Origin of the sequence: Marvinbryantia formatexigens DSM 14469 (assembly GCF_025148285.1) — a bacterium.
Classification (GTDB): domain Bacteria; phylum Bacillota; class Clostridia; order Lachnospirales; family Lachnospiraceae; genus Marvinbryantia; species Marvinbryantia formatexigens.
The window spans coordinates 2140161-2370846 of sequence record NZ_CP102268.1; the positions used below are offsets into that span (position 1 = coordinate 2140161).

The 230686-nt window shown below is 49.1% G+C and carries 203 protein-coding genes, 2 tRNA genes, 5 pseudogenes and 3 riboswitches (2 of these 213 only partly in view); of the genes and pseudogenes, 166 read left to right on the forward strand and 44 right to left on the reverse strand.

The window, feature by feature from the left end; all coding sequences use genetic code 11:
• The 9 genes from NQ534_RS10235 to NQ534_RS10275 form a co-directional block, all read left to right on the forward strand.
• Positions 1-1538, forward strand: partial view of a hypothetical protein gene (locus NQ534_RS10235; protein WP_006864326.1) — the 3' portion only. 55 nt of this gene lie to the left of the window's left edge; only the last 1538 of its 1593 coding nucleotides appear in the window; its start codon lies beyond the left edge, outside the window; it ends in the stop codon at positions 1536-1538.
• A 259-nt stretch (positions 1539-1797) separates the two neighbouring features.
• Positions 1798-3936, forward strand: coding sequence for a type 1 glutamine amidotransferase family protein (locus NQ534_RS10240; protein WP_006864325.1), 2139 nt, complete (start codon positions 1798-1800; stop codon positions 3934-3936).
• 87 nt (positions 3937-4023) lie between these two features.
• Positions 4024-5910 carry a glycoside hydrolase family 43 protein gene (locus NQ534_RS10245; RefSeq protein WP_242655423.1) on the forward strand — a complete coding sequence of 629 codons (1887 nt, stop codon included), beginning with the start codon at positions 4024-4026 and terminating at the stop codon, positions 5908-5910.
• Between the two features lie 138 nt (positions 5911-6048).
• Positions 6049-7347, forward strand: a complete 1299-nt coding sequence (locus tag NQ534_RS10250; protein WP_006864323.1) for an ABC transporter substrate-binding protein — start codon at positions 6049-6051, stop codon at positions 7345-7347.
• An 88-nt stretch (positions 7348-7435) separates the two neighbouring features.
• Positions 7436-8323, forward strand: coding sequence for a carbohydrate ABC transporter permease (locus NQ534_RS10255; protein ID WP_006864322.1), 888 nt, complete (start codon positions 7436-7438; stop codon positions 8321-8323).
• Positions 8323-9162, forward strand: coding sequence for a carbohydrate ABC transporter permease (locus NQ534_RS10260; RefSeq protein WP_006864321.1), 840 nt, complete (start codon positions 8323-8325; stop codon positions 9160-9162). The genes NQ534_RS10255 and NQ534_RS10260 overlap by 1 nt, the downstream gene beginning before the upstream one ends.
• A 78-nt stretch (positions 9163-9240) precedes the next feature.
• Positions 9241-11082: a cache domain-containing sensor histidine kinase gene (locus NQ534_RS10265; protein WP_006864320.1), complete on the forward strand. Its 1842-nt coding sequence runs from the start codon at positions 9241-9243 to the stop codon at positions 11080-11082.
• Positions 11060-12502: a response regulator gene (locus NQ534_RS10270; protein WP_040785340.1), complete on the forward strand. Its 1443-nt coding sequence runs from the start codon at positions 11060-11062 to the stop codon at positions 12500-12502. Before NQ534_RS10265 ends, NQ534_RS10270 begins: the two co-directional genes overlap by 23 nt.
• A gap of 150 nt (positions 12503-12652) precedes the next feature.
• Complete coding sequence (locus tag NQ534_RS10275; RefSeq protein ID WP_006864317.1) at positions 12653-13807, forward strand: glycoside hydrolase family 88 protein; 1155 nt, start codon at positions 12653-12655, stop codon at positions 13805-13807.
• Between the two features lie 120 nt (positions 13808-13927).
• Here NQ534_RS10275 and NQ534_RS10280 read toward each other — a convergent pair whose 3' ends face one another.
• The 3 genes from NQ534_RS10280 to NQ534_RS10290 all read right to left on the reverse strand — a co-directional run bounded on the left by NQ534_RS10280 (position 13928) and on the right by NQ534_RS10290 (position 16949).
• Entirely contained in the window at positions 13928-15133 is a 1206-nt protein-coding gene (locus tag NQ534_RS10280) for an ATP-grasp domain-containing protein (protein ID WP_006864316.1), read from the reverse strand.
• 170 nt (positions 15134-15303) lie between these two features.
• Positions 15304-16083: an esterase family protein gene (locus NQ534_RS10285; protein ID WP_006864315.1), complete on the reverse strand. Its 780-nt coding sequence runs from the start codon at positions 16081-16083 to the stop codon at positions 15304-15306.
• 77 nt (positions 16084-16160) lie between these two features.
• A complete protein-coding gene (locus NQ534_RS10290) occupies positions 16161-16949 on the reverse strand; it encodes an alpha/beta hydrolase (protein ID WP_006864314.1) in 789 nt (262 codons plus the stop codon).
• Between the two features lie 315 nt (positions 16950-17264).
• On the opposite strand from NQ534_RS10290, the gene NQ534_RS10295 reads away from it, so the two are divergent.
• The 3 genes from NQ534_RS10295 to NQ534_RS10305 all read left to right on the forward strand — a co-directional run bounded on the left by NQ534_RS10295 (position 17265) and on the right by NQ534_RS10305 (position 20367).
• Positions 17265-19142: a D-alanyl-D-alanine carboxypeptidase family protein gene (locus NQ534_RS10295; protein WP_006864312.1), complete on the forward strand. Its 1878-nt coding sequence runs from the start codon at positions 17265-17267 to the stop codon at positions 19140-19142.
• 57 nt (positions 19143-19199) lie between these two features.
• Positions 19200-19937: a tyrosine-type recombinase/integrase gene (locus tag NQ534_RS10300; RefSeq protein WP_006864311.1), complete on the forward strand. Its 738-nt coding sequence runs from the start codon at positions 19200-19202 to the stop codon at positions 19935-19937.
• A gap of 154 nt (positions 19938-20091) precedes the next feature.
• The gene (locus NQ534_RS10305; protein WP_040785338.1) at positions 20092-20367 is read left to right on the forward strand and encodes a metal-sensing transcriptional repressor; all 276 of its coding nucleotides are present in this window, start codon (positions 20092-20094) and stop codon (positions 20365-20367) included.
• Positions 20368-20430: 63 nt separating this feature from the next.
• On the opposite strand, the gene NQ534_RS10310 is transcribed toward NQ534_RS10305, so the two are convergent.
• Positions 20431-21372, reverse strand: coding sequence for a 3'-5' exonuclease (locus tag NQ534_RS10310; RefSeq protein WP_040785351.1), 942 nt, complete (start codon positions 21370-21372; stop codon positions 20431-20433).
• A gap of 169 nt (positions 21373-21541) precedes the next feature.
• On the opposite strand from NQ534_RS10310, the gene NQ534_RS10315 reads away from it, so the two are divergent.
• From NQ534_RS10315 to NQ534_RS10345, 7 genes are all read left to right on the forward strand, one after another.
• Positions 21542-22000, forward strand: coding sequence for a PBECR3 domain-containing polyvalent protein (locus NQ534_RS10315; protein ID WP_006864308.1), 459 nt, complete (start codon positions 21542-21544; stop codon positions 21998-22000).
• A gap of 376 nt (positions 22001-22376) precedes the next feature.
• Positions 22377-23489 (forward strand): ABC transporter ATP-binding protein, encoded by a 1113-nt coding sequence (locus NQ534_RS10320; protein WP_006864307.1) that lies wholly within the window; start codon positions 22377-22379, stop codon positions 23487-23489.
• 87 nt (positions 23490-23576) lie between these two features.
• Positions 23577-24596, forward strand: coding sequence for a sugar ABC transporter substrate-binding protein (locus tag NQ534_RS10325; RefSeq protein WP_006864306.1), 1020 nt, complete (start codon positions 23577-23579; stop codon positions 24594-24596).
• Position 24597: 1 nt separating this feature from the next.
• Positions 24598-26124 (forward strand): sensor histidine kinase, encoded by a 1527-nt coding sequence (locus NQ534_RS10330; RefSeq protein WP_006864305.1) that lies wholly within the window; start codon positions 24598-24600, stop codon positions 26122-26124.
• Positions 26102-27697, forward strand: coding sequence for a helix-turn-helix domain-containing protein (locus tag NQ534_RS10335; protein WP_006864304.1), 1596 nt, complete (start codon positions 26102-26104; stop codon positions 27695-27697). The genes NQ534_RS10330 and NQ534_RS10335 overlap by 23 nt, the downstream gene beginning before the upstream one ends.
• The gene (locus NQ534_RS10340) at positions 27694-28740 is read left to right on the forward strand and encodes a substrate-binding domain-containing protein (RefSeq protein ID WP_006864303.1); all 1047 of its coding nucleotides are present in this window, start codon (positions 27694-27696) and stop codon (positions 28738-28740) included. The genes NQ534_RS10335 and NQ534_RS10340 overlap by 4 nt, the downstream gene beginning before the upstream one ends.
• Before the next feature lie 258 nt (positions 28741-28998).
• Positions 28999-29601, forward strand: a complete 603-nt coding sequence (locus NQ534_RS10345) for an ATP-binding protein (protein ID WP_006864301.1) — start codon at positions 28999-29001, stop codon at positions 29599-29601.
• A 236-nt stretch (positions 29602-29837) separates the two neighbouring features.
• On the opposite strand, the pseudogene NQ534_RS10350 reads toward NQ534_RS10345, so the two are convergent.
• A pseudogene (locus tag NQ534_RS10350) lies at positions 29838-31230 on the reverse strand (transposase).
• Between the two features lie 164 nt (positions 31231-31394).
• Between NQ534_RS10350 and NQ534_RS10355 the strand changes: the two are divergent.
• The 17 genes from NQ534_RS10355 to NQ534_RS10440 all read left to right on the forward strand — a co-directional run bounded on the left by NQ534_RS10355 (position 31395) and on the right by NQ534_RS10440 (position 51407).
• Positions 31395-32144, forward strand: a complete 750-nt coding sequence (locus NQ534_RS10355; protein ID WP_006862118.1) for a DUF4143 domain-containing protein — start codon at positions 31395-31397, stop codon at positions 32142-32144.
• A gap of 249 nt (positions 32145-32393) precedes the next feature.
• Positions 32394-33485, forward strand: coding sequence for a PucR family transcriptional regulator (locus NQ534_RS10360; protein WP_006862117.1), 1092 nt, complete (start codon positions 32394-32396; stop codon positions 33483-33485).
• Positions 33486-33588: 103 nt separating this feature from the next.
• Complete coding sequence (locus tag NQ534_RS10365) at positions 33589-35874, forward strand: hydratase (RefSeq protein WP_006862116.1); 2286 nt, start codon at positions 33589-33591, stop codon at positions 35872-35874.
• 86 nt (positions 35875-35960) lie between these two features.
• Positions 35961-37088 (forward strand): AI-2E family transporter, encoded by a 1128-nt coding sequence (locus NQ534_RS10370; protein ID WP_040783374.1) that lies wholly within the window; start codon positions 35961-35963, stop codon positions 37086-37088.
• A gap of 258 nt (positions 37089-37346) precedes the next feature.
• On the forward strand, positions 37347-38024 hold the full coding sequence (locus tag NQ534_RS10375; protein ID WP_040783299.1) for a DUF3990 domain-containing protein: 678 nt from the start codon (positions 37347-37349) through the stop codon (positions 38022-38024).
• On the forward strand, positions 38005-38652 hold the full coding sequence (locus NQ534_RS10380; protein WP_006862112.1) for a helix-turn-helix domain-containing protein: 648 nt from the start codon (positions 38005-38007) through the stop codon (positions 38650-38652). The genes NQ534_RS10375 and NQ534_RS10380 overlap by 20 nt, the downstream gene beginning before the upstream one ends.
• Positions 38653-38981: 329 nt before the next feature.
• Positions 38982-41372, forward strand: coding sequence for a glycoside hydrolase family 94 protein (locus tag NQ534_RS10385; protein ID WP_006862110.1), 2391 nt, complete (start codon positions 38982-38984; stop codon positions 41370-41372).
• Between the two features lie 174 nt (positions 41373-41546).
• Complete coding sequence (locus tag NQ534_RS10390; RefSeq protein WP_006862109.1) at positions 41547-42971, forward strand: phosphoglucomutase/phosphomannomutase family protein; 1425 nt, start codon at positions 41547-41549, stop codon at positions 42969-42971.
• A gap of 56 nt (positions 42972-43027) precedes the next feature.
• A complete protein-coding gene (locus tag NQ534_RS10395; RefSeq protein WP_157200732.1) occupies positions 43028-43165 on the forward strand; it encodes a hypothetical protein in 138 nt (45 codons plus the stop codon).
• 25 nt (positions 43166-43190) lie between these two features.
• A complete protein-coding gene (locus NQ534_RS10400; protein ID WP_050778315.1) occupies positions 43191-45080 on the forward strand; it encodes a sensor histidine kinase in 1890 nt (629 codons plus the stop codon).
• 99 nt (positions 45081-45179) lie between these two features.
• A complete protein-coding gene (locus tag NQ534_RS10405; protein ID WP_040783296.1) occupies positions 45180-46487 on the forward strand; it encodes an ABC transporter substrate-binding protein in 1308 nt (435 codons plus the stop codon).
• Between the two features lie 187 nt (positions 46488-46674).
• Positions 46675-47562 (forward strand): carbohydrate ABC transporter permease, encoded by an 888-nt coding sequence (locus NQ534_RS10410; protein WP_006862105.1) that lies wholly within the window; start codon positions 46675-46677, stop codon positions 47560-47562.
• A gap of 13 nt (positions 47563-47575) precedes the next feature.
• Entirely contained in the window at positions 47576-48442 is an 867-nt protein-coding gene (locus NQ534_RS10415; RefSeq protein WP_006862104.1) for a carbohydrate ABC transporter permease, read from the forward strand.
• A 98-nt stretch (positions 48443-48540) separates the two neighbouring features.
• The gene (locus NQ534_RS10420; RefSeq protein WP_006862103.1) at positions 48541-48684 is read left to right on the forward strand and encodes a hypothetical protein; all 144 of its coding nucleotides are present in this window, start codon (positions 48541-48543) and stop codon (positions 48682-48684) included.
• Positions 48677-49723 (forward strand): response regulator transcription factor, encoded by a 1047-nt coding sequence (locus NQ534_RS21410; protein WP_006862102.1) that lies wholly within the window; start codon positions 48677-48679, stop codon positions 49721-49723. Before NQ534_RS10420 ends, NQ534_RS21410 begins: the two co-directional genes overlap by 8 nt.
• Before the next feature lie 336 nt (positions 49724-50059).
• Entirely contained in the window at positions 50060-50341 is a 282-nt protein-coding gene (locus NQ534_RS10435; protein ID WP_242655350.1) for a hypothetical protein, read from the forward strand.
• Positions 50310-51407: a HigA family addiction module antitoxin gene (locus tag NQ534_RS10440; RefSeq protein WP_006862099.1), complete on the forward strand. Its 1098-nt coding sequence runs from the start codon at positions 50310-50312 to the stop codon at positions 51405-51407. The genes NQ534_RS10435 and NQ534_RS10440 overlap by 32 nt, the downstream gene beginning before the upstream one ends.
• Before the next feature lie 81 nt (positions 51408-51488).
• Here the strand turns inward: NQ534_RS10440 and NQ534_RS10445 are convergent, their stop codons facing one another.
• Together NQ534_RS10445 and NQ534_RS10450 are read right to left on the reverse strand one after the other, a co-directional pair.
• A complete protein-coding gene (locus NQ534_RS10445) occupies positions 51489-52517 on the reverse strand; it encodes a response regulator transcription factor (RefSeq protein ID WP_050778314.1) in 1029 nt (342 codons plus the stop codon).
• Positions 52518-52628: 111 nt separating this feature from the next.
• Positions 52629-53852 (reverse strand): ATP-binding protein, encoded by a 1224-nt coding sequence (locus NQ534_RS10450; protein ID WP_040783292.1) that lies wholly within the window; start codon positions 53850-53852, stop codon positions 52629-52631.
• 153 nt (positions 53853-54005) lie between these two features.
• Here NQ534_RS10450 and NQ534_RS10455 point away from each other — a divergent pair, with 153 nt between their 5' ends.
• The 6 genes from NQ534_RS10455 (at position 54006) to NQ534_RS10480 (ending at position 61840) form a co-directional block, all read left to right on the forward strand.
• The gene (locus tag NQ534_RS10455; protein WP_040783290.1) at positions 54006-55118 is read left to right on the forward strand and encodes an ROK family transcriptional regulator; all 1113 of its coding nucleotides are present in this window, start codon (positions 54006-54008) and stop codon (positions 55116-55118) included.
• A 406-nt stretch (positions 55119-55524) separates the two neighbouring features.
• The gene (locus tag NQ534_RS10460; RefSeq protein WP_006862093.1) at positions 55525-57039 is read left to right on the forward strand and encodes a sugar ABC transporter ATP-binding protein; all 1515 of its coding nucleotides are present in this window, start codon (positions 55525-55527) and stop codon (positions 57037-57039) included.
• Positions 57039-58037, forward strand: coding sequence for an ABC transporter permease (locus NQ534_RS10465; protein WP_074680262.1), 999 nt, complete (start codon positions 57039-57041; stop codon positions 58035-58037). Before NQ534_RS10460 ends, NQ534_RS10465 begins: the two co-directional genes overlap by 1 nt.
• Positions 58038-58111: 74 nt before the next feature.
• Positions 58112-59170: a sugar ABC transporter substrate-binding protein gene (locus NQ534_RS10470; RefSeq protein WP_006862091.1), complete on the forward strand. Its 1059-nt coding sequence runs from the start codon at positions 58112-58114 to the stop codon at positions 59168-59170.
• Between the two features lie 145 nt (positions 59171-59315).
• Positions 59316-60359, forward strand: coding sequence for an NAD(P)-dependent alcohol dehydrogenase (locus NQ534_RS10475; RefSeq protein WP_040783353.1), 1044 nt, complete (start codon positions 59316-59318; stop codon positions 60357-60359).
• A 263-nt stretch (positions 60360-60622) separates the two neighbouring features.
• Positions 60623-61840, forward strand: coding sequence for an ATP-binding protein (locus NQ534_RS10480; RefSeq protein ID WP_143115906.1), 1218 nt, complete (start codon positions 60623-60625; stop codon positions 61838-61840).
• A 115-nt stretch (positions 61841-61955) separates the two neighbouring features.
• Here NQ534_RS10480 and NQ534_RS10485 read toward each other — a convergent pair whose 3' ends face one another.
• The 5 genes and pseudogenes from NQ534_RS10485 to NQ534_RS21730 form a co-directional block, all read right to left on the reverse strand.
• On the reverse strand, positions 61956-62705 hold the full coding sequence (locus NQ534_RS10485; RefSeq protein ID WP_006862085.1) for an ABC transporter ATP-binding protein: 750 nt from the start codon (positions 62703-62705) through the stop codon (positions 61956-61958).
• Positions 62706-62718: 13 nt separating this feature from the next.
• Entirely contained in the window at positions 62719-63744 is a 1026-nt protein-coding gene (locus NQ534_RS10490) for a FecCD family ABC transporter permease (protein WP_242655349.1), read from the reverse strand.
• 39 nt (positions 63745-63783) lie between these two features.
• Positions 63784-64830, reverse strand: coding sequence for an ABC transporter substrate-binding protein (locus NQ534_RS10495; RefSeq protein ID WP_006862083.1), 1047 nt, complete (start codon positions 64828-64830; stop codon positions 63784-63786).
• A gap of 336 nt (positions 64831-65166) precedes the next feature.
• Positions 65167-65350: riboswitch (cobalamin riboswitch) on the reverse strand.
• 153 nt (positions 65351-65503) lie between these two features.
• A complete protein-coding gene (locus NQ534_RS10500) occupies positions 65504-65950 on the reverse strand; it encodes a P-loop NTPase family protein (RefSeq protein ID WP_006862081.1) in 447 nt (148 codons plus the stop codon).
• A gap of 6 nt (positions 65951-65956) precedes the next feature.
• Positions 65957-66148 (reverse strand): annotated as a pseudogene (locus NQ534_RS21730) (DUF4869 domain-containing protein); the annotation flags it as partial.
• Position 66149: 1 nt separating this feature from the next.
• Here NQ534_RS21730 and NQ534_RS10510 point away from each other — a divergent pair.
• A pseudogene (locus NQ534_RS10510) lies at positions 66150-67772 on the forward strand (IS1634 family transposase); the annotation flags it as partial.
• A 103-nt stretch (positions 67773-67875) separates the two neighbouring features.
• Here NQ534_RS10510 and NQ534_RS10515 read toward each other — a convergent pair.
• Together NQ534_RS10515 and NQ534_RS10520 are read right to left on the reverse strand one after the other, a co-directional pair.
• Positions 67876-68334, reverse strand: a complete 459-nt coding sequence (locus tag NQ534_RS10515) for a DUF4869 domain-containing protein (protein WP_006862080.1) — start codon at positions 68332-68334, stop codon at positions 67876-67878.
• A gap of 69 nt (positions 68335-68403) precedes the next feature.
• On the reverse strand, positions 68404-69549 hold the full coding sequence (locus NQ534_RS10520; protein WP_006862078.1) for an ROK family transcriptional regulator: 1146 nt from the start codon (positions 69547-69549) through the stop codon (positions 68404-68406).
• A 122-nt stretch (positions 69550-69671) separates the two neighbouring features.
• Here NQ534_RS10520 and NQ534_RS10525 point away from each other — a divergent pair, with 122 nt between their 5' ends.
• From NQ534_RS10525 to NQ534_RS10585, 13 genes are all read left to right on the forward strand, one after another.
• A complete protein-coding gene (locus NQ534_RS10525) occupies positions 69672-70283 on the forward strand; it encodes a DUF4867 family protein (protein ID WP_006862077.1) in 612 nt (203 codons plus the stop codon).
• Between the two features lie 189 nt (positions 70284-70472).
• The gene (locus NQ534_RS10530) at positions 70473-71960 is read left to right on the forward strand and encodes an L-fucose/L-arabinose isomerase family protein (protein ID WP_006862075.1); all 1488 of its coding nucleotides are present in this window, start codon (positions 70473-70475) and stop codon (positions 71958-71960) included.
• A gap of 206 nt (positions 71961-72166) precedes the next feature.
• Positions 72167-73639, forward strand: coding sequence for a xylulokinase (xylB, locus tag NQ534_RS10535; RefSeq protein WP_006862074.1), 1473 nt, complete (start codon positions 72167-72169; stop codon positions 73637-73639).
• Between the two features lie 199 nt (positions 73640-73838).
• Positions 73839-75158 (forward strand): MATE family efflux transporter, encoded by a 1320-nt coding sequence (locus NQ534_RS10540; protein ID WP_006862072.1) that lies wholly within the window; start codon positions 73839-73841, stop codon positions 75156-75158.
• Positions 75155-75730, forward strand: coding sequence for a cysteine hydrolase family protein (locus NQ534_RS10545; RefSeq protein WP_006862071.1), 576 nt, complete (start codon positions 75155-75157; stop codon positions 75728-75730). The genes NQ534_RS10540 and NQ534_RS10545 overlap by 4 nt, the downstream gene beginning before the upstream one ends.
• 243 nt (positions 75731-75973) lie before the next feature.
• Positions 75974-76360 (forward strand): hypothetical protein, encoded by a 387-nt coding sequence (locus NQ534_RS10550; protein WP_006862070.1) that lies wholly within the window; start codon positions 75974-75976, stop codon positions 76358-76360.
• Between the two features lie 53 nt (positions 76361-76413).
• A complete protein-coding gene (locus NQ534_RS10555; protein WP_143115787.1) occupies positions 76414-77229 on the forward strand; it encodes a hypothetical protein in 816 nt (271 codons plus the stop codon).
• 309 nt (positions 77230-77538) lie between these two features.
• On the forward strand, positions 77539-78783 hold the full coding sequence (locus NQ534_RS10560; protein ID WP_006862067.1) for a S1C family serine protease: 1245 nt from the start codon (positions 77539-77541) through the stop codon (positions 78781-78783).
• Between the two features lie 212 nt (positions 78784-78995).
• Positions 78996-80342, forward strand: a complete 1347-nt coding sequence (locus NQ534_RS10565) for an MATE family efflux transporter (RefSeq protein WP_040783285.1) — start codon at positions 78996-78998, stop codon at positions 80340-80342.
• A gap of 270 nt (positions 80343-80612) precedes the next feature.
• Entirely contained in the window at positions 80613-81326 is a 714-nt protein-coding gene (locus NQ534_RS10570; protein ID WP_006862065.1) for a response regulator transcription factor, read from the forward strand.
• Complete coding sequence (locus NQ534_RS10575) at positions 81319-82653, forward strand: sensor histidine kinase (protein ID WP_006862064.1); 1335 nt, start codon at positions 81319-81321, stop codon at positions 82651-82653. The genes NQ534_RS10570 and NQ534_RS10575 overlap by 8 nt, the downstream gene beginning before the upstream one ends.
• Positions 82654-82739: 86 nt before the next feature.
• Positions 82740-83522, forward strand: a complete 783-nt coding sequence (locus tag NQ534_RS10580; RefSeq protein ID WP_040783283.1) for an S-adenosylmethionine synthetase N-terminal domain-containing protein — start codon at positions 82740-82742, stop codon at positions 83520-83522.
• Between the two features lie 27 nt (positions 83523-83549).
• Positions 83550-84083 carry an HdeD family acid-resistance protein gene (locus tag NQ534_RS10585; RefSeq protein ID WP_006862062.1) on the forward strand — a complete coding sequence of 178 codons (534 nt, stop codon included), beginning with the start codon at positions 83550-83552 and terminating at the stop codon, positions 84081-84083.
• Positions 84084-84251: 168 nt separating this feature from the next.
• Here the strand turns inward: NQ534_RS10585 and NQ534_RS10590 are convergent, their stop codons facing one another.
• On the reverse strand, positions 84252-85085 hold the full coding sequence (locus tag NQ534_RS10590; protein WP_040783279.1) for an AraC family transcriptional regulator: 834 nt from the start codon (positions 85083-85085) through the stop codon (positions 84252-84254).
• 233 nt (positions 85086-85318) lie between these two features.
• Here NQ534_RS10590 and NQ534_RS10595 point away from each other — a divergent pair, with 233 nt between their 5' ends.
• The 4 genes from NQ534_RS10595 to NQ534_RS10610 are packed head-to-tail and all read left to right on the forward strand — an operon-like array spanning position 85319 to position 89643.
• Positions 85319-86575, forward strand: coding sequence for an ABC transporter substrate-binding protein (locus tag NQ534_RS10595; RefSeq protein WP_006862058.1), 1257 nt, complete (start codon positions 85319-85321; stop codon positions 86573-86575).
• Positions 86576-86605: 30 nt separating this feature from the next.
• Entirely contained in the window at positions 86606-87490 is an 885-nt protein-coding gene (locus NQ534_RS10600) for a carbohydrate ABC transporter permease (RefSeq protein WP_006862057.1), read from the forward strand.
• A gap of 15 nt (positions 87491-87505) precedes the next feature.
• Positions 87506-88330: a carbohydrate ABC transporter permease gene (locus NQ534_RS10605; RefSeq protein ID WP_006862056.1), complete on the forward strand. Its 825-nt coding sequence runs from the start codon at positions 87506-87508 to the stop codon at positions 88328-88330.
• Positions 88331-88335: 5 nt separating this feature from the next.
• The gene (locus NQ534_RS10610; RefSeq protein ID WP_006862055.1) at positions 88336-89643 is read left to right on the forward strand and encodes a glycoside hydrolase family 27 protein; all 1308 of its coding nucleotides are present in this window, start codon (positions 88336-88338) and stop codon (positions 89641-89643) included.
• A gap of 148 nt (positions 89644-89791) precedes the next feature.
• Here NQ534_RS10610 and NQ534_RS21885 read toward each other — a convergent pair whose 3' ends face one another.
• On the reverse strand, positions 89792-89932 hold the full coding sequence (locus NQ534_RS21885) for a hypothetical protein (protein ID WP_330667007.1): 141 nt from the start codon (positions 89930-89932) through the stop codon (positions 89792-89794).
• Positions 89922-90143, reverse strand: a complete 222-nt coding sequence (locus NQ534_RS21890) for a DUF1016 N-terminal domain-containing protein (protein ID WP_074680052.1) — start codon at positions 90141-90143, stop codon at positions 89922-89924. Before NQ534_RS21890 ends, NQ534_RS21885 begins: the two co-directional genes overlap by 11 nt.
• 149 nt (positions 90144-90292) lie before the next feature.
• Here NQ534_RS21890 and NQ534_RS10620 point away from each other — a divergent pair, with 149 nt between their 5' ends.
• Complete coding sequence (locus tag NQ534_RS10620) at positions 90293-91588, forward strand: ATP-binding protein (RefSeq protein ID WP_006862052.1); 1296 nt, start codon at positions 90293-90295, stop codon at positions 91586-91588.
• 111 nt (positions 91589-91699) lie between these two features.
• On the opposite strand, the gene NQ534_RS10625 is transcribed toward NQ534_RS10620, so the two are convergent.
• The gene (locus NQ534_RS10625) at positions 91700-92635 is read right to left on the reverse strand and encodes an acetylxylan esterase (RefSeq protein ID WP_006862051.1); all 936 of its coding nucleotides are present in this window, start codon (positions 92633-92635) and stop codon (positions 91700-91702) included.
• 192 nt (positions 92636-92827) lie between these two features.
• On the opposite strand from NQ534_RS10625, the gene NQ534_RS10630 reads away from it, so the two are divergent.
• The 12 genes from NQ534_RS10630 to pstB all read left to right on the forward strand — a co-directional run bounded on the left by NQ534_RS10630 (position 92828) and on the right by pstB (position 106490).
• On the forward strand, positions 92828-93715 hold the full coding sequence (locus NQ534_RS10630) for a helix-turn-helix domain-containing protein (protein ID WP_040783275.1): 888 nt from the start codon (positions 92828-92830) through the stop codon (positions 93713-93715).
• Between the two features lie 276 nt (positions 93716-93991).
• Entirely contained in the window at positions 93992-95320 is a 1329-nt protein-coding gene (locus tag NQ534_RS10635) for an ABC transporter substrate-binding protein (RefSeq protein ID WP_006862049.1), read from the forward strand.
• 143 nt (positions 95321-95463) lie between these two features.
• Positions 95464-96378: a carbohydrate ABC transporter permease gene (locus NQ534_RS10640; protein ID WP_006862048.1), complete on the forward strand. Its 915-nt coding sequence runs from the start codon at positions 95464-95466 to the stop codon at positions 96376-96378.
• Entirely contained in the window at positions 96375-97211 is an 837-nt protein-coding gene (locus NQ534_RS10645; protein WP_040783271.1) for a carbohydrate ABC transporter permease, read from the forward strand. Before NQ534_RS10640 ends, NQ534_RS10645 begins: the two co-directional genes overlap by 4 nt.
• Positions 97212-97324: 113 nt before the next feature.
• The gene (locus tag NQ534_RS10650; protein WP_040783344.1) at positions 97325-98455 is read left to right on the forward strand and encodes a Gfo/Idh/MocA family protein; all 1131 of its coding nucleotides are present in this window, start codon (positions 97325-97327) and stop codon (positions 98453-98455) included.
• Positions 98456-98712: 257 nt separating this feature from the next.
• Positions 98713-99726, forward strand: a complete 1014-nt coding sequence (gene chvE / locus NQ534_RS10655; RefSeq protein WP_242655353.1) for a multiple monosaccharide ABC transporter substrate-binding protein — start codon at positions 98713-98715, stop codon at positions 99724-99726.
• Between the two features lie 137 nt (positions 99727-99863).
• A complete protein-coding gene (gene mmsA, locus NQ534_RS10660) occupies positions 99864-101402 on the forward strand; it encodes a multiple monosaccharide ABC transporter ATP-binding protein (RefSeq protein ID WP_040783268.1) in 1539 nt (512 codons plus the stop codon).
• A gap of 3 nt (positions 101403-101405) precedes the next feature.
• On the forward strand, positions 101406-102581 hold the full coding sequence (gene mmsB / locus NQ534_RS10665; protein WP_006862043.1) for a multiple monosaccharide ABC transporter permease: 1176 nt from the start codon (positions 101406-101408) through the stop codon (positions 102579-102581).
• A gap of 221 nt (positions 102582-102802) precedes the next feature.
• Entirely contained in the window at positions 102803-103669 is an 867-nt protein-coding gene (locus tag NQ534_RS10670) for a substrate-binding domain-containing protein (RefSeq protein WP_006862041.1), read from the forward strand.
• Positions 103670-103778: 109 nt separating this feature from the next.
• Positions 103779-104642 (forward strand): phosphate ABC transporter permease subunit PstC, encoded by an 864-nt coding sequence (gene pstC / locus NQ534_RS10675; RefSeq protein ID WP_040783266.1) that lies wholly within the window; start codon positions 103779-103781, stop codon positions 104640-104642.
• Positions 104643-104771: 129 nt separating this feature from the next.
• Positions 104772-105587, forward strand: a complete 816-nt coding sequence (pstA, locus tag NQ534_RS10680; RefSeq protein ID WP_006862039.1) for a phosphate ABC transporter permease PstA — start codon at positions 104772-104774, stop codon at positions 105585-105587.
• A gap of 147 nt (positions 105588-105734) precedes the next feature.
• Entirely contained in the window at positions 105735-106490 is a 756-nt protein-coding gene (gene pstB, locus NQ534_RS10685; protein ID WP_006862038.1) for a phosphate ABC transporter ATP-binding protein PstB, read from the forward strand.
• Between the two features lie 122 nt (positions 106491-106612).
• Here the strand turns inward: pstB and NQ534_RS10690 are convergent, their stop codons facing one another.
• Both NQ534_RS10690 and NQ534_RS10695 read right to left on the reverse strand, forming a co-directional pair.
• Positions 106613-107683 carry a HAMP domain-containing sensor histidine kinase gene (locus NQ534_RS10690; RefSeq protein WP_006862037.1) on the reverse strand — a complete coding sequence of 357 codons (1071 nt, stop codon included), beginning with the start codon at positions 107681-107683 and terminating at the stop codon, positions 106613-106615.
• Positions 107680-108354 (reverse strand): response regulator transcription factor, encoded by a 675-nt coding sequence (locus NQ534_RS10695; protein WP_006862036.1) that lies wholly within the window; start codon positions 108352-108354, stop codon positions 107680-107682. Before NQ534_RS10695 ends, NQ534_RS10690 begins: the two co-directional genes overlap by 4 nt.
• A gap of 224 nt (positions 108355-108578) precedes the next feature.
• On the opposite strand from NQ534_RS10695, the gene NQ534_RS10700 reads away from it, so the two are divergent.
• From NQ534_RS10700 to NQ534_RS10725, 6 genes are all read left to right on the forward strand, one after another.
• Positions 108579-111629, forward strand: a complete 3051-nt coding sequence (locus NQ534_RS10700; protein WP_006862035.1) for an ATP-binding cassette domain-containing protein — start codon at positions 108579-108581, stop codon at positions 111627-111629.
• Between the two features lie 124 nt (positions 111630-111753).
• Complete coding sequence (locus NQ534_RS10705; RefSeq protein WP_006862033.1) at positions 111754-113514, forward strand: ABC transporter ATP-binding protein; 1761 nt, start codon at positions 111754-111756, stop codon at positions 113512-113514.
• 12 nt (positions 113515-113526) lie between these two features.
• Complete coding sequence (locus NQ534_RS10710) at positions 113527-115317, forward strand: ABC transporter ATP-binding protein (RefSeq protein ID WP_006862032.1); 1791 nt, start codon at positions 113527-113529, stop codon at positions 115315-115317.
• A 47-nt stretch (positions 115318-115364) separates the two neighbouring features.
• Positions 115365-115958 (forward strand): cytidylate kinase-like family protein, encoded by a 594-nt coding sequence (locus NQ534_RS10715; RefSeq protein WP_006862031.1) that lies wholly within the window; start codon positions 115365-115367, stop codon positions 115956-115958.
• Between the two features lie 159 nt (positions 115959-116117).
• Positions 116118-116288 (forward strand): hypothetical protein, encoded by a 171-nt coding sequence (locus NQ534_RS10720; RefSeq protein WP_176944194.1) that lies wholly within the window; start codon positions 116118-116120, stop codon positions 116286-116288.
• Between the two features lie 133 nt (positions 116289-116421).
• Positions 116422-116495, forward strand: a tRNA-Pro gene (locus tag NQ534_RS10725).
• A gap of 388 nt (positions 116496-116883) precedes the next feature.
• Here the strand turns inward: NQ534_RS10725 and NQ534_RS10730 are convergent.
• From NQ534_RS10730 to NQ534_RS10740, 3 genes are all read right to left on the reverse strand, one after another.
• The gene (locus NQ534_RS10730) at positions 116884-117315 is read right to left on the reverse strand and encodes a tyrosine-type recombinase/integrase (RefSeq protein WP_006862028.1); all 432 of its coding nucleotides are present in this window, start codon (positions 117313-117315) and stop codon (positions 116884-116886) included.
• 72 nt (positions 117316-117387) lie between these two features.
• Positions 117388-117753, reverse strand: coding sequence for a hypothetical protein (locus NQ534_RS10735; protein WP_006862027.1), 366 nt, complete (start codon positions 117751-117753; stop codon positions 117388-117390).
• Between the two features lie 26 nt (positions 117754-117779).
• Positions 117780-118118: a hypothetical protein gene (locus NQ534_RS10740; protein ID WP_006862026.1), complete on the reverse strand. Its 339-nt coding sequence runs from the start codon at positions 118116-118118 to the stop codon at positions 117780-117782.
• A 402-nt stretch (positions 118119-118520) separates the two neighbouring features.
• Here NQ534_RS10740 and NQ534_RS10745 point away from each other — a divergent pair, with 402 nt between their 5' ends.
• The 3 genes from NQ534_RS10745 to NQ534_RS10755 all read left to right on the forward strand — a co-directional run bounded on the left by NQ534_RS10745 (position 118521) and on the right by NQ534_RS10755 (position 119421).
• Positions 118521-118985 (forward strand): BrnT family toxin, encoded by a 465-nt coding sequence (locus NQ534_RS10745; RefSeq protein WP_006862024.1) that lies wholly within the window; start codon positions 118521-118523, stop codon positions 118983-118985.
• Positions 118969-119166, forward strand: a complete 198-nt coding sequence (locus tag NQ534_RS10750) for a hypothetical protein (RefSeq protein ID WP_006862023.1) — start codon at positions 118969-118971, stop codon at positions 119164-119166. The genes NQ534_RS10745 and NQ534_RS10750 overlap by 17 nt, the downstream gene beginning before the upstream one ends.
• A gap of 175 nt (positions 119167-119341) precedes the next feature.
• Positions 119342-119421: transfer RNA gene (locus NQ534_RS10755), tRNA-OTHER, on the forward strand.
• 149 nt (positions 119422-119570) lie between these two features.
• Here the strand turns inward: NQ534_RS10755 and NQ534_RS10760 are convergent.
• A complete protein-coding gene (locus NQ534_RS10760) occupies positions 119571-120116 on the reverse strand; it encodes a Uma2 family endonuclease (protein WP_006862022.1) in 546 nt (181 codons plus the stop codon).
• Positions 120117-120329: 213 nt separating this feature from the next.
• Between NQ534_RS10760 and NQ534_RS10765 the strand changes: the two genes are divergently transcribed.
• From NQ534_RS10765 to NQ534_RS10800, 8 genes are all read left to right on the forward strand, one after another.
• Positions 120330-120998 (forward strand): SGNH/GDSL hydrolase family protein, encoded by a 669-nt coding sequence (locus NQ534_RS10765; RefSeq protein ID WP_157200730.1) that lies wholly within the window; start codon positions 120330-120332, stop codon positions 120996-120998.
• Positions 120999-121068: 70 nt separating this feature from the next.
• Entirely contained in the window at positions 121069-121908 is an 840-nt protein-coding gene (locus NQ534_RS10770) for an AraC family ligand binding domain-containing protein (protein WP_006862020.1), read from the forward strand.
• The gene (locus NQ534_RS10775) at positions 121898-122773 is read left to right on the forward strand and encodes a DMT family transporter (protein WP_006862019.1); all 876 of its coding nucleotides are present in this window, start codon (positions 121898-121900) and stop codon (positions 122771-122773) included. The genes NQ534_RS10770 and NQ534_RS10775 overlap by 11 nt, the downstream gene beginning before the upstream one ends.
• Before the next feature lie 274 nt (positions 122774-123047).
• Entirely contained in the window at positions 123048-123437 is a 390-nt protein-coding gene (locus tag NQ534_RS10780; protein WP_006862018.1) for a YbaN family protein, read from the forward strand.
• Positions 123438-123566: 129 nt separating this feature from the next.
• Positions 123567-124439: an Ig-like domain-containing protein gene (locus NQ534_RS10785; protein WP_040783261.1), complete on the forward strand. Its 873-nt coding sequence runs from the start codon at positions 123567-123569 to the stop codon at positions 124437-124439.
• A 42-nt stretch (positions 124440-124481) separates the two neighbouring features.
• Positions 124482-125750, forward strand: a complete 1269-nt coding sequence (locus NQ534_RS10790) for a Fic family protein (RefSeq protein ID WP_040783335.1) — start codon at positions 124482-124484, stop codon at positions 125748-125750.
• Positions 125751-125797: 47 nt separating this feature from the next.
• Positions 125798-126949, forward strand: coding sequence for a ComEC/Rec2 family competence protein (locus tag NQ534_RS10795; RefSeq protein ID WP_074680055.1), 1152 nt, complete (start codon positions 125798-125800; stop codon positions 126947-126949).
• Between the two features lie 464 nt (positions 126950-127413).
• Entirely contained in the window at positions 127414-128223 is an 810-nt protein-coding gene (locus NQ534_RS10800) for a helix-turn-helix transcriptional regulator (protein WP_006862013.1), read from the forward strand.
• 125 nt (positions 128224-128348) lie between these two features.
• Here the strand turns inward: NQ534_RS10800 and NQ534_RS10805 are convergent, their stop codons facing one another.
• A complete protein-coding gene (locus NQ534_RS10805) occupies positions 128349-129224 on the reverse strand; it encodes an AraC family transcriptional regulator (RefSeq protein WP_006862012.1) in 876 nt (291 codons plus the stop codon).
• A gap of 242 nt (positions 129225-129466) precedes the next feature.
• Here NQ534_RS10805 and NQ534_RS10810 point away from each other — a divergent pair, with 242 nt between their 5' ends.
• The gene (locus NQ534_RS10810) at positions 129467-132790 is read left to right on the forward strand and encodes a glycoside hydrolase family 2 TIM barrel-domain containing protein (RefSeq protein ID WP_006862010.1); all 3324 of its coding nucleotides are present in this window, start codon (positions 129467-129469) and stop codon (positions 132788-132790) included.
• Position 132791: 1 nt separating this feature from the next.
• Positions 132792-134165: an MFS transporter gene (locus tag NQ534_RS10815; RefSeq protein WP_006862009.1), complete on the forward strand. Its 1374-nt coding sequence runs from the start codon at positions 132792-132794 to the stop codon at positions 134163-134165.
• 24 nt (positions 134166-134189) lie between these two features.
• On the opposite strand, the gene NQ534_RS10820 is transcribed toward NQ534_RS10815, so the two are convergent.
• Positions 134190-134816, reverse strand: a complete 627-nt coding sequence (locus NQ534_RS10820) for a manganese efflux pump (protein ID WP_040783258.1) — start codon at positions 134814-134816, stop codon at positions 134190-134192.
• Positions 134817-134979: 163 nt separating this feature from the next.
• On the opposite strand from NQ534_RS10820, the gene NQ534_RS10825 reads away from it, so the two are divergent.
• The 6 genes from NQ534_RS10825 (at position 134980) to NQ534_RS10850 (ending at position 141747) form a co-directional block, all read left to right on the forward strand.
• Positions 134980-135846 carry an AAA family ATPase gene (locus tag NQ534_RS10825; RefSeq protein WP_040783256.1) on the forward strand — a complete coding sequence of 289 codons (867 nt, stop codon included), beginning with the start codon at positions 134980-134982 and terminating at the stop codon, positions 135844-135846.
• A gap of 328 nt (positions 135847-136174) precedes the next feature.
• Positions 136175-136462 (forward strand): DUF2325 domain-containing protein, encoded by a 288-nt coding sequence (locus tag NQ534_RS10830; protein ID WP_040783254.1) that lies wholly within the window; start codon positions 136175-136177, stop codon positions 136460-136462.
• 22 nt (positions 136463-136484) lie between these two features.
• Entirely contained in the window at positions 136485-137036 is a 552-nt protein-coding gene (locus NQ534_RS10835) for a DUF3793 family protein (RefSeq protein WP_081455599.1), read from the forward strand.
• Between the two features lie 52 nt (positions 137037-137088).
• Complete coding sequence (locus NQ534_RS10840; RefSeq protein WP_006862003.1) at positions 137089-137511, forward strand: flavodoxin; 423 nt, start codon at positions 137089-137091, stop codon at positions 137509-137511.
• A gap of 192 nt (positions 137512-137703) precedes the next feature.
• Positions 137704-139311 carry an Ig-like domain-containing protein gene (locus tag NQ534_RS10845; protein WP_006862001.1) on the forward strand — a complete coding sequence of 536 codons (1608 nt, stop codon included), beginning with the start codon at positions 137704-137706 and terminating at the stop codon, positions 139309-139311.
• A 6-nt stretch (positions 139312-139317) separates the two neighbouring features.
• Positions 139318-141747 carry a glycoside hydrolase family 3 protein gene (locus NQ534_RS10850; RefSeq protein WP_006862000.1) on the forward strand — a complete coding sequence of 810 codons (2430 nt, stop codon included), beginning with the start codon at positions 139318-139320 and terminating at the stop codon, positions 141745-141747.
• Here NQ534_RS10850 and NQ534_RS10855 read toward each other — a convergent pair.
• Positions 141728-143056: an MATE family efflux transporter gene (locus tag NQ534_RS10855; RefSeq protein WP_040783248.1), complete on the reverse strand. Its 1329-nt coding sequence runs from the start codon at positions 143054-143056 to the stop codon at positions 141728-141730. The genes NQ534_RS10850 and NQ534_RS10855 overlap by 20 nt on opposite strands.
• Positions 143057-143450: 394 nt before the next feature.
• Between NQ534_RS10855 and NQ534_RS10860 the strand changes: the two genes are divergently transcribed.
• The 15 genes from NQ534_RS10860 to NQ534_RS10930 all read left to right on the forward strand — a co-directional run bounded on the left by NQ534_RS10860 (position 143451) and on the right by NQ534_RS10930 (position 160950).
• Positions 143451-144800 carry an ABC transporter substrate-binding protein gene (locus NQ534_RS10860; RefSeq protein ID WP_040783244.1) on the forward strand — a complete coding sequence of 450 codons (1350 nt, stop codon included), beginning with the start codon at positions 143451-143453 and terminating at the stop codon, positions 144798-144800.
• A gap of 88 nt (positions 144801-144888) precedes the next feature.
• Positions 144889-145887, forward strand: coding sequence for a carbohydrate ABC transporter permease (locus NQ534_RS10865; protein ID WP_006861997.1), 999 nt, complete (start codon positions 144889-144891; stop codon positions 145885-145887).
• Entirely contained in the window at positions 145887-146741 is an 855-nt protein-coding gene (locus NQ534_RS10870; protein ID WP_006861996.1) for a carbohydrate ABC transporter permease, read from the forward strand. Before NQ534_RS10865 ends, NQ534_RS10870 begins: the two co-directional genes overlap by 1 nt.
• Positions 146742-146761: 20 nt before the next feature.
• Positions 146762-147787, forward strand: a complete 1026-nt coding sequence (locus NQ534_RS10875) for a glycoside hydrolase family 130 protein (RefSeq protein ID WP_006861995.1) — start codon at positions 146762-146764, stop codon at positions 147785-147787.
• A gap of 14 nt (positions 147788-147801) precedes the next feature.
• On the forward strand, positions 147802-148977 hold the full coding sequence (locus NQ534_RS10880; protein WP_006861994.1) for an AGE family epimerase/isomerase: 1176 nt from the start codon (positions 147802-147804) through the stop codon (positions 148975-148977).
• Positions 148967-150145, forward strand: coding sequence for a glycoside hydrolase family 130 protein (locus NQ534_RS10885; protein ID WP_006861993.1), 1179 nt, complete (start codon positions 148967-148969; stop codon positions 150143-150145). Before NQ534_RS10880 ends, NQ534_RS10885 begins: the two co-directional genes overlap by 11 nt.
• A gap of 4 nt (positions 150146-150149) precedes the next feature.
• The gene (locus NQ534_RS10890) at positions 150150-151181 is read left to right on the forward strand and encodes an SGNH/GDSL hydrolase family protein (RefSeq protein WP_006861992.1); all 1032 of its coding nucleotides are present in this window, start codon (positions 150150-150152) and stop codon (positions 151179-151181) included.
• A gap of 43 nt (positions 151182-151224) precedes the next feature.
• Positions 151225-152952 (forward strand): phospho-sugar mutase, encoded by a 1728-nt coding sequence (locus tag NQ534_RS10895; RefSeq protein ID WP_006861991.1) that lies wholly within the window; start codon positions 151225-151227, stop codon positions 152950-152952.
• 13 nt (positions 152953-152965) lie between these two features.
• A complete protein-coding gene (locus NQ534_RS10900) occupies positions 152966-153910 on the forward strand; it encodes a type I phosphomannose isomerase catalytic subunit (protein ID WP_006861990.1) in 945 nt (314 codons plus the stop codon).
• A gap of 79 nt (positions 153911-153989) precedes the next feature.
• On the forward strand, positions 153990-155066 hold the full coding sequence (locus NQ534_RS10905; RefSeq protein WP_006861989.1) for a LacI family DNA-binding transcriptional regulator: 1077 nt from the start codon (positions 153990-153992) through the stop codon (positions 155064-155066).
• Complete coding sequence (locus NQ534_RS10910; RefSeq protein ID WP_040783241.1) at positions 155054-156088, forward strand: LacI family DNA-binding transcriptional regulator; 1035 nt, start codon at positions 155054-155056, stop codon at positions 156086-156088. The genes NQ534_RS10905 and NQ534_RS10910 overlap by 13 nt, the downstream gene beginning before the upstream one ends.
• Positions 156085-156714 (forward strand): NUDIX hydrolase, encoded by a 630-nt coding sequence (locus NQ534_RS10915; RefSeq protein WP_006861987.1) that lies wholly within the window; start codon positions 156085-156087, stop codon positions 156712-156714. The genes NQ534_RS10910 and NQ534_RS10915 overlap by 4 nt, the downstream gene beginning before the upstream one ends.
• A gap of 21 nt (positions 156715-156735) precedes the next feature.
• Positions 156736-158928, forward strand: coding sequence for an alpha-galactosidase (locus NQ534_RS10920; protein WP_006861986.1), 2193 nt, complete (start codon positions 156736-156738; stop codon positions 158926-158928).
• A gap of 293 nt (positions 158929-159221) precedes the next feature.
• Positions 159222-159785, forward strand: a complete 564-nt coding sequence (locus NQ534_RS10925) for an RNA polymerase sigma factor (RefSeq protein ID WP_006861984.1) — start codon at positions 159222-159224, stop codon at positions 159783-159785.
• Position 159786: 1 nt separating this feature from the next.
• Complete coding sequence (locus NQ534_RS10930) at positions 159787-160950, forward strand: DUF4179 domain-containing protein (protein ID WP_006861983.1); 1164 nt, start codon at positions 159787-159789, stop codon at positions 160948-160950.
• A gap of 292 nt (positions 160951-161242) precedes the next feature.
• Here NQ534_RS10930 and NQ534_RS10935 read toward each other — a convergent pair whose 3' ends face one another.
• A complete protein-coding gene (locus NQ534_RS10935; RefSeq protein WP_006861982.1) occupies positions 161243-161842 on the reverse strand; it encodes a GNAT family N-acetyltransferase in 600 nt (199 codons plus the stop codon).
• Between the two features lie 68 nt (positions 161843-161910).
• Positions 161911-162576, reverse strand: a complete 666-nt coding sequence (locus NQ534_RS10940; protein WP_006861981.1) for a class I SAM-dependent methyltransferase — start codon at positions 162574-162576, stop codon at positions 161911-161913.
• Between the two features lie 88 nt (positions 162577-162664).
• Here NQ534_RS10940 and NQ534_RS10945 point away from each other — a divergent pair, with 88 nt between their 5' ends.
• From NQ534_RS10945 to NQ534_RS10960, 4 genes are all read left to right on the forward strand, one after another.
• A complete protein-coding gene (locus NQ534_RS10945; RefSeq protein ID WP_006861980.1) occupies positions 162665-163354 on the forward strand; it encodes a transcriptional regulator YeiL in 690 nt (229 codons plus the stop codon).
• A gap of 7 nt (positions 163355-163361) precedes the next feature.
• Positions 163362-163982 (forward strand): NUDIX hydrolase N-terminal domain-containing protein, encoded by a 621-nt coding sequence (locus tag NQ534_RS10950; RefSeq protein ID WP_006861979.1) that lies wholly within the window; start codon positions 163362-163364, stop codon positions 163980-163982.
• 12 nt (positions 163983-163994) lie between these two features.
• A complete protein-coding gene (locus NQ534_RS10955) occupies positions 163995-164465 on the forward strand; it encodes a pyridoxamine 5'-phosphate oxidase family protein (protein WP_006861978.1) in 471 nt (156 codons plus the stop codon).
• A 238-nt stretch (positions 164466-164703) separates the two neighbouring features.
• Entirely contained in the window at positions 164704-165642 is a 939-nt protein-coding gene (locus tag NQ534_RS10960) for a DUF6788 family protein (protein ID WP_006861976.1), read from the forward strand.
• A 56-nt stretch (positions 165643-165698) separates the two neighbouring features.
• Here NQ534_RS10960 and NQ534_RS10965 read toward each other — a convergent pair whose 3' ends face one another.
• A complete protein-coding gene (locus tag NQ534_RS10965) occupies positions 165699-166607 on the reverse strand; it encodes a cation diffusion facilitator family transporter (protein ID WP_006861975.1) in 909 nt (302 codons plus the stop codon).
• 107 nt (positions 166608-166714) lie between these two features.
• Positions 166715-166800: riboswitch (NiCo riboswitch) on the reverse strand.
• Positions 166801-167001: 201 nt separating this feature from the next.
• A riboswitch (cobalamin riboswitch) is annotated at positions 167002-167190 on the forward strand.
• 410 nt (positions 167191-167600) lie between these two features.
• Between NQ534_RS10965 and NQ534_RS10970 the strand changes: the two genes are divergently transcribed.
• The 28 genes and pseudogenes from NQ534_RS10970 (at position 167601) to NQ534_RS11105 (ending at position 191496) form a co-directional block, all read left to right on the forward strand.
• A complete protein-coding gene (locus NQ534_RS10970) occupies positions 167601-168152 on the forward strand; it encodes a DUF2284 domain-containing protein (RefSeq protein WP_040783233.1) in 552 nt (183 codons plus the stop codon).
• 66 nt (positions 168153-168218) lie between these two features.
• Positions 168219-169355, forward strand: a complete 1137-nt coding sequence (locus NQ534_RS10975) for a 1-propanol dehydrogenase PduQ (RefSeq protein WP_040783230.1) — start codon at positions 168219-168221, stop codon at positions 169353-169355.
• A gap of 16 nt (positions 169356-169371) precedes the next feature.
• Complete coding sequence (eutS, locus tag NQ534_RS10980) at positions 169372-169722, forward strand: ethanolamine utilization microcompartment protein EutS (protein ID WP_006861972.1); 351 nt, start codon at positions 169372-169374, stop codon at positions 169720-169722.
• 78 nt (positions 169723-169800) lie between these two features.
• Positions 169801-170274 carry a EutP/PduV family microcompartment system protein gene (locus NQ534_RS10985; protein ID WP_006861971.1) on the forward strand — a complete coding sequence of 158 codons (474 nt, stop codon included), beginning with the start codon at positions 169801-169803 and terminating at the stop codon, positions 170272-170274.
• A gap of 70 nt (positions 170275-170344) precedes the next feature.
• A complete protein-coding gene (gene eutA / locus NQ534_RS10990; RefSeq protein ID WP_006861970.1) occupies positions 170345-171775 on the forward strand; it encodes an ethanolamine ammonia-lyase reactivating factor EutA in 1431 nt (476 codons plus the stop codon).
• Between the two features lie 16 nt (positions 171776-171791).
• Positions 171792-173159 carry an ethanolamine ammonia-lyase subunit EutB gene (locus tag NQ534_RS10995; protein ID WP_006861969.1) on the forward strand — a complete coding sequence of 456 codons (1368 nt, stop codon included), beginning with the start codon at positions 171792-171794 and terminating at the stop codon, positions 173157-173159.
• Between the two features lie 19 nt (positions 173160-173178).
• Entirely contained in the window at positions 173179-174126 is a 948-nt protein-coding gene (gene eutC / locus NQ534_RS11000; RefSeq protein WP_006861968.1) for an ethanolamine ammonia-lyase subunit EutC, read from the forward strand.
• A gap of 50 nt (positions 174127-174176) precedes the next feature.
• The gene (gene eutL / locus NQ534_RS11005) at positions 174177-174827 is read left to right on the forward strand and encodes an ethanolamine utilization microcompartment protein EutL (protein WP_006861967.1); all 651 of its coding nucleotides are present in this window, start codon (positions 174177-174179) and stop codon (positions 174825-174827) included.
• Positions 174828-174853: 26 nt separating this feature from the next.
• A pseudogene (locus NQ534_RS21740) lies at positions 174854-175111 on the forward strand (BMC domain-containing protein); the annotation flags it as partial.
• Between the two features lie 415 nt (positions 175112-175526).
• Positions 175527-177008, forward strand: coding sequence for an acetaldehyde dehydrogenase (acetylating) (locus NQ534_RS11015; RefSeq protein ID WP_006861965.1), 1482 nt, complete (start codon positions 175527-175529; stop codon positions 177006-177008).
• 73 nt (positions 177009-177081) lie between these two features.
• Complete coding sequence (locus NQ534_RS11020; RefSeq protein WP_006861964.1) at positions 177082-177363, forward strand: BMC domain-containing protein; 282 nt, start codon at positions 177082-177084, stop codon at positions 177361-177363.
• 69 nt (positions 177364-177432) lie between these two features.
• Complete coding sequence (gene eutM / locus NQ534_RS11025; protein WP_006861963.1) at positions 177433-177717, forward strand: ethanolamine utilization microcompartment protein EutM; 285 nt, start codon at positions 177433-177435, stop codon at positions 177715-177717.
• 119 nt (positions 177718-177836) lie between these two features.
• On the forward strand, positions 177837-178679 hold the full coding sequence (locus NQ534_RS11030) for a cobalamin adenosyltransferase family protein (protein ID WP_006861962.1): 843 nt from the start codon (positions 177837-177839) through the stop codon (positions 178677-178679).
• A 52-nt stretch (positions 178680-178731) separates the two neighbouring features.
• The gene (gene pduL / locus NQ534_RS11035) at positions 178732-179379 is read left to right on the forward strand and encodes a phosphate propanoyltransferase (protein WP_006861961.1); all 648 of its coding nucleotides are present in this window, start codon (positions 178732-178734) and stop codon (positions 179377-179379) included.
• A 99-nt stretch (positions 179380-179478) separates the two neighbouring features.
• A complete protein-coding gene (gene eutJ / locus NQ534_RS11040; protein WP_006861960.1) occupies positions 179479-180300 on the forward strand; it encodes an ethanolamine utilization protein EutJ in 822 nt (273 codons plus the stop codon).
• A gap of 71 nt (positions 180301-180371) precedes the next feature.
• The gene (locus NQ534_RS11045; protein ID WP_006861959.1) at positions 180372-181166 is read left to right on the forward strand and encodes a hypothetical protein; all 795 of its coding nucleotides are present in this window, start codon (positions 180372-180374) and stop codon (positions 181164-181166) included.
• A 53-nt stretch (positions 181167-181219) separates the two neighbouring features.
• Positions 181220-181507, forward strand: a complete 288-nt coding sequence (locus NQ534_RS11050; RefSeq protein WP_006861958.1) for a EutN/CcmL family microcompartment protein — start codon at positions 181220-181222, stop codon at positions 181505-181507.
• A gap of 16 nt (positions 181508-181523) precedes the next feature.
• A complete protein-coding gene (locus NQ534_RS11055; protein WP_006861957.1) occupies positions 181524-182873 on the forward strand; it encodes a 4Fe-4S dicluster domain-containing protein in 1350 nt (449 codons plus the stop codon).
• A 4-nt stretch (positions 182874-182877) separates the two neighbouring features.
• Positions 182878-183417, forward strand: coding sequence for a BMC domain-containing protein (locus tag NQ534_RS11060; RefSeq protein ID WP_006861956.1), 540 nt, complete (start codon positions 182878-182880; stop codon positions 183415-183417).
• A 143-nt stretch (positions 183418-183560) separates the two neighbouring features.
• Positions 183561-184754, forward strand: coding sequence for an ethanolamine utilization protein EutH (locus NQ534_RS11065; RefSeq protein ID WP_006861955.1), 1194 nt, complete (start codon positions 183561-183563; stop codon positions 184752-184754).
• A gap of 64 nt (positions 184755-184818) precedes the next feature.
• Positions 184819-185265 carry a EutQ-related cupin domain-containing protein gene (locus NQ534_RS11070; protein ID WP_006861953.1) on the forward strand — a complete coding sequence of 149 codons (447 nt, stop codon included), beginning with the start codon at positions 184819-184821 and terminating at the stop codon, positions 185263-185265.
• Between the two features lie 96 nt (positions 185266-185361).
• Complete coding sequence (locus NQ534_RS11075) at positions 185362-185838, forward strand: GNAT family N-acetyltransferase (RefSeq protein ID WP_006861952.1); 477 nt, start codon at positions 185362-185364, stop codon at positions 185836-185838.
• 231 nt (positions 185839-186069) lie between these two features.
• Positions 186070-186342 carry a DUF6171 family protein gene (locus tag NQ534_RS11080; RefSeq protein WP_006861951.1) on the forward strand — a complete coding sequence of 91 codons (273 nt, stop codon included), beginning with the start codon at positions 186070-186072 and terminating at the stop codon, positions 186340-186342.
• A 235-nt stretch (positions 186343-186577) separates the two neighbouring features.
• On the forward strand, positions 186578-187081 hold the full coding sequence (locus tag NQ534_RS11085) for a prepilin peptidase (RefSeq protein ID WP_006861949.1): 504 nt from the start codon (positions 186578-186580) through the stop codon (positions 187079-187081).
• Positions 187078-188127, forward strand: coding sequence for a P-loop NTPase family protein (locus tag NQ534_RS11090; RefSeq protein WP_006861948.1), 1050 nt, complete (start codon positions 187078-187080; stop codon positions 188125-188127). Before NQ534_RS11085 ends, NQ534_RS11090 begins: the two co-directional genes overlap by 4 nt.
• Positions 188096-189325 (forward strand): TadA family conjugal transfer-associated ATPase, encoded by a 1230-nt coding sequence (locus NQ534_RS11095; RefSeq protein ID WP_006861947.1) that lies wholly within the window; start codon positions 188096-188098, stop codon positions 189323-189325. Before NQ534_RS11090 ends, NQ534_RS11095 begins: the two co-directional genes overlap by 32 nt.
• Positions 189326-190063 carry a type II secretion system F family protein gene (locus NQ534_RS11100; RefSeq protein ID WP_006861946.1) on the forward strand — a complete coding sequence of 246 codons (738 nt, stop codon included), beginning with the start codon at positions 189326-189328 and terminating at the stop codon, positions 190061-190063.
• 23 nt (positions 190064-190086) lie between these two features.
• Entirely contained in the window at positions 190087-191496 is a 1410-nt protein-coding gene (locus NQ534_RS11105) for a type II secretion system F family protein (RefSeq protein WP_050778313.1), read from the forward strand.
• A gap of 110 nt (positions 191497-191606) precedes the next feature.
• Here the strand turns inward: NQ534_RS11105 and NQ534_RS11110 are convergent, their stop codons facing one another.
• Positions 191607-192632 (reverse strand): LacI family DNA-binding transcriptional regulator, encoded by a 1026-nt coding sequence (locus tag NQ534_RS11110; RefSeq protein WP_040783227.1) that lies wholly within the window; start codon positions 192630-192632, stop codon positions 191607-191609.
• Between the two features lie 282 nt (positions 192633-192914).
• Between NQ534_RS11110 and NQ534_RS11115 the strand changes: the two genes are divergently transcribed.
• The 7 genes from NQ534_RS11115 (at position 192915) to NQ534_RS11145 (ending at position 201913) form a co-directional block, all read left to right on the forward strand.
• Positions 192915-194228 (forward strand): ABC transporter substrate-binding protein, encoded by a 1314-nt coding sequence (locus NQ534_RS11115; protein ID WP_006861942.1) that lies wholly within the window; start codon positions 192915-192917, stop codon positions 194226-194228.
• A 116-nt stretch (positions 194229-194344) separates the two neighbouring features.
• Positions 194345-195247: a carbohydrate ABC transporter permease gene (locus tag NQ534_RS11120; protein ID WP_006861941.1), complete on the forward strand. Its 903-nt coding sequence runs from the start codon at positions 194345-194347 to the stop codon at positions 195245-195247.
• The gene (locus NQ534_RS11125) at positions 195247-196074 is read left to right on the forward strand and encodes a carbohydrate ABC transporter permease (RefSeq protein WP_006861940.1); all 828 of its coding nucleotides are present in this window, start codon (positions 195247-195249) and stop codon (positions 196072-196074) included. Before NQ534_RS11120 ends, NQ534_RS11125 begins: the two co-directional genes overlap by 1 nt.
• Positions 196075-196233: 159 nt before the next feature.
• Positions 196234-198756 (forward strand): beta-mannosidase, encoded by a 2523-nt coding sequence (locus NQ534_RS11130; RefSeq protein WP_242655348.1) that lies wholly within the window; start codon positions 196234-196236, stop codon positions 198754-198756.
• A gap of 51 nt (positions 198757-198807) precedes the next feature.
• Positions 198808-199560, forward strand: a complete 753-nt coding sequence (locus tag NQ534_RS11135) for a D-lyxose/D-mannose family sugar isomerase (RefSeq protein ID WP_006861938.1) — start codon at positions 198808-198810, stop codon at positions 199558-199560.
• Between the two features lie 239 nt (positions 199561-199799).
• The gene (locus NQ534_RS11140; protein WP_040783311.1) at positions 199800-201002 is read left to right on the forward strand and encodes a winged helix-turn-helix domain-containing protein; all 1203 of its coding nucleotides are present in this window, start codon (positions 199800-199802) and stop codon (positions 201000-201002) included.
• Between the two features lie 35 nt (positions 201003-201037).
• Positions 201038-201913, forward strand: coding sequence for a DMT family transporter (locus tag NQ534_RS11145; protein WP_040783225.1), 876 nt, complete (start codon positions 201038-201040; stop codon positions 201911-201913).
• Between the two features lie 110 nt (positions 201914-202023).
• Here the strand turns inward: NQ534_RS11145 and NQ534_RS11150 are convergent, their stop codons facing one another.
• From NQ534_RS11150 to NQ534_RS11180, 7 genes are all read right to left on the reverse strand, one after another.
• Complete coding sequence (locus tag NQ534_RS11150) at positions 202024-202890, reverse strand: Rpn family recombination-promoting nuclease/putative transposase (RefSeq protein WP_050778312.1); 867 nt, start codon at positions 202888-202890, stop codon at positions 202024-202026.
• Between the two features lie 144 nt (positions 202891-203034).
• Positions 203035-204897, reverse strand: coding sequence for a DUF6382 domain-containing protein (locus NQ534_RS11155; RefSeq protein ID WP_006861933.1), 1863 nt, complete (start codon positions 204895-204897; stop codon positions 203035-203037).
• Complete coding sequence (locus tag NQ534_RS11160) at positions 204894-205355, reverse strand: TadE/TadG family type IV pilus assembly protein (protein WP_157200729.1); 462 nt, start codon at positions 205353-205355, stop codon at positions 204894-204896. Before NQ534_RS11160 ends, NQ534_RS11155 begins: the two co-directional genes overlap by 4 nt.
• Positions 205356-205443: 88 nt before the next feature.
• Entirely contained in the window at positions 205444-205977 is a 534-nt protein-coding gene (locus NQ534_RS11165; RefSeq protein WP_050778311.1) for an A24 family peptidase, read from the reverse strand.
• Complete coding sequence (locus NQ534_RS11170) at positions 205962-206726, reverse strand: hypothetical protein (protein ID WP_050778310.1); 765 nt, start codon at positions 206724-206726, stop codon at positions 205962-205964. The genes NQ534_RS11165 and NQ534_RS11170 overlap by 16 nt, the downstream gene beginning before the upstream one ends.
• 265 nt (positions 206727-206991) lie before the next feature.
• Positions 206992-208521, reverse strand: a complete 1530-nt coding sequence (locus NQ534_RS11175; RefSeq protein WP_006861929.1) for a DUF5702 domain-containing protein — start codon at positions 208519-208521, stop codon at positions 206992-206994.
• Positions 208522-208538: 17 nt separating this feature from the next.
• Complete coding sequence (locus NQ534_RS11180) at positions 208539-208709, reverse strand: Flp1 family type IVb pilin (protein ID WP_040783222.1); 171 nt, start codon at positions 208707-208709, stop codon at positions 208539-208541.
• Positions 208710-209150: 441 nt separating this feature from the next.
• Here NQ534_RS11180 and NQ534_RS11185 point away from each other — a divergent pair, with 441 nt between their 5' ends.
• The 11 genes and pseudogenes from NQ534_RS11185 (at position 209151) to NQ534_RS11235 (ending at position 220697) form a co-directional block, all read left to right on the forward strand.
• Positions 209151-209852 (forward strand): 5'-methylthioadenosine/adenosylhomocysteine nucleosidase, encoded by a 702-nt coding sequence (locus NQ534_RS11185; RefSeq protein WP_006861927.1) that lies wholly within the window; start codon positions 209151-209153, stop codon positions 209850-209852.
• Positions 209853-210501: 649 nt separating this feature from the next.
• Positions 210502-211786 (forward strand): annotated as a pseudogene (ltrA, locus tag NQ534_RS11190) (group II intron reverse transcriptase/maturase).
• A 333-nt stretch (positions 211787-212119) separates the two neighbouring features.
• A complete protein-coding gene (locus tag NQ534_RS11195) occupies positions 212120-213292 on the forward strand; it encodes a MalY/PatB family protein (protein ID WP_006859802.1) in 1173 nt (390 codons plus the stop codon).
• A gap of 14 nt (positions 213293-213306) precedes the next feature.
• Entirely contained in the window at positions 213307-214224 is a 918-nt protein-coding gene (locus NQ534_RS11200) for a dihydrodipicolinate synthase family protein (RefSeq protein WP_040781196.1), read from the forward strand.
• Between the two features lie 25 nt (positions 214225-214249).
• Positions 214250-215170 (forward strand): dihydrodipicolinate synthase family protein, encoded by a 921-nt coding sequence (locus NQ534_RS11205; protein ID WP_006859804.1) that lies wholly within the window; start codon positions 214250-214252, stop codon positions 215168-215170.
• 38 nt (positions 215171-215208) lie between these two features.
• Complete coding sequence (locus tag NQ534_RS11210) at positions 215209-216099, forward strand: carbohydrate ABC transporter permease (RefSeq protein ID WP_006859805.1); 891 nt, start codon at positions 215209-215211, stop codon at positions 216097-216099.
• Positions 216096-216950 (forward strand): carbohydrate ABC transporter permease, encoded by an 855-nt coding sequence (locus NQ534_RS11215; RefSeq protein WP_006859806.1) that lies wholly within the window; start codon positions 216096-216098, stop codon positions 216948-216950. Before NQ534_RS11210 ends, NQ534_RS11215 begins: the two co-directional genes overlap by 4 nt.
• Before the next feature lie 70 nt (positions 216951-217020).
• Positions 217021-218388 (forward strand): ABC transporter substrate-binding protein, encoded by a 1368-nt coding sequence (locus tag NQ534_RS11220; RefSeq protein ID WP_006859807.1) that lies wholly within the window; start codon positions 217021-217023, stop codon positions 218386-218388.
• A gap of 157 nt (positions 218389-218545) precedes the next feature.
• Positions 218546-219340 (forward strand): amidohydrolase family protein, encoded by a 795-nt coding sequence (locus tag NQ534_RS11225; protein WP_157200705.1) that lies wholly within the window; start codon positions 218546-218548, stop codon positions 219338-219340.
• A 17-nt stretch (positions 219341-219357) separates the two neighbouring features.
• Positions 219358-219807 (forward strand): NanQ anomerase/TabA/YiaL family protein, encoded by a 450-nt coding sequence (locus NQ534_RS11230; RefSeq protein WP_040781200.1) that lies wholly within the window; start codon positions 219358-219360, stop codon positions 219805-219807.
• A gap of 20 nt (positions 219808-219827) precedes the next feature.
• Positions 219828-220697 (forward strand): MurR/RpiR family transcriptional regulator, encoded by an 870-nt coding sequence (locus NQ534_RS11235; RefSeq protein ID WP_006859810.1) that lies wholly within the window; start codon positions 219828-219830, stop codon positions 220695-220697.
• Between the two features lie 92 nt (positions 220698-220789).
• On the opposite strand, the gene NQ534_RS11240 is transcribed toward NQ534_RS11235, so the two are convergent.
• The 6 genes from NQ534_RS11240 to NQ534_RS11265 form a co-directional block, all read right to left on the reverse strand.
• Positions 220790-221869: an erythritol/L-threitol dehydrogenase gene (locus NQ534_RS11240; RefSeq protein WP_006859811.1), complete on the reverse strand. Its 1080-nt coding sequence runs from the start codon at positions 221867-221869 to the stop codon at positions 220790-220792.
• 155 nt (positions 221870-222024) lie between these two features.
• Positions 222025-223524, reverse strand: coding sequence for an arabinosylfuranosidase ArfA (arfA, locus tag NQ534_RS11245; RefSeq protein WP_006859812.1), 1500 nt, complete (start codon positions 223522-223524; stop codon positions 222025-222027).
• 141 nt (positions 223525-223665) lie between these two features.
• The gene (locus NQ534_RS11250; RefSeq protein WP_006859813.1) at positions 223666-225171 is read right to left on the reverse strand and encodes an alpha-L-arabinofuranosidase C-terminal domain-containing protein; all 1506 of its coding nucleotides are present in this window, start codon (positions 225169-225171) and stop codon (positions 223666-223668) included.
• A 33-nt stretch (positions 225172-225204) separates the two neighbouring features.
• The gene (locus tag NQ534_RS11255) at positions 225205-226047 is read right to left on the reverse strand and encodes a carbohydrate ABC transporter permease (RefSeq protein ID WP_006859814.1); all 843 of its coding nucleotides are present in this window, start codon (positions 226045-226047) and stop codon (positions 225205-225207) included.
• Positions 226048-226051: 4 nt separating this feature from the next.
• Complete coding sequence (locus NQ534_RS11260) at positions 226052-226963, reverse strand: carbohydrate ABC transporter permease (RefSeq protein WP_006859815.1); 912 nt, start codon at positions 226961-226963, stop codon at positions 226052-226054.
• Between the two features lie 98 nt (positions 226964-227061).
• Positions 227062-228384, reverse strand: coding sequence for an ABC transporter substrate-binding protein (locus tag NQ534_RS11265; protein WP_006859816.1), 1323 nt, complete (start codon positions 228382-228384; stop codon positions 227062-227064).
• 253 nt (positions 228385-228637) lie between these two features.
• Here NQ534_RS11265 and NQ534_RS11270 point away from each other — a divergent pair, with 253 nt between their 5' ends.
• From NQ534_RS11270 to NQ534_RS11280, 3 genes are all read left to right on the forward strand, one after another.
• Positions 228638-229681, forward strand: a complete 1044-nt coding sequence (locus NQ534_RS11270; RefSeq protein ID WP_260042607.1) for a LacI family DNA-binding transcriptional regulator — start codon at positions 228638-228640, stop codon at positions 229679-229681.
• 246 nt (positions 229682-229927) lie between these two features.
• The gene (locus tag NQ534_RS11275; protein ID WP_006859819.1) at positions 229928-230488 is read left to right on the forward strand and encodes an RNA polymerase sigma factor; all 561 of its coding nucleotides are present in this window, start codon (positions 229928-229930) and stop codon (positions 230486-230488) included.
• Positions 230485-230686: the 5' portion of a hypothetical protein gene (locus NQ534_RS11280; protein WP_006859820.1), read on the forward strand. Its footprint extends 38 nt past the window's final position; only the first 202 of its 240 coding nucleotides appear in the window; it begins with the start codon at positions 230485-230487; its stop codon lies off the right edge, out of view. The genes NQ534_RS11275 and NQ534_RS11280 overlap by 4 nt, the downstream gene beginning before the upstream one ends.

Below are 230686 nucleotides of genomic sequence, written 5' to 3' on the forward strand. Positions count from 1 at the left end.
TTTACGGAGACGACCTCCGACCGGAAGAGATACGGTTTTCCGCGACAAAATTACTGAGTGACATTACGGTGGAAGCCTGCGCGCACGGAATCCGCATGAGCGCAATGTGCGTGGGGAAGGGCAGAGGAATTGCGGCTGTGCGGATAAGAGAAAAACAGTACCGGATTCCGTGTGTGGTTTTTGGAGAGAAGGAATTTTTTCTCTGTATGGTAATCAGCAGCAATTTTCATTATGGGTATGATCCTTCTGCATACGAGGATTCGGATATTACGAAAAAACATGATGCTGCCGGAAACGGGTTTGACAAAGCGGCAAAGGAGCTTCTGCCAGTATACCGCAGGCATGGTATTCCGGTGACGTGGCTGATTGACCCTGTCACAGGTTTCTTTAAAAAAGAGCAGTTGATTCGCTGGCATGAGGCATTTGGCGATGATTACGGCATTATGCCTACGTCAAACTTTTTTAAGAATACGGACAATTACAATACCAGGCATACACAGGAGGAGACGGATGAGTTTTTCGGAAAAATGAAGGCGATGACCGAACATCACTTCCCCTATTACACGCAGATCGCCGGAATTGATCAGTGGGTCGGAAGCGTCGGAAGTCATTTTGTGAAAAGCTGTGAAAAATATGGGATCCGGGGATTATGGGGGCTGGGGTATGACCACGGAACCTGCGACACCAGCATGTATCACAGAGGCTGTCCCTGGGACGTATACAAAATGGACACGGAAAATTTCAGAAGACCGGATCCGGACAGTGAAATATGGGGATTCCAGTGGACCGTCCGCGATATCCTGAATACGGTGCACTGCCCGGAGGGGATAAGCGGAGCGGCTGTATTCAGCACGGATGCAGACGATATCTTTTTTCATAACATTCTGCAGACGGAAAAAGAATACTATAAACGGATGTTGGAAGAATATAAGAAAAATATGGAGCACAACGAATACTTTGTATTTCTGGTGCATCAGGAGGACCATGATACACATCACATACAGTGCAATGAATATTATGAGCAGTTCCTGGATTCTGTACTTCCGGATGAGGATATTACTCTGGCAACGATGCAGGAAATTACGATGTGGCTGGATCTGAAATATGGAAAAGGAAAGCATCCCTCGCAGATGATCGCAATGGAGGATATTCTGGAAGACCCGTCCCATGTGGTTTTTGAGGATGAATCCTATGAAGTGTGCGGAAAAATTAAACAACCAAAGGACTGGGGCAGGTATCAGCCGATCCGGGCATATTATGATGAAAAGATTCAGGCAATTTATGAATGCGGGGAGGACGGAAAGCCGAAGGTATTTCCGTACCGGGTATACGATTACCGGAAAGAATATCCGTTTGCGGAGGAGGGCGAATGGCCGCAGGAAGACTATTCCGGTATCAGAGAGGTAAAACAGTCGGAAAATGAAGTGATTATTATCAGCGGGAAAGAATACGGATCCGTGCCGCTTCTCCTGGAGGAGAAAATTAGGTATTGCAGGATCAAAGAGGGAGAAAACCGGATCGTTATTTCACATACATAAGCGATAAAGCGGCATCTCAAAAACTGCAGTTTCTAAAAAAACTGCAGTTTTTGCTTTAAATTTCACATTTTGTAAAAGAGAAATATACGGTATGATTTGAAAAACACAGAGAATCAGGTGTTTCAAAAGACACGACGGGCAGTAACAATTCAGACGGGCAGTCCTGTTACGACGACCCCATATGTACAGAGGCTGTAAATGGCAGGTTACTGTGAGCAGAGTGAACAGCAATAATGGCAGGGAGGATTTGGAGTAAAGTATGATAATAGACAAAAAAACAGGAGAACCGTACATCAATATCTGGTTTGGCAATTTTTACCGTCCGGCATATGATGACAAAAAATTTGTGAAAGAAAATATTGCGCTCTTGAAGAAATTGGGATTCAACAGTGTCATGCTGGACACAAAGGCATGGGAAGACTTTAAAGAACGTTATGAAGGAAAGGAAGCAAGTCAGTTTGTCGCCATGCATGAGTATATGCAGCGGGAACTGAAGAATATGGGAATGTCCCATGAATTTCTGGCGCTTTATCTCAACGGAGATAATCTCTATCCCAACATCCGGTTCAGTCCTCCGATTTACGGCGAATCGGTCATCGATAAAGATGGAAACGATGGAAAATGGTACCGTTACTGGTCTGATAAAGCGAAAGCTTCTATGGAGGAACATGTGGCAAGAGTGTTGGAATCCTATGGGGAGAATTATGTGACAGTTACGGTAAATGGAAGAGAGGGAAAACCAATCTGCAGTATGTGGGATCCAATTGTAGCTCCAAGCTTTGACGAAGAAGGAAGAAAGCGTTACCTTCATTGGCTTGAAAATGAGTATCAGGGGGATATCGGACTATTTAACCAGGTTTATGGTGTGGAAAAGACAGGCTTTGATACATTGGAGAAGGAAGATTACTGGTTCGAGTGCAGATATCCGGATTGTCTTACATTTTCAGAAGAGGATGTAAGGAATCAGACTCCGAAGGCAAGGATGCTGATGGATAACCGGAAATGGCAATGCAAAGAGCTGTGTCTTTATTTTCAGGATATGAAGGAGCGGCTGCACAGGATTGATGAGTCTCTTTATCTATGTCCGGATATGGCGCAGTGGGGCTATTTCCTGAATGTGGATGGATCCAGGCTGACAGGTGTAGGATTTGCTGATCTCTGGGATACGGCGGCAAGAGGAATCGATATCTATCGTCTTGCGGAATATGTGGATTGCGCACATTTTCTTTCGGTTCCGGTAACGCCTGACGGAGATCCGGAAGCTTATGTAACTTCCTGTCATCACAGCATGATGCGCAGCATGAACAGTGGAAGAGAATTTATAGGCGGAATTTACTGGGGGAGGTATCTGTACAATGATATCTATACAGTGCTGACTCCATGTGAGATTGTAGCCTCCATCGTGGCAAGCGGTGCGTCAGGCTATACTTCTTACGGCATGTGCGGTCTGGATGACGGCGGATTGCTTCATCGGATGGAAGGGTACTTCAATGATTCCCTGGGGCGCGCGAATGAATGGGCGAAAGAAGTAATCCCGCAGCTTGGAGCAAAAAAGAAATCGGATATCGCGATTTTGTTTCCTTCTGCAATGGCGGCTTATGAAACAATGCGCACGGAGGGAAACAAGGAGCGGCGGCTGGATCTGCTGGGATGGTACAAGGCGTGCCGGGATCTGGGAGCAGAAGCAGATGTGACAGACAGCAAAAACTTGTGTAAAGAACATTTTCTGGACAGTTACCGGGTATTGATTATTCCGGACAATGACTGCTATGAGATGAATCCGGATCCGGAGTTTGAAGAGACGCTTCGGGCATGGTGTGAGCATGGGGGTATTGTACTCTATGGTCCGGACAGTGCGCTGGCAAAGAATTGCTTTGGCGTGGAAGCATACAGGCATCAGCCGGACGCAATTCGTTATCAGGAGGCAGGCATGGTAAAGAGCAGAAATTTCTGCACTTATTCCGGCGGGAAATGCGTTGCGGCATATCTGTCTGACGGGGAGCCCTGCGTTACACAGTATCAGACCGGGAAAGGTTATCAGTATGCGTTTGGCTTTAGCTATGGATATGCTTACAACACAAAGTTCATCCCTCATGTTCCGGTGGAACAGAAGAATAATGAGCTGTATCCTCTGGAGATGATGAAGGGAAATATTCTTGCAGATATTCTAAAGGATACGGCAGGGATGGAAACAAAGCTGCAGAAGAATATAGAACGGGCGTATTTCGCAAATGGGGAGATTATCATCAACCATACATCTTACCCATTTTACGTGGAGCAGGAGGGGGAAAAACAATACCAGTATCCGGTGAATGAAACGCTTCTTCTTCCCCATTCGGCTGTGTTTGTAAAATCTGATAACCATGAAATTGAGTTGCTAAAGCATACTTCACAATGAAAGGACAGAAGGAATATGGAGAGCCAATATGTATACGGTGGAAGCATTTCTGGCGGCGGCAGATGCAGCGGGAAGGAGAAAATAATCATGCAGGTTAAAAATCCGATACTGAGAGGCTTTCATCCGGACCCTTCAATTATAAGGGCCGGGGTGGATTATTATATTGCCACCTCTACCTTTGAATGGTGGCCGGGGATACAGATCAACCATTCCAGGGATCTTGTCCACTGGGAAATCTGTACCTATGCGCTGCAGGACGCCGGGCAGGTAAATCTGCAGGGAATTGGACCGTCGCAGGGAATCTGGGCGCCCTGTCTTACGTATGATAAGGGCATTTTCTATCTGGCGTATACGGTGGTGAATTCTTTTTACTGCAATATGTATGATACGAGAAATTATCTGATTACGGCGGAGAATATCATGGGACCGTGGTCGGAGCCGGTGCCGCTGCACAATATGGGATTTGACCCTTCGCTGTTCCATGATACGGATGGAAAGAAATACATGGTCAGCATGGTGACGGACCACCGGGTTCCGAAAAAATATGCCGGGCGGATCGTCCTGCAGGAATACGACCCGGAAAGGAAAAAGCTAGTCGGGGAAATAAAGGAAATTTATGCGGCATCCGATATTTTTCTGGAAGGGCCGCACATTTTAAAACATGACGGCTGGTATTATCTGGTGGCGGCGGATACCGGAACCGGAGAGGGGCACGGGCAGAGCATTCTGCGCTCCCGAAGTATCTGGGGACCCTATGAGATGTATAAAAGCCCGAAGTGCGTCCGCACACGCGAGGGAGAGGCGTGGTCCATTATGACGACCAGGCACAGCCCGGAGTATCCGCTTCAGAAAGCGGGGCACGCGGATTTTGTGGAAACGCCGGACGGACAGTGGTATGCGGTTTATCTGTGCGGGCGTGCGCTGGAAAACAGAAATCCGGCGGATGCGAAAAAATTTCCCGGAGTGCGCAGATATCCGCTGGGACGGGAGACGGCGATCCAGAAGGTGTACTGGACGGAGGACGGCTGGCTGGAAATAGACAGCGAAAGCGTCCTGCCGGATTTGGTGACGGAGATAGCCGGAGCGGAAGCTGTCCGGACAATGCCGGAGTATGAGACGGCAGATATAGCGGAAAAAACGCCGGCTGAGGCAGCTGTGGAGGCAGCCCTGGAGCAGGAGACCGCGGACACGGCGGAAAACAAGCCGGTTGAGCAAGCTTTGGAGCCGGGAGCAGGGGATGAAGCAGAAGATGAACCGGTCAAGCCAGTCGCGGAGGCAGCCCCGGAGCCGGGAGCAGCGGAAATTTTCTGCGAGCGGGAGGATTTTGACGGCGCGGATATCAGCCCGGAATTTCAGTCTCTGCGCATTCCAATGACAGAGGAATATGTATCTCTGACGGCGCGTCCCGGCTGGCTGCGCATGTATGGTCGCGAGGGGCTGGCGTCGCTGTTCCGGCAGAGCCTGATTGCCAGACGGCGGACGGAATTTGTCTGCTCCTGCTCCTGCAAAGTGGAATTTGAGCCGCAGAATTTTAAACAGATGGCAGGCTTGATCTGCATGTACGATACGGAAAATTATATGTATCTGCACATCAGCAGGGATGAGGACTGCGGGAAATGCATCACGTTGCTGCGCGCAGAAAATAAAGTCTACACCTATCCGGTGGAACCGGTGCCGCTGCCGGAGGATGTGCCTGTTTTTTTGAAAGCGGAAATCCATTATGACAGGATTCAGTTTTATTATGCGGCAGGCACAGAGGATTATCAGAAAATCGGACCGGAGGACGACTGCAGCTACATGTCGGACGAGGCATGCAGACAGGGATGGTTTACCGGCAGTATGCTTGGGATCTGCTGCCAGGATCTGACGGGCGCCGGACAATATGCGGATTTTGATTTCTTTACATACAACACTGAGGAAGAAGAAAAAGTACGTCAGCCTCAAATATCTGCTGCGGCGGGGGAAGTGCTGTGAGCAGCAGCGGATTCTTAAAAAACTGGAGTTTAAACTAAAAAAATCCGGTTTTTCTGCACAAAAAAATTTGTTATATTGAAATCACAAAAACGGAGGGCCAACCGGAATCAGAAAAAAGCATAAAGGGAGGAAAATTTTATGAAGAAGAGATTAGCGATGCTTGGTGCGGCTGCGATGGCAGTATCCATGCTGGCAGGTATGAGCGTAAATGCAGAATCAGTTGTAACGGAGCCGACAGAGCTGACATTTATTTTTGCGGATGGCGACGAGGGCGCAAAGGCTTCCATGAACGAAATTGTAAACCGCTTTAACGAGGCATATCCGGATATTACCGTTACGATTGAGCCGGGCAACGGAGGCGCTTACAGCGAGTTTATCAAGACAAAGGACAGCGTCGGAGAGTTTCCGGACGTTATGGAGATGAGAGATACCGCGCTTTATGTGCGCGCCGGCAAGCTGGCGCCGCTGCCGGAGGATATTGTAAGCCTGTTTAAGACGACCACGGATTTTGACGGACAGGTGTACACGGTACCGCTTTCCGGAGAAAATACAAACGGTATTATCTACAACAAAAAATACTTTGACGAAAACGGTTTTACGGAACCGGCTACCTACGACGAATTTATCGCGCTCTGCGAGGCGATCAAGGAAAAAGGCGATATGGCGCCGCTGGTTGTGGGCGGACAGGACATCTGGCATATGGGCTTCCTGTTCCATAAGGTATATAATGACCAGGTACTCAGTCAGGACCCGGATTTCATCGAGCATTGCTATGAGGGTACAAAAGATTTCAGTGACCCGACCTTTAAGGCGGCGCTGGAGGAGCTTCAGACGATTATGAGCTATGCGCAGGATGGCTGGGTATCCACACCGGATGCGCAGATCACGACCTTCCTGGTAAATGACATGGCGGCGATGATGTACTCCGGAACCCATATGTTTTCTCAGATAGCATCGGCGGACCCGGATTTTGAAATCGGCTGGTTCGCAGTGCCGAGCCCGGACGGGAAGCTGCGCCTGGTTGGAGGCGGCGGAGCCAGCGGTCTGGCGATCTCCGCGGAAGCGGCGCAGGATGCGAACAAAAAAGCGGCGGCAGAGGAATTTATCAGATTTTTCTATCAGCCGGAAAACTATAAGGTATACTGCGAGACACTGAGTGCAATCCCGGCAACGGTGGAACAGCCGGAGATGAACGTAATGGATGTTTTCCAGGAAGTAATTGATGCGACAAACAGTGCGGATGATCTGGCGCCGATGTGGAACGGACGCGTGGGCAACAATGAGCTTCCGCCCGATTTCCGTAACTTCACCTACAAGACGGCGATCGAAGTGCTGCAGGGAACCAGAGACATTGACTCTGCATGTGAAGAGCTGAACAAAACCTGGCAGGTAAGTATGCAGAGCTTCAACCCGCTGACAGGCGAAGGGATTGAATAAAAATCAGAACGTAACTGTATATAAGCAACATAGATACTGCCCGGCATGAAGCTCATGACCGGGCAGTAATAAAAAAGGAAAGAAGATTATGAACACAAAGAAAAAGGGATTTGATAAGGTTGCGTTCATGTTTATCGCGCCGGCATTTATTTTCTTTACACTGTTTCTGATTGTTCCTACGATATCCAGTGTGTATTACAGTTTCACCTCGTGGGATGGAATCAGCCCCGATGTAAAATTTATCGGTCTTGCGAACTACAAAGAAATATTTACCAGCGCACGATTTGGAAACGCATTAAAAAATACGGTTATTTTAACAGTCTTTATCTCGTTGTTTGAAAACTTTTTTGCGCTGGTGCTGGCGCTGATGGTGGACCACATTCGCTGGGGAAAAAATTTCTTCCGGAGCGCGTTTTACATTCCGGTGCTGATCAGCGGCATTGTTTCCGGTTTTATCTGGAAGATCATGTACAATTATAATTTCGGAAGCATCAACTCCATTTTAAACAGTATCGGGCTGGGACAGTTCCGGCAGGACTGGCTGGGAAATACAAGTCTTACGCTGATTATGATTGGCGTGGTGCTCGTGTGGAAGGGCGCCGGATATTATATGATCATTTACCTGGCGTCGCTGCAGAGCGTTTCCACGGATCTGATCGAGGCGGCGCAGATAGACGGGGCGAGCGCATGGCAGCGCTTTAAATCCATCACAGTGCCGATGATTTCCGGCGCGTTTACGATTAACTTTACGTTATCGCTGATAAACGGACTGAAGGTATTTGACCAGATTAATGTCATGACGGACGGCGGTCCGGGCTTCACCTCGGAAACGCTGGTATATCTGCTGTATAAGGTCGGATTCAACGAAGGACGCCAGGGCTTCGGTACGGCGGTGGGTATCATGCTGCTGTTTATCATTATTATTTTAAATACGCTGCAGCAGAAATTTTTGAGAAGCAGGGAGGTGCAGATGTAATGGAACGTGGAAGAAAAAGAGTGAAACCTTCGGATATTGTACTTCTGATAGCGGCGGTAATTCTGGCGATCGTGTTTCTGTATCCGGTATTTTTTGCACTGATTTCCGCATTCAAGAGCAACGGCGATATTCTGAAGAATCCGTCCGCTTTGCCGACATCCTTCTACATACAGAACTTTAAGGATTTGTTTGCGCAGTCGGATTTTGCGACGGCAATTATACATTCCGTGGTTCTCACGGTGGTTTCGGAGATGCTGATCGTCTGCATCGTGCCGATGGCGGCATACGGAATTGAGCGCAGGAAAAGTAAAGTGACCGCTTTTTTGTATACGTATTTCCTGGCGGGAATGATGATTCCCTTCCATCTGTATATGTTCCCGCTGTTTAAGGAGCTGCGGATTTTTCATCTTTTCGGGAATATGGCGGGACCCGTTGTTGTGTATATTTCCGGGTCGATCGCGTTTGGATGTCTGCTGTACTGCAGCTTCTTAAAGGGGATCCCGCTGGAGATCGAGGAGGCGGCGATGATCGACGGCTGCACGCCGTTTCAGACCTTCTGGAAGGTGACGTTCCCACTGCTGGGTCCCTGCACCGGCTCAATGGTAATTTTAAACGGGCTGAACATCTGGAACGATTATCTGATGCCGTATCTGGTGCTGCCGAGCGGCAAGGCAAAGACCATCACGGTAGAAATCGCCGCCTTTGTAGGACAGTATACAGCCAGATGGGATATTGTATTTGCGGGCACGGTGATTTCGATTGTTCCGGCATTGTGTATTTTCTGTGCTTTCCAGAAATATTTTGTGAAAGGAATCACGGCGGGAGCGGCAAAAGGCTGAAAAAGGCAGACAGAGGGTTTGCTTTTGCAGATACAGACATGTTAAGATAGGTATAAGAAAAATGCGGAGGGCAGAAAAGTGAAGAAATGTATCCGTAAGCTCAGTCTGTATCATAAATTTGCAATTACAATTATTCTGGTAGGTCTGTTTCCGATGCTGATACTGGCGACGGTGATTCTGAACAGTATGATTTCTGATTACCGCCAGGCGCTGCAGGCACAGTACACGCAGGCGGCGGAGTATGTGGGCAATAGCCTGGAAGAGGTTCTGGACACTTATAATACGATATCGAAGATGCCGTACAATTACAACGCTTCCCAGGGCGAGTACGCCAGAAGGGATTATCTGACCTTCGATAATTTCCGGCAGATGTTGTACGGTGAAGGGTATGAACCGGAAACGATGGAGGAGAACCGGGCGTCGGAGATGCAGGAATTTCTGAAGTACCTGGACGGGGCAGATCAGTACATGCAGGGCGCTCATTTTATCGCGCCGGATTTAAACGGGCAGAAGCTGGCGTTTCACTACAGCCGCTACAGCACCTTTTTTAAAGATGAAGAATTATTTGAGGAGAAAATGGAATTTGGGAATCTGGACAGAGAGAGCCGCAATCTGATTCTGATTCCCACGCACCAGACGGGGTACTTCAGCGGTCTGAAAAATCCGGTGTTTACGATAGCGCGGAATTATTTTGATCTGCGCGGCGAGGTCGGCAATACACCCTACGTCGGGACACTGTTTCTTGACGTTGACATAAGAAGAATTTCGCGGATTTTTGCGAGTGTGAAATTCAGTGGAAACGAAGATTTTTATGTGCTGGATGAAAACCGGAACTGTCTGTACAGCAGCGACAGCGCCTGTATCGGGCAGAAGCTGGATATGGGTTTTGAAAATTCACAAAAACAGTTTGTGGTAAAATCCAGGGAGAATGAATACGGTCTGCAGGTAATCGCTGTGATGAATACTGCGGTTGCATTTTCCCAGATTTATAATGTACAGAAAATTATTTACCTGTTTCTGGGAGCGTCGGTTGCGGCGCTGCTGGCGGCATCGGTTTATTTCTCCGGGCGTCTGACGAAACCGATGCAGGCAATGATGCAGGAGATGGAAAAGATAGAAAAGGGAGATTTTAATATTCAGCTTCCGGTCAGTTCGGGAGACGAAATCGGTATTCTCTCGCAGCGCTTTAATCAGATGAGCGCCGCGCTGAAGAGGTACATCGACCAGGTGTATGTGGTGCAGATACGGCAGAAGGAGGCGGAGCTTACCGCGCTGAAATCACAGATTTATCCACATTTTCTGTACAATACGCTGGAGATTATCCGCATGACGGCGCTGGAGGAGGGAAATCAGAATGTGCCGGAAATGATTGAGGCGCTGGCAGAGCAGATTCATTATCTGATTGGACCGGTGAAGGATATGGTTCCGCTGGAGAAAGAGCTGGATATCGTGAAAAAGTATGTTTATCTTCTGAACTGCCGCATTACCGGAAAAATCCAGCTCCGGACGCAGGAGGACGGCCTGGACGGGGTGATGGTTCCCAGGCTGATTCTGCAGCCGATCGTGGAAAATGCCTATGTACACGGGATAAAGCCGCGCGGAAAGGGAAGCATCAGCGTGGAGGCGCATGCGGAGGACGGGAATCTTTGTATCAGCGTGATGGATACCGGCGTCGGAATGGATGAAAAAGCGCTTGAAAAGCTGCATCAGCTCTTAAAGAGCGAAGAGCCGGGCATCAAAGATGAATATAACTGGCAGAGCATCGGCTTAAAAAATGTGCATGACAGAATATGCCTGCTGTATGGAGAAAAATATGGCGTAACAGTCACAAGTACGGTGGGAATCGGGACGATGGTCCGTGTAATGATGCCGCTGATTTGCAGGGAGGATACGAAAAATGAGAATGATATTGGCGGATGATGAACCGATGATTATCCGGGGTATCCAGAAATTGCTGGATTTCGGGCAGCTTGGCATTGAGATTGTGGGAGAATACACAGACGGAAAGAGCGCAATGAAGGGCATCCTGGAACAGAAACCGGATCTGGCGCTTCTCGATATCTCCATGCCGGAGATGACCGGTGTGGAGATACTGAAAACCTGCCGTGATATGGGACTGGATACAAAGGTCATTTTTATCAGCGGCTTCCAGGAATTTGAATATGCGAGGGCGGCCGTGCAGTACGGAGCAGTGGAATATCTGCTGAAGCCGGTAATCCGGGAGGAGCTTCTGCGGGCGCTGGAAAAATGTATCCATACTGCGCGCGGACAGGAGGAAGCATATCTGCCGACGCAGCGCCGGAAAACGGAAACAGCCGCAAAGCCGGCGGAGGGCACGCCGGTTTATGTAAAAATATTCTGGCAGGGAGAGGAAAACGAGCAGACGCGGAGGCTGATAGAGTTTTCCCTTCAGAGCGCTCTGGGAGAGTATCTGTCGGAGCAGGGATTGGGGGAACTGGTTTATTTGAGAAAACAGGCGGTGCTGCGGCTGAATACGACGGACCGGGAGGAGTGCCGGAAGATTTTGAAAAATCTTGAAGCCCTGGCAATAGAGCGGTATCATCAGAGACTTGGCTTTGTGGCGGGAAATACGGAGAATGCGCAGGGGTATCTGTTTTTTGTGGAGCCGTCGGAGGATTCCATTTATTTTCTGCAGGAGGAGAGCGAGGAAGAATGGAAGCGGTTTATGCAGCTCCGCGAGCGTATGATTGATTCTGTGATTGCCCAGAACGAACCGATGCTGAAAAAACAATATGAGCAGTATACAGCGCTGCTGGCGCGGGTTGCCAGGGGAAAAAAGGAGGACGCCTATTTTTATCTCTGCACGCTGATTCGTATGCTGGAGGAGAAATTCCATAATCTGGGACTGCCCGGCAGAAATCCCGATATGCGGGGGCTGCTGGAAAAGGGCAGGGCGTGTGCAACTTATTGTGAAATGAAACAAGTTTATTATGAGATGGCGGCAGGGTATATCCATCAGCTTCAGAGCACGGTGGTCGGCGTGGAAAACCAGGATTTTCTGAAGGCGAAGGCTTATATTGAAAATCATTATGACGAGAACCTGACGCTGCAGGTGCTGGCGGATGTGGTACACATGAACCAGTATTATTTCAGCAGCTTTTTCAAGAAGAATGCCGGAGAAAATTTTAAGGAATATCTGAACCGGGTCCGCCTTCAGCACTCGATGGCGCTGCTTTTGAAAACGGATATGAAGGCATACGAAATTGCCGCGCGCGTGGGCTTTAAGGATGCAAGGAATTTTGCGGAAATTTTTCAGCGCTACTATCATGAAACGCCGAACGAATTCCGTAAAAGAAGACGGGATGCAGAGAAGTCATGAACGGCAAAGATTGAGGCTGCTGTAAACAGTAACATTAAACATGCGGCTGAAGGTGTATTTGACGGGCGACGCACAGGAGAACCGGGGCGTAAAGCGAAGGCGCAGCCGCGCGGGCATAAATGTCACATATAGAAAGGATGGAAATCTGGGATGGAAGAGAAAAAATGGGCCGGGGAGACGGCGGCGCGGATTGTGGAAAAAATGCGCTGGGTGAGCGAGAAAAATAAAGAAAAGATACCGTATACGACAGACGAAAACGGGGATTACGATGACCGTTCGGACAAAAGCAGAAGCTGGAATGCGGATGACGGGCTGAGCTGGTGGACAAACGGATTCTGGGGCGGCATGATGTGGCTGCTGTATCTGTATACAAAAGAGGAACGCTATGCAGAGATTGCGCGCGTTTCTGAGGATAAAATGACAGAGTGCTTTCAGACTTTTCTGGGATTGCACCATGATGTGGGCTTTATGTTTCAGCCGACGGCTGTCGCGGATTACCGGATTACCGGGCGCAGACAGGCAAAAACCACGGCGCTTCATGCCGCCGCGCTTCTGGCGGGAAGATTTAATCCGGCGGGGAATTATATCCGGGCATGGAACGACATTTCCGGCAGCACGGATGACACCAGAGGCTGGGCGATTATCGACTGTATGTTTAATATTTCCCTGCTTTACTGGGCGTCGGAGGAGACGAAGGACCCGCGTTTCCGCCACATTGCCATGCTGCACGCCGATACGGTGCGGAAGAATTTTGTGCGGGAGGACGGCTCCGTCTGCCATATTGTGGAGTTTGATCCGGAAACCGGAGAAAGGGTAAAGAGCTATGGCGGGCAGGGCTATGCGGAGGGCTCTGCGTGGACGAGAGGACAGGGCTGGGCGGTTTATGGTTTTATGATCAGCTACCGGCACACCGGAAAGAAGGAGTATCTGGAGATGGCAAAGAAGGTGGCGCAATACTGTATTGCGCACATTCCGGAGGATGGCATTATTCCTGTGGATTTCTGCCAGCCTGCAGAGCCGGCGTGGGAGGATTCCTGCGGCGCCTGCGTGATCGCGGGAGGACTTCTGTCTCTGGCGGAGCAGACAGAGGGCGAGGAAAAGCAGCGTTATCTGGAAAACGCCTGCAAAATCCTGAAGACAATCGCGGCAGCGCGCGCAGACTGGGGAACGGACTGCGACGCGATCGTGCAGAACTGTTCGGCTTCCTATCATGATAAAAAGCATCACGTTACCATGAACTACGCGGATTATTTCTTTATGGAAGCCGTGTTCCGGCTGGCGGGAATGGAATTTAAGATGTGGTGAAGCGGCTCTGTGCTCCCGCCCGCCCCTGCGCGGGCAGGGTGCGGATTCAGACCTGCTCACTCCTGCGTGGGCAGGGTGCGGACTCAGACCTGTTTATTCCTGCATGGGCAGGGTGCGGACTCAGACCTCCGGACCCTGACACCTTAAAATGTCGTTATAGAATTCATCCATTTCTTCACGGGACTGGAATACGGCAACATACATCTGGTTGCCCATCGCACCGGAGAGAACGTCGGGGATGCGCTCCATCATTTTGATATTTGCCCGGTATTTTTCGGCGATGTCAGCGTGACTGAGCGCAAAAGCCTTGCCGTCGCGTCTTCCGGCGAACGCGCAGTAGGAGGAGGTGCCGGCCGGCATGGTGGAGCGGTCGAAGGCAATCATGTCCGCCCAGATTTTGTATACGTCGGTGTTGTGGGCGAAATCAATCATATCCGGGGTGACGCCGCCGCTCGGACGCATGTTGACCTCCAGAGCCACCAGGTCGCCCTTTTTGCCAAGCCCTTCCTGGTCCTTCAGAAGGCGGAAAAATTCAAAATGAACAAAGCGGCTTTTTACGCCGAAGCTTTTTACCGTGGCGCGTCCGGCTTTGCGCGTATCGTCCGGAAGGTGCTTCAGAATGTAGAAGATGGAATTGTCATTTTTATTTACGATATCCATAATCGACATCGGCGTAATATTACCTGTCTCAAACATCGGCTGTCCCTTCGAATCAATGATTGCATCGTAGGAATTCACCTCGCCATCCACAAATTCTTCCATAATATAAGAGGTATCGGGCCACTTTAGGGAAAAGAACTGTCCCATCTGGTCGCTGTTTTCGATTTTAAAGGTGTGGGAAGCACCGACGCCGTTGTCCGGTTTTGCGACGACCGGATAATTCACCTGTGACGCAAATTCCAGGCAGTTTGCCAGCGTATCTACCATATGATAGCGCGCGGTGGGGATGCCGGCGGCGGCATAGAAAGCCTTCATCTGTGACTTATACTTTATGTGAGGGATATCGGATACCTGGAATCCGCTGGTGATGTTAAAGTCGGTGCGCAGCCGTGCGTCGCGCTCCAGCCAGTATTCGTTGTTGGATTCCAGCCAGTCGATGCGTCCGTGCTTGTAAATGAAAAATGCAACGGCACGGTATACCTCGTCATCATTTTCCAGATTGCTCACCTTGTAATATTCGTTGAGGCTGTTTTTCAAATCCGCTGTCAGCTCATCGTAGGGCTGGTCGCCGATGCCGAGTACATTCAGCCCGTTTTTCTTCAGCTCCCGGCAGAACATCCAGTAGTTTGCCGGAAAATTTGGTGAAATAAAGATAAAATTTTTCATAATGTGTATCCTTCCTCTTATTGTTTCCTGTGCGGCGCCGACCTGTTATCTGCTCATCCACCCGGCGCCGACCTGTCCGGCGCGGCTCTGCCCTGCGTCGGCTGTGCAGAAGATGCGGCTTTGGCTCTGTTCTGCAGTAGTTGCTTTTCGCTCCTTCCGTTTCGCGGATGTTACATATTACTTTCTGCGGCACCGGGGCGTCCCAGCAGATGCGGGACAAAATATTCTACCTGGCGGTACCACCAGTACCAGTCGTGCGAGCAGTCGAAGCCCCAGTAATCCACCCAGGCGTTTATGCCCTTGCTTTTCAGGATGCCGTCCAGCTCGCGGGTGGAATCCGGCAGCTCCCAGGGACCCTGCCCGGCGCAGATAATGGCTTTCTTTTTGTTGTATAAGTCAATATAAGGATGGTCCGCCGGCATATTCGCAAGATAGTGGACGGGCGAATTATTGTATACAAGCTCGTCCATATAGGAGCCGAAGCCGTATCCGGCAGTGTAGATGCCGCTTAATGCCAGCAGACCGTCAAACAGATCCGGGCGGCGGAAATAAAGATTTGCCGCATGGGCGGCGCCCAGACTGCAGCCAAAGACAATGACATCGGGATAACCGGTCCAGCCGTTGCGCTCGTTTACCATATTGCGCATGAAGGGAACCATTTCGTCGGTGATATACGCTATCCACTGTTCGTGGCGGCAGATGCGCCAGCGTGGGTCGCCCTGGCTGTTGGACCAGGTCTCGGTGTCGATGGTATCGATGGAAAAGACCATCACCTGTCCGGCGTCTATCCACGGCGCCCAGACATCGGTCATGTGAAAGTTTTCAAAATCGAAAAAGCGTCCGTCCTGGCATGGAATGAAAAGAACGGGACGTCCGCCGTGACCGTATACCTTCCATTCCATATCACGGTTTAATTTGTGACTGTACTGTCTGTAATACTGGATTTCCATTTATTCCTGTCCTTCCCTGCTGCTGTTTTCCGGTCTGCACCGGTAGTGCTTTCTGGCTGGTATCAGCCTGTTCCGGCCTATTCCTGCCCTTCCCTGCTGGTTTCGGGATATGTGATAGTGCTCATAAAGAATGGGATCTGTTTCTCCCAGCACGCCTCACAATGTGTACCGCCCGGAACGATACGGCTCACAAGCAGTATGGAACGTTCGAGCAGCCGCGCTACGATATTTTTAAAGTGACGGTCCATGCCGGGACGCATTTTCATTTCGTGCTCGCCGTAATCAATATAGACGATGGTATCCGGCAGAAGCTGCGCCTCGCGGATAAGCTTGTCAAGCTTTGCGGGAGCTACCCAGATCGATGGCGAAAGCGCGGCAGCGCGCGAAAAGGTCTGGTTGTATTCCAGAACAGCGTAAAGACTCATCAGACCGCCCATCGAGCTTCCTGCGATATAGGTGTGGTCGCGGTCCGCCAGCGTGCGGAACCGGCGGTCGATGTCCTGCTTGAAGGTATGTATCATCCATTCCATCGTCTGGTCGCCGTACCCGGTGATTTTTCCATATGCCGGGTCGGAGAAATTATAGGGGGAATATTCCTTCAGCCGTCCGTGGTCGGGGCTGTGATTGCATTCTACAGCGGCGATGATCATCTGGGTGCCGGTGGATTCCATGTATTCCTTCATGCCCCAGCTTTTTCCGTAGGTGGCGTCGGAATCAAAAAAGACGTTGTGTCCGTCGAACATATAAAGAACCGGATAGCGCGTGTCCTCATTGCCGTTGTAATAAGATTCCGGCAGGTAAATATAAGCGTTTCTCTCTTCATTTCCGGTAAGCACCGGAACAGTAACCTTCCATTTCTCTATCATAAGTCTGCCTCCATATAAAAGCTAAAAGTGTCTTTCAGCAACGGGTCTGCTGAACTCTTTGCTGGCGGGTTACAAAATGTTTCCTTACTATATGAATATAGCACAATCGCGGAAAAACCGCAACCGCTTCGGACGCCGCGCAGTGCGGCGCGAAGCGATTTTTAATGGATTTTTGCATGTAACAGGGCAGTTTGGCTGAACTGTTATGGTGCGGCAAAAATATTTTTTAATAATTACAAATTTCTTCTTGTAAAATGGGAGAAGATTTGTTATAATATGTGATGTAATTTTTGAAAATGCGAATCTGGGAGATAAATGATGAAAAAGGGAAAATTTTTCCTGCCGCTTTTTCTGTCTGTTCTGCTGATATGCGGGCTGGTTCCGCTGCAGAGTCTGGCGGAGGATACCGGGGAGGAATATGTGGACGATGCGTATTCGGAGGAGACAGAGCCGGAGACGGAGCATCTTGCGGCTTATTATGATGAAATCCAGTCAAATAATATCCCGAACTGGCCGCAGGGCGACCCCGTAAATGCAGAGACAGCCATACTGATGGATGCCGATACCGGAGCAATTCTTTATGCGAAGAGCATTGAGAAGCAGGAGTATCCGGCGAGCATCACAAAAATCATGACGACACTTATTGCATTAGAGAAGGGAAATTTAAGTGATGTTGTCACGTTTTCCGAGAATGCGGTTTACAGTATCGAGTATGGAAGCTCGCATCTTGGACTTACCGCAGGGGAGGAGCTGACGCTGGAGCAGTGCCTGTACGGAATCATGCTTGCCTCGGCAAATGAGATTTCCAATGCGGTGGCGGAGCATATCGGCGGCGATATCGAAACCTTTGTCGGGATGATGAATGAAAAGGCGCAGGAGCTGGGCTGCACGAATACACATTTTGTAAATGTGCACGGGCTTCATGATGAGAATCATTATGTGTGCGCAAAGGATATGGCGCTGATTATGCAGGCGGCGCTGAAAAACGAAAAATTCCGTGAAATTATCGGCACGGTGGAATATAATTTTCCGGAGACGAATCTGGTCGATGAGGTCCGGTATTTTATCAATCATCACAAAATGATTTCCGAAGAGGGAATGCTGTACGACGGCTGCATCGGCGGAAAAAACGGCTACACCGACGAGGCGTGGAATACGCTGGTTACAGCGGCGGAGCGCGACGGGATGACGATTATCAGCGTGGTGCTGCGCTGCCCCGGACAGTATGTCTCTTATGATGACACAAAGGTGCTGCTCGATTACGGCTTTGCCAATTTCCACGACGCGCAGATTGCCAATACGAACAGCGCGGATATCGAGATTACCGGCATAGAGGATGCCGCCGAGCTGGAGAAAATAAAGCAGGCGGATTTTTCGGCAGCGCCGTTTGAAATGGCGGCGGAGACGAAGGTGACGCTTCCGGCGGGCGTGGAGGCATCCGCGTTGAAGAAGACGATGGATTTTGGCATCCGCACCTTATCCTACTCCTATGAGGGACAGATTCTGGGAAGCGTGCCGTTTACGTATACCGGAGAATGGGAGACAGAGGCTCCCACGGAGGTTCAGACGGAGGCAGTTACCGAGACAGAAGCTGCAGAGAGTTCCGGCGGAGTGGGCGGCGCAGTCAGCGGCATTCTGGGAACGATTGCAGGCGGCGCGCTGATGCTCTACAGCGGGATGGATACCTTTATCGAGGAAAATACGGTGATTGCCTGCATTATCGGGGCGGTTCTTCTGCTGATTTTTGTTCCGCTGCTGCTGGTTTCCATAAACCGCAAGCGGAAATATATGAAAATGATGGAGCTGCGCGAGGAAGAGCTGAAGCTCAGACGGCAGCTTGAGGAGGAAATCGAGCGGAAATCTGCAGCCCAGGTGGAGGCGGAGCTCAGGGAAGCGCAGCTTCGGCAGGAGCTGGAGGAAGAAAAGGAAAAGCGCCGCCGCCAGGAGAAGGAACTGGAGGAGCTGGAAAGTATCTCTGATTTTTATCTGGACGAAGAAAGCGACGAAGAAATGTCACAAAAAACTTCCGACGACGAAGAACAGGAGACGCGGCAGAAAGCTTCCAGCGGAAAAGACCGGTCGATGCGGCAGAATGGCACAGGTCAGGTGCCGCCGGAGACAGCCGGAGAGCAGGAGCCGGAGGATGAATATATTGAGGTTCCGGTTGAGGAGGATGAAAATCCTCTGGATTAGTTAAACAAAGCATAAATGCTTTTATAAATAAATAATTTTAATAAGGGAGGAAAAAATATGAATTGGGTATCACCGATCAAAGATGAGGAGACACTGAAGAAATTTAAAGAAGCATTGCGTGAGGTGGATGATAAATATTACATTTTATTTGAAATCGGCGTAGGAACAGGTATGCAGCTTCAGGAGATTCTGAAGTTTAAAAATAAGGATATCCGCGGGAAGGATAAAATTGAGGCTTCTATCGGTACAAAGAATATTAAACGTACCTTTACGATTCCGAAGGACCTCAAGGAGATTATCACAAATTATACGGAAGGGAAAGACCCGGATGCATATCTGATACAGGGTCATGCAAGCTCTTCGGCGCCGCTTTCCAGAGAGCAGGCGTACCGTGTGTTCAAGAGCGTCGGAAAAGAGATGGGACTGAATTCCATTGGCGCGCAGACCATGCGCAAGACCTTTGCGTGGAGATATTATAAGAGCACAAACGATATTTATTATCTGCAGAACCTGCTCAATCATGCGTCGCCGTCCATCACATACCGCTATATCGGCGAGAAACCGAATGTAGAGGTTGTTCTGAAAAAGATGACGCCGGAGGAGAACGAGAGAAGCCGTTATATGCTTTATAAAGACGGAAACGGAAAGAAGCGTATGAAGGCTATCGTGGATTTGTTTGAAAAGCTGGAAGCGGAGCTGGATAATCCGACGAACAACGACGCTTTCTACGGAAAGCTGGACTGCCTGCTTACCGAGGTAGAGCAGCTTGTGGAGAATTTTAAGAGCACAAAATAAAGAAACAGTCATGCAGCCTCAGGGCTTGCGGCGGTCTGGGAGGCTGCCGCAAAAGCACGGGGCTGTATGTTTTATGAGTACAAAAGCAGCGGGCGTGCCGGATGGAACGGAAACAGCGGAATAGCCTGCGCAGGCTATGGTGAGGAGGAAGAAAATGAAACAGTGTATGGACACGGATAATCTGCACCGTCGTCTCAGAAAAATTATCGGGCAGGTGCAGGCAATCGACAGAATGGTGGATGAGGACGTGCCCTGCGAAGACATCCTGTCCCAGATTAATGCGGCAAAATCAGCGCTTCACAAGGCGGGACAGGTAGTTCTGGAGGGACACATAAAGCATTGCGTGCGCGATGGGATAGAGCACGGGGATGCCGACAAAACCATTGAAAGCTTTACGAAAGCAGTGGAGCGGTTCGCCAATATGGGCTGAGCCGGGGATGAAGGAATATAAAAACATTTGCCGGAAAGCGCATGGGATGGTGCCGGTATTTCTTTATGGAACAATATTTTTTTCCGCGTGTTCTTCGTAGCGGGCGATGATTTCCCGCGCGCGTTCTTCGCTGACAAGCTTTAAGGTCTTTACGCAGAAGCAGCCTTTGCCGTCTTCTGCTTTTTTTATGCGGATTTTGCCCTTCAGCCAGCCGTGCTCCTCGCAGTAGGAGAGGCAGCGGTAATTTTTGCTTCCGCCGGTAAACCAGGGAATCTTTTTGACTGCTTTTTTTCCGCAGAGATAGCAGGTGGTGGAGCGGACGACCCGGTCCTTCATGGCGGCTGTCCGGGAAGGAAATTTTTTTGAGACATATTTGGAGTAATTCTGGAATGTCTCATAAATTTCCTCGCTCCTGCGCTGCGGAATCCGGAAATAATCGATGGAATAATAGGAATGCAGCGTATCGTCCGGCAAAAAGCGCATCACGGCAGCCGTATACCAGGCGTCGGAAAGCGCTTCATGAAACGGGACGTTTTTTTCAATATTGAGCATATCCACGGCGTGCTCCAGTGTGCGCCGGCTTTTTCCATCCTCAAAGGCGAGGCTGAAAATCTTCTGGATGTCATAGAACTTCAGCGGAAACGGAAAGAAACCGGTCAGCTTATGATAGCGGATATTCCGCTGCAGCTCCAGGAGGTCCAGCGAGCCCCAGGTGCAGTAATGCGCATCCGGACCGCACCACTCGCGGAATCTTTCAAGCACCGCCGGGAAGAAATCGGCATTTTCCAGAACCTCCTGCCGGATGTGCACAATTTCCTGCGTTTTATTGTGCATACGCGTATAGACCGTTGGTCTGATATACTCATGAAAACGGTCTGTCTCGATTTTTTCACTATTCAGTTTTATGGCGCCGATTTCCAGTATTTCAAATGGAAGCTCGCGCATCTCGTGTTCCTTGCCGTCCGGGCACTGGTTCCATTCCAAATCAAATACAATGTAATTCATGAGCTTATTATACATACGTCGCGAAGGGATGTCAAATGGGTATCTTTTGACAATATTATATCCCACACATGATAGCAACTTATTGCATATAAAAACAATAAAAATGATTTTACAAAACATATATTGACATTTTAATTTGCATATGATAATCTGTTTATAGAGACAGGTTTTGAAATTAAAGAAGAGAAAGGGCAGGGGTAAGATACGGGATAATCAAAGCAATGAAACAAAAAACGGACCGGTACATAATCTGGGTTTTCTTGACAGGTCTGTTTATAAAGTATTCGGCGAGGATTGTGTGTGCGATGAAGTTGTTATTACGGACAGGCAGATAGAGCATATACGGGAAAGACATCCAGAGATATATGATGATTCCTTGTGCTATATAAAGAAAATTTTAGAGCAGCCGGATTATATTATCAGAGACAAAAGACCGGATACCGGGCTGATAATTAAAAAGATTACATATAAGGAAAGCTATATATTACTTGTATTAAAAATGCGTACGGGAAAAGAAAAGAGGGAATATAAGAATTCTATCATAACAGGCTGGAAGATAAGCGAAGCCAGACTGAAAAATTATCTGAGAAATAAAGAAGTAATTTACAAAAGGGAGCATTCGGGATAAGATAATATTATCAAGAGGTTATCTGAGGTGGTAAATTTCGTTGCAACCACGCGCCCACTGGGCTAAAAGAGATGCAGGAGCGGCGACGCCTGCCGGATAGCCTCCTGATGATTGCTGCAATGATGGATAATGAGGGAATACATACCCTGCAAAAAGGGGTTTTCGTGCATTGTGTATAAAATTTAAAAATACTTTCGTCAAACTGCCTGTTGTCAAAAACCGGTCTGTCGCACATGGGCAGATGTGACAAGCCAATTAAAAAAAATTTGTTTATTAGTGGTATAGCACATTTCGGGAAAATAAGTTATACTCTTTGCATAGGCAAACAAGGGGTTTGCGTGACAACTTGATAAAAATTCTAGGAGGAAAGTAAAAAATGGCAAGTTTATCTTTGGAGCACATTTACAAAAGATACCCGAACGGATTTGAAGCGGTTAAAGATTTCAACCTGGAGATTGAAGATAAAGAATTCATCATCTTTGTAGGTCCGTCCGGATGTGGTAAGTCCACAACTCTTCGTATGATCGCTGGTCTGGAAGAGATTTCAGAGGGTACTCTGAAAATCGGTGACAGAGTTGTAAACGATGTGGAGCCGAAGGACAGAGATATCGCAATGGTATTCCAGAACTACGCTCTGTATCCGCATATGACTGTTTATGATAACATGGCATTTGGTCTGAAACTGAGAAAGGTTCCGAAGGACCAGATCGACAAGATGGTTAGAGAAGCAGCAAAGATTCTTGACCTGGACAAACTGTTAGACCGTAAGCCGAAGGCTCTTTCCGGTGGTCAGAGACAGCGTGTTGCTATGGGACGTGCTATCGTTCGTGACCCGAAGGTATTCCTTATGGACGAGCCGCTGTCAAACCTGGATGCAAAGCTTCGTGTTCAGATGCGTATTGAGATTTCCAAGCTGCATCAGAGACTGGGCGCTACTATCATCTACGTAACACATGACCAGACCGAGGCTATGACACTTGGTACCAGAATCGTTGTTATGAAAGACGGTATCGTTCAGCAGGTAGATTCTCCGCAGAACCTTTACAACAATCCGGGCAACCTGTTCGTAGCCGGATTCATCGGTTCTCCGCAGATGAACTTCATGGATGCAGTTGTTAATGTAAAGGGCAAAGATGTAGATCTGAAGGTTGGCAGCTTCGATATCAAGCTTCCGCCGGAAAAGGCAAAAGCTCTTATCGATGGCGGTTATGCAGGAAAGACTGTTGTTATGGGTATCCGTCCGGAGGATGTACATGATGACCCGGCGTTCCTGGCACAGTCACCGGACACCACTGTAGAAGCTACCATCAGAGTATACGAGCTGCTCGGTGCAGAAGTATTCCTGTATTTCGATCTGGAGAACTTCCCGATGACAGCACGTGTAAGCCCGACAACTACCGCAAGAACAGGCGACACTGTAAAATTTGCGTTGGATGCAAGCAAGATTCACGTATTCGACAAAGAAACAGAACTTACCATTACAAACTAGTACATCACATATTCCGGGAGATGCCAGCGCGGCATCTCCCATTTTTAGTTGTTATGCATACATACAGACAAGTGAAAGAGAAAAAACATGAAAAAAACATTTTTTCCGGTTACGGCAGGAATTTTACTATGTATCATACTGACAGCGGGCATGTGGATTTATTTCCAGAGCAGTACGCGCAGCATCGACCTGCAGGAAACGGGAACGCAGGAACGGTACGACCGGCATTATGTGCTGCTGGCGGACGACGTGCGCTCCGGTCTGTGGAAAGAGGTATATGAAAGTGCCAGGGAGGAAGCGCTGAAAAACGGAGCGTATCTGGAGCTGGTGGGTTCGGATACCATGACAGACTACACGCTGGAGGATTATCTGAGAATCAGTATTGCATCGCAGGTGGACGGCATTATCATGCAGCCGACCGGGGAGCAGAAGATACGCGACCTCATACAGGAAGCGACGGAAAATAACATACCGGTGGTGACGGCGCTGGAGGACGACTCGGAAAGCGAGCGTATCAGCTTCGTGGGAATCAACAGCTATCAGATGGGGACTGCGTACGGGGAAGAAATTTTAAAGCTCCTGAAAAAAGAACATACCAGCGTGCTTATTCTGGTAAATTCGCATACGCGGGACACCGGCACCAATCTGGTGCTCTCGCAGATTTCCAACGTGGTAAAGGAAGGCGCCGGCGAAGGGCGCACGGTGGATATTTCCTCGTATGACATCGACATCCTGGGAAATTTTGATTCGGAGGAAGCCATCCGCGAAATCTTTGTAAACCAGGGGAAGATACCCGATATTCTGGTCTGCCTGGACGAGGTAATTACGGAATGCGCCTGCCAGGCGGTGGTGGATTACAACCAGGTGGAAAATGTGGATGTCATCGGATATTTCACTTCAGACGTTATTCTAAACGCGATAGAGAAGGGGACGATCACGGCAACGGTTTCCTTCAGCACGGAGGAAATCGGGCGCTACAGTGTGAACGCCCTTGAGGAATATCACACACTGGGTCATGTGAGCAACTACTTTAACGTCGGGCTGAATATCATAAACAGCCGGAATATCCGGAGATTTTCTGCCGGGGATAGCGGACAGGGGGAGTGATATGTGGAAAAATCTGAAGAGGACAATCTGGAAGGACAAATCCATCCAGACCAAGATTATCTGGACACAGGTTCTCATGATGGTCTGCATTTTGCTGATGAACCTGTTTATCTACCAGCAGATTAACCGGACGGTGCAGCGCATCGACGCCGTTTTTTCCAGTAATGTGACGGTGAATGAGCTGTCGGAGACGCTGGAGCAGATTCAGGATAATGTATATGAATATCTGAACACCAAAAGCTCCGCCGCGCTGGAGGATTATTACCGCTATGAGCAGGAATACCGGACGATGATTGAGCGGCTGAACAGCCAGAACATGGACAGCGAAGTGAAAATGCTGGAGAAAAATATCCGCAATATGTCGGAGACCTACCTTACCTGCACCAACGATACGGTTCAGGCGAAGCGCGGGCGCAACGTGGAGAAATATAAGTCGCTCTATGAGGAGGAAACACAGCTTTACGAGTACATTAATTCTTATATGTACAAGCTGAACAACCTGCGTTTTCACCTTAATTCCGCCAATTATCAGGTCCTTCTGCGGGTGATGAGCGTCCTGGAAATCATGAGTATTCTTATGATTGGCGTGGTCGGCGCAATCTGCATGTTTATGGCGGTGGTTCTCATACGGAGCATGATTGAGCCGCTGACAGGACTTTCTGTGGCGGCAAACCAGGTGGCGAAGGGAAATTTTGAAGTGGAATTTCCGGCGGTCGTCGCCAATGATGAGGTGGGCATTGTGACAAATGCGTTCCATCAGATGGTGGACAGCATTAAGGAGTATATTGAAAAGCAGCGCGTCAGCATGGAAAACGAGGCGATGATGAAGGAGCGCGAGCTCTCTATGGAGGCGCATTTGAAGGACGCGCAGCTAAAATTTCTGCAGGCGCAGATTAATCCGCATTTTCTGTTTAACTGCCTAAACGCCGGGGCGCAGCTTGCGGCAATGGAGGACGCCGAGCGCACAGCCGTTTTCGTATCAAAAATGGCGGACCTCTTCCGCTATAATGTGAGAAAAATGGGGGAGGACGCTAATCTCTATGAGGAAATCGAGGCGGTGGATAACTATATTTACATATTGAATGTGCGCTATGCGGGGGATTTGTGCTATAAAAAAGAAATTGACGGGGATGTGGAAAACATCCGCGTGCCGAGTATGCTTCTGCAGCCGATCGTGGAAAATGCCGTGCAGCACGGCGTCCGCGACCGCATGGAAAATGCCGGAATCTGGCTGCGGGTCGCCCGCGAGAGGGGACAGCTGCGCGTGACGGTGCGGGATAACGGCTCCGGAATGACAGAGGCGCAGATACAGGCGGTGCTTTCCGGAAACATACGGCAGGAACGCAGGGAAGGCGATTCCACCGGAATCGGTCTGGATAATGTGATGAACCGCCTGAAGCTTTATTATAAACGGGAGAATCTTTTTGACATTTACAGTGAGGGACTGGGAAAGGGAACGGAAGTGACGATTTTGCTTCCGCTGGAAACAAAGGCAGGAGGAACGGATGTATCGGATTTTAATAGCTGATGATGAGGGAATTATGCTGGAATCTCTGAAAAATATTATTTCCAGAAATTTTGGCGGACAGTGTGAGGTAGTGACGGCGAAATCGGGGCGGATCGTTATTGAACAGGCGGAAATCTGTCATCCGGACATTGTGTTTATGGACATCCAGATGCCGGGTATCAACGGTATCCAGGCAATCCGGGAGATAAGGAAATTTAACACGTCGGCATTATTTTATGTGATTTCTGCATACGATAAATTTGACTATGCGAAGGAAGCGCTCAATCTGGGCGTGGAAAAATATCTGACGAAGCCCATCACAAAGAGCACGGTTATTTCCGTGGTGGAAGAGGCGATGAAAAAGGTGGATCAAAACCGCAAGGTGCGCAGCGACCAGCTTCAGATACAGGAGAAGCTGGAAATCATCGTTCCGGTGGTGGAGAGCAGCTTTGTGAATAATGTGATGTTTCAGAACGACGCCAGCGATATGGAGTATTACAGACTGCTTCTGGATATCCGGGAAGAGTATGGCTACGTGATGCTTATCCAGTTTGGCGAATCGGTGGAGAACGGCAGGCTTATCAGCCCGGTCGGTATGAATGTCCGGGCGCAGGAATTTTATCCGGAGCTTTGCGCAATTATTAAGTCCTATTTTCATTGTGTGACAGGACCGGTGATGTCAAACCGGGTGGTTGCCGCGGTGCCGCACGACGGAGACGAGATTTCCTATGATGAGCGCATACGCATCATCGAAACGGCGCGCGAGATGGCGAACCGTCTGGAGGAGCGTCTGAATGCAAAATTCCGCGTGGGAATCGGTAAAATCCGCAGAATAGAGGAGCTGAGCGGCTCCTACCAGGAGGCGGTGCGCGCGCTCAGCGACCAGATCAGCCGCGTGGTCCATGCGGAGGATCTGCGCCTGGAGGGCACCTATGAGGAATCCTTTCCGGTGGATACGGAAAACAAGCTTTTCCGGATGCTGCTGAAGGGGGATCTGAACGCGATGGTGTCGGCGGCAAACCAGTTTTTTGACTGGATGGTGAAATGTTACCCGGAGGACAAAAACAATATCCGGCTGAAGGTGCTGGAATTTGTCACATGGGGCGAGCGTGAGGCGTTTCATGTGGGCGCGGTAAATTATGGCTTTAATTCCCGCCGGGGGTATCTGGATACGGTGATGGCGCTGGAGGATTATGAGGATATCCGAACCTGGTTTCTGGAAAAAATGATGCAGACATGCTGCAGCATCCGCGACAAAAACGAGGACCGCTCGGAATCGCTGGTGGAGAAGGCGCGCAGCTACATGCAGGAGAATTACAGCCGGGAAATTTCGCTGGACGACGTGTCGAAAGAGGTGAATGTCAGTCCGTATTATTTCAGCAAGATATTTAAGGAAGAATCCGGAGAAAACTTTACGGAGTATCTGACGAATATCCGCATCGGTAAGGCGAAGGAGCTGCTGGAAAATCCGGAGCTTTCCATTAAAGAAATCGGTGTGATGAGCGGCTACACGGACCCGAATTATTTCAGCAGAATCTTTAAGAAGCACACCGGGATAACGCCGAGGGAGTACAGAGAGAGGTATTACGGATGAAAAAAGGAAAACAGATACGGGCAGGAATGCTTTTTGCGGCGCTGACGCTTCTGCTGGCGGGCTGCAGCTACAGCGGGCAGGAGAAGGAGAAGCAGGTGGAGCAGGACATCCCGCTGCAGATCGGACTGAGCTTTGATTCTTTTGTGATTGAGCGCTGGACGCGCGACCGCGATATGTTTGTGTCCACGGCGCAGAGCCTGGGCGCGCAGGTAAATGTGCAGGTGGCAAACGGCGATGTGCAGGAGCAGGTTTCCCAGATTGAGTATTTTATTAAAAAGAAGATGGATGTCATTGTGGTCATCGCAATCGACGGAGATGCCCTGACGGACGTGATGAAAAAGGCGCAGGAGGAAGGCATAAAGATTATCAGCTACGACCGCCTGATAGACAATGCCAATACGGATTTGTATATTTCCTTTGATAATGAGATGGTGGGAACGCTGATGGGCGAGGAGCTGGCAGAGAGATGTCCGGAGGGCGGAAATATTTTTACCATTAACGGCTCTCCGACGGATAATAATGTAAAGGATGTCGTGAAAGGCTTTACGGAAGCGATTGACGGGACGGGTCTGCAGATTGTGTACACAAATTATTGTGATAACTGGCTGGCGGAGCTTGCCTATGATATGGTAAACGAGGGGCTTGAGCAGACGGATGATATTGTGGGCGTAATGTGCGGAAACGACGACCTTGCCAGCCAGGCGATCCGCGCGCTTGCGGAAAACCGGCTCGCCGGAAAGGTGGTAGTGGTGGCGCAGGATGCGGAGCTTTCCGCCTGCCAGCGAATCGTGGAAGGCACCCAGACCATGACGGTATATAAGCCGGTGGAGGAGCTGGCAAAGAAGGCGGCGGAATTTGCGGTGAAAATCGGACGGGACGAGGACATCACAAAAGAAACGGATGGAAGGACCGCCTTTGACGGAACCTACGATGTGCCGTGCTATTATATTGAGCCAAAGGCTGTCACCGCGGAAAACATGGACGAGAGCATCATAGAGGACGGTTTCCACCGGGCGGAGGATGTGTACCTGAATATTCACTAGCATGGCAGGGCGCTGGATGTCCGGTGGACATCCGTTCAGCGCGGACCGGAGCGAAGCGGAGATGTGGGAGTGCTAAGTACGTAGCAAAACAGAAAATATCATGCAAGTTGTTTGAAAAATGTGATGATACAAGAAAAAGTCATTCGGAAAATGTGTAAATACAAGGAAAAGTCATTTGAAAAATGTGATTCTGAGTTGTAAGAAGAGGGTGGATTGTGTATAATATTCTTAAGAAGACCTGAGCAGGAAGGTGATGCAATGTACAGAGAAGCAATGAAGCTGCTGGAATCATGGAAATACAGAGCCAACAGGAAGCCATTGGTGCTGCGCGGGGCACGCCAGGTAGGAAAAACATGGATCATGAAAGAATTTGGCAGGCTGTATTATGAGAAATGTGCTTATATCAGTATGGATGAAAATGAACGAATGGAAGAGGTGTTCCGGGAAGCATTTGATATTGACAGAATTATTGAAATGCTGGAAATAGAAGTAGGATTTAAAATTGAACCGGAAAAGACACTGATTATTTTTGATGAAGTACAGGAAATACCAAGGGCATTAAAGTCTCTGAAGTATTTTCAGGAGATTGCACCCCAGTATCATATTATAGCGGCAGGCTCTCTCCTGGGAATTGCGCTGCATGAAGGAACCTCCTTTCCGGTAGGAAAAGTTGATTTTTGTGATTTGTATCCATTGACATTCCGGGAGTTTTTGCTGGCATGCAAAGAAGAGAAGCTGTTGGAAATATTAGACAGGAATGATACGGATATGATGCGGGTTTTTAAAACAAAGTACACCGACTACCTGAAGTATTATTATTTAGGTAATTGCGAAACAGGTTCCGGATATAGCTCTAATTAGTGCCGAAGCTTGGGAGTTTAGAATATCTGAGATTGAAAAGAACGGAAAAACATGGTGGATCATGATATAAGTTGGAATTGAACAGGAAATGGGCGCATTTATAGAGGGAAATGAAAAAACTTGTTTTAAAAATAGTAACTTCTATGCAATTAGGGGTTTAAGGCTTCGGATGTACTGATGCTGTTCGATCTTATCAGCCAGAATCACTCCGATAAGCTGTGTGATGCCGGCCAGGATCAGATCAGCATGAAGCGTTTTCTCATTTTGCGTCTTGCGGCCGGCGATCCCAAAGCTGTCTTTGAAGTGGCTGATGGAGCGTTCCACAGTGGTTCTGATCCTGTATGTATCGTTCCATTCTTCAGTCCCACGCACAGTGCCGGGATAAGTACGGAAGTCTTTTTCCGGGTAAAGGTATACCATTCTTCCGCATGGTGAAGATGTGCAGGGAGTGTCACAGTGACAGACACGGTGATATTTTCCTGTGGAAGGATTCTTTTCCCATCTGACTTTTGGACAGCTGAATTTATAGCGCACAATGCCGTTCTTCCGCTTACTGGTCCCTTCATATTTCATGGGAAGGGATGGGTCATCCGGACAACAGGGGATCCCATTTTCATTTACGGAACAGTCACTGTTTTCCAGTCCGGAACGGGAATTTAATGGGATGTAGGCTTTTTGAAAGTGAATGCCATTACCGTCAGCATCCATGCCAAAGGTGTCTCCTGAAAGAAGCTCTTTATAAAGTCTGGCGGAGTCAAAGGCGGCATCTCCTAAAAAAATATCCGGGCTGATGAGGGGATGTGCAGCAAACAGGTCCTGTAAAGTAGGGATAAGCAGCCTGGCATCATGGACCGATTTATCCTCATCCGGAGAACCGGACTTCTTTCCAGGAATAATTTCAGGATGCTTATCAAAAAAATCCTTATTGTAGAGGTCGATATGCCGGACAATGCCCAGACCATTTGTGACAATGCCAAATTTGTAGGCATAACAAAAATGCCCGTCAATGTAAAGCTGCTTAATATCGGAATTTGCGGCAGCATGGGAAGGCATGGAGCCGTAAGCAGCCTTGTAAGGGTCATAGTTCTGATCAAAATGCATGGTCTTTGCATATGCTTTGAGCTGTTTGATAATACGGTTGGAATATTTGGGATTGTTTTCCGTAACCCAGGCCTCTATGCCAGAGGAATCAAAGATGGTCATATCAGCCCTGGCAGAATCGATTGCCTGACAGACTGGCTCAGTAAGATCGACCAGGTGGTGAAAAAGGAGCTGCAGATCTTCAAGAAAATCCTGCTTGAACCGGGTGATTTTAGAAGCATCTGGAACCTTGTTGAAACCACAGAATTCACGGAGATGCCGGGAATACTGAAGGAAAACAAGGAGCAGGGAGTCAGTAGGGACAGAAAAAATCCGCTGGATGATAAGCGCCCATAAAAAAGCGTTCAGAGGGTATTTACGGGATCTGCCCGTTGATGCATAGAAATGCTTCCGGAAAGAAGCAGGAACAATTTCATCAAGGTCAATGTGCTGTTGTAAGAGGGACAGAAACTGAGGTCTGTCAGATTCAAAAATTTCCTGGCAATCTGAAAAAATATCTGCCAAAGAAAGCTGATTGTATGGTATCATATAGGTACAACTCCTTTCAGGTGGATATGGTTGATTTTTGTTTGGTCACTTAAATTTTACCACAAACCTGTGAGGAGTTGTTCTGTTTTATCAAAGAAAAAAGCCCGATTTTATGCGGGCTGTGGCGTTTCGCAAACGCCTAGTATTATTATTATGTTGGAGGGATGCCGGAGGCTGTACTGGAATTTGTGACAAACAGAGATGTAAATAGCGTAAGAGACATTCAGAACAGGCTGCTGTTTGCTTATGAAAACGATTTGTCCAAGCATGCTCCAAAGGAAATTGTTACAAGAATCAGAATGTTGTGGAATTCCATTCCGGCGCAGCTTGCGAAAGAAAATAAAAAGTTTATATACGGACTTATCCGTGAAGGAGCGAGGGCGAGGGAATATGAGGTAGCCATTACATGGCTGATGGATGTGGGATTAGTATATAGGATCAATCGGGTGAAAAAACCGGATTTTCCACTCAGAGCATATCAGAATTTTTCGGCACTTAAGCTGTTCGTTCTGGATATTGGTCTGTTAGGCGCCATGTCGCGTCTGAATGCAAAAATTATTTTAGAAGGAAACAGGCTTTTTGAAGAATTTAAGGGGGCTTTGACAGAACAATATGTTTTACAGCAGCTGATTGTTAAGCCGGAAAATGATATCTTTTACTGGACGGCGGAAAATGCCACATCTGAGGTGGATTTTCTGATTCAGACAGATGAATGTATCGTTCCGCTGGAAGTCAAGGCAGAGGAAAATCTGCAGGCAAAAAGTCTGAAGGTTTTTGTACAGAAGTATGGGGTGAAGAATGCCGTCAGGGTATCCATGTCCGGTTTCATGGAACAGGACTGGCTCACTAATTTTCCGCTTTATAATATTAGCTATTTAAACCAGTATTTAAAGGAGCGCGCGGGCACACCATAAAATCTGTTATGCAGGCATGACGCATTCGTTTCTGATATTTGCCGCATGGCTTAAAATTTGCAACTACTATGACGCATTTGTTTCTGATATTTGACGCATGGCTGAGTAGTTAGTAAAATTTTTGTGAAATTGCCTCTGGAAGGGCAGTTAGCAGTTGCGAAAATAAAAAAAATGATTTATCATAAAATGAAAGTAATAAAATTCATCGCATAAAGATAGTAATAACGACATAATGTCAGGAGGGAACACATGATTTCAGGGCAGGTAATACAGACATCCATAGATGAACTGCGCGCGATCACAAGAATTGATCTGTGCGTTTCGGATTTAGAGGGAAATGTTGTCGCTTCCACGATGCCGGAGGATGACGTCCAGCGCGAGGCGATTCAGTTTTTCGTAAATTCAGCGGCGGACAGCCAGGTAATGCAGGGGTATCACTTTTTCAAAATTCTGGACGACGGCGTTCCGGCGTACATTCTGGTAGCGCGGGGCAATGGCGAGGACGCCTACATGATCGGCAAAATCGGCGTCAGCCAGATTCAGAATCTGATTATTGCATACAAAGAGCGTTTTGATAAAAACAACTTTATCCAGAATCTTCTGCTGGACAATCTTCTGCTGGTGGATATCTACAACCGCGCGAAAAAGCTTCACATCGATATTGAAGCAAAGCGCATTGTTTATCTGATTGAGACGCGCCAGGAGAAGGATATCAACGCGCGAGAGCTGGTAAAAACGATGTTTGGCGGAAATCCGCGCGATTTTATCACGGCGGTGGACGAAAAGAGCATCATTCTGGTGAAGGAGCTGGAGGAAGACGAGGACTACGAGGCGGCGGAGCAGGTGGCGAAAACGCTGCTGGATATGTTAAACAGCGAGGCGATGTCGCAGGTGCGGGTTGCCTACGGCACGATTATCCATGAGATCCGCTCCATTTCCAAATCCTACAAGGAGGCGAAGATGGCGCTGGATGTAGGAAAGATTTTCTATGAGGATAAAAAAGTTATCGCTTACAATACGCTCGGCATCGGTCGTCTGATTTATCAGCTTCCGCTTCCGCTGTGCGAAATGTTTATGAATGAGGTGTTCGGCGGACGGCAGCTTCCGGATTCGCTGGACGAGGAAACGTTGACGACAATCAACAAATTTTTTGAGAACAGCCTGAACGTTTCGGAGACCTCCAGACAGCTTTACATACACCGCAATACCCTGGTGTACCGTCTGGAAAAGCTGCAGAAGAGCACCGGGCTGGATGTGCGTGTGTTTGAGGATGCGCTGACTTTCCGCATCGCGCTCATGGTATCCAATTACATGAAGTACATGGAGCGGGAAGAATATTAAGGGCGGCTGCATCTTTGCGGATAGCGGACACCCCGCGGGCAGGAGGCGGACAGCGCCCTGCGAAAGATTGCGCTGGAGCGCAGGATAAAAACGGAGGAAGATTATGATAAAATTGTATGACGGCGGCGCCTATCTGGTAAACGGCGCTGAGATTATTGAAGATAATGCGGATGCGCAGAAAATCATTGCGCAGCGCACAGGAAGCGCAGTATCCAGAGAGGAGGCTGCGAAGGCGACGATTGCCTACGACATTCTGGAGAGCCACAATGTATCCGGAAATATGGAGAAGCTGCAGATTAAGTTTGATAAGCTGACCTCCCACGACATCACGTTTGTGGGCATCATCCAGACGGCGCGCGCGTCGGGGCTGGAGAAATTTCCGATACCCTATGTGCTGACAAACTGTCACAACAGTCTCTGCGCGGTCGGCGGCACCATCAACGAGGATGACCACATGTTTGGTCTTAGCTGCGCGAAAAAGTACGGCGGCGTTTATGTTCCGCCTCATCAGGCGGTTATCCACCAGTTTGCCCGCGAGATGCTGGCAGGCGGCGGCAAAATGATTCTTGGTTCCGATTCCCACACCCGCTATGGTGCGCTGGGCACGATGGCGATGGGCGAGGGCGGTCCGGAGCTGGTAAAGCAGCTCCTCTGCAAGACGTATGATATCAACATGCCGAAGGTGGTCGGCGTATATCTGACTGGAAAGCCGGTTACAGGCGTGGGTCCGCAGGATGTGGCGCTGGCGATTATCGGCGCGGTATTTGCCAATGGTTATGTAAATAATAAGGTAATGGAGTTTGTGGGACCGGGTGTTGCGAATTTAAGCGCAGATTTCCGTATCGGTATCGACGTTATGACGACGGAAACTACCTGCCTTTCCTCCATCTGGAAGACGGACGACACGATTAAGGAATTTTATGAGATTCACGAGCGCCCGGAGGATTATAAGGAGCTGCAGCCGGGCAGCGTTGCTTACTATGACGGCATGATTTATGTGGACCTTTCCGAGATACGTCCGATGATTGCGATGCCGTTCCATCCGAGCAACACCTACACGATCGAGGAGCTGAACGCAAATCTGGACGACATTCTGGCGGATGTGGAAAAGCGCGCGCTGGTGAGCCTTGACGGTGCGGTTGACTTTAAGCTGCGCGACAAGGTGCGCGACGGCAGACTGTATGTGGATCAGGGAATCATTGCGGGCTGCGCGGGCGGCGGATTTGAAAATATCTGTGCGGCGGCGGACATTCTGAAGGGCGCTTCTATCGGAGCGGACGAATTTACGCTGAGCATTTATCCGGCGAGCACGCCGATTTATATGGAGCTTGCGAAGAACGGCAGACTGGCTGATCTGATGGCGACCGGCGCCATCGTAAAGACTGCTTTCTGCGGACCGTGCTTCGGCGCGGGCGATACGCCGGCAAATAATGCGTTCAGTATCCGTCATTCTACAAGAAACTTCCCGAACCGCGAGGGAAGCAAGCTGCAGAGCGGACAGATTTCTTCTGTCGCGCTGATGGACGCGCGCTCGATTGCGGCTACGGCGGCAAATAAGGGTTATCTGACGGCGGCGACGGATGTGGATGCGCACTTTACGAACCCGAAGTATTTCTTTGACAGCACGATTTATAAGAACCGCGTATTTGACAGCAAGGGCGTGGCGGACCCGTCCGTGGAGATTAAGTTTGGTCCGAATATCAAGGACTGGCCGGCGATGCCGCAGCTTACGCAGAATCTGGTGCTGCAGGTGGTTTCTGAGATTCACGACCCGGTGACGACGACGGATGAACTGATTCCGTCCGGCGAGACCTCCTCCTACCGTTCCAACCCGCTCGGTCTGGCAGAGTTCACGCTCTCCAGAAAGGATCCGGCGTATGTGGGACGCGCGAAGGAAATCCAGAAGGTGGAAAAAGCCCGCGAGGCAGGCGAGTGCATCGGCGAGGCGTTCCCGGAAATCTGCAAAGTGATGCAGAAGATAAAAGAAACCTTCCCGGATACATGCAAGAAGAATACCGGTTTTGGCAGCACGATTTTTGCCGTAAAGCCGGGCGACGGCTCTGCGCGTGAGCAGGCGGCTTCCTGCCAGAAGGTGCTGGGCGGCTGGGCAAATATTGCCAACAGCTATGCGACAAAGCGTTACCGCTCCAATCTGATTAACTGGGGTATGCTGCCCTTCCTCATTGATGAGGGCGAGCTTCCGTTTAAGAACGGCGATTATCTGTTTATCCCGGATATCCGTGAGGCGGTGGAAAACAAAGCCACGGAGGTGGAGGCTTTTGTGGTTGGCGATACCATGAAGGAGTTTACCTTAAAGCTTGGCGAAATGACGGATGACGAGCGGACCATTATCCTGGACGGATGTCTGATCAATTATTACAGACGCTGAAGCGGGAAGATGGAAAACGGTTTTATAAAAGAAATTTCCGGGGCAGGGCAAAACGGCTGCCGGAGCAGTCAGGAGAAGTGAGCGATATGAAGCTGGAATGGAAGACTTGCTTTCGGGCAGGCGTCAGTATATTTGTTCTGTATCTGTGTATTTTTTACTGGAAAAATGCCGCCAGTCTGCTGGCAGCGCTGCTTGGGGCGGCGACACCGCTCATTCTGGGCTGCGCTGTGGCATATATTGTCAATATCCTGATGGATTTTTACGAAAAGCGGTTTTTTGTGCATTCGGACCGTGCGATTATCGGCAAAAGCAGACGTCCCGTCTGTATGGTGCTTGCGTTTGCAACGCTGGCGGCAATTATAGTGCTGGTTATCGGTCTGGTCGTTCCGCAGCTTTATTCCTGCATACAACTGATTCTTTCCACTCTTCCGGGTGTGATGGAGGATCTGGTGGAAGCGGTTGAAAAGCTCGATGTACTGCCGGAGGATGTGATGAATGCCTTTTCGAATGTGGACTGGCAGTCGAGAATCGGGGAGCTGGTAAAAGGGCTGCTCTCCGGCATCGGAAATGTGATGGATATGGTAATCAGCGTTGTGTCTTCGGCGGTATCGCGGCTTGTCACGCTCTTTATGGCAATTATATTTGCCATCTACCTTCTGCTGGGGAAGGAAAAGCTGGGAAGCCAGGCGAAGCGTCTGATGCGCCGCTACATGAAGAAGCGCCCATATGAAACGTGCCTTCACTTTTTCAGCGTCATGAACGACTGCTTCCGGAATTATATTGTCGGACAGTGCACGGAGGCGGTCATCCTTGGCGTGCTCTGCACAGTGGGAATGCTTCTGATGCGCCTGCCCTATGCGGCGATGGTCGGCGCGCTGGTTGCTTTCACCGCGCTGATTCCGGTTGCGGGCGCTTATATCGGAGCGGGCGTGGGCGCGTTTATGATTCTGACGGTATCCCCCGCCAAAGCAATTATTTTCCTCATTTTTATTGCCGTGCTGCAGCAGGTGGAGGGAAATCTGATCTACCCCCGCGTGGTGGGTTCTTCTATCGGTCTGCCGGCTCTGTGGGTGCTCGCTGCCGTTACCATCGGAGGCGGCATTATGGGCATCGGCGGAATGCTTCTTGGCGTTCCGATTGCGGCAACGGTCTATCAGCTCCTGAGAGAGGATGTCCGGAAGGCGCCAAAGGCAGAACTGCCGGCAGATGTGTAATAACTGTAACTTATAAATCTGTCAGACGGGGAAACGGATATGGGCTGCAAAGCCGTTTGACTGAGAAATGAAATATGATTTACATAAACCCTCCTGCGGAAGGCGAAAGCTGGATGTGAGAGGGTTTTGTGCGCGGCGGGCGCATATTATAGCAGGTATATATTTGGGCAAAGGTGTGTGCTATTTTTGGAGTGTCAGATAAAAATTGACGAACTACTTCTTTGGGAGTATAATTGGTGTGAAAAGAGGTGTTTTGTGATGGAAAAACTGATATATCATGGTTCAGACCATATTATTGAAAAACCCTTGTATGGCGCCGGAAAGACATATAATGATTACGGACAGGGATTTTACTGCACAGAAGATATCGCAATGGCAAAGGAATGGGGCGTCGGCAGAGAAAAGGACGGGTATGCAAATCAGTACAAAATTTGCTGCGACGATTTAAGAATTCTTGACTTGAATGCGGAGCAATTCTGCATCCTGCACTGGCTGGCAATATTACTTCAGAATCGGGAATTTTATATTCCTTCGGGTCTGGCACTTGAGGCGAAGGAATATATCGTAAAGAATTTTTTTACAGACTATCAAAGTTATGATATTATTATCGGATATCGCGCCGATGACAGCTATTTTTCATTTGCACAGGATTTTATTAATGGAACGATTTCTTATCGCCAGCTCAGAAATGCCATGTATCTTGGAAAGCTGGGACAACAATTTGTACTAAAAAGTAAAAAGGCATTTGGACAACTCCGGTTTCTGGGGTATGAAACCGCTGGCAGGGATATCTGGTTTCAAAAAAAAGAGCTGCGTGACAGGGCAGCCCGGAGAGAATACTTTGATATTGAGAGAAACCGGCGGCAGAAGGGAGATCTGTATATTATTCAGATAATGGATGAGGAGATGAAAGCTGATGATTCGCGCTTACGATGAACTATACCTGGAAAGTGCGCGCAGGGTGCTGGCGGGAATGCTTGACTATGCCGTACATGATTTGGGATATGATATAACGTCGTTTTTTAACTTGTTTTTGAAATCGCCAATGGCGCGGTGGTTTGAGAATGGCGATTCCGCAGTGCTTGCCGGAAAATCGGGCGTTGAGCTGGCGTATGATGTTCTTGGGACCATAGGGGAAAACAGGGTTTTTGAAAAACCGCAGTATACGATGAACCGGAGCGAAGAATATTGGACAGGCTGGTCGCTTGCCTATTATCAATGGTATACGGCGCTTTCATTTTCTGAAATCACAAGATACATTCCGATAAAAGAAATACAGGAATTGTATTTTCCATACCATGAGATGGATATCCGGCAATTTGTTGATAAAATGAATGAACTGTACCGTAAGGCGAAACCGGATACAAATTTGAAACTGTTGCGGAAACGTGCGGGACTGACGCAGAGAGAGCTGGCGGAATACGCCGGCATTCCTCTTCGGACAATCCAGCAGTATGAACAGAGACAAAAAAACATTAACAGGGCGCAGGCAGAGTATCTGGTAAAACTTGCAAAGGTTCTCTGCTGCAGCGTGGAGAATCTTATAGAGTATGTTCCGGAGTAACTGGCAGAAGGTCCGGAAAAGAGATAAAACAGGAAAAGGTTTTATGCTTATATAATGTCCGGCGTGAACAGTAACTACTTTATACAACCGCAGGCAAAAGATAACACAAACGGCACTTTCAAGAGCGCCGTTTTTTGTTATAATAAATATACTGGGGACAGAAGCATTTACTATTTTTACAGCCGCAGAGCCGGAGCGAAAAATCCGGAATCAGAGCAGAAACGCCGGAACCAGGGTGGAAATGCCGGAATCAGGACAGGAAGCACGGAAATTAGAGCGGAAACGCCGGAAGCAAAAGGGAAGCGGCAGGGAAAAGGGGGAAAGAAAAGATGAGATATGGTTACTTTGACGAGAAGAACCGGGAATACTGCATCGACCGTGTTGATGTACCGGTTTCCTGGACGAATTACATCGGGGTGGAGGATATGTGCGCAGTGGTGAACCACACGGCGGGAGGCTATCTTTTTTATAAGACGCCGCAGTATCACCGTATTACGCGGTTCCGTCCGAACGGGGTACCGATGGACCGTCCGGGGCATTACGTGTATCTGCGGGATGATGCGGACGGCGATTACTGGAGCATTTCCTGGCAGCCGGTTGGAAAACCGCTGGATAAAGCAACTTATTGCTGCAGGCACGGGCTGTCTTACTCCACATATGAATGTGAGTACCGGGATATCCGGGTGTCGCAGCGGCTGATGATTCCGTTGGGCGACAATGTGGAACTGTGGGATGTAAAGATAAAAAACGAGGGCAGCGGAGAGCGGCAGTTAAGCGTCTTTTCCTACTGCGAGTTTTCGTTTCATCATATTGATATGGACAATCAGAATTTCCAGATGAGTCTGTATGCTTCCGGCTCCTCCTGTGAGGACGGTATTATTGAGTACGATTTATTTTATGAGGAATTTGGTTATCAGTATTTTACGGCAAACTTTACCCCGGATGGTTTTGACTGTGTGCGCGACAAATTTCTGGGCGGATACCGGACGGAGAGCAACCCGCTTGCGGTGGAGCGGGGCTTCTGCGGCGGCACGACCGAGAAGGGCGGAAATCACTGCGGCGTTTTGCAGAAGCGGCTTGTTCTGAAGCCGGGAGAGGAGGTCCGCCTGGTCTTCATGCTCGGAGAAGGAAAGAGAGCGGAAGCGGGGACAATCCGGAAAAAATATAGTATAATGAAAAATGTAGATGAAGCGGCGGAAAAACTGGCGGCGTACTGGGAGGACAAGCTTTCCAGACTGCGGGTACGCACGCCATCCGGCGATATGAATACCATGCTGAACACCTGGAATCTGTATCAGGCGGAAATCAACATATTGTTTTCGCGATTTGCTTCTTTTATCGAGGTGGGCGGACGCACCGGGCTGGGCTACCGTGATACCGCGCAGGATGCCATGACGGTTCCGCATTCCAATCCGGAAAAATGCCGTCAGAGAATTGTGCAGCTTTTAAATGGGTTGGTGTCGGAGGGCTACGGGCTGCATCTGTTCGACCCGGCATGGTTTGAGGAGCAGGAGGAGGCGCGCCCGTTTGCCTCGCCGACGGTCATTCCGGTGCCGGATAAAAAGGACCGCATTCACGGGCTGAAGGATACCTGCTCGGACGATGCGCTGTGGCTGATTCCATCTATCATGGAATATATCCGGGAGACGGGTGAAGTGTCATTTCTCGATGAAGTAATTCCCTACGCGGATGAGGGGGAGGGCACGGTTTATGAGCACATGAAGCGGATTCTGGACTTTTCCGCCAGACAGGTGGGCGCGCACGGCGTCTGCCTGGGGCTGCGTGCGGACTGGAACGACTGCCTGAATCTGGGCGGCGGTGAGAGCGCGCTGGTATCATTTCTGCATGTGTGGGCGCTGGAGCATTTCCTCGAAGCGGCGGAGCTGAAGGGGATTGCGGAGGATGTTGCGAAATATCACACAATGTACAAGCATGTAAAAACAGTATGTCAGACGCAGCTCTGGGACAAGGAGTGGTTTATCCGCGGTATTACGAAAAGCGGACGGCGCATCGGAACCTCTGAGGACAAGGAAGGGAAAATCCATCTGGAATCGAACGCCTGGGCGGTGCTCTCCGGAGCAGCAACGCAGGAGCAGGGTGAACGGGCGATGGACAGTGTTGATAAATACCTGTATACGCAGTATGGAATTATGCTGAACGGTCCGTCCTACACGGTGCCGGATGAAGAGGTCGGCTTTGTGACCAGAGTGTATCCGGGTGTGAAGGAGAACGGGGCGATTTTCAGCCACCCGAATCCCTGGGCGTGGGCGGCGGAGTGCCGGCTCGGAAGAGGGGACCGCGCGATGAAATTTTATGAGGCGCTCTGCCCGTGCAGGCAGAACGATATCATCGAAATCCGCGAGGCGGAGCCGTATTCCTACTGTCAGTTTATTATGGGAAAAGAGCACACGGCGTTCGGGCGGGCGCGGCATCCGTTTATGACCGGGAGCGGCGGCTGGGCGTATTTTTCGGCGACCCGGTATATGCTCGGTATCCGTCCGCAGATGGAGGAGCTGCAGATTGACCCGTGTATTCCGCCGGAATGGGACGGTTTTGAGGCGGTGCGCAAATGGCGGGGCGCCACATACCGGATATCTGTGAAAAATCCGGCACATGTCTCAAAAGGTGTGAAGGAAATCCGGGTGGATGGAGAAAAGGCTGAGAGGATTCCGGTATTTGCGGCGGGAACGGAGCACGAGGTCGTAGCGGTTATGGGATAACAATATGTGGCGAGTAAAGAGCGAACGGATACATAAAATTTGCTGGGCAATTTATGCAATGATATTTGGAACAAATGTGTTCGCCCTGACTTATGTGACATGAATGCAGCAAATTGGGAAAAAGTTATTTTATATAAGAGAGACACTTAGAAGGAGAAGGGAGCGGGACTAACTATGATAAAATTTGGAACAGGCGGCTGGCGTGCCGTAATCGGGGATGGTTTTACAAGACAGAATATCCAGCTTCTTGCGAAGTCGATGTCTGTTAAAATGAAGCGCGAGGGCGTGGCGGACGAGGGAATTGTCATTGGCTATGACAGAAGATTTCTCTCAAAGGAAGCGGTGAAATGGGCGTGTGAGGTGTTTGCCGCAGAGGGCATTCACTGTCTGTTTGTCAATCGCTCTTCACCGACGCCGCTTGTGATGTTTTATGTGGAAAAGCATCAGATGCATTACGGAATGATGGTAACGGCAAGCCATAATCCGGCAATCTATAACGGATTTAAGGTGTTCACCTATGGCGGGCGGGATGCCAGTGTGGAGCAGACGGACGAAATAGAAGCAATCGCCGCGGAAGTGGAGCGGCAGGGCGACATTGCGTACATAGAATACGCGCAGGCAAAAAAGGAGGGGCTGGTGACGGAGTTTAATCCGCTGAATGAGTACCTCGACAATATTATTGACAAAATCAATATGAGAGCAATCCGGGACCGTGGGTTACATATTGTGCTCGACCCGATGTATGGCGTCAGCCAGACGTCGATAAAGACGATTCTTTCTACGGCGCGGTGTGAGATTGACCTGATTCACGAGGCGCACGATACGCTGTTCGGACGCAGAATGCCGGCGCCGAGCAGGGAGGCGCTCACGGAGCTTCGCACCTATGTCACAGAAATGGAATGTGACCTCGGAATCGCCACGGATGGCGATGCGGACAGGCTTGGGGTGGTGGATGACCAGGGGCGTTATCTTCACGCAAACGATATTCTGGTGCTGCTGTATTATTACCTGCTGAAATATAAGGGCTGGACAGGACCTGCGGTGCGCAACGTGGCTACCACCCATATGCTGGACCGGATTGCGGAATCCTTCGGGGAAAAATGCTATGAGGTTCCGGTGGGCTTTAAGCATATTTCGGCGAAAATGGCGGAGACGGGCGCGGTTATCGGCGGGGAGTCCTCCGGCGGTCTGACGGTGCGCGGACATATCAACGGCAAGGACGGTATTTACGCGGCGGCGCTGCTTGTGGAAATGGTGGCGGTGTCCGGAAAACGGCTTTCTGAGCTGTATGCGGAAATCGTGGAGCAGTATGGGCACCTTTACATGGAAGAAACCTCTTATTCCTTCCCGGAGGCGAAAAAGAGTGAACTGATGCGGCTTCTGATGGAAGAAAAAAGGCTCCCGGAATTTGACATTCCGGTGAAGAAAATCTCCTGGCTGGACGGCTGCAAGGTTTACTTTGAAAACGGCGGCTGGATTATCGTGCGTTTTTCCGGCACGGAGCCGCTGCTGCGTGTTTTCTGCGAAATGAAAAACGAGGACGAGGCAAAGAAATATTGCCGTATTTTTAAAGAATTTCTAAGCGCATACATACAATGAAAGCCCGGTCTCCATGCAGGGATGCGGCGTGAGCATGCTCACGCCAGCGGACAAGCATGAGAGACGCCGACCCATATGAGCAAAAAAGGAACGCGAACGCAGAGAGCGGGACGATTTGCGAATATGGGGAGGATTGCGGGAATCCGAAGGATGGAGCAATCCAGGGCTTTCATCAGAACCCGGTCAGCATTTAGAGGAATTGCGGAAAGGATACAAATTATGAAGGAATCAGTCAAAAGCAGAAAAAGATACTCTATGAAATGGAGGCTGGTGGGGATTCTGCTGCTTTGCTGGCTGATTCCTTTTTCTGTGATGTTTGGCATCATGGTAGTTTACGTGGCGTCAAACAACGGGGAAGCGACTGCGGAGAACTTCCGGAATCAGTTGGAATTTAACAATATGATTTGCATGGAGCGTCTGAATGCGGCGGTGGAAGCATCGCGTCAGGCATCGTATGACGGGCAGCTTCTGGATACAAACAGAAGGGCGGAGGCAGGCGGTCTTTCGGATATTGCGGCAAGGCGGGAATACATGGATTATCTGGCGGCGCATTATCTGAAAAATGAGGCGGCGTCCTGCACTTTTCTGTGGTTTTACAGCGAACCGGAAACGCTTTACAGCGTTTACAATGTAGGGGCGGAGGGAAGCTACCAGAAAACAAAAACCTTCCAGGACAGTGATTTTGCAGAAATTCAGCGTTATGCGGAAAATCTGGATACGAAAATAGGATTTCTGCTGCGGGACGGCAGACTTTACCTGGTCCGGAATCTGGTAGACAGCCATTTTGAGAAAAAGGGTGTGCTGGCAATCCGTCTGAATAAGGCGTACTGTTTCCAGAGCCTGTCGCAGTATCCTTCCGGGGACGGCGTCTGCGTAAAGCTCAATGAGCTGGAGCTGAATTTTGACGAACGCAGCAGGCAACTGAAGGAGTGGCTGGACGCCGGACAGGCAGAACAAAATGAGACATACGCTGAAGCGGCTGCCGGGCAGGCAGCAGAGCAAGGAGAGGCACATGCCGGGCAGACTGAACAAAGTGTGACATACGCCGGACAGGAATGGATGGACACGGGCTATGTGTGGAATGGCGGACGGCTGTATGTTTCCGACAGCCGCTCCGGCAACAGTTTCCGGCTGGAGACAGTAATGCGGATGCAGAAGGAAATCACAAAATATCCTTTCTACGGATATCAATATGTGATGGGCGGGCTGCTGCTCAGTCTGATTCCGCTGCTTCTGGTGGTGATTTCCACGGTGCGCAGGCAGGTGACGATACCGGTGCAGCTTCTGAGCGACGGTGCGAGACATATTGAAAACGGGGAGATTGGTTACCAGGTGCAGGAGATTTCTGCAAACCAGGAGTTTTCCTACCTGAGGAACAATTTCAACGAAATGTCGTGTCATCTTAAACAGCAGTTTGACCGCATTTATGAGGAAGAGGTGGCGCTGCGCGAGGCAAAGATTATGGCACTGCAGTCACATATTAATCCGCATTTTCTGAACAATACGCTGGAGATAATCAACTGGGAAGCGCGTCTGAACGGGGACGAAAAGGTTTCCCGTATGATTGAAGCGCTGTCTGATGTGCTGGATGCCGCGCTGGACCGCCGGAAGTGTCCGCAGGTCCGCCTCTCGGAGGAAATGCAATATGTGAATTCTTATCTGTATATCACAAAAGAGCGGCTGGGAGAGCGGCTTACGGTAAAGACGGATATCCCGGAAGAATTGTTGGACTGCATGGTGCCGCGTCTGGTTCTGCAGCCGGTGATTGAAAACGCCATTGAGCATGGTGTGGTGCCGAGCAAATCCGGCATGATTTTGATTCGCGCCTGGTGCGATGAGGCATATCTGTATCTGGAGACACAGAACGATGGGAAAATGACGGAGGAGGACCGGGAAAAGATAGACCGCCTGCTGGCGCCGGAATACAGCAGCCGGAGCGAAAAAAGCGGAAACCTCGGCATTGCGAATGTAAATCAGCGGCTGCGCATCCTTTTCGGGGAGCCGTGCGGGCTTTCCATCACAGAAACCCCGGAGGGACGTGTAGCTGCAAAACTGACAGTTCCGTTTGACAAAAGCTCATTTGTAAAGAATGACAAGAAAAAACAATAAATCACAGCTCCAGTTATTCAAATTTCACGAAGAATAAGGCATAATAGAGCTACAAGGTTACAGAAACGAAGAAAAATAAGAAAGACTGGAGGTATGGAAATGAAGAAGAAATTAAGTTGTATGGCGGCAGGCGTGATGGTGCTGACGATGCTGGCAGGAGCGGCAACCGTGCAGGCGGAGGGCGTGGAGCTGAATGTGACGACGACGTTTGCAGGCGAGGACGGAAATGCGCAGAACTTTAAGAACGCCGTGGCGGCGTGGGAGGAAACGACCGGAAACAAGGTAAACGATGCTTCCGCAACCTCGGATGAAACCTTTAAGGCGCGTGTGGAAATGGATTTCCAGACAGGAGCGGACCCCGACGTACTGTTTTTCTTTAACGGCGCGGACGCAAATTCCTTTATCGAAGCGGGCAAGGTTGTTTCTATTGATACCATCCGTGAGACCTATCCGGAGTATGCGGCAAATATGAACGATGAGCTGATACCCGCCTCCATTGTGGACGGCATCCGGTATGCGGTTCCGGTAAACGGATTCTGGGAAGCGATGTTTGTAAACACGGAAGTGCTGGAGGCAGCAGGCGTGGAGGTACCGGGCGCTGATTACACCTGGGACGCATTCCTTGAGGATTGCCAGAAGATTAAGGACGCGGGCTATTCTCCGATTGCGGCGGCGCTTGGAAACATTCCGCATTACTGGTGGGAATACTGCATTTTCAATAACGGGGACGTGGTAAATCATCTGACCATTCCGGCGTCGATTGACGAGGCAGGCGCATGGGTAAGCGGTATGGAAGATATCAAGGCGCTGTACGAGGCGGGATATTTCCCGGAGAACACGCTTTCCGCAACAGATGACGAAACATTTGCAGCGTTTATCGAAGGCAAAGCGGCATTTCTGATTGACGGTTCCTGGAAGGTTGGCGGTATCGCTGGCGCATGTCAGTCTGACCCGGAGGATGCTTCTACGCTGGATACGGAAAAGCTGGATAAGTTTACCGTTACCTATGTTCCGGGCAAGGGCGAGAGAAAAGCAACTGATTTAATCGGCGGTCTTTCGATGGGCTATTACATCAGCACGGCGGCGTGGGAAGACGAGGCAAAGCGCGAAGCGGCAGTCAGCTTTGTGGAATATATGACAAGCGATGAAATGGTAGCAGAATTTGCACAGCACACGGCTTCTGCATTGAAGGCAGCTCCGGAAGTGGATGAAGCGGCATTTAACTCCCTCCAGGTTAAGGCGATGGAGATGATGTCGGGCGTAACCTCTCTGACAGGCGCGGTACAGGATCTGTTTAACGGCGAATGCAGAGTATCCACCTTCGACGGAATGCCACAGATTGTGACGGGCGAGGTGACAGCGGAGGATGCAGTGGCGGAAGGTCTCGCTATCTACAATGAACAGTAATGACCGGCACAGCCTGCGGTAAGGCTTGCGCAAAGGCGGATGCCGGACGCGGGTAAAAACGGGGATGCTGCGGATATCATATCTTTCCGGACACGGAATGTCTGCCCAGACAGAGTATTTGGCGCGGGACACCCGGATGGGATGATATCCGGCAGTATCCCCTTTCTACATCACTAGGAGGCATAAAATGGGAGCAAATATTTATCGAAATAAAAAGCCGCTGCTGTTTTTTCTGGTTCCGGCGTTTGCGTTTATGGTCGTGTTCCTGCATTATCCATTTGTTATGAATATTCTCAACAGCTTTCAGAATATCGGCGGTCTGGCGGCGCAGAGCAAGGGCTTTCTGGATCCGTGGTATTCGAATTATGCCGAAATGCTGAAGGATAAAAATCTGTGGATCGCACTGAAAAACACGCTGATTCTGATGGCTTCGACCGTGGTTTTCCAGGTGGGGATCGCGCTGGTGCTGGCGATTATGGTTGATCAGATTACTGTCGGGAAAAAATTTTTCCGGGTGGTTTATTTCTTTCCGATTGTGATTTCGGCAACAGCGCTTGGGTTGATGTTTAACCTGGTATTTCTGCGTGACAAGGGTATGGTAAACCAGCTTCTGGAGCTTCTGGGAAGAACGGAGCTGATTGACTGGAAGGATAAAAGCCGTGCTCTTGTGACAATGCTGCTGCCAGTCATGTGGCAGTATGTTGGATTTTATTTTGTGATTATTGTGACGGGGCTGAACAATATCTCAGATGATTTATATGAAGTGGCGTCGATCGATGGGGCGACCAGATGGCAGCGTATCCGTTACATTACCCTTCCTTTGTTACATAATGTTCTCTGTACCTGCGTGGTGCTTGCCGTTACCGGTGCACTGAAGGCGTTTGATTTGCCGTGGATTATGTTTCCGAAGGGAATGCCGCTCAATTCCACCTGGCTGACCAGCACTTATATGTATTACCATGCGGTGGAGACGCGCAATACGGATTACGGCTGCGCGATTGCCGTGCTGATTGTAGTGCTGGGCGTGGTGTCGGCGAAGGTTGTAAACCGGATATTTAAAGAAAAGGATTACTGAGAGGGGGAGAAGGATGCGTAAAAAAGCAGGAACAGGAAGCAGTCTGTGGAAGATACCGGTGTACGCGGTGCTGATTTTCTGGGCGCTTACCACAATTTATCCGCTGTTCTGGGTGGCAATAAATTCTTTTAAGGTGAAAAACGAAATCCTTGCCAACTCGTTTTCTCTGCCGGTCGGGGATTTGTTTACGCTGGCAAATTATAAGCGGGCGTTTGAACGCGTACCGATTCTGGGCGCTTATGCGAACAGCCTGATTCTCTCCGGAACCGTGACGGTGGCGGTGATGGCGCTTGCGGGGCTTGCGGCGTTTGCACTGGTCCGCTATCAGTTTAAGGGGCGGGATTTTCTGATGTCGGTCGTGGTGGGCAGCATGATGTTTCCGGCGTTTTCCACGATTGTCCCGGTGTTCCGCATGGAGGCGTCCTGGGGGCTGGTAAATACGAGCAACCGCTGGATTTCTCTGTTTTCCTGCGCTCTTCCGCAGATTGCCGGAAATCTTTCTTTTGCAATCATTGTGCTCTCCGGCTATATCCGCTCGCTTCCTATCGAGCTGGAGGAAGCGGCATATATGGAGGGCTGCTCGACCTTTAAGATTTTTACAAGGATCGTGGTTCCGATGGCAAAGCCGTCGTTTGCTACAGTGGCGATTTTTTCTTTCCTCTGGAGCTATAACGATTTGTTTACGCAGACATTTTTCCTGCGCATCCAGCCGCAGTGGGCAATTACCCGCCTGCTTAAAGAGCTGACCGCGATGGAGGGCACCAACTATGGTCTGATGGCGGCGGCAGTGACGATTGTGGTCGTACCGGTAATTATTGTCTATGCATTTTTGCAGAAGTATATTATAAAAGGGATGACAGCAGGCGCCATCAAGGGGTAAAATGCATACAGGAGACAGCGGGCGGCGTGAGCCGGAAGGATGGATAGCCAGATGATCTGAATGATGGTGATGGAAGACTGTATATCCGGAGGACCTGGGTGAAAGAAGGATGGGTTGCTATCCGGAGGACCTGGGTGAAAGAAGGATGGGTTGCTATCCGGAGGGCTCAGATGACAGAAGGACGGGTTTCTATCCGGATGGCTCAGATGACAGAAGGACGGGAGGAAGCGCGGAATGTATAAGGTAGTGGTGGTGGACGACGAACCGATTATCGTGAAAGGGCTTACGCAGCTTATACCGTGGGAGAAGTATGGGTGCGAGGTCGTGGGCACGGCGGAGGACGGCATGGAAGGGCTGGAAGTAATCCGGAAGTGCCGCCCGGACATTATTTTTTCGGATATTTATATGCCGAAAATGAACGGGCTTCTGATGGCGGCAGCGCTTAAATCGGAGTTTGAGGACACGCAGCTTACGATACTGACCGGCTACCGGGATTTTGAGCTGGCGCAGGAGGCAATCCGGCTTGGCGTGACGCGCTATATTCTGAAGCCCTCCAATATGGAGGAGCTGGAGGAAGCGCTGTGCGCGATGGTGCAGAATCTGCAGAAGAAGGGCATTGACGGGCAGACGGGCGCAGAAGCCGGGCAGAATCCTCCGGGGCAGACGATGGAGAAGAGCAATCAGGGGCAGATAAAGGAAAAAAGTAATCCGGAGAAAAGAACAGAGATGAACGGTCGGGGGCAGATACCGGTGAAGGACAATCCGGAGATGAACGGTCGGGAGCAGATGCCAGTGAAGGATAATCCGGAGATGAACGGTCGGGAGCAGATACCGGTGAAGGGCAATCCGGAGATGAACGGTCGGGAGCAGATGCCGGTGAAGAACAATCCGGTGAAGAGACCGGAGCAGGGGCAGAAATCCGGGGAAGCTCTACGGGAGACGGGAGAGGCGAAAACCCCGGCGGGAAGCTTTCTGGTAAATAAGGCGTTGGAATATATGCAGAAGAATTACCGGCGCAAGGTGACGCTCACCGATGTCGCCGACAGTATTTTTGTCAGTCAGTGGCATCTGAGCAAGCTGCTGAACAGTCATACCGGGCAGAGCTTTTCCGAGCTGATGAACAGTATCCGTGTGGAGGAAGCGAAAAAGCTTCTGGAAGATCCGGCGCTTCGCGTGGGCGATGTGGCGGAGCAGGTGGGCTTTGTGGACATGGCGCATTTCTCGCGCGTGTTTAAGAAGGTGACGGGAATCTCCGCAAATGAATTCCGCAACCGGTTGTAGCGGGTGCCGGTAATGGCTCAGGTTATTTTCGTGCTATATGAAAAAGAGGGTATCGCATTATCACCTGGAGAGATGATTTTGCGATACTTTTTCTGTTGTGAAAACAAATGGATGTATAACATATTTCAAAAGAAGATTTAAACAAAGTGAGTGATATATAAATATTATATTGCATAATTTAAAAAACATGATACAATATAAAAAGAATGTGTTGACATGAAGACGGAGTTATGCAATAATATAATTAACCAAAAGGTTAATAATGAGGAAAATATATTAGTGGAAATTACGTATGCTAATAACAAAGTAAAAAAGTACTTTGAAGATTATAATAAAATGAAGAGAAAGATACCATATGAATGGGTCAGGACGATAAAAAAACATATGGACCGGCTGACAGCAGCGGAATGCTTTGGAGATTTTCTGAAACTGGGGCTGGGAAATCCAGAACGATTGGAAGGGTACAGGCAGATTCGGTATTCATTGCATGTTGCACCGAATGCAAGGCTGATTATTGAGCCGGATGCGGATCAGAAAACAATCATGATTTGTACGGAAATTGAGGTGGAGGGAGTGAGTGACTATCATGGCAGTAAAGAAAACTGGTATATCCCGTGATTTAGTGATTCATCCGGGAGAAACAATCGCAGATGTATTGGAAAACCGCGGAATCTCACAGGCAGAACTGGCATTGCGCACAGGGGTTTCTGCTGCGTATGTAAGTAATGTGATTGCCGGAAAAAAGGGGATATCTGCAGGCTTTGCATCGGGATTGGAATATGCATTGGGAATTCCGGGGTCCTTCTGGCTGAATCTTCAGGCAAATTATGAGGCGGAGCTTCTGGAAATAAACGAGGGACAGACAATTACCGATGAAGAGCGGCGCACAAGGGAAGAGTTGAGAGATATAGTGAAATATCTGAGACAGAAGGGGATGATTCCGGTACGGGAAAGCAGGGATGATTCCATTCTTTCGTTGAGAAAGGCTTTGCAGATTAGTAATATAGCGAATCTGAGGGAACTGGTTCCGGACGGTGTTTTTCGGATGGCTGCAAATATCTCGGTAAATCAGAATGTGCTTGGGGCATGGATCCGGTTGTGTCAGATTGAAGAAAGCAGTCAGGATATTTCGGCAAGATTTGAGAAAAAATATACGGATAGTCTGGTAAATGAGATAAAAGATATTATGTGCCGGCAGGATGCTGGCTTTCAGACAGAATTAAAGAATGTTATGAAAAAATATGGAATAGATTTTTCGATTGCAAAAAATTTCAGGGGAGCTCCTGTACAGGGCTATATTGCGCAGAAAAGTAACGGGGTATATCAGATGGTGCTGACAATACGGGGAGCTTTTGCAGACATTTTCTGGTTTTCGCTGCTTCATGAAATTGGACATATCGTTAACGGTGATGTGAGAAAAGGTTTGAAGTTTATAGATGATGGCAGTGATTGCGATAAAGAAACTGCGGCTGATTGTTTTGCGGGTGAAAAGCTTTTGTCTCCGGAAAGCTATAAAGCATTTATTCAAAAAAAGGATTTTTCCATAGAAGCGATACAGCGTTATGCGAAAACCCAGAATGTGATGCCATATATTGTGATAGGCAGACTACAGAAAGAAGGATATCTGGATTACAGAACCTACAGTAACTATAAATTGCGCTATAAATGGCAAAAAGAGAGTTAAAGCTTTTCTGCATGAGAATGTCCTGTTTTCCCTGGAATAAGAGTGACCAAAAGGGCTGCCCGTGGAAAACAGGAGACGCTTTTAAATGGGAGCCTGCAGTTCGGCAAGCGGCGCAACCGGCGCAGCTTCGATACAGAAGGACAGACCTTCGAAGATGTCCTCCAGCGTTTCCGTGAGGGCATCCAGTGTGGTGAGAAAAGCAGAGTATTCTCTGGAGGTTTCCGTTTCTTTCCAACAGGGGACAATCAGAAGCACATGATTACCCATTACGGGACCGGTGACAGCCTGCGGAAGATTCTCCAGCACAGTTTCCCGGAATTTCATATAATCCTTCTGAAGATGTACGGCAGAACCGACCGGATTCTGCAGGGCATCTTTTTTCTGCATCAAAAGAGCACGCGCGGCAGCGCGGTCATAACTTCCGGAAGCGGCGGACTGCACAAAAGAGTCTGATTGGCGGACTGTTGCGGATGCAGTCCGGGTACTGGAGCCGCCAGGCTCTCCGGCATCCGCCGGCGCGTGCGGTTCATCTGCAGAGGGCGGCAGTTCACCAAATGTTATTGTGACAATGCGTCCGTAATTCTGGGAAATTCCCAGAAGCGTCTTATATTGTTTCAGTGACTTCGCATAGCTGTCAGGGAAAAACAACTGGTTAATCAGACCGTGCTCCACTACCGGCACAGCAGCGTCAAAGCGCTCCTGAACCATGCGGTTCTGCTGCTGGCGTTTCTGGGAATGAGCGACCATAGAAATTGCCGTCTCCAGCACCGGCACCACCTTTTCGCGAAACAGCGGTTTCGTAATATGCGCAAGGATATTCAGATTTTTCGATTCTGTATGGTAAAACGCTTTGTCGGAGGCGGACACGGTAATAAAGATGCATTTTAAATGAAAGGAGCGGATTTCACGCACTACCTCAAAGCCTCTCATGCCGGGCATCTGAATATTAATGATGGCAATATCCGGGACGAACTTGCGCGCAAGCGTCCGCGTATAAAGCGCCGTTTTCGACACACGGATATCACAGTTCTCATGAAAATGACTGTGAATCATATTAATAAGAGCATCTAAAACAACGCCCTCGTTGTCGGCAAGAAGAATTTTGTACATCTGGCTCCTCCATTTTTTCCTGTCCTGGTCTGCCTGTGATATTTCAGAAATAATTTTAACTGATTTCTTAGTAAAACTCAAGCCAACTCAGGCAAAAATGATTTTGTCCCATTAGATCATCCAGACTGGTACGGTATAATTATCTGCATTAATAGCTGAAAGCTCTGGACGCATGCAGATTAATGCGCCTTTGCCTCTTGGTACGGAGCCCTTATCCAACACGGAGAATGCTCCAACCAGTTCACTTCCGGGATTGACAGAGCGCTTTATCTCTAAAGGATGCAGCTGCCCATTATTTTCGATGACCATGTCTATCTCATTACTGCTTTTGTCACGATAATACCAAAGCAGACAGTCTTGTGCAGCGTTGTGGTAGGTTTTTATAATCTCTGAAACCACATAGTTTTCCAGAATCGCCCCATTTATCGCTCCGTTTTGTAAAATTTCCGGAGAGGTATACCGCGTCAGATAAGACACAAGACCAGTGTCGAAGAAATACATTTTTGGTGTCTTTATGGTGCGTTTCAGCAAATTATTGGAGTAGGGCCGAAGATAGAAGATAATATCGGACTTCTCCAGGACCTGTAGCCAGCGCCTGGCGGTATCGTCTGAAACACCGACATCCTGGGCAATGTCGTGGATATTCAGCATTTGCCCGACCCGGCAGGCGGCGGCACGGATAAAATCCTGAAATTGAAGTTTATCCACAAGAGCTACCAATTCGCTGACGTCCCGGTCAATATAGGTCTGCACGTAGCTGGAATAGAATACATTGCGGTCAGTGAATTTCCCGCTTACATACCCAGGAAGAGAACCTTTCCAGATTCGTTCATAGATTCCGTCCATATTGACAGGGGCACCGATGCTCTTACGCATTTTTAGTGCAGTTAAATCAACGGTAAACGGCATATTTTGTCCAGAACCGTAAATTTCATGTTGAGACAGGCCGGGCATATGCAGAATTGCTACACGTCCGGCCAGCGATTCCTGTGCAAGTTCCATCATTTTAAATGCCTGGGAACCGGTCAGCCAGAAAGAGCCGGGGGCAGCACCATTATCAATAGCAATTTTAATATAAGAAAAGAGCTCAGGCGCATATTGTACTTCGTCAATGAAGATTGGAATGTCGTGAACCTGCAAAAACAGCGCCGGATCATTTTTAGCCATACGTCGCTCTTCTAAATCATCCAGCGTAACATAATTGCGTTCCGGTGTCATTAGCCTGCGCAGGACGGTTGTTTTGCCAACCTGTCTTGGTCCGGTAATCAATAGACAGGAATATTCTTTGGAAAGTGAGAGAATTTTGTCTTCAAGGTCTCGTTTGATATAATTCACAATAAAACCTCCTCCGGCTAAAATAAGATACAATCTTATTTTAGCCGGAGGATTTAAACAAGTCAAGCATAAAAAGAGATACGAATTCATTTGCGCTTTTTGCTGAAATAGTCTATAGTTAATATTGAACATTGTGAATCAGGAGAAGAAAAATTGGAGGATTACAGAGGAACGGCGCGGAACATCGGGGATGTATACCGCCATATTTACAGAAATGAAACAAGCTCGCGGCAGATGGTTGCGGCGGACCTTGGCATCAGCCTTCCGACGGTGACGCAGAATCTGAATTATCTGAGGGAGTGCGGGCTGATTTTTAATGCCGGGGAGTTTGAATCCACCGGCGGACGCAAAGCAAATATGCTCAGCATTGTGCCGGAGGCAAGGCTGGCAGTGGGAATGGATGTTACGCAGACGCATGTATCGGTGGTTCTGACCGATTTGAAGCTGAACATTCTGGATTCGGTAAAAACGCACGTGCTGTTTCGCGATGCGGACGATTACTACGAAATGCTGGCGAATCATGTGAGAATGATACTGGAAAAAAATGAAGTCGACCCGGAGAAATTCCTTGGCGTCGGTATATCGTTGCCGGCGATTGTAAATGAGCGGGAAAATACGAGTTCTTATTCAAAGGTCATCGATATTCCGGACGATTTTTATGTGCAGATGCAGAAAAAGCTGCCGTATCCGGTGCGTCTGTTCAATGATGCAAATGCGGCGGGCTGGACGGAGCTGCAGGCGCGTGGGAAGCTGCAGCCGATGGTATATCTGTCCCTGAGCAACAGCGTGGGCGGCGCTGTCTTAATGAACCGCGTATATACCGGACGGAACTGGCGGGGCGGCGAGTTTGGTCATATGACGATCGTGCCGAATGGAAAAGAGTGTTATTGCGGACGGCGCGGCTGTCTGAATGCGTACTGTTCCGCGAGAGTATTATCGGATTATACAGATGGGGATATCCGGCAGTTTTTCTATGAAATGAAGGCTACCGGAAACCGGGGCTATCGTCGTGCGTTTGAGGATTATATGCAGTATCTCGCATTGGCGGTCAATAATCTGAGGATGTGTTTTGACTGCGATGTGGTGCTCGGCGGTATGGTCGGCGCGTGTATGGAAGATTATATTGAGGAGTTTAAAAAGATAGTAAAGAAGCTGACGCCGTTTGAGAACAGCGCAGAATATGTGAAAATCTGTTCATTCCGCACCGAGCCGTCAGCGGTGGGTGCAGCACTTTATTTCGTCGACGATTTTGTACGGCAGATGTAAAGCAGGTATGTGAGCAAATCCCATTCGCGAAGCGAATTTTAAATGGATTTGCGAAGGTTACTGTGAACGGGGTGAACAGTAACTCAGCGAATGATTTTGTGCTGCTTGTCAAAAATTTATCAAAATTCATCAAAAACGAAGAAAATGGATATGCACTTTGCATATCCATTTTTTGACTTAAATAAAATACTTTTCTTAAGTAAAAATTTAAAGAATATAAAAAAATCAAAAAACACTGAAAAAAGAGAAAGCCATAGGGCAAAATATACAAAAATATAATACCAAATTTGGAGTGATTTTACAAACTTGCGTAAAATGGTTAATAAATGATTGACTAAATTGTAAAAAGAGTATATAACTATGTTAACAAGTTAATCCGTTTTCAGGGAAGTAGGGGACGAAGTATATGGATGAAATCAAATTGAGAGTAAGCGGAATTGAAAAATCATTCCCTGGGGTGAAAGCGCTGAGTAATATCGACTTTGCAGTGCGAAAGGGCACCGTCCATGCACTGTGCGGGGAAAACGGCGCAGGAAAATCCACGTTGATGAAGGTTTTGACCGGTCTGTACAAGGCAGACAAAGGGCAGATTTACATAGACGAAAAGCCGGTCGAAATCAAAAATCCGCTCCAGGCAAGAGAGTACGGGATATCCATGATAGCCCAGGAGCTGAACTATGTATCGGAATTGTCCGTAGAAGAAAACCTGTTTATGGGGCGTCTGCCGGTAAATAAGTTTGGGAAGGTTGACTGGAAAAAGGTCCGTCGCGAAGCGGAGAAGTTTCTGGAAGAAGAGCATTTAAGCTATGCGCCAGACCAGAAGCTGAAAACACTGACCGTTTCCGATATCCAGATGCTGGAGATTATTAAGGCGGTTAATAATAACGCCCAGGTGGTACTCATGGACGAGCCGACTTCCTCCATCTCACAGAAAGAGGTAAAGCTGCTGTTTGAGAAGATTGCGGAGCTGAAGGCAAAGGGTGTAAGCATCATCTATATCTCGCATAAAATGGACGAGGTATTCCAGATTGCCGATGATATCACTATCATCCGTGACGGCGCGGTGGTTTCCTCGGACAGGGCGGAGAATCTGGATATTGAAACAGTCATTGCCCGTATGGTTGGACGGAAAATGGACAATGCATATCCGAAGGAAATCCTTCCGCTTGGCGAAAAGAATTTCGAGGTGCAGAATTTTAATTCCAAAGGCATGTTTGCAGATATCAATTTTTATGCCCGCAAGGGTGAAATTGTTGGATTTGCCGGACTGGTAGGCGCGGGGCGTACCGAAGTCATGCGTGCGATTTTCGGTATGGACCGCAAGGACAGCGGCACAGTGAAGATCGACGGGCAGGAAGTGACGATTAAAAGCCCGCATGACGCCATTGCGAAAAAGCTGATCATGCTGTCGGAGGACCGGAAAGAATACGGTATCATCCCGGTGCGAAGCGTTATGGAAAATGCCAGCATCGCATCGCTGAAACGCTATTTCTACGGCGGAAAGAACCACAGGGGCAAAGAGCGGAAAGAGGTTGGAGAAATATTCCGGAAGATGAATGTGAAAACGCCGTCTCTGGATACACTGATTGCCTCACTGTCCGGCGGAAACGCGCAGAAGGTTCTGCTGGCAAGATGGATGCTCTGCGATCCGGAGATTATGATTCTGGATGAGCCGACAAGAGGAATTGATGTAGGCGCAAAATTTGAGATATACAAACTGATGACGGATATTGTCAAAGAAGGAAAGACGATTGTTATGGTGTCCTCAGAGCTGCCGGAGCTGATTGGCATGTGTGACAGAATTTATGTGATGTGTCAGGGAAGGATCATGGGATGCCTGAGCAGAGAGGAATTTTCGCAGGAAACCATTATGATGCATGCGACCGGTCTTTTCGGCAAGACAGGGAAAGGAGATAAATAATGAAAAAAAATAAACAGCTTTCCGCTTTTTTACAGAGGTTTTCCATTTTTATTGTTTTGATTGTAATGTTTCTGGTCTGTTCTTTGCTCAGCCCGTATTTCCTGAAAACGAACAACCTGATGAACATTGCCAGACAGCTCTGCGTTGGTATTCTGATAGCTTATGGCGAAATGATTCTGATTGTCAGCGGATTCCTGGATTTGTCGGTAGGTTCTGTACTTGCGCTGGCAGGTGTGCTTTCAGTAGCCTGCTACAAAGCGACCGGTTCAATGGCGCTGGCGATTCTGGTAGCGCTGCTGGTAGGTATGGCGTGCAACCTGTTTAATGGTATTTTCGTTGCACAGTTTGAAGTACCGGCGTTTATCGCAACGCTGGGTATGCAGCAGATTGCCCGCGGTATTGCTCTTTACTTTACCGGCGGAGCAAATATCCTGCAGATTGGCAAATATGTCAATATCGGACAGGGCATGATTGGATTTATGCCGGTTCCTGTTATTATTGTTATTGTGATTACGATAGCCGTCTGGTATATGTTTAATCATACCAGTTACGGGCGGAGTCTGTATGCAATCGGCGGCAACCGCAAGGCGGCGGAAGCAAGCGGCATCAACGGAAAGCTGGTAATTTACAAATCGTATCTCATAAACGGTATGCTTGCCGGTCTTGCCGGGGTTATCTTTATGGCGAGAAACAATTCGGGCCTTCCGAATGGTGCGGTCGGCTATGAAATGACCGGTCTGACGGCGGCAATCGTGGGCGGAACCTCTTTCTCCGGCGGTGTCGGCACGGTTATGGGAACGGTGGCAGGTGCTTTTATCATCGGTATCCTGGAAAATATCATGAATCTGCTTGGTGTAAACTCTTACATACAGAATATCATCGAAGGAGCAATTATCGTTATTGCCGTGGCATTTGATATCATGAGCAAGAGCCGCAAGACGAGCAAGATGATTATGGCGGTGGACGATACAAAGAAGGAAAACAGCTCCGCTAAGTAGAATGCGTTACTGCATGGACGCAGTGTTTATTTTACAATATTTACCTACAAAAAAGAAAGGATGGGAAAGAAGAAATGAAGAAAATGAGAAAATTGGCGGCAATGACAATCGCAGCGGCAGTTGCGGCGACATCCATGACGGGCTTCACAGCGTTTGCAGAAGGAGAAACCTATCGCGTTTGTTTCATCGCACGTGCAAGTGCAGATACTTTTGCGGCATGGCTGACAGATTCCATGAAGAAGGCGGCAGACCAGTATGATGATATTGAGCTTACCTGCGTGAGCGGTGAAGCAGATGACAACACAATGGCAACGCTTCTGGAAGACTGTATTACAAAAGAATATGACCTGGTTATCGTACAGTCCAACAACAATGCGGCACAGGCTCCGTATGTAAAGCAGGTTGCGGATGCAGGCATCCCGGTTATCACAACGAACCCGACGACACATCAGAGTGACCTTGACGGTGTGACCGGCGACGAGGAAGTGGACAATGCAGTTATGGCAGGTACCGGTACCGTTGACGCGGACCCGGTTGAGCAGGCTTCCCGCGGTGCAATCCGTGCCGTAGATGAAGTTCCGGAGAATGGAAATGTTGTTGTTCTTCGCGGACCGTCCGGAAACTATCACGCGGAAAAGCGCCGTGAGGCATGGGATACTTATTTCTTCTCAGAGCGCCCGGATGTTACGATTCTTTACGAAGATTATGCAAACTGGAACAATGATGAGGCTATGACTCTGATGGAGACATGGACACAGGGCGGAACCCACATCGATGCAATCATTTCCATGAATGATAACATGGCAGCAGGTGCAATCGAGGCTATCCGCAACAACTCCGAGTATATCAACGAAGACGGCACACCGAATTTCCTGGCATACGGCGTTGACGGAACAGCACAGGGTTGTATGTTGGTTAAGGAAGGTCTGCTTACAGCTACCGCTCTTCAGAATGCAGAAGAAATTGCAAATCTGAACATGGAATACGCGGAGAAGGTTCTGAATGGCGAAATGGAGTACACCGATGTAGCAGATTTCGTGGAAGCTCCGGAAATCAACGCAGATAACGTTGATGAGTTCATCCAGATTTATATCGATAACGGTGAACTTACAGAGGATGCACTTGCAGAGTAAGTAATAAAAAGATATAATGAATCTGTATAGGAAAGTCCTGAGAAAAAGGCAAGGTAAAATATTGTAAATAGCTGCCTGGCAGGCACCCGCCTGCCGGGCAATGCGTTTTACATACAATACAAAAACAGAAAGGGAGCATAAAGACATGAAAATGAGAGCAGCTTTTATGAACGGCATCGATAAAATGATTATCAAGGAAATCGATAAGCCGACGGCAGGAGCAGGACAGGTTGTAGTAAAAATGGAGTATGTCGGGATCTGCGGTTCTGACGTGCATTACTTCCATTCCGGAAGATGCGGTTCCTATGTGGTAACGGACGACGAATTCATGCTGGGACATGAGTGCGCGGGAACTGTTGTGGAAGTAGGCGAGGGATGCAAGGAGCTGAAGGTGGGCGACCGCGTTGCGCTGGAGCCGGGCATCACCTGTGGCGAGTGTGAATTCTGTAAATCGGGACGTTACAATCTTTGCCCGGATGTTGTGTTCCTGGCAACACCGCCGGTACAGGGATGCTACGAGGAATTTATTGCGTTCCCGGAGAATATGTGCTTCAAGCTGCCGGACAACGTTTCCACGAAAGAGGGTGCGCTGGTTGAGCCGCTTTCCGTTGGTATGCACGCTGCAAACCAGGGCGAGGTTACGCTTGGCGATACCGTTCTGATTCTCGGCGGCGGCTGCATCGGTCTGGTGACGATGATGTGCTGTAAGGCGCACGGCGCAAGCAGAATTATCGTGGCGGACCTTGTGGATGCACGTCTGGAAAAGGCAAAAGAGCTTGGCGCAACCGATGTGATCAACAGCGGTAAGGTGGATGTATTTGAGGAAGTGAAGAGACTGACAGACGGAAAGGGCGCCGACAAGGTATTTGAGACGGCAGGCTCTCCGGTGACGATCGCGCAGACTCCGTTCTTCGTAAAGCGCGGCGGTACCATCGTGCTGGTAGGTATTTCCGCAAAAGAGGAAATCACTTATAATTTCGCACAGATTATGGACAAGGAAGCAACCATCAAGTCTGTATTCCGTTACAGAAATGTATATCCGCAGGCAATCGCAGCGATTTCCAGCGGCGCTATCCCGGTAGCGAAGATCGCAACCCACGAATTCGACCTCGACCATATCCAGGAGGCATTTGAGGAAGCCATCAACAACAAGACCGATCTTGTAAAAGCAATTATAAAGGTGAACTAAATATCGTTTACATTAAAACAAAAGAAAATGCCGCGCGGAGAAATCCGGGCGGCGTTTTTTGGGGAGATTTTGCAACATGGAAGCTTGCCGGAAACGTTCCAGAACATTGGGGAAATTCCAAATAGCATTGAAAAACAGAAGTTTTGGGAAAAATTTTCCTAAAAATATTGATAATCCAAAAGTTTTGGGATAAAATATACTAAAAATATTTTTGCAAGGATGATTTTGGAATTTCAGAAGCAAATGGATTGGAGGGATTGCCTGTGGCTGTCAGACGGATAGAGAGAAAAGAGTATCTTGAAAAACTCATTGCATTTCGGGACAAAAATATAATAAAAATCATCACGGGAGTCCGTCGGTGTGGAAAATCAACGCTGATGGAAATGTATCAGGATTATCTGAGAAAAAATGGCGTATCCGGCGAACAGATAGTTGCGGTAAATCTGGAAGATTATGATTTTTATGATTTGCGGGAGCCCAAAGCACTTCATGCATATATAAAGGAACGCCTTGTGCAGGATAAAATGACCTATGTTTTTCTTGACGAAGTACAGCATTGCGATGATTTTGCCGGGGTTCTGGACAGTCTGTTTATTAAAAAGAATGTTGATTTATATGTGACAGGTTCAAATGCTTATATGCTGTCGTCGGAAATTGCCACACTGATTTCGGGACGGTATGTGGAAATCAGGATGCTGCCGTTATCATTTAAAGAATATGTGATGAGCACAGGAAATATGCAGGAGCTTGGGAAAAAGTATGTGACATATCTGGAAAACAGCTCTTTCCCGTATACCTTGGAGCTTGCAGGGCGACCGAAAGAAATCCGGGATTACCTTGATGGAATTTATAACACCATTGTGGTAAAAGATATTGCAAAACGAAATAAGTTTCCGGATACGATGATGCTGGAAAGCATTGTGCGATTTCTGTTTGATAGTATTGGAAGTCCGCTTTCCACAAAGAAAATTGCGGACACTATGACGTCGAACGGCAGAAAAATTGATACAAAAACAGTAGAAAAATATCTGGATGCGTTAATGGAGAGCTACATCATTTATCAGGCAAAAAGATATAATATAAAAGGAAAGCAGTATCTGAAAACGTTGGAAAAATATTATGTGGTGGATATTGGTCTGAGATATATGCTGCTGGGAGCCCGTTCTGCTGATGTGGGCCATATTCTGGAAAATGTAGTTTATCTGGAGCTGATACGCAGAGGGTATGATGTATATGTCGGCAGGCTGGATGAACTTGAAGTTGATTTTGTGGCAATGGATTATAAGAGAATCACATATTATCAGGTGGCGGCTTCTGTGCGCGATGAGCAGACACTGCGGCGGGAGCTGGCGCCGTTGCAGAAAATAAATGACCACTATCCCAAATTTCTTCTTACGCTGGACGAGGACCCGGAGGGGGATTACGAAGGCATCCGGCGGGTAAATGCGCTGGAGTGGCTTATGGGAATGACGGAAATATAGTGTTAAATACAGTGGTTTCGTTGCAATCGTTGTGCAACGAAAAAGAAATCGTTGCAAATCATCTGCAACGATTTCCTGCGATGCAACAGGGCAGCCAGGCTGCCCTTGTTATCTGTTAATCATAATCGATAAATATTTTTTCGTTTCGCCGGAATACATCCGCGTGGATATGGTAGAGCTCCTCCACGAGCGCGGAGCTGATAACGTCGTCCGGTCTGCCGTCGCAAAGGTTCTGACCGCCTTTGAGCACGTAGATGCGGTCGCAGAATTTTGAAGCGAGACTTAAATCGTGCAGTGCGGTCAGCACTGTTTTTTTCGACGCTTTCAGAAGCGACAGCGTTTTTATCTGGCTGCCGATATCCAGATGGTTGGTCGGCTCGTCCAGAATAATCATTTCCGTTTCCTGCGCCAGCGCGCGGGCAATCAGTACCCGCTGCTTTTCACCGCCGGACAGGCTCAGAAAGCTTCTCTCCAGAAAATCTTCCATTCCGACCATTTCCAGCGAATGGCAGACTATCTCGCGGTCATGGTCATTGGCGGCTTCTATCAGACGTTTTCTGGGATAGCGCCCCATCTGCACGACCTCTTCGACGGTGAAGTCAAAATTTGCTTCGCTTTCCTGCGAAACCACCGCGATGCGTTCCGCCATCTGCCGGTTTGACATTTTCAGAAGACTTTTTCCGTCCAGAAGAATATCTCCCGAAACGGGTACAAGCATTTTGTAGATATTTTTCAGCAGCGTCGATTTTCCGCTTCCGTTCGGACCGATGACGCCCACGAATTCCCCCTGGTTTACGGTGAGGGAAATATCCCGGATAATCTCCACCTGCCGGGTGCGGTAGCTTACTTTTTCTGCACTGAGCATAGGTCCGCCTCCTTTAAGATTTCCCGAAGGAATATTTCCGTACCCGTATCATCCACAGGAAGACAGGTGCTCCGAGCATGGAAGTAATAATGCCGATAGGAATTTCGCTGGGCTGGTCGAGCATTCTGGCACCGACGTCCACCCAGACCAGGAAAATCGCTCCCAGCAGCGTGGAAATCGGAATCACCTTCCGGTGGTCCGCACCGACCATCGACCGCACGATATGCGGAATAACAAGTCCGACGAACCCGATGCTGCCGGTTACTGCCACTGCCGTGCCGGTCAGCGCCGCAGACAGAAAGACGGTGATTTTGCGCACAAGATTGATATTGATTCCCAGCGTCACCGCGCTGCTCTCTCCCATAAGAAGCGCGTTCATGGAGGTTGAGAGAGCGTACAGGCACAGAAAGCCCGGTATCAGTACCACAAACAGGGGAAGAAGCTCTTCCCACTGGGCACTGGCTACGCTGCCAAGCGTCCAGAACGTCACCTCCCGGATTTTGCTGTCATCCGGGGCCTTGTAAATGAGAAAGTTTGAAAATGCGGTAAACATGGCGGAAATAGCCGTTCCCACCAGAACCAGCTTGATGGGCGCCACCTCTTTGCCGCTTTTCGCCATGTAATAAACAATTAAAATCGCCGCCATTGCGCCGATAAAAGCGCCGCCCTGGACAGAGTATGCGCCAAGGAAGGAGAGCGCTCCGGTGACGATGGCAAGCGAAGCGCCGAAGGTTGCGCCGGAGGATACGCCGAGCACATAGGGACTTGCCAGCGGATTTTTGGTAAACGACTGCATGGCGACGCCCGAAAGCGTCAGCGCAGAACCTACCATAGCGCCCATCAGCACCCGCGGCGTCCGCAGATGCCAGACGATGTTCTGGGTGCTCATCCGGATATCTTCAACATCGCCTATGCCGGTCAGATGATGAAGAACCACCTGCCAGACCGTTTGGAAAGGGATGCTGACGGGCCCGATTCCGATGGCAAGAATCATCGACAGAATCAATAGTATTAGCAGGAACACGCAGGTTATCCCCACGTGTTCCCTCATGAATTTACATAACCGTTTCATATGAAATTATTCAAAACACTCCGGATGGAATGCCTGGGCAAATTTTTCAATCGTATCGCCCACACGGGTGCTGGCGAATACTTCCGGAAGCGTGATAACAAGGAAGTTTTCGTTCTTGATGGCGGTTACATCGGAAAGGGCTTCGTTGTCCAGCAGGAACTGGATTTTCTCGTCTGCGGTCGTATCGCCGTAATCATTGATGACGATAACCTCCGGGTCCGCCTCTACAACGGCTTCCCAGCTTACGTTGTTCCAGGTCTTTTCAAGGTCCTCAAATACATTGACGCCGCCTGCGTGACGCATCAGCTTTGAGGTGAAGTTATTTCCGGGTGTGTAGGCGCCGCCGTCACGTTCGCTGTCAAAGTTGAATACCCGCACTTCCTCTGTTCCGGCGATTTTTTCTTCGACTGCCGCAATCTGGGCTTTCATACCGTCTACGATTTCATTTGCTTTGTCTTCAACCTGGAAAATCTTGCCGAGGTTGTAAAAATCCTGATAAACATCTTCCACGTCGCAGCCAAGCTTGTAGCCTTCAATGGAAGAAAGGGACATGATGCCGTAATCGCTTAAGGTATCATGTGTGGCAATCGCCGTGTCAGAATCGCTGAAAGCAGAGCTTCTTCCATAAATGAAATCCGGTTCCAGGTCCAGAACTACCTCCAGGGACGGATAACCGTTGTTGTCAGAGATAACCGGCTTTGATTCGTATTCTTCGCGGTACTGCTCCGGAAGCTGGGCGTTGTTATAGCAGGTTCCGATAATTTTGTCGCCGAGACCCAGCGCCATAAGCTGCTCTCCGGTGTTGGGATTGGTGCTGATTACACGCTCCGGAACATGTGTAAAGGTGACCTCCTGGTCGTCCTTTGTCACCAGCGTGAAAGGAAATACGTCGCCATCTGCGGCTTCTGTGCCGTCAGCTTCTGTCTCCGCAGCTTCGGTTTCCACAGCGGCTTCCTGTGTTTCGGCTTCTGTTTCCTCAGCAAAAGCTGCTGCCGGGGAGAGCGCCATTACGCCAGCCATAATCAGTGTCAGTAATTGGTTTCTTTTTTTCATCTTGCACCTCCATAGATATTATGGTCGGGACTTTTGCCCCAACATCATGAAATGAGTGATTGGTTACTGGAAGTCCATAAAAAAGAATCCTGGTCTGGATGCATGCCCGGAAAAGTTGGAGAACTTTTTATGGCTCCTCCAGGACCTGCCACCGGCAGCTCCCTTCGGATGCATGGCAACAAAAAAGCCTGTCTTCACAGACAGGCATACCAGACAGATCGTTTTGTGCGCAGTAGTTGGGACCGGGCTTTGCAGCCGGCTGCATGAACCGGAAAACGGAACTGCTGCGTGTGTCGTAGATACGAACAAATCTGCGAGGATGCTTTGCATGGAAGCTTCTTTCGCACAAGGCAGGCAGGTTTCCTGGCTCACAGATTTGCGCTTGTCCCTCCTTCTCACGGCATTCGCCGCAATGGATATCCGGGGAAGCTCCCTGCTCACAGTGACCGCATCGCTCAGGCTTTTCCTGATTCCCTCTCATTTCCGGATACGGAAATTCACCTGCTTTGTTTCGACAAAATTCATGATAGCATATAGCTGTATGCTTTGCAAGAGAACTTTTTTGTTGATTTTATCTAATCCCAGATGATCAGATGCATGACTTTTTTGGCGGCTGTTACTATTCTTGAAGATAAATAACTTCTGGCAAGTTTTCTTTTGGAATAGCTCCATATTAATAAAGATTATATATTTCGTTGTACTTCTGCTTCGCTTCGTGAAATTTTCCGGATTCACGGAAGCCGTATATTTCCCGGACACTGTAAGGAAGCATTGGCAGCTTTTCCCGTGTTGCGAGCACAAAGTAGTTATCTGATTTCAAAGCAAGCTCCGCGAATTTTTTTGAAGCCAGAAAGCGGCTTCCTTCATCAATAAAAATGATGGAACCGGATATGCCTTCCAACTGCCGCTCCCAGTCTTCGCTGTCTAATGTTCGGCAGGGGAGGTCGCAGGAGACTACAATGCCGCTGTCAGTACCGTATCTTCTATAGTCACGGATAAAATCAATCAATACGGTTTTACCGGAGCCGCTGTCTCCGGTGAGGATGGTGATATTTCTTCTAATGGTAAAATCGTATCGGATTTTCTTTGATTCAACAATGATTCTGTGAGCGCCCTTCATAATATATTACTCCTGTTTCATTTTGTTCAGATATTCAGAGGCAACGGGAATCAGCTCTTTCATCGAATGCACGATTTCTCCGCTGTTCCCGACAACGATTGTGAATTTTGTGTCTTTCCCAAAATCCATCAGATGCCGGAGATTGATGGTCAGGTTTTTGCTTTCCGCTATTTTCAGAATCCATTTTGCGCAGTTATCCGGAACCTTGAAAGAACTTCTTCCAGAACACGGTCCTACCCGCGATGATGTCATGAAATGGGCCAGAGAGGAAGCCAGACTGGAAACACTCAGATACAAAGAAGAACAGCAGGCCAAGTCGGTTCAGATAACTTTTCACTCTGACCAGAAGCTGGATTATAGTCAGCAGGTCTTTTACCGCGGAGGATATCTTTTTCCACAAGCCTTTTACTATCGTATCCAGCTTGATAAGACTTGCCGAAAGCTCAGAGATAAATATAAATTTAAGTATGATATCAATGCCATCCTTTCCGATCTGATCTATGCCAGGGTTCTGGAACCAGCAAGTAAGCGTTCTTCTTTTAAGATAGCTTCTGAATTCCTGGAAAAACCTTCTTATCAATTACATGATATATACCGGGCTCTTGATGTCCTGGGAAATGAATGCGATTTCATCCAGTCTGAAGTTTATAAAAACAGTCATCTTCTCGGAAAACGAGATGATAAGATACTTTATTATGACTGTACAAACTATTTCTTTGAGATCGAGCAGGAAGATGGGGAGAGAAAATACGGGAAAGGAAAAGAACACCGGCCTAATCCAATCATTCAAATGGGGATGTTTATGGACGGAGCTGGAATTCCTCTTGCTTTTTCCCTTTTTCCCGGAAATGCGAATGAACAAACATCACTAAAACCTCTGGAAGAAAAAGTCCTCCAGGACTTTGGTTGTACAAAATTTATTTACTGCAGTGATGCCGGACTTGGTTCAGAAGCCATTAAAAGAATAAACCATGCAGGCCAGAGAGCTTTTATTGTTACCCAGTCCATCAAAAAGCTGAATAAAGATGACAGGAAATGGGCACTGGACAAAACTGGCTTTAAACGTGTTTCCGATGATTCTCCGGCAGATCTTTCCAGACTTACAGAGGATGATGCCGGCCTGTATTATAAGGATGAACCATATACCCCTCATTCACTGCACCAGCGTCTCATTGTCACTTACTCTCCTAAATATGCAAAATATCAGAAAGCAATACGTGACGCACAGGTAGAGCGTGCCGAAAAAATGCTCCATTCCGGGAAAGTAAAAAAAGAACGCAGAAACCCGAACGATCCCGCACGATTTATAGGTAAGATTGCAGTTACAGAAGAAGGAGAAGCTGCTAAAATCAAGAATTATCTGGATACAGATAAAATAGAAACCGAAGCGCTCTATGATGGAATGTACGCTGTAACTACAGATTTGTTAGATGATGACGTAAAAGATATTTTAAAAGTAAGCGAGGGCCGTTGGGAAATCGAAGAATGTTTCCGCATCATGAAAACAGATTTTGAAGCAAGACCTGTATTTCTTCATGACGATGTGCGTATCAAAGCACATTTCCTGATCTGTTTTCTTGCATTAGTCATATACCGTTACCTTGAAAAAAGTTTGGGAAATGCCTATACCTGTGAAACAATCCTGGACAAACTGAAATCCATGAATTTTGCTGATGTACAGGAACAGGGGTTCATGCCACTTTATACACGGGACAAACTAACCGATGCCTTACACGAAGCATGTGGTTTTGAAACAGACTTTCAATTCATTACAAAAAGCCAAATGAAAACAATCCAGAAAAAAAGTAAAGGGAGAAAATAAAATACCATACTTCAAAACAAGAGCAAAACACCTTGCAACCAGCATAAACACTGGGTTTGCGAGGTGTTTTAGCCTTCTCAACTGTCAAAGATGGGATAATATATTACTCCTGTTTCATTTTGTTCAGATATTCAGAGGCAACGGGAATCAGCTCTTTCATCGAATGCACGATTTCTCCGCTGTTCCCGACAACGATTGTGAATTTTGTGTCTTTCCCAAAATCCATCAGATGCCGGAGATTGATGGTCAGGTTTTTGCTTTCCGCTATTTTCAGAATCCATTTTGCGCAGTTATCCCCGCACGTGGAGGCGTTGAAAATTTTATCCGGTTCATTCAGCATAAGAAGCAGCGTTTTTACACCACCGGATAACCTTTCAGGAGGAATCTGTCCCAAGACCGGGCTCTGGATACATTCGCCGCTCAGAACGTCTGATTTATCTATATCTTTAACCATCTGCTTTGCCAGGGCGGAATCGAACCATTCCGGCTCATAGGTATTTTTAAAATAGACAGCGGTATTGTAGACGCTGTTTTCCATATCGCCAAAAAAAATTGTCAGCATATAAGCACCTCTCTTTTGCTTCCTACGGATTATTTTAGCATTGAACCATTGTAAATGCAATCCGGGCCTTTAAATCCGGTTCGGATACAGAAAGCGTTCCCGGATGAGGTATACGCCGCCAAGAAGCACGGCGGTGTCCTGCAGGGTGGAGGGAACCAGGCGGCAGTAGTCCTTCATGTTGTTGTGGAGCTGCGCCGCGATGTCGTCGCACAGTCCGGCGTGGCACATGGTGAGCGAGCTGTTGAGCACGATGATGTCCGGATTGAAGGTGTTCAGCAGATTGTTGATGCCGACGGACATATATTTGATAAACTGCTGCATGGCGCGCACGGCGGCAGGATCGCCCTGGCGGTAAAGCCTGCCGTAGACCTCTGCGTTTACCGGATAGCCCTTTTGGGCGGAGAGCTCCGCAAACAGTGCGCGCTCAGAGGCATATTGCTCCAGACAGCCGTGATTGCCGCAGGGACAGGGACGTCCGTCTACCTCGATAATAGTATGGCCAAATTCTCCGGCGTAGCCGTTTTTGCCCTTGACGAGCTGGTTTTTCATGATGATGCCGGCGCCGATACCGGAGTGGACGCTGATGTAGAGCATTTCATTGGTATCGTGGCAGTGCGCCCATTCGCCCAGCGCGGAAAGATTCGCCTCATTTTCCATCACGACGGGCACGCCGTAGATATCGCCAAGGCGTGACACAAAATCGATATCCCCGAAAGAAGAATACGGAAGAAAAATGATTTTGTTATGATGGACAACGCCATGAATGCCGAGGGCGATGCCGAGAAGCCCATAGCGTGTCTTCGGGAGCGCGTTTATTGCCCGGTCAATCCGTTCCTTTAAAAGAGGAAGCAGAAGCTCTGTTTTCTCCGGTGTGGGAAACTGCGTCAGACGGCAGTTCCCGCCCAGCAGGTTTGCCGTCATCAGGGTAATATTTTCTGTGGCAAGGTCGATGGCGACGACATAGCCGCAGTCTTTGTTTAACTGAAGAAAAATCGGCTTTCTGCCTTTTCTGCCCTCCGGTGCGGTGTCGCTGCTTTCCGCCTCGAAAATGATGCCGCGGTCGAGAAGTACCTGTACGATGGCGGAGACCGTCGCCTTTGTCAGACCAAGCTCGGAGGCAATGGAAGCACGGGAAATAGCGCCATGCGTGATGATGGTGCGGAGGACCGACTGTGTGTTGATGTCGCGGATGAGTTCCTGATTGCCGGTAAGCATAATTTTTTCTCCTTTTTATGAAATAGGTCTTGCAAAAATACGTTGGATGCGTTATGATAAGTATACCACAATTAGTTTAGAAAGTAAACTAATTCGTAAAATAAAAAAGGGAGGTTTTTCAAATGCAGATTAAAAGCGTAACAGACAGCGCTTTCCGCAAGTACGGACGGGTATTAAACCTGGAAGTTCCGGACCTTTTGAAGCGCCTGGCGGATACGCCGCTTCCGCAGGATGTTGTTTATGTTGCATCTGCACCGGAGCTGGAAGCCTGCGCGGAATATGAGACGATCCGCGACAGTGTATACGGCGGTATGCCGATTCAGATCGGTTATTGCAACGGCAACAATCACAAATTAAATGCCGTAGAGTATCATCGTGATTCCGAGATTAACATTCCGCTGGAGGGCGCGATTTTTATTCTCGGTTCGGAGCAGGATGTGGAGGATGATTTTACATACGATACATCGAAGATGGAAGCTTTTGAGGCTCCGGCAGGAGCAGTGCTGGAGTTTTACGGCACCACGCTTCATTATGCTCCGTGCAACGCGGTAGAAAAGGGCTTCCAGGTGGTAGTTGTGCTTCCGAAGGGAACAAACACCGAGCCGCCGCATCTTTCCGGAAAGCTGCCGGAGGACAAGCTTCTCACCGCAAGAAATAAGTGGCTGATCGCGCACGCAGAGGGCGGCGTGGACGGCGCATTTATCGGCCTGAAGGGCGAAAACTTAGAAGTGTAAGACACATGCGTGCATATTCCGGTGCGCGCGGAACCGGCATCAGTTACCCAAAGCGGGCATGATGCGGGCGCGCAGATTTTTGTGGGTGCGGGAAACGTGAAAAGCCGCGACGCAGACGAAGGAGTGCGCAGCAGAACAAAACGGAAACAAAAATATTTATAATAAGAAAATAACAGGAGGATACTTGAAATGAACAACATGCCAGAAGTAAAAATCGGAATCGTTGCGGTAAGCCGTGACTGCTTCCCGGAGTCTCTGTCCGTAAACAGAAGAAAAGCACTTGTAGAGGCTTACAAAGCAAAATATGATGAGAAGAACATCTACGAATGTCCCATCTGCATCGTTGAGAGTGAAATCCATATGGTGCAGGCTCTGGAGGACGTCAAAGCAGCCGGCTGTAACGCGCTGGTAGTTTACCTTGGCAACTTTGGTCCGGAAATTTCCGAGACACTGCTTGCAAAACATTTCGAGGGACCGAAAATGTTCATCGCAGCAGCAGAAGAAACACAGGAAGACCTGGTTGGCGGCCGCGGCGACGCTTACTGCGGTATGCTGAACGCAAGCTACAACCTGCAGCTCCGCAACGTAGAGGGCTACTACATTCCGGAATATCCGGTTGGTGACGCAGAGGACTGCGCAGACATGATCGCAGAGTTCGTTCCGATCGCACGCGCATATGTCGCAGTAAAGGATCTGAAGATCATCAGCTTTGGTCCGCGTCCGCTCAACTTCCTTGCATGTAACGCACCGATCAAGCAGCTCTTCAACCTTGGCGTTGAAATCGAGGAAAACTCTGAGCTTGACCTGTTCGAAGCATTCAACAAGCACGCAGGCGACCCGCGTATCCCGGACGTTGTAAAGGATATGGAAGCAGAGCTTGGCGAGGGCAACATGAAGCCGGAAGTTCTTCCGAAGCTGGCTCAGTACGAGATCACGCTGCTTGACTGGATTGAGGCACACAAGGGCTACCGGAAATATGTTGCACTGACCACAAAATGCTGGCCGGCATTCCAGACACAGTTCGGATTCGTTCCGTGCTACGTAAACAGCCGTCTGACAGGCCGCGGAATCCCGGTATCCTGCGAGGTTGATATCTACGGAACACTGTCCGAGTTCATCGGTACAGCGGTAAGCGACGACATCGTTACTCTGCTCGACATCAACAACACTGTTCCGAAGGATATGTACAAAGAATCCATCGAGGGCAAATACAACTACAAGCTGAATGATACTTTCATGGGCTTCCACTGCGGAAATACCTGCTCCAAGAAGCTGTCCGCATGCTCCATGAAATATCAGATGATCATGGCAAGAACCCTTCCGGAGGAAGTTACCCAGGGTACGCTTGAAGGCGACATCCAGCCGGGTGAAATCACCTTCTACCGTCTGCAGAGCACCGCAGACAACAAGCTGCGCGCTTACATCGCAGAGGGCGAGATCCTTCCGGTGGCAACACGCTCCTTCGGCGGCATCGGCGTATTCGCTATCCCGGAAATGGGCAGATTCTACCGTCACGTTCTGCTCCAGGGCGGTTATCCGCATCATGGTGCAGTTGCATTCGGACATCATGGAAAAGCACTCTTTGAGGTATTCAAGCTTCTCGGCGTAGACGTAAACGAAATCGGCTACAATCAGCCGGCAGGCGTAAGATATCCGACAGAGAATCCGTGGGGATAAAAAGCCGTGCATGAAAAAAACAAGAAGAGACCGGGGGAGAGCTTGCTCTCCCAACGGTCGGGTTCTTGTTTTTTGAATATAGGGCGCCAGCCCGCGAACGAGCAGACGCAAAGCGGATGCGAGTGCGCAGCACGGCGTAAGGTGCCGTGGCTCACAGCAAATATAGGGCGCCAGCCCGGCATGAATAGGTTTTAAGGAGGAAAAACATGTTATACATTGGCGTTGACCTTGGCACATCCGCAGTGAAGCTTCTTCTGATGGATGGCGAGGGTAAGATTCACAATATTGTTTCAAAGGAATACCCGCTGTATTTCCCGCATCCGGGCTGGTCGGAGCAGAAGCCGGAGGACTGGTGGAGCGGCGTTATGGAAGGCTTAAAGGAGCTGACCGCAGACTGCGACAAGAGCCAGATTGCGGGCATCAGCTTCGGCGGACAGATGCATGGTCTGGTTGCGCTGGATGAAAACGACGACGTAATCCGTCCTGCAATCCTCTGGAACGACGGACGTACCCAGAAGCAGACCGATTATCTGAATAATGTAATCGGAAAGGACAAGCTGTCCGAGTACACGGCGAACATTGCATTTGCAGGATTTACGGCGCCCAAAATTCTCTGGATGAAGGAAGAGGAGCCGGAAAACTTTGCAAAAATCAAAATGATTATGCTGCCGAAGGACTACATCGCATTTAAGCTGTCCGGCGTTTACTGCACGGACGTATCCGATGCTTCCGGTATGCTGATTTTCGATGTAAAGAATAAATGCTGGTCGAAGGAAATGCTGGAAATCTGCGGCATTACCGAGGCACAGGTGCCGAAGATTTTTGAGAGCTATGAGGCGGTAGGTGACATCCTTCCGGAAATCGCGGACGAGCTTGGCTTCCCGAAAAATGTAAAAATCGTAGCGGGCGCGGGCGACAACGCGGCGGCGGCAGTCGGAACCGGAACCGTTGGCGACGGTATGTGCAACATATCCCTTGGCACCAGCGGAACCATTTTTGTTTCCAGCAAGAGCTTTGGTGTGGATGAAAACAACGCGCTGCACTCTTTTGCACATGCGGACGGACATTACCATCTGATGGGCTGCATGCTTTCCGCAGCATCCTGCAATAAGTGGTGGATGGATGAAATCATCGGTACAAAGGATTATGCGGCGGAGCAGGCAAAGATTGAAAAGCTTGGCGAAAATCACGTATTCTTCCTGCCGTATCTGATGGGTGAGCGTTCCCCGCACAACAACCCGAATGCGAGAGGAACCTTCATCGGCATGACGATGGACACTACCCGCGCAGATATGACGCAGGCAGTTCTGGAGGGCGTAGCCTTCGCAATCCGTGATTCTTTCGAGGTGGCAAAGTCACTCGGCATTAAGATCGAGCGCACCAAAATCTGCGGCGGCGGCGCAAAGAGCCCGCTCTGGAAAAAGATTATCGCAAACGTGCTCGGCATCAAGGTAGATGTGATCGAGAGCGAAGAGGGACCGGGATACGGCGGAGCCATGCTGGCGGCAGTGGCATGCGGCGAATTTGCATCCGTTGAGGAAGCGGCTGCAAAGCTTGTAAAGGTAGTGGATACTGTAGAGCCGGATGCGGAGCTGGTAGAAAAATACAACGACCGCTACGCGAAATTCGCAAAGATCTACCCGACAGTCAAAGAGCTGTTTGATACCGTAACAATTTAAAAAGAAACATCCGCCCGGCGCACAAAAGCCGGGCGGCGGAAAGAACACCGGGAGTGTCTGCAGAACAGGCATTTCCGGTACAAATGAAATTTATGCATTCCTTGCCGCCGGGTAAGGATTTAAGCGTCAGTCTTTCTATCGTTAGGCCATTGAAGATAGAAAGCGCTGGCGCTATTTTTTTGTTAAGGAGGTCAGATGTATGGAAAGAACGTCTTGCGGCGGAGAATTTTTCCGCTATACGTTTTTAAGTGTTTTAGGAACGCTGGGAGTGTCCTGTTATATTTTAGCAGACACATTCTTTGTTTCGAAAGGGCTTGGGACAAGCGGGCTGGCGGCACTGAATCTTGCGATTCCGGTCTACAATTTTATTCATGGCACAGGTCTGATGACCGGTATGGGAGGCGCAACAAAATTTTCTGTCTGCAAAGGACAAAATAATCAGAAACTGGTAGATAAAATTTATACAAACACGATATATCTGGGTGTTTTATTTTCAATCGCGTATATGATTCCCGGATTTTTCTGTTCAGAACAACTGGCATTGATTCTGGGCGCGGATGCGGCGGTATTGGAAATGACGGTTACTTACCTGCGGTGGCTGTTACTTTTCTCTCCGGCTTTTATTTTAAATGATATACTGCTCTGCTTTGTACGGAATGACGGAAGCCCGCAGCTTGCCATGTGCGCAATGGTTATCGGAAGCTTTTCTAATGTGATACTGGACTATATTTTTATATTTCCCCTGCGTATGGGGATTTTCGGAGCAATTCTGGCAACAGGAATATCTCCGGTTATCAGCATTCTGATGATGCTGCCGCATTGGAGGAGGCATAAAAATACGTTCCATTTTGTGAAAACAGGATTTCATATGGAAATTGTAAAATGGGATTTATCACTGGGCTTTCCTTCTTTGATTGCGCAGATTTCTTCCGGAATCGTTATGATTACTTTTAACGTGATTATTTTAAAACTGGCAGGAAATACCGGCGTTGCCGCTTATGGAATTATTGCAAACATTTCTCTTGTCGTTATTGCAATATATACGGGAGTTGCACAGGGGGCGCAGCCGCTTATCAGCCGCTTTTACGGAGAGGGAAACCGGAAGCAGATTAAATCGGTGCTGCGCTATGCAAATCTTACCGTATTTGCGCTGTCGGCTGTTTTGTATGCAGTGATTTTTATTTTTGCGGCGCCGATTACAACTGTTTTTAACAGTGAATGTAATGCGGAGCTTCAGAAGATTGCTGTTACCGGATTGCGGCTATATTTTATATCAGCACCGTTCGCAGGCTATAATATTATTCTTGCAACTTTTTTTACTTCCATAGAACAGGCTCTTCCGGCGCATATCCTGTCTGTGCTTCGAGGAATTGTTCTGGTGATTCCGACGGCATTTTTACTGTCTTTTCTGTGGGGAATGACGGGGGTATGGGTTACGTATCCGGTAACGGAAGCGCTTGCGGCGCTGGCAGGATTTACAATATATAAACAATCAGCAAAGAAAGGAAAAAACATATGAAAATTGAAGAGAGAAGCGCGCTGCTGGTCATTGACATTCAGCAGGAAGATTTTATGGAAATGAATGAATCGAATATGGATGATCCCCGATGGGAATGCATCCGGAACGCAAAAAGAGTACTGGATGTTTTCCGGGCGAGAAAGCTGCCGGTTATCCAGATTAAAGAGGTGCACAGACCGGATATGGTAGATTTCGGGCGGGAGCTGGACGGCTCGGAGGGGATTCACTGCATGGAAAATTCCCCTTATACAGATTACGCAAAACTCACATATCCGGTTGAAGGAGAATATCTGATTTCCAAACGCAGATACAGCGCATTTTTTGGAACAGACCTGGAAATTTTGCTGAAAGGGCTTCATGTGGATACGCTGTATCTGATTGGCGGTTTTACAGATGTATGTGTTCATTATACGGCGGTGGACGCACATCAGAATGACTATCACATCCGGGTGGTGAAGGACGCTGTTGCGGGTTCCAGCCGGGAAGCACATGAGTATGCTTTAAAGGCGATCCAGTATTTACAGAGAGACGCGCTGATTACAACGGCAGATGTAGAAGCGGCAGATTCATAAATCAGAGGGCAGTCTGTGTGATTTCCTGCACAGACGCTCTTTTTTTGTGCTCTTTAAATTGCGTATCCGACACGAACACACCTCATATCCCATCTTTGCTCTTCGCAATTTTTTCTGAAATAATCAGGTTTTATAATCGTTAAGAATCTGTTTAGGAACTGTTAAGGTCGCGGATTGATAATGTGAATCAGCAAAGGCAAAGAAGCCATTGCAAATAAGCAAAAGAAAGGATGAATAAAGAATATGAACAGAACCAAGGAACTTTTAAAAAAGGGTACGCTGGTCTGCATGGCAGGTGTTTTGGCACTCTCTGTTGCAGCCTGTGGCAGCAGCAAGACAAAGAGCACTGATAAAACGGGAACAAAAACGGAGACATCGGCAGGCAGCAGCGGTGTAAAAAAGAGTGCTTCCGGCAGCGGAACAACATCACAAAAGAGCACTGAGAAGCAGACTGAAAGGAAAACAGAAAAGCAGACGGAAAAACAGACAGAAAAGAAAACGGAGAAGGCAACGGAAAAAAGTACAGAAAAGCCGACTGAGAAAAAGTCGGACAGTTCCGGACAGCAGAACTCCAAAAAGTCGTCTGATACGTCGGATTCTGAAAAAGAAACACAAAAAAATATCACCTGAAATAATTCTGGCAGTAACAAACAAAAATTATGGAAAAGAAAGGAATGGTTAATATGATGAACAAAAAATTTATGGCACTTATGTTAGGAACAGCAATGACATTATCTTCCGCAAGCGGATTGATGGTAAGCGCAAATACGACGCAGATGGCGGCGCAGAAGACAGCCCAGAAAACAGCCGGAAAGACGACTGAGAAGACAACTGAGAAGACAACGGAGAAGGAGGCTTCGGGCGATACCCAGAATAAGACGTCCGGTACAGAGAACAAAGCTGCCGATACGAAAAAAGAAAATGATGTGATGTGGGGGCGCGTTACAAACGTTGACAAAGAGAGCATTGAAATCGCGGTAGGAACTTTGGAAGATGAGAAGGAAGCCGGTTCAGACGGGCAGGTCATGAAGCTTACCGGCAAAAATGAAACCATCACGGTTGACAGCAATATGAAACTCCAGAGAGAGAAAACGGAAGAGAAGAAAGCTTCCGAAGGCAGCGCCGCAAAGTCAGAAGAAAAGACAGCTTCTGATAAGAAAACAGAAACAAAGACCAGCGACACCAAGACCAGCGGCACAAAAACCAGCGATACCAAAACAGATGCTTCTAAAACAGATGCTTCCAAAGCAGACGCCTCCAAAACAAATACCTCCGTGCCGGAGCTGGAGACAATTAAGCTGGCAGACATTAAGGTAGGTGATGTGGTTAAGATAACCTGTGATGCTGATAAAAAGCCGGTGGAAATTACAGTTGTTTCATCTGTAAAAGTTGAAGAAGCAAAAGATTCGGATTCCGCGAAGAAAGAGACGACGATGGAAGCCGGAAAAGATACCGGCAGCGCCGGCAAAAGTACAGGCAGTAAGAAAACCAACGGCTAAAAAGCAAAACAGATGGTAAACAGTGTACAGTAAAACTTTTTCATAGAAATCCTCTTTTATTATAACAGAGAGCGTCACTATTGTGGAATCCTTGTTCTGCAGAAAGCGGCGCTCTCTTTTGCGGTTGTTAAGCAGTATCCGCGATGGGAAAGAGGCACATCGCAATCCGGCAGATATACTGCGAAGCGGATAGAACAGAAGAATTGTTCAGAATTCATTCAGAATCTGTTAAGGTTTGGAACTCATACTTAAAGCAACAGGAGGATAAATCCTAAAAAAATAAATATAAAACGCAGGAGGTCATTTATAATGCAGAAGAAAAAATTTGAACTTATGACGATAAGACAGAACAGAATGAACAAAAAGCGGCTTGGATATAGATTGCTCTTAACAGGCGGTATCGTTACCGGAATGCTGGGTTCCATGTACATGAATCATGGACAGACTGTGAATGCGGCATCTTCCCAGACCGGGACCGTGAAAGAGGTTCAGCTATTAAGTAAGAAGGACAGCGGGGGCACAGAAAATAAAGGAAGCCTGGATGTATCTGATATTGTGAAAGCAACCATGCCATCCGTGGTATCCATTACTACCAAAACCGTGCAGGAAGTACAGGATTACTTTGGAATGTATTCGTTTGGAGGCAGTTCTACACTGCAGCAGGAAGTGGAAGGCAGCGGTTCCGGTATCATTATCGGACAAAGCGGAGAGGAGCTTCTGATGGTAACGAATAATCATGTAGTCGAAAATGCGGATACCGTGACGATTACTTTTGCGGATGACAAGTCGTATGAAGCGCAGGTGAAAGGAACGGATTCAGACAGTGACCTGGCGGTTGTTTCTGTGAAGCTGGATGATATATCGGATGATACAAAAAAACAGATTTCTGTTGCCACTGTCGGGGATTCAGATGAAATAGAAGTGGGCGAGCAGGTTCTGGCAATCGGGAATGCTCTTGGTTACGGACAGTCTGTAACAACCGGAATCGTAAGCGCGAAGAACCGTACGTTGTCAAAAAGCAACAGCACAGAAGATACGGATGACGGGAACGTAAAGCTGATTCAGACAGATGCCGCCATTAATCCGGGAAACAGCGGCGGACCGCTTCTGAACATGGATGGCGAGGTCATTGGTATCAATTCTGTAAAAATGGCATCTTCCGGAATTGAGGGAATGGGATATGCAATCGCCATTTCTGATGTGAAAGATAGGCTGACGGGGCTTATGAACGAGACAACCAGAGAGAAGGTAGATACGAAGGAGCAGGGAACACTTGGCATCAGGGGAGAAACCGTTTCTAATGATGCGATTCAGATGTACGGCATACCGGAAGGCGTGTTCGTGTCAGAGGTTACGGATGGCGCTGCCGCGGAAAACGGCGGCATTCAGAAGAACGATATTATTACAGAATTTGACGGAAAAAAGATAAAGTCTATCCGCGACCTGAAAAATGTGCTGGAATATTATAAAACCGGGGAAAGTGTTGACATCACATTGAAAAGGTTTGGCGCTGGAGAATACAGTGAAGTGAATGTCACGGTGACACTGGATTAAAGACGCCAGGGGAATGACAGGAATTTTCTTAAAATAATTCTTGACATCTGAATTGTATTTTGTATAATAAAGGTGCTTGCTCGGAGGGCAAATCATTCACGGGAAATGATGAGCTGGATAAGGCAACAGACTGAAATGTCTGTGGTTTTTATCCGGCTCTTTTTTGTTGCCATGCATCGGAAGCGAAATATGTTGTAAAGGAGATGGAAAGTATGGATTTTCTGAAAGACAAGATTAAACCAATATACTTCAAATACCTGGGGGCAGCTTTTGGAAGCGCCCTGATATCGTCGATTTATGGCGTGGTCGATATGGCGATGGTAGGGCAATACCAGGGACCGGAAGGGACAGCGGCTCTGGCGGTCGTCAGTCCGGTGTGGAACATCATTTACAGCCTGGGCCTGCTGATGGGAATTGGCGGCTCCGTTATGTTCAGCACACTGAGAGGAAAATCGGAGAAGAACCGCAAAAAGTCGAATGAATATTTTACGGCAGCCCTGATTGGGGTAAGTATATTAGCGGTACTTACATGGTTGTGTGTTATTTTCTTTGATGACGAGCTGCTGCGGCTTTTCGGAGCGGAGGAGACGCTGCTGCCGCTGGCAAAGGAATACCTTTTTCCGGTAAAGTTTGTGGTGCCGAGCTTTCTGTTTACCCAGCTTATGGCGGCGTTTCTGCGCAATGACGGGGAGCCGCAGCTTGCGACAAAGGCTGTTCTGACCGGTGGAATATTCAATGTGTTTGGTGACTGGTTCTTTGTATTTGCCCTGGACATGGGAATTATGGGAGCAGGTCTTGCCACCGCTATGGGCTCTGTTTTTTCGCTGATTATCATGCTGACGCATTTTGCGGGCAAAAAGAATACCATCCGGCTGGAAAAACCCGAAAAGCTGTTTTCCATGCTGAAGACTATCAGCGTGACCGGCTTTTCCACATTCTTTATAGATGTGGCGATGGGAATTCTTACAATGCTGTTTAACCGTCAGATACTGAGATATCTGGGAACAGATGCGCTGTCCGTTTATGGTATTATTATTAACATCAGTACCTTTGTACAGTGCTGTGCCTACAGCATCGGGCAGGCTTCCCAGCCGATTATTTCCACCAACTATGGGGCGGGAAAGGGAGAGCGGATAAAAGAGACTTTAAAATATGCGGTGGGCACCGCGGTGGTGTTCGGGGTAATCTGGACAGCCCTGGCAGAGGGCGTTCCGAACCTGTTTGTGCGGATTTTTATGACCCCGACAGAAGAAATACTGAGGATTGCGCCGTCTATCATCAGGAGATATGGTCTTTCCTTTTTGCTTCTGCCGCTTAACATCTTTTCGACCTACTACTTCCAGGCAGTGATGAAGCCTGCTATATCGTTTATTGTATCGGTGGGCAGGGGAGCGGTAATCAGCGGTATATTCATCCTGGCGCTGCCTGCGCTGGCAGGCGGGGATGCGATATGGTTTTCCATGCCGCTCACAGAGCTGATTGTTGCGGTTTACGTGGTTATTATGATGGTGAGGTGTACCGGGAGGCTCAGGACAGAAAAGCGTTCCTCCGGTCTGTGAGGAAGAAATCAAATAGGATGTCATCGGAGGACGCATCATCGCAATGATTGACAGTCGAACGGAAGATGTCGGGTGCGCCCGGTTATTGTAACAGATAACCGGGCGCTTTTTTGTTGCCATGCATACGACAAAAACGTCCGGTGGACGTTTTTTAGTTCAAAAATAAGAGAAAATCAGATTTGTTAAGAATTTTATCAGAATCGGTTAAGCATTTGGCGATAGAATCAGAAGAAAGTAATGGAGCAGGAATATCCTGGATGAGGTGACAGAATGAAAAAAGAAAGTATTTTAATTATTGAGGATGACCCGGATATCCGGGAGGGAGTCCGGATTCTTCTGGAAGGCGAAGATTATACGGTCACGGAAGCAGAAAATGGCAGGAAAGGTCTGGAGCTTCTGAATGCAGAAACGGACCTGGTGATTCTGGATGTGATGATGCCTGGAATGTCGGGAATCCGCACATGCGAAGAAATCCGGAAGGTATCCAATGTTCCGGTGCTGTTCTTAACGGCAAAATCACAGGAATCAGGTAAACTGATTGGTCTGATGGCAGGGGGAGACGACTATCTGCCGAAGCCATTTTCGTATTCCGAGTTACTGGGCAGAGTAAAAGCGCTGCTTCGGAGATACAGGGTTTACCGCGGAAAAAAAGAGGATGATGAAGACGCGGATGCATGTCTGGAAATGGCGGGAGTCCGGGTGCATAAAGTGTTTAACGATGTGGAGGTACGCGGGAAAAAGGTGGATTTGTCAGATATTGAATATCAGATGCTGCTTCTTATGATGAAGTATCCGGGGAAGATTTTTTCGGCACAGAACCTGTATGAAAGTGTCTGGGATGAACCTTATTTTTACACCTGCAACAGTACCGTTATGGTGCATATACGAAAACTGAGAGTAAAGATAGAAGAGAACCCGCAGGAACCCAGACTGATACAGACGGTATGGGGGAAAGGTTACCGGTTTGGAGTGGACGATGAATAAACGAAATTCTATTTATTTCAGGCTTTTAAAATTGCTGGTCATTGCCATGACCTGTACGGTAATCGTATACTCCGGCATGGAGGCGGTCAGTGCAAAATTGCTGGAATATTATTTTGAGCACTCGGATTATACTTCCAGACAGAATGATAAGCGGATAAACAACCTCCAGGAGTATATCCGTGATAACCAGATTAAAGCGTCCGATGCAGAGGAACTGACCAGATGGGTAAAGAAACAGTCTGTGGTATCGATTCAGGTATATCGCAGCGGGATGCTGGTTTATGATTCAAATTATCCGGAAGAAGAAGCCATTCAGGAAACGCCGTCCGGAAGGGAATTTTACGACTGGGAAACTTATTATATTCTGGAGTTTGAGGACGGGCAGGCGGAAGTAATTCTGTCGGGGTTTTATGATTATCAGATATACTGGTACGTAACACTTATCGGGCTTCTGATTAGTTTTGCTCTTTTTCTTGTCATTGTCATGCTGGGAATCAGAAAAACGATGAAATATATCCGTACCCTGAGCACGGAAATCGGGATTCTGGAAGGCGGCGACCTGAATTATGAAATCACGGTAAAGGGAAAGGATGAGCTGGCTGTGCTCGCACAGAGCCTGAACAGTATGCGGGAGTCATTTAAGGCTCAGATAGAACAGGATGCTTATCTGACACAGGCAAGCAGGAAGATGATTACGGAGATGTCCCATGATCTACGTACACCGCTGACCTCTATCATGCTGTATACTGAAATTTTATTGAAAAATAAATGCAGGGATGAGGAACAGAAGATATCTTATATCCAGAAAATTAATCATAAGGCCAGGCGGCTGAAGAAGCTGTCAGACCATTTGTTTGAATATGCATTGATTACAGGAGAGACGGAAGTAAAGCTGGAAGGACCGTACCCTGTCAAGGCGGTTTTTTATGATTTGCTCTCGGAAACAGTTTCTTATCTGGAACAGGAGCAGTTTCATGTTGCTTTGACCTTTACATGGGAATCATATTTTATCCGGATTAATCAAGGCTATGTTGCCCGGATTTTTGACAATCTGACGTCAAATATAGTGAAATATGCGGACAGGGAAGCTCCGGTTCTGATTCAATCTGTCAGCTCACAATATAGTGTGGGAATCGCAATGAAAAACAGAAAAAAGATTCCGGACGGAAAAAATGAGAGTAATAAAATCGGTCTTCAGAATGTTCAGAAGATGATGGAAAAGATGGGAGGACGGTTTGTTTTAGAGAATGATGAGAAGGATTTTGCAGTGACGCTTTTATTTCCAATAGCTGCCTCAAAATGTAACAAAACTCTTTCAGTGTCATAATTTCGGACAGATGTTTTTGCGTGTCTGATGACTTTGCTGGTTTGATTTTCTATAATGGAAACAAACAAAAGAACGGAGGAATTCCTATGATAGAAAAAGTAAACCCCAGCCATCCTGATAAACTGGCGGACAGAATTGCCGGCGCGATTGTGGATCTGGCGTATGAAATCGAAGCTGACCCCCGGATAGCTACAGAGGTGCTGATTGGACATGGACAATGCCATGTGATTATGGAAACATCTGTACAGATAGACCGGGATGCCATTCATAAGGCAATTTATCGTATTGGCGGGGACATAAAACCGGATATCTTGGTTGTTCCACAGGATACTTATTTATCAAAAAACCAGCAGGGAAAGCTGCGCTGCGGCGATAACGGTATTTTCAAAGGAACACCACTTACACAGGAGCAGAAAAAGCTCTCTGAGATTGCCCGCAAAATTTACCGGGAATATCCTGCCGATGGCAAGTACATTCTGGACGGGGACAGGCTGATTATCTGTCAGAGCAATGCCGGCTCGGAAGCACTCCGCGCAGAGTATCCCCATGCAGAGATTAATCCGCTGGGAGACTGGACGGGAGGAACAGACGTAGATACGGGCGCTACAAACCGCAAACTCGGTTCTGATATGGCGGACTCTGTCACCGGAGGCGGACTTCACGGAAAGGATTTGTCAAAAGCGGATGTTTCTGTGAATATCCATGCGTTTCTGAAAGCGCAGCAGACAGGGAAACCCGTACAGCTTTGCTGTGCTATCGGCGATGAAGAGATTGACGGTATGCCGTATTCGGAAATTGTAGAGGAAGCGAAAGAATATATCCGGCACATCGGCGGTTTTGAAAAACTGGCAGAGTGGGGACTGTTTTGATACAGACAATAACAGAGGAGAGCAGCTATGAGTAAAATCAATCGCAATACCGGAAATCTTCTGACCTGTATTCTGGAAATTCTGATAGGAATTCTTCTTTTGGTTGACCCTGTTGGATTCACGTCCGGAATTATTATTATCTTTGGTATCGTCCTCGTGGTCGGTGGAATTATAAGCACGTTCGGATATTTCCGGGCAGATGCTGAGACCGCCTCGCAGGGAAACGGTCTGGTAAAGGGAATCCTGTTTGTTATGCTGGGACTTTTCTGCATTACAAAATCAGAGTGGTTTCTTGTCACATTCCCGGTGCTTACTGTTTTTTACGGAATACTGACTTTAGTCAGTGGTGTAAGCAAAGTGCAGTGGGCGGTAGATATGCTTCGTACCAGACAGAAATACTGGTTTGTTGAAGTTATTGGCGCGGTTCTGACGATTGTCTGCGCTGTTTTGATACTGACAAATCCGTTCGCATCAACGGATGTTCTGTGGACCTTTATAGGAATCACAATGATTGCCGAGGCAGTTGTGGATGTGGCGGCGTTTGTCCTAGGTCGCAAATAATGTGTAATGTGTAAAATCTGGGCTGCCGGGTATTTTATCCGGCAGCTTTTTTAAAGTGCTATGTCCCGTGTGTGCCACGTATTCTTTTTCCTGTTCAGCAAAAATCACTTTTAGTTTTTTATCCCACCCCCCCCGGACTCCTTTCGTAATTTGAAGAATTATTTTGTATTATTTGTTTTTATAGTATTTTTTCCTATATTGTGCCGGAGATATCCCATATTTTTTCTTAAATAAAAGATAGAAGTTTTGTCTTGAATGAATGCCGACCAGTTCATCAATGTTACCTATTGGAATATTTAGTTCTGTAAGATAATAAAGAGATTTTTCTATACGTATGTTGTTCAGGTAAGTCCAGACACTCATCCCGGTTTCCTGCTTGAAAAGGCGCTCCATATATATTTTATTAAGAGAAAGATGATTCGCAATTTCATCAAGACTATTAATTTCAAAATAATGATAATGGATATAGTTTTTAACTTGTTCTGTATAGGTACGGGAGGGCACCTGATAATATGCTGCATTCATGATATCAATTATAAATTTGTTTATCAATAGATTTAAATGCCAAAGAGGTTCATTTGCCTGAAACGTATCGTTAATTTCCCGGACAGAGGAAAACAGGTGCCCGGCATTTTTTAGAACGATGCCTGAATCCAGGCGATTAAAGAAGCTCTGCATATAAGGAAAAACGCTGAGAATGTTCTGGAAGGAGCCGGAATTTGGCTCCAGTGCTTCCTGCATACATAGAATACTCATGTTCAGACAGGATTCGGGAACGTCATAGTCGTGAGGATTATATCCGTTGTGAATAAATAAAGAACGACGGTTTAAATGGACGGAATGATTACAAAAATGATAGGTGCATGAACCATCTACAATATAATCAATTTCTATGCATCCTTTGCTATGCTGGTGAAAGTCCTGATGATACTTTTTCCAATTTACGTAGTAAATTTCTTTTGGAATCAGACAAAAATCCGGATTTAAAATATCAAAGCTCACGTTGTATCCTCCATTTCTGAAATATGCTGGTCAAAAATGTAATAAATATAAACTATATAATACATCCATTGTGTTTCTTTTGCAAATAGTATTTTGGAAAAAAGAATAGTATACTTTTACCGTGGTTAAGAAAAATGCACAAATTACATGGATTACAAATGAAAAGCGGATATATTATTTTGTGCATTTGTGCGTAATTCTTTAATAAAAAACTGGAAAGGAGCTAAAGAAAAATGAAAAGGAAATTAAACAAAGTAATGGTCGGAATGATTGTGACAGCAGCGGCGGTAACATGCATGGCACCGATGGCATATGCAGATGACGAGGTGACATTAACATATTGTACCTGGAATGAAAACCAGAGGGATTCTATCCAGGCTACGATTGATGGTTTTGAAGCAGAAAATCCCGATATTAAGGTTGAGCTTCAGATTACACCCTGGGGCGAGTATTGGACAAAACTGGAAGCTGCGGCAACCAGCGGAAACATGCCGGATATTGTGACCATGCATACAAATCAGATTGAGAGATATGTAAATGGTGGTGTTATGGCTGCTATGGACGACCTTGCAGATTATGATGAAACATTCAGCTATGACAATTATGATGAAGGAATTACTGACCTTTATGTTTATGATGGTGTACATTATGGCGTTCCCAAGGATAAGGACTGTGTTGTTCTGGTATATAATAAAAAGCTGTTCGATAATGCCGGGGTAGAATATCCGACTGCTGACTGGACCTGGGATGATCTGGATGATGCAGCGGCAAAGCTTACGGACAAGGAAAACGGTATTTATGGATTTAATGCTTACAATAATGACCAGGAGGCATGGGGCAACTTTATTTATGCAAATGGCGGTGATTTTTTGAATGAAGATGGAACAGCGTCTGGATTGGATACACCGGAAGCGATGGATGCTATGAATTTCTTTATGGAATTAAATGAAAAGTATTCTCCTTCCAAAGAAATGCAGGCGGAAGTTGATGCTGTATCGATGTTTGCGACAGGAACGGTGGCGATGCAGACGATTGGAAACTGGCAGCTTAGCTATTTTATAGATAATGAGACAATCAAAGATGATTTTGCAATCGCAATGCTTCCTTCGACCCCGGATGGAAAACGTTCTACAATAAGTAATGGACTGGCACTTTCCATTCCGGCAGACTGCAAAAATATGGATGCGGCAAAGAAATTCGTGGCATATGCAAGCTCACAGAAGGGAATGGAAGAGGCAGCAGAAGGACCGGCAATACCGTGCTATAATGGCGTGGATGAGGTATGGGCGGAAGCGCATAAGGATATGTACGACACACAGGTGATTCTGGACAGCCTGCAGTTTGGAAAGCAGCTCCGCGGAAGTGAAAAGAAAAATGAGTGGGGCGAGATTATGTATAGTTATGTAGGGAAGATTTTTGACGGAACTATGAATGTAGAAGACGCATTTACGCAGGCATCTGAGGAAATGAATGAAGTGCTTACACAGTAACAGCTCAAGATATTCTGAGAGGGGATAGATGTGAAGAAGAAAGTAAAGCACTGGGCATGGGGCTACATGTTTGTAGCCCCGACCATCATAGGATTGATTATATTAAATATCTGGCCAATAATAGAAACCTTTATTTTAAGCTTTCAGAAAAGTCTTGGTTTTAACCGGTATGAATTTTCCGGTCTGACAAATTACATAAAAGTGTTTTCTGACCCTGAAGTATGGACAAGCCTGAAAAATACGTTTGTTTTCGCTTTGATATCGGTTCCGGTTGGTATATTTATCAGCCTTCTGGTAGCATGGCTTTTATGTAAGCCGATTCGGGGGACATCTGTTTACCGCATGCTTTTCTTTCTGCCGATGGTAGCGGCACCGGCTGCTGTGACAATGGTATGGACATGGATTTTTAATACGGAGTTCGGGGTGCTGAATTATTTACTTGGCTTCCTTGGAGTGCAAAAGATATCCTGGCTGAATGACCCCCGTTACACCATGTTTTCTATTATTCTGATTGCAATCTGGAGCAGTATGGGGCAGCAGATTATTATTTTGATTGTAGCGATAAAAAATGTTCCGAAGGTATATTATGAAGCAGCAGAACTGGATGGAGCCAATGAAAGAGCAAAGTTTTTCAGGATTATGATGCCGCTTGTTTCACCAAATATTTTTTTCCTGACAGTAACCGGAATCATCGGAGCACTCAGTCAGTTTGATATTGTGTATATGATTTATGGAACAGGTAATTCATCGGCGCTGGATTCCGTGAAAACAATCATGTATCAATACTATCGGGCAGCTTTTGTATCACAGGACAAGCCGTATGCGTCTGCCATTGCAGTTGTGACACTGGTCATTATTTTTGCACTGACGGTAGTTCAGATGAAGCTTCAGAAGAAGATTGTATTTTATGAATAGGAAGGGAGTGCTGTTATGAAATCGAAAAAAAGATATCCGGCAGTGCATCTGATTCTTATCCTTTTGGGTATGGTAATGGTTTTTCCATTTATCTGGATGATTTTGTCTTCTTTTAAAACTGTTGGTGAGCAAATGTCCCTGCCAATTAAAATTTTTCCGTCGAGCTTCACCTATACGGAAAATTATAAGCAGGCTCTGGAAGCGGTACCTTTTGTGAAGCTGTATATAAATACTCTGTTAATGATTGCCGGAAGATGTATCTGTGCAATTCTGTTTTCAAGTATGGCTGGATATGGATTTGCAAGATTTCAGTTTCCGGGAAAAAATCTGTTATTTATGCTGGTATTAATTCAGATGATGGTGCCGGGACAGGTATTTATTATTCCACAATACCAGATGCTGTCAAAACTGGGGATGCTGAACACCATATTTGCATTGATTTTCCCAGGGCTGGTCAGCGCTTATGGAACGTTTCTGCTCAGACAGCAGTATATGTCTTTGCCCAAAGAGCTGGAAGAAGCTGCCGTATTAGATGGATGCAATCCCTGGCAGACCTTTACAAAAATTATGCTCCCGGTTACACGTTCCAGCATTTCGGCTTTAGGTGTTTTTACTGCACTTTTTGCATGGAAGGATTTGATGTGGCCGTTAATTGCAAATAATGACATCGACAAAATGTCTCTTGCTCCTGGTCTTTCTGTCCTGCAGGGTGTTTGTATGACAAATAAAGGTGCTCTGATGGCAGGAAGTGTAATTGCCACAGTTCCGATGGTTATTTTGTATTTTGTTTTTCAGAAACAATTTATGGAAGGAGTTGCCCAGTCGGGCATTAAGGGATAATACAGATGAATAAAAACAAATTTGCGGTTACGCCGCCGAGGGGATGGAACAGCTTCGATTATTATGATGCCAATGTCAGGGAACAGGAAATTCGGGCGAATGCAGAATATATGGCTGACAATTTAAAACAGTATGGCTGGGAATACGTGGTTGTTGATATTCAATGGTATGCGTATGACACGGGTACACAGAGGGAAAAATATGAATATATTCCATTTAGCCGTGTTGAAATGGATGAATATGGACGACTTCTGCCATGTCCGGAACGTTTTCCTTCCTCAGTGGGAGGAAGAGGTTTCGCTCCGCTTGCAGAATATGTACATAGTCTGGGATTAAAATTCGGGATACATATTATGAGAGGAATTCCACGGACTGCTGCGGAACGCCATCTGCAAATAAAAGGAACTGCCAGAACAGCGGATGAGATTGCAGACCCCGGTTCGGTATGTTTATGGAACCCGGATATGTATGGGCTTCGGGATATGGAAGAGAGTCAGAGCTATTATGATTCGCTGATGGAGCTTTATGCTTCCTGGGGAGTGGATTTTGTGAAATGCGATGATATCTGTAATTCCCGTATGCTTTCGGGAAAAAGTGATGCGCAGCAGTCAGAAATCCGGATGCTTTATCATGCAATTCAAAAATGCGGCAGACCGATTGTACTGAGTCTTTCGCCGGGACCGGCGCTTTTGGAGCGCGGAAGTTTTTATTCTGAATATGCGAACATGTGGCGGCTGACGGGGGATTTCTGGGATAATTGGACTCAATTAAGGGATATGTTTGAGCGCTGCGAAAAATGGGCATCTTATGTGAAAAAAGGCTGCTATCCGGATTGTGATATGCTGCCGCTGGGATGGATTGGAAAAGGTTTTCTTGAGGAACGAAAAACCAGATTCACGCAGGCTGAGCAGAAAACGATGATGACGTTATGGAGCATTTGTCATTCTCCATTATTTTTAGGGGCAGAATTAACCAGGCTGGACAAAGAGACACTGGAGCTGATTACACAGCAGGAGGTACTCGCATTGAATTCTGCGATGGATAATGAAGTGCTCCAGTTGATGAAAAATGAGGATGAGGCTATCTGGGTTAGCAGAAATCCGGGTGGTCAGAAATTATATGTGGCAATGTTCAATTTTAAAAATCAGACAGCAAATATAATTCTTCCGAAAGGGCTTTTGGCCGATAAAGATGTACAGTTTGAGACATATCACAGAGTGACAGATGTATGGGATGATTGTGAAATACCGGAGGTTCCGGATGCGTATATGGCAGAGGCGCATGGAGTCCGGTTATTACGATTTGAACAGTAGATTTACACTAAATAAATTGATTATCGCCCCAAGCCCCTGATTTATGCGGGTTTGCGGGCGCTTTTTTAAGCGGTTAAAGGATTTATACCATTTATACCTTTCCCTCAAAGCCGCGTTTCTATTGCGTAACAAATCAACAGCAAAGGAGCTATGACTTATCTTTTTTGTGCCATTCGTTCAAGACTGCTTCCACTTGTGCGATTAACTGCTCTTTGTTCGGGATATAGGAAACATAACGGGAAGCAAAGATTGTATTTGACAGACCGCCGAGAGCATATTCAGCGGTCACACTGTCCTTCTGACAATAACAGCCGTTCATAGAGTGATGTGGAAATCTGGCGTTTCAGTTCCCGTATCGACCACCCGGAATTGATTGACTCCTTTTCGTAAAAGCTGCGCTTATCTGCGTCGGAAATAGTCAAAAGCTCACAGTAATGTGACCACGACAATTTAACAGACACTGTCTGTTGAATTTGATAGGTCTGATAAAAACGTCGCATAAATTGGAGATTAAAAACAGAAAAATGCTAAAAGTTGCAAAAATCTTTTCTAAACCTGCGCAAAGATATTGAACAGGCGATTGCTTTATGATAATATAGAACAGAAAACGGTATCAAGTTGCAAAAATCTTTTGAAATGAGGTTATTGAATGGAGATTCGCAGAGATTTCTACCTGGATAAATTGATAAAAAGAAAGAACAACGGACTAATTAAGGTTATTACTGGTATTCGCAGATGTGGTAAGTCCTATCTGCTTAATAACCTTTTCTATCATCATTTATTGGATAGTGGCGTGGACACCAGCCATATTATACGTTTTGCTTTTGATTCAGCGGACGATTTGTATTTGATTGGCGAAAGCCTTATCGGGATTGAAAAAGAAAAGCGTGGGGTGGACCCTGAAAAATTCATGGCTTATGTCCGGACCAAAGTTGTTGACGATGAAATGTATTATTTGCTGCTGGATGAAATACAGATGCTGGACTGCTTTGAAGCTGTACTGAACGGTTATCTGCGCAAGGATAACATGGATGTATTCGTGACAGGAAGTAATGCAAAACTCCTGTCCAAAGATATTGCTACCGAGTTTGCTGGTCGTGGTGATGAAGTTCATATGTATCCTCTGAGCTTTGCAGAGTTTATGTCTGTGTATGAAGGCGACAAGTATATGGGATTGTCCGAGTATATGCTTTATGGCGGCATTCCTTTGGTCGTTCTGCGCGATGGGGCAAATGATAAAGCTGCGGCATTGCAGAACCTGTTCAGCGAAATTTATATCCAGGATATATTCAGGCGGAACCGTGTCAGGAACATCGGTGAAATGGAGGATTTGCTGAATATTCTTTCTTCTGCGATAGGTTCGCTGACTAATCCGGAGAAGCTTAAAAATACTTTCAGGACCGTAAAGAAATCAAAAATAACTTCCAATACCATTAAAAAGTATTTAGATTATTTTGAAGATTCATTTCTGATTGAGTCTGCGCAGCGCTATGATATCAAGGGAAAGGCATATATTGAGACTCCTAAAAAATATTATTTTTCTGACCTTGGACTTCGGAATGCAAGAATTAACTTTCGTCAGTTTGAGCAGACCCATTCTATGGAAAATGTGATTTACAATGAACTTCGTATGCGTGGTTACAGAGTGGATGTGGGCGTTGTACCTATCGCTGAAAAAGACCAGAACGGGAAAGTAACACGCAAGCAGTTGGAAGTTGATTTTGTGTGTAATCTTGGCTCTTCCAGATACTATATTCAATCAGCATACACACTGCCTGATGAAGCAAAGCGCACTCAGGAGATCAGACCATTCAGAAAGATTGATGATTCTTTCAGGAAAATCATTATTACCAGAGACATCGTGCCGATGCATTATGATGAATATGGTATCCTGACTGTAAATATTTATGATTTTCTGCTTGACCCGAAATGCCTTGAAAAATAAAGATGTAACAAAATCTGATGGTATTTGCTGATTTTAGCAATACCGGCGATGTTTATCGTTCCGGACGGAAAAGAGCGGGGCTGTCAGTAAGGCAGTCCCGCTTTTCATACGTCATGCATACAGGGCAAGCCAGGAACGAAACAGATACATGCTCTGCCGGGAGTGTGTATGTACATTGTGCTCCAGATAGGTGTACTGCCGGGTTCCGGGAAGCTTCTGAAACAGTGCTTCCACAGAAGCCGGGGAGCAGACATCATCCTGCCCGCCGGCGGACAGCATAACGGGCTGCCGGAGCCGGTGCGCGTGAGAGAATGTGTCGATGTAACCAAGGCGGTTCCAGAACTGTGCGGAAGGAACTTCACCATACGCCTTCTGCAGAATGCCGTAAGCATTTCCGGAGAGACCGGATAACGGAAAAGCGGTCAGAAAAGGGAGGTCAGCGCATACGCAGCGTACCTGTCCGCCCAGGATGGAGGCGAGAAGCAGACTTGCGCCGCCGCCCTGGCTGGTCCCGAACAGGGAAAGCCTGTCGGGCAGTACGCAGAGCTGACGCTGTATCCAGTGAATCGCCGCCAGACAGTCAAGAAGCCAGTCTTCATATCCGCCGGGCAGTCCACGGGCTGTGCGATCGAGCACTGGCCAGTTACCATCGTCCATCAGCAGCTCTTCCCGGCTGCCGGACGGCGTAACGTATCCCAGCGGCGAAATATGGAGAATATGGTATCCGTCATCATTGATTTGCGGATGCATACTGATATAGCCTCCGTAGCCGGGAAGATTTATCAGGAGAGGAGCCGGTTCCTTCATCGCTGGCTGCCAGTACCCGTAAAATGTGTGGTCCGGCATGTCAAAACGGATAAACTTATTAATCAGTGCATTTGGACCGTTTCCAAAGCAATGCCGGACTGGCATATCATCGGTAAAAGTGCCGGAGACAGAAATTTCCCGGCTTTTTGCGAGGAGCGCATCGCACCAGGCGTCAATCGAATTTTCTGACGGATAGCAGGAAAATGCGGCGTCACGGTCATAACAGATAGCTTCATACATTAGCGGTACCTCCTTATACGATGTTTTTTCTGAAAGCTTTTTTACAGTTTAGCAGATTTGCAGAAAAAAGATACAGCAAAAACTGCCCATTGCTATAAATATTCGATTGTATTATGATTGATTTATTATGAAGACACAGTGCGTTTTGTTATGGCAGAAACAGATTGCTGTCTGTTGGAAGGAGAAAGAACGATGGATGCAATTTACAGTAATTATGCGCCCACTTTTTTATACGTGGACAAGTACCGGTTTGCGGAGAGCTGGATTTACCGGGAGAGCAGGATTCCCTATTGTATGCTCCGCTATATCTGCTCCGGGAGAGCAAAATTTATAGTGGACGGAAAAGAGTATATTGTAAAAGAAAATGATGTATTTTATATCCCGCAGGGGAGTACCCTTGCCTGCAGCGCGCTGGAGAAGATAGTTTTTATCAGTGTGCGTTTTGTCGATTCCATACAGATACCGGGAGAGGATATGCTGCTGAAGCTCTGGAACATCCGGCAGCAGTATTACTGCGGAGCCGGTACCGAGATGCGGGAATGGTTTGAAAAGATGTATCAGTCGGCAATATCGCGGGCAATGTATAAACGGCTGGAAACGTGCGGATACCTGAATCTGATATGCGCCGGGCTTGCCAGACGGTCGGGAGCCAGTGAGGAGCCGGAGGAGACTGTTCAGAGCGAGCGTATTACAATGGAGTCCATGATTAACATGAAATATATCCGCAAGCGTGTCCTGGCTTCACAGAAGGATACCGACCCGCGGGTCCAGATGGTGGTGGATTACATTACGCTGCATCCGGAAGAAAATCTGACACGGGAAAAACTATGCACAATGACCGGAGTCAGCGAGAGCACGCTGAGACGTTTGTTTAAGGCGGAAATGGGGAAGAGCATTTATGAGTTTACCAAAGATACCAAAATGATGTATGCCGCGCATTTGCTGATGACGACGATGGAGTCGATTTCGGAAATCGGCTACCGGCTGGGCTACGAATCGCCCAGTTATTTTACCAGACGTTTCCGGGAAAATTTTGGGGTCAGCCCACAGACATACCGGAAAAATTCCAGAGAAGCATAAATTGTGCAATCTGCACAAAAAACAAGGGCTAAATTTGACATGCAGAAAGAGAAATAAAAATAAACATTTATAAAATGAGCGGATATTTATAGTATTTCCTATAAAATGCATAGCGAGCCTTCTGAAATACTGTTATACTCTAAATAACTTAAAAACACGGGAGAGCGGAAAATAAGCAACGGTTCAGCCGGTACGACGCATTATTTCTGATACTTGAACAAGGCTGAATGGCTGCAAAAATAAGGCTCCCGCACGAAAAGTCAAAAGGAGGTTTCTATGAAAGGAAAAAAAGTTTTAGGTCTGATGCTTGCAGCGGCGCTTTCGGCGGCATGTGCGGTGCCGGTCGGAGCAGAGGAAACAGGGGACAATCTCAGCGGTGAAATTACATTCTGGCACTCATTCACCCAGGGCGTCCGCATGGAGGCTGTGCAGGATGCGGCAGCCAAATTTATGGAATTGCATCCGGATGTTAAAATTAACATTGAAACAATGTCGTGGAGCGATTTCAAGACAAAATGGAATGCGGGCATTACCACGGGCGATTTGCCGGACATGAGCACGACCTGCGGAACTGCCGAGGTTGCGGAGCTTGTCAATGCGGGAATCATCCAGCCGATGGATGAAACGATAGATGCTGTCGGACGCGACCGCTTCTCCGATACGGTGCTTGACGAGCTGAGCTATGAGGGCGCTACTTACGGTCTGCCGTACTATTCTCACGCGCAGGTGATGTGGTACCGTTCCGATTTGCTGGAAGCGGCGGGACTGGAGGTGCCGACCACCTGGGATGAGCTTTACGATGCCGCTGTTGCGCTTACGGATGCGGAAAACGGGCAGTACGGCTGTGCGGTTTCCCTGAGCACGGAGGACTTTATCGGAACGCGTTATCTGAACTTCTATGTCCGTTCGGGCGGCGGCAGCCTGCTGAACGACGACCTAACAGCGAACTTTACAAGCGACCTTGCCATCGAGGGAATCAAATACTGGGTAAAGATGTTTGAAAACTGCTCTCCGGCGGAGGCAATCAACTACGGTATCAATGACCACGCAATGCTGTATTACCAGGGCATCACGGCGTTTGACTTTAATTCGGGCTTCCAGATTGGCGGGGTGCAGACAAACCGTGAGGACCTCACAGAATACATTTCCTGCGCAGATTTGCCGAAAATCAATGCGGATGACGAATATTACAGTGCGGAGGCATCCCATATCCCGCTTGTAATTTATAACAGTACGGAGCATACGGACATCTGCGAGGCGTTTATCGAATTTTTGCTGGAGGAAGATAATTATCTGGAATTCCTCAGCGCGGTTCCGGTAGGAATGCTGCCCTCCATCAGCGGTATTGCGGATACGGAAGCATACAAGGCGGATGCGACGCGCCAGCAGTTCGCGGAGGAAGAGGCAGTCATCACCAAAGCAATGCAGAACGGCACGGCGATTGGATTTGAGCACGGACTGAGCGCGCAGGCGGGACTTCTGACCAGCAACGGTATTATAGAGACGATGTTCCAGGATATTATTGTAAACGGAACGGATGTTGAGACAGCCGCGCAGAATGCAGAAGACCAGATGAATGAGCTGTTTGAAACTATGATAGGATAAGAAATCTGATTTCATCAGACGGGAAGTATTTACAGCGGACAGGGCAGTTGTGTCTCCTGTCCGTTTTTGCACTCAAATTTACTGGTTTTCATGCATAGTGGCGCCTGTACAGGCAGGCGTGTTTACAAGGAGGGAGAAGCTATATGAATTTGGCACCCGGAAAAAGAAGAAAAAGGGCGGGAGGGCAGCTTACACGGTGGCTGTTTGTGCTTCCGGCTATGGCGGTCGTTGTCTGCCTGCTGATATACCCTGTTCTTTCCACCGTGTTTTACAGCTTTACCAACCGGACCATGATTCGCACGACCTATTCGATGGTCGGTCTGAAAAATTATATCAATATTTTAACGGATAAAAACTTCTACAATGCGTTTCTTCATTCGCTCATCTGGACAGTCGGAAGCGTTGCCGGACAGCTTGTCGTGGGCTTTATCGGCGCTCTGTGTCTCAACCGGGTGAAAAACCATATTGCAAGAAATGTATTTCGGGTTATCTGCATTATTCCGTGGGCGTTTCCCGCGATTGCGACCGCTATGACGTGGAAGTGGATGCTGAACGGAATTTACGGTTTTGTTCCGACCATGCTGATGGAGCTTGGACTGACGGATGGTCTGGCGCAGTTTCTCAGCAGCAATCTGGCTATGCCGACGCTTATTTTTATCAATATCTGGTTCGGCGCACCGCTGATTATGGTGAATGTGTACGCTGCCCTGCAGACCATTCCCCGTGACCAGTATGAGGCGGCACAGATTGACGGAGCGAGCGGACTGCAGTCGTTTATTTATATTACGGTACCGCATATCCGTTCCGTAGTAGGACTTCTCGTGGTGCTGAGGACAGTCTGGGTATTCAATAATTTCGATTTGATTTATATGATTACCGCCGGCGGACCTGCGGGCTCCACGACCACGATGCCGTTATATATCTATGATACGGGCTGGACAGGAAGGATGGTCGGCAAAGCTTCCGCCGCCTCTGTTCTGCTGCTGTTGTTCCTGGTTATTATAACGCTGCTTTACTTTAAGGTGATTGGGAGATGGGAAAAGGAGGAGAAGCGATGAGAAAGAGCAGAAAATTTTCCGTAAGCGGCGGATTATCCTATCTTTATTTAACCATTCTTGCCATTGTTTCGGTTTTTCCGCTGCTGTGGCTGCTGGTATCCGCTTTTAAATCCAGCAATGAAATGCTGGGAAATCCGACCTCCTTCTGGCCGAAGGAATGGACGCTGGAGAATTTTAAGACCGTTCTGGTTACGCTGAATTTTACGGTGAATATCAAAAACAGCCTGATTGTGGCGCTGTCCACGACGCTTATCTGTACCGTGATTGCGGCGCTGGCAGCTTACGGTATCATCCGTTTTTTCCCGAAGCTGGGAAACATCATGACAAAGATGCTGATTACATCGTACATGTTCCCGGCAATCATGCTGGTGATTCCTTACGCGGTCGTCATGGGAAAAATAGGACTGACGAATACGCGCGGCGGACTGGTACTGGTTTATCTGTCTTTCAGCGTACCGTATGCCGTCTGGATGCTGATAGGATTTTTTAAAACGGTTCCCGTGGAGATTGAGGAGGCGGCGCGAATCGACGGCGCCAACCGCATCCAGGTTTTTGCAAGAGTTGTGGTGCCCCTCGTGCGTCCGGGTATTGTATCTACAGCAATCTATACATTTATCAACGCATGGAATGAATTTTTGTATGCAATGCTGCTGGTCAGCAGCTCCAGCAAATCTGCACTGTCGGTGGCGGTCAAAACGCTGTCAGCCGCCGATATTGTGGACTGGGGAGCACTGATGGCAGCCAGCGCGCTGGTCGTTCTGCCGTCAATCGTATTCTTCTGTCTTATTCAGAATAAGCTTGCCGGAGGACTTTCGGACGGTGCGGTGAAGTAGAAATGATGTTGGGGTTCCAGGGGCTTACACTCACTATAGAGCTGGCTCATGTGGGTTCAGACCTTTTGACCCTGGCATCAAAAAATATAAATATCGAAAGGATGAGAAAGATTATGCAGACAATCGGTTATGCAGTGGTTGGTACAGGATATTTTGGAGCTGAGCTGGGAAGAATCATGGCAGGACAGGAGGGAGCGAAAATCGTGGCGGTCCTCGACCCGGAGAATGGACGTGCAATCGCAGAGGAATACGGATGTGATCTGGAGACAGACCTTGATACGCTCTGCGCGCGTGAGGACGTGGATGCGGTAATCGTCGCAACACCCAATTATCAGCATAAGGAGCCGGTGCTGGCGGCGGCGCGGCACGGGAAAAATGTTTTTTGTGAAAAGCCAATCGCACTGAGCTATGCGGACTGTGACGAGATGGTCAGAGCCTGCCAGGAGGCGGGGGTAATCTTTATGGCGGGACACGTCATGAATTTTTTCCGGAGCGTGCATCATGCGAAGCAGTTAATCAATGAGGGAAAGATAGGAAAAGTGCTGTACTGTCATTCGGCGCGCAACGGCTGGGAGGAGCCGCAGCCTTCGGTCAGCTGGAAAAAGGTGCGGGCAAAATCGGGCGGCCATCTTTATCACCACATTCACGAGCTGGACTGTATCCAGTTTATCATGGGACCGGCGGCGCAGGTCACTATGACCGGCGGAAATGTGGCGCACCGGGGACCGCAGTTCGGGGACGAGGATGATATGCTGTTTTTGTCTCTGGAGTTTGGCAACAATACCTATGCGATTTGCGAGTATGGCTCCGCCTTCCGTTACCCGGAGCATTACGTTCTGATTCAGGGAACAAAGGGAGCTATCCGGATTGACATGTGCAACGTGGGAATGACGGTACATACGGAAGAAGGTGATGAGCATTATCTGACGCATGAGACAAAGGAGGAGGACGACGACCGCACCCGGATTTATCACAGCACGCAGATGGACGGGGCGATTATGTACGGAAAGCCCGGAAAGCTGCCGCCGATGTGGCTGCACAGCATCATGAAAAAGGAAATGGCGTATTTTAACGGTCTGATGCACGGGGAAAAGCCGGATGACGAATTCAGGGATTTGCTTAACGGAAAAGCTGCCCGCGCGGCGATTGCCACGGCGGACGCAGCGACCCTCTCCCTGCGGGAAAATAGAAAGGTCTGCGTCTCGGAGATTACGGAGGGCTGCCGGAGGCAGACAACAATATAAGGAAACGGATGGAAAGGGGAACGGAGGCGTTCCTCTTTCGTTTACCATTTTATAGCACAAATCTGCTGCAAAATAATGCTACTCTAAAGCTCTTGTTGTTAAAATCAAACAAAATAATGCGGTCGAATCCTGCTATTGTCTAGTGACAGATAGCGCCTATCTGTGGTATAGTCAAAATACCGAAAACGGAATAAAATTGTAAACGGAGGAAATGCAAAATGAACAAAAAAATTTTAACAGCAGCTCTCGCAGCTACGATGCTGGCAGGTCTTGGACTTACCGCTGGTGCAGAAGGTGAAACGATTGGCGTTGCAATGCCGACACAGGACCTTCAGAGATGGAACCAGGACGGCGAAAACATGAAGGCTCAGCTGGAAGAGAAAGGCTACGTAGTAGACCTTCAGTATGCAGGAAATGATTCCGCTACACAGGCTTCCCAGATCGAGAACATGATCGCTAACGGCGACCAGCTTCTGGTTGTTGCTTCCATCGACGGCGACTCCCTTGGAACCGTTCTTGCGCAGGCAAAAGAAGCAGGCATCCCGGTTATCGCATATGACCGTCTGATCATGAACACGGATGCAGTTTCCTACTATGCAACCTTCGATAACTACCTGGTAGGTAAGACACAGGGTGAATTCCTTGTAGACGCTCTGGATCTGGAGAACCAGGATGGACCGTTCAACCTGGAAATGGTAACAGGCGATCCGGGCGACAACAACGTAAACTTCTTCTTCGGCGGCGCTATGGACGTTCTTCAGCCGTACATCGATGCAGGCAAGCTGGTTGTTCCGTCTGGTCAGATGACAAAAGATGAAGTAGCTACCCTTAACTGGGCAACCGACGCTGCACAGTCCAGATTCGAGAACATCCTGTCCTCCAACTATGCAGACGGCACGACTCTTCATGCAGTGCTTGCTTCCAACGACTCCACAGCACTTGGCGTTGTGAATGCTCTGGCAGCTAACTACACTGGCGAGTACCCGATCATTACCGGTCAGGACTGCGATATCGCAAACGTTCCGCACATCGTTGATGGCACACAGGCTATGTCCGTATTCAAGGATACCCGTGCTCTGGCATCCAAGGTTGTTGAAATGGTTGACGCTATCATCACAGGAGCTGAGGTTCCGGTAAATGATACTGAGACATATGACAACGGCACAGGCGTTATCCCGTCATTCCTTTGCGAACCGACAGCAGTTACCGCTGATAATTACAAAGAGATTCTGATTGATTCCGGTTACTACACAGAGGATCAGATTCAGTAAGAAACAGGCAGCAATAGAGTTTTATACAGGCGGGCTTTGCGTCCGCCTGTTCTTGATGATACCCGTGCCGGAGGGGGCATGTGCAGACAGCTCCTGCGGGCGCGCAAATATTATCTGAAAGTTTGGAGGGAGCAATTTTGGCAAAAATACTGCTGGAAATGAAAAATATTACCAAAACATTCCCCGGTGTAAAGGCACTTGACAACGTAAATCTTCAGGTGGAGGAGGGCGAGATCCACGCGCTTGTCGGCGAGAACGGAGCGGGCAAATCCACACTGATGAACGTGCTGTCCGGCGTCTATCCTTTCGGCTCTTATGAGGGCGATATCATCTACGACGGCGAGGTGTGTAAATTCCATCATATTAAAGAGAGCGAAGAGAAAGGGATTGTTATTATTCACCAGGAGCTTGCGCTGATTCCGTACATGTCGATCGGCGAGAACATGTTCCTGGGAAATGAACGCGGAAAAAAAGCTTCTATCAACTGGGACGAGACCTATGGGGAAGCTGAAAAATATATGAGACAGGTGGGACTGACGGAATCCTCCCGCACACTGATCAAGGACATCGGCGTTGGCAAGCAGCAGCTTGTGGAAATCGCAAAGGCGCTTGCGAAGAATGCGAAGCTTCTGATCCTGGACGAGCCGACGTCTTCCCTGAATGAGACGGATTCCAAGGCGCTGCTCGACCTGCTTCTGAAATTTAAAAAAGAGGGAATGACCTGTATCATTATCACGCACAAGCTGAACGAGGTTTCCTATGTAGCGGATAAGATTACCGTCATTCGCGATGGCTCCACGATTGAGACGCTGGTGAAGGGCGTGGACGAATTTACCGAGGACCGCATCATCAAGGGCATGGTCGGACGTGAGATCGCAGACCGTTTCCCGAAACGCCACGGTGTGAAAATCGGCGATGTAAATATGGAAGTGAAAAACTGGACGGTTTACCACCCTGTTTACAGCGAGCGCAAGGTGGTGGATAACGTTTCCATCAAGGTGCGCAAGGGCGAGGTGGTCGGAATCTCCGGTCTGATGGGCGCAGGACGTACCGAGCTTGCAAAGAGTGTTTTTGGAAAGAGCTATGGAAGCAATATCAGCGGAACGCTGCTTCTGAACGGACAGGAAGTACATTTAAAGAATGCGCGCGACGCCATTCATCACAAGCTTGCATATGTGACGGAGGACCGCAAGGGCGATGGACTGATCCTTTCCAATTCCATTAAGACCAACACGACGCTGGCAAACCTGGAGGGCGTCAGCGACGGCATGGTGATTGATAAGGACAAGGAATACGCCGTGGCTGTGGAATATAAGGAAAAGCTGAAAACAAAGTGTCCGACAGTGGAACAGAACGTCGGAAACCTGAGCGGTGGAAACCAGCAGAAGGTGCTGCTGGCAAAATGGATGTTTGCAGATCCGGATATTCTGATTCTGGACGAACCGACCAGAGGTATCGATGTCGGTGCAAAATACGAGATTTACTGTATCATCAATGATCTGGTAGCGGCTGGAAAATCAGTGATCATGATTTCCTCCGAGCTTCCGGAGGTATTGGGAATGTCAGACAGAATCTATGTCATGAACGAGGGAAGGATCGCCGGCGAGCTGACGCAGGCGGAGGCGACGCAGGAGAAGATTATGGCATGTATTCTGAAGTCGAGTAAAGGAGAGTAAGAGATGAATAGCGCAAAAGTAAGAGATTTTATCACAAAATATACCATGATAATTGTATTGGTGCTGGTAACACTGTTCTTCACCTGGGGCACACAGGGAAAGATTCTGTTCCCGCAGAATATTACAAACCTCATTTCACAGAATGCTTACGTGTTCGTTCTGGCAACCGGTATGCTGCTCTGTATCTTAACCGGCGGTAACATCGACCTTTCCGTTGGTTCCGTTGTCTGCTTCGTCGGTGCGGTAGGCGGTGTTCTTATGGAAAACATGGGCGTTCCGGTTTTCGTTGCAGTCATTCTGATGCTGCTCCTCGGCGCTCTGATCGGCGCATGGCAGGCGTTCTGGATCGCGTTCTTCCGCATCCCGCCATTCATCACCACACTGTCCGGTATGCTTGTGTTCCGCGGACTTTCCAACGTCGTGCTCGGCGGTAAGACGCTTCCGATTAAATCGGAGACCTTCACGGTTCTGTTCGGCGGCGGCGCAAACTGCTACGTTCCGGATTTCCTCGGAGGCGGAGAGGGACTGAACCGCGTAGCGATGGCGGCAGGTATTATCGCATGTCTGATTTACATATTCGTGACGGTGCGCGGTCATATGAACCGTAAGAAAAAAGGCTACGAGACAGGAAACGTGGCGGCAATGTATATCAAGATGATCATCATCTGCGCAGTGATTATGTTCCTCACTGTGAAGCTGGCGCAGCACAAGGGTATCCCGACTTCTCTGGTATGGGTTCTGATTGTAGTGCTGATTTACGGTTATATTACAAGCAAGACGACTATCGGACGTTATTTCTATGCGGTCGGCGGCAATGAGAAAGCGACAAAGCTTTCCGGTATCAATACCGACATGGTTTACTTTATCGCGTACACCAACATGGGCTTTCTTTCAGCGCTGGCAGGTATGCTCACCATCGCGCGTCTGACCTCCGCACAGCCCACCTACGGGCAGAACTATGAAATGGACGCTATCGGCTCCTGCTTTATCGGCGGTGCTTCCGCATACGGCGGAATCGGTACTGTGCCGGGCGTTATCGTCGGCGCGCTGCTCATGGGTATCATCAACCAGGGTATGTCCATCATGGGTACTGACCAGAACATGCAGAAGGTTGTAAAAGGTCTTGTACTTCTGGCGGCGGTTATCTTCGACGTTGTATCAAAGAAGAAATCTTCATAACCTCATAACTGTCCACTGCGGACAGGCTTCTTATGGGCTCCCCCATATTCCCGGAACGCGGCTTTGCGGCTGCGCTCCGGGATTTTTTTCACATGAATCTTACCCGTATTTTACATTTCTGTGATAACGGACTTTACATTTACCTGTTAATCTATACGTGCAGGGCGGGAAAGAAGCCCTGGTAAAACTAAATTTCGTGATAAGACGAGGAGAAGAAAACGATGAGAAAGATGACAGGTACTATTTTAGCAGCAGGTATGGCAGCAGCTCTGGCAGCAGCTCCGGTAATGGCAGCAGATATCAACGAGGCAAATATTTCCGTAATTTCCCGTGAGGATGGTTCGGGTACAAGAGGAGCATTCATCGAGCTGTTTGGCGTAGAAGAGAAGAATGACGCAGGCGAGAAGGTAGATAACACCACCGTAGATGCAAGCGTTACAAACAACACCGCAGTTATGATGTCTACCGTAGCAGGAAATACCTACGCAATCGGATATATTTCCCTTGGTTCTCTGAACGACACCGTAAAGGCAGTAAAGATCGACGGCGCAGAAGCAACTGTAGAAAACATCAAATCGGGCGAATACAAGGTTTCCAGACCGTTCAACATCGCAACGAAGGATGAAGTAAGCGAAGTAGCACAGGATTTCATCAACTATATTCTCAGCCCGGAAGGACAGGCAGTTGTTGAAGAAAACGGTTATATCGCAATCGACGACGTAGCAGATTATACCAGCACAGGAGCAGAGGGCAAGGTAGTTGTTGCAGGTTCCTCTTCCGTAACACCGGTAATGGAGAAGCTGAAAGAAGCATATGCGGAAGTAAACCCGAACGCAGAGGTTGAAATCCAGACAAGCGATTCTACAACAGGTATGACCTCCACAATCGACGGTATCTGCGATATCGGTATGGCATCCAGAGAACTGAAAGACAGCGAAACGGAAGCAGGTCTGACATCTACCCAGATTGCAATCGATGGTATTGCGGTAATTGTAAACAACGAAAATCCGGTTGAGGATCTGACCTCTGAGCAGGTAAAGAGCATCTACACAGGCGAGACAACTGTATGGGGCGACGTACTTCAGTAAAGTAAGGAACGGACGGTTACTGCGGGCAAAGTAAGCAGTAACACCGGACGGGGTACTGCAAGGCAGGCTGCATACGGTGCCCCCGAAGAAAAAGGTCGGGAGAACGATTATGAAGCAAGGCTTACTTAAAGAAAAAATTATGCAGGCGGTGTTTTTTGTAGCCGCCTGCGCCTCCATCCTGGCGGTGGCGCTGATTTGTATTTTCCTGTTCGCGAATGGCGTCCCGGCGATGGCAAAAATTGGTTTATTTGATTTTCTGACAGGACAGACATGGAAGCCGGGCAACAACATTTACGGTATCCTGCCGATGATTCTCGGCAGTATTTATGTGACAGCAGGAGCCGCGCTTATCGGTGTGCCGATCGGCATTCTGACGGCGGTCTTTATGGCGGAGTATTGCCCGAAGCAGATTTATAAACCGCTGAAAACCGCGACGGAGCTTCTTGCGGGAATCCCCTCGATTGTATATGGCTTTTTTGGACTGGTTGTGCTGGTCCCGGCTATACGGGCGCTGTTTCCGACGAAAACGGACGGCATGAGTATACTGACTGCGGCAATTCTGCTTGGCATGATGATTCTTCCGACGATTATCGGTGTAAGCGAGGCGGCGCTCCGCGCAGTGCCGCGCAGCTACTATGAGGGTGCTCTGGCGCTTGGCGCCACAAAAGAAAGATGTATCTTTTCCGTAATGCTTCCGGCGGCAAAATCCGGTGTTATCGCAGCGGTAGTGCTCGGAATCGGACGTGCGGTCGGCGAGACGATGGCGGTTATGATGATTGCCGGAAACCAGCCGCGTATGCCAAAAGGCGTTCTGCAGGGCGTGCGTACGCTGACGACAAACATTGTGCTGGAAATGGGCTATGCTACCGATTTGCACAGAGAGGCGCTGATTGCTACGGCTGTGGTGCTGTTCGTGTTCATATTAATTATCAACTTTACGGTAGCGTTTTTAAACCGGAAGGCAGAAAATTAGGCGAGCATGACCAGGATGAACACGGACGATGTGAGCATGAATGGTGTGAGCACGGATGATGTGAGCATGACCAGGATGAGCGCGAATGATGTGAGCACGGACAAGGCGAGTGTGGATTAGGAGAGTATAATGAAGAGTAAGATACAGAAATTTTTTGTGATGCTGTCGGCGGGAATTACATTTGCGGTGCTTCTGTTTCTGATAGCATACATATTAATAAAGGGCATTCCGAATCTGAAGCCATCACTTTTTGCATGGAACTATACCTCGGAAAATGTATCGATGCTGCCGGCGATTATCAATACAATTTATATGACGGCGCTGGCGCTTCTGATTGCAGTGCCGCTGGGCATCTTTTCCGCGATTTATCTGGTGGAATACGCCAGCAAAAAAAATCCGTTTATCAATGTTATCCGTCTGACGACGGAAACGCTGTCCGGTATTCCTTCTATCGTATACGGATTGTTCGGTATGCTGTTTTTCGTAACAGCGCTGAAATGGGGACTGTCTCTTCTTTCGGGCGCGTTTACCCTTTCCATTATGGTGCTCCCCTCTATTATGAGAACGACGGAGGAGGCGCTGAAGGCGGTGCCGGATTCCTACCGGGAGGGCAGCTTCGGACTGGGCGCCGGAAAGCTGCGCACCGTATTTCGTATTGTGCTTCCGGCAGCGGTGCCGGGTATCCTGTCCGGTGTCATTCTGGCAATCGGAAGAATCGTCGGGGAAACGGCGGCGCTTATTTATACGGCAGGAACCGTGGCGGATGTGGCGGACAGCATTTTTGATTCCGGGCGTACCCTTGCCGTACATATGTACAATCTCTCCAGCGAGGGACTGCATGTGAACGAATCCTATGCGACGGCGGTCGTGCTGCTGGTACTGGTAGTTGCTATCAACATGCTGTCGAACTTTGTTGCAAGACGCCTTGGCAGTCCGACAAAATAAAAAGCTGCGGTGCCGGTGCATCGTAATAAATAGATGCGATGCGGCAGGTTGTATCATAATAAAAAGCTGCGGTGCCGGTGAATGCATCATATCAAAAAGTTGCGGCGCGGCAGAAGGCATCATATTAAAATGTGTGAGGAGTAACATATGAACGCAATTATAGAATCCAGAGATTTGAAATTATGGTACGGAGACCATCAGGTACTGAAATCCATCACGATGGATATACCGGAGCATGAAATCACAGCGCTGATTGGACCATCCGGCTGCGGAAAATCGACTTTTTTAAAGACGCTGAACCGCATGAATGATTTGGTCGGAAATGTGCGCATTACCGGCGAAGTGAATTATAACGGAAAAAATATCTATGCTCCCGACGTGGACGTGACAAAGCTGCGCAAGGACATCGGCATGGTTTTCCAGAAGCCCAATCCCTTCCCGATGAGCATTTATGAAAATGTTGCATACGGACCGAAAACGCATGGAATCCGCTCCAAGGCAAAGCTGGATGAAATTGTGGAGGAATCCCTGAAGGCATCGGCGCTCTGGGAGGAGGTAAAGGACCGTCTGAAAACCTCAGCCCTGGGACTGTCCGGCGGACAGCAGCAGCGTCTCTGTATTGCCCGCGCAATCAGCGTGCAGCCGAGCGTGATTCTGATGGATGAGAGTACCGCGTCCCTCGACCCGATAAGTACCGGAAAAATCGAGGATCTGGTAATGGAGCTGAAATCGCAGTACACAGTCATCATGGTTACACATAATATGCAGCAGGCGGTGCGTATTTCCGATTACTGCGCGTTCTTCCTGCTGGGCGAGCTGGTGGAATTCGGCAAAACAAAGGAAATGTTTGCAAAACCGCAGAACAAAAAGACAGAGGAATACATCACCGGAAGATTCGGCTGAAGAAGGGAAGCGCGCAGAGCGCTTCTTTTTGTTGCCATACGTACGACAAAAACGTCCAGTGGACGTTTTTTCGTTTTCGCAAAAGCATTTCAACGGTCTGCACGAAGCGGCAGGAAAGCTTCCTACCGCTCAGGCTGATGCTTTGGCAGACGGACGGTAAAGGTGGTTCTTTTGTTCTCGCTTGTCACATAAATATCCCCGTTGTGCAGCTCAGCAACCTTTTTCACGATAGCCAGTCCGATGCCGTTTCCCTCCGAGGAATGCGATTCGTCCGCCTGGTAGAATTTGTTGAAAATCCGGTTGAGGCTTTCCTCCGGGATTTCTGTGCCGCGGTTGGAGATTGAAACAAAAAGGTCATCTGCTTTTTCTGTGATGTGAAAGGAAATCAGATTGCCCGGCTCTGAGAACTTCACGGCATTATCAATGAGATTTACCCATATCTGTTTTAAAAGCTCTTCATTTGCCTCTATCGTATATTCCTGGAAATCGAGGTCCGGCTCCAGGTCCTTCTGCGTCCATTTCTCCGCCAGCAGAAGAACGGTCGAGCGTATCTGCTCCGATAAATTATAAGATGTAACATTTGTCAGAATCGTCTGGTTTTCCACTTTTGTCAGATTTAACATATTGGTCGCCATTTCGGAAAGGCGCAGCGCTTCCTCCTCGATGACGGCGAGATACTCCTCTTTTTGCGCCTCCGAAAGATTTCCGCGCCGCAGAAGCTTTGCAAAACCGGCGATGGAGACGATGGGCGTCTTAAATTCATGAGAAAAATTGTTGATAAAATCGCCGCGCAGCATTTCGGTGTGTTCAAGTTCTTCTGCTGCGGAATTAAAGCTCTTTTCAATCTCCCGGAAAACAGAATGCCTGGATATGGGGCGCGAAAAATGAATCCGGGTGTGGAAATCTCCGCTTGCCAGCCGGTTGAGCTGATTGATGAGCTGATAAAATGGCCGCAGGGAAATCCTTCCGGTCAGCAGGGTAAACAGGACGCCAATAAGGGTGCTGGCTATCGGGAGCAGCAGGAATATGGTGCCGGCTTCCGGGCGTCCGCCGACGGTTTTGATGATGCCGAGCCGAATCATGAGGTACACGAGCAGGCCGGCAAGGATTCCGGCAACGGCTATAATGATAAATACAAACAGGGAGACCAGTACGGTGAGAGCAAAGCGCCGTCTGCGCTCTTCTTTTTTCATACCTTTTTCACCGCCTTATATCCAAGACCACGCACGGACTTTATTTCAAATTCTTCCCATCCCTCAAAACGCCGGCGGAGCCTGCCGACATGGACGGTCACGGTCTCCCAGCCCGTTTCGCTGTCCGAACCCCATATTTCGTCCATGAGCTGGATGCGCGTGAAAATCTGCCCCGGATAGGAGAGCAGCTTGTACAGCAGCAGAAATTCCTTTTGGGGAAGCACCTGCGTTTCGCCTTTTCTGGACACCGTAAAAGAATTGTAATCCAGCGTCACGTCTCCGATCACGATTTTGCGCTCGCTGACGATCTGTGCCCGGCGCAGCAGCGCTTTGATGCGCAGCAGCATTTTTTCCTCGTCAATCGGCTTGGTGATATAATCGTCGGTTCCCACAAGAAAGCCCTGCTTTTCATCTGCAGCATCCTGCTTTGCCGTCACCATAAGGATGGGGAGCGCATCGTTCGTCTCCCGGATAGTCTTTGTAAATTCGTAGCCGTCCATCTTAGGCATCATAATATCCAGCACGACAAGGTCAATATGCTCCTTATCCAGCACATCGAGCGCCGTCTCTCCGTTATCCGCCGTCGTTACCGTATAGCCCGCTTCCTCCAGAATCGCCTGCAGAAGCATCCGGGTATGCTTATCATCATCAACCACAAGAATATGAAACATAAAAATCCTCCTGAATACTTTCCGGTTTTTTAATATTTATTTTAGACCTTTTCCGGCAGAATCGCAACCGGAGTTTCGTTTCAGTTTAGAAAAGTGGATTAAAACAGATATTGTTCGAACGGTTCACAGCAACCTCCGCAAATCCATTTAAAATCTGATTCGCGGATGGGATTTGACCACACATTTTAATAAGTAAATTATCCATAGGGAAAGGAGAAGCATATATGCTGGAGCTTAAAAACATAAAGAAAGATTATCCGGCGGGCAACGAAACGGTCCATGCGCTGAAGGGAATCAGCCTGCAGTTCCGGGAAAACGAATTTGTCTCAATTCTGGGTCCCTCTGGATGCGGCAAAACCACGATGCTGAATATCATCGGCGGACTGGATAAGTACACAGACGGCGACCTCATCATTAACGGCAGGTCTACAAAGAGCTATAAGGACCGCGACTGGGATACCTACCGGAACCATTCCATCGGCTTTGTATTCCAGAGCTACAATCTGATTCCGCACCAGACGGTGCTGCAGAACGTGGAGCTGGCGCTGACGCTTTCCGGCGTGTCGAAATCCGAGCGCAGGGAGCGTGCGAAAAAGGCGCTGGAGGAGGTCGGACTGGGAAACCAGCTCCGCAAAAAGCCCTCCGAGATGTCCGGCGGTCAGATGCAGCGTGTGGCAATCGCCCGTGCGCTGGTAAATAACCCCGACATTATTCTGGCGGATGAGCCGACCGGTGCGCTGGACACAGAGACGAGCGTGCAGGTCATGGAGATTCTGAAAAAGGTAGCGTCCGACCGCCTTGTCATCATGGTTACGCACAATCCGGAGCTTGCGATGCGCTATTCCACCAGAATTATCCGTATGCTGGACGGAAACATTACCGATGATTCCGCGCCGCTGACAAAGGAAGAGGTTGCCGCGGAGACGAAAAAGCAGGCGGAAAAAGCAGATGGCGGAAAAACGAAGAAAAAGCACAGAAAGCCGTCCATGTCGATGGGAACCGCGTTTAGTCTTTCGCTGAAAAACCTTTTCACGAAAAAGGGACGCACCATGCTGACGTCTTTTGCGGGCAGCATCGGTATCATCGGAATCGCTCTGATTTACGCTGTATCCCAGGGCATGACGACGTACATTGACACCCTGCAGGAGGATACACTTTCCTCTTACCCGCTGACGATCGAGGCGCAGCATCTGGATACCGGCAGCCTGCTGGAAACCTTTATAGGAAGCGCAACTTCCGGAGGCGAGCACGAAAATGACGCTGTTTATGAAAAGGGTATGCTCTACAAAATGATAAATTCCCTGAACACGATGGAGACAGATGAAAACGATCTGAAGGCATTCAAGGAGTACATCGAGACGGAACGCGCGAAGGGGGACGACGGCAGCGGGGATGGCGAAACCAGCCTGGCGGAGGCTTTAAGCGGCGTACAGTACACATATGATATGGATATGCAGATTTACACCGAGAGCGTGGACGGCACGATTATCCAGTCGGATACGCAGGAGCTTCTGCAGGAGCTGATGCTGGAATACTTCGGGCTGGATATGTCGTCCATGACGAGCCTTGGCGATTCCTACGGAATGTCTGATATGATGGAATCCATGTCCGGCATGTCCGGTATGTCCGGTACCTCCGCTGTTTTGTGGCAGGAAATGCTGCCGGGCAACGACGGCGAGCTGATAAGCCCGCTGCTGGAAAAGCAGTACGACGTGATTTACGGCTCCTGGCCGTCGGCGTACAACGAGGTCGTCCTGGTGGTGGATGAAAATAATGAGATTGACGATATGACGCTCTATGCACTGGGGCTGAAGTCAAAGGATGATATCGACGAGCTGGCGCAGGCGGCAATCGACCAGACGGAGATAGCGGAACCGGAGGAAAAATGGACCTACGAGGATATCTGCAATATGGAATTCCGCACCATTTTTGCATCCGACTGCTATACCTACGACGAGCAGACCGGGCTTTACACCGACCTGCGGGACAGCCAGGCGGGGATGAAATACCTCTATGACAACGGCGTGCCGCTGAAGGTATCCGGTATCATCCGCCCGAATGAGGATTCTGTTTCCAGTATGCTGAGCGGAACCATTGGGTATACCAGCGCACTGACAGAATATGTGATTGAAAATGCCAAAGGTTCCGAGGCGGTCAATGCGCAGCTTGCAGACCCGTCCACTGATATTTTCACCGGGCTTCCGTTCAGCGAGAACACCGGAAACCTTACGGATGAGGAGAAGGCGCAGGAATTTGAGGATTATATCGCCCAGCTTGACGAAGAAGGAAAAGCCGGAGCGTATGTGGAAATGATGAGCATTCCATCTGAGGAAGAGCTGGAAGGCATGGTGACGGATGCTGTCGGCTCCAAAACGCGGGCAGATATAGAAAGTGATATGACGCAGGCGCTTGTTCAGCAGATGGGCATGGCGGAGAACGAGGTGGCGGATTATCTTGCGGATATGTCCGACGAGGATCTTAACGACCTCTACACGCAGATGGTGGAGGAACAGGTAAAGGCACAGTACGCGCAGCAGGTGTCCGAAGAGCTTGGCAGCATGGACACGGCGCAGCTTGCGGCGGCGCTGGATGCAGCTATGCCGGAGTATTCCACGCAGCAGCTTGCCGTATATCACGACGAGATACTGGAGTTTTCCGATTCTTCGTATGAAAACAACCTGCGTGAGCTGGGTGTGGTCGATATTGACAGCCCGTCGTCCATCAACCTCTATGCGTCGACCTTTGAAAACAAAGATGTGATTGAGGATGCGATTGACGCCTACAACGAAGGCGCCGACGAGCTGGAGCAGATTACGTACACGGATTACGTCGGTCTGATGATGTCCTCCGTGACGGCGATTATCAATGCGATTACTTATGTACTGATTGCATTTGTGGCAATATCACTGATTGTTTCTTCGATTATGATTGGTGTAATCACGCTGATTTCGGTACAGGAAAGAACGAAGGAAATCGGTATCCTGCGCGCGATTGGCGCTTCGAAGAAGAATGTGTCTCATATGTTTAATGCGGAGACCGTGATTATCGGCTTTGCATCCGGCACACTGGGCGTGATTATTACCGATTTGCTGTGTATCCCGGTAAATGCGCTGCTGCATCATCTGACGGGCATTAATAACCTGAATGCGTATCTGCCGTGGCAGGTGGCTCTGATACTGATTGGCATCAGCGTTCTGCTGACACTGATTTCCGGTATCATCCCGTCCAGAAGCGCGGCAAAGAAAGACCCGGTAGTAGCACTGCGCAGCGAGTAAAACGGATTTTGAACAGATTTTTGCAGATAACAGGTCAGCCTGGCTGGACTGTTACGGTTCCAAGGCAGGCTTTCGTGCAGAAAGCCTGTCTGGAATGTTATAAAACAAAAAGGGAGGTCAGAGTATGCTGAAACTTTTTAAAAAGATGCACAGCAGGGAGTGGAAAATGGCAGGAATCTGCGCTCTGCTGATTATTGGACAGATTTATTTTGAGCTGCGGCTGCCGGATTATATGAGTAATCTGACGGTGCTCATTGAAACGCCGGGGAGCAGCATGAGTGAGGTTTACCGCACGGGCGCGGAAATGCTTGCCTGCACGCTTGCGAGCGCGGCGCTGAGTATCCTGTGCGGATACCTAGTTTCCAGGATCGCCGGTGGCTTCAGCTATACCATCCGCGAGCTGGTATTTAATAAAGTGGCGGATTTCGGGCAGAAGGAGATGCACGCGTTTTCCGTGCCCAGTCTGATTAACCGTACCACAAACGATATTACCCAGATACAGATGTTTGTGGCAATGGGACTGCAGATTATGGTAAAATCGCCGGTCATGGCGGTCTGGGCGGTTCTGAAGATTATAAACAAGAGCTGGACGCTTTCTGTGATTACAGCCGGTTTTGTAGTGGCACTGCTGTGTATCATGGTACTTATTATTGTGATAATCCTGCCTCGTGTGAGACGTGTGCAGAAAATGCTGGATGATATTAACCTGATATCACGGGAAAACTTGAACGGCATCAATGTGGTACACGCCTACAATGCTGAGGAATATCAGGCAGAAAAGTTTGAAAAGGCAAACGACAGGCTCACAAGGACACAGCTTTTCAACCAGCGCGCACTGGCGTTTCTGATGCCGGTGGTGTCCTTCGCCATGAATGCGCTGGCGCTGATCATCTACTGGGTGGGGGCGGCGATTATCAACGACGTCCCGCTGACGGATATGACGGGAAGAATCGCGCAGTTCGGCGATATCGTAGTATTCGGGACATACGCGACTTATGTGATTATGTCCATCATGATGATGGTCATGATCATTATGCTGCTGCCGTCCGCACAGGTTTCCGCAGGACGAATCAACGAGGTTCTTGATACGGAAATAAAGCTCTGCGAAGGCGACAGGACAGAGGCGGCGGAAACAGGAACAGTGGAATTTAAGAATGTATCGTTCCGGTACCCGTCTTCCGGCAAAAATGTGCTGGAGAATATCAGCTTTAAAGCAAATAAGGGCGAGACCATTGCCTTTATCGGAGCGACTGGAAGCGGCAAGACCACGCTGGTCAGCCTGGCGGCGCGCTTCTACGACGCCACGGAGGGCGAGGTGCTGATAGACGGCGAGGATGTGCGGTCTTATTCCTTCGACGCGCTGTATAACCGCATCGGTTATGTGACGCAGAAGGCGGTACTTTTTGCAGGAGATATCAAAAACAATGTGTTGTTTGGAGAGAGCAGCGCACCGCAGACGGATGAGAACGTGCAGGAGGCGCTGGATATCGCGCAGGCGACGGAGTTTGTCAGCAAGCTTTCCAAAGGCACGGAAAGCCCCATCGTCCAGGGCGGAACCAATGTATCCGGCGGACAGAAGCAGAGACTTTCCATCGCCAGGGCGCTGGCGCGGAAGCCGGAAATCCTTATATTCGATGATTCCTTCTCCGCGCTGGATTACCGGACGGATGCAAAGCTGCGCCGGGCGCTGAATGAAAAGCTGAAGGGAACCACCTGCCTGATTGTGGCGCAGCGTATTGGAACCATCCGCAATGCGGATAAGATTGTCGTGCTGGAGGATGGTAAGGCGGCAGGCATCGGAACCCATGAGGAACTGATGAAGACCTGCAAGGTATACCAGGAAATTGCGATGTCCCAGCTCTCGAAGGAAGAGCTTGAGGCGTAGGGAGGTGTCTGAATGAACAGAAATCAAATGACGGTACCGTCGAAAAGCAAAAGGGGAATTGTGGGCGTCCTGAAGGAGCTGTTTTCGTATGCCGGAAACATAAAGGCGCCGATGGCAGTCGCTATGCTGCTGGCGATTGCCGGAGCGGTTCTGACGATTATCGGACCGAACCAGATGAGCAGAATCACGGATCTGATATCCGAAGGTCTGATGGGAGAAATCGACCTGGAGGCAATCGGAAAAATTGCCGCCCTGCTCCTTGGCATATATATTGTGAGCGCTGTGTGCACCTACGTGGAGCACTACATTATGGCAACTATCACACTTAATCTGGCGAAGAAAATGCGCCGCGATTTATCCTATAAGATTAATCACGTGCCGATGAAATGCTTCGGAAAGCTGCCCTTCGGTGATATTTTAAGCCGTGTCACAAATGATGTGAGCACTCTGCAGCAGGCGCTTTCCAACAGTCTTCCCACGATGGTCAGCGCTACGGCACAGTTTGTGGGCTGTCTGGTGATGATGTTTGCAACAGAATGGCGGATGGCGCTGGCGGCAGTTTGTGTGACATTGCTCGGCTTCGTGCTGATGGCGTTGATCATGAGCAGGTCACAGAAATACTTTGTTGCAAGACAGGAAAGCCTTGGCGCTTTAAACGGATACGTGGAGGAGATTTATTCCGGTCATGATGTTGTACGTATCTCGCGGGCAAACCGCAAGGTAAAGGCGCGCTTTGATGAAATGAACAAGGCGGTGTATAATGCAAACTGCATGAGCCAGTTTCTTTCCGGTATCATGCAGCCGCTGATGAATGTCATCGGCAACCTCAGCTATGTGGTGGTCTGCGTGCTCGGCGCAGTATTTGTGATGGACGACCAGATTACGTTTGGTGTAATCACAGCGTTTATTATGTATGTGCGGCTGTTTACATCGCCGCTTGGACAGCTTGCCCAGGGCATGACGCAGATGCAGACGGCAGCGGCGGCGGGAGACCGTGTCTTTGACTTCCTGCAGGAGGAGGAGCTTCCGGAGGACCGCGGCATAGAAATCGCGCCGGAGCAGGTGCACGGCAGTGTGAAATTTGAGCATGTGCGCTTCAGCTACCCGAATAACCCGGATAAGATTATCATCAAAGATTTTTCCGCAAAGGTGAAGCCGGGGCAGAAGGTGGCGATTGTCGGACCGACCGGCGCCGGAAAGACCACGATGGTCAACCTGCTGATGCGGTTTTACGAGATTAACGGCGGGGATATTTCCATCGACGGCATTTCCACCTTTGACATGAAGCGGGAATCGCTGCACAATCTGTTTGGAATGGTTCTGCAGGACACCTGGATTTTTAAAGGAACCGTGCGCGAAAACCTTGTGTATAACAAGGAGGGCGTGAGCGACGAGAAGCTTGCAGAGGCGTGCAAAGCCTGCGGTATTTATCATTTTATTGAGACGCTGCCGGAGGGCTTTGATACGATTCTGGATGAAAACGTCACGATTTCCTCCGGTCAGAAGCAGCTTCTGACCATCGCCAGGGCGATGATTCAGGACAGTCCGATGCTGATTCTGGATGAGGCGACCTCGTCAGTTGATACCAGAACAGAGCTGATCACGCAGCGGGCAATGGATAAGCTGACCGAGAACCGCACGAGCTTTGTGATTGCGCACAGACTTTCTACGATTAAGAACGCCGACCTGATTCTGGTCATGAAGGACGGCGACATTATCGAGCAGGGAGACCATGAGACGCTGCTGAAGAAGGGCGGATTCTATGCGGAGCTGTACAACAGTCAATTTGAAAAGGCGTCATAGTTGGGGCTTTTACCCCAACGTCTTTATACAGGAGAGGATGTGTTTTTATGAAAATACTGGCGATTGAAAGGGAATTTGGAAGCGGCGGCAGAGAAATCGGCATGAAGGTGGCACAGGAAGCCGGCATACCGTACTACGATACGAATCTGCTGATCGAAGCGGCAAAGCGGTATGATATTTCCATCGGAGACCTTGAGGATTATGATGAGAAGGGCTGCGGCAGCCTCATTTATAATCTTGTGATGGCGGCGAACTGCCTCCAGGGAGAGGAGGCGTCGGAGGTTTATAAAATCCAGAGCGGCGTCAAGGAGACGATACGGAAGCTGGGCGCAGAAGGGCCGGCAGTGTTCATCGGACGCTGCGCGACAGAAATTTTCAAGTATCATGAAAACGTTGTCCGGGTTTATATTTATTCTTCCAATGTCCAGAAAAAAGTCAACCGGATTATGCAGACTGAGCATGTCTCCGAGGAAGATGCCAGAAGGCTGATGGATAAAAAGGACCGCTGCCGCCGGAACTATTTCCATTTCTTCACGGGAAGCGACTGGCGCGACCGGAAAAACTACGACCTGGAATTGAACACGGGAATGCTCCCGACCGGGGAGTGCGTGCGTATACTGCTGGATATGATACAGCAGTAGTGCGATGGCAGCATCCCGGCAGCGCGTGCGTGTATTGTTGGATATGATACGGCAGTAGTGGGACGGCAGCATTCCGGCAGCGCGTGCGCGTATTGTTGGATATGATACGGCAGTAGTGGGACGGCAGCATCCCGGCAGCGCGTGTGTGTATTGCCGTACATGGCGCGGCGCCAGCATGAAGCGCACGCCGGATTGGCGCGCCGGGATGCGGCGCGTGGTACCAGTACCGGAGCGGGAATGAACCAGGACGATCTGGTGGACGATTCCGGCGGGATTGTCCGCCTGAATCGCCCGGAACGCTTTTGTTGCCGGAGAATAACGAAGCTGTAACAGAGCTGTCCGTCAGACGGCGACAGAAGCTATAAAAAAATGGCCTATAAAAAAATGTGCAAAAAAATGAAAAAAACACTTGATTTTATAAGAAGAAAATGCTATACTAACAAAGCTTGATTGAGAAAGCAATCGATGCGTGGCTCAGCTTGGTAGAGCGCTGCGTTCGGGACGCAGAGGTCGCAGGTTCAAATCCTGTCGCATCGACTACAGAAAAATGGGTACCGGAGGTATCCATTTTTTATTGCCGTGCATTCGAAGGAAGCAGCCAGTGGCAGCTCCTGTAGGTAATTAAAACACAGAAAACAATACCGAAGTGTCAGCAGGAGAGAAGGCAGGCGTTCGGGCGCAGAGGGTGCGGCACGCCAGTGGCGCGCGTTTCGCACGGACCGGAGCGAAGCGGAGACCGCAGGTTCAAATCCTGTCGCATCGACTCTTGGCAGGGGCGCCGGGAATACTGATAAATACAGTATTTCCGGTATTTTTTTGTTTTTAACAAATGCTTCTGAGAGGAGCGCCAGGTTCCAATTTTTCGTTTGTTCTAACACTTGTTCTAACACCTGCTTCCAGGAAGGAAAATGTCCCATTTAAGCTTTCAGCTTTTTCGCTCCTGTGTACGTTCTAAATGGGTGTAAATATTCATAGTTGTATAAAAGTCTGCGTGTCCAAGCCACTCTTGGATATCCTTCGGGTGCCATCCTTTTTCATAGAGCATGGATGCTGTGGAGTGACGAAGATTATGGAACGTGAATCCCGGTTTTCCATATTTCTTTATCAGTCTGGTAAAATGATGATAAACAAAATCTGGTGCAAAAGGTTTCCCGTCTTCCCATGTAAATAAAAAGGTATTCTCATGGTAGGTATTCCCATAATATTTTCCGTTAGCCTCTTTCTTTTCGATTACCCTCATGAAAAAAGATTCCATCTCTTCTGTCAGTGGATAAGAGCGGCAGGAGTCAGGTGCCTTAGTTTCATTTTTGCCCTGGAGTGTCAGAAGCTTTACGATCGTTCTATTTATGTGGAGCAAATGGTTTTTGAAATTTTGCTAGTATTTATAAGCCTTTAAGAGTTTTGAGATTATATACCTATATTGATGTGCCTATATGAAAATCTTTATCCCTGTTTTGATACTTTTTAATTCTGACTGCTGGTACAGTTGGGCAGGTATATTTATGTCAAAGGAATCAAGAATCAGTTTCAAATCCGGATCGTCCACGTCCATAAATCGGTACAGTTCTCCGGGCAGAAGATCGACTTTCCATTTAAGGAGGACCTGCTGTATCCTGTGTCCGTTAAGGCCGGTGCTCCAATAGGCGTCCGGATCTACAGCTACCTTTCCGGAAGAAATGATCCTCTTCTGGATAATACGTAGCAGGATCAGCGCAATCATACAGATCAGCAGATGCGTCGTCACATGCTCTGGTGTACGTACAAAGATCGGCCGGGGCTCAAGGTCTCCCTTCATAACACGGAACTGGTCTTCGATCTGTGTCAGTCCATGATATTTGTCAATGAATAGAAATTGGTTACATCATAATAGATGATTTCCGGGGAACGGCCCGCTTTTTTGACGAGGCTGGTATTGATCCTGCGGATAATCTTATCTTTATTGGAGCAGATGAAATCCAGGGTGTCGTAAACATTGTCCGGGTTATGCTCGTCAAGGACCGGCTCATAGTAATCATCATTCTGGCGGATGGTGGCACATTTGGAAGAAGGGCTGAGCAGTCTGCCGAAAATAAGAAGCCTGGCAAAGCCATAAACATCGAACCGGATCTTTGTAAACCCCTTGTAGGAAGAGCAAAAGGTATTTAACCCCAGTTCCTCCAAGATCCGTTCAAGGAGGATATGAGAAAAGATTTTTGGGTGGCCAAAACAATCCGGGCTGCCTTCGTTTATAGAAAAGCGATAGTTTTGTGCAGGTTTTGAGGAAGAGCAGAAAGGTTCCAGGGCAGGGATAAGAGGAACCCCGGTCTTAAAGGATTTTTTAGCCGTCCCAGGTAATCAGGGAGACCATCGTCAAGTCGGTCAAGAGGTCCGATATTAAGGAGGACATGTTTCGCAGATACCATGTCTCCGTTTTTGTTAGGTTTTCTGATGGCATGTACAAGGCGGAGATAATCCTTGCCGTTATTTTTGATTTTTCTATAAGCTCAAGTGGCAAACTCGGTGGGAATATATTTGGAGATATGAGAAAATGAGATGCTGAAATGTTGATAAAGGAAATGTTTTATGTTAATATATAAATATAAAAAGAAATATGTTGAGAATGAAAGGCAATGGTTGCTTAAGATGAATAAAACGATATCTTTTGCATTGGGAGACATGCTTTTTGAATATGATGAGGAAAAGAATGAGAAGAATATTAAAAAGCATGGGATATCATTTAAACAGGCGGCGCGTGTATTTTTTGATTATGACCGTATAGAATTTTATGATGAAGATAATAGCATGGAAGAAGAACGTTATAATACCATAGGCGATATATCGGCGGGACATATATCATCGGGCTGCGGGAATATGACGATTGGAAATGTCAATCAGTTTATAGGAGCAGTGAATGATATTTTATTCGTTGTATATACTGAAAGGATACGGATGGAGAAAGATGGTTCTAAAAGAGATGTAACAAGATTAATTTCAGCAAGGTTTGCAACGAGCTTTGAGAGGGGGCTTTATTATGGTAAATGTGAATGATTTGTCACCAGAACAGAAAAAAGAATTGGCATTTACGCAGGAAGACAGAGAGGCTTTGGAAAGGGCAAGGAACATGCCGATAACCTTTGATATAGATTGCCCGGAAACCACTCCGGAGAGAGCAATAAAATTTAGGCGTGTTAATCCTCCGCGTAAAACAAAAACGGCTAATCCGGCATAGTAAAGATTGCTGCTATGGTTTGCCGTTCTAACACTTTAATAATTTTTTAAACTCCGTCAATAACGCGATTCTCGATCAAGCATGCTAAAAACCTTGAATTTAAAAGTATTTCAGACGATTAGAATATCAAAGAATCCATTTTGGATTTAAGGTAAACTATTGTTCGGGACGCAGAGGGTGCGGCGCGCCAGTGGCGCGCGTTTCGCACGGACCGGAGCGAAGCGGAGACCGCAGGTTCAAATCCTGTCGCATCGACTATAAAAAAATGGGTACCAGAGGTATCCATTTTTTATTGCCGTGCATTCGAAGGAAGCAGCCAGTGGCAGCTCCTGTAGGTAGTCAAAAACACAGAAAATAGTACCGAAGTGTCAGCAGGAGAGAAGGCAGGCGTTCGGGCGCAGAGACTATTTTATTAATTCCGAAATCGTTATCCTCAGATTTTTGTATATTCCGACCTGGATTGACTGCTCAAATGGGATAATAGTTGGTGCGGCATCTTCCTCATAACGGTAGACAGTGGTACAGGACTTTTTGGGGTCAACAATCCAGTATTCGCGTACACCGGCATCGGAGTAAAGAGCGTTTTTGGTAGAATAATCTGTTTTGCGGCTTCCAGGCGACACCACTTCAATAATGAAATCGGGAGCGCCCTCACATCCGCGGTCAGAAAGTTTTTTCCTGTCACAGATAATGCTGATATCAGGTTCCAGCCATTTTTGGTTATCAGCATTAAGGTTTACAGCAAATGGAGCCGGATAAATTTTACATTCTCCGTGATTGGATTCAATAAAATTTCCGATGATACGGCTGAGCTGGAAAACAAGCTCCTGATGCATTCTGTCTGGCAGAGCCATATTATAAAGCTTTCCGTCGATGAGTTCGGCGCGCTGTCCTTCCGGGAGATTCCAATAGTCTTCGGATGTATAATATTTTTCTTCTGATAATGGCATAATGTCACGTTCTTTCTAATAAAAGTATAGGCTGTTTTGCAGCAGATATTCGTGCAGACAGTCCGGCGGTAACACAGATATAAACGTTTGCTTAACCAGACTATAACATGGGAAAGAAGAAAAAGCAACAGACAGTGGGTTATTTACACGCTTCCGGAATTGTGCTAAAACAAAGATAATACAGCAGAAATCATGATTCGGGGAGGGAAAAGCATGTTAAAAGGAAATGGAAAAGAGTACGGATTTGTTCACATTAAACCGCTGGAAAACAGTCCGCTGGCAGGACAGGATATCTGCATTCTGGGGTCGTCTGTAGTATACGGGGAGGCGTCCGGGCAGGAGGCGGTCGGGGAATACCTGGCTGCCAGACTGTCGGCGAAGCTCACGAAAGAGGCAGTGAGCGGAACCACTCTGGTGGATGACGGCTCCGATTCTTACATTCAGAGAATGCAACATAAGATTGATTCACGGAAGCATTTTTCACTTTTTATCTGTCAGTTATCCACAAATGATGCCACTGCCGGGAAGCCGCTGGGGGAAATCAGTGAAGGCAGGGAGCTGAAGGATTTCGATACGTCCACAGTTACCGGGGCAGTGGAATACATCATCTGTTATGCAAAGCAGACATGGGGCTGTCCGGTAGTCTTTTTTACGGAAAGCCGTTATGACAGTGCGCAGTATGATGCGATGGTCGGCAGACTCCGGGAGCTTCGGGATAAATGGGATATCGGGATTCTGGATTTGTGGGACAATGCTGATTTTAACAACATCACCGACGGGGAGCGCAGGCTCTATATGGCGGACGATGTCCATCCGACAAAAGCGGGATACCGGGACTGGTGGGGACCGGAAATAGAAAAACAACTGCTCGCATTCATTTGAAGATATTTTACAAGACCACTGAAGTCCCGGATGATACAATATATGACATCGGGCACAGGAGGAAATGTAAATGAAGAAAGAAACGAGAACCGTTGTCTATGACGATGCGCTGCGCGTAGAAGCCTATCATTTTGAAGGAATCGTGCAGCCCTTCCCCAATCATTTTCATGAATATTATGTGATAGGATTCGTTGAGAAGGGGCAGCGCGTCCTTTCCTGCAAAAACCGGGAGTACGTTATAAGACCGGGAAATATTGTTCTGTTTAATCCGGGAGATAATCACGCCTGCGTCCAGAGTGACGACGGTGCGTTCGATTACCGGGGTTTTAATATCACAAAAGAAATTATGCTGGAGCTGGCGGAGGAAATTACGGGAAGACACATGTTGCCGGGATTTTCTGAAAATGTGATCCAGGATGAGGAAGCGGTCTGCTATCTGCGTCCGCTGCACGAGCTGGTAATGGAGGGCTCCGGCGAGTTTGGGAAAGAAGAAAATCTGCTTCTTCTGATGTCACTGCTTATCCAGAAGTACGGGCAGCCCTTTGAGAGCTGTATTCCGGAATGTCCGGAGGAAATCGAAAAAGCCTGCGCTTTTATGGAACAGCATTATGCGGAGCGCATCTGTCTGGATCAGATATGCCGGTGCGCCGGTTTAAGCAAATCTGCATTGCTGCGGGCATTTACTGTATCTAAAGGCGTTACGCCGTATCGCTATCTGGAAAATATACGCATCGGTAAAGCGAAAAAGCTGCTGGAGCAGGGCGTGCTGCCCATTGATGCGGCGCTGAAAACCGGCTTTTCAGACCAGAGCCATTTCACAAATTATTTCAGCCGTTTTATCGGACTGGCTCCCGGCGTTTACCGGGAAATCTTTCACATGAAATTCGAGGAAGCATTGTATGAAAAATAAGAACACGGCGGGACATTTAGCTGCGCTGCTTACCATTATCATCTGGGGAACCACCTTCATTTCCACAAAAATTCTGCTTGCGGATTTCCAGCCGGTGGAGATTCTGTTTTATCGTTTTATAATCGGACTGCTTGCGCTGCTGGTCGTTTATCCGCACCGTCTGAGGGGAACTACCCGCGGGCAGGAGCTTACCTTTGCCGCGGCGGGGCTGTGCGGAATCTGCCTTTATTATCTGCTGGAAAACATTGCGCTGACTTACACGCTGGCGTCCAATGTAGGCGTGATTATTTCTGTGGCGCCGTTTTTTACAGCGCTTTTGTCACATATTGTTATGAAAGAAGAAAAGCTGCGGGCAAATTTCTTTGCCGGGTTTGCGGTGGCAATGGCTGGAATATTTCTGATTGGCTTCAACGGCTCCAGACTGGAGCTGAATCCGGCGGGCGATTTGCTTGCGCTTCTGGCTGCCTTTGTCTGGGCGTGCTATTCGGTGCTGACAAAGAAAATCAGCGGCTATGGCTATCATACCATCCTCACCACCAGACGGGTCTTTTGTTATGGCATTCTGTTTATGCTGCCGGCGCTGCTGTTGTCTGATTTTAAGCTGGAGCCTGGCAGGCTTGCGCAGCCGGTTTATCTGTTTAATATGTTGTATCTGGGGCTTGGGGCTTCCGCTCTGTGCTTTGTCACCTGGAATTTTGCGGTGAAGGTGCTGGGCGCGGTAAAGACAAGCGTTTATATTTATATGGTACCTGTTATTACGGTTGTGACCTCGGCATTTGTTCTGCATGAGCAGATAACGGTGCTGGCAGGCGCCGGGACAGTATTAACGCTGGCGGGACTGTTTCTGTCAGAAGGAAAACGGTAACGGGACTGTTTCTGCCAGAAGGGAAACGATAACGGGGCGGCGTATCTGAATGGCTGGCTACTGTGAACAGAGAAAACAGCAACAATGGTTGTGAAAATGGCTGCGAAAAAAGGATTAACCGACCGGAAAGCACTTGACAGGGGAGCGGTGCACAGGTTATAGTAATGAAGTTAGCGGCGACTAATAGCGTGGGATTTTATTAGCACCGACACGGGGCTTTTATCAGTGCCAGTTAAAAAGCCGGCTAAAATCAGTGCATCCGGGAGGAAAGAAAATGAAAAAAATGTTGTATATTATTCTGGGCTGCGTCGGAGTGGCGCTTGGTGCGGTGGGAGCTGTTCTGCCGCTTATTCCGACATTTCCGTTTCTTCTGCTTGCGGCGTATTGCTTCGCCCGAAGCTCTGAGCGCCTGCATAACTGGTTTATCGGAACGAAGCTGTACCGGGACAATCTGGAGAGTTATGTGGCAGGAAAAGGAATGACACGGAAAACAAAAATCCGGATTATCAGTACCGTTACGGTGCTGATGCTGATTGGATTTCTTATGATGAGCCGGGTTCCGGTGGGAAGAGTTGTGCTTGCCTGCGTGTGGGTGTTCCATATTGTATATTTTGCAGTGGCGGTAAAAACTATTCCGGAACCGGCAGAGGGAGAATGCCAGTAGCAGGCTGGCGCGGTTACTGGAACGGAGTGAGCAGTAACCGGATGGTTTTTCAAACAAAGTAACATAATACCTTGTGATTTTTCCGGAAATATCTTAAAATAGAAAAAAACGGGAAAGAGGGTATAAGTTATGAAATATGTGAAAAGATGGATAGGGTGTCTGTGTATGGTATTTGCGCTGGCGATGATTTTGCCGGCGGTATTGCCGGCAGACACCTTTGCTGTACGTGTGGAAGCGGCTTCCGTAAAGCTGTCTGCGTCGAAGGCGACACTGGCGGTTGGACAGAAGTATTCCCTGAGTGTGAAGGGAACAAAGGCAAAGGTCACATGGAGCTCTGGAAATACAAAGGTGGCGACAGTATCGAATGGAACCGTTAAGGCGAAAAAAGAAGGAACGGCGGTAATTACCGCTAAGGTTGGGAAGAAAAAGCTCACCTGCAAGGTGACGGTTAAGGGGAATTATAAGACGCTTTACAAGTCGCTTCTGACGAAGGGAACGGTGTCATACAGCGATAAAAATGGAAAAGGGACAGATAAAGCGAGGTCTTTTGCGCTGCTTGATATCGACCAGAACGGCGTGCCGGAGCTGATTGTAAACAACGCGGAGACTTCGGGATTTTTCAGCACAAGATATATTTATACGGTAAAATCGGGAAAGATAGTTTACTGCGGACGCTATTATGTCCGGGGCGAAAATTATCTTTATTATAACCAGAAGTATAAAGCAGTGTATACCTGGTGGTGGACGAACGGTGTGGGCGGTCAGGGAAGCCAGCTTTTCCGCCTGTCGGGAAGTACACTCAGCTCTTACAAATATATCTGGGAGGGAAGCGATCGTCCGGGTTCCTCCAAAAAGGTTTACTATTACGGAACTTCGGGCGAAAAAAACAAAAAGGTATCGAAGAGCACCTATCTCTCCGCGGCGAAGAAGTATTTTAAAGGACAGAAAAAGTACAGCTTTGTAAACAATACTGCGGCAAACAGAAAAAAGAAGCTGGGATAAAGCGGGAAGTACGCCGGTAATATGATGAAAAGAGGCGAAGAAGTGGAAAAAGATTTTTTTAAGGAATATCTGAAAGAGACTGAACCGGATAAAGCCGGTAAAGGATACGTCTGGAGTACAGCGATTGGCTTGCAGGCTGTAGACGGGCTCAGACCATCCAGATATCTGATAGATACCGCGATTCAGAATATTGAGGGCGAAATCACGCTGAAAGAAGCACAGAGACTTATTGATACTTATTATGAAGAAAAACCGGCACATTCAGATGATGAACGGACAGAAGAGGCTGACCGGGTATCTGCACGGATAGCTGGAATATTGTCAGAAATGGCGTTTTCATTTTCGCCTAACGAATATATCTCCATTCATCGCAAATTGTTTCGGGGGATATATGAACATGCCGGAAAGATAAGAGACTATAACATTACAAAAAGAGAATGGGTTTTAAATGGAGAAACTGTTATTTATGGAAGCGCGTCGGAGCTGAAAGCTACTCTTGAATATGATTTTTCCCAGGAAAAGAGCTTTAGTTATAAAGGGCTGACGATAGATGAGACGATTCACCACCTTGCAGTATTTGTTGCAAATCTGTGGCAGATTCATATTTTCGAAGAGGGGAATACAAGAACGACAGCGGTATTTTTTATTAAATATCTGAGAACGCTCGGATTTTCTGTGACAAATGATATCTTTGCGGAGAATGCCTGGTATTTCAGAAACGCTCTTGTACGTGCCAATTATACCAATCTGCAGAAAGGTATTCATGAAACGACAGAGTACCTTGAATTGTTTTTGAGAAATCTGCTCCTGCATGAAAAGAATGAGCTGCATAACCGGGAACTTCATGTAAGTGGAATTATAGGAATGGGAAAAGTAGATATTGGAGAAGAAAAAGTAGACATTCAAGAAGAAAAAGCAGATATTGGAGAGGAAAAAGTAGACATTCAAGAAGAAAAAGCAGACATTCGGAAAAGAAAAGTAGACATTCAGGAACAGGAAAGTGACTGCCGAGAGGAAGAAGCAGATATTACGGAAGAGGAAACGGATGTCTGGAATAAACAAAAAGATGCCGAATGTCTGCTGGCGGGAGAGACAGGGAATTTTTCCGCTAAGACTTCTGCGCATATCCAGGCGATATTTGAGCAGTTTGGCTATGATGAGATATTTGGCAGAAGCGCAATTACCGGAATTCTGGGACTTCAAAATTCAAGTGCCTCCAGACTTTTGTCCAGACTGGTCCGGACCGGAATTATCGAGCCGGTATCCGGTCATGGAAAAGGAAAGTACAGATTCCGGAAAAATGGAGACTGATTGGCAGATTCATCTGTTGCGGACAGCACGGAAGGGAAGGATACTTTATGAACAATATGAGAGGTGTATGTCACAAATTAAAAAATCTGCTTTTGATAATTGCCCTTGTTCTGCTGGCAGCAGCACCGGTGAGGGGCGCGGAGGATACGGCGCCGTTTGCATTTCATATGCTGGACGTAGGGCAGGGGGCAAGCGTGCTGGTGGAGGCGGACGGACATTATATGCTGATTGACGGCGGCGGACGGTCGTCGTCTTCCTATGTGGTGAGCTATCTGCAGCAGCAGGGTGTGGAAAAACTGGATTATATTGTGGTATCTCATTATGATGAGGACCATATCAGCGGAATTGTCGGCGCGCTGCATGTTTTTGGGTGCAACACAATACTGGCGCCGGACTATCATGCGGATACCGATATCTATGCGTCGTATCTGGAAGCGGCGGAGGCTTCCGGCGCGGAGATTATTTATCCACGGCAGGGAGACACTTATGCACTTGGCGGGGCGGTCATCACGGTAGTCGGTCCGGCATCTTATGAGAACAATCTGGAAAATGACTGCTCTGTGGCAGTGCGCATCACTTACGGTATCACAAGCTATCTTGTCTGCGGGGATGCGCAGGCGCAGGAGGAAGCGGATATCATGGATTCCGGAGTGGAGCTGGAATCGGATGTGTATGTGGTTAATCATCATGGGAGCGCGGATTCCAGCGGCTTCTATTTTCTGAGCGCAGTAAGACCGGTTTATGCGCTGATTAGCTGTTCCGCTGATAATTCCTACGGACATCCGGCAGCAGAGACGATGCAGCGGCTGGACAATGAGGGCGTTTCCCTGTACCGCACGGACAGGCAGGGAACGGTGACAGCGTACTCAGACGGTACCGGGCTGTGGTTTGACCAGGAGCCGTGCGACGATTTCTCCGCAGGAGATACCGCGGGCGAGCGGGATAATTCGGGAGCGGCTGGACAGAGTGAGGACGGCTATCTGATGCCGGAGGACGCAGACGGACAGGGCGGAACCGGGCAGGGAGCCTCAGAAAATACAGACGCAGTATATGTCTGCAATCTGAATACGAAGAAGTTTCATTATGCTTACTGCGACAGTGTGAACAAAATGAAAGAATCAAACAGGAAATATACGGATGAGAGCCGCGAAAGTCTGATTGCACAGGGCTATGAGCCGTGCCAGAACTGCAATCCATAACAGCTGCAGTGCGGTGCAGAACCATGCCCGTACCGGAACATTGCAAACTATAACGGCTGCGGTGCGGCTTCAAGTTCCGCATTTGCGAGGGTTGCGGCGAACGGAGAGAACAGTAAGCGTGTAATATTTTGTCCATATTCACAATGATATGGTGTATGGACGGTATTTTAAATATCATAATATAATAATGCCAGGATTTCCGGGTGCGGAACCTGCCGGGTCAGACGGCGGGCGCGGACACTCAGAAATCCTGGCATTGTATTTTGCATCCGTAATTATATGTGATACGGATACTGAAAATAGTGTACATAAAAATTCATCACATATTTCATATAGTGCATAAGCTTCTTCATGTGAATACCTCCTTTCTCTCGCTTACAGAGATATCATAAAACATATGTGAAGAAATTACGCGCCAGATAGAAACGAAATATAGTCAAAAATTGCAGTGGGGAGATGAAAAAATGATTCCTTCTTATGAAAAGCAGACGACCGGTCTTTATATGCTTCACAGGGCATCCCGTCATGTTCCGCCGCATCTGCACAGCGCGGCGGAGTTTATATATGTTACCGGAGGCGGGCTGGAATTTGGAATGGGGCAGGAGCTTTACCATATGGAAAAGGGCGATTTTGCGATTGCGTTCCCGGAAGTGATTCATCATTACCAGGTGATGCAGCCCGGAAACAACCGGGCATATTATCTGATAGCGGCGCCAGCGCTCTGCGGTCAGTTCTGCGGCGTGATGCAGAAATATTGTCCGGAAAATCCGGTAATAAAAAAGGAGCGGGTGCATCCGGAAATCGTTCATGCATTGCACGCGCTGCTTGCACTGGCGGAGGCGGGAGAGCCGGAACCGGCGGTTGCGCAGGCGTATATGCAGATTATTATGGCGAGGAGTATGCCCTGCTTTCATATGATAGAAAAAAGCAGGGTTGCCAGCGGAGATATCATTTATCAGACGGTATCTTATGTGGCACGCAACTTTCGCAATGAGTTGTCGCTGGAGACGATGGCGCGGGAGCTGGGCGTGAGCAAATATGCTCTTTCCCGTGTGTTTTCCGGCACGTTTCACAGAAATTTTAATAAATATGTCAATGAGCAGCGGTTGGAATACGTAAGCACGCTGCTCGAATGCTCGGACCGGAGCATTACGGATATCTGTATGGATGCCGGATTTGAGAGCCAGCGGACCTTCAACCGTGCGTTCCGGGAAAAATACCGGATGACGCCGCGCCAGTACCGCAGCATGTGCCGGAGCAGATATCTGCCGTAAGAAGAGATGGACATGCGCACAATACTGGCTGCGGACGGATGCGGGACGGCTGATTTTTAAAAATCAGCAGAACAGGGCGGCCATATTTTTCGTATCCGCGCAAAAGAATATGCAGCCAGTCCTCTTCACGGAACGGGGGACACGGCATTCTCCTGCAGCCGCTTCCGGAATTCGGAGGGGGACATTCCGCACTGCTTCTTAAAAATCCGGCTGAAGTAGAGCGGATTTTCATAGCCGATGATGTCCGACACCTCCGAGATATTGCAGGAGGTTGTTTCCAGAAGCGTCCGGGCGTTGGAGATACGAAGCGACAGGATATACTGCGCGGGTGTAATGCCGGTATATTCTTTAAAATTCCGTATGAACCAGCTCACGCTCATATGCTGCGAGGCGGCGTATTCCTCAATGCTGATTTTTTTGTTGTAATTTGCATGAAAATACTGGACAGCCGCATTCATTTCATTGCCAAGCTGCAGGCTCTGTCCTTTGGGCTTACGGAGAATCAGACGATGCAGCATAATGAGAAGCTCATATAAGTAATGCACAAGAAGCTCTTCGTAATCCTCTCTGCACAGCTTCATTTCCTGAATCATGGCGAGAAACAGATTCTTATATTCCAGGGAAGTTCCGGTGTGAATGACATGAACGGAATCCTCAATGCCGTGCTGGCGCAGGATATTCTTCACGTTGCTGCCGGTAAAATGAACCCAGTACACCTCCGTCTTATCTTTTCCGTAATAATAATACCGCTGTTCTTCTTTGGGACGGTAAAGAACCATGTTCCCGGCGGGGATAACCTCTTCCACACCATGAAAATAAAAGTGCGCCTTACCGGAGGCGATATATAAAATCTGATAGTCGAGCCTTCCGCGCGGACGGTGCGTCGGCAGCCGCGGTCTGGTAAACAGATGGTAGGTGCCGCAGCTTCCGACAAAAAGAGGATGCTTTTTATCCTTAAAGTCAACCAGACTGTTGTGCCAGTATGCAGAATCCATATACATGCGTCGTCACTTCCTTCCGATACGTGTAATGTCATGTTATATGTAAAAGTATATCATTTCGTGCATGTTTTGTCTAATGCAGTTTATGGGCTTTCCGGGCGGGGAAAGCTATAATGTGGACAGCCTGGACAGAGCGCCCCTGCTGCAATTTATTTGCATATCAGTCATATTCCGGCACCATAAACAGCAGGGCTTTTTGTTGGCGTGAACGTTATAAATGAAAAAGGAGAGAAAAAGAAAAAATGATTGTACCACGACACTATGAAAATCTTCATGTGCTGCATGAGAATACGCTTCCGGAACGGAGTTATTATATTCCGGCTTCCGGCGTGATGCACAATCTCGTGGAGCACCGGGAGGCATCGGACCGTTTCCAGTCGCTTTGCGGAAGCTGGAAATTTCGCTATTACAGCAGTATTTATGAGCTGAAGGAGCCGTTTTATGAAATGAAAACGGATTTGAGCTCTTTTGACGAAATTCCGGTACCCGGCGTATGGCAGAACGCCGGATATGACACACATCAATATACAAACATCCGCTATCCGTTTCCGTTTGACCCGCCTTATGTTCCACAAAATAATCCGTGCGGCGCATATATATGTGATTTTGTGTATCACAGATGTGCAGACGCGCCGGAAGCCGCGCTCAATTTTGAGGGCGTGGATTCCTGCTTTTATGTATGGCTGAACGGACAATATGTGGGGTACAGCCAGGTTTCCCATTCCACCAGTGAGTTTGATGTGACGGGTCTGCTTGCGGAGGGGACGAACCGTCTGGCGGTGCTTGTGCTGAAGTGGTGCGATGGAAGCTATCTGGAGGACCAGGACAAATTCCGGATGAGCGGGATATTCCGGGACGTATACCTCCTAAAGCGCCCGGAAAACGGTATTTTCGATTACTTTATCAAAGCGAAGCCAATGGAGGGAAGCGCGCAGATTACGGCGGATATCACATATAAAAAGAGTATCGTCCCGACGCGGGTCACTTTGCTTGACGCGGATGGCAACCAAATCGGAATGCAGCAGATTGGTGTGTGGGCGGATGGCGGACATGGCATTCCGGAACAGATCCTGACGGATGGCGGGCATGGCATTCCGGAACAGATCCTGACGGATGGCGGACACGACATTCCGGAACAGAGCCTGGCGGATGGCGGACACGACATTCTGGAACAGAGCCCGGCGGATGGCGGACATGGCAACACGGCGCACATCTGCATGGAAGTGAAGCATCCGGTGCTCTGGAGCGCGGAGCATCCATATCTGTATACGCTGATTTTTCAGACGGAGGGAGAGGTGATTACGGAGCGTGTCGGCATCCGTGAAATCTGCATAAAAGATAAGCGGGTATATTTTAACGGCAGACCGATTGTGTTTCATGGCGTCAACCGGCATGATTTCAGTCCGGAGACAGGCGCGACAGTTTCTATTGAAGAAATAAAACGTGATATGTTGCTTATGAAACAGCACAACTTTAATGCTATCCGTTCCAGTCATTATCCGAATGCGCCGTATTTTTATCAGCTCTGCGACCAGTATGGATTTTATGTGGTTGATGAGGCGGATAACGAAAGTCACGGCCCCAGCGAAATTTATTATGAGAACAATGATTTTGAAAATAAGAGCCGGCGGTGGAATGAAGCGATTTCTGATAATCCCGATTTTACAGAGCCGACGCTGGACCGTGTGCGCCGCTGCGTGGAGCGGGAAAAGAACCGTCCGTGTATCGTAATCTGGTCGATGGGAAACGAGTGCGCATATGGCTGTACCATTGAGCGGGCGCTGAAGTGGACGAAGGAGTTTGACGATACGCGGCTGACACATTTTGAGAGTGCGCGCTATCACGGCAACCGCCGGAAATACGATTTTTCCAGGCTGGATTTGTTCAGCAGGATGTATCCGGCGCCGGAGGAAATTACGGAATATCTGGAAAATGAACCGGACAAGCCGCTGATTTTAATTGAATACAGTCATGCGATGGGAAATGGTCCGGGAGATCTGGAGGAGTATTTTCAGATGTTTCACGGGCAGGAGCTGATGTGCGGCGGCTTTGTCTGGGAATGGTGCGACCACGCGGTGGCGCACGGGAGGGCCGGAAACGGAAAAACCATCTATTATTACGGCGGAGACCACGGGGAAAAAATCCACGATGGCAATTTCTGCGTAGATGGGCTGGTGTACCCGGACCGCAGAGCGCACACCGGTCTTCTGGAATACAAAAATGTGTACCGTCCGGTGCGGGCGGCGTGGGATGATGAGGCAAAGCGGGAGCTGATTCTGCGCAATTATCTGGACTTTACGAATCTGGAGGATGTCCGGATAACATATGAGGTGAGCTGTGACGGCTTTATTACGGAGTGCGGGGAGCTTGCGCCGCTGGCGGCGGAACCGGGAAAGACGGCAAAAGTCACGTTACCGGTTCAGATACCTGCGAAGGGAAAGGTGTTTTTGCGGCTTTTCTATTATTCGCGAAAAGCGGCTCCGCTGGTTCCGGCCGGGCACTGCCTTGGCTTTGAGGAGCTTCCCGTCAGAAACGCGGACGCGCGCAATCAACTGGCGGAGCGCGCAATGGAGCACCTGGGAGGGCAGCGGGCGGCACGCACGACGGTGTATTCGGATGGAAAGCCGACAGGACAGGCAATGGCGCATTCCGGCGGACAACTGGCGGAGCGTGCAATGGCGAACCTGGGAGAACAGGAACCGGCACTGGCGGTGACGGAGCAGGATGCGGAAATTGTAATACGGGGCGGCGCGTTCTGCTATCGTCTGGATAAGCGCACCGGGTTGTTTTCAGAACTGGAATACGGCGGAAAACAATACCTGAAAAGACCGATGGAGGTAAACATCTGGCGTGCGCCGACGGATAATGATATGTACCGGAAAGCGGAGTGGTACCGCGCAGGGTACGACAGGACCGCAGTCAGAGCTTATGATGCCAGCGTGAAACGGGTGGACGGCGGCGTGCGGATTTTCTGCAGAATGTCTCTTGCTGCGGACGCCGTACAGAAAATTCTGGTAATCTATACGGTCTGGACAGTGTATGAAAACGGGGAAATCCGGCTGATGATGACAGTGCACCGGCAGAGAGAATTTCCGATGCTTCCGCGGTTCGGACTGCGCCTGTTCCTTGATAACAGCTTTGACAATGTGAGATATTACGGAATGGGACCGGCGGAGAGCTATTGCGACAAGCACCGGGCATCCACTCATGGATTATATGCAATGCGCGTGGAGGAAATGCATGAGGATTATATCCGGCCGCAGGAAAACGGCAGCCATTATGACTGTTCCTATGTTGTTACTGAGGGAGAAAAATGGGGGCTTGCGGCGTTTGGCGAAAAGGAATTTTCGTTTAATGTCTCACATTATACGCAGGAGGAGCTGACAGAGAAAAAGCACAATTTTGAGCTTGTACCCTGCGGGGATATGGTTCTCTGTCTGGATTACGCGCAGTGCGGCATCGGCTCGGAGAGCTGCGGACCGGGGTTGCCGGAAAAGTATCGTTTTGAGCGCAGGGAGTTTGTATTTACAATAAAATTGGTTCCATACAGCAGAAAGGAAAAGTAAAATGGAAGAGAAAAAATATTTAAAGTGGTACAACAAGGTGGGCTATGGCTCCGGAGATATTGCAGGCAATGTAGTGTATGCGTTTCTGTCGTCGTTTGTGATGATATATCTCACAAATACTGTGGGACTGAACGCCGGTATTGTCGGCACGCTGATTGCCGTGTCAAAGCTGTTTGACGGCGTGACGGATGTATTTTTCGGCTCGATGATAGATAAGACAAAGAGCAGAATGGGGAAAGCGCGTCCGTGGATGCTGTACGGCTATATCGGATGCGCGGTGACGCTGGCGGCAATCTTTGCCATCCCGGTGAATATGGGGAAAACCGCGCAGTACGCATGGTTTTTTATCGCTTACACACTGCTGAACGCGGTGTTTTACACAGCAAATAATATCGCATATTCTGCTTTGACGGCGCTGGTGACAAAAAACAGCCGCGAGCGTGTGGAAATGGGGTCGTACCGCTTTATTTTTGCTTTCTCCACCAGCCTGCTGATTCAGTCAGTTACCATAAAGTTTGTGGCAATGCTGGGCGGCGGCGCAGCCGGATGGAGAACAGCGGCGGTTATTTATGCAATTATCGGTCTGGTTGTAAATACGATTTCCGTGTTATCCGTGAAGGAGCTGCCGGAGGAGGAATTAAATGAAGACCACGGGGAGACGGATGAAAAGTACAGTCTGCTGACGGCGGCAAAGCTCCTTGTTTCCAACAAATTTTATCTTATAATCTGTGTGACCTATATTCTCCAGCAGATTTATACGGCGATGCTTAATATGGGAATTTACTATATGACTTATGTGCTGTTGAATGAAAACCTGTATCCGCTGTTTTCCTGGGCGATTAATATTCCGCTGATTATTGCACTTATTATTACGCCGGCGCTGGTGGAAAAGTGGAAGGGGATATACCGGCTGAACCTCTGCGGTTATGTGATTGGTACGCTGGGCAGGGCGCTGGTCGTTGTGGCGGCGTATCTGGGCAGCGTCCCGCTGATGCTGGTGTTTACCGGAATCGCTGCTTTCGGGATGGGACCGTGGCAGGGCGACATGAACGCCGTGATAGCTAACTGCTCGGAGTATACTTACCTCACAAAGCAGAAACGTGTGGATGGAACCATGTATTCCTGCACGTCCCTGGGGATAAAGCTCGGCGGCGGTCTGGGAATTGCAATCACCGGCTGGCTCCTGGAATTCAGCGGCTTTGACGGGACTGCGGCGGTGCAGTCCGCCTCCTGCATGAATATGCTTCACATAATGTATTTGTGGATTCCGGTAGCAATTTCTCTTATTATTACGTTTCTGATGTCGAAGATGAATGTGGAAAAAGCAAACGCCGGGCTGAGAAATCGTCTGGAGGAGCATACCGTGCAGAAGTAAACGCCGCGGACCGGGAACGTCAAATCAGAACGTTTTCAGGATTGCCAGAAGCAGAAAAAGGATACCGCCCGCCCAGGACAAGTCCTTTGGGAAATGGCTGCTGATTTTATGTCCCATGAAAAGACCGAGATAGCTGAACGCTTCGCCTGTTAAAAAAGCGGCGGACACGGTGAGCATTACCGGGATTTTCAGAAAGGCAGCCATTGTCCCGGCAATCAGGCTGTCCGCTGACATGGCAAGGGAGAAAAAGATGATTTCTCTCCAGGAAAGCTGGTGATTGCGGTCCGAATCCGCCGTCAGCGGGTCACTGTATATATCAATTACGAAATGCAGATGCGAAAGGCAGAAACCAATATTTTTGTGCAGCGGTCTGTGACGGCGCAGCCAGCCGCGGATGGAGGAACCGGCAAGCTTAAAAATGCCGAGAAGCATCAGACTGAAGCAACAGATTGTTTTTGTGAACGTCTCCGGAATCAGACTGTCCAGCGAGGCGCCGAACAGCAGGGAAAAGCCGAGGCAAAGACTGCAGATGGCGTTTACTGTGAGGATTTTACCGTGGGAGACATCTATATTTCCGGCGCCGTAGGCGGCAAAGGCAGCGAATGTATCCAGACAGAGCGCGGATACCAGCATAAAAATATGAAGCAGCATAGGGATAGATAACCTTTTTCACCAGTATACGCGGACGGCGGGATTTTGACATAGACAAAGATTGACGGAACCAGTCCATACTGTATATAATGAGCCAGAGACAGGAGACTTGAGCTTGCATGAGCATGCTCATAAATGGGTGAAAGACCCTGGGGAGGCGCGGATGTTATATTTATCGCAATTTTTATTTACAGACATTGACCGGGAGGATACGTTTATCTTTAATTTGAAGCGGACTTGTTACGATACGGTTTATCCGTTCCGGATTTTGTCGAAGCATGGTCTTAGAAGGCTGGATTTCGAGCCGGTTACGATTTTATATGGTGGAAATGGCTGCGGAAAATCAACAGCGCTGAACATCATTGCGGAGAAGCTGCGGCTTCAGCGGGACACGTTGTATAACCGTTCGTCTTTTTTTGAAGATTACATAAGAATGTGTGATTTTGAAACCTGTATTCCGGTTCCGGAGGAAAGCAGGATTATCACCAGCGACGATGTGTTTGATTTTATGCTCAATTTAAGAAGCATTAACGAGGGAATTGATTGCAGGCGCGAGGAGTTGTTTCAGGAGTATCTGGATGCAAAATATTCACATTTTCAGATGAAATCCCTGGATGATTATGAGCAACTGAAAAAGGTGAATCTGGCGCGGAGCAAAACGCAGTCCCGGTATGTGCGGAAAAATCTGATGGACAATGTGCGCGAGCACTCAAACGGGGAAAGCGCGTTTCTGTATTTTTCCGAAAAGATAAAAGAAAACGCGCTGTATCTTCTGGATGAGCCGGAGAACAGTCTCTCCCCGGACCGTCAGCAGGAGCTTCTGAAATTTCTGGAGGATTCAGCGCGGTTTTTCGGATGCCAGTTTATCATATCCACGCACTCGCCGTTCCTCCTTTCCATGCGCGGTGCAAAGATTTATGACCTTGATGAAAATCCGGTGGATGTAAAGCGGTGGACAGAGCTGCCGAACATCCGGTCCTATTACGAATTTTTCAAACGCCATGAGCAGGAATTTCAGACTATGGTATAAAAAAAGAAACGAGCAGCCCGCCTAAGTAGAAACTGTACGGTGAAAACCCATCTCTTTACTAAGGATTCTACTGGAAACAGAGATTTTTGTCAATAGAAAGATGAGAAGAAATTTTGCACCAGGAAGTGTTGTAATAAAAAAGGCAGTTTTTTAAAATAGGTCTTGACGCCCGCAGGAAAGTATGATAGATTATATACAGTTAGCATAAGCTAACTTAAAAAGTAAAAAGTGCAGTCTGACTGGCTGCATTTTTTGAACACGTTAGGTTAGGAAAAACTAACTTATTTTTATCGGTATTCATACATATTTTCCGGAGAAAGGAGACAAAATGAGCGTAGTAATCATTGGCGGAAACGAGAGAATGGAATGTCAGTATTCGGATATTTGTAAGCATTATGGCTGCAAAGCAAAGATTTTTACCAAGGAAAACGGCTCAATTAAGAAAAAACTGGGCTGTCCGGATTTATTGATTTTATTCACCAACACAGTTTCTCATAAAATGGTAATCAGTGCGTCGCAGGAGGCAAAGCGCAACAATATCCCGATTGCGCGCACGCATACCAGCAGTGCGACAGCGCTGCATGGTATATTGTCCGAGCACTTCGGAGCAAGATAAACAGGAGAAGGGATTGGATGGGATGCTGGAAAAATATTTGATAGAACATTGCTCGCCTACTCTGGCGTCGCTGAAAACGGCAAATTTGTTTACCTATGCGTACACTTCTGAGCAGGAGCTTTCACAGGACATCTTCCGGTGGAACAACCAGCTCGCGGACAAAGGGATTGAGCTGATTGTCCTGCGCAGAAAAGAACGCGCGGCGCTGATTTATGTCTGCCGCACTTCATATCTGAAGCGCGATTTAAGTCAGCCCGGAGTTGCTTATTTTCTGCGGAAGTATGGATACCGCAGCGTCGAACCGGCGTATGCACTGCAGCGGTTAAAACAGAGACTGGCGGAAAGCGGGGAATTTCCGCACGAAATAGGTGTTTTTCTGGGCTATCCGCTGGGGGATGTAATCGGATTTATCAAAAACGCGGGCAAAAGCAGTAAATGCAGCGGCTGCTGGAAGGTGTACTGCAACGAATGCGAGGCAATCAGAACCTTTGCAAAATATAAAAAATGCCGTGAGATTTACGTGCGCCTGTGGAAAGATGGGAGAAGTGTGAGACAGCTGACAGTGGCTGCCTGACAATGATCTATATATCTTTATTACAAAGTATTATAAAGGAGGAGCTTAAACAATGAGCAAAGTAGCAGTGGTTTACTGGAGTGGTACCGGTAACACAGAAATGATGGCAAATAAAGTAGGTGAGGGCGCAAAGGCAGCGGGCGCGGAGGCAGAGGTATTCTCCTGCGACCAGTTCTCAGCGGATAAGCTGGGCGATTATGATGCAGTGGCATTCGGCTGCCCGGCAATGGGTGACGAGGTTCTGGAGGAAACAGAATTTGAGCCGTTCTTTGAAGAGTGCAAATCCCACCTCAGCGGCAAAAAGATTGCGCTGTTTGGCTCTTATGGCTGGGGAGACGGCGAATGGATGAGAAACTGGGAGGAAACCTGCAAAGAGGCGGGAGCAAATCTGGCGTGCGAGAGCGTAATCTGTGCGGATGCTCCGGATGACGATGCGCAGGCAGCCTGCGAGGCGCTCGGAAAAGCGCTTGCCTAGGAAAGGCATTTCTAACGGAAAAATTTATTTCTTAAATTTTACGAAAGGGGGACGGAAATCCCCCTTTTCTGTTTGCATTATTTTTCTATTTGTAATATAGTAAAGGAGAGATATTTTCTGTTCGCGCAGGCCGCTGTGCCTGCCGCGCACAACAGTAATGGTGTCGGGATATATGAAATGAGGGGTTTATAAATGAAACGAAAAATAAGAAAGGCATTTTTGCCGCTGCTGCTGTTGTTGCTTCTGGTGACTGCCGGGGCAGCCTCTGCGCAGGCTTCCTCCTGGGATTTCTTCGGCGCGCTGCCGAATACGCAGGCAAAAGCGGTAAAGAAAAATCCGAAGATTCTGTTTGTCGGAAACAGTCATACGTTTGTGAACAATGTTCCGGCTATGGTAAAAAAGCTTTGCAATAAAAACGGGATTTCCCCGCAGATTACGACAATCACGCACGGCGGATACTCTCTTTACAACTATGCGTATCCGGATAAGAGCGACGCGCAGCAGGTGAAGCTGAGTAAAAAGCTGAAAACGCTTCTGAAGAGCGAAAAGTGGGATTATGTAATCCTGCAGGATAATCGTTACAGCGGAACCAGAAAAACCACGCAGACAAAGAAGGCGGTGCAGGCATTGCAGCCGCTGATAAAAAAAGCGGGCGCACAGATGGTATTTTACATGAGCTGGGCGCCAAAGGCTGGGCATGTTGATTACAAGAGAGGCTGGGTGTCTTCGCCGACGGATTATATGTCGAAGAAGGCGGACCTCTTCTATGGGCTTGCGGAAAAATACAATGCGGCGCTGGCGCCGAGCGGTATCGCGTTTTTGCGTGCCAATACGCTGCTGCCGGATGTGGAGCTGTACAGCTCCGATAAAAACCATGCCAGCACAGCCGGAAGCTATCTCTCCGCGTGCGTGATTTACGCGACGCTGTTTGGCAAAAGCCCGGAGGGGACAGCGTATTATCCGTCGTTCGACGGGATGTCGCACGCGCAGAGCATCCAGACAGGAAAGAAGCTGCAGGCGCTGGCAGCGGATGTCACCGTGCGCGGCAGTACGAAGGACAACGCAGAGCTGACGTTTTCTACGCCGCAGGTTTCGATGAAGAGCGGCTCCAAAACACAGCTTTCCTATAAAATCGTTTCCGGGAAAAAGACCACCCGTGTAGTTTCCTGGAAATCGGGTAATACGAAGGTGGCGTCGGTGGACAGCTCCGGAAAAGTGACTGCATACATGGCGGGTACGACGACCATCACGGCAAGACTGAGCAATAATGCCACGGCATCCTGCGTAATTACGGTGACGGGCGGCGGCACAGCGGACGGTCAGCTTACGCTGGATGCCCGGAAGATGACGATGTACGTCGGAAAGACAAAGCTTCTGACCGCCAATATGAATGCGGGCAGCCTGACATTTTCCTCCAGCAATCCGAAGGTCGTTTCGGTAAACGCCAGGGGACAGCTTACCGCAAAGTCAGCCGGAAGAGCGCGCATCACTGTTACCACGAAAAAAGGGCAGACGGCGGTCTGCACGGTTACGTCAATCGTTCCGGTCAAGAAGCTTGCATTCAGCAATGCGAAGTCCGGTATGAAAATAAAGAAAGGACAGACGCAGAAGCTGTCCGTGTCGGTTTCACCCTCCAATGCTACGGTAAAAACACTGCAGTGGAGTTCAAGCGATACGGGAGTGCTGCAGGTTTCGCAGACCGGAAAGATAAAAGCGGTTTCCAAAGGAACGGCTGTCATCACCGCGGTGACGACGGACGGGACGAACCGCAAAATACAAATAAAAATAAAGGTGGTATAAAGTAAGATGAGAAAATGGGCGAGATTTTTCTATCAGCCGTGCCTCCCGCTCGGAGAAGACGGGCGCCGGGTGACGGGACAGAAAGCGCACATTGCATTGTCGGAAAAAGCTGCAGCGGAAGGTATGGTTCTGCTGAAAAATGAGGACGGCGTTCTGCCGTTCTCTTTTGGCAAAAAGGTGGCTGTTTTCGGCAAAGCGTGTGCAGATTACGTAAAAGGCGGAGGCGGCAGCGGCGATGTGACTGTGGAATACACCACAAGTCTGCTGGACGGGCTGCGCGCGAAGGAGCAGGAGGGAAAGGTAAAGCTGCTCGCAGAGCTTGGCGCGTTTTATGAAGAAAATGTACAGCGGCAGTACGGACAGGGAGTCCAGCCGGGTATGACGGAGGAGCCGGAAATACCGCAGGAGCTGCTGGCGCGCGCCGCAAACTTTACAGACACTGCGATCGTGACGATATGCCGTTTCTCCGGAGAGGGCTGGGACCGCACGATTATGGATGAAAACGGGCAGAAGGATAATGGCATGGATAATGTGCCGGAGGATTGCGACGAGATACTGCGCCGCTGCCTGCAGGTGTTTGAGCGCGGCGATTTCTATCTTTCCGCCGCGGAGGAGCGGATGATTGAGACGGTGCAGGAGCATTTTGCGCACGTAGTTGCCGTTCTGAATGTGGGCGGTATGGTAGATACCGTGTGGATAAAAAACAGCGAGCGTATCCAGGGCGCGCTGCTGGCATGGCAGGGCGGTATGGAGGGAGGCATGGCTGCGGCGGATATCCTCTGCGGCGATGTAAACCCGTCCGGAAAGCTTGCGGATACATTTGCCGCAAAGCTGACGGATTACCCGTCGTCAGCCAACTTCCACGAGTCGGAGAGCTATGTGGAATACACGGAAGATATTTATGTGGGCTACCGCTATTTTGAGACGCTGGCGCAGTCGGCGGTCGTGTACCCGTTTGGTTTCGGACTTTCTTATACGGATTTTGAGATTGCTTTTCAGAAGGCGGACGAATCGGAGACACAGATTACTGTTGACGCCGTTGTGACGAATACCGGAGCGCGGGCAGGCAAAGAGGTGGTGCAGCTTTATGTGAGAGCGCCGCAGGGCAGGCTTGGAAAACCGGAAAGAGAGCTGAAGGCGTTTGCAAAGACCAGGCTTCTGCAGCCGGGCGAGATGCAGCTTGTGCGACTGACAGTGAAAAAGGATGCGCTGGCTTCCTACGACGACAGCGGAAAAGTGGAGAAAAACGCCTGGGTGCTGGAAGCGGGCACGTATTGCTTCCATCTTGGAAATTCTGTGCGCAGCGCTGTAGAGATTCCGTATCAGTATGTGTGCGCGGCAGATATTGTGCTGGAGAAGACCGGAAGCAAGTGCGCGCCGGTTCTGCTGCATAAGCGTATGCTGGCGGACGGCAGCATGGAAACCCTGGAGGTACATCCGGAGCTTCAGCCGGATTTATCCTACGATGCGGAGGCGCTGGGTGCGTTTGCGCCGGGAAGCGTGGCGCAGGAGCCGGAGCTGCTCTGGGGCGGTCCGAAGAAGGAACCGGTGATTTCGCTGGAGGATGTGTATGAGAAACGCGCGACGGCGGCGGAATTTATGGCGCAGCTTACGGATGAGGAACTGGTGCGTCTGCTGTGCGGACAGCCGAACACCGGCGTGGCAAACACTTATGGAATGGGAAACCTTCCGAAATACGGTGTGCCGAACGTGATGACGGAGGACGGTCCGGCGGGCGTGCGCATCAACCGGGAGTGCGGTGTCTGCACGACGGCTTTTCCGTGCGCAACGCTGCTTGCCTGCACCTGGAATGAAGAGCTGGTGGAGCAGGTCGGCGCTGCGGGAGCGCGCGAGGCGAAGGAGAACAATATCGGCATCTGGCTGACACCGGCGATGAATATCCATCGCAGTCCGCTCTGCGGCAGAAACTTTGAATATTATTCAGAGGATCCGCTGATTGCCGGAAAAATGGGAGCGGCGATGGTGCGCGGCATCCAGTCGCAGGGCATCGCGGCATCGGCGAAGCATTTTGCCTGCAACAATAAGGAGACGAACCGCAAGGACAGCGACTCCCGCGTTTCGGAGCGCGCGCTGCGGGAAATCTACCTGAAGGGATTTGAGATAGTCGTGAAAGAGGCGGACCCGTGGACGATTATGACCTCGTACAATATCATCAACGGACACCGCGCTTCCGCAAACAAAGAACTGCTGACCGGCATTCTGCGCGGCGAGTGGGGCTTTAAGGGAATGGTGACGACCGACTGGTGGAATTTTGCGGAGCAGCATGAGGAAATCAAAGCCGGAAACGATGTGAAGATGGGCTGCGGCTTCCCGGAGCGGACAATGGCGGCGCTGCAGCGCGGCGACCTTGAGCGGAAGGATCTGGAAGCCTGCGTGCAGCGCGTTCTGGAAATGATTATGAAGCTTGACGTTTAAAGTTTTTCCGGTAAAATGCCAGTGACATCACAGTGGCGATACTCCAGCCGAACGGCCACGCCATCCAGATGCCGGTGGAGCCGAAAATACCGGAGAACACAAAGGCAAGAACGACGCGGAGTACAAGGTCTGTGAAGGTGGTAATCATAAACTGCTTCATGAGACCGGCTCCGCGCAGGATGCCGTCCGCCATCAGCTTTGCCGAGACAACGAAGTAAAACGGCGATACGATTCTAAGGAAGGTCATTCCGCAGGCAAGGGCATTTTCCGAGCTGTGGTCCATGAACAAAAGCAGTCCGTAGCGTCCCGCAAAGAAGTAAAACAGGAAAAACGGAATGCACAGCAGCCATACCAGTTTCAGACTGGCGTGAAAGCCTTCGTTTATACGGGCGGGCTTTCCGGCGCCGAGATTCTGCGCGGTATAATTGGAAATGCCGTTTCCGAGCGTGGAGAAGGACGTAATCACCAGATTGTTCAGCTTGATGGAGGCGGAATAACCGGCAATAACGCTGGCGCCGAAGCTGTTGATAACGCTCTGTATCATGATATTTCCCACGGAGATAAAACTCTGCTGCAGGATACTGGGGATGGCGATAACGGCAATTTTGCCGAGCAGCGTGCGGGAAAACAAGGGAATGCGTCCCTGTGTGGGAATCGCCTGCAGTTTTTTCGGCACCACGACGATTGCCAGAATACAGCTTACGCCCTGGCAGAGAAAGGTTGCCCAGGCGACGCCGGCGACGCCCATATCAAAGGCGGTGACGAACAGGATGTCCACCGCGATGTTGGCGGTGGAGGATACTGCCAGAAACCAGAACGGCGTCCGGGAGTCTCCGAGTGCGGAGAAAATGCCGGTCGCTACATTATAAAAAAATAAAAACGGAAGCCCCGCGACATAGATGCGCAGATATAAAAGCGAATCTGCCATCAGCTCCTGCGGGGTTTTTATGATATTTAAAAGCCCCTCGCAGAACAGAAAACCGATTGCCATCAGAGCAGCGCACAGCACTGCGCTGGAAATCAGCGTCGTATACACGGCGCTTTTCATTTCTTCAAATTTCTTTGCGCCGAATAATTGCGAGACGATCACGGAGCATCCGATGTTGCATCCAAAAGCAAACGCAATAAAAATCAATGTAATTTCATAGCTGTTGCCCACCGAGGCAAGTGCGTTCTCTCCGATAAATTTACCCGCCACAAGGCTGTCCGCGATATTGTAAAGCTGCTGGAAAATAATACCTCCGAACAGCGGCAGGCAGAATTTCCAGAGTACGGTGGAAGGATTTCCGATGGTCAAATCTTTTGTCATATGTTTCACTCCCTCTGAAATGTTACTTTTGCTTTTACTCCGCCGCGCGCTCTGGGCGCAGGGGCGGGCGGAAAAAGAATCCTTTAGCATTATACGCTTATCTTTAAAAAAAGAAAAGTGTTTTCCAAATCTCTGCTTTAATTAATAATAACGAAATAAATTAATTAAATTTAATTAAAGAACGACGTGGGAAACGGACGAAAAAGGAAACAAAAGTTGTGAAAAATAACTAAAAATACATGAGAAAGCAGCCTTTTCAAGAGAAAATAACCTGTAATTTAAGTTAAATATACTAAAGTTAAAGGAAACAGCATAAAAATACTTGATTAAATAAACTTAAAATGGTATATTAAATTTAACTAAAAAACACATTAAATAAATGGAGGTAAGTGTTATGAGTATGAAGAAATTACTTGGTTTCGGATTTGCCGCTTCGATGGTTCTGTCGCTTGGAGTGGCTGCAGGAGCGGAGGATGCCGCGCTTCCCACGATCGACCAGATTACGGTCGGGGAGGATTACACGGACATTACTGCGTCGATTAAGGTGCTGACAAACCGCACCGATATTGTAGACACTGTCTATAAGGGATATGCGGAGCAGTTTATGGAGTTGTACCCGAATATCACGGTGGAATACGAGGCAATCACGGACTACGAGGAATCGCTGATTTTGCGGCTGATGACCGGCGACTGGGGCGACCTCTGCTTCATTCCGACCAGCGTAAACAGAAACGAGCTGGCAGATTATTTCATACCGCTCGGCGATTTTGACACCCTTGACCCGGTTTACAATTTCGTGCAGGACAAATCCTACGAGGGCACAGTATACGGCATTGCGAACGGCGGTACCGCAGGTGGCGTTGTTTATAACAAACGCATCTGGGATGAGGCGGGCATTACAGAGCTTCCTGCCACGCCGGATGAATTTCTGGAGGATTTGCAGATTATAAAGGATAACACGGATGCGGTCCCGCTGTATACAAACTTTGCAGCGGGATGGACGATGGGAGCATGGGACCAGTATATCGGCGTAGCCGCGACAGGAGATGCGGATTTTATGAATTACACCATTGTGCACCAGAAGGATCCGTTCGCAAAGCGCGATGACATGACCGGACCGTATGCGGTTTATTACACGCTGTATGAGGCGGTTGCGAGAGGGCTTGTGGAAGAGGACCCGGCGTCATCTGACTGGGAATCCTCCAAGGGCGCAATCAATAAAGGAGAAATTGCAACGATGGTGCTTGGTTCCTGGGCGGTTCAGCAGTGCAAGGATGCCGGAGAGACACCGGACGATGTAAGGTATATGCCGTTCCCGATTACCGTTGACGGAAAGCGTTATGCGGGTGCAGGCGGAAACTATTCCTTCGGCATTAACAATAAGGCGGAAACCGATAATCAGATTGCGGCAATGGTTTATCTGAAATGGCTCATCGAAGAATCGACGATCTATCTGGACGAGGGCAGCATTCCGGCGCGTAAGGACGGCGAGCTTCCGGATACGCTGGCGGATTTCGAGGGCGTTGAGCTGCTGGCGGATAATCCGGCGCATGAGGGAGAGGAAACTCTGTTTAATGATATCAACAACGAGAGCGAGGTCGGCATCAACAACAACGACTATCCGGACTGCGAGATTCTGGAAGCGGCGCTGTATGGCTCCAGTACGCTGGACGAGCTGATGGCGGACTGGAATGAGAAATGGACGGCGGCACAGGAGCTGTACGAAGTGGAAATCATTGAATAATTGCAAAAACAGTAATATACCGGGCAGCTGCTGCAGACGGCGGCTGCCCGCCGCATAAGGGGATTCCGTATTCAGGAAGGAGAAGGTTATGAATAATTCCGTTGCTCCGGCAGCAAAGAAAAGCTTTTCGGAATGGTTTAAAAGCAGGAAGGTGCAGAAATGGATTGTAATTTTTACGTTTATGTTTCTGCCGCTGCTTCTGCTTATCGTGTTCACCTACGTCCCGTTTGGCAAAATGGTGGAGTTCAGCTTTTATAATATGAAGTATACCGGCCCGCGCAAATTCGTCGGTCTGAAAAACTATATAGAGGTATTCAGCCGAAGCGAATGCTTTGCATCGCTGGCGGTCAGCCTTTACTATATGGGAGGCGCCGTAATCCAGCTCGCTCTTGCTCTGTTTTTTGCAACGCTGATGGTGTTTAAGGTAAAGGGCGCGGCATTCTTTAAGGGCGCCATGTTCTTTCCGTACCTTATCTGCGGTATCGCAGTCGGTTTTATTTTTAAATTTTTCTATGCAAGAGGCTTTGTGCTCGATTCGCTTCTGCAGATGCTGGGCATGGATCTGGAGAATATTCCGATGTGGCTGCAGGATAAGCGGATTAATAATATCTCACTGGCGGCAACCTCCGTCTGGAGATATATGGGGCAGAATATGATTCTGTTTCTGGGAGCCATGATGTCTGTGGACACAGACCTTTATGAGGCGGCATACATGGACGGCGCAAACAAATGGCATCAGTTCGTATACATTATCCTGCCGAGCATCAAATCCATTGTGGTGTTAAACTTGATTCTTTCCATCAGCGGCTCTCTGAGCGCGTTCGAGCCGCCTTACGTTATCACAAACGGTACGATGGGAACCGGTACATATTTTGTTATCATGAACCGTCTGGCGCATGAAAATCAGAAGGTCGGACTTGCCTGTGCAATGGCGATTGTGCTTCTTGGGATTATCATTATCTGCACAGTGGCGCAGAAGCTGTTCTTTAAGTACGCCTTTGACGACGGCACCAGCGATGAATCAAAGGCGGCAGTGAGAAAGAGAAAGAGGGCTGCAAAGCTGGCGGCGAAGGGAGGCAGAGCGTAATGATAGACGCAAAGGGCGGAAAAGGAATTGTAAACAGACTTTTCAGTATTTTTAAATATGTAATGCTTTGCATTGCGGCAATCGTCGCGCTGCTGCCGGTGGTGGTCTGCGTTTTTACGGCGTTTAAAACAAACGAGGAATACGCGGCGACTTCCGTGCTGGATTTACCGGAGACCTTCTTTAATTTTGAAAACTTTAAGGTTGCCTTCACGCAGGCAAATATGCTGAGGTGCTTTATGAATACGGCAATCGTGCTGGTGGTGGTGCTGTTTTTCTCCATTATGATGGGTTCCATGCTGGCTTATGTGCTGAACCGCTTCAAATTTAAGGGAAACGCGCTGATCCAGAATCTGTTTATGTTTGCGGCACTGATTCCAGGCATTGCAACGCAGGTGACAGTTTACCAGATCATGTATTCTCTGGGACTGATTAATAAGCTGCACGGGTACATGATTGTGCTGATGGGAACCGATATTATCTCGATTTATATTTTTCTGCAGTTTTTCGAGAATCTTCCGGTTTCATTGGATGAATCCGCGATCGTGGACGGCTGTACTTATTTTGGGGTGTTCTTTAAGATTCTGTTTCCGCTGCTCAAACCGGCAATCATCACTTCGCTGGTGCTCAAAGGGGTAGGCGTGTATAACGAATATTACATGTCGAATCTGTATCTGCAGAGCAAAGAACTGAAAACGATTTCTACAGCGCTGTACACCTTCACGGGTCCTTATGGCAACCAGTACAATTATATCTGCGCCGGTGTTCTTATCACTATCATTCCGATACTGATTCTGTTTCTGATTTTCCAGAAGCAGGTCTACAGCGGCATGGCGGCGGGCGCAGTAAAAGGATAATAAAAACAAGGAGACAGTATATGAGCAGGAATAAAATCATTGGTCCGGCGGTGCCGGGGATGCCGTGGCAGGAGCCGCCGGCAGAATATACAAACGGGATTCCGGTATGGAGATACTCCGGGAATCCCATTATCGGACGCAATCCGGTGGAGGGCGTGGCACGTATTTTTAACAGCGCAGTGATGCCGTATGGGGATGGATTTATCGGAGTATTCCGCGGCGAGCAGATAAACGGAGTTCCGTATATTTATCTGGGGCACAGCAGGGATGGAATCCGCTGGGAATTTGAGAAGGAGAAAATCTGTTTTGTCAACGAGGCGGGGGAGGAGTTTATGCCGGTTTACGCATACGACCCGCGTCTGGTAAAGATTGAGAATACTTACTATATTATCTGGTGCCAGGACTGCTACGGAGCGGGAATCGGCATGGCAAAAACAACGGACTTTAAGACCTTTACCAGAATGGAAAATCCGTTTCTTCCGTTCAACCGCAACGCGGTGCTGTTTCCGCGGAAGATAAATGGAAAGTATATGATGCTCTCCAGACCGAGTGACAGCGGACATACGCCGTTTGGAGATATTTATCTCTCGGAAAGCCCGGATATGGTTTACTGGGGCAGGCACCGCCATGTGATGGGAAAATCATCCGAATGGTGGGAATCCGTGAAAATTGGCGGTGGCGCGGCTCCGATTGAGACGACGGAGGGGTGGCTTTTGTTTTACCACGGCGTTACCGGAACCTGTAACGGGCTGGTGTACAGCATCGGTGGTGCGATTCTGGATATCGACTGTCCGTCGGTGGTGAAATACCGCTGCGAAAACTTTTTGCTGACGCCGGAAGAATGGTATGAGGAGCGGGGATTTGTGCCGAATGTTACCTTCCCGTGTGCGACGATTCATGATAGTGAAACGGGCAGAATCGCTGTTTATTACGGGGCGGCGGACAGCTATGTGGGGCTTGCGTTCACGACAGTGGAGGAAGTAACCGATTATATTAAAGAGCACAGCGTGGTCCGCGAACCGGATACGGAGACCGGACTTCGGTAGCAGGAGGACGATTTATGCTGGAGAAAGAAATCCGGGAGCACCTGACGGAAAAACTGATCCCATTCTGGAGGGGGCTTCGCGATGAGGAGTACGGGGGCTATTACGGCTGGCTCGGCTATGATTTGAAGCTGGACAAAAAGGCGGTAAAGGGCTGTATTTTAAACAGCCGGATTCTGTGGTTTTTCTCCGCAGCCAGCCGTCTTCTGCAGGATACGTCCCTGCTTGCCGATGCAGACCATGCTTATGAATTTCTGCGGAAATACTGCCTGGATGGGAAAAACGGCGGTGTTTACTGGTCTGTGACCTATAAAGGCGAAGTGGCGGAGGGGCTGAAGCATACCTATAACCAGGCGTTTGCCATTTATGCGCTTTCAGCGTATTACCGCGTGAGTAAAAAGGAAGAGGCGCTGCAGACGGCGCGGGAGCTGTTTACGCTGATAGAAGAAAAATGTTGTGACGGACAGGGATATCTGGAGGCTTTTACGGAGGATTTTTCTCCGGCGGACAATGAGAAGCTTTCCGAAAACGGCGTGATGGCGGAAAGGACGATGAATACGCTGCTGCATGTGATGGAGGCGTATACGGAGCTGTACGATGTCACGCAGGAGGAAAAGGTGGCGGAGCGTCTGAAATGGATGCTGGATATTTTCCGGGAGAAGGTCTATAGCCCTGGAAGACGGCGCCTGGAGGTGTTTTTTGACAGAGACTGGAATTCGCTGATTGACCTGCATTCCTTCGGGCACGATATCGAGGCGGCGTGGCTGATTGACCGCTGCTGCGAGGTGCTTGGCGATGAGGAATATACAAAAAAGATGCGCGCCATTACGAAGGAGCTGGAGAGCTGCGTATATGAAAGGGCATACTGGAAGCATTCGCTTGCTAACGAGGCAGAAAATGGCGTGACAGATACGACGCGTGTCTGGTGGGTGCAGGCGGAAGCGGTGACCGGCTTTCTGAATGCCTGGCAGAAGGCACCGGAGCACGGGGAATACAGGAAGGCTGCCGGACAGATATGGGAGTACATAAAGAAGTACCTTGTGGATGTACGTCCGCAATCGGAGTGGTTCTGGTGTGTGCACGAGGATGGAAGTCCGGTGGAGGGCAGGCCGGTCGTGGAGCCGTGGAAGTGCCCGTATCACAATGGGCGTATGTGCATTGAGGTGATAAGGAGGTTGTCAGATGCTTCATAGACAGTATTATGTGGAAAAGGAGAAGCAGGAGCGGCTTCTTGCACGCAAAAATGAAAAGAGCGCTTATTATAATGGCATTCTGCAGAAATATCAGTATCCGGTGCTGACGAGAGAGCATATTCCGCTGCACTGGAGATATGACCTGAATACGGAGACAAACCCGTATTTTATGGAGCGCCTGGGCGTGAATGCGGTGATGAATTCCGGCGCGATTGAACTGGATGGGAAATTTTATCTGGTAGCGCGTATTGAGGGAAACGACCGCAAATCCTTCTTTGGTGTGGCAGAGAGCGACAGCGCTATAGACGGGTTTCGCTTCCGGGATTATCCGGTGGTGCTGCCGGATACCTGCCCGGAGGAGACGAATGTGTATGACATGCGTCTGACAAAACATGAGGACGGCTGGATTTACGGGGTGTTCTGTTCGGAGAGCAAAGATACTTCGTCGGACGACCTTTCGGCGGCTGTGGCGGCCGCCGGAATTGTGCGCACCAAGGATCTTAAGACCTGGGAGCGTCTGGACAATTTAAAAACGCTGAGGTCTCCGCAGCAGCGCAATGTTGTCCTGCATCCGGAATTTGTAAACGGGAAATATGCTTTTTACACCCGCCCGATGGATGATTTTATCGACACCGGCAGCGGCGGCGGTATCGGTTTTGGATTGTGTGATGATATCCGGCATGCCGTCATTGATGAGGAAATTATTACAAGCAGACGCCGGTATCACACGATAACGGAAGCGAAAAATGGTGCCGGGGCGGTTCCGGTTAAAACGGAAAAGGGCTGGATTCACATTGCGCATGGTGTGCGCAACACAGCGGCAGGACTGCGATATGTATTATATGCTTTTGCGACGGCGCTCGACGACCCGTCGCGCGTCATCGCGGAGCCGTCCGGAATGCTGCTCGGACCGCACGGCTGGGAGCGTGTGGGAGACGTTTCCAATGTGGTTTTCACAAACGGGGCGATTGCAAGGGAAAACGGAGACATTTATCTGTACTATGCGGCTTCCGACACCAGAATGTATGTCGCGTCTACGACCGTCGACCGCCTTGTGGATTTTGTGTTCGGTACGCCGCAGGACCCGCTGCGCTCAGCGGACTGCGTGCGGCAGCGGTGCGCTCTGATTAAGAAAAATCTGGAATTTCTGGAAGTACAGGGGGAATAAAGGGATGCTGGTTTCACCGGAACATAAATATCTGCAGTACAGCGGGAGGATAGAGGACAGCAATCCACAGGCTCCGGTGTTCATTTTTCCGGCAAGCTCTGTGACCATCCGCTTCTGCGGGAGAGGAATCGCTGTGCGTCTGCAAAACCGCCGGGCATACTGGAATAATTATATGGGGGTTATTCTGGATGGCGCGCAGAGCCGCATCTGTCTGACGGAGAAACCGGACAGGGAGCGGTTTGTGCTTGCGGAGAACCTTCCGGATACGGAGCATACGCTGATGCTTTTTAAGCGGCAGGACGCCTGCCACGAGGTAACCTTTCTGGGATTTGAGCTGCCGGAGGATGCCGGAATTCTTCCGCCGCCTGCAAAGCCGGAGCGGAGAATGGAGGTATACGGGGATTCTGTATCCGCCGGGGAAGTGGCGGAGGCGGTGGAATATACCGGGAAACCGGACCCGGAGCATAACGGGGAATATTCAAATGCCTGGTTTTCCTACGCCTGGATGACGGCGCGGAAGCTGAAGGCGGAGCTGCACGATATTGCCCAGGGCGGTATTGCACTGATGGACAAAGAGGGATATTTTCATGCACCGGACTATATCGGAATGGAACATGTCTGGGATAAGGTGCGGTATCAGCCGGAAGCCGGTACTGTCAGAAAATGGGATTTTGCGCGATATACGCCGCATGTGGTAGTGGCGGCGGTTGGTCAGAATGACAGGCATCCGGTGGATTATATGAAAGAAGACCCGGCAGGGAAACGGGCGGAAATCTGGAAGGAGCATTATAAAAGCTGGATAACCGCTCTGCGGGGAAAATATCCGCAGGCGCTGATTGTTCTGGCGACGACCATTCTGGAGCATGACCATTCCTGGGATGACGCGATTGGGCAGGTCTGCCGGGAACTGGACGATAAAAGAATTGTTCATTTTCTTTACCGGAGAAACGGCTGCGGGACGCCGGGGCATATCCGCATTGGCGAGGCGGAGGAAATGGCACGGGAGCTGGCGGCATTTATCGGCAGCCGGTGGTAAGACCTGCTGGATACCGGGGAGAAAGCGTGGAAGGAGAGCAGAAATGAATACAATAGAAAGATACCTGTCATGGCTGGAAAATCCGTACTTTGACGAAGCGACAAAGGAGGAACTCCGCGCGATTGCGGATAATGAAAAGGAAATCACGGACCGGTTTTACAAAGAACTTGCCTTTGGCACCGGCGGGCTGCGCGGGATAATCGGAGCGGGAAGTAACCGCATGAATATCTATACGGTGCGAAAAGCGACGCAGGGGCTTGCTGACTTTATAATAGAAGAAAAGGGGCAGGAAAAGGGCGTGGCGCTCGCCTTTGATTCCCGCCGGATGTCGCCGGAATTTGCGATGGAGGCGGCGCGGGTGCTGTGCGCGAACGGCATAAGGACATACCTGTTTGAGACGCTGCGTCCGACGCCGGAGCTTTCTTTTGCACTGCGCACGCTTGGCTGTATTGCCGGAATTGTGGTGACGGCGAGCCACAACCCGCCGGAATACAACGGTTACAAGGTATACTGGGAGGATGGCGCGCAGATTACGTATCCGAAGGATGCGCAGATTATTGACCGTGTAAACCGCATCACAGATTATGCGGCTGTGAAAACGATGGACGAAGATGCGGCAAAACGAAGCGGGCTGCTGACCTTTATCGGGGAAGAGACAGATGCGGCTTATATGAGAGCGCTGAAGAAGCTGGTGCTGAATCCGGAGATTATCCGGCAGCAGGCCGAAGACATCCGGATTGTTTATACGCCGCTTCATGGAACCGGCAATCTGCCGGTGCGCCGCATACTGGCGGAGCTGGGATTTACGAAGGTTTATGTGGTGCCGGAACAGGAAAAGCCCGATGGCGGCTTCCCGACCGTCAGCTATCCCAATCCGGAGGATCCCGAAGCCTTTACGCTTGCGCTGGAGCTTGCAAAGAAGGTAGATGCCGATCTTGTGCTTGCTACGGATCCGGATGCAGACCGGCTCGGTGTGTATGCGAAGGATAGCAGAACCGGCGGGTATATGGCATTTACCGGCAATATGTCCGGTATGCTTATCTGCGAATATGAGCTGAGCCAGAGAAAGGAAAAGGGTCTTCTGCCGGATAACGGCGCGATTGTCACCACGATTGTCTCCGGAAATATGGCACGGGCAGCGGCAGAGGAATACGGGGTCGCTCTGATAGAGACGCTGACAGGCTTTAAATATATTGGCGAACAGATAAAACTATTTGAACAGAAGCAGAAGGACAACACCTTTCTCTTTGGATTTGAGGAAAGCTACGGCTGTCTGGTTGGTACACACGCGCGGGATAAGGACGCGGTCGTTGCGGTGATGGCGCTCTGCGAGGCGGCGGCTTACTATAAAAGCCGGGGGCTGACGCTCTGGGACCAGATGCAGGCATTGTTTGAAAAGTACGGCTACTATAAAGAAGGGCTGTATACGCTTACCTTGAAAGGGGCGGAGGGTGCGCAGAAAATACGGGATATCTTAAAGAGCTTCCGCGGCAATCCGCCGGAGAGAATCGGAGCGTGGAAGGTGGAAGCATTCCGCGATTATCTGGAAAACCGCGTGGTGGATTACCGGACGGGAGAGGAAAAGCTGACCGGGCTGCCCGAATCGGACGTTTTATATTTTGAACTGGAAAATGACGCCTGGTGTTGTGTGCGCCCGTCCGGCACGGAGCCAAAGGTGAAATTTTACATGGGTGTAAAGGGGAACAGTATGCGGGATGCAAAGGAAAAACTGGCGGACCTTACGCAGGCAATGACGGCACTGATTCCGTAAGAGAGGGGCAAAAATGGCGTTACTGAAATTAAAACCGAGCTTTAAGGATTATATCTGGGGAGGACACCGTCTGGTGGAGGAGTATAATAAAGAGTACGAAGGGGAGGTTCTGGCGGAATCCTGGGAGCTTTCCTGCCATCCGGACGGTCCCTCGACGGTGATAAACGGGCGCGATGCGGGTCTGTCCCTGCAGGCGTATATTGACAAATACGGAAAGGAAGTGCTGGGAAGCAACTGCAGTCACTTTGAGAATTTTCCGATTTTAATTAAGTTTATCGATGCAAAAGATAATCTCTCCATCCAGGTTCATCCCGACAACAGCTATGCGCTGAAAAATGAAGGGCAGTATGGCAAGACGGAAATGTGGTACATATGCGACTGCCGGGAAGGGGCTTATCTGTATTATGGATTTGCGAAGGAAATCGATAAGGCGGAATTTGAGCAGCGCATCAGAGATAATACGCTGACGGAGGTGCTGAATGCGGTGCCGGTGCAGAAGGGGGACGTTCTGTTTATCGAGGCGGGTACCATCCACGCTATCGGGAAGGATATCGTGATTGCGGAGATTCAGCAGAACTCGAATATTACTTATCGTGTTTACGATTACGGACGCGTGGGAAAAGACGGAAAACAGCGCGATTTACATATAGAAAAAGCGTTGGCGGTGACAAAGCGCGTGCCGCTCTTGCGCAGCAAATCCTTCCAGCCGCATGTGGCAGCCTGCGATTATTTTACGGTTGACCAGATTTATCTGGACGGAAAGGTGCGCAGTGAAATTGACGGCTTTGTGGATGAAACGTCGTTTGTGAGCGTACTGATTCTTGAGGGAGAGGGAACCATCCAGAGCGGCGGCTGCGGATTGTCCTTTAAAAAGGGAGACAGCCTGTTTCTGACGGCGAGCAGCGGCAAATACGAAATGAAGGGGAAATGCCAGGCGCTGATGACATACATCAGTTAATTAAAAACAGCTTTCGGCGACGATTAAAAAGGAATTAAATTTACTTAAAAATAAATTGACATTCCAGGGAGAAAGGGATATGATACTGGCAGAAGAACCGGAGGCTGCCATGACAGGAAAAATGAAGGAAAAGACCGTCACACAGACGGATATTGCGAGGGAACTGAATATCAGTGTTGTCAGCGTGTCAAATGCGCTGAACGGAAGACCGGGTGTAAGCAACGAGCTGCGGCAGAAAATCATGGACACGGCACAGGAGATGGGTTACCGGAGCAGCGGTGTGCAGCCGCTGCCAGGGAGCGGAACAGATGCCTGTATCGGGGTGCTGATTTCCAAGCGCTATCTCCTTTACACCCCTTCTTTTTATATGAAAGTATACCAGGAGATTGTTCTTGCAGCGGCGGAAAGAAACTGCGTGACCTTTCTGGAAGTGCTGGACGCGCAGGATGAGGACGAACTGAAAATTCCGGAGCTGCTTGGGGATGAGAAGGTGGACGGCATACTGGTGGTTGGAGAGCTGAAGCATCCGTTTACCAGACACATAAGGGAAGCAAGCAGTGTTCCGGTGGTTTTTGTCGACTACTATGAAGACCTTCCGGATACAGACTTTATTATCAGCGATGGCTATACCGGAACCTGTTATCTTACGCGGAGAATGCTGGAGGCGGGCTACCGCGATATCGCTTTTGTGGGCACGATCAGCGCCACTTCCAGCATTATGGACCGCTATCTGGGGTACCGAAAGGCGCTGATGGAGCAGTCTCTGGAAATCCGTCCGGAGTGGATTATCCCGGACAGAGAAAAAGATGGAGACCGTCTGTTTGTGAAGCTGCCGGAAAATATGCCGCAGGCATTTGTCTGTAACTGCGATAAGACGGCGGGCATTCTGATTGCCAGGCTGCGGGATGCGGGGTACCGCGTGCCAGAGGACATCGGCGTTGCCGGATTTGATAATTTTCTGATGGAAGAGATAGAAGGAATCAGTCTGACGACATATGATGTGGATATGGGGGCGATGGCGCGTGTCAGTGTGAATACCCTGCTGAACAAAATCAGACATCCGTACTTTACATCGCGTCTGCGGGTGATTTCCGGAAGAATGGTCTGCGGTAACAGCTTTTCGCATCCAGGGAGAGAATGCTTATGGAAAAAGTAGTGAAACTCAAAGACATAGCGGACAGGCTGCAGGTGAGTGTGGTGACGGTATCGAATGCGCTGGCGGGGCGCAGCGGCGTCAGCGAAGAGCTGCGCAGCAGAATTGAGCAGACAGCGCAGGAGCTGGGTTACCAGAAAAAGCCGCGCAGAGAAAAAAAGCAGGCAAAGCAGCGGACGCTGCGTCCGGGACTGCGCATTGGTGTGGTGATTCCGAAGGAGTATGTGACGAAATATGCGTCGTTCTACTGGGAGCTTTACCAGCGTGTGGCGATGGAGGCTTCGCGGATGGGATGCTTTGTACTGCTGGAGATTGTGGAACGGGGAGAAAACGGGAGCAGCAGGCTGCCGCTGCTTTTGCAGGGAGACCAGATTGACGGGCTGATTGCGCTCGGCATCCAGGAGCGTTTTTATCTGGCGGAGCTTTACCGGAAGGCAGCCTGTCCGATGCTGATGCTGGACAGCAATTTTGATGAGATTCCCTGTGACGCGGTGATTTCCAACAGCTTTTACGGGATGTACCAGGTGACAAATTATCTTATCCGGCAGGGGCATACGCGGCTGGCGTTTGTGGGAGAGCGTCTCGCCACCGGCAGCATTATGGACCGCTACCAGGGCTATTCCAAGGCGCTGCTGGAGCATGGTATCCGGGAGAGGGCGGACTGGATTATTGCGGACCGCGACAGCGTAACGCGGGATACGATTCTGCAGCTTCCGCAGGAGCTGCCGACTGCATTCGTCTGCAATTCGGATTATACGGCGGAGCTTCTGGCGCACCTGCTTGTGAAGGAAAATTTACGCATCCCGGAGGACATTTCGCTTGCGGGGTACGATGATTTTCTGGCGGGAGGTATTCTGCAGGGGCGGCTGACGACCTACGCGGTCGACATGGACGCGATGGCCCACGAGAGCTTGAAGCTTCTGATGAAGCGCATGAAAGAGCGCGGACGGGAAAAGATGGTCAGAACCGTGGACGGGAAGCTGATTATCAGGGAAAGCGTGCAAAACGTGAAGGGAGAAAGATGATGGACAGAGATAACAAAATTCTGAAGATTGATAAAATGACGGACAATCCGTTTCTGAACATGTACGATGTGACGGCGCGCAACTGTGCGGGCGGGATTTTCCATTATTACTTTGCGTCGCGCGGCGAGGGAGAAAATCTCAAATGTCTGACGCGCGAGAATACGCCGGAGGGCATTATGATTTATGCAATTCTGAAGGAGGACCCGTCCAAAGTCGTTCTGGTGAAGCAGTACCGCTATCCCATCAATGATTTTGTCTATGAGATGCCCGCCGGGCTGGCGGATGCGGGCGAGCGCATGGAGACAACCGCCGTGCGCGAATTTCACGAGGAAACCGGCATGACGCTGGAGTTATACGAGGGCGGCGACCCGGCGCTGCGGAATGCTTTTTATACCACGGTCGGGCTGACGGATGAATCGGTCAGCGTGCTGTACGGCTTTGCCGCCGGAAACCCGAACGGGGATTCACGGGAGGCGACGGAGGATATCGAGGTGGTGATTGCCGACCGCGAAGAGGCGAAACGCATCCTGCGGGAGGAAAAAGTGGCAATGAAGTGCGCGCAGTCGCTGATTCATTTCCTTCATGCCGACCCGGAAAAGCCGTTTGCGTTTCTGGATATGGATTAAGATGACCAGGAGGAAAGTGCTATGGCGATTATTTTTGACGAAGAGAAGCGCGTATTTGCGCTTCATACGAAAAACACGACTTACATGATCGGACTTTCCAGCGAGCCGGGCTATGTGGGGCACATTTATTATGGAAGAAAGCTGGAGGATGCCGGCGCTTCGTACCTGCTGCGCACCGGGGAGCCGCCGTTTACGCCGTCGGTCCATGCGCGTGAAAAAGGTACGTTTATGGACGTCTATCCGTTTGAATATCCGGCGGAGGGAACCGGGGATTACCGGGAACCCTGCTTGACGGTGCGGACGGAGGCGGGACACCGTGTCTGCGAGCTGCATTATAGGCGGCACGAGATTTATGACGGAAAACCGGGACTTTTGGGGCTTCCGGCAACCTTTGGAAGGGACGGCGGGTGTCAGACGCTGGACATTTACTGCGAGGATGAGGTGATTGGTCTGGAGGTGCAGCTGCGCTACAGCATATTTGACGACAGCGACGCCATCATGCGGAGCGTCTGCGTGCGCAACGTATCGGATAAAAAGGTTTATCTGGAGCGCGTGCTGAGCGCCTGCCTGGATATGGATAATGAGCAGTTTGAGCAGATCGCGCTGGCGGGTTCCTGGGCACGGGAGCGTCACATCGGGCGCAGACCGCTGACCTGCGGGCAGCAGGGCGTCTCATCGGTGCGTGGTGAGTCCAGTCATCAGATGAATCCGTTCCTTGCACTGGCAACGCCGGAGACGACGCAGGATACCGGGGAGGTGTACGCCATGAATTTTGTCTACTCCGGCAATTTCCTGGCGCAGACGGAGCTGACGCAGCACGATACGGTGCGCATGGTGATGGGGATTCATCCGCGGGGCTTCTGCTGGCGGCTGCTGCCGGGGGAGAGCTTCCAGGCGCCGGAGGCGGTGCTGGTGTATTCGGACGCCGGGCTTGGGAAAATGACGAAGACCTTCCACGATTTGTATCGCAATCACCTGATACGCAGCAGATATCTGCACGAGGAGCGCCCGGTGCTGATTAATAACTGGGAGGCGACGTATTTTGATTTCGATTCGGACAAGCTGCTGGCAATCGCCCGCGAGGCGAAGAAATCCGGCATTGAAATGCTGGTGATGGACGACGGCTGGTTTGGACGGCGGAATGCGGACGACAGCTCGCTGGGAGACTGGTATGTAAATGAGGAGAAGCTGAAGGGCGGGCTGAAAAAGCTGGTGGATGAGGTGAAGGCACTCGGCATGAAATTTGGCATCTGGTTTGAGCCGGAAATGATCTCACCGGATTCCGACCTTTACCGGGAGCATCCGGACTGGGCTATCCAGGTGCCGGGAAGGGAGCCGGTGATGAGCCGCCAGCAGTATGTGCTTGATTTGTCGCGCCCGGAGGTGGCGGATTACGCCTATGAGTGCGTGGCGTCCATTCTGCGTCAGACAGATATTGACTATGTAAAATGGGATATGAACCGTCAGCTCACGGATATCGGCAGTGCGCATCTGGAGGCGGACTGCCAGGGAGAGCTGCTGCACCGCTATGTGCTGGGACTTTATCGTATGCAGGAGCGTCTGGTGACGGAATTTCCGGATCTGCTGCTGGAAAACTGCTCCGGCGGCGGGGCGCGCTTTGATGCGGGGATGCTGTATTACAGCCCGCAGATCTGGTGCTCAGATGATACGGACGCTGCAGAGCGTCTGGCGATTCAGGAGGGAACGGCGCTTGTCTATCCGCTCTCCACGATGGGCGCGCATATCAGCGATTGCCCGAATCACATTGTCGGACGGCAGACGCCGTTTGAGACGCGCGGTTATGTCGCTCTGGCTGGGACGTTCGGCTATGAGCTTGATATTACAAAAATACCGGAAGCGGAGCGCGCGCAGATTGGGCAGCAGGTGGATATGTATCACAAATATAATGAGCTTGTGCGCGAGGGCGACTACGACCGTATCGCGTCCTTCCGGGAAAATCATCTGTACGACTGCTGGCAGGTGACGGCGAAGGATGCGAGCGAAGCGCTTGTCACCTATATCCAGGTGCTTGCGGAGCCGAATCACCGCAGCCGCCGTGTGCGCCTCAAAAATCTGCAGCCGGATGCGCGTTACTGGCTGGAGGATACCGGGGATACGTACAGCGGAGCCCTGCTTATGAACGCCGGAATCCTCGTCCCGTCGATGAAGGGAGATTACGCCGGAAAGCTGTATCACTTTGTGAAGGTGGAGTAAACCGTTGCGGTCGGGCTGCCGGTGAAGGATGCGGATGGAATAGCAGCCGGACCGCCGTCCGGGGACGCGGATATGGAAAATAGAATAAAACGTATGAGAAATGCCTGCCGGAGGGAAATGCGCTCCGGCGGGCATTATTTTTGCCGTTTTGCGGCGGCGCGCTCCGGCGGGTGCAAAAGTTTCACAAACTACATATTTTTTTAATATCATCCCAACAAAATCCCGCTCCCGTTCATCTAATAGGTGTAATATAAAAAAGAGAGCCGGACCTCTGAGAAAGAAGGGAAATTACGATGAACCTGCTGATAAGAAAAGCAAAAAAGCATGACAGGGCTGCGTTCCAGGAGCTGATGGAGCAGCAGGGCAAGGCAATGTATAAGGTAGCGAAAGCGATTCTGAAAAATGATGAAGATGCTGCCGATGCGATGCAGGAGACTGCGCTTGTGTGCTGGGAAAAAATAGATACGCTGAAGAAGGATAAATATTTTCAGACATGGCTGATGCGTATTCTGATTAACAACTGTAACGCGATCTGGCGCCAGCGCGCGCGGATGATTGCCGGCGGGGAGGTGCCGGAGGCGGCATTTTCCGAGGAGGGCTACGCGAACGCGGAATGGGAGCAGTTTTTGAACTGTCTGGATGAAAAATACCGCACTGTTATTGTGCTGTATTATGTGCAGGGATTTAAAACCAGAGAAATTGCCGAAATCCTGGAGATAAATGAAAATACCGTGAGGGGCAGACTGGTGACAGCGCGGAAAAAGCTGGAGGTTCAGTACCGGAGCGCGGATAATATCATAAGACAGGCGGAATTTACGGAAAAAAGATTGTTTTGCATGGCTGAGAGGAGAATTTAATATGGGCAGATTTGATAATATGATTCATGGATTGCAGGAGGATATGGAGGTTCCGGAGAAGGTCTGGGAAAAATATACCTATACGCTCTCACAGCTTCCGGATAAGAAGGGGACATCGGTGCGCAGAAGAAAGAAATATGTCTGGGTTGCTGCGGCTGCGGTGCTTGCAAGCGGAGCAGTCAGTGTCGGCGCCGCGGCATATATCAGGTGGAGCCAGTCGCTGGAGAATGAGCTGCACATAACGCCAGAGCAGCGGGAGGAGCTTGTGGATAATAAGATGATGACATCCTATTCCGGTTCTGGAAAGTCTGTCACGCAGGGAGATGTCACGGTGACACTGCAGGACTGCGTTGTCGGCAACTATGCCGCGGTCATTTCCTTTAAGGTGGAAGGCTATCAGCCGCCGGAGGGGATGCAGCCGCAATTTGCCTACGCCCATGCGGAGGTGGACGATGGCGGGGACAGCATGTATGGTGGCAGCGAATCTTACGACTTCTATGATGGTCTGGTTTCGGATGGAAACGGCGGGACGGTTCATGCGGACGGCACACCGGTGGAAGAGGGAGAGCAGAGCAGCTATGTGCTGGAGGACGGGAGCATGGAATACCAGATATGGCTGAACCGGGATAAAAGCGATTACTATATCGGAAGACCTATCCATGTGGAGCTGCAGGATCTTGGCTATTACACCGGAAAGGTAAGCGATGTGGAGGTCGAGGCAGAGGGAACCTGGAGCTTTGACTGGACGCTGCCGGGAAAGGATATGACAGAAACGTATACGCTGGATGCAGAACTGGGAGAGAGCGGCGCGGTAGTGCAGCAGGCGGAGCTTTCGCCGCTGTCCGCGGTAATTCTGTATGACTTCCCGAAACAGGAGATGACCGAGACTGGAATCGGCGCGGACGGAGAAGAGACCGTGCATACAACCTATGTGGAACCGCCCATCTTTGCCGGAGTGCGCATGAAGGACGGAACGATCTCGCTTCTCTATGGCGGAGGCAGTCTGGGATACACGGAGGAAAATCCCGATATCTTCAAATATATGACCACCTTCCAGCAGGTGATAGATGTGGAGCAGGTGGCGGACCTTTTGTTTTGGAAGTCCTATTCGGAAACGGACACGGTGCCAGCAGAAGAGAAATTCTATATTGTGCCGCTGGGGTAGAAAGAGGGGGGTTAATCAAATACCCCGCCGCAGGCACGGCACTTGTTACTGTTCACGTCGTTCACAGTAACCTTCGCAAATCCATTTAAAATTCGCTCCGCGAATGGGATTTGCTCACACCAGAATCACTTTCTTACGGACTTTGCAGTGAATGCAAAGTCCTAACATGAACAGTAACCGACATTTGGTTCAGTGCCCGCGGGAATAAAGCTGACATCTTGACAAATTGAGAAAAGCACATCATAATTAACTTGAAAGTTATTTACTTAAAAGTTAATTATGATGTGTACATTTAAAACAGAGATTTTATATCCAAATCGGGGAAAGCAATGACCGGCGCGGGAACAGCCGGATGCTCCCCGATTATTTTTTCCATCCAGACCATGTTGTACCACGTCCCGAATTTGTAGCCGCATTTGTAAAATTCCCCGACCAGACGGAATCCGAGATGGGCGTGGAACTGCATACTGTTTCTGTCCAGATGAGCATCAGCCGCATCGTTTTCCGGGCAGCCGATGCAGGCGTTCAGACTGAGAATATTCTGTGCTCTGGAAATTTCTTCAATCTTTGCGTAAAGCATCTTCCCTATCCCCATTTTGCGGCAGTCTTCCCGCAGATAAATGCTGGTCTCCACCGCCCAGTCATAGGCGGCTCTGCCGACAAAAGGACTGGTGTAAGCATATCCAAGCAGCTCTCCGTTTCTCTCCGCGGCGATATAAGGATAGCGCTGCAGGGTCTTCCGGATGCGCTTCTCAAAAGCTTCCGGTGACGGCACGTCATATTCAAAGGAAATTGCTGTTTTTTCCACGTAGGGTGCGTAAATATCTAATAACTGCCGGGCATCTGCCGGTGTGACAGGTCTGATGCGGATATCCTCTGTTTTCATAATCATGAAATCCCTTCTGTATAAAATAATATAAAAACGAATATATTGTAGCAGCAAACCGGGCTATAATGCAATCAAAAATCGGAAAAAGACATAATGTTTAATTTGCCGATAAAATAAAAGCCGTTTGATGTATGACCGTTCATGGTGGAAAATGTCAGATGGTTGTATTCTAATTCCGAAAATCTGCTCAGAAGCTGTTTTATCCATATTTCGTCGTGATGTCGGCAGACTGCGCCTTCCGGTAACTCAAATACACCGTAAATCTCATAAATTTCTTTGAATTTTTCGTATCGTATGAGATTCCGTTCGTCTGTATTTAGTAAAAAATCATTTACGTACAGAATGCCCTGCGGTTTTAATACCCTTTCAATTTCATTTAATAGATGTTCCTGTTCCTCATTGGACTGTATGCAGGTTAATACTGCAAAAAGAATAACAGCGTCAACGCTATTGTCCGGAAGAGTAATAGCATCGTTTCTCATTACCTGCAAATCGAGATACGGAAATTGCTGCTTTCCGCGCTCTATCATAGCGGCTGAAAAATCAAGCCCTGTCAGATTCCGGTAACCGTTGCAGTATAATTCGTTAAGCGTGCGTCCATATCCGCAGCCCACATCAAGAATGTGACTATCTTTTTTTACGAATTTAGCAAAAGCTTTTGCCTGGAATGGGGTGGTAAATTCCTTATCTTTTGCTACACTGTTCCAGTATTCTTCCTGTTTCATTTTTGGTTTCATTGATGTTTGACCTCCTTTTCTTGAATTATAGCGGAATTTATGATAGTCTGATATGAGAAATCTCATACTGTTTAATAGGAGTTGCGTTATGATAATAAAAGATGGCAACGGAGCAAAGAAAAATGACAATTATTATTTCCCTCTATCAGATTTTTTTAGCTTTGATATCCGTCCTTATACTTCAATTATACGATTTGACAGTGAAGAAAATCTTTTGCAGGAAGGGGAAACGCCGCGTTTTTTATATTATCTGACAGAGGGAAGGGCGAAATTATTTCTTTCACATGGAAATGGACGCATTTCGCTCATTAATTTTCTGGACGCGCCATGCTTTATCGGAGAAATGGAATTGTTTGGCGCACAGAAAACTGCAAATGGCGTGACCGCAATTACACCATGTATCTGTTATGCAATCCGGATAAGAGATTGCAAAGAGAGAATATTGAGTGACACAAAATTTTTGCGATGTCTTTGCATGTTATTGAGCCGGAAGGCGGTTGGAAATACCTGTAATTATTCCAAAAATCAATCTTACTCACTGGAAGTCCGGCTGGCAGATTTTATTCTTTTAACATCGTGCAACCGGATGTATCGTGAGAAGCATACGGAAGTGTCTGAATTCCTGGGGGTGACATATCGCCATTTGCTGTATGTATTAGCAGATTTTGTAAAACGGGGATATCTGAAAAAAACAGACAGGGGTTATTTGATTCAGGATATGGATGCGCTCCGGAAGTTAGCGGAAAATATAACGGGCGGGAATACCTGCCGGAAATGAGGAAAATATGGAGAAAAACGAAAAATGGCTGGAATGGGCGGTGGAGCTGCAGAGCATAGCGCAGGCAGGTCTGTTTTATGGAAAAGATGTTTTTGATAAGGAGAGATATGAGCGCATCCGGGAAATCTCCGTGGAAATGCTCAGTTATAAAACGGAAATCCCGCCGGAAAAGGTAAAGGAGCTGTTCTGCTGCGAGACGGGCTATCAGACGCCCAAGCTCGATACGCGCGCGGCGATTTTTGAGGATGATAAAATTCTGCTGGTGAAGGAGAAAAACGGAAAATGGTCGCTGCCAGGCGGCTGGGTGGACGTGAATGTATCCGTGAAGGAAAATATTATAAAGGAAGCAAAGGAAGAGGCGGGGCTGGATGTCTCTGTTGATACCGTGATTGCAGTGCAGGACCGCGAAAAGCATAATCTTCCGGTATACGCTTATAAAATCTGCAAGGTATTTGCGCTCTGCTCCGCCAGAGGCGGTCATTTCCAGGCAAACTCAGAAACCGTGGAGAGCCGTTATTTTGGCAGGGATGAGCTGCCGCCGCTGGCAGAGGACAAAAATAATGAGGAGCAGATACAGATGTGCTTTGAAGCATATCACGCGGAAAACTGGAAAACACAGATAGACTGAGAGGGAGAATAAATGAGACGCAAAGACAGAGAAGTGACGGATTTTGAGGAAATTATAGCGATTATAAAAAAGTGCGATGTGTGCCGCATCGCGCTGAACAACGGCGGTTATCCGTACATTTTGCCGCTCAATTTCGGGCTGGCGGTGCAAGGCGGCAGAGTGGAGCTGTATTTTCATGGCGCGGCGGAGGGCACGAAATATGAGCTGATACAAAAAGACAACCGGGCGGGCTTCGAGATGGACTGCGGGCATGTTCTGCACCTGGGCGAAAATAACTGCAGCTGTACAATGGATTACGAAAGCGTAGTTGGATATGGACATATCGAAATGATTCCGGAGGAAGAAAAATACGACGCGCTGCGGATTCTGATGCAGCATTACCGCGAGGGGGATTTTCCGTTTCAGCCGGCGGTTGTAGCGAAAACAAAAGTGTTTCGGCTGGTCGTTGAGCAGATGACCGGAAAAATCAGAGATAAAAAATGAACTGTAAGGACAAAAATCTCAACACGTTGAGATTTTTGAAAATGCCCGGAATGGAAAAATCAATGGAGACTCTACCCCCTGTCATATTGTTGTTCTGTTACTGGCGGGGAATATGTAAAGCAGAGCTTATAGGGAACTTTTTGCGAAAATATAACAGAAAAAGTTCCCTATATAAAATTGACAATTAGGGAACTTTTTTATAAAATAGAGATGAAAAAATTCCCTGAGAGGTGAGAACATGGCGGAAACGTTTGAGGAAATACAAAACTTATTACAGGAGAAGGCAGATTATCAGGCGCGCCTGAATCTTCTGGCATACGATGGGACACCAGAAGTAAAGGAAACGGCTGGCAAGAAGTATTTATATGTAAGAAAACGTGTGGGAAGTCGTCTTACATCAACTTATGTGGATGTTTATTCCGAAGAGTTATATCAGATGTTACTGAGAAATGCAAGGGAAGCCCGTGAACTGCGAAAAAAAATCCGACAGATTGATAAGCAGTTAGCAAAAATGGGCTATGAGGAAAACGAATTGCCGCCGCGTGTGATAGAAAATCTTGATTTTGCCAGGGCAAATATGAAGGAGAATATCTACAACCAGGCAATTCTGGAGGGCGTGGCTACTTCGTTCCCGCAAACGGAAGAGATTCTGGAAAATGGCAAAGTGTATGGAATGACAGCAACGGATGTACAGAAAATTCTCAATCTGAAACATGCATGGGAATTTATTCTTGATAAAGATGTGATTCAGAGTGAGAGTGATTATTATATTCTCTGCCATATTGCAAAGCTTGTAAATGAAGGCTTTTTTTTGAATGGAGGAAGAATCCGCGGAATTCCGGTAACGATTGGGGGATGTTCATATATACCGCCTGTTCCGATAGAGTCTGTTGTGAAAGAGCGTATTAAAGAAATACTGGCATCCGGTCAGAGCGATATTGATAAGGCGATTGCATTGTGTATGTATTCCATGAAAACACAGATTTTTATAGATGGGAATAAAAGAGCATCTGTGATATACGCCAATCATTATCTGATTGCTCACGGGCAGGGCTTTCTGGTCATTCCGGAGAAGGAAGTGCCGGAGTTTAAAAAGCTGCTGGTTGCTTATTATGAGGGGGAGGATATCTCTGTTATCAGCCGGTTTCTGAAAGAAAAGTGCTGGAAAACATTTTGAATTTAAAAGCAGCAGGAGAGAATATGAACGGGCGGCATGAATGCCGCCCATAATTTTTACTCCGGCATTGCTGACGGATTTACATGTACCATAATGTGCTTGATTTTCGGAAAATTCTGTTCGATATCGTCGTGCACCGCCTCGGCTATTTTGTGCGCCTTCCAGAGCGGATAGGAGCCGTCCACGAGAATTTCAATATCCACGTATATCTTATTGCCGAAAATACGTGTCTGCAGCAAATCCAGTCCCAGCACATTCGGATTTCTCATTACGCAGTCGTGAATCTGCTTTTCTGTCTCATCGTCGCAGGAATGGTCGACCATTTTATCAATCGCGTCTTTGAAAATATCGCAGGCGGCTTTGATGATAAATACAAAGATTACAAGACTGGCGACAGGGTCCATGATGGGGAAGCCAAGTCTTGCCCCGGCGATACCGATGAGCGCTCCGACTGAAGAAAAAGCGTCGGAACGATGATGCCAGGCGTCCGCCATCAGGGCGCTGGAATCAATTTTTTTTGCGTAAAACCGGGTATACCAGAACATCACTTCTTTTACCGCAATGGAAACAACGGCGGCAATCAGCGCCAGAAGACCGGGCGCCTCCAGATTGCTGTAATCACCGCGCAGGATGTCCTGCAGCGCGTTGACACCAATGCCAAGTCCGGTAACGAACAGCACCATAGCAAGAATAATGGCGGCGACGCACTCCATCCGTTCGTGTCCGTAGGGATGCTCCTTGTCGGATTCCTTTGACGCAAGCTTTATGCCGATGATGACAATGACTGTGCTGAATACGTCGGATGCGGAATGAACGGCGTCGCTTATCATAGCGCTGGAATGCGCAAAAATTCCGGCAAACAGCTTAAAAACCGAAAGCAGCGCATTTCCGGCAATCGTCACGGCGGACACCTTGTTGGCAGTTCTCTGAAACTCATTTTCCTGTGTTATTTGATTTTTCTCCATATCAGTTACCTCCTGAAATAAGATAGCTCTATGGCACTAAATATATGTGGGAGTTTTAAAGAATTGCTTCTGAATACAAAAACACCCACGAATCAGTAGTTAGCAACAACTGTCCCGTGGATGAACATTTCCACTGTCACGCATGTGACCCGACTCCATAACGGACTGTTACGGTCTGCTCAGTTTGTACTGTAGATTTATATGCAGTGCAAAGAGTTATGATAGAATAGCATACATATATGCGATTGTCAATATATTTATGGAATTTTTATACTTTCTTAACAGAATGTACTATTATTAATAAATTAATGAAAATTATGATTCTGATTTTGGTAATTTTGCATAAATGCGGTTGACATTGACGAAGTAAAATAATATAATTGCAGCATAAGTAGATAGTTCCAGGTATACAGGTGCCTGCCACAGAAGGCAGGTGAAAAGGGAAACGGGTGAGAATCCCGTACAAAGCCGTTGCTGTATTGGCGTAGTGACTGCAAAAAATATCATTGAGGCAAAAACTTGAGAAGATAAGCAGTCATGAGGATGCCTGAGTCAGAAGACCTGCCTGTATATAACACACGTGACAGCTCCCCGGACCTGGGAGTGTGTATGACCTGTATGCTTCGCAGACAGCGGAGTGAGCATGCTCTGCGTGCTCAGCTGCTTGCGGCGTATGCATGATTTGTATGCTTCGCAGATTGCGGAGTGTGCTTAATTTGTATGTGTGCTCACGAGCATGTTTACTTATGCGAGTAATTCATCACCTCTTTCGCACGGTGCGCACATGTCAGAACCTGCCAGTTCTTTATCTGAGAGCGGCCGTGGAGAGAAATCTGACATGACGAGTGGATTGCCAGAGGAAGTACCTGATTGTGACACAGTCGGGTACTTTTTTGTTTTTATCCGCGGGAACGCGCACGCAGATGCAGAAGAAATATACCGCTTATGCAGGAAACTCTGCAGAGCGGGGCTCTTTCAGGAAGGAGGATTTTTATGTATCGGACGCAGATTTGCGTAAAGACGCTGAAGGTTACGGAATGGATCGCAGAATACTGTCAGCCGGAAACCTTCGTTCCTCTCTGCAGGGAGTGTCCGGAATATCAGAAAAACTGGTCCTGTCCGCCCGGAGTGCCTCCGGTGAAAGAGATTGCGGGAAAGTACCGGTATGTACAGGCGATAGGCCTGAAGGTGATTTATGAGGAACGGGTCAGAAAAGAGGCGCTGACCGCACCTGGGCGTGCGGAGGAGCTGCGTGAGCAGAGCTACGGCGCAGCAAAAAAGAAAATGCTGCAGGCGCTTCTGGCGCTGGAGAAGGTGATTACGCCTTCGCAGACGATTATGGCGGGCTGCTGCGTACTTTGCGGACGCTGTGCCAGAATCGACGGGAAGCCGTGCAGACATCCGGAGGAGATGCGCTATTCCTTTTCCGGGCTGGGGTTTGATCTGGGCAGGATTTCCGGAGAGCTTCTGGAGATGCCGCTTCTGTGGCAGAAGGAGGGACTTCCGGAATATAACGTGGCAATAGCCGCCTTCCTGCATAACTAAGCTATTTTTCATTCCGGCTTATTGACGGATGTGAAGATAGAAAAAAATACAAAGAAAGGAGCAGTTATGGAACAATTTGGAGTCAGAACCAGGATTGTTATGGGCGACGGTCTGGACGCCATGATTGGCAGAATGAAGCGCGTATTCGTCGTAACGGACAGCTTTATGGCAAGCAGCGGCAAGGCGGATTATGTGACAGCCAGACTGGACAAAGCCAGGGTGGAGTACACCGTTTTTTCTGATATTTCCGGAGAACCGGATATCGGGATGGTGACGGCGGGTACCAGCCGGATGCTGGAGTTTGAACCGGATACCGTAATCTGCATGGGCGGAGGCGCAGCCATCGATGCCGCAAAGGCAATCGTATTTGTGGCGCGCAAGGCCGGGGACAGCAAGGCTGTGGAATTTATCGCGATTCCCACGACCAGCGGCACCGGCTCCGAGGTAAGCCGTTTTGCGGTGATTACGGATAAAGACAAGGGCGTCAAGTATCCGCTGGTGGATGACAGTCTTCTTCCCGATGTGGCGCTGCTGGATGCCCGGCTGGTGGAGAGTGCGCCGCCCTCTGTGACGGCGGATACCGGAATCGATGTGTTTACACACGCTGTGGAGGCTTTCGTATCCACAGGAAGAAATGATTTCACGGACGCCTGCGCGGAGAAAGCAATCAAGCTGGTAAACCACTATCTGATGACCGCCTATAAGAATCCGGGAGATTTAAAGGCGCGCCAGGGAATGCACAATGCGTCCTGTCTGGCGGGCATTGCGTTTTCCAACGCAGGACTGGGACTGAATCACGGCATGGCTCACGCGATGGGGGCGCGTTTTCATATTCCCCACGGCAGAGCCAACGGTATTCTGCTTCCCTACGTTATGAGCTTCAATGCGGGCTGCGCCGCGGAAAAGCTGACGCCGACGGCGAAACGGTACGCGCAGATTTCGCGGCTGCTTCGTCTTGATACAAGCAATGTGCGCCAGAGCGCGCTGAATATGATACGCACCGCGCGCAGCTTCATTAAACGGATGAACATGCCGTCTACCATTGAAGCGGCGGGCGTGACAAAGGAGCAGTTTGAGGCCGAGCTGGACGCTATGGCGGCGGCAGCCCTGGCAGACAGCTGTACGGCGTCAAATCCGCAGCCGGTGACGCTGGAGGATATCAAAGCAGTTTACCGGAAAGCCTTTACCGGAAAGCTCCCTTAAAGAAAGGCGGTACAGTATGTCAGAACTACAGGGTAAAGAGCGTATTATACAGGAATTTGTGCCTGGCAAGCAGGTGACGCTGGCGCATGTGATCGCCAATCCGGATAAGGGACTGTATGCAAAGCTTGGACTGATAGACGCGGAGGGAGCCATCGGCATTATGACGATTACACCCAGCGAGGCAGCCATGATTGCGGCGGATGTGGCGACAAAGTCCGCCGATGTAAAAATCGGTTTTGTGGACCGTTTTAACGGCTCTCTGGTGATAACCGGGGATGTGGCGGCGGTGGAGGTGGCGCTGCGGGACGTGATGGATGTCCTCTGCGGCATGATGGGCTTTGCACAGACTACCGTTACCAAGACCTGACGCGGGAGAAAAACCGGCCGGCGCGGTGGATAAAAAGACCGGCAGCCGGGGCAGAAAAAGAACAGGAAACAGACAGAAATGACAGAAGAAATGAAGAAAACAGAGGAGCTGGACCGGAAAAAAAGGGTCATCCTGATTGGACGGTCGACCGCAGGAAAAACAACGCTCTGCCAGAAAATCAATAACGAGGAGCTGAGGTATCACAAAACCCAGACGGTGCAGATTATCAATAAAAATATGATTGATACGCCGGGAGAGTACCTGGAGCGGACCAGCTACCGGGGCGCCCTGGTGGTGACCTCCACGGAAGCGGATGTGATTCTTCTGGTGCAGGACGCCACAGAGGAAGGAACCATGTTCCCTCCCATGTTTAACAGTATGTTTGCCAAACCCTGCGTGGGTGTGGTGACAAAGGCGGACCTGGCGGATGAGGCACAGGTGGAGCGGGCAAAAAAATATTTGAAAAATGCGGGAGCCGGGGAGCTCTATGTCACCAGCGCCGTCACAGGCGAGGGTGTGAAGGAGCTGGTGGATACGCTGCATCTTCTGTAGCTTATGGCAGCAGATAATCATAAGTTTCGTCCGGACATACCGGACGGCACCCGGTATCAGGAGGCTTGGTATGCAGGAAACAATTAAAAGTATAGGCATTGATATCGGTACATCTACCACACAGCTTGTATTCAGCCGGCTGGTGGTGGAAAACGTGGCGGGAAGCTATACGGTGCCCAGGGTGAGCATCGTGGAAAAGGAAGTGTTCTACCGCAGCAGGATTTATTTTACGCCCCTGTGCTCCGCGACGGAAATCGATGCGGAGGCGGTAAAAAAGATTGTCAGCCAGGAATATGAAGCGGCTGGTATGAAGCCGGAGGACCTCTCCACGGGCGCGGTGATTATCACCGGCGAGACGGCAAGAAAAAAGAATGCCAACGAGGTGCTGGCGGCGCTCTCTGATTTTGCGGGAGATTTTGTGGTGGCTACGGCGGGACCGGACCTGGAATCCGTGCTGGCTGCCAGAGGAGCCGGAGCGGATGTGCTCTCGGAGGAGCACCGCACGGTAGTGGCGAACCTGGATATCGGAGGCGGAACCACAAACATTGCGCTTTATGAAAAGGGCGTTCTGCGGGGCACCTGCTGTCTGGATATCGGAGGACGTCTGATAAAGCTCCAGGAGGGGAAAATTTCCTACATTTTTCCCAAAATCGCGGAGCTGGCGAAGCTTCACGGAATCTCCATTGCGGTGGGGGAGCGGGCGGATGAGGAAAAGCTGTACCGGATATGCCGCCTGATGGCGGACGAGCTGGCGAAATCCCTCTATCTGCTTCCGGCGGACGGAGCGCATAAGGGAATGTACACGAACGACGGCTCCATGCTCCCGGAAAAGCCGCGGGCAGCGGCACTGACGTATTCCGGCGGTGTGGCGGACTGTATTTATCACACAGATGATACAGACCCCTTCCGGTACGGCGATATCGGCGTACTTCTGGGAAGGGCGGTGCGGGAAAATGAAAAGCTCTCCGCGCTGGTCCGTTACCAGGCAAAGGAAACCATCCGGGCAACGGTGGTCGGGGCCGGTACCCATGCGACGGACGTCAGCGGCAGCACGATCCGCTACGATAAAAAATATTTACCGATTAAGAATATTCCGGTTCTCAAGGTTTCTGCTGAGGATGAGGAAAATCTTGATACATTTGCAGAGACGATAAGAACGCAGCTTCCCATGTTCCGCAGCGAAGGCGTGCTGGAGTATGTGGCGATTGCGTTTCTGGGTAAGAAGCGTACCGGCTTCCGGGAAATCCAGGAGCTGGCAGACGCGCTGATCAAAGGAGCACAGGAGGTGATAAAGAGCGAATACCCGCTGATCGTGGTGGTGGAAAACGATATCGGCAAGGTTCTTGGAAATGCGCTGGACGTAAAACTCAGGCATGAAAAGCCGGTCATCTGCATCGACCGCATCCACACATCCGGCGGAGATTATATTGACATCGGAGAACCCCTTGTCGGGGGACAGGTACTTCCGGTAGTCAACAAGACACTGGTGTTTAATACTTAGAAAGAGGTGATGGAGAGTGATTTTAAAGACAAAGCTGTTTGGTCATGTCTACGAGTTTAAATCTGTAAGAGAAGTCATGGCAAAGGCAAACGAAGAAAAATCCGGCGATAAACTGGCAGGTATCGCTGCAGAGACCGCAGAGGAGAGAGTTGCGGCAAAATTCGTTCTTTCAAATCTGACGCTGAATGATTTAAGAAACAATCCGGCGGTTCCCTACGAGGAGGACGAGGTTACAAGAATCATCCAGGACGATGTGAACGAGCAGATTTTCAATACCATGAAGAACTGGACCATAGCGGAATTCCGTGAGTGGCTGCTGGATGTAAACACCACGCCGGAAATGATACGCAGAGCGTCCAGAGGACTGACCTCCGAAATCGTGGCGGGCGTTTGCAAGCTGATGAGCAATCTGGACCTGATTTACGCGGCAAAGAAGATGCGCGTATCCGCTCACTGCAATACGACCATCGGTCTGCCGGGAACCTTTTCTTCCCGTCTGCAGCCAAACCACACGACCGACGACCCGAAGGGCATCATTGCTTCCGTTATGGAAGGACTTTCCCTCGGCTGCGGCGATGCGGTTATCGGACTGAATCCGGTGGACGATTCCGTGGAGAGCGTTGCCCGTATTCTGAAGATGTTTGACGAGTTTAAAAATAAATGGGAAGTGCCCACCCAGATCTGTGTACTGGCGCACGTTACCACACAGACAGAAGCGGCACAGCGTTTCGGCGCTCCGCTGGATCTGATGTTCCAGTCAATCGCCGGTTCCCAGAAGGGAAATGAAGCCTTCGGTCTGACAGCGGCAATGCTGGAGGAAGGACGCCAGACGATGCTGACGAATTCCACCGCGACCGGTCCGAACGTTATGTATTTCGAGACAGGACAGGGCTCCGAGCTTTCTTCTGAAGCGCACAACGGATGGGACCAGGTGACGATGGAGGCGCGCTGCTACGGCTTTGCGAAGCGGTTCCAGCCGTTCCTGGTAAATACGGTAGTAGGATTTATCGGACCGGAGTATCTGTATGATTCCAAGCAGGTAACCCGTGCCGGTCTGGAGGACCACTTTATGGGCAAGCTCACCGGTATTCCTATGGGCTGCGACGCCTGCTACACGAACCACATGAAGGCAGACCAGAATGATATCGAAAATCTTGCCACGCTTCTGGTTGCGGCGGGCTGCAACTATATCATGGGCGTGCCGCAGGGCGACGACTGTATGCTGATGTATCAGTGCACCGGTTATCATGAGGCGGCGGCTCTGCGTGAGGTATTCGGTCTTCGTCCGATTAAGGAATTTGACCAGTGGCTGGAGAAGATGGGCTTCTCGGAGAACGGTAAACTGACAAAACTGGCAGGCGACGCGTCTGTATTCATGAAATAAGGAAGGAGGGGACAATTCAATGGAAGCAAAGGATTTAAGAGCGATTATCGAACAGGTATTACAGGAGATGAATGTCTCCCCCGCAGATATGAAGGAAGATGCGCCAGCAGCGGAGGCTGCAGCTTCTGCGCCGGCACCGGCGGCAGAGGGCGGTCTTAAGATTCCGAAAAAAGGGGTAGCGCTGGAGCCCTCCGTTATTGAGGACGGCTGCCTGGAGGATATCACAGAGATTGATATCCGTACCCAGTATCTGGTAGAAAATCCGCAGAATAAGGAAGCTTACGCGGAGCAGAAGTATGCGGCTCCCTGCCGTCTGGGTATCGGAAAAGCAGGAGCAAGATACAGAACACTGCCGCAGCTTGAATTCCGGGCGGCGCATTCCGCGGCGCAGGATGCGGTATTCAACGATGTGGATGAGGACTTTGTAAAGGACCAGGGGCTGTTTATCGTACAGACACAGTGCGACAGCAAGGATACGTACCTGACGCGTCCGGACCTTGGAAGAAAGCTCTCTGCGGAAGCAGTGGAGACCATTAAGGAAAAATGCAAAAAGAATCCGACCGTCCAGATTTATGTATCCGACGGACTTTCCTCGGCGGCGGTGGCAGCCAATATCGGTGATTTGCTTCCCGCTATTATGCAGGGTCTGGAGAGCTACCGGATCGATGTGGGAACGCCCTTCTTTGTAAAATATGGCCGTGTGGGCGTGGAGGATGAAATCAGCGAGCTGCTTGGCGCGGATGTGGTCTGCGTACTGATCGGCGAGAGACCGGGTCTGATCACAGCGACGTCGATGTCCGCCTATATCGCATACAAGGCTACGGTCGGTATGCCGGAGGCAAGACGTACCGTGGTTTCCAATATTCACAGCGCAGGTACCATCCCGGCGGAGGCAGGCGCGCATATCGCCGAGATTATCAAAATTATGCTCGAACGCAAGGTCAGCGGAACAGAGCTGAAACTTTAAGGATTGTTCCGGAAGGAACACAGATTTTAAAATATACGGAGGTATTTATCATGAAAAGAGACCCATTGCCAGCAAAGGTGCTTGCAACCAGACTGATTCCCAATGTTTCCGCAGACCTGGCAAAACAGCTGCAGTTAAGACCGGACCAGAAATCTCTGGCTTTGATCACCGCAGACAGCGATGACGTTACCTATACCGCTCTCGATGAAGCGACAAAGAAAGCGGACTGCGAAGTAGTTTACGCAAAGAGCTTTTACGCAGGCGCGGCGAATGCCAACACAGCGCTTGCCGGTGAGATCATCGGTATTCTGGCGGCGCCGAATCCGGCGGAGGCAAAGGCGGGACTGGAAGCCGCAGTTGATATGATTGAAAATGTGTGCCACTTTGTGTCTGCAAATGACGACGACACCATCTGCTACTATGCACACTGCATTTCCAGAACAGGTTCTTATCTGTCCGCGGGCTGCGGTATTCCGGAAGGAGAGGCAATCGCGTATCTGATCGCACCGCCGCTTGAAGCAATGTATGGAGTAGATGCCGCGCTGAAGGCGGCTGACGTAAAGTGCTGCGTTCTGTATGCGCCGCCTTCTGAGACAAACTTTGGCGGTGCGCTGCTGACCGGAAGCCAGTCTGCGTGCAAGTCTGCCTGCGATGCATTTGCCGCGGCAGTAGAGTCTGTTGCTGACCGTCCGATCGAGTAGCTTCCGGATAGACGGAGGACTGATATATGAAAGCTTTGGGCATGATTGAAACACGGGGGCTGGTAGCCGCCGTCGAGGCGGCGGATGCCATGCTGAAGGCTGCAAATGTGACCCTCACCTGCAAGGAGCAGGTCGGCGGAGGACTGGTGACAGTGATGGTCCGCGGAGATGTGGGCGCTGTAAAAGCAGCGACAGATGCCGGAGCAGCAGCGGCGGAGCGGGTGGGCGAGCTTATCAGCGTCCATGTGATCGCAAGGCCTCATGAAGAGCTGGAGCCTGTGCTGAAAATGCCGGACGGCGAAGGACCGGAACCTGTGCCGGAAGCACTGGAAGCGGAGAAGCCGGAGCCGGAATCCGGAAAGCAAGAGACCGGAACGGTGAAGCCGGAAGCAGAAATCCGGACGGAGGACGCAACGCAGGAGGAGCCTTCTGAGGAGGAGATATCTGCGGAGGATGCTCCTGTGGAATATACGGAAGCCGCCCTCTCGCGGATGCCTGTGGTGAAGCTGCGGGATATTGCCAGAAAGCTGCAGATAGATAATATGACCAGAAAGGAAATCCGGTATGCGAAGAAGCAGGAGCTGATGGAGAAAATTCTGCAGTTTCTGGAGGAAGCAGAAAAAAAGCAGCCAGAGCAGTAGAGAACAGGGAGTAACAGGGCAGCCTGGCTGAACTGTTACAGTAAGGAGACAGGACATTATGAAATTGATTGACAAAGACCTGATGTCTGTACAGGAAGTCCGTGAGCTGGTGGAAGCAGCAAAGGAGGCGCAGCGGGAGCTGACCCGCATGAATCAGGAGCAGGTTGACCGGATCGTCAGGTCAATCGCGGACGCGGGCGTGCGCAACGCAAAACGGCTGGCGCAGATGGCCTGGGAGGACACCGGCTTCGGCGTCGTGGAAGATAAGGTCGTAAAAAATGTATTTGGCAGCCGCGGCGTGTACGAGCATATTAAAGACATGAAAACCATTGGCGAGCTGAGCAGAGACGAGGAAAAGGGACTGCGGGTGATCGCGGTTCCGGTGGGTGTGATCGCGGGACTGATTCCCTCCACAAACCCCACCTCCACGGCGCTTTATAAAGCGGAGATTGCTATTAAAGCCGGAAATGCAATCGTATTTTCGCCGCATCCGACAGCGCTGCGCAGCATTATGGAGACCGTGAAGGTAATCCGGCAGGCTATCGCGGAAGCGGGAGCCAATGAAAATCTGGTTTCCTGCATCAGCATCCCCACGATGGAGGCTACAAATTCGCTGATGCATCACCGGGATATCTCATTGATTTTAGCAACCGGCGGCTCCGCTATGGTGAAAGCGGCATATTCTTCAGGAACGCCCGCTATCGGCGTAGGTCCCGGAAACGGACCGGCGTATCTGGAGAAAACATGTGATCTGCCGCTGGCGGTAAAGAGAATCATGGATTCTGAAACCTTTGACAATGGAACCATCTGCGCATCCGAGCAGTCTGTCATCTGTGATGAGGACATGGCGGAAGCGGTGCAGGCGGAAATGGAGCGCCAGGGGGCTTATTTCCTGGATGAGCAGGAGCGGGAGCAGCTTGGACGCTTTATCCTGAGAGCCAACGGTACCATGAATCCGGAAATCGTAGGAAAGAGCGTAAAGACCATCGCGTCTCTGGCGCATCTGGATAAGGTGCCGGCGGATGCGAGAGTGCTGGTGGCAAGAGAGACCGGCGTGGGCAGGGGACATCCCTACTCCAACGAAAAGCTTGGTCCGATTATGGCGTTTTATACCGGCTCCGATTACGTGGATGTGTGCGAAAAGGTCTGCACCATTCTTCAGTACGAAGGCGCGGGACATACCTTCTCCATGCACACAAATGACGAGAAAATGGTGGACTATTTTGCGAAGAGAGTACCGGCATCCAGAATCATGGTGAATACGCCCAGCGCGCTGGGCGGCATCGGAGCGACCACATCCCTGCAGCCGGCGCTGACACTGGGATGCGGGGCTATCGGCGGAAGCGCCACCTCGGAGAACGTGGGGCCCATGCAGCTTCTGAACCTGCGCTACGTGGCGTACGGGCAGAAGGAGCTGGATGATATCCGCGCGGAGATTCCGGACTGCGAAGACGGCATCTGCCGTGAAGCGGTAGACCTGAGCAAGATTGACATTGATGAGATTGTGAGAAATGTGATTGCCAAAATGAAGGGCTTCTGACCCCGGCATCACAGGATAATAGAAATCACAGGGACAGAGCCGGGAGAGCGCCCGGCTTGGAAAGGAGTATATCATGGCTGTTACACAGGCATTGGGAATGATTGAAACAAAGGGTCTGGTTGCGTCCATCGAGGCGGCGGATGCAATGGTTAAGGCGGCAAACGTAACGCTTATCGGCAAAGTACACGTAGGCGGCGGACTTGTAACCGTAATGGTGCGCGGCGATGTGGGAGCTGTAAAAGCGGCGACCGACGCAGGCGCAGCGGCGGCGGAGCGCGTAGGCGAGCTGATTTCCGTACACGTAATTCCGAGACCGCATGAGGAAGTGGAGTTTATCCTCCCGACATTGAAGTAGACAGAGATGCCCGCTGATGCGGGCGCAGGCATACAAAAAAGCGCTCCGGGCGCGGAAATGAGGTAGAAAATGGCTATTACACAGGCACTGGGAATGATTGAAACAAAAGGACTGGTAGCTTCCATTGAGGCAGCGGATGCGATGGTCAAGGCGGCAAACGTAACGCTTATCGGCAAGGAGCACGTGGGCGGCGGACTTGTAACCGTAATGGTGCGCGGCGATGTGGGAGCTGTAAAGGCAGCTACGGACGCAGGCGCGGCGGCGGCAGAGCGTGTAGGAGAGCTGATTTCCGTACACGTAATTCCGAGACCGCACGAGGAAGTAGAATTTATCCTTCCGTCTCTGGAGAAATAAGGCTGCCGTGGCCGCAGAGCCATGCGGTCTGAGACAGGCAAAGAAAAAGGCGCAGCCTCCGCGCATTGCGGATAAGATGGCGGAGAGCGGCGCCGGAAACCAGGGAAGGGGGATACAGCGTGAAAGCAATCACGGAAGAAATCCTTCGCTATGAACTTCGAAACAGCCAGCCGGAAGTATATATTATTCCCAAGGGAAAGATACTGACACCGGCGGCGAGAGAATATCTTCAGCAGCGCAAAATCCGCTTTGAAAAAGAAGGCGGAGATACCGGCAGATACCAGATGAAGACTCCGGTGAAGAAGGAAGAGGCGCCGTCCGCGGATAAGCCGAGGGTGGTGGCGACAGAGGTGCCGCCGCCTAAAAAGGTGGAGGTCCCCGGACAGGAGAACGGGCAGCCCAGACCGAAATATGTGGATTATGAGACGGGAGCATTTTATTATGACAAGCCGGAGCATATGACGCAGCTTTCCGGAAATATGCTGGTCTGCAAGGACCATCCGCGGATTCTGTTCCGCGGAAAGCTGGATTCCCTGCAGGCGTCGGTGGTGCTGGCGCAGGCGATGATAAAGGCGGGCGGCGGCAGCCAGGCGCTGCTTGAGGATCTGGGAGATATACTGAAGGACCTCAGGGAAATGATGCGGTGCGATGTACTGGATGAAAAGATGAGGACAGAAACCATCATCGGACTCACCCATAAGGAGCTTCGCGAGCATTCACACAATCCCATGAAATATTACAGTATTAAACAGATGATTCTTCCGGACTACACAATGGGCACAGAGTACGCCATACTGAATAAGCTGCGCACGGCGGTCCGTGAGACGGAAGTGGCGGCGTGCACCGCTTTTCATGTGGACAAGAAATATATCAGAAACGACATCATAGAGGAGCTGAACCGCCTGTCGAGCGCGCTGCATATCATGATGTGCAAATATCTGGCAGGACAGTACGGCGCATAGAGGGCAACAGGGAAGCCGGGCTGAACTGCTGCCATAGAAGCGGAGGAAACGGATGAAAGATATTGTGACGGCGGTGGTGGATGCCATCCATATGGCAGGATTTGTGGAAATCGAGGTGTCCGCGAAACACGTACATCTGACGGAACAGGATGTGGAGGTGCTCTTCGGCAGGGGGGCTTCTCTTGAGCCGGTACGTCCGCTGTCCCAGCCGGGACAGTTCCTTTCCGGCCAGCGCGTGAAGCTGATCGGACCGAAGGGAACGATGGAGCGCGTGGCGGTCCTGGGTCCGGCGCGCAGCGCTACGCAGGTGGAGCTTTCCAAAAGCGACTGTGTGGCACTGGGCGTGAAGGCTCCCAAGCGGGAGTCGGGAGACCTGGCGGGCTCCGGTTCTGTTACGATTGAGGGACCCTGCGGAACGCTGGAGGTAAAGGAGGGCGTGATTATCGCCCACAACCACATCCATGTGACGGAGGCGGATTCCAGGAGACTGAAGCTGAAGGATAAGGAACGGGTTTCTGTGGAGGTTTACAGCGAACGTCCGGTGATTTTTAACGACGTGATTATCCGCGTCAGCAAAAATTTTTCCTGCAGGATGCATATCGACTTTGACGAGGCGAATGCAGCCGGTGTGCAGGGCTTTACACTGGGACGCATTGTGCGGAAGGTGGAAGCGGAAGGAATCGGACGAAGCATTTTATAGAAAATGATTGCGAGAGTACGAAGTACGGAGCAATCCGGTATCACAGGGGTCAAAATACCTTTTGACCCCATCATCAGAAAATAAAAGGAGCAAGAATATATGATGGACCTGCAGCGTGTCAACGAGTATATGAGCAGAGTGGAGGAATCTGAGAAAAAGGTTCTGCCCCATGCCGGGCGTCTGAAAACCGGGCTGGACCTTGGAACGGCATACATCGTACTGGTGGTGCTGGACGAGGAAAATCAGCCGGTGGCGTGCGAGAAGAAGGCGGCGGATGTTCTGCGGGACGGCGTAGTGGTAGATTACAGCGGCGCCTGCCGGATAGTAAAGGAGCTGAAGGACCGGCTTGAGGAGCGGCTGGGAGAGGAACTGACGGACTGTGCGATCGCCATGCCCGCCGGTACGGAATCCAGCGTGCAGACACACCGCTACGTGGCGGAGTCGGCAGGCTTTGAGGTTACGAATGTGCTGGATGAGCCGACGGCTGCCAATGCTGTTTATCAGATATCCGACGGCGTAGTGGTGGATATCGGCGGAGGAACCACGGGACTGGCGATGTTCCATGACGGAAAGGTCGTGCAGATTGAGGATGAACCGACCGGAGGTACACATCTTTCGCTGGTACTGGCGGGGAATTATCATATATCCTTTGCGGAAGCAGAGACGATTAAGCAGGATTATGCCAGACATAAGGAGATTTTGCCGGTGGTGCGGCCAGTGATTGAAAAGATGGCGACGATTGTGAAAAAATACATTGACCCGTCCCGGACGGATACCATCTATCTGTGCGGCGGAACCACCTGCCTGACAGGAATCGAGACGGTTTTTGAGAAGGTGACGGGCATCCGCACTGTCAAGCCGGACAATCCTTTCCTGGTAACGCCTGCGGGAATCGCGATGAATTGTATCCTTTCTGAATAAGCTGGGCTGTTATAGACAAAGAAACCGGGAACAGAGCCGGAGGCGGTTTACTTCAGGAGAAAGGAGATAACGTGGAAAAGAAAGAAATGATCGCGCAGATTGTTGCCCGTGTGGCGGACAGGCTGGCGCAGGCGGGAGAGAGCGTGACGGCGGAGCAGATAGCGGAGGCGCTGGCGGAAATAGATAAGCTGCCGGGGCTGCTGATACTGACGCAGGAGCACGGCTGCGACTGCCATAAGCTGCTGGAGAGCAGCCGGATAAAAGAAAAATACCGGACCAGCTGCGCTTTGCTGCAGGAGTATCAGGTGGATATGGACAGCATCGATACGGTGGTTCTGTTTAACCTGACGACGGAAGCGATGTGCAAAATTGCGTCCGGAATTACGGATACGCCCTACACAAAGCTGGCGGCGGAGGCGCTGCTGTCGGGGAAAAAGCTTTATGCCGCACAGGAGGAAGTGGAGCTTTGCCGGTATCCGGCGGGCGCCCCTGGCTCTTACCGGTGCATGATGCAGACAAAGCTGGATAAGCTGGTGTCCTGGGGACTGAAAATCTGTCCTGCAGGGAAGCTTGAGGACTGCATTCTGGGAGAAAGCGCTTTGGCGGCGGAGGCTCTGAAGGAGAACATCCCGGCAGAAAAAGCTCCTGAGGGGGCTCCTGCTGCGGAGAATCCGAAAGAAAGTGCTCCGGCAGAGGGCGGGGCGGAAAAAGAAATTACCTTCTGTAAAAGAGTGATTACCGAGCGGGATGTCATTGAGGCGAACCGGAACAATGTGAAGGTGATCCGCGTCACGGAAAGGAATATCGTGACGGCGCTGGCGCGGGATGCCGCGGCGGCAGGAAATATCCGTCTGGTAAAAGAGTAAAATGTGAAAAAAGTTACTGTCCGGTGCAGAACAGTAACCAGAGGAGAGATAGTATGCAGGTCGCAAAGGTAATAGGAAATATCTGGGCAACCAGAAAGGAAGAAAAGCTGTCGGGTCTGAAGCTGCTCCTGGTAAAGCCCATCGATGTTCTGGACGGGACGGCGGACAAGTCGCCTCTGGTTGCCGCTGACACCATCGGGGCAGGCGTGGGGGAGACCGTGATTCTTGTGGGCGGCAGCTCTGCGAGAAACGCTGCGGGAGATACCTCCATTCCGGTGGACGCTACGGTGGTTGGAATTGTGGACGATTTGGAAATTGACCGGTCTGTCCTGGAACAGTAAAGAAAAGAGGCTGCTTATGAACCTGATAGAGACTGTTAAGGCGGCAGGGGTCGTGGGTGCCGGGGGCGCCGGCTTCCCGACCCATGTGAAGCTGAATACAAAGGTGGAATATTTTATTGTAAACGCCGCGGAATGCGAGCCGCTGATTGAAACGGACAAATATCTGTGCCGTACCTGGGCAGAGCGGATTGTCCGGACGATTCCGGTGATCGCAGACTTTCTGGGAGCCTCTAAAAAAGTAATTGCCCTGAAGGCAAAATATGAGAGGGAAATCGCCGCATTGAAGCAGGCTGTGGAAACGTGCGGAAGCGATGTGGAGATTTTCGGGCTGGGGTATTTTTACCCGGCGGGAGACGAACAGACGCTGATACAGCAGGTAACGGGAAGAAGCGTGCCGGAGAGAGGGCTTCCTTCCGACGTGGGCTGTGTGGTAGATAATGTGGGCACGGTGCTGAACATCGCCGATGCCCTGGAGGGAAAGCCTGTCACGGAGAAATACCTGTCCGTGGTGGGAGAGGTGCGCCAGACGCTGCTTCTGCGTGTGCCGGTGGGGACGCCGGTGCTGGAATGCGTGAAGGAGGCACAGCCTCTGATCTCCGATTATGCTCTGATCATGGGCGGGCCCATGATGGGAAAACAGCTGACGGAGCGGACGGCTATGGAAGCGGCGGTGGTGACGAAGACAACCGGAAATATTATGGTCCTGCCAAAGGAGCACTATCTGTTTAAAAGAGCGGCGCTTCCGATGGAGACCATAAAGCGGCAGACGAGGAGCGCCTGTATCCAGTGCCGGATGTGTACGGACCTGTGTCCGAGATATCTGATAGGGCATCAGATGAGACCGAATCTGGTGATGCGGAATCTGTGGCGCGAGGAGACGGCGAAGGACGATGAGGAATTTCTGAAGATGTTCGGCGACGCTGCAAACTGCTGCAGCTGCGGTGTGTGCGAAATGTTCGCCTGCCCGATGGGGCTCTCCCCGCGCAAGGTGAACGAGTACATGAAGGGCGAGCTGCGGAAACGGGGGATCCAGGTGCCGAAGAATCCGGAGGCACATGCGCGGGAATTTGTGGATGAGCGCAAGACGCCCACAAACCGTCTGGTGGCGAGGCTGGATCTGAGTAAATATTATGGAAAGCATCCGCAGGAGTGCCGGGAACTTTATCCGGAGACGGTGTTCATTCCCTTCTCCCAGCATATCGGGAAACCGGCGGAAACGGTGAAAAAGGCGGGAGATACGGTAGCCAGGGGCGAACTGCTGGCGGCTGCCGCGGAGGGACTCTCCGCCAACATTCACTCCAGCGTGGACGGAGTGGTGGAAGAAATAACAGAAAAAGGCGCGCGTATCCGCTGCGGAAAGGAGTGAAAACATGAGTCTGGCGATTGGCATGGTTGAATTAAACAGTATTGCAAGGGGCATTGAGACCTGTGATTATATGGTCAAGGCGGCGCAGATTGAGTTACTCCGTTCCTCTACCGTGTGTCCGGGGAAATTTATGATTTTAATCGGGGGCGATACCGGCGATGTGCGTGCATCCATGAAGGAGGGCATATCAAGGGGCGGCGAGTGCGTAGTGGATACCCTGCTTTTGCCGAATGTCCATCCCACCCTGATTCCGGCGATGACGGGGACAACGCAGGTGCCGGATTACGGCGCGGTGGGCGTGCTGGAGTTTTATTCCGTAGCCGCGGCGATTACCGCTGCGGACAAGGCGGCGAAGGCGGCGAATGTCACGCTGATGGAGGTCCATATCGGATTTGCCATCGGCGGAAAGGGGTACGTAACCCTCACCGGCGACGTGGGAGCTGTGAGAGCCGCGGTTGAGGCCGCGTCCAGGGGAAGCGAGCTGCTGGTTGGAACCACGGTGATTCCGCGTCCCGACAGGAAGCTGTTCAATTCCCTTCTGTAAGAGAGGCAAGCAGGAGGAAAAAAATTAAGGAAAGCCTGAGAGAAACCTGCCGGAAAGGAATGACAGGCGGTTGTTTACATAAAGCCGGAGACGGGGTACCGTAAGCAGCGGCGGGGGTGCGGGGCTCAGGGAAAGGAGAAAATATGAGCGTATTTACAGAGAGTGTTTCAGCATGGGTACAAAACATATCAATTAACTCCGTAATTATGATGATCATGATGATTTTTATGCTGGTGGGAGCCATCGATAAAATCCGCGGCAATAAAAAAGGGTACGGTGAAAAGTTTGAAGAGGGCTTCAACGCGATTGGACCGCTTGCTCTTTCTATGGCGGGCGTAGTGGCGGCGGCTCCGGTACTGGCCGAGATTCTCGGACCGATTATCACACCGATCTACACCTTCTTCGGTGCAGACCCTTCCATGTTCGCCACCACGCTGCTGGCGTGCGATATGGGCGGATATCCGCTGGCGATGGAGCTGGCGTCCGATGAAGCGATCGGTAACTTTGCAGGACTGATTCTGGGAACCATGATGGGTCCGACCATCGTATTCACGATTCCGGTAGCGCTGGGCATTATCTCCAAGGACGACAGGTCTTACCTGGGAGCCGGTGTTCTGGCAGGTATGATTACCATCCCAATCGGCTGTATCGTCGGCGGTCTGGCTATGAGCGCCATGACTTCCTACAGTCTGAGCATCGGAAGAATTCTGCAGAACCTGATTCCGGTTATCATTATCGCTGCTCTGATTGTTATCGGACTGTGGTTTGCTCCGGCAAAGATGATAAAAGGCTTTAATGTATTCGGCACAGGCGTTACGATTGTAATTACTGCTTTTACTGCTATCGCAGTATTCGAGCAGATTACCGGTATCATGTTCCCGCTGTTTGACGTAATGGCGACCAAGGATGCAGTGACCGGATTAAGTCCTCTGGACAGCGGTCTTCTGACCTGCGGACAGATTGGTATCGTGCTTATCGGCGCTTTCCCGATGGTGGAGTGGATTACCCGTACCTTCGGCGGCGTGCTGAAGAAGCTGGGCGGCGTACTTGGTATCAATGAGCAGGCGTCCGCCGGTATGGTAGCGAATCTGGCAAACAACATTGCCATGTTTAATATCATGGGCGAGATGGATCCCAAAGGCAAGCTGCTGAACGTGGCGTTCGCGGTTTCCGCAGCCTTCGTATTCGGCGACCACCTCGGATTTACCGCAGGCGTAAACCAGGAAATGGTTACTCCGGTTATTATCGGTAAGCTGGTGGCAGGTATCACCGCTCTGATTGTGGCGAATATTCTGTCTCCGAAGCTGCTTGCGAAGATTAAATCGACAGAGAAATAAAACGTTTCATGGAAAACCGCGTCCGGCGGAAACGGCGGGCGCGGCCAACTGAAAGGACGACGGTATGAATATTAGCGAAGAATTGATTCGGGAGATTATAACAAAAGTATTGGAAACTGCCACGCAGGAGCAGAAAACGGCGGACTGCGGGTTTGAAAAAATCGTGGATCCCAGCGGTATCATCGGGATCAAAACCTCCACGGTAAAGTGTGAACCGTTCCAGCAGGAGGGCGTGGCGCTGAAGGATGTGGTGACGCTGGAGGAAGCGCCGCGCATGGGCTGCGGCATTATGGAGCTCGACCACACCAGCTTTGAGTGGACACTGACCTACGACGAGTACGATATGGTTATCGAGGGAACGCTGGAAATCGAGATTGACGGAAGAGTGATATCTGCGGGACCTGGTGATATTATCTATATTCCAAAGAACAGCCATATTCATTTCCAGACGCAGGATAAAACGCGTTATGCATACTTTGTGTATCCCGCCAACTGGTCGGAGCTGGGCTGACGGAACGCTGCCGGGCAGAGACAGAACTGAGACGGGCTGACGGAAAGATGCCGGGCAGGATAAATTCCCCGGACCGGGGAGAGAAGGAGAGCTGCGATGGAGCTGCATTTAAAACAGGGCTATTATAAGGACATCCGGGCGTGCGACGAGATTGCCAGAGGCTCCGTTTTGCACGAACGGTACTTTTCCGGTTCCTACCGGACAGAGGATTATATCCGGTCCTATTTTCCGGACGACGGAAGAGGACGGCTTTACTTTGCCATGACCCCGCGGGATGAGAAGGCGGGGCTGATGGTAATCAGCCGGAACGGATTCACCAACGAATTTCACTATCTGGCTCTTCTGTGCGTAAAGAATGAATTTCGCGGACAGGGTGTGGGAGCCTGGATGCTGAAGCAATTCGAGCAGATGGGACGCGAGGACGGAAAGCGGAAGGCTTCCCTGACAGTCAGCGATTTCAATGTCCGTGCTTTCGAGTTTTACAAAAAGAACGGATACTACGAGGTGGGGATGATACCGGACGCGCTGGTTGACGGAATCGGAGAGCATCTGATGCTGAAGGATTTAACGTAGAAAATATAATCTGAAAAAAGAAACAAATGCGGGAGCCGGCCAAAAACCGGCTCTTTTAATGCTTGCTATCGGACAGGGCAAATGTCATAATAGCAGAAAAGGAAGCGTCTGTGATGCCAAAAGCGGCGTGTGCAAGCCAGGTCTGCATCCGGTTCAGAAGATGTAGTAACTGAATAAAGGCATGGTTTGCGACGGAGAAAAAGCAGCCGCGGCACCGGGAAGGAGAACGAAATGAGCGAAGGACTGCGCGTCTGCCGGAAATGCCTGCTCAGAGAGCAGACGGAGGCGGAATATTTTAAGAATCTTGAAAGCTATATTGCCGGATTACCGGAGGAAGTGCGTGTAAGCCAGCAGATATACGAGGAACGGCTGGCGTGCTGCAGCCATTGTGAAAATCAGATGCAGGGGATGTGCCGTCTCTGCGGCTGCTTTGTGGAGCTGCGCGCCGCCATGAAGGTGCGGAAATGCCCGGCGCTGCCGTGCAGATGGAATGCCGTGCCATAATAAAGAGACTATCGGGTCCGGAAAACCAGACTGCGCGTTACAATTCACGGAATGTTTTTTGGGACAGCCCGCGCGTCACAACAGGGCATTTTAAGAACAGATTGTTAGCTGCAAAAAGTTACTGTGAATGAAATGAACAGTAACATAATAGTTTTCACATAAAATTCACATCACAATATATTGACACATAACAACATATCATATATAATCAGATTCATAAGAAAGGAGGAGAGATATGGAGGCGATATATTTATTACCGTTTCAGGCGGCTGCGGTTCTCTGCGATGTATATCAGAGAAAAATACCCAATACCCTGATTACCGCCGGGATGATTACAGGCGCGGCGTATCAGTGGAGCGCCAAGGGTCCGCCGGGGCTGCTTGCATTTGCAGAGGGAGCGCTGCTTCCGCTGCTGGTTCTTGGCATCCTGCACTATTTCCGGATGCTTGGGGCGGGGGATATAAAACTTCTTATGATGTCGGGCGGATTTTTCGGCGCGGCAGGAAGTCTGAAATGTATCTGTTTATCTTTTCTGGCTGCCGGGGCTCTATCTCTGGCGGTACTTGTCAAGCACCGCGTTCTCATGCGGCGTCTGCACTACTTTGTCCAATATATCATAAATTACCGGCAGACCGGGAAATGGACTCCCTATATCCGGGAACGGGAGAATCCGGCATATCTTTATTTTTCCATTCCGGTGCTCCTTGGAAGTCTGCCGCTTATAGGAGGTTTTTTGTGAAAAAACAGAAGTTTGCAATTTTAGATATGGAAGAAACATATGCTTACAATCTGATGGAATACCTGTCGGAGCGGCAGAGCGTGCCCTTTGAAACAATGGTGTTCGGCAGCGTGGAGAGCCTGCGGGCATATACGCAGCAGAGCACGCTGGATTTGCTGCTCGTTTCAGAAAAAATGATGTGCGCGGATATCCGGCAGATGAATATCCGCAGAATTATGGTGCTCTCTGAGGGAGAAGCGCTGAGAGAATATGGAGACTGCCCGGCGGTCTATAAGTATCAGTCCTCGGAAAGTCTGGTTGCAGAGGTGATGAGCTGTTATGCGCGCCAGGAAATTATGCCGCAGCCGGAAATTGCGCTGAAGCGGCGGGTGCAGATATGCGGGGTGTATTCTCCGGTCAGCCGCTGCGGAAAAACCTGCTTTGCACTGACGCTCGGTCAGATACTGGCGCAGCGCCAGCCGGTGCTCTACCTTAATCTGGAGGATTATTCCGGCTTTGCAACGCTGCTGGAGCGGCAGACGGTTTCGGATATTTCCGACGTCATGTATTTCCTGCGCCAGAATCGTGGAAATGTGGTGCTGAAGCTGAATTCTGCCATGCAGAAGCTGGGCGGCATGGATTATCTGCCTCCGGCGCCATGCTCACAGGATTTGCGGGAAATCAATCTGGCGGAATGGATACAGCTTCTAAACGAGCTGGTTTCCTTCAGCAGCTATGAAACGATCATTCTTGATATCGGTCAGCCTGTCGGCGAAGTTTTTTCACTGCTCTCACAGTGCAGTGTAATCTATATGCCGGTGTGTGATGACATCGTATCCAGGGCGAAGACAGATCAGTACGAGAATCTGCTCAGGGAAATGGATTACGGGGAAATTCTGGAAAAGTCACATAAAATGGTGCTGCCGTTCTGTACGCCGATGATGCAGGGGGAATATTTTCTGGAGCAGCTTGTGGACGGACCAATGGGAGAATTTGTGCGGACGCTGCTGAAGCAGGAGCAGTCCGGATGGGAGGATGGATATGGAACGGGAGCAGGAGGAATTTAAGGAGCTGCACGGCAGACTGATGGAGCTTCTGGATACCGGGCGAGACATCACCGATGAGGAGATTTATGAGCAGATTGACAGGCTGCTGCTGAAAAAGAGCGACAGTCCGTACAGAAGTCTGCGCAGAAGAGATGCTCTCCGCAGAGAGCTGTTTAATTCTGTGCGCAAGCTGGATATTCTGCAGGAGCTTGTAGATAACGACCGGGTAACGGAGGTCATGGTGAACGGGCTCGACGGCATTTTTATCGAGCAGTCTGGCAGGGTGGAACGGTGGGATAAAACCTTTTCTTCGCAGGAAAAGGTGGAGGACCTCGTGCAGATGATTGCGGGCAGGAGCAACCGGATCGTAAATGCGACGGTGCCGATCGTGGATGCCAGGCTGGAAAATGGCGCGCGGGTAAACATGGTGCTCCCGCCGGTGGCGCTGAATGGTCCGATTATCACCATACGCCAGTTCCCAAAGCACCCGATTACCATGCAGCAGCTTATTGCGTGGGGAGCTGTCACAGAGGAAGCCGTCTGCTTTTTGCGCAGGCTGGTGATAGCAGGCTACAATATTTTTATAAGCGGCGGAACCGGCTCCGGGAAGACGACATTTTTAAACGCACTGTCTGATTTCATTCCGAAGGATGAGCGCATTATCACCATAGAGGACAATGCGGAGCTGCAGATACAGGGCGTTTCCAATCTTGTACGGCTGGAGGCGCGCAAAGAAAATACCCAGGGAGAGCACGCGATTACCATCCGCGACCTTATCCGTGCAAGTCTCAGAATGCGGCCGGACCGTGTGATTGTCGGAGAGGTGCGCGGCGAGGAAACCATTGATATGATACAGGCAATGAACAATGGTCATGACGGCAGTCTCTCCACCGGTCACGGAAACAGTCCGCGCGATATGCTTGCGCGCCTGGAGACGATGGTGCTGATGGGTATCGAACTGCCCGTCTCCGCCGTCCGGCGGCAGATTGCTTCCGGGCTGGACATTATGGTGCACCTGGGGCGGATGCGGGACAAAAGCAGAAAGGTGCTGGAAATTATCGAAATTACGGGATACCGCTACGAGACGGAGGAAATCCTGACGCATACGCTGTTTGAGTTTGAGGAGGGCAGAAAAGCGGGCGACAAGCTGGAGGGAAGCCTTGTAAAAAAGGGCGAGCTTCAGCAGAGAAAAAAGCTGGAAAGGGCGGGACTTGGCTGAATGGATTACCGGAAATATAAATTTTCACGAAAAGAGCTTGCCGGGAATCTGGGGCTGTTTCTGCTGCTTGCGGCGGCATTCAGTTATCTGTTTTACCGTTCGCTGATTGCATTTATCCTCTGTCTGCCGCTGTTTAAGATGTTTTTGAAAATCCGCCGGGAAAGCTGCATGAAAAAGCGGCAGAGAGAGCTTTCCGCACAGTTTCTGGCAGGGATGCAGTCGGTCTCCGTGGCGCTCTCGGCGGGATGCTCCGTGGAAAATGCTTTCGGGGAAGCGCTTCGAGAGCTCAGACAGCTATATGAAGAGGATGCCATGATTGTGCGGGAATTCCGCTATATTGTTGTCCAGCTTGGCATGAACCGCAGTCTGGAGCAGCTGCTGACCGGTCTGGCGGTGCGCAGCGGCATAGAGGATATCCGGAATTTTGCGGATATTTTTTCAGCGGCAAAAAGAACCGGCGGCAATCTGATTGCCATTATCCGCAACACCGTCCAGTGTATTTCCCAGAAGGAGGAAACGCGGCGCGAAATCAATACCTGCCTTTCGGCAAAGCGGCTGGAGCAGAATATCATGAGCATCGTACCCTGTATGATCCTGGTCTATGTGCAGATGGTTTCTCCGGGCTTTCTGGACGTCATGTATCACAATCCGGCGGGGATTCTTATCATGAGCATCTGCCTGCTGGTTTATTTCCTGGCATGGCTCTGGGGCAGGAAAATTGTGAGCATAGAGGTATAAGAACTAAGGAAAGGAAGGGTGCTATGATACTGTGTTTTATAATATTAATCGGGATGACAGCGCTTCTGTGCCTTTCCGCAGGCATCAGCCTGCCGGAGGAGATTACGCCGGCAAAGGGACAGAGCGCTTTCTATAAAGCGGCATACTACCTGTTGAAGCTGGCGGGGAGACGGGGCGGACGGGGAAAAGGGTGTGAGGCGTCCGGAGCACGCGCATCTGCCTTTGAGACGGAGCGGCTTGCGCGCGTGCTCCTGGTGTTTTTTCTGGGAAGCGGAACCGGCATTCTTCTTCAGGCGGCGCTGGCAGGGCAGTCAGCTCTGCAGGATGGCTATGAGCTGACAAGACCGACAGACGGGCAGGATGCCAAAGTCTGGGAGCTGCAGGCGCAGATTGGGGAAGATGCCCAGACAGAGCAGCTGGAGGTCGTGGTAAGCAAACGCCGCTATACGGAGGAAGAAAAGCAGGAGCTTCTGGAGCAGGCAATCCAGGAGATTGACCAGGTTATCCTGGGGGATAATACATCGGCTGATGAGGTGCGCGGGCGCGTGGTTCTGCCTGCCTCGGCAGCGGACGGGCAGGTAAGTGTCCAGTGGCTGCAGGAGCCGCTGGATTTACTGGATGCCGACGGCAATATAACAGAAGAACTGCCGGAAGAGGGAGCGCTTCTGCAACTGAAGGCGCTTCTTGACTGCGACGGCAGAGCGGCGGTCTACGAATGTGCCCTGCAGCTTTATCCTCCGCTGTACAGTGAGGAAGAAAAGCTGCGTCATACTCTCCAGAGCGAGGTGAAAAAGGCGGATGAGCAGAGCGCGGAGGAAGCGACACTGCGCCTGCCGTCAGAGCTGGACGGAGAAAAGGTTATCTGGGAAGAGAAGGGGACGGATATCGCCGCCACCTGTCTGGGAATTACGGTTCTGGCGGCGGTCTGCGTATGGATCGCCCGGAACCAGGAACGGCAGCAGGCGCAGGAGCACCGCCGTCGTCAGATGCTGATGGATTACCCGGATCTGCTTTTTAAGCTGAGCATGCTTCTGAATGCCGGACTGACCATGCAGAACGCCTTTTTTAAAATAGCGCTCGAATACCGTGACCGGGAAACGCCGGAGGTGCGCTTTGCCTATGAAGAAATGCTTACGTCTTACTATGAAATGCAGAGCGGCGTACCGGAGGCGCGTTCTTATGAAAATTTCGGCAGACGCTGCGGTGTCGGCAGCTATAACAAGCTGGGCACGATGCTTTCCGCCAACCTGCAGAAGGGCTCCCAGGGGCTTGCGAAACTTCTGCAGGAGGAAGCGGCGTTTTCAATGGAAGAACGCAGCCAGATGGCGCGTAAGCTTGGCGAGGAAGCAGGTACAAAGCTGGTACTGCCGATGATGCTGATGCTGCTTGTAGTGCTGGTAATACTGATGGCGCCGGCGGTGATGTCATTTTAACCGTTACATTGTTTTTTATGGTTTTTGCAGCGGGCACAAAACCTGTCCGGGCGGTTACTTTAAACCCGCCGCGCCCTGGCTGGATTTCCAGAAGAAAATGATGGCGCGCGTCAGCTTTTGGAAGCCCTCGGCTTTGTACTGCTGCGGACAATCAGATGAGGCTCAAAGGTGATGGTGCGCTTTTCGATATCCGGATGCTCAATTTCCAGAAGCGCCTGCCGGGCAGCCTCCTGCCCGATTTCGTAAGCGGGCTGGTTTACCGTAGTCAGGGGCACCGCAAGCATACCGGAAAAGTCGATATTATCGAAGCCGACGATGGACATATCATCGGGGATGGAGACGGCATGTTCCTTTAACGTCTGGCAGGCGCCCAGAGCCATGACGTCGTTAAATGCAAAAATGGCGGTTGCTTTTGTAGAGCGGAGGATTTCTTCCGCGGCTCTGGCGCCGCCCTCCTGACGGTAATTGCCGCAGAACATATATTTTTCGGGAAGAGAGAGTCCGGCCTCCTTCATGGCAAGCCGGTAGCCTTCCAGACGTTCCAGCGTTACCGTAGAGTGCCTTGGTCCCGTGATGCAGGCGATGTCGGTATGCCCGTAATTAATTAAGTGCTTTACGGCGATATAAGCTCCCTTCCGGTTGTTGAGCTGTACGGCGCTGCAGTGCAGCTCCGGATAATAATGGTCAACGGTCACAACCGGTACCCTGACATTGCTGAGCAAATCAGAGTAAAGGGACAGATTTTTCGGACTCAGAGAGGCGGCGGTAAGAATAATGGCGTCGACACCTCTGGATTTTAAAACATTGATGCCGCGCACCAGCTTCTCAGCGTCAAAGTCGGTGTTCAGAAGAATAATATTCTTATTATGGTTGTTCATTTCTGCGTCGATACCGAGCGCCAGATTGGAATAAAAATGGTTGCTGATATCCGGGATGATAAGCCCGATGGTGTTGCTCTGCTGTTTTACAAGCCCGACAGCAAGCTGATTTGGGTAGTAATTCATCTCCTCAGCCGTTTTCAGGATCAGCTCACGGGTGGCGTCGGATACGCGGCATGGCTTTTTATTTAGTACAAGCGAAACTGTGGTGACAGAGAGATTCGTCTCTCTGGCAATATCTTTTAAGGTTGCGGACATGGCGAAAACCTCCCACGGATAAGTTTTTATAGGATGCCGGAAAGTAAAATATCCCATCCTATAAGATATTTTATCATCCGTGCAATAAAATATCAAGATAAAACGTTAAATCCGATAATGGGTAATATGACACAAAAATGGATGCCGGATTTTGTGAAGTATTAACAAAAAGCTTATAAAATGGTGAAAATATCAAAAAAAGTTGTTGACAATAAACAATGATGAGAATATAATCTAGGTATCAAACATGATAAAACGTTTTATCAAAAAGGAGGACGAAAGATGAACAAGAAAATGGTTTCAATGGTACTGGCGGCAGCGTTGACAGGTGTATCCATATTCCCGGCAGCAGTGCAGGCGGAGGATTCCGGAAAGGTAATGATTTCCATCCTGTGCGATCTGGAAAGAGCAAATGTTGGCATTGGAGGTCTTGATACGGGCTTTTATGCAGCACTTGATGAGTGGGCAGAGGCACATCCGGATGTGGAGATCAGTCTGGAGAGTATGAACCAGACGGATTATCAGACAAAGATTACGTCTCTTGGCGCGGCGGGCGATATGCCGGATATGTTTATGCTGAAGGGTTCCTGGACAAAAAATTTTGCAGAGAATGGCTGGGTAAAAGACATTACAGATGTTCTGGATGCAGACCCGGAGTGGAAGGACGGATACATCGAAGGCGGATTTGATGCGGCAACTTATGATGGAAAGATTTACGGCGTACCGCGTGAAAGCCTTGCAACCGGACTGGTTTTCTACAATTCTGATTTATGGGCAGAGATCGGTTATGAAGAATTCCCGTCTACCTGGACAGAGCTTCTGGACGCGGTAGAGAAGTTTAAGGAAGCCGGTATTACCCCGTTTGTCATGGGAAATAAGGCAAACTGGCCGGCAGAGTCCAACTGGCTGAGCACGCTGGGCGACCGTTTTACCGGAACGGAATGGACGAATTCGATTATAAACGGAGAGGGCGCCGCTTTCACGGATGAGGAATTTGTAGCTGCGCTTACCTGTTTCCAGGAGCTGGCGCAGGCGGGCGCATTTAATGAAGATATCAATTCTCTGGACGATGTAGAGGAAGATACCGTGTACTTTAATAAGAAAGCGGCAACGATTGTTACAGGTACCTGGTTCTTTGCAACGGTGGATTCTTCGGCTCCGGACGATGTAAAGGCAGCGACAAAGCTTGCGCTTCTTCCTTCTGTAGAAGGCGGCAAGGGAGACGCTAACACAGTATCCGGCGGACCGGCATGGTTCTTCTCTGTGAGCAGCAACGAAATGGATGAAACAAAGACAGAGCTTATTATGGACCTCTTAAAATATGTCAGTGACGAGCATCAGGCAGATGTTTCCGCTTCAGCAGGTATTATTACCGCATGGGCGAATCCGACCTATGATGCTTCCGGTGTACCGGCGCTCTTTAACGACTACAACGAGCTGATGAAAACAACGACTGTGGTTCCGATTTATGATGCGATGATGGATGCGGCATTAATTGAAACCATGAATACCGGTCTGCAGTCTCTCCTGATTGGAGAAATGACACCGGAGGAGCTTGCGGAGAACATTCAGTTTGAGTACGAAATGGCGCAGTAAGGGATAAAAACAGTGCTTTGACAGTTTCAGATATCCGGAGCAATCCGCCATATCGGGGACGGAATGAACAGAAGGAATGGCAGGCAGCCTGCCATTCCCTGTATGGAGGTGTAGATGTGAAAAAAATCGCAGATAAACGCGGAACCAGACTGGCAATCTTTTTGTGTCTGCTTCCGGCACTCGCCATATATACCTATGTGGTGGTTGTTCCGATTATTGACGCAGTCCGCTACAGCTTTTTTAACTGGTCCGGCGGACCGAATATGAAATATATCGGGCTGAAAAATTATCAGATGCTCCTGAAGGACAAAAACTTCTGGGCGGCATTTCTGAACAACATAAAGATTACGGTAATCTGTGTAATTGGGCAGATTGGCATCGCCTTTATTTTCTCCGCGATGCTCTCCTCCCGCTTTATTAAGCTGAAAAAGTTGCACAGGGTAGTAGCCTATTTCCCGTCGACGCTGTCCGCGGTAGTGGTAGGCTTTACATGGTCCTTTATTTTTAACTATGATTACGGTCTTATCAATGTCATACTTCGCGCTTTGGGAATGGATAACTGGGCGCAGGCGTGGCTTAACAATCCGGACACCATCATCGGTGTAGTATGTATCCCGCTGATCTGGCAGTATATCGGATACTACATGGTTATCATCATGGCGGCAATGAGCTCGATTGACCCATCCATCTATGAAATGGCGGAGCTTGACGGCGCGGGCGGCGTGCAGAGAGCACTGAAAATCACGCTGCCGATTATCAAAAATTCCATTGGCGTGGCGGTCATGCTGTGTATTGCCGGAAACATGAAGATTTTCGACCATATTTATGTAATGACAAACGGCGGACCGGGAACAAGCTCTATGGTAATGGCACTGCAGGTGTATAAGACCACCTTTGTGAAGAATCAGTTTGGTTATGCCAGCGCAATGTCAATCGCTATTCTGATTCTGAGCCTTGCGATTACAGGCGGCAGCCGCCTTCTGATTAACCGTCCGTGGAGAAAGGAGAAGGATTTCTGATGATAGGGAAAAAAATAGGGCGAGTGCTCTGCAATCTGATTTTTATTATTTTTTCGTTTACCTGTGTGTTTCCGATTATCTGGATTTTCTATTCTTCTTTTAAAACCCAGGCGGAGTTTATGCAGAGCTCTGTTGCACTGCCGGAAGCGCTCAATCTTACAAACTATATCAGCGTATTTACTTCCACATCCATGCTGAAGTATATGCTGAACAGTGCAAGAAATACCCTGCTGGCAGTGGCTGTTATCATTATTATTGCATTTCTTGCAGGCTATGTGCTGTCACGGTACAAGTTCCGCGGCAGAGGAGCGATTTATAACTATTTTATCATGGGTATGCTGATTCCCATACACGCGCTGCTGGTACCGATGTATATCCAGTTAAACGGAGTGGGACTGACCAACCACTGGTATACTCTGCTGATTCCGTATATCGGATTCGGACTGCCGATTTCGATTATGCTGATTGAAAGCTATATTTCTTCTATTCCGGGTGAGCTGGAGGAGGCGGCAGCCATTGACGGATGCAGCTTTACCAGAACGCTGTTCCAGATTGTATTTCCACTTGCCTCCCCGATACTGGCAACGGTTGCAATCATCCAGTTTTTCGCGGTGTGGAATGAGTTTACTTTTGCACTGATACTTGTAAATGACGACAGCCTCCGCACGGTGCCGGTAGGTCTGACGATGTTTAAGGGAGCCTACACCGTCGATTATCCGAGAATGATGGCGGGAATTATGGTGACGATGCTTCCGGTTATGATTTTGTACTTTATCTTCAGCAAACGTATTATTGAAGGTATGGTAGCCGGTGCGGTAAAGGGCTAAAGAAGAAAATGACTGCCGGCGTTGCACAAAAATTCGGGACATAAGTATCTGCCGGCATTGCACTAAAGATGGGAACAAAAATATCTGCTGGCATTACGCAGAAAATATGGGACATAATTATCTGCCGGCGTTGTGCGGTGCCGGAGAATGGAGGAAACGATGGTAAACTTAAATAGTGGATGGCAGCTTCATGAAAGCCGCCTGGATGTGGACAAAAATCAGTGGGCTTCGGTGCTTGCACAGAAAGAGGACTGGTATGACTGCAGCCTTCCGGCGGATGTCAGAATGCCGCTGCTGGAGAACGGGGTAATCAGGGAACCGTTGAAAGCCGATTACTGCTTTGAATCCGAATGGATTGAAAAAAGAGCATGGTGGTTTAAAAAAGAATTTGACAGTGCAGAAGTGGACTTTGATGATGACATTATCCAGCTTATCCTGGAAGGACTGGATTCCAGAGCCGATATTTTTGTAAACGGAAATTACATTGGGACACATGTCAGCGTACATTATCCGTTTGTGTATGACATCAAAGGTCTGCTGGTGGAAGGAACCAATACCATTCTTGTCCGTGTGACGACCGGATTGGAAGAAGTGACGGATAAAGACCTTGCGGAGCTGAATTATGCTGTGTGCACAGAATATGACAACGGAGGCAAATACCGCAGCGATAAGAGACGTGCGTTTGTCAGAAGACCGCAGTATACGGTAGGCTGGGACTGGGGACCAAAGGTTGTGAGCTGCGGGATTACCGGCGGCGCCAGACTGGAAGGACACCGGCAGATCGCGCTCAGAGAGGTGTATGTGCAGACCGTGGAGGCGGCGGAGACAGCAAAGCTGAAAATAATGCTTAATATCGAAAATCTTGGCTTTATCAGCTCAAGAACCGGCGCCTATAAAATCCGGATTTCCTATGATGGTAAAACGGTTTACGAAAGAAGCTGCAGCGATGTACTTCTGACCTCCGGGTATAATTACATAGAGGAAGAAGCTGTGATTGAAAATGCGCAGCTCTGGTGGCCGAACGGATATGGCAGCCAGCCGCTGTACGATGTGGAAGTGGAAGCTTCCTGCAATGGTGCAACAGAGCACTGGCATAAAATGCGTTATGGTATCCGCACAATCAGTATAGATACGTCCGTCATCAGCGGAGAAGACCGGAAGTTTGAATTTCTTGTAAATGGGAAAAAGGTATTCTGCAAGGGCGGAAACTGGATACCGAATGATTTTATTTACGCGCGTGTGACAGATGAAAAATACCGCGCACTGATTGACGAGGCTATTGAAGCGAACTTCAATATGCTGCGCATCTGGGGCGGCGGTCTGTATGAGAGAGATTTATTCTACGAGCTCTGCGATGAAAGGGGTATTATGCTGTGGCATGATTTTATGTTTGCGTGCGCAACGCTTCCGGACCACCGGCAGCAGTTCCGTGAGGAAATACGCAGAGAATTTGATTATCAGACAAAACGTCTGAGAAACCACTGCAGCCTTGCACTTTTCTGTGGATCCAATGAGGTTCACTGGCTGTTTAACCATCTGGATAATCCGAGGTGGGGAATCGAGTTTTCTTATGAGCATGCTTACGGAATGTCACTCATGAATATACTGGCAAAGGAAATCATCCATGCCAACTGCCCGTCGGTTGCTTACTGGAACAGCTCGCCATACGGCGGAGAACGTCCGAATGACAATTCCCTGGGTGATATCCATCACTGGAATTGTGCTTTTATGAGCCAGAAGATGGAAGAGCGCATCGAGGCAAAGGATTACGACAAAATCGGGGCGAAATTTGTATCGGAATACGGCTACGTTGGGCCATGCTGCCGGGAAACTATTGAAGAATATATGGACGGACAGCCTCTGGACCGCAGCAGTAAGCTCTGGTGGTGGCACAGCAATGTTTTTGAAAAAGGCACTGTGCATACTGCGATTGAGAAAAACTATGTGGACCATGCGGATGAACTGCCTCTGGATGATTACATCACTTACGGCGGACTGGTTCATGGGCTTATGTATGGCTATTCGCTGGAATCCATGAAATTTAAGGAGCATTGCTATGGCGGACTCATCTGGATGTATAACGATGCATGGGGTGAAGTTGGCTGGACGATTATTGACTACTATCTGAGAAGAAAAATTCCGTTCTACGCGGTAAAGAGAAGCCTGGCACACCGGAAGTTTGCAATGCGTGTGGTAGACGGGGATGTGATTCTGCAGGGTATAAATGACCTGCCGGAAGCAATGGAAGTGACCGGACGGTTTGGATGGATTTCCTTTGACGGAAAAGAACAGGAGCTGCGGGATGTTTCGTTCCGTGTGGAAGCAGGAGAGAGAACTTATCTTCTGCGCGAAAAGCTGCCGCAGAAGGACTTTACAAAAGGAACAATGGTTCTTTACGTTGATTCGCCGGAAATTGCAAATGCATGGCTTCGCATGGATGATATGAGAAAGCTGGCTGTTCCGGAGGCGGAGGTGACCTGCCTGGAAGACCGACGGGAAGGCGATGACCGTATTATCAGAGTTACCTGCAATACGTTTGCACACGCGGTACATGTCGATGGAAACTGGAAATGCTCCGATAATTATTTTGATTTGCTTCCGGGGGAGGAAAAGACATTTACCGTGAAGGACGCCAGAGAGAACGCGCTTACCGTTTCTGCGGTAAACTGGCAGAGCATGTAAAGGTATCCGCGGCGCGGCGGAACAGGAATAATTGAGAAGAAGAGGGATGACATGAAACGCTCAGAAATAAATGCAGCAATTCTTTATGTGATGAAGGCACTGCGGGAAAATAAATTCCCGCTGCCGCCCTTCGCTTATTATACGCCGGAATACTGGCGGACTGTGGATGAGAGCGAGGTGGAAATTGCCGATAATATGCTCGGATGGGACATTACGGATTTTGGCTATGGAGATTTCGAGAAAATTGGTCTTTCTGTATTTACGTTCCGGAATGGAAATTATAATTTTCCGGAAAAATATCCCAAAAATTATGCGGAAAAAATACTTTTTGTGAGAGACGGGCAGATTCTGCCGTTTCATTATCACTGGTATAAACGGGAAGATATTATTAACCGCGGAGGCGGGGATCTGGAGATTACCGTATATAATTGTACAGAAGATGATTTTGCTGACGTGGAGGGCGGAAGAGCGGGTAAACCGGGGAAATTTGCGGATACCGATGTACATACTGTTATAGACGGGAAAAAGATGACGGTTCCGGCAGGCGGGAAAATCGTTTTAAAGCCCGGACAGTCCATAGCTATCGAGCCCGGACAGTACCATCAGTGGCAGGGCGTTCCGGGAACCGGCGATGTGATTTTGTTTGAAGTATCTGCCACCAACGATGACAATATCGATAACCGTTTTTACACGAGCGGCAGGCGGATTCCGGAGGTGACGGAGGATGTGGAACCGGAATATCTGATGTTTGCTGATTACAAAAATTATTATAATCCTGCCGTGCAGCAGGCGGAAAGAGCTTGACAGTTTTACCCTTGTATTATGTTCCCTTCTTTGTTAAAATAAAGACGTAAAATGAGAAGGGAATGCTCGGATCTTCGTTGCATTACCCATGATTACCGGATATCTGCTTTGGTCGGTTTACGACATGGCAGAACCGGTAGTTGTGGGTAATTGTGTTTGGGAAAAATATGCCGGAAACACGGGGCGGAGGGGATGGTATGTCCCGGATTAAGCTGGCAGGATGTACAGGGAGGATAAGCGTGATAACATTAACAAACCGGCAGGCGCGGCAGTTTCTGCTGCTGAAGCATGGACTCCTGGGAAGTTATAAATTTTCCGGAAAAGAGGGAGCGCTTGCATTTATCCGGCAGACTGGCTGTATCCAGTTCGATCCAGTGGATGTCTGCGGGAAAAATGCAGAGCTTACGCTGCAATCCAGAGTAAAGGGATTCCGCAAGCAGATGCTTCATGAACTTTTATATAAGGACCGGGCGCTGCTGGATTATCCCGATAAAAATCTTTCCATTATTCTGACGGAAGATTTTCCATACTTTTCAAGGTACCGGCAGGCGGCAAGAGAATGCGGACGCAGTTTTGAAGGACTTGCGGAGCTGGAGAAGCAGGCGCTGGCTTATATAGCGGAAAACGGTCCGGTCAGCTCTGATTCACTGCCGGTTTCCGGCTCAATCGTCTGGCATTCCAGTATTCACTGGAGCGGAAACTGGGGCGGGCGGACAAATGCCGCCAGGGCAGTGCTGGAACAATTATATTCCTCCGGGGACTTGATTATTTATGATAAGATTGGTTCGCGGAAAATATATGATTTGGCGGAGAAATATATTCCCACTGATATTCTGGAAGCGGAGGAGCCTCTGCCGGAAGAATTTGCACATCAGAAATGGCGCATGCTGCGCCGCATCGGAGCGGTTGGACTGTTGTGGAACCGTCCGTCAGACGCCTGGCTGAATATCTGGAATCTGAAAACTGCGCAGCGCAGCGAAATATTCCGTCAATTACTGCAGGAAGAGGAAATCCTGGAGGTAAGAGTAGAAGGCATAAAGGACATCCTGTATGGCAGGAGTGTGGACCGGGCGCTGCTGGATGCTGTGCAGCAGAATGCGTTCTGCACACCGCGCTGTGAGCTGCTTGCGCCTCTGGATTGCATGATGTGGGACCGGAAGCTGATAAAGGCGCTGTTCGGCTTTGAATATACATGGGAAATTTATACGCCTGCCGCAAAACGGAAATATGGATATTATGTGCTGCCCATGATTTATGGGGAACGGTTTGCCGGACGGGCGGAGGTTGTGGCAGATAAAAAGGCGGATGCGCTGATTGTAAAGAATATCTGGTATGAGGATGGAATCAGGCAGAGCGGGGCGATGGCGGATGCCGTTGACAGGTGTATGAGGCGCTTTGCCAGATTTAATGAATGCAGTACGGTCGTCCGGCAGGATAAATGAGAGGGAATCATTGATAGAAGGGTAAGGGATGTACAGTGAATAAAGAAAATTATGTGCGGGGAATGCTGATGATTATTCTGTCGGCATTCTGTTTTGCGTGTATGAATGTATGCGTGCGGCTGTCCGGGGAACTCCCGTCTGTACAGAAGAGTTTTTTCCGGAATCTGGTAGCGGCAGTATTTGCGGGAATTGTAATTGTGAAAAACCATACGTCTCTGAGAATTGAGCGGGAAAGCCGTCTTCCACTGGCGATGCGGTGTATATTTGGCACAATGGGAATTCTCTGCAATTTTTATGCAGTGGACCATCTGATGGTGGCGGATGCTTCGATTTTGAACAAGCTGTCCCCGTTTTTTGCGATTTTATTTTCGTTTCTTCTGCTGAAAGAAAAGATTACGCATATCCAGGCGGCGTGTGTGGCGCTTGCATTTGCAGGGTGCCTGTTTGTTGTAAAACCGGGATTCCAGAATGCCTCTTTTGTTCCGGCGCTAATAGGCGTCTGCGGCGGGCTTGGAGCCGGAATTGCATACACGATGGTGCGTAAGCTTGGCACGCAGGGAGTAAAGGGACCGGTAATTGTATTTTACTTTTCGCTGTTTTCCTGTCTGATCGTCATACCGTGGATGGCGGCAGTGTTTGTGCCCATGAGCGCGGGGCAGATAGGGATACTCCTGCTTGCCGGATTATTTGCAGCAGGCGGGCAGTTTTCCATCACAGCGGCTTACACCTATGCACCGGCACGGAAAATATCAATTTACGATTATTCCCAGATTATTTTTGCAACCATCCTTGGTTTTGCGATATTCCGGGAAATTCCGGATGCATATAGCTTTATCGGCTATGGTCTGATTATAGCAGCTTCCTTCTTCATGTTTCTGTATAACCGGAAGCAGCAGGAAATGGGCGCCTGATGCCAGTATGGGGCTTTTCTGTGCCAGGATATCCTATGGCTGTTTATGGATGTGTCCAGGAGGAAAAAGAGAGCCGGGAATCTGATGCGGGATTCCCGGCCGGTGTTATTTCATGCAATCGGAGTTGTTTTCAGCGCCTGTATTTCATCCGGAGAAAGACCGGAAATCTCGGCAATTTCGTCCGGAGTATACTTTCTTGCCTGCAGCATACGAAGTGCAATATTTTTCATACCTTCCTGCAAACCGGCCTGCCTGCCAGCCTGAACTCCTTCCTCCCAGGACTGCATTCTCATATCTTCCATAGCCTTGCACATAATCGCGGTTCCCTCCTTACTTTCTTTAAAGAATCTTACTCTTTCTGCCAGTATGTCATAATACATATCGGATGGGTCTGTGCAGGCAAAATCGTGCATCAGTTTTCCGACAGGCGAATCATCGCGGTAAGCGCCATTTACATAAAGAATATGCGAACCGTCCCCGAACAACTCTCCGGTGTTTAAAATATAGCGCTCAATGGTGTACAGAGGCTTCTCTTTTCGCATAATGTCATTTTCGGTTATGAAAATCACATAGGTTTCCGGAAGACTGTCAAAATCATCGCCTTTTTTCAGAAGATTTGCATCCATCATACTGCTGTTATAGCGTGCTCTTTTTCTGCCTGCACCCTTGTCTTTACGCTGGATTTCAACATTATACTTCCGGTTGTTTCTGTCCGTTGCCAGTACATCCAGCCTTATGGAGCGGTACATAAGATTTTCCACAAAAACCTGCGTATGTACATCGAGCACGGATAAATCTGGTATATCCAGTATAATCTGAAGTACCAGTTCGATGCCTGCCGGATTGTCTTCAAAGCACTTTGTCAGAAAATCATCGTCAAGCAGACGAAAATTCCGGAGACGTTCTAAATCTTTCTGATGATTTAAAGTTTGCCGGTGCTTTAAATCTTCCAGCTTTAACGTTTTTTGTATAGTCATACTATCATAAATCCTCTTTCTTTTCAAGACGGTATAATTGGTGGTCAGAGTTTTAAATGGCTCTGTAAAGACCATTGCGAACGGGCAGTAACTGCATGGCAATAGCTATGATAAGCTGCGGCATCTGGAACGTTGTGCGATAATTCAGCAGATTCCAACACGGTATCTTACCCGCGCAAATGCAATTTCATCGTCGGGGCGGATTTTAACCGGTTCTTTGATTGCAAGCCGCTGACCGTTTAAAAAGGTGCCATTTGTGGAATTCATATCGCAGAGGTAATAGTCTTTGCCGTATCGCTGGATTCTGGCATGGACACGGCTTACGGAAGAATGCTCCAGTACAATATCAGACTGCGAGGGCAGCTTTCCGACGATATAGCTGTCATTTTCCAGGACGATACCGTCCTTGCGGCGCGGGTCTGCGCTGACGAGAACGAGATGCGGCTCGTAGTCGCCGTTTTCTTCGCAGAGGACGCCGGTATCGCCAAGCCGGCGTCTCCGCTCATTATCTGCCGAAGAAACCGCGGCGCCGTATGCGCGCGCAGAAGCATAAGCAGGACGCTCAGAGACCCCGGAGGAATCGTATGCCGGATACTCTGGGGAGTGCGCAGAAGCATAAGCAGGGCGCTCAGAGACCCCGGAGGAATCATACATCGGATACCCTGAGGAGCGGGCAGAAGCATAAGCAGGACGTTCCAAGACCCCGGAGGAATCATACGTCGGATACTCTGAGGAGCGGGCAGAGGCATAGGCAGGGCGCTCTGAAAAGCCTGTATATGAATTTTTCGGATGCCTGTTTTCTGCAAAGTGAGGGACCTCTTCATAATAGGGCTCTTCCTGGAAATCTTCCATTGCCTTTGCGAGGGCTTTGTCTTTTTGCTTTTCTTTCTTTTTCTTCTTTTTTTCTTCCAGAGAAAGACCGTAAGCGAGCAGTCCCGCCAGAAGAAAGATAATACCGCCAATCTGCGTGGTGTCCAGCTTCCAGAGCCACATGGCGACCAGCGCAAGAAAAAGGGCAAATCCAAAGCAGACAATAAGAAAAACGCGGCTGGAGGGATTTGCGTCGTCAGCTTGTTTCTCCGCCGAAGACTTTTTCTCATGCTTTGTCTTTTTCGGCTTTTCCGCTTTTTTATCAGATACCTTGTTTCTGCCGGCACCAGCGGCGGACTTCTTTGCATCCGGAAATCCGGAACCGGTATTTTTTCGGCTGCCGGTTGGGCGCAGGGCTTCTTCATCAGAGGCAGCATACCGGGAAGAACCTTTGCGCGGAGCACCCTCATAGGGCTCCGGGCGTACAGTATATCCGGCGGAGCCCTTACGGGGAGCGTCTTCATAAGATTTCTGGCGGACGGAGTATCCGGCAGAACCTTTGCGCGGAGTATTTTCTGAGGTATCCGGGGCATATTCCGGAATATCCGGCGGCAGGGCGGAACCATCATATTCCGGTGGTACTGTATCTGCAGCTTCCGGTCTGCCTGCTTCCTGGAGCAGCTTTTCCAGACTGTAATTTTCGATGCGCGCCTTCCGGTAAATTTCATAGCCGGAGAGGACCGCAGAGCTGTCATTCTGGTCCAGGTGCTCAAGCAGATAAGCTGTCAGCTCGCGGAAGGACTGCAGCAAATCGCCCTGGTATCCCGGAAGATAGCAGAAATACGGTTCTCTGGTCTCGATATCCATGTAAATCATGTCCGGCTTCAGAACAATCCGGTCGACATCCAGAAGGTACTTCTTTACTTCTTTCAGAGCGCGGTACAAGCCTCGCAGAAGCGCGCGGATATCGGCGGAGTTCAGACTGCGGCTGCCGTAAATATGTTCCATAGACTGACGCGAGGTAATGTCATAGAAAAAATGGCTCTGGCAGTTAATTTTTTTCAGACTGCAGGGCAGCAGGCCGCGGATATGATTTTCTGTCAGCATACGGATGCGGTAATCGTCCTCATATCCGGCGGCTGTTAAATCCGGGACCATGTAATTGTGCGTCATATCGCGTTTGTATGAAATAGTCATTCTCTCTTCCTCCTGAGGGCATTTATTACTTTCGAGGCTCCGCGGATTTTCTGTATGCGCCGGGAGGGGCGCTCCAGACTGAGGGTAACACCGGACCGGATAACGGATGCAGATTGTCCGAAAAAGGGGAGCGTCAGACCGGGAAAGGAAAAAGTACCTTTGTATGTTACCGCAATCTGGCGCGTACCCTCGGAGGCGCTGGCGGAAATGTCATGTGTGCCAAGCGTCCTGCCTGCAATCAGCTTCTGGGCGGCAGTCTGGGCGTCGAGGCTGTTATCGTCAGCGTGCAGGCTTGCACAGGCGGCTGTTTCATGCGCGGCGCACTGCAGAAAGCTGCGGTCGTGCAGAAAAAATCCCATATAAATAATTCCGACCAGAAGCGGAAGGAGAATCCCCATCAAAAGAGAGGCTTCGATAGTATAACTTCCGGAAAGAACATGATTTTTTTGTGTTGTCATATAAATCTCCATTCCGCCGCCTTTCAGTTGGCGGCATAAATTTGATTTCCGCGGGCAATGAACCGGGTGAACGTAGAGGAATGCGCAATCAGAAAATACTGACGGCGAGCCACAGCAGATATCCGGCAAGCAGATAAGGAACGAACGGCAGCCTCTTTTTGCGACCGGCTTTTCTGACCGCGATATAAAAAAGGGACACCGGAGAGAGGAGTAGCAGGGCGGTCAGAAAAATTCCTGTTCCGGCGGAAAATCCCAGGTACAGTCCGATAACAAGCAGAACAACGCCGTCGCCGTATCCGATTTCCTGCCGTGTGATCCATGCCGCAGCCAGCAGAAAGACACCGGGCAGCATTCCGGCAAGGCAGGACAGAAGCAAAGAGGTCAGTGCACCTGCCCCGCCGGAAAGCGTGTGGCATAACCCGCCGGCAAAGCCGGATGGGAGTATGTCTGACGAAATAGCTGCATTGCTGATATGGACAAAGCATTCTGCCGCCAGACGCAGAAGTATGCCGGAGCCTGCGGCATACAGTGCCGGGCGCAGCGGGACTGTCCTGGTTTTTATATCCCGGATGGCGGCAGCCGCCAGGTATAGCAGTAAAATGGTTTCTAAGACCCTCCGCATTTGGAGCATGCTCTCCATCCCTCCAGTTCTGACAGGGGAACGTGCATCAGCGTTCGCTTTAAGCCGCTGCAGCTTAAAGAGGAATGATAGCTCGTCCCGTAGTCGGTGATAAATACGTTTGCGCCGCTTCCACTGCAGCGTTCGCAGGCAGTATATCTGGCTCCCGATTTGTTTCGCAGGCTGCGAACCTCATCTCTGCTGACACTTTTTATCGAAAGCTTAATATGTGTGCAGTTCTCATCCTTGTGATATACATTACCGGTTGCCGTTACAATTACGGTTTCTTCTTCGGTCTCTTCGCCGGAGCTGTCTGCATCGGAGCTTCCATTTCCGTCCCGGCCGGTCCACGCACGGACACGCGCGCGGAGCGCGGACTTCAGAGCGGGAACAGGCATCGGCGTATAGGTGTTTTTAACACTGTAGGTGACGGCAAGGTCGATGATGTCATCCTTCATAAAAGAAGATTTCCACAGATGAAGTGTACCGTCGTCCCCGGAGAAGGAGGCTTTGCGCTCAATGCTGTTTTTGGCATATGCGGCGGAGATTCCGCCGGTGAGCAAATCCGCGGCGACGCCTTCTCCGGCGGAAACGCCGAGTTCGCGGATATAGGCGTAAGCCGCCATATCCTTTGCTGTATCCTGCATACCGGCGAGGACTGCGCTTGAAACAGTAATTACTTTGAAAAACTGCATGATTGCCAGCATGGCGAATAAAAACCACGGGAGCACGCAGGCGGCTTCCAGTGTCATGCTTCCGGAAACAGTCTCCCGGCCGCTTCCGGGTGACCTTCTGCAGCTTTGGCGCCTCTCAGAAGCTGGTATGTTGCGGCTTCCAGAGACAACCAGGGGCATTCTGTGTTTCCGGGAGGCGCCGGAAAATGCCCTTTCGCGCGCAGATATATCCTGGATTTCTCCTGCCGGGAGAGAATCTATATCCTTTCTGTAATTTTTTTGCATTTGTTGTATAGCAGATAATATCTTTAACGGAAAGAGCATTTTTAGGCACCTCCTTATGTCAGTATGCAAAGCTTCCCGAAGCGTGGTAAGCGGTTGTGGTCGTGCCTGCTTTTAAAAATGCGGCAGGCACCCGCAGAAACAGCGGCGGAATGGTAAAGTCAGCTTCTGCCTGTATTTTACAGATTGCATGGTCCGCGCGGAAAGCGGCGGTCGCCGGACGGGAATTCATATAGCCCTCTATCAGGTCGAGAGCGCGCATCGGATACTTTCCGGAGCTGCCCAGCGTAAATAAAATCTGCAGATAGGCATCGTAGCTGAGACCTTCTTTGCAGGAGCCGTCTGTCTGTTCCAGGATCTGCCAGAGACCGGGGATGGAGGTCAGCGCAAGCCGCCAGGTAGAGGCGGACTTCAGCACGGGTACCCTGCCGCCGGCAAGCAGCTCCCGGACATCCAGCAGACTTTCCGCGTATGCCCATGCAAGCAGAAGAGCATACGCTGTTACCGTCACCAGACCGGGAATGGGCACAGCGCCGACGAGCAGCGCGGCAAGCGCACTGGCGGCTTCCATATTTGCGGCATCACTGGAGAGATAGAGAAAATTTGCGCCCTCTCTCAAAAGCAGCAGACGTGTGACAACACTTTTCAAATTGCTTTCATCGCTGCTTTTTCCGCACAGAATGTATTCCAGCTCATAGTCCAGCACACCGTTCTTTTCGCTGTCCGTAAACAGGGAGAAGCGCTCAAACAGATATTGCTGGAAAAGCAGGTCAGCCGTGAGACCGCTGTACTTTTTTTCCACTGGAAGATTTCCACTCTGGTTTGTCCGCTTTGAAGGAACAGAGGAGGAAAGCTTTTTCTGTGAGATTACGCTTTTATCCTTCAGCACTAGACCGAAGATGCCTTCCTTTTTCAGCCTGCGGACGACGCTAAGCGGGTTCTGCGATTCCGGAATGGCAGGCAGCGCTTCTGTTTCGGGCGGAATTTCCCCCTCCGGCAGCTCCGCTTTCTTTTGTTCTTCAAGCTGCTTTTGGGCCTCTTCCATCTGCTGTAAGCTCTGGGAGACCGTTTTATCGCTGTTCGTGTAAAGCTCACCGGCATTTTCAAGCCGGTTTCCGTCCTTCATCCGTTCCAGCCAGGCGCTGATAAATTCCGTACCGAGATTTTCGTGCATAAAAGCGACTGCCTGCTGATAAAAAGCGGCGCCCTTTTCATCGGTTGCATGCGTGGTTCCGGTAATTTCCGCGCTCGTCATATCCAGACGGAAAAAGTCGGACTGACGGATGAGAAGTTCTTTATTGGGAGAAACATTGTACTCCATATATTCCTGCAGAGTCTGGCTGAGTTTTTCCTGGCTGAAGGAACCGCTTCCGGCGGCGCCGTCCAGGAAAAATACATCGTAGCGCTCCAGCAGCGCGCGCTCAAATTCGCCCATGACGGAAAACATCCCCATATCCAGCGCGGAAGCAGCTTTTGCCCGGCACCCTTCTATCCTTGCCGATTCCACGGCAGTACAGAGAAGGGAAAAAAACAGGACACATATGAGACTGAGAAAAACTGAAATTGCCCCTTCTCCGTAATACCGTTTCATATCGTACCTCCTACTGTTTAAATGCTGTTGCTCTGACTGACGATTTTCTTGAAAATGTTGTTTACCACACTGGTAAGCTGACTTTTGAAGATGATGACCAGACCTATCAGAACTACAATGATAAGAATGATTTCGACGGTGCTGATACCATCCTCCTCTTCATAAAGTCTTCTGAAAAACTGCTTCATAATGGACACCTCCTTTCTGATAAGTGGTAACTGCCTGTCTGCGCGTATCTGATTCTGATATTTGCCGCAGAACAGGACAGCTACAATAAATGAGCTCCACACCGGGGCATATGCTGATTTTGCCGCTTATGCGGCGCTGATCCCGCAAAGCGGGACTTTTTAGCGCGAGAGGGACCTGTCATGTGCAGACCGTGCGCTGTATAAATTTTCTCCCATATACACAGGGTTTGATGCCGAACTGGCGGAACTCAGATGATTAGAATGATTGTATTATATATGATTTGAGAATAAATGTCAATAGTTTGCGATGAAGAAAAATAAAAAACATTTTTGTTGCTATTTCGGGAAATTTTATTTATACTAAAAGAAGAAAAAAACGGCTGCATGTGCGCGGATATCCGGCGGAGGCAGACCGATATGAAAGGATACAGATAATATATTATGAAGAAAATAGGCATTATCGGAGCAATGGAAGTAGAGGTTGCACAGCTGAAGGCAACGATGTGGCAGCAGCGCATGGTGACGCGCGCAAAGATGAATTTCCTGGAGGGAATCCTGGAGGACCATGCGGTAGTTGTGGTAAAGAGCGGCATTGGAAAGGTAAACGCGGCAGTCTGCGCGCAGATTCTGGCGGATGAATTTGACGTGGATGTGATTATAAATACGGGAATAGCAGGCTCGCTGAAATCGGATATCAATATCGGAGACATTGTGATTTCCACGGATGTGGTCCATCATGATATGGAAGCCTGCGGTTTTGGATATCCGGCAGGGCAGGTACCGCAGATGGAGGTATTTTCCTTCAAAGCGGATGAAAAGCTGCGTGCGGCGGCGAAGGAGGTCTGCCAGAGAGTAAACCCGGAAATCCAGGTCTTTGAGGGAAGAATTGTGAGCGGCGACCAGTTTATCTGCGACAGGGAAACCAAAAACCGGCTGGCGGATACCTTCGGGGGTTACTGCGCAGAGATGGAGGGCGCGGCTATCGGACACACTGCGTACTTAAACAACATTCCGTTTGTCATCATCCGGGCAATTTCTGATAAAGCGGACGACAGCGCCAGCATGGATTACGAAGTTTTTGAAAAAATGGCGGTGGAGCACAGCGTGCGTCTGGTGTGCGGCTTTGTGCGGAAGCTGGACTAGTGTTAGTGTGAAAGCTGTGTTTAGGCTGCATATATGCGGGCAGATACGGATGTCCGTGGGCTTGGTTGCATTCTTTATATGGAAATTGAAAGTAGATAAAAAAATAAAAGGATAAACATAAAAAATGTGCAAATTGCTGATACAATTTGCACATTTTCTGTTTGCGCGTCATGGGCGCGCTCTAACGGGTGCAAGTCCCGAACATGCCCGGATAGTGGGAAATGTATAGCTGAACAGCAAGGGTGTCCATCGCGAGGTGGAATCTGAAGGAAGCTGTAGGCAAATCTCTGGTCCGACGGACAGAAATCGCATATAAGGCTAGGCTACGAGAGATAAGCTGGCAGAAAGCAACGAAGTCTAATAACTATCACGTTTGTAGTAGCAGAGTAAATGCGGCGGATATATGGAGAGAAAGAGCGTGCACCTTAAGCGTGGAGGTCTCACAGAGGTTCCATCAGCCTAGTAACAACGAACTGTGAGAAGTCAGCAGAGTCCATAGTAGTGAGGAAGTCTCAGTAATGGAGATGGAGCGAAGGGGCGAACAATCAATCAGTTTGAGTAGGTCTCGTGTTGCAGAAGAGACAGACATCCGCCGTAACCAATCGGGGAAAAGATGGTCAAATCAAGCGAGACGGAAAGGAAAGAACGCATGGACACAAGTAGTCTAATGGAGCAGATATTATCCAGAGATAATCTCAACAGAGCGTACCTGCAAGTCGTACGAAACAAAGGTGCAGAGGGAGTGGACGGAATGAAGTACACGGAACTTAAGGAGCACCTTGCAAAGAACGGCGAAATCATCAAGGAACAGCTGAGGACAAGGAAATATAAGCCTCAGCCAGTACGAAGAGTGGAGATACCAAAGACGGATGGCGGTGTCAGAAATCTGGGAGTACCAACAGTAACAGACAGATTTGTACAACAAGCCATAGCACAAGTGTTAACACCAATCTATGAAGAACAGTTTCATGACCACAGTTATGGATTTAGACCAAACAGATGTGCACAGCAGGCAATCCTTGCGGCACTCGACATGATGAATGACGGAAATGACTGGATTGTAGATATTGACCTGGAAAAGTTCTTTGACACAGTAAACCATGACAAGTTAATGACTTTAATTGGCAGAACAATCAAAGATGGAGATGTTATCTCTATTGTAAGGAAATATCTTGTAAGCGGAATCATGATAGATGATGAGTACAGGGAATCAGTTGTGGGAACACCACAAGGAGGAAATCTTTCTCCGCTGTTAGCAAACATCATGCTCAATGAACTCGATAAGGAAATGGAAAAGCGAGGGTTGAACTTTGTAAGATATGCGGATGACTGCATTATCATGGTAGGAAGCGAAATGTCTGCAAAGCGGGTGATGAGAAATATATCACGTTTCATCGAAGAGAAACTGGGACTCAAGGTCAACATGACCAAGAGCAAAGCAGACAGACCACAAGGGTTAAAATACCTTGGATTCGGATTCTACTATGACCCAATGGCACACCAATACAAGGCTAAACCACATGCAAAATCAGCTGAGAAATTTAAGAAGAAGATGAAAGAACTCACCTGCCGTAGCTGGGGCGTTAGCAACAGCTATAAGGTGGAGAAACTCAACCAACTCATCAGAGGATGGATAAACTACTTCAGGATAGGAAGCATGAAAACGCTCTGTAGAGAACTGGACGGAAACATCAGATATTAGATTGCGCATGTGTATATGGAAACACTGGAAAACTCCCCAGAACAGAGCAAAGAATCTGATGAAACTTGATGTACCAAGATGGGCGGCATACAATATCGCTTATTGTGGCGATAAATACGCTCGTCTCGCACACAATGGCTGGATACAGAAAGCTATAAGTACAAAGAGACTAACCTCATTTGGATTAGTCTCAATGCTGGATTACTACACCGAGAGGTGTGTCACTTGTTAAGTTGATTGAACCGCCGTGTACCGAACGGTACGCACGGTGGTGTGAGAGGTCGGAATTTCTCATTTAAGAGAAATTCCTCCTACTCGATTTTTGCGCGAAAATGAAACGATATTATAAAAATTGAAATCATGTTGCATCACTATCAATAAAAAAATGAGAATAGAATTCATTAATCATATTCTAATCGACGAAAAAGATGAAAGTACATGCCAAAATAGAAATTATTATTGAAAATAATTTTCAAATATTATATTATTAATAATATTAAAAGTTTAGCCATATTTATATTATTTTAACAAAAATAATCAAGAAATAGAAGAAAGGATGTGCCAAATGTACCAATACGATTTTGACGCCATAATTGACAGGAATGGAACAGATTGCAGCAAGTGGGACGATATTCCTTATCAGGTACAGGCAGATGATATGCTCCCTATGTGGACAGCAGATATGGATTTCGCTTGTCCGCCAGCGGTAATGGATGCTATCCGTACTCGCATGGAACATCCGGTTTTTGGATATATGAAATTGCCTGCACGCTATGAAGAAAGTATTATACTGTGGCACAAAAAGCGTTATGGAAGCGAAATAAAAAAAGAAGAAATTATCCCGGTAGCAAGTGTACTGGGAGGTGTGGCAATGGCAATCCAGGGACTGACAGAAAAAGGAGACAAAATTTTGATTTCCACACCGGGATATCATGCCTTTTCCAATGCGGTCCTAAATAATGAAAGAATCCTGGTTCCTTCTCCTATGATAAAAAAAGAAGAACTTTACTATATGGATTTTGCACGAATGGAGAAACAGATAGAGGAAGAAAACATTAAATTATTTTTGCTTTGCTCACCACACAATCCGACGGGACGCATCTGGACACAGGAGGAATTGGAAATACTGGTAGAATTGTGCTGGCGTCACAGGGTGTATATTATTTCAGATGAAATACACGCGGATATGACTCTGACACATCCGTTCCTTCCGGTTTTGAAAGCAGGAGGGGACAAGGCAGCGGAAATTACCATTGCTCTTTATGCACCTACAAAAACCTTTAATATTGCTGGTCTTTGTACAGCCTATGCAGTGATTAAGAACCAGAATCTCGCGGATCGCTTTAAAAAAGCTTTGCTCGCTTCCGGACTGAAGCTGAAAAATACACTTGGCGTAGAAGCTATGATAGGGGGATATCTGAATGGAGCGCAGTGGGTTGATGAGCTGCAGAGGTATTTGCTGGATAATGCGAGCTTTGCGGTGGAATATATAAAGGAAAATATTCCGGTCATTCAGGCTTATGTACCGCAGGCTACATATTTTCTGTGGCTGGATTTTGCAAAGACCGGTCTTTGCCAGGATGAAATCATAGAAAAAATTGTAAATGAAGCGCACATTGCAGTAACAAGAGGTGATGATTTTATAAGAGGCGGAGATACCTGCGTACGTATGGTCTATGCATGTCCGAGGACCAGGCTCGCAGAGGCTTTGACCCGGCTCAAAAAAGTATTTGCATAAAGGAGGATAAGAAAATGGAAAAAAGATATCCGAGGATGGCACTGGGGGCGGCACTGGTTCCGTGGAAGAATGATTTCACTCTGGATGAGGCGCTGTTTCGAAAAGGCGTACACACGATGTCAGAGGGTGGTTTGAAATATTTGTATATCTTTGGAACGGCAGGCGAAGGGTTTGCGGTAAATGATGAGCAATTTGTGGAAATCAGCAGAATTTTTGTGGATGAGTTGAAGAATACAGATACAACACCGATTGTGGGAGTAATCAGTCTTTCTTCTTCCGAAATTCTGCATCGCTTACAACTGGCGTATAATCTGGGGGTGCGGGATTTTCAGATTTCTTTTCCATCATGGGGAGCGTTGACGGATGAAGAAGTGGATGTTTTCTTTCATCAGATATGTGATTCGTTTCCAGATTGCAAATTTATGCATTATAACAATGGGGGGCGTTCGAAAAAATTGCTCCGTGCCAAGGATTATGTGCGGCTTGCCAGTGAAATCCCGAACCTGGCAGCGGTTAAGTTTATGAATGATTCTCTGGAGGATGTAATTAATGCAGTAAAAGCGGAAACTCCGATTCAGTTTGTGCTGAGTGAGTATGGCTATGGATATGGCTGTCTTTTTGGAGAGTGCAGTATGTTATTTTCCAGTATCTCCTCACATCTTCCAACAGCATGGCGGCTATATCGTGCGGGAATTGAAAAGGATATTCCGACAATTGTTGAACTTGAAAAGGAAGTGGCAGTTTCACAGGAGGTTCTGTTTGAAACATGTGCGACACCGGTAATTAATGCGGCATACGATAAACTTTATATAAAAACAGTGCTGCCGGAATTTCCAATGAGATTGTATCCGCCATATCAGACCTTCTCGGAAGAGCAGGTAAACAACTACATGAGAAAAATGCGGGAGAGACTTCCACAATGGTTTCAATAATTAATACATATAAAGGAGGAAACATATGAGAGACATTACAAAATATCAGGGAATTATACCGGCATTTTATGCCTGCTATGCAGAGGATGGCTGTATAAGTGAAAAGAGGACGCAAATCTGGGCACAGTATTTGCTGGAGAAAGGCGTGAAGGGCGTATACGTTGGGGGCTCTTCTGGTGAGTGCATTTATCAGAGTGTTGAGGAACGCAAGAGACTTCTGGAAGCGTTGATGGAAGTGGCAAAAGGAAAAATGACTGTGATTGCCCATGTTGCATGTAATAATACGAAAGATAGCTGCGAACTGGCTGCCCATGCACAAAAGTGCGGCGTGGATGCAATTGCCTCTATTCCGCCGATTTATTTCCATCTGCCGGAGCATTCGGTTGCACAGTACTGGAACGATATTTCTGCAGCGGCACCAGACACGGATTTTATAATCTATAATATCCCGCAGCTTGCCGGAACAGCACTTACGATGTCACTGTTTCATGAAATGCTGAAAAATCCACGGGTGGCAGGCGTAAAAAACAGTTCCATGCCAATTCAGGATATTCAGATGTTTAAAATGGATGGCGGAAAAGATTTTGCTGTATTTAATGGTCCGGATGAGCAGCTTGTCGGAGGACTTGCTATTGGTGCGGATGGGGCGATTGGCGGAACCTATGGTGTAATGCCGGAATTGTACCTGAAGATTTATGAGCTTTGTAAAAATGGAGAATATGAAAAAGCGCGCCCGATTCAGTATGCGGCAGATGAGATTATTTATGAAATCTGTTCCTGCAGAGGAAATATGTATGCGGTAATTAAAGAGATTATCCGCAGAAGAGAAGGAATTGATTTGGGTGATGTAAGAAAACCGCTGGCCTCTGTTGACAGAAAGCTGGATGAAGCAAAGATTGAGAGCAGTCTGCAGAAAATCAGGGAAGCTGTTGCAAAGTTTTCATGATGACTGATAATTGATTTTTCAAAAAGGAGAAGAATCAGATGAATAAAACGAAAAGGAAGTGGCATTGGAATAAAACACTGACAGGTTTTCTGTTTGTATTGCCGCAGCTGTTGTTTTTTGCGGTATTTACAGTTTACCCGATTTTTGAGGGATTTCGTATCAGTCTTTACAAGACAACTGCCGTAGAAAATACGTTTGTAGGACTGCAGAATTACATTACTCTTTTCCAGGATAGCGTATTTATTAAAAGTATTTTCAATACATTATTTTTAGTTGCAGTTATTACTGTGGGAATGCTGCTTCTGGGACTGGTAATTTCTCTGGCGATATTTGACAAGAGCAATGGCTATGTTACTTTTATCAGAAGTACAGTTTACCTTCCGGTAATCGTTTCCACGGTCGTAATGAGTATGGTATGGAAATTCCTGCTGAATCCGGCAAATGGTCTGGTGAATTATTATCTGGGAAAGATGGGTTCGAAGAATACGAATCTGCTTGGTAATCCGGACACGGCAATCTGGGTGATTGCGTTTGTAACGATTATTGCAAGTGTGGGTACGGCGGTAATTATGTATGTAGCAAGTATGAATGGCGTTTCTTCGGAAATGCTGGAGGCGGCAAAGGTGGATGGCGCAAGCAAACTCCAGATTTCCATAAAAATTATTATTCCGCTTGTGAAAGCGACAACGCTGTATCTGTCTGTTACAACAATTATTTCGATTCTGAAGCTGTTTGTTGTAATCCAGCTGATGACAGATGGAGGACCGAATAATGCTACTATGACAATGATGTATTATCTGTACAAAAATGCATTTGCATATGACAAGAAAAATATTGCGGCTGCAGTTGGTGTACTGATGTTTATTATAGCGGTAATTATTGCAATCCCCCAGTTTTCAAGCATGACGGAGAAGGAGGGCGGTCGATGAAGAAAAAGAAAGGCTTTTTACGTAAATGGAAGCGCATGGAACCGCTGGATAAGTTTGTGAATGTACTGGTTATTTTATATGCCATCATTAATTTATTTCCATTTTACTATCTTATCACAAGTTCCTTCAAAACATCGGCGGCAATTTTTAAGATGCCGCCGGACTGGTGGCCGAAAACTTTCCGTTACCAGAATTATCTGGATTTGTTTAGAGGACAACCGGCATTCCGGTGGGCGGCAAACAGTTTCCTGGTTGCTTTTTTGACAACAATGCTTGTGGTTATCTGTTCATCAATGGCTGCCTACGGAATATCAAAGGTTCGATTTAAAGGAAAAAATATTATATTTGCTATTTTTATAGGTGCACTGATGATACCGAAGGAGATTTTCATTGTTCCTTTGTTTCAGATTATTACAAATTTGAATCTCAGTGATACATATGCGGGAATGATATTACCGAATGTGGCAAGTACGTTTGGCGTTTTTCTGCTGAAAGGATTTTTTGACACCGTACCGGATTCGATAAGGGAATCGGGTAAGCTGGATGGCGCAAGTGAATTCCGTATTTTTTCAGAGCTGATAATACCAATCGTGAAACCAGGTATTGGAGCGTTGTTTATTTTGAATTTTGTAAATATATGGAATGATTACCTTTGGCAGTTATTGATTGCCAGAAGCAAGAATATGATGACGTTAATGGTTGGTACAGCCAGCATTATGCAGGAGATTAGCCCGAACTATGGTTATAAAATGGCAGGAGCTGCGGTGGCAAGTGTACCTATGCTTTTAATTTTCCTGTTTTTCCAGAGGTACTTCACATCTGGTATTACGATGGGTGCAGTAAAAGAATAATGTTTTAATATGGTTTGAGGAATGACATGAGATGCATTCTTAAACAATAAAATTCAAAGGAGGAAATCAAATGAAAAAAAGAGTAATGGCAATGGCACTGGCTTCTGCAATGGTACTGTCAATGACGGCTCCGGCAACTGCAGCTGATGAAGGACAGGAAATCGCAGGCGGAAAAGATGTATCACTGACGCTGTGGCTGACACCGAGCTGGAAAGGTGTTTTCAGCGGGGATGAACCGGATGCGGATTATGACAGTTTCTTCAAGGAAGCTGCAAAGAGATACAACGAGATGCATCCAAATGTAACGATTAATGTAGAAGTTATTGCAGGCGACAGCAGAGACGAAAAACTGAATGTTGCGGAGTCAACAGATACGCTTCCGGATATTGTGTATGAGGGAGCATTTACAATGTCTTCTTATTATCATAAAGGCTCGATTGTAGCTCTGGACGATATTATCAGCGAGGATGACAAGGCAGACATTGCGGATGGAATCTGGGAAAACTGCCAGGTAGAGGGAGCAACATTTATTTTCCCATTTGCACATATGCCGGGGACATTGATTTACAATGCCGATATGTTTAAAACAGCAGGTCTTGATGACTACATTAAAGGGGAATATGAGATTGCTACATGGTCGCCGGATGAACTGCGAGAAATACTGACAGCTCTGAGAGACTGTGAGGAGCTGGGCGGCGTATATCCGATGTCGCTGTTCTGCATGAACAATCAGGCAGATACATGGAATCTTACCTATCTGAGAATGTTTGGAAATACGTTTTTTGACGAAACCGGGCATCTGTGTGTAAATGAAGAGAACGGAGTAAAGGCGCTTCAGTACATTCTCGACCTGTCTGCGGACGGTCTGACTGTTCCGGGAGCGGAATCTCTGACTTCGAATGACTGTAACGCGATGTTCCAGAATCAGCAGATTGCGGTAAGTTTTACAAACAGTACATTGTATACAAATCTTCAGACGGATATGTCAAACGGTACAGTAGAGCCGTTTGATGCTAGACTGGCCAACATCCCTGGAGACCCGGAACCGCATTCTTTCACGTATGTTTCCGGCTTTATGGCAATGAATACAGGTGACGAAGACAGAATTGCTGCTTCTAAGGACTTCATCCAGTATGTATGCACGGATGAGGAACTGGTACTTGCTTCTAAGAATACTTTGCCGGTGCGCACTTCTGTAACGGAGCAGGTAAAGGATGAAATGCCGTTATTGGAGGCATATAACGCAAATGCACAGTATATATTTAATTTTTCCAATAACATGCCGGGTTATAACGAGCTGAGAAACGTGCTGTTCCCGGAACTTCAGGCTGCACTGATTGGACAGAAAACGGCACAGGAAGCTCTGGATGATTATGTGGAAAAGGGCAATCAGGTAATTGATGAAGGACGGGCAAACTCTGTGGTTTATAATCAGTAAATGATTATAATCCGTTCTGCGGCAAAAATTCTGTGATATGAGTAATATTGTTTCAGATTCATGAAAGAGCTGCAGATTTATATCTGCGGCTCTTACTCTCAGTGGAGAACTGGATTGCGCTCCGGTGCAATCAGAAATGATGAATGGGGTTGCATATATGTATAAAATAATAGATGTTCATGCGCATTTTGGAAATCCGGATGGATTTCCGCAGGGGGTTCTGGAAAAAGAAATGTATCGTATCAGCTTAAAGAAGCTGGAGGAAATATACCGTCTGCAGGGAATCCAGGCAGCCTGCATTTCACCGATGGAGGGGATATTTCCACGTAATAAAGAGGAATTGCTGGATGCTAATCGTTGCATGGAAGAGCTGTCGCAGACGCATGACTGGATTTATCAGTGGGTAGTTGTTAATCCATTGATGCCGGAGAGCTATTATCAGGCGGAAAAAATGCTGCGGGGAGAAAAATGTGTCGGGGTGAAAATACATCCGGATGCACAAAAATATGATATTGGACAATGGGGAGATGAGATTTTTTCGTTTTGCAGCAATCAGAAAGCGGTATTGCTGTCCCATAGCGGAGAAATGCTGAGTATGCCGGAGCATTTTGTGACGTTTGTGAATCGTTTTCCGGATGTACAGGTAATTGTTGCTCACCTCGGATGTGGTTATGACGGTGATATTTCACATCAGGTGCGGGCAATCAGAGAAGCAGCGAAAAATAATATTTATACAGATGTATCAAGTGCCAGAAGTATTCTGAACGGGCTGATAGAGTGGGCGGTGCGTGAGGTTTCTGAAAAGAAACTGCTGTTTGGGACAGATACTCCGCTGCACCATATACCAATGATGAAAAAAAGAATAGAAACCGCGGAGCTGACGGAAAAACAGAAAGAAGCGATTTTCTGGAAAAATGCAGTACAACTGCTCCCAAAGCTGGCAGATGTGTAAGAAGAATGGAGAATAAAATGATATATGGAAACGTAGAGCAAAAAGAAACATGGCAATTTCTGGAAGAAAAGCTGACAGCATGCTTTGCTTATGTGAAAAATCATGACATGCTGCATATGCAGCCGGGAACATATGAAATAAATGGGAGACATTTTTATGTAAATGTTTCGGAGTATACAACAACTGTGCGCAGTGAACGCTTTTGGGAAGCACATCGGAAATATCTGGATGTGCATGTGATGCTGCAGGGAATAGAAACCATTGACCTTGGATTTGTCTGGAGGATGAATCCGGGAGAATACGAACCGGATAAGGATTTCCTGCCACTGGACGGGCAGGCGACGGCAACTGTGACGATGCGGGAGGGAGATTTTTTGATATGTATGCCTCAGGATGCACACATGACAGCGATTATGAATGAGCAGCCACAGAAGATAAAGAAAGCGATTTTTAAGGTACAGATATAAACAGCAGAGGGAAACAGGGAATGAAAGAAGACGGGAAAATTCCGATTCCATTTATCAGAACAAAATACGAGAGCTTTACACAGATTGAAAAATGCATTGCAGATTTTTTTACCGATGAAGAACGTCTGTCAGGATACGGGACAGAGGAACTGGCGGCAAAGAATGTGGCGGAACGCCTGTTTGTTTCGGAAGCATCTCTTTCGCGCTTTGCGAAAAAGTGCGGTTTCCGGGGGTATCGTGAAATGATTTATCAGTATGAGAAGAGCCTGAGGGATGTCAGACGAAAAAAGCATGCTGATAACAACATACAAATGGTTCTGGATTTATATCAGGAGGTTTTGAATAAAACCTATAATCTGGTAGATGAGACCCAGATTCTGCATATTGTACGTTGCATGAATACGGCAAACCGGGTGTATGTATGCGGAATGGGAAGTTCCGGACAGGCAGCCTGTGAAATGGAAAGCCGTTTTGCGCGGATTGGTGTAGACATTGATTCTATCCAGGATGCGGACAGAATGCGGATGCAGACTGTTTTCATGAATCCGGGAAAACTGGTAATCGGGCTGAGTCTGAGCGGAGAAACCGAAGAGGTACTGTATCTTTTGCGGGAATCGGGCAAGAGGAAAGCACAGACGGTACTTTTTACGGCCAATGAACGGGAACAGCTCCGGCAGTACTGTACGGAAGTGGTGCGTCTGCCTTCTTTTCGATATATGAATTTTGGAAATGTGATTTCGCCGCAGTTACCGCTACTGATATTAATTGATATTTTGTATCATTATTATGTAAATCAGGACCGGTATTTAAAAAAATCCCTTCATGGGGATACCTTAACAGCGCTCAATGAAGGCAGAAGGCTGTACAGAACAGAAAGACTGCCGGTCTGAAGGTTTTCTGACCTCCCGACCGGCAGTTTTTGTTGCCATGCATACGACGCGACCGGTGGATGCTTTTTAGTCCTGCTCGCTTCCTGTTCTTATCAGTCGAAGGTGATTGCCACCTTGAAGTCTCCGTATTTGCCGCTGGCGTATTCGAAGGCTTCCTCCCATTTCTCGATGGGGAAGGTACGCTTTATCAGACCGTCCGTTTTCAGGCTGCCGTCGGTCATGTGCTCAATGACGAAGGGATAGCAGTAGGGGCTGATGTGGGAGCCGAGTACGTTCAGCTCTTTGCCGTCGCCGATGACGGACCAGTCGACGCTGGTTTCCTGCGCGAACACACCGAACTCGACAAAGGTGCCGAGCTTGCGGACCATTGCCAGACCCTGTTTCACGCTGGAGGGATGTCCGGTTGCTTCGATGTAGATGTCGCAGCCGTAGCCGTCGGTCAGCTCCATAATCTTTGCGATCGCATCCTCTTTAGAAGGATTGATTACAATATCCGCTCCGAAATCCTTTGCTTTTTCCAGACGCTCGTCAATCATATCCACCACGACAAGCTTTGCCGGGTTTTTCATGCGCGCGTAGGTAATCATGCCAAGACCGAGGGTACCGGCTCCGGCGATAACGAGAATATCCTCGTTTGTGACGCCCGCGCGGTCCACCGCGTGCTTGGAGCAGGCATACGGCTCAATCAGCAGGGCTTTTTCCCGCGGAAGCTCCTTTGGAACCCTGGAAATGACGGCTGTCTTTGGATAGCGCACATATTCCGCCATGCCGCCGTCGTTGGTATTCTGATAGCCAAACATTTTGTGCGGCTGGCACATCCAGTATCTGCCGCTTTTGCAGAAACGGCATTCGCCGCAGGGCAGTATCTGGTCGGCGGTGATGCGGTCGCCGATTTCGAAGCCCTTCACGTTTTCGCCGATTTCCGCCACAAAACCGAGAAATTCATGTCCGGGGATGAACGGCGGCTCCACCCATGCTTTTTCAGTCTCACTTCCCCAGTATCTTCCGGCACCGTGATAGCATTTTACATCACTGACGCAGACGCCGCAGCCTTCGGTTTTAATAATGATATCGTCCGGTCCGCAAACCGGTACCGGATGCTCCGTCTCCAGACGGTAATCGCCCGGTCCATAGGCAACCAGTGCTTTCATGGTTTTAGGTAAATTACTCATAGTCTGTCTGCTCCTTTCTGAATTGTACAAAAGTCAGGTGTTGTTATGCGCGAAGGAATTTGTGTCGGAATCCGTCTGCCTATCGTCTGCCGCCAGACATATGGCAGACGGAATTCCCCTACAAATACCACAGCGCAAAGGTTTCATTATGTATGTCAGCGTGCGCCAAGCCGTATCACATTCCAGGAGGCTGCGTGAAGCAGGCTGGTCATGATGCCGTCGTCCATTTCTGACTGACTGCAGGTTTTCGGCGCGACGAGCTGTCCGCCAGCACTGTTTGTAAGGTTCATGTCGCTGCTCTCCAGCACGATATGCTCAATAAGCTTATATCCCTCAAAGCCGCGCAGATCTGTCGTCAGTTCCAGGTCATCCTTCAGATTCCGGTTGACTGCGAAGATGGTGATTTCCTCCTTTTCCTCGTTCCACACCACAACGCTTTCCATATCGGTGACATTATCATGCATTGCGGTGTCGTGCACCGGAGTTTTTACGACCGGCTTCAGCACGGTCCCGCGACCGTATTTAGAAGCATGAAGATACGGATAGAAGATGGTCTGCTTCCATGCAGGACCGCCGTTCTGGTCAGTCATAATCGGCGCGATAACATTGACAAGCTGTGCCAGACACGCCATCTTTACGCGGTCCGCATGCTTCATCAGCGTAATCAGCATCAGTCCTACCAGCAGGGCGTCCTCAAAATTATAAATATCCTCCAGCATCGGCGGCGCAACGGACCATTTCTGATTTTTGCGCAGATCCATTTCCGCTTCTTTGGAGTGATACCACACGTTCCACTCGTCAAAGCTCAGATTGATATCCTTTTTGCCGCGTTTTTTCGCCTTTACATAGTCGCAGGTCGCGATAACGGAACGGATGAAATCATCCATATCATCAGATTTTGCAAGAAAATCCTCCGTGTCGCCCGCCACGTTATCGTAATATTGATGAAGAGAGACATAGTCCACATAATCATAAGTATATTCCAGAGTGGTCGCTTCCCAGCGCGGGAAGGTGGGCATATCGCGGTTGGAGCTTCCGCAGGATACCAGCTCGATGGTGGGGTCCACAATCTTCATGGCCTTTGCGGTTTCCTCGGCGAGACGTCCATACTCGTCCATCGTCTTGTGACCGAGCTGCCAGGGACCGTCCATCTCATTTCCCAGGCACCATACCTTAATGTTGTGCGGCTCTTTTACGCCGTGGGAGATACGCATATCGCTGTATTTTGTTCCGCCGGGATGATTGCAGTATTCCAGCAGGTTGCAGGCGTCCGCGATGCCTCTTGTACCGAGGTTCACCGCCATCATCACCTCAGAACCGGCTTTTTTCGCCCAGCCGGCAAATTCATTTACGCCTACCTTATTTTCCTCCAGGCTCTCCCACGCCAGCTCCAGCCGCTTCGGGCGCTGTGCGACAGGTCCCACGCTGTCCTCCCACACAAAGCTGGAAACAAAATTGCCTCCGGGATAACGGATAATAGGAACATCCAGTTCTTTTACAAGCTCCGTGACATCCCTGCGGAAACCGGATTCGTCGGACAGGGGATTGCCCGGCTGGTAAATGCCGTCGTAAACGGCTCTGCCCAGGTGCTCGATAAAGGAACCATAGATGCGTTTGTCAATTTCGGAGACCCGGAAATCTTTGTCGATAATCATTTTTGCCTGTTTAGCCAATGTTCTGTCACTCCTTTTCTCATATTTGTTCTTGCGTTCGTTTTTTGTCTTTTCATACCGGTTTTGTGGGGGACTTTTCCGGTTTCAGATAATCTTTATAGAAACAATATCACAAGCCGGAAATTACCCGATCTGCAGGACGCCGACCATATGGGGTTTCAGATGGACGGTCATGCCGGGCGTGTACGCGCCGAGCGTCTCCCGCTGGATTGTTACTTCGGTATGTCCGATATCATTATAAGCCTCCGTGCTGTCGCCGGCAATATAATAAAGCACCGCTTCCCCGGCTCCCTCCAGCATAAGCTGCACGGACTGTTCCTCTGCCGGGTCTTTATTTACCAGCGCAACTGCCAGCCCTTCCCGGTCGGAGAAGCAGGTCACTACAAAGTCGCAGATATCTGTTTCCTGCGTCCCGCCCTGCTTGTCGCGGACAGTCATGCATGGCATATCCGCGCACCAGCCATCGAGCACCGTGTCGCCCAGATAATTTACATAGAGGTCGAATACATGGTAGGTCGTGCGCAGCACGATGCCCTCCGGATACGTGAAAATACAGCCCCTTGTGTTTACAATGGGAGCGAAGTTCGCCATCCCCACAATATCACAGTGACGGTTGCAGGCATTCAGGAAGCAGGCGGTAAACACCGCGTCCGCCATCGTATACCTGCTGTTTTCGTCGTTCTTATCGCGCGGGTACAGATAATCCTCTTTCGTGCGCCCCTGCTCGATGGTATGCACATTGGGATGGTACCAGCCGCGCAGGTTCCACTCGTCAAACGCGATGCGGATTTTTTTATCCAGCTTCATGGCGGCAAGCAGACCGCGCACCTCCCGGATAGAATGGTCTATGTTGTTTGTGTATGCGCAGACCGCTTCATAGTCTGCATAATCGTTCGTCTGATGGATAGCGTCCCAGTATTCGTGGATGGAAATCCAGTCGAGAAACTGTCCGCTGCTCTCCAGCAGATTGATGTTCCACCTTAAATCTGTAAGCGCCGCCGCTGTCAGCTCGGTGTCCGGGTCCACATGTTTTATCATTTTGGCGGCTTCGCAGACAAGATGTCCCCACTCGTCTGCTGTTTTGGCTCCGATTTCCCAGAAGCCGTAGTTTTCATTGCCGATGCTCCAGTAGCGCACCTTATGAGGCTGTGGGAAACCATTCTGAATCCGCCATTTTGCATACTGCCCCTCGTTTTCCAGGTTGCAGTATTCCACCCAGTCGCTCATTTCCTCGGCGGTACCGGTTCCGGCGTTTGTGCAGATATACGGCTCGCAGCCGATTTTTCGGCAGAGGCGGATATACTCATCCGTTCCGAAGGAATTCGGGTCCTCCACGCGCCACGCCTTATCGAACAGGGGAACCCGGTTTTTGCCGACGGCATCCTTCCAGTGATAGGAGGAAACGAAGCAGCCGCCCGGCCAGCGCAGAACGGGCACCTTTATTTTTTTCATGGCTTCGATGACGTCGCTGCGGAAGCCGTCTTCATCGGAGAGCGGATTGCCGGGGTCGTACACGCCGCCGTAAATCTGACGGTGAAAATGCTCGATAAAATGTCCGTATATCATAGGATTGCGCTTGCCGGTCACCCGCTGCCGGGTGCCGTATAATTTCATAATGCTGTCACTCATAATCAGGTCTCCTTTTCAACAGGGCATGATTGCTTATCCTTTTACGCCGCCCGCGGTCATACCTTCGATAAAGTAACGCTGGAAGCAGATAAACAGAATCAGAATCGGTATGATGGCGAAGCAGGAGCCGGCAATCAGAATGTCGTAATTGTTTCCATACGGGGAGAGCAGGCTCTGCAGACCGACCGGAAGCGTAATCTTGTTGATATCATTGATTACGATCATCGGCCAGAGGAAATTGTTCCAGCTCTGCATACCCTGGTAGATGCCCATTGCCGCGAAAGAAGGCTTCATAAGCGGAACCATGATTTTGAAAAAGATTCCGTATTCCGTACAGCCGTCCACGCGCGCCGCATCGAGGAAATCCCGCGGAATGCCGGACAAATATTGCCGGAAGAAGAACACCAGCATCGGCACAACAATATAGGGAAGAATGATGCCCCACATGCTGTTCATCAGCCCCATTTTCTGTACAAGACGGTACAGCGGAAGCAGGATGACCTCGTTTGGAACCATCATGACAAGCAGTACGCACAAAAAGAGCGTGTTCTTAAACTTAAAATCGTACATGGCAAAGCCGTAGCCCACGCATGCGCTGAGGAACAGGGCGAGCGCCACCTGCACCACCGTGATGACAAGGCTGTTGCGGTACCAGATAAAGTAATTGTTTTCTCCGCTGAACAGCAGTTTGTATTCATCCAGATTCGCGTTTGCCCAGTCGATGGAAAAGTTCAGTCCGTAACGCATCAGGTCTGAGCCGGGACGCAGGGAGGATACCGCCAGCAGCAGGAGCGGAAGAAGCGTAATGATGGCAATCACGGTAAACAGTATAAACAGCAGGATGGAGCTGATTTGTGATTTTTTCTTCATGGACATAGTCTTACTCTCCTTTCTTTCCGAACGTACCGTTGAGACGGAGCTGGAACAGATTGACGACAAGTACAATCGCCAGGAAAATTACGCCGATGGCGCTTGCAATACCAAGCTGGTTCTGCTCGAAGCCCATGCGGTAAAGCATACCGACAAGCGTGGTTCCCACATTGTTCGGGGATTTGTTTCCGTTGAAGAGCATGTAGCTTTCGGAGAACATCGCCATGCCGCCGAAAATGGAAATCGTAAGTACGTAAATCGTGGTCGGCTTCAGAAGCGGGATAGTAATATAACGCATCTGCTGCATTGCGGAGGCTCCGTCAATGGAGGCAGATTCGTAAAGATCCTGGGGAATCTGCTGAAGTCCGGACAGATAATACATCATGTTTACACCGGTCCATCTCCACAGACAGAGGAAGAACAGTGCCAGCCATACGGTCACGGGCTGACGCAGCCACACCAGCGGACCAACGCCGAAAATAGACATTACCTGGTTCATAAAGGAGCCTTCCAGCTCGCCGAACATCAGACGGAACACAACGCCCGCCACAACGACTGAGGTCAGTGCCGGAATAAACAGAATGCTCCGGAAGGTGCTCTTGCAGCGCATATGCTTGCTGTTCAGAAGAATGGCAAGCACCATCGGGATGGGAATCATCAGCGCGCAGGAGACAATGGTGTAGAAGATACTGTTTTTCAGGCTCTTAATAAAGACGGCGTTTGTTACGATCGAGTAATTCTTTAATCCTGCAAAGGTGGAATTGGCGCCGGCAACGTTCTGGAAGCTCATGATTATCATGTTCACGATGGAATAGGCAAAAAATACCAGAAACGTAATGATGAACGGTGCGACAAATACATAGGGCGCTACCTTCTGCGAATACAGGAATCTTTTAAACAGGCTTTTCTTTTCGCTTTTCATTATATATCCCTCCCGTTTCTAAAAAGGGTGCCGCAGGCTCTGCCTACGACACCCTGTCCTGTTCTATGCGTTTTCTCAGGAAATCCGCAAGGTTTGTTTTAGTAGATAATGGTATCCTGTTCGCTCTGGAGCAGTTCTGCTGCATCCTGGTCTGTTGAGAACTCGAACGCGTTGGAGTAGGTTGTGGATACCAGTGTGCTGTATGTAGCGGAGTAGGAACCGGAGATATCCGGAGCCGTAATATCCGTACCGTTTGCTTTCAGAATATCAAACGGATTTGTGAGGAAGAAGGACAGGAACTTGTTGTCCGTATTTTCCGTGATAGCCGGGTCATCCCACAGCTCTGTGCGGATCGGGTCAAATCCAAGCTCTTCCCACTCATAAGTACAGCCTTCTGCGGAGAGCTTTGCAAATGCGATGAAGTCTTTTGCAAGCTGCTCGTTTTCTGTGCCTTTGATAACGGAGGTTCCGGTACCGCCCTGAAGAACTTCACGTGTATCGCCTTCGTTCCATACCGGAATCGAGTAGATAGCCATCTTCTGGTTCAGATCTGAGCAGTAATCTGTGAAACGTCCCATGTACCACAGCGGCATGGTGATGGAAGCAACGTTGCCGCCGTTCAGGAAGCCGTACCATTCTTCTGTGTGGAAGCCGCCGCCCGGTGCGATAATGCAGATGCCTTCGTCAAGCATGCTTCTGATATAATTGATAACCTCTGCGTGCTCTTCTGTTGCGATCTGCGGGTTTCCTTCTGCATCTACGTACTGTACGCCTTTTTCAAGCAGCATACACTGCGGAAGGAAGAGGTCTGAGGTCTCTACTGCGCACATCGGCTTGCCGGTCTTTTCCAGAACTGTTCTGCCTGCTTCTACATAGTCGTCCCAGGTTACGATGTCTGCCGGGTCGATGCCTGCTTCATTCATGATGTCCATGTTGTAGTAGGTAACGGTTGCGCCAAGGTGGAAGTCTACACCGTAGTAGTTGCCTTCGCTGTCGCCGTACATGGTGACACGGGACATAACAACATCATCTTTATAGGGTTCTACCGCATCGTTGATCGGAACCAGATAGCCATCCTTCAGAAAGGAACCGTAATAACCGATTTCGATATCCGCCATATCCGGTGCGCCCTCACCTGCCTGGCAGGCAATCAGCAGCTTGCTGTGCAGGGAATGGGATTCTCCGGTGGTAACGGTAAGGTTAATCGGTCTGTCCGGATTCTGCTCATTCCATACATCTGCCATTGAGGTCCAGAATGCTACGTGAAGCTCCTGGAAGGTCCAGAATTCCATGTCTGTTCCGCCGTCCACAAAGGTGTTGGTTCCCTGTGTGGAAGCGTCTTCCGCCAGCGCAGTGCCGCCGAAAGCCATTGTGAGTGCTGTTGCCGCAGCAAGTGCGCCTGTAACTAATTTTTTGTTCATGAATGTTCTCCTTTCTTGTTGCGAGATTATATTTGTTGTGTTTAGATTAACGTTATTCTTACAATTTGTCAAGATAAAAATTGACTATTTTAGTCATTTTAACATATTCAACAAAAACGATATGGCATTTTTGTATAAAATGATATGAAAAAATAGTGCAGAAAATTATCTGTTCAATATTCGCGGGGGATATGTTATGATAGTGGATATAAAAGTTCCGGCGTCCGGAATATGTGAAAGAAAAGGGGTTTTTATGCAGCGCACAAATCATCGTGTTACACTAAAAGACATTGCAGATGCCTGCGGGGTTTCCGTCAATACGGTGTCCCGCGTACTCCGCGGCGATATGCGCCTTTCGGAAGAGACCAGCCGGAAGGTGAGGGATACGGCAAACGAGCTTGGCTACATCCGGAACAATCTTGCGTCCTCCCTCAGAAAAAGAAGAAGCAATATGATTGCTATTATCATTGACGATATTAAAAACCAGTATTATACAGAAATCATTGCACAGATGAATGAACTGCTGAAAGCGCAGGGCTATAATGTCATTATCTTGTGCACGGATAAGGAAGGAACCTCGGATATGGAGATTCTGGAAACGGCGCTTTCGCATTACGTGGACGGAATCCTCTTCTTCCCCAAAACGTATGACCAGCCGATGGTGCTGCGCAGCCACCAGGCGAATACACCGGTTATTCTGGTGGGGCGCGACCTGCCGGATATGCCGGCGGACAGCGTGCGCTGTGATGACTTTGCGGGCGGCTATCTTGCCGGAAAAATTCTGACGGATTATGGTCACCGCAGGCTGCTTTATCTGGCGGGACCGCTTGATAACGGCGCCCAGCCTCTGCGTCAAGAGGGAATCCTGGCGGCACTGCGTGACGCCCGCATTCCGGAGGAGAATATCCGGATTATTTCTTCGGTGGAATTCCTGAAAGCAGTGGATGAGAACCGTGTGCATGAGCTGATACTTCCAGTGGATTATACGGCGATACTCTCTTTTAACGACCAGATGGCGTATTATGCCATGAACTGCCTGAAGAGCAGAAAAATTCATATCCCGGAGGATGTGTCGGTTATCGGATTCGATAATCTGACTGCCAGCATTCCCTATCTGATGCAGCTTTCCAGTATCTCCTGCCAGCCGGAGAAGAGCCTGGGCATCTCCGCCACCCGTCTGCTGCTCACCCGCCTGCAGGATCCGGCAATTCCGGTCAGAAAAGAAATTCTGCCGGTGGAGCTGTTTGACGGCGGAACTGTCGGACCTGCGCCGGCAGAATCAAAGACCCCGCTGTAAGCCAGGCAACTGGCTCTTTGCTTGCGGGAATAAACGCGCAGTTATCCGCTGTGCGGACCGGGAAATATTTTATCAGAAAAGCCGCGGACTGCCTTCTGCCGAAGGAAAATGTCTGCGGCTTAAAAAATTTTTGCAAGGTTTTTTATTTCCCGGTGTATAAGTAAGTGAAAGCACTGTTGAAGGTTGTTGCGAACGGAGTGAACAGCAGTAAACAGCAACTAAGCTGCAGCAGAAGGGAGGAGACGGATGGACGAAGATATTATGGAGCTGCTTGTCAACAGAGACCAGCAGGGAATCGTGCTGATTGAACAGCGCTATGAAAAGCTCATCCGCTATATTGCTGTGACGATTCTGCGCGGCAGGGACACAGTGGTGGAGGAGTGCATCAATGATGTCTATCTGAAGCTCTGGAATCATGCTGCGGAGTTTGACTGCCGGAAGGCGTCTTTTAAGACATATCTGAAGGCGGTTACGCGGAACACGGCGCTGAATCACTTACGGAAGCTGCGCAGGCTGGAGGAACTGGAGGGTCTGGATGAAGAGGATACCCTGCAGTCGGAGTACATAGATTACAGCCAGGGACCGGAGCAGAAGATGATTTTCCGCGAGGAAGTGGAAGCGCTGCGCCGTGTTCTTGCCGGACTGAAGCAAAAGGACAGAGAAATTGTGCTGCGCCGCTTTTATTACCTGCAGAGCACCAGACAGATTGCTATGGGAATGGGGATGTCGGAAAATGCGGTGGACAGCAAATTGTCCCGGCTGAAGAAAAAAATCCGGAAGCATTATGAGAAGGAGGTGGCAGAATGAGTTTGTGGAGCCAGGCGCGTCTGATTGATATATTTAGCCAGATGGATATGGAACTGGCGGCAGACGAAATCCCGGAGGGAGATATTCAGAAAGAAGAGCTTCTTCCGTATACAAAACCAAAACGGAACAAAAAAAGAATCGCCATTGTGTCCGGAATTGCGGTCACCTCGGCGGCGCTGACAGCGGCAGTGGCACTGC

Bases quoted from the DNA above. Each gene is read 5' to 3' on its own strand.
- NQ534_RS10240 (WP_006864325.1), top strand. From the start codon at position 1,798: ATGATAATAGACAAAAAAACAGGAGAACCGTACATCAATATCTGGTTT.
- NQ534_RS10245 (WP_242655423.1), top strand. From the start codon at position 4,024: ATGCAGGTTAAAAATCCGATACTGAGAGGCTTTCATCCGGACCCTTCA.
- NQ534_RS10250 (WP_006864323.1), top strand. From the start codon at position 6,049: ATGAAGAAGAGATTAGCGATGCTTGGTGCGGCTGCGATGGCAGTATCC.
- NQ534_RS10255 (WP_006864322.1), top strand. From the start codon at position 7,436: ATGAACACAAAGAAAAAGGGATTTGATAAGGTTGCGTTCATGTTTATC.
- NQ534_RS10260 (WP_006864321.1), top strand. From the start codon at position 8,323: ATGGAACGTGGAAGAAAAAGAGTGAAACCTTCGGATATTGTACTTCTG.
- NQ534_RS10270 (WP_040785340.1), top strand. From the start codon at position 11,060: ATGAGAATGATATTGGCGGATGATGAACCGATGATTATCCGGGGTATC.
- NQ534_RS10275 (WP_006864317.1), top strand. From the start codon at position 12,653: ATGGAAGAGAAAAAATGGGCCGGGGAGACGGCGGCGCGGATTGTGGAA.
- NQ534_RS10280 (WP_006864316.1), bottom strand. From the start codon at position 15,133: ATGAAAAATTTTATCTTTATTTCACCAAATTTTCCGGCAAACTACTGG.
- NQ534_RS10285 (WP_006864315.1), bottom strand. From the start codon at position 16,083: ATGGAAATCCAGTATTACAGACAGTACAGTCACAAATTAAACCGTGAT.
- NQ534_RS10290 (WP_006864314.1), bottom strand. From the start codon at position 16,949: ATGATAGAGAAATGGAAGGTTACTGTTCCGGTGCTTACCGGAAATGAA.
- NQ534_RS10295 (WP_006864312.1), top strand. From the start codon at position 17,265: ATGATGAAAAAGGGAAAATTTTTCCTGCCGCTTTTTCTGTCTGTTCTG.
- NQ534_RS10300 (WP_006864311.1), top strand. From the start codon at position 19,200: ATGAATTGGGTATCACCGATCAAAGATGAGGAGACACTGAAGAAATTT.
- NQ534_RS10305 (WP_040785338.1), top strand. From the start codon at position 20,092: ATGAAACAGTGTATGGACACGGATAATCTGCACCGTCGTCTCAGAAAA.
- NQ534_RS10310 (WP_040785351.1), bottom strand. From the start codon at position 21,372: ATGAATTACATTGTATTTGATTTGGAATGGAACCAGTGCCCGGACGGC.
- NQ534_RS10320 (WP_006864307.1), top strand. From the start codon at position 22,377: ATGGCAAGTTTATCTTTGGAGCACATTTACAAAAGATACCCGAACGGA.
- NQ534_RS10325 (WP_006864306.1), top strand. From the start codon at position 23,577: ATGAAAAAAACATTTTTTCCGGTTACGGCAGGAATTTTACTATGTATC.
- NQ534_RS10330 (WP_006864305.1), top strand. From the start codon at position 24,598: ATGTGGAAAAATCTGAAGAGGACAATCTGGAAGGACAAATCCATCCAG.
- NQ534_RS10335 (WP_006864304.1), top strand. From the start codon at position 26,102: ATGTATCGGATTTTAATAGCTGATGATGAGGGAATTATGCTGGAATCT.
- NQ534_RS10340 (WP_006864303.1), top strand. From the start codon at position 27,694: ATGAAAAAAGGAAAACAGATACGGGCAGGAATGCTTTTTGCGGCGCTG.
- NQ534_RS10345 (WP_006864301.1), top strand. From the start codon at position 28,999: ATGTACAGAGAAGCAATGAAGCTGCTGGAATCATGGAAATACAGAGCC.
- NQ534_RS10355 (WP_006862118.1), top strand. From the start codon at position 31,395: ATGCCGGAGGCTGTACTGGAATTTGTGACAAACAGAGATGTAAATAGC.
- NQ534_RS10360 (WP_006862117.1), top strand. From the start codon at position 32,394: ATGATTTCAGGGCAGGTAATACAGACATCCATAGATGAACTGCGCGCG.
- NQ534_RS10365 (WP_006862116.1), top strand. From the start codon at position 33,589: ATGATAAAATTGTATGACGGCGGCGCCTATCTGGTAAACGGCGCTGAG.
- NQ534_RS10370 (WP_040783374.1), top strand. From the start codon at position 35,961: ATGAAGCTGGAATGGAAGACTTGCTTTCGGGCAGGCGTCAGTATATTT.
- NQ534_RS10375 (WP_040783299.1), top strand. From the start codon at position 37,347: ATGGAAAAACTGATATATCATGGTTCAGACCATATTATTGAAAAACCC.
- NQ534_RS10380 (WP_006862112.1), top strand. From the start codon at position 38,005: ATGATTCGCGCTTACGATGAACTATACCTGGAAAGTGCGCGCAGGGTG.
- NQ534_RS10385 (WP_006862110.1), top strand. From the start codon at position 38,982: ATGAGATATGGTTACTTTGACGAGAAGAACCGGGAATACTGCATCGAC.
- NQ534_RS10390 (WP_006862109.1), top strand. From the start codon at position 41,547: ATGATAAAATTTGGAACAGGCGGCTGGCGTGCCGTAATCGGGGATGGT.
- NQ534_RS10395 (WP_157200732.1), top strand. From the start codon at position 43,028: ATGAGAGACGCCGACCCATATGAGCAAAAAAGGAACGCGAACGCAGAG.
- NQ534_RS10400 (WP_050778315.1), top strand. From the start codon at position 43,191: ATGAAGGAATCAGTCAAAAGCAGAAAAAGATACTCTATGAAATGGAGG.
- NQ534_RS10405 (WP_040783296.1), top strand. From the start codon at position 45,180: ATGAAGAAGAAATTAAGTTGTATGGCGGCAGGCGTGATGGTGCTGACG.
- NQ534_RS10410 (WP_006862105.1), top strand. From the start codon at position 46,675: ATGGGAGCAAATATTTATCGAAATAAAAAGCCGCTGCTGTTTTTTCTG.
- NQ534_RS10415 (WP_006862104.1), top strand. From the start codon at position 47,576: ATGCGTAAAAAAGCAGGAACAGGAAGCAGTCTGTGGAAGATACCGGTG.
- NQ534_RS21410 (WP_006862102.1), top strand. From the start codon at position 48,677: ATGTATAAGGTAGTGGTGGTGGACGACGAACCGATTATCGTGAAAGGG.
- NQ534_RS10435 (WP_242655350.1), top strand. From the start codon at position 50,060: ATGAAGAGAAAGATACCATATGAATGGGTCAGGACGATAAAAAAACAT.
- NQ534_RS10440 (WP_006862099.1), top strand. From the start codon at position 50,310: ATGGCAGTAAAGAAAACTGGTATATCCCGTGATTTAGTGATTCATCCG.
- NQ534_RS10445 (WP_050778314.1), bottom strand. From the start codon at position 52,517: ATGTACAAAATTCTTCTTGCCGACAACGAGGGCGTTGTTTTAGATGCT.
- NQ534_RS10460 (WP_006862093.1), top strand. From the start codon at position 55,525: ATGGATGAAATCAAATTGAGAGTAAGCGGAATTGAAAAATCATTCCCT.
- NQ534_RS10465 (WP_074680262.1), top strand. From the start codon at position 57,039: ATGAAAAAAAATAAACAGCTTTCCGCTTTTTTACAGAGGTTTTCCATT.
- NQ534_RS10470 (WP_006862091.1), top strand. From the start codon at position 58,112: ATGAAGAAAATGAGAAAATTGGCGGCAATGACAATCGCAGCGGCAGTT.
- NQ534_RS10475 (WP_040783353.1), top strand. From the start codon at position 59,316: ATGAAAATGAGAGCAGCTTTTATGAACGGCATCGATAAAATGATTATC.
- NQ534_RS10485 (WP_006862085.1), bottom strand. From the start codon at position 62,705: ATGCTCAGTGCAGAAAAAGTAAGCTACCGCACCCGGCAGGTGGAGATT.
- NQ534_RS10495 (WP_006862083.1), bottom strand. From the start codon at position 64,830: ATGAAAAAAAGAAACCAATTACTGACACTGATTATGGCTGGCGTAATG.
- NQ534_RS10500 (WP_006862081.1), bottom strand. From the start codon at position 65,950: ATGAAGGGCGCTCACAGAATCATTGTTGAATCAAAGAAAATCCGATAC.
- NQ534_RS10515 (WP_006862080.1), bottom strand. From the start codon at position 68,334: ATGCTGACAATTTTTTTTGGCGATATGGAAAACAGCGTCTACAATACC.
- NQ534_RS10520 (WP_006862078.1), bottom strand. From the start codon at position 69,549: ATGCTTACCGGCAATCAGGAACTCATCCGCGACATCAACACACAGTCG.
- NQ534_RS10525 (WP_006862077.1), top strand. From the start codon at position 69,672: ATGCAGATTAAAAGCGTAACAGACAGCGCTTTCCGCAAGTACGGACGG.
- NQ534_RS10530 (WP_006862075.1), top strand. From the start codon at position 70,473: ATGAACAACATGCCAGAAGTAAAAATCGGAATCGTTGCGGTAAGCCGT.
- xylB (WP_006862074.1), top strand. From the start codon at position 72,167: ATGTTATACATTGGCGTTGACCTTGGCACATCCGCAGTGAAGCTTCTT.
- NQ534_RS10540 (WP_006862072.1), top strand. From the start codon at position 73,839: ATGGAAAGAACGTCTTGCGGCGGAGAATTTTTCCGCTATACGTTTTTA.
- NQ534_RS10545 (WP_006862071.1), top strand. From the start codon at position 75,155: ATGAAAATTGAAGAGAGAAGCGCGCTGCTGGTCATTGACATTCAGCAG.
- NQ534_RS10550 (WP_006862070.1), top strand. From the start codon at position 75,974: ATGAACAGAACCAAGGAACTTTTAAAAAAGGGTACGCTGGTCTGCATG.
- NQ534_RS10555 (WP_143115787.1), top strand. From the start codon at position 76,414: ATGATGAACAAAAAATTTATGGCACTTATGTTAGGAACAGCAATGACA.
- NQ534_RS10560 (WP_006862067.1), top strand. From the start codon at position 77,539: ATGCAGAAGAAAAAATTTGAACTTATGACGATAAGACAGAACAGAATG.
- NQ534_RS10565 (WP_040783285.1), top strand. From the start codon at position 78,996: ATGGATTTTCTGAAAGACAAGATTAAACCAATATACTTCAAATACCTG.
- NQ534_RS10570 (WP_006862065.1), top strand. From the start codon at position 80,613: ATGAAAAAAGAAAGTATTTTAATTATTGAGGATGACCCGGATATCCGG.
- NQ534_RS10575 (WP_006862064.1), top strand. From the start codon at position 81,319: ATGAATAAACGAAATTCTATTTATTTCAGGCTTTTAAAATTGCTGGTC.
- NQ534_RS10580 (WP_040783283.1), top strand. From the start codon at position 82,740: ATGATAGAAAAAGTAAACCCCAGCCATCCTGATAAACTGGCGGACAGA.
- NQ534_RS10585 (WP_006862062.1), top strand. From the start codon at position 83,550: ATGAGTAAAATCAATCGCAATACCGGAAATCTTCTGACCTGTATTCTG.
- NQ534_RS10595 (WP_006862058.1), top strand. From the start codon at position 85,319: ATGAAAAGGAAATTAAACAAAGTAATGGTCGGAATGATTGTGACAGCA.
- NQ534_RS10605 (WP_006862056.1), top strand. From the start codon at position 87,506: ATGAAATCGAAAAAAAGATATCCGGCAGTGCATCTGATTCTTATCCTT.
- NQ534_RS10610 (WP_006862055.1), top strand. From the start codon at position 88,336: ATGAATAAAAACAAATTTGCGGTTACGCCGCCGAGGGGATGGAACAGC.
- NQ534_RS21890 (WP_074680052.1), bottom strand. From the start codon at position 90,143: ATGCGACGTTTTTATCAGACCTATCAAATTCAACAGACAGTGTCTGTT.
- NQ534_RS10620 (WP_006862052.1), top strand. From the start codon at position 90,293: ATGGAGATTCGCAGAGATTTCTACCTGGATAAATTGATAAAAAGAAAG.
- NQ534_RS10625 (WP_006862051.1), bottom strand. From the start codon at position 92,635: ATGTATGAAGCTATCTGTTATGACCGTGACGCCGCATTTTCCTGCTAT.
- NQ534_RS10630 (WP_040783275.1), top strand. From the start codon at position 92,828: ATGGATGCAATTTACAGTAATTATGCGCCCACTTTTTTATACGTGGAC.
- NQ534_RS10635 (WP_006862049.1), top strand. From the start codon at position 93,992: ATGAAAGGAAAAAAAGTTTTAGGTCTGATGCTTGCAGCGGCGCTTTCG.
- NQ534_RS10640 (WP_006862048.1), top strand. From the start codon at position 95,464: ATGAATTTGGCACCCGGAAAAAGAAGAAAAAGGGCGGGAGGGCAGCTT.
- NQ534_RS10645 (WP_040783271.1), top strand. From the start codon at position 96,375: ATGAGAAAGAGCAGAAAATTTTCCGTAAGCGGCGGATTATCCTATCTT.
- NQ534_RS10650 (WP_040783344.1), top strand. From the start codon at position 97,325: ATGCAGACAATCGGTTATGCAGTGGTTGGTACAGGATATTTTGGAGCT.
- chvE (WP_242655353.1), top strand. From the start codon at position 98,713: ATGCTGGCAGGTCTTGGACTTACCGCTGGTGCAGAAGGTGAAACGATT.
- mmsB (WP_006862043.1), top strand. From the start codon at position 101,406: ATGAATAGCGCAAAAGTAAGAGATTTTATCACAAAATATACCATGATA.
- NQ534_RS10670 (WP_006862041.1), top strand. From the start codon at position 102,803: ATGAGAAAGATGACAGGTACTATTTTAGCAGCAGGTATGGCAGCAGCT.
- pstC (WP_040783266.1), top strand. From the start codon at position 103,779: ATGAAGCAAGGCTTACTTAAAGAAAAAATTATGCAGGCGGTGTTTTTT.
- pstA (WP_006862039.1), top strand. From the start codon at position 104,772: ATGAAGAGTAAGATACAGAAATTTTTTGTGATGCTGTCGGCGGGAATT.
- pstB (WP_006862038.1), top strand. From the start codon at position 105,735: ATGAACGCAATTATAGAATCCAGAGATTTGAAATTATGGTACGGAGAC.
- NQ534_RS10690 (WP_006862037.1), bottom strand. From the start codon at position 107,683: ATGAAAAAAGAAGAGCGCAGACGGCGCTTTGCTCTCACCGTACTGGTC.
- NQ534_RS10695 (WP_006862036.1), bottom strand. From the start codon at position 108,354: ATGTTTCATATTCTTGTGGTTGATGATGATAAGCATACCCGGATGCTT.
- NQ534_RS10700 (WP_006862035.1), top strand. From the start codon at position 108,579: ATGCTGGAGCTTAAAAACATAAAGAAAGATTATCCGGCGGGCAACGAA.
- NQ534_RS10705 (WP_006862033.1), top strand. From the start codon at position 111,754: ATGCTGAAACTTTTTAAAAAGATGCACAGCAGGGAGTGGAAAATGGCA.
- NQ534_RS10710 (WP_006862032.1), top strand. From the start codon at position 113,527: ATGAACAGAAATCAAATGACGGTACCGTCGAAAAGCAAAAGGGGAATT.
- NQ534_RS10715 (WP_006862031.1), top strand. From the start codon at position 115,365: ATGAAAATACTGGCGATTGAAAGGGAATTTGGAAGCGGCGGCAGAGAA.
- NQ534_RS10720 (WP_176944194.1), top strand. From the start codon at position 116,118: ATGGCGCGGCGCCAGCATGAAGCGCACGCCGGATTGGCGCGCCGGGAT.
- NQ534_RS10735 (WP_006862027.1), bottom strand. From the start codon at position 117,753: ATGAAGGGAGACCTTGAGCCCCGGCCGATCTTTGTACGTACACCAGAG.
- NQ534_RS10745 (WP_006862024.1), top strand. From the start codon at position 118,521: ATGTTAATATATAAATATAAAAAGAAATATGTTGAGAATGAAAGGCAA.
- NQ534_RS10750 (WP_006862023.1), top strand. From the start codon at position 118,969: ATGGTAAATGTGAATGATTTGTCACCAGAACAGAAAAAAGAATTGGCA.
- NQ534_RS10760 (WP_006862022.1), bottom strand. From the start codon at position 120,116: ATGCCATTATCAGAAGAAAAATATTATACATCCGAAGACTATTGGAAT.
- NQ534_RS10765 (WP_157200730.1), top strand. From the start codon at position 120,330: ATGTTAAAAGGAAATGGAAAAGAGTACGGATTTGTTCACATTAAACCG.
- NQ534_RS10770 (WP_006862020.1), top strand. From the start codon at position 121,069: ATGAAGAAAGAAACGAGAACCGTTGTCTATGACGATGCGCTGCGCGTA.
- NQ534_RS10775 (WP_006862019.1), top strand. From the start codon at position 121,898: ATGAAAAATAAGAACACGGCGGGACATTTAGCTGCGCTGCTTACCATT.
- NQ534_RS10780 (WP_006862018.1), top strand. From the start codon at position 123,048: ATGAAAAAAATGTTGTATATTATTCTGGGCTGCGTCGGAGTGGCGCTT.
- NQ534_RS10785 (WP_040783261.1), top strand. From the start codon at position 123,567: ATGAAATATGTGAAAAGATGGATAGGGTGTCTGTGTATGGTATTTGCG.
- NQ534_RS10795 (WP_074680055.1), top strand. From the start codon at position 125,798: ATGAACAATATGAGAGGTGTATGTCACAAATTAAAAAATCTGCTTTTG.
- NQ534_RS10800 (WP_006862013.1), top strand. From the start codon at position 127,414: ATGATTCCTTCTTATGAAAAGCAGACGACCGGTCTTTATATGCTTCAC.
- NQ534_RS10805 (WP_006862012.1), bottom strand. From the start codon at position 129,224: ATGTATATGGATTCTGCATACTGGCACAACAGTCTGGTTGACTTTAAG.
- NQ534_RS10810 (WP_006862010.1), top strand. From the start codon at position 129,467: ATGATTGTACCACGACACTATGAAAATCTTCATGTGCTGCATGAGAAT.
- NQ534_RS10815 (WP_006862009.1), top strand. From the start codon at position 132,792: ATGGAAGAGAAAAAATATTTAAAGTGGTACAACAAGGTGGGCTATGGC.
- NQ534_RS10820 (WP_040783258.1), bottom strand. From the start codon at position 134,816: ATGCTGCTTCATATTTTTATGCTGGTATCCGCGCTCTGTCTGGATACA.
- NQ534_RS10825 (WP_040783256.1), top strand. From the start codon at position 134,980: ATGTTATATTTATCGCAATTTTTATTTACAGACATTGACCGGGAGGAT.
- NQ534_RS10830 (WP_040783254.1), top strand. From the start codon at position 136,175: ATGAGCGTAGTAATCATTGGCGGAAACGAGAGAATGGAATGTCAGTAT.
- NQ534_RS10835 (WP_081455599.1), top strand. From the start codon at position 136,485: ATGCTGGAAAAATATTTGATAGAACATTGCTCGCCTACTCTGGCGTCG.
- NQ534_RS10840 (WP_006862003.1), top strand. From the start codon at position 137,089: ATGAGCAAAGTAGCAGTGGTTTACTGGAGTGGTACCGGTAACACAGAA.
- NQ534_RS10845 (WP_006862001.1), top strand. From the start codon at position 137,704: ATGAAACGAAAAATAAGAAAGGCATTTTTGCCGCTGCTGCTGTTGTTG.
- NQ534_RS10850 (WP_006862000.1), top strand. From the start codon at position 139,318: ATGAGAAAATGGGCGAGATTTTTCTATCAGCCGTGCCTCCCGCTCGGA.
- NQ534_RS10855 (WP_040783248.1), bottom strand. From the start codon at position 143,056: ATGACAAAAGATTTGACCATCGGAAATCCTTCCACCGTACTCTGGAAA.
- NQ534_RS10860 (WP_040783244.1), top strand. From the start codon at position 143,451: ATGAGTATGAAGAAATTACTTGGTTTCGGATTTGCCGCTTCGATGGTT.
- NQ534_RS10865 (WP_006861997.1), top strand. From the start codon at position 144,889: ATGAATAATTCCGTTGCTCCGGCAGCAAAGAAAAGCTTTTCGGAATGG.
- NQ534_RS10870 (WP_006861996.1), top strand. From the start codon at position 145,887: ATGATAGACGCAAAGGGCGGAAAAGGAATTGTAAACAGACTTTTCAGT.
- NQ534_RS10875 (WP_006861995.1), top strand. From the start codon at position 146,762: ATGAGCAGGAATAAAATCATTGGTCCGGCGGTGCCGGGGATGCCGTGG.
- NQ534_RS10880 (WP_006861994.1), top strand. From the start codon at position 147,802: ATGCTGGAGAAAGAAATCCGGGAGCACCTGACGGAAAAACTGATCCCA.
- NQ534_RS10885 (WP_006861993.1), top strand. From the start codon at position 148,967: ATGCTTCATAGACAGTATTATGTGGAAAAGGAGAAGCAGGAGCGGCTT.
- NQ534_RS10890 (WP_006861992.1), top strand. From the start codon at position 150,150: ATGCTGGTTTCACCGGAACATAAATATCTGCAGTACAGCGGGAGGATA.
- NQ534_RS10895 (WP_006861991.1), top strand. From the start codon at position 151,225: ATGAATACAATAGAAAGATACCTGTCATGGCTGGAAAATCCGTACTTT.
- NQ534_RS10900 (WP_006861990.1), top strand. From the start codon at position 152,966: ATGGCGTTACTGAAATTAAAACCGAGCTTTAAGGATTATATCTGGGGA.
- NQ534_RS10905 (WP_006861989.1), top strand. From the start codon at position 153,990: ATGATACTGGCAGAAGAACCGGAGGCTGCCATGACAGGAAAAATGAAG.
- NQ534_RS10910 (WP_040783241.1), top strand. From the start codon at position 155,054: ATGGAAAAAGTAGTGAAACTCAAAGACATAGCGGACAGGCTGCAGGTG.
- NQ534_RS10915 (WP_006861987.1), top strand. From the start codon at position 156,085: ATGATGGACAGAGATAACAAAATTCTGAAGATTGATAAAATGACGGAC.
- NQ534_RS10920 (WP_006861986.1), top strand. From the start codon at position 156,736: ATGGCGATTATTTTTGACGAAGAGAAGCGCGTATTTGCGCTTCATACG.
- NQ534_RS10925 (WP_006861984.1), top strand. From the start codon at position 159,222: ATGAACCTGCTGATAAGAAAAGCAAAAAAGCATGACAGGGCTGCGTTC.
- NQ534_RS10930 (WP_006861983.1), top strand. From the start codon at position 159,787: ATGGGCAGATTTGATAATATGATTCATGGATTGCAGGAGGATATGGAG.
- NQ534_RS10935 (WP_006861982.1), bottom strand. From the start codon at position 161,842: ATGATTATGAAAACAGAGGATATCCGCATCAGACCTGTCACACCGGCA.
- NQ534_RS10940 (WP_006861981.1), bottom strand. From the start codon at position 162,576: ATGAAACCAAAAATGAAACAGGAAGAATACTGGAACAGTGTAGCAAAA.
- NQ534_RS10945 (WP_006861980.1), top strand. From the start codon at position 162,665: ATGATAATAAAAGATGGCAACGGAGCAAAGAAAAATGACAATTATTAT.
- NQ534_RS10950 (WP_006861979.1), top strand. From the start codon at position 163,362: ATGGAGAAAAACGAAAAATGGCTGGAATGGGCGGTGGAGCTGCAGAGC.
- NQ534_RS10955 (WP_006861978.1), top strand. From the start codon at position 163,995: ATGAGACGCAAAGACAGAGAAGTGACGGATTTTGAGGAAATTATAGCG.
- NQ534_RS10960 (WP_006861976.1), top strand. From the start codon at position 164,704: ATGGCGGAAACGTTTGAGGAAATACAAAACTTATTACAGGAGAAGGCA.
- NQ534_RS10965 (WP_006861975.1), bottom strand. From the start codon at position 166,607: ATGGAGAAAAATCAAATAACACAGGAAAATGAGTTTCAGAGAACTGCC.
- NQ534_RS10970 (WP_040783233.1), top strand. From the start codon at position 167,601: ATGTATCGGACGCAGATTTGCGTAAAGACGCTGAAGGTTACGGAATGG.
- NQ534_RS10975 (WP_040783230.1), top strand. From the start codon at position 168,219: ATGGAACAATTTGGAGTCAGAACCAGGATTGTTATGGGCGACGGTCTG.
- eutS (WP_006861972.1), top strand. From the start codon at position 169,372: ATGTCAGAACTACAGGGTAAAGAGCGTATTATACAGGAATTTGTGCCT.
- NQ534_RS10985 (WP_006861971.1), top strand. From the start codon at position 169,801: ATGACAGAAGAAATGAAGAAAACAGAGGAGCTGGACCGGAAAAAAAGG.
- eutA (WP_006861970.1), top strand. From the start codon at position 170,345: ATGCAGGAAACAATTAAAAGTATAGGCATTGATATCGGTACATCTACC.
- eutC (WP_006861968.1), top strand. From the start codon at position 173,179: ATGGAAGCAAAGGATTTAAGAGCGATTATCGAACAGGTATTACAGGAG.
- eutL (WP_006861967.1), top strand. From the start codon at position 174,177: ATGAAAAGAGACCCATTGCCAGCAAAGGTGCTTGCAACCAGACTGATT.
- NQ534_RS11015 (WP_006861965.1), top strand. From the start codon at position 175,527: ATGAAATTGATTGACAAAGACCTGATGTCTGTACAGGAAGTCCGTGAG.
- NQ534_RS11020 (WP_006861964.1), top strand. From the start codon at position 177,082: ATGGCTGTTACACAGGCATTGGGAATGATTGAAACAAAGGGTCTGGTT.
- eutM (WP_006861963.1), top strand. From the start codon at position 177,433: ATGGCTATTACACAGGCACTGGGAATGATTGAAACAAAAGGACTGGTA.
- pduL (WP_006861961.1), top strand. From the start codon at position 178,732: ATGAAAGATATTGTGACGGCGGTGGTGGATGCCATCCATATGGCAGGA.
- eutJ (WP_006861960.1), top strand. From the start codon at position 179,479: ATGATGGACCTGCAGCGTGTCAACGAGTATATGAGCAGAGTGGAGGAA.
- NQ534_RS11050 (WP_006861958.1), top strand. From the start codon at position 181,220: ATGCAGGTCGCAAAGGTAATAGGAAATATCTGGGCAACCAGAAAGGAA.
- NQ534_RS11055 (WP_006861957.1), top strand. From the start codon at position 181,524: ATGAACCTGATAGAGACTGTTAAGGCGGCAGGGGTCGTGGGTGCCGGG.
- NQ534_RS11060 (WP_006861956.1), top strand. From the start codon at position 182,878: ATGAGTCTGGCGATTGGCATGGTTGAATTAAACAGTATTGCAAGGGGC.
- NQ534_RS11065 (WP_006861955.1), top strand. From the start codon at position 183,561: ATGAGCGTATTTACAGAGAGTGTTTCAGCATGGGTACAAAACATATCA.
- NQ534_RS11070 (WP_006861953.1), top strand. From the start codon at position 184,819: ATGAATATTAGCGAAGAATTGATTCGGGAGATTATAACAAAAGTATTG.
- NQ534_RS11075 (WP_006861952.1), top strand. From the start codon at position 185,362: ATGGAGCTGCATTTAAAACAGGGCTATTATAAGGACATCCGGGCGTGC.
- NQ534_RS11080 (WP_006861951.1), top strand. From the start codon at position 186,070: ATGAGCGAAGGACTGCGCGTCTGCCGGAAATGCCTGCTCAGAGAGCAG.
- NQ534_RS11085 (WP_006861949.1), top strand. From the start codon at position 186,578: ATGGAGGCGATATATTTATTACCGTTTCAGGCGGCTGCGGTTCTCTGC.
- NQ534_RS11095 (WP_006861947.1), top strand. From the start codon at position 188,096: ATGGATATGGAACGGGAGCAGGAGGAATTTAAGGAGCTGCACGGCAGA.
- NQ534_RS11100 (WP_006861946.1), top strand. From the start codon at position 189,326: ATGGATTACCGGAAATATAAATTTTCACGAAAAGAGCTTGCCGGGAAT.
- NQ534_RS11105 (WP_050778313.1), top strand. From the start codon at position 190,087: ATGATACTGTGTTTTATAATATTAATCGGGATGACAGCGCTTCTGTGC.
- NQ534_RS11110 (WP_040783227.1), bottom strand. From the start codon at position 192,632: ATGTCCGCAACCTTAAAAGATATTGCCAGAGAGACGAATCTCTCTGTC.
- NQ534_RS11115 (WP_006861942.1), top strand. From the start codon at position 192,915: ATGAACAAGAAAATGGTTTCAATGGTACTGGCGGCAGCGTTGACAGGT.
- NQ534_RS11125 (WP_006861940.1), top strand. From the start codon at position 195,247: ATGATAGGGAAAAAAATAGGGCGAGTGCTCTGCAATCTGATTTTTATT.
- NQ534_RS11130 (WP_242655348.1), top strand. From the start codon at position 196,234: ATGGTAAACTTAAATAGTGGATGGCAGCTTCATGAAAGCCGCCTGGAT.
- NQ534_RS11135 (WP_006861938.1), top strand. From the start codon at position 198,808: ATGAAACGCTCAGAAATAAATGCAGCAATTCTTTATGTGATGAAGGCA.
- NQ534_RS11150 (WP_050778312.1), bottom strand. From the start codon at position 202,890: ATGACTATACAAAAAACGTTAAAGCTGGAAGATTTAAAGCACCGGCAA.
- NQ534_RS11155 (WP_006861933.1), bottom strand. From the start codon at position 204,897: ATGACTATTTCATACAAACGCGATATGACGCACAATTACATGGTCCCG.
- NQ534_RS11160 (WP_157200729.1), bottom strand. From the start codon at position 205,355: ATGACAACACAAAAAAATCATGTTCTTTCCGGAAGTTATACTATCGAA.
- NQ534_RS11165 (WP_050778311.1), bottom strand. From the start codon at position 205,977: ATGCGGAGGGTCTTAGAAACCATTTTACTGCTATACCTGGCGGCTGCC.
- NQ534_RS11170 (WP_050778310.1), bottom strand. From the start codon at position 206,726: ATGACACTGGAAGCCGCCTGCGTGCTCCCGTGGTTTTTATTCGCCATG.
- NQ534_RS11175 (WP_006861929.1), bottom strand. From the start codon at position 208,521: ATGAAACGGTATTACGGAGAAGGGGCAATTTCAGTTTTTCTCAGTCTC.
- NQ534_RS11180 (WP_040783222.1), bottom strand. From the start codon at position 208,709: ATGAAGCAGTTTTTCAGAAGACTTTATGAAGAGGAGGATGGTATCAGC.
- NQ534_RS11185 (WP_006861927.1), top strand. From the start codon at position 209,151: ATGAAGAAAATAGGCATTATCGGAGCAATGGAAGTAGAGGTTGCACAG.
- NQ534_RS11195 (WP_006859802.1), top strand. From the start codon at position 212,120: ATGTACCAATACGATTTTGACGCCATAATTGACAGGAATGGAACAGAT.
- NQ534_RS11200 (WP_040781196.1), top strand. From the start codon at position 213,307: ATGGAAAAAAGATATCCGAGGATGGCACTGGGGGCGGCACTGGTTCCG.
- NQ534_RS11205 (WP_006859804.1), top strand. From the start codon at position 214,250: ATGAGAGACATTACAAAATATCAGGGAATTATACCGGCATTTTATGCC.
- NQ534_RS11210 (WP_006859805.1), top strand. From the start codon at position 215,209: ATGAATAAAACGAAAAGGAAGTGGCATTGGAATAAAACACTGACAGGT.
- NQ534_RS11215 (WP_006859806.1), top strand. From the start codon at position 216,096: ATGAAGAAAAAGAAAGGCTTTTTACGTAAATGGAAGCGCATGGAACCG.
- NQ534_RS11220 (WP_006859807.1), top strand. From the start codon at position 217,021: ATGAAAAAAAGAGTAATGGCAATGGCACTGGCTTCTGCAATGGTACTG.
- NQ534_RS11225 (WP_157200705.1), top strand. From the start codon at position 218,546: ATGTATAAAATAATAGATGTTCATGCGCATTTTGGAAATCCGGATGGA.
- NQ534_RS11230 (WP_040781200.1), top strand. From the start codon at position 219,358: ATGATATATGGAAACGTAGAGCAAAAAGAAACATGGCAATTTCTGGAA.
- NQ534_RS11235 (WP_006859810.1), top strand. From the start codon at position 219,828: ATGAAAGAAGACGGGAAAATTCCGATTCCATTTATCAGAACAAAATAC.
- NQ534_RS11240 (WP_006859811.1), bottom strand. From the start codon at position 221,869: ATGAGTAATTTACCTAAAACCATGAAAGCACTGGTTGCCTATGGACCG.
- arfA (WP_006859812.1), bottom strand. From the start codon at position 223,524: ATGATTATCGACAAAGATTTCCGGGTCTCCGAAATTGACAAACGCATC.
- NQ534_RS11250 (WP_006859813.1), bottom strand. From the start codon at position 225,171: ATGAGTGACAGCATTATGAAATTATACGGCACCCGGCAGCGGGTGACC.
- NQ534_RS11255 (WP_006859814.1), bottom strand. From the start codon at position 226,047: ATGTCCATGAAGAAAAAATCACAAATCAGCTCCATCCTGCTGTTTATA.
- NQ534_RS11260 (WP_006859815.1), bottom strand. From the start codon at position 226,963: ATGAAAAGCGAAAAGAAAAGCCTGTTTAAAAGATTCCTGTATTCGCAG.
- NQ534_RS11265 (WP_006859816.1), bottom strand. From the start codon at position 228,384: ATGAACAAAAAATTAGTTACAGGCGCACTTGCTGCGGCAACAGCACTC.
- NQ534_RS11270 (WP_260042607.1), top strand. From the start codon at position 228,638: ATGCAGCGCACAAATCATCGTGTTACACTAAAAGACATTGCAGATGCC.
- NQ534_RS11275 (WP_006859819.1), top strand. From the start codon at position 229,928: ATGGACGAAGATATTATGGAGCTGCTTGTCAACAGAGACCAGCAGGGA.